Consider the following 225,786-nt stretch of genomic DNA (forward strand, 5'->3'; position numbering starts at 1 on the left):
TGGGTCAGACCGGGGGTGCCCTTGAGGATGTACCCCTTCTTGTACAGCTCGTAGTGCCGCCCTTCGGCGTCCGGTGCCGGTGTGCGCGCCTACTTGCGCATGACCTCCGGCTCGTGGCGGCGCAGCAGTCGCGCGACCACGATGCCGCAGACGATGCCGAGCAGCAGCAGTACCGAGATGTTGATCCCCCACTGGGCGGCCGAGTGCTCCCAGAGCGGGTCCAGATCGGTCGGGTTCTTCGGGTCCCAGGGCGCCATGAGGTGCGAGAGGTCCAGCGTCGTGCCCGCGCCGGCGATGGCCCAGCGCGACGGCATCAGCCAGGCGAACTGCTCCAGGCCGGGCGAGCCGTACACCTGGAAGAGGATGCCGGTGAAGACGACCTGGACGATCGCGAACATGACGAGCAGCGGCATGGTCTTCTCGGCGGTCTTCACCAGCGAGGAGATCACCAGCCCGAACATCATCGACGTGAAGCCGAGCACGATGATCGTCAGGCAGAGCTCGACGGCCGGCGGCATGATCAGACCCTCGGCCGGCAGCTCGCGGGTGGCGAAGCCGATGCCGCAGATGATGACGCCCTGGATGGCGGTGATCACGCCGAGCACGATCACCTTGGACATCAGATAGGCGGAGCGGGACAGACCGGTGGCCCGTTCCCGTTCGTAGATGACGCGTTCCTTGATCAGTTCTCGTACGGAGTTGGCCGCACCGGAGAAGCACATGCCGACCGCGAGGATCAGCATGATCGTTCCGGCGGCTCCGTTGAACCGGGCCGGCGGCTTGGGCGGAGCCAGGCCGAAGTCGGCCGGGATGACCACGCTGACGACGCCGAGCACGGCGGGCAGGATCACCATCAGGCCCATGAAGCCCTTGTCGGACGCGATCACCGAGACGTAGCGGCGCATCAGCGTCCACAGCTGGGCCGACCAGCTCTGCGGCTTCGGCGGGCGCATCTGCTGCGGGGGCGGCATGTGTACGGACTGCGCGGCGACGGCGTCGATGTCCGCGGCGTACATCTGGTAGTGCTGCGAACCGCGCCAGCGGCCCGCCCAGTCGTAGTCGCGGTAGTTCTCGAACGCGGAGAAGACGTCGGCCCAGGTGGTGTAGCCGAAGAAGTTGAGCGCTTCCTCCGGCGGGCCGAAGTAGGCGACGGAACCGCCCGGCGCCATGACGAGCAGCTTGTCGCAGATCGCCAGCTCGGCGACGGAGTGCGTGACGACCAGGACGGTGCGGCCGTCGTCGGCCAGTCCGCGCAGCAGCTGCATGACATCGCGGTCCATGCCCGGGTCGAGGCCGGAGGTCGGCTCGTCCAGGAAGATCAGCGACGGCTTGGTGAGCAGCTCCAGGGCGACGGAGACGCGCTTGCGCTGACCGCCGGAGAGCGAGGTGACCTTCTTGTCCTTGTGGATGTCGAGCTTGAGCTCGGCAAGGACTTCGAGGATCCGGGCCTGGCGCTCGGCCTCGGTGGTGTCCGCGGGGAAGCGGAGCTTGGCCGCGTACTTGAGCGCCTTGATGACGGTGAGTTCCTTGTGCAGGATGTCGTCCTGCGGGACCAGACCGATGCGCTGGCGCAGCTCGGCGAACTGCTTGTACAGGTTCCGGTTGTCGTAGAGGACGTCGCCCTGGTTGGCGGGCCGGTAGCCGGTGAGCGCCTTGAGCAGGGTGGACTTGCCGGATCCCGACGGGCCGATGACCGCGATGAGCGACTTCTCCGGGACGCCGAAGGAGACGTCCTTGAGGATCTGCTTCCCGCCGTCGACCGTCACCGTGAGGTGACGGGCCGAGAAGGAGACCTCACCGGTGTCGACGAACTCTTCCAGCCGGTCGCCGACCAGGCGGAAGGTCGAGTGACCGACGCCGACGATGTCGCTGGGGCCGATGAACGCGGAGCCGGACTTGGAGAGCGGCTGACCGTTGACGTACGTGCCGTTGTGGGATCCGAGGTCCCGGATCTCGAAGCGGCCGTCGGGGGTCGCGTGGAATTCGGCGTGGTGGCGCGAGACCTGGAGGTCGGAGACGACCAGTTCGTTCTCCAGCGCACGGCCGATGCGCATGACGCGGCCGAGGGCCAGCTGGTGGAACGTGGTCGGGCTGCGGTCGCCGTGCACCGGCGGGGCCCCCGCGGCCCCGCCGGGACCGCCCGCGCCGGGCGTCCCCGCCATGCCCTGCTGCTGCGGGACCTGGGGCTGCACGGGCTGCTGCTGCGGCGCCTGCTGCTGCCAGCCCTGCTGCGGCTGCTGCGGAGCGGGGTCCTGCCGGCCGGGCCAGCCCTGCTGGGCAGGGGCCTGCTGGGCGCCCGCACCCTGCCCGCTGTACACACCGGCACCCGGCGCGGCGGCGAGACTCAACCGCGGGCCGTCAGTGGCATTGCCCAGGTGCACGACGGAGCCGGGGCCGATCTCCAGCCGCTGGATCCGGCTGCCCTGCGCATATGTGCCGTTGGTGCTGCCGTGGTCCTCGATGGACCAACTCCGGCCGTCCCAGCTGATCGTGGCATGCCGCCACGAAACCCTGGCGTCGTCGATCGTCAGGTCTCCCTGAGGATCGCGCCCGAGGGTGTACGACCTGGACGGATCGAGCGTCCAGGTCCTTCCATTCAATTCCAGTACGAGTTCCGGCACTCCGCGCCCCACTAGTTGTCCCCCGAGTCGCCCCCGTCACAGGGGGCCTAGGGATGCTGAACATCGTGGGGAACTATTCCAGGACCAGTCCCTCATACGAAAGTCGGGCTGGGCGAAGACCCTGCCGAGACCTGCATCGTTACGGTGCTGACACGAATGAAGGGAGCAGTGCGCGGTAAGCACCCCGAGTGCGCATGAAACACCAGCAAAAGGAAATTCCAGGGCGCCCCCGGCCCGCCCGATTTTCCGTCCCCGGCCCGCGCGATTTTCCGTCCCCCGGCCCGCGCGACCGCCCGCAGCCACCCGGCGGATCCGGACGTACGCGGTCCGTCACCGGCCATGTGCTCCGGGCGGGCGTACAGGACCGACGCGCTGTCCGGTCCTCGGGACGGGCCTCCGGTGCCTCGCGGCGGACCGATACGGTGGGAGGACCATGAGCGCATCTCAGCCACCTCAGTCCTCCTCGTCCCCTGAGTCCCCTGAGCCCCCCGAGTCCCGTCGGGGCACCGACACCCCCACCCTTCTCGTGAAGATCTTCGGGAAGGACCGCCCCGGCATCACCGCCGGGCTCTTCGACACCCTCGCCGCCTACTCGGTCGATGTCGTCGACATCGAGCAGGTCGTCACCCGTGGCCGCATCGTCCTGTGCGCGCTGGTCACCACCCCCACTGCGGGCGACACCACCGAGGGCGATCTGCGGGCGACCGTGCACAGCTGGGCCGAGTCGCTGAAGCTCCAGGCCGAGATCATCTCCGGCACGGGTGACAACCGGCCGCGTGGCGTGGGGCGTTCCCATGTGACGGTGCTCGGGCACCCGCTGACCGCGGAGTCGACCGCCGCCATAGCAGCCACGATCACCTCCACCGGCGGCAATATCGACCGCATCTTCCGGCTCGCGAAATACCCCGTCACAGCAGTCGAGTTCGCGGTGTCCGGCACCGGGACCGAGGAGCTGCGGACCGCTCTCGCGACAGAGGCCGCCGGCATCGGTGTCGATGTGGCGGTGGTGTCGGCCGGGCTGAGCCGCCGGGCGCAGCGCCTGGTCGTCATGGATGTCGACTCGACGCTCATCCAGGACGAGGTCATCGAGCTGTTCGCCGCTCACGCGGGCTGCGAGGACAAGGTCGCCGAGGTGACCGAGCAGGCGATGCGCGGCGAACTGGACTTCGAGCAGTCGCTGCACGCACGGGTGGCGCTGCTGGCCGGGCTCGATGTGTCGGTGGTGGACAAGGTGCGCGCCGAGGTGCGGCTGACACCGGGCGCGCGCACCCTGATCCGTACGCTGAAGCGGCTCGGCTACCAAGTGGGTGTGGTCTCGGGCGGGTTCACCCAGGTCACCGATGATCTGAAGGAACGGCTCGGGCTCGACTTCGCCTCTGCCAACACCCTGGAAGTGGTCGACGGAAAGCTCACGGGCCGGGTCGTCGGCGACATCGTCGACCGGGCCGGCAAGGCGCGGCTGCTGCGCAGTTTCGCCGCGCAGGCCGGGGTGCCGCTGGCGCAGACCGTCGCGATCGGTGACGGTGCGAACGACCTGGACATGCTGAACACCGCCGGGCTCGGGGTGGCCTTCAACGCCAAGCCGGTGGTCCGCGAGGCCGCGCACACCGCGGTGAACGTGCCGTTCCTGGACACCGTGCTGTATCTGCTCGGCATCACCCGCGAGGAGGTCGAGGCCGCCGACGGTCTCCTCGACTGACGCGTTCGCGCAGACAGCGCAGGGCCCCGGCGCGGCAAACGCCGGGGCCCTGCTTCGTACGACAGCGGGATCAGTCGTTGGGCGTCCAGTACTCGATCAGCCTGCCCACTCCGTGCTCCACGCCTTTCCAGGAGCCGGTGAACTCGACGACGGCGAACGCGGCTGTGGGGAAGCCGCCGCGGGTCATCCGGGTCAGGGCGTCGCCCTCGGCCGACTGCGAGAGGGCGTCGGCGACCGCGTGCATGCCGGGGTTGTGGCCGACGACCAGAAGGTCGTGCACTTCGTCGGGGGTCTCGTTGATCAGGGCGATGAGCTCACCGAGGGACGCCTCGTACAGCCGCTCCTCGTACACGGTCCTGGGGCGGTGCGGCATCTCGTGGACGGCCAGCTTCCACGTCTCGCGCGTCCTGGCGGCGGTGGAGCAGAGGGCCAGGTCGAGGTCGATCCCGGAGTCGACGAGTTTGCGGCCTGCGACCGGGGCATCCTTGCGGCCGCGCTCCGCGAGCGGCCGCTCGTGGTCGGAGTCCTGCGACCATTCCGCCTTTGCATGCCTGAGAAGGACGATCCTGCGAGGTGTATCGACGCTCATACACCTCAGCTTCGCATGAAATGTGCCGCCCGGCGCAGGGGGTTGAAGCGCTTGTGCGGGCTGCTCGGGCACGGTCAGCCGGTCACCAGGGCCGCGATTCGCGCGAGCAACCGGCTGACCGCCGGATCGGCGGTCGCGGCGTGCGCTTCACCGGTTCCCACGATCAGCAGCAGCAGTGCGGCGAACGCGAGCGCGGGCAGCGCGATGGCCCACCACGGCAGCCGCACCTCGACACTGCCCGTGGCCGGGTGGGTGATACGGGTGTGCGTTCGGGCCGGCATGTCCGCCTCCGTGGGTCATCGGTACCGATACCGAAAACCTACGGATCCGGGGCCGGGCATCCCATCGGGCGACCCACCCACTTCACCCTGACCCTGGCCCCTAGGGGACGCGGGGGTCAGGCCCTGGCCCCACCACCAGCGGGACGCGCGGCTCAGGGGGCCGCGATCGAAGCGATCACCGCGACGATCACGGTGATCAGCAGCATCGCTCCGAGTACGACGAGGAGCTTCTTCTGACCGTTCTGGGGATTCGGGTCGAGCACAGGAGACATGTGCTCAGTCTCGCATCTCAGCATTCGTCCTCGATCGTCCGGTCCCGCCCGGCCAGGATTCCGACCGCCATCTGCGGCACCATGAGGCCCGCCATCAGTGCGATCGGCAGCTCCCAGCCGCCGCTGTGCTGGTAGAGCACACCGATGAGCAGCGGTCCCGGGATCGAGATCAGGTAGCCGACGGACTGGGCGAACGCGGACAGCCGGACCACTCCCGCGCCGGTGCGCGCGCGCATGCCGATCATGGTCAGGGCGAGCGGGAAGGAGCAGTTCGAGATGCCGAGGAGCAGCGCCCAGGCCCAGGCCCCGCCGGCCGGGGCGAGGTAGAGGCCCGCGTAGCCGACGAGGCCGCAGCTGCCGAGGAGGACGACGATCGGCCCCTGGCTCTTCATCCGGGTCGCGACCCCCGGGATGACGAAGGCGAGCGGTACCCCCATCGCCATGGTCACGGCGAGCAGCACACCCGCCGTGCCGGCCGAGACCCCGGCGTCGCGGAAGATCTGCGGCATCCATCCCATGGTGATGTACGCGGCGGTGGCCTGGAGGCCGAAGAAGCAGGCGAGAGCCCAGGCGGTACGGCTTCGGGTGATCTTGAGAGCCGGGGGGCCTGCGTGCGGGGCGGCGGGCCGTCCCGGGGCGCTGCTCCGGTCCCGTACCACCGGGATCCAGGGCAGGATCGCGACGGCGGAGAGCACGGCCCAGACGCCGAGCCCCAGCCGCCAGCTGCCGCCCATCGCGCTGGTCATCGGTACGGTCACCGCGGCGGCGAGCGAGGTGCCGAGGGCCAGGGCCATCGAGTAGAGCCCGGTCATCGAGCCGACCCGGTCCGGGAACCAGCGCTTGACGATCACCGGCATCAGGACGTTGCTGACGGCGATGCCCATGAGTGCGAGGGCGCTCGCGGCGAGGAAGCCGGCCGTCCCACCGACGAGCGGCCGGATCACCAGGCCGGCGGTGATGGCGATCATGCCGGCGCAGACGACCGCCCCCGGGCCGAAGCGGCGGGCGAGGCGCGGCGCCATGATGCCGAAGACCGCGAAGCAGAGCGGGGGTACGGAGGTGAGGACACCGGCCACGCTGCCGCTCATGTGCAGCCCGTCCCGTACCTCTTCGAGGAGGGCGCCGAGGCTGGTGATGGCGGGGCGGAGGTTGAGCGCGGTGAGGACCAGCCCGACGACGACCAGCCGGAGCACCCAGGGAGCGGGCCCGTCGGCGGCCTGTGCCGTCTGCGGGTGCTGCCGGGTCGGCGAGGCCGTGGGTTTCGTGGGCGCGTCCATCGTGGTGGCGGGGCTCGGGTTCCGGGTGTGGGACCGGGTCTCGTCGTCGGGCATGAGGCACATCATAGAATCATGGGATGATTGATTGTCCAGTCGTCCCGGAGTCCCTCTGAGACCATTCAATCCGGGCACAGCAACCACGACAACTCCCGCCCCCCATCACCCCAGCAACCCGACCAAGGAGCACCATGGCGCTGACGTCTCCGCGGCGTTCGGCACTCGCCGACCAGGTGATTGCCCAGCTCAGGAATCAGATCACCTCGGGCGAGTGGCCCGTGGGTTCACGCATTCCCACCGAGCCCGAACTGGTGGAGCAGCTGGGGGTGGCCCGCAACACCGTCCGGGAGGCCGTGCGCGCCCTCGCGCACAACGGGCTGCTGGACATCCGGCAGGGTTCGGGCACCTATGTCGTCGCCACCAGCGAGCTGGCCGGGGTGATGCACCGCCGCTTCGCCGCCGCCGATCCGCGCCATGTCGCCGAGCTGCGCGCCACCCTGGAGTCGTCGGCGGCGAGGCTGGCCGCCGCCCGGCGCACCGAGCGGGACCTGAAGCAGTTGGACGCGCTGATGGCGCGGCGGCAGGAGACCTGGGCCGCGGGTGACGCCGAGGCGTTCATCGCGGTGGACGCGACGTTGCATCTGGCCGTGGTCGCCGCCTCGCACAACGACGTACTGACGGGCCTCTACGCCGACCTGGGCGATCTGCTGCGCGACTACATCAGGGGCGACATCGGCCATGAGCTGCGACCGGAGAACCCCATGGACCACGGCAGGCTGGTCGAGGCGATCCGGGCGGGCGACGGGGAGACGGCGGCGGCCGAGGCGGCGAGCCACGCGCTGAGCTGTCTGGTGGATCGGGCCTGAGGCCGGTCCACCAGCCGAAAGGCCCTTGGACCGACCGGCAAGTGGGGGCGGCGTCGCGGGGCCGGGTGCGCGCATCTACCGCCGCTCCCCACTTGCCGGTCGGTCTACGCCGTGTCCTGCACCCGGTGCGTGATCCAGGCGGAGCCGACTTCCTTCCAGCAGCGGTCGTCGAGCCGCACGGTCCGCCCGGGGCCCACGTCGACCGGGGTGGCGTCGGCGTCTATGTCCCACCAGCGGCGGCATTCGGTGTGCAGTTGCACGCGGTCGGTGGAGGGGTACGGGTTGTGGCAGTAGGCGACGACCCGGGAGCCCCGGACCGAGGTACGGCATTCGGCTCCGGCGGGATCCGGGGTGGGAGCCTCAGGGGTGGATGCCCCGGCTCCTATCCGTCCCGCCAGGGATATCCCCACCGGGGCGGCGAGTCCGGCGGCGGCTATGGAGGCCGCCAGCAGTATCCCGGTCCGGCGACGTGTGGAGCGCATGGCGACCTCCTCCCCGCAGCCCGACCCGAAGTCCGGTTCACCACATTCTGCGGTGGATCGACCATCTTTTCGACTTGAGCGGGACGGGGCCGGGAGCGTACGCGAAAAAGCCGCGTACCGCCTGCTCGGAGGCGGTACGCGGCTGCGCCGGAGCCCGTCGTACGGGATCAGGCACCCATCATGTGCACGCCGCCGTCGACGTGGATGATCTCGCCCGTGGTCTTCGGAAAGAAGTCCGAGAGCAGCGCGACGATGGCACGGCCGGCCGGCTCGGGGTCGGACATGTCCCAGGCCAGCGGGGAGCGGGTGTTCCACACGTCGGCGAGCTCACCGAAGCCCGGGATGGACTTGGCGGCCATCGAGCCGAGCGGTCCGGCGGAGACCAGGTTGCAGCGCAGCCCGTCCTTGCCCAGGTCACGGGCGAGGTAGCGGGAGGTGGCCTCCAGCGCGGCCTTGGCCGGGCCCATCCAGTCGTACTGCGGCCAGGCGAACTGCGCGTCGAAGGTGAGGCCGACGATCGAGCCGCCCTCGCCCATCAGCGGCTTGCAGGCCATGGCCAGCGACTTCAGCGAGAACGCCGAGACGTGCATCGCCGTGGCGACGGACTCGAACGGGGTGTTGAGGAAGTTGCCGCCGAGGGCGTCCTGCGGCGCGAAGCCGATGGAGTGGACGACGCCGTCGAGCGAGCCGAGCTCCTCCTTCACCAGACCGGCAAGCCGGTCCAGGTGTTCGGCGTTGGTCACGTCCAGCTCGATGACCTTGGCCGGCTTGGGCAGCTTCTTGGCGATGCGCTCCGTCAGCGTGGGCCGCGGGAAGGCGGTCAGGATGATCTCGGCACCCTGCTCCTGGGCCACCTTGGCGGTGTGGAAGGCGATGGACGACTCCATCAGCACACCGGTGATGAGGATGCGCTTGCCGTCGAGAATTCCGCTCATGGTGATCAGTGACCCATGCCCAATCCGCCGTCAACGGGGATGACGGCTCCAGTGATGTACGACGCGTCGTCGGAGGCGAGGAAGCGCACCGCGGCGGCGATCTCCTCGGGCTGCGCGTAGCGGCCGAGCGGCACCTGGGACACGATGCCCTTGCGCTGCTCCTCGGTGAGCACCTGTGTCATGTCGGTGTCGACAAAACCGGGCGCGACGACGTTGAAAGTGATGTTCCGGGAACCGAGCTCACGGGCCAGCGACCGGGCGAAGCCGACCAGACCCGCCTTGGACGCGGCGTAGTTCGCCTGCCCGGCCGAGCCGAGAAGCCCGACGACGGAGGAGATGAGGACGACACGGCCCTTCTTGGCGCGCAGCATGCCGCGGTTGGCGCGCTTGACGACCCGGAAGGTGCCGGTGAGGTTGGTGTCGACGACGGACGTGAAGTCGTCCTCGGACATCCGCATCAGCAACTGGTCCTTGGTGATACCGGCGTTGGCGACCAGCACCTCCACGGGACCGTGCTTCTCCTCGATCTCCTTGTAGGCCTGCTCCACCTGCTCGGCGTCGGTGATGTCGCAGCGGACTGCGAGAACACCGGCCTCGGTGAGCACCGCGGGCGGCTCGCCGGAGCGGTAGGTGATCGCGACCTTGTCGCCGTTGTCGGCGAAAGCGCGGGCGATGGCGAGGCCGATGCCCCGGTTTCCTCCGGTGACGAGAACCGAGCGGCTCAACGGATCACCCTTTCCCTAGCTGTCTGGTACGTCGAAAACCTATCGGTACCAGGCGCTCCGCGAGCAATCGGCCCCTGACAGCGCCTTCCCCCGGGCACTGTGGGGTTCCTACAGCATCCGGTCCCGACGGACTCCATCCCGTACCAGCAAGTGCCTCAGCGGAAGCCCGGCGCTTCGACAGGGAGACCGACGCCCTCGGCAACCTCCAGCATCCGTTTGTCGTAACTGATGAGCACATCGAGCGACGCTCCCAGCACCTGGGCACTGGCCACGTGGATCGCGTCGAGCGTCCGCACTCTTCCCGGCAGGGCGGCAGCCGCGTCCCGCACCTCATCGGTCAGGAGGATCTCGGTGAAGTCCCGGGTCAGATCCGCCATGAGCCGAGGGAAATCACCGACCCGGTCCAGTGTCCGAACGGTCTCCACGAAGCCGAGACTGCTGGTCGCCAACGGTGCCACCGGCCGCCCCGCGAGATGTGCTCGCAGCTCACGAGCATGCTCGCGTCCACTCAGCAGAGTGACGATCGCCGAGCTGTCCATGTAGATCAACGCGGATCGTCCTCACGCTCGGCGAGCAGCATGTCAAGGGGAGAGACGTCTTCCAGCGGCTCACAGACCGGCAGCCGGTCCAGATCGGCCGTCGTGGCCGGCTTCAGCCTGATCTGCCCCTGCGCAACGAGCGGGGCATAACGCTCCGAGGCCCCGGTACCGGGAAGCAGTATCGCGATGACGTTGCCGTGTCTCGTCACCTGAATCGCCTCGCCCTTTTCCACCCGGGCGAAGACGGCACTCGGGTTGTACGAGAACTCTCGGACGGAGATGGTGCTCATCGGGCTCCCTTCGGCAACCATCAGGGAAAGTGCCTACATTTATGAATCGTACCTACAACGAGGATGCATCGACACGGCCCGACAGGGCTCACCCGGCCGGGCAGGGGACCCGGCACCGGATCTGCTTGCCGATCGACGACCGGACCACGTGCCAGCCCGGCGCGAGCAGATCCAGCAGGGCGAGGCCACGGCCGGCCTCGGCCTCCGCGTCGTCCAGCGCGATGCCGCGACGGCGTGGAACGGTGCGGGGATCCGGGTCATGGACGTTGACCGCGACCCCGAAGGCCGCGGCGTACACCTCCACGACCACGGGCACGTGGTCCCCGCAGGCCCGGACGGCGTTCCCGACGAGCTCCGAGACGACGAGCTGGGCGGCGTCGGCCACGTCGCCCTGCACGCCCAGTTCGGCCAGGGCCTTGGCGGTGAGCTCACGTACGGAGCGGAGGTTCGGGCCGGAGGCGTTGATGTGCGCGGCGAAACCGCGGCTCCGGTAGCGCACGTAGTGCCCGACGGCGGGTGGCGGGGACTGCGGGTCGTGGTCTTCTTCGTCGGCCATGCCGAACATGACGCCTCCAGCCTGCGGCGCGGGGCCGCGGGAAGTACTGACTTCCACCACATCGAGCGACTGCGCTCGCACGGTGAGTGACGATGAGTAGCGATGGTGCACCCCACTCACCTCGGGTAGCAAGTTTTCTACCCCCTTCGGTTATGACTTCCCGAAAGGCAATCAGCATCGCCAACTACTGAGGTATGACTGCGATATGCCCAACTCTCCCCTGGTACCGACCGTCCGGCGCCGACGCCTGGGATCCACGCTCAGACGCCTGCGGAACGGCGCGGGTATGACCCTCGACGAGGCCGCCTTCGCCATGGGCTGGAAGGGCCCGAAACTGTCGAAGATCGAGAGCGCCAATCAGGCCATCAGGCCCAGCGATGTCGTGGCGCTGCTCGCGGTCTACGGGATCAGCGATCCGGAAACGCTCAGCGCCCTGGACAATCTGGCCAAGGACGCCGGCAGAAAGGGGTGGTGGCAGACCTACAGCGGAATCGTGTCCCCTGCCTACGCCGACTACATCTCGCTGGAGTCGGACGCCTCGCAGATCTGCGAATGGTCGCCGCTGGTGATCCCGGGCCTGTTGCAGACCGCTGCGTACGCACGCGAGAACATCGCGGGGATCACAACTTTCCGCACCACCGACGAAGTTGCGGCCCTTGCCGAAGTGCGGCTGGCCCGGCAGTCCGTACTCACCCGGCCGGGAAGGCCGTTGGAGCTCTGGGCCATCATCCACGAAGCCGCGCTCCACCAGCGATTCGCCGTCCGTCCCGCCACCATGCGCGATCAGTTGCGGCGCCTGCTCGATTCGGCGGAGATGCCCAACGTGACCATCCAGCTGATGCCGTTGGACTCGACCGCGCACCCCGGAGTCGTGGGTGGCTTCAGCATGGTGGGCTTCCCCGGCCCTGCCCCAGACGTGGTTCTGCTGGAAAACCTCAGCGGAGAGACCTACCTTGAAGGCGAAGGAGCGTCGCCCTTCGCGAAGGCGTTCGAGCGGATTCGTGCCACGGCGCTGTCCACGGAGGACTCGGCCGCACGCATAGCTGAGATGGAAGAAGGCCACAGGAAGTGAACGCGCCCGGAGCGGAGCTGTTCGGACCCGACCTCTCGAACGCGGCCTGGCGCAGGTCCTCCGCCAGCGGAGCCGAGAACAACTGCGTAGAAGTCGCCGGCCTCCCCGGAGGGGCAGCCGCCGTACGCGACTCGAAGGACCTCGCACGCGCTCCCCTGCGGTTCAGCGCCTCGGGGTGGGCCGCGTTCAGGGCGGGCGTGATCGACGGCACCCTCTGACCGGCCGGGGCGGCCTGCCCGGGACACCGTCTCGTGGCCCACGCCGGACCGGGTGACGGGCCCGGCGTACTCGTCCGGGAAACGTATGGCCGGTCGCCCTCGACGCACGGCATGGTTCACTGCGGACACGTGCCGAAAAGACGGAGTACTACATGCCTCATGAGGTAGATCAGTCATTCCTGGCCCTGCCGCTGCGGGCCCTCGCCGACGCGGCGCTCGCCCGTGCGCGGGCGCTGGGCGCCGTGCATGCCGACTTCCGGATGGAGCGGGTGCGCAGCGCGTCGTGGCGGCTGCGGGACGCCCGGCCCGCCGGGTCCTCGGACACCACCGATCTCGGCTACGCGGTGCGAGTGGTGCACGGCGGGGCATGGGGCTTCGCGTCCGGGGTGGACCTGACGATGGACGCCGCGGCGAAGGTGGCCTCGCAGGCCGTCGCCATGGCGAAGCTGTCGGCCAAGGTGATCGCGGCGGCCGGCTCCGACGAACAGGTCGAGCTGGCGGACGAGCCGGTGCACGGCGAGCGGACCTGGGTCTCGGCGTACGACATCGATCCCTTCGACGTGCCGGCCGAGGAGAAGGCGGGGCTGCTCGCCGAGTGGAGCGGCCGGCTCCTGGGCGCCGAGGGCGTCGCCCATGTGGACGCCTCGCTGATGACCGTCCACGAGAACAAGTTCTACGCGGACACGGCCGGTACCGTGACCACCCAGCAACGGGTACGGCTGCATCCGCAGTTCACCGCGGTCGCCGTGGACGGGACCACCGGTGAGTTCGACTCGATGCGGACGATCGCCCCGCCGGTGGGCCGCGGCTGGGAATACCTGACCGGCACCGGCTGGGAATGGGACGACGAGCTGGAGCGGATTCCCGGGCTGCTGGCCGAGAAGATGCGGGCGCCGAGCGTCGAGGCGGGAACGTACGACCTGGTCGTCGACCCGTCCAACCTCTGGCTGACCATTCACGAGTCGATCGGCCACGCCACCGAGCTGGACCGGGCGTTGGGCTACGAGGCGGCGTACGCCGGGACTTCGTTCGCCACCTTCGACCAGCTGGGGAAGCTGACGTACGGCTCCCCCGTGATGAACGTGACCGGTGACCGCACCGCCGAGCACGGGCTCGCGACCATCGGGTACGACGACGAGGGTGTCCAGGCGCAGTCCTGGGACCTGATCAAGGACGGCACGCTGGTCGGCTACCAACTGGACCGGCGGATGGCGAAGCTGACGGGGCTGGGCCGTTCCAACGGCTGCGCGTACGCGGACTCGCCGGGCCACGTCCCCGTACAGCGGATGGCCAATGTGTCGCTGCGGCCGGATCCGGGCGGGCTGTCCACGGAGGACCTGATCGGCGGGGTGGATCGCGGGATCTACGTGGTCGGTGACCGGTCCTGGTCGATCGACATGCAGCGCTACAACTTCCAGTTCACCGGTCAGCGGGCGTACATGATCCGCAACGGCCGCCTCGCGGAGCAGATCCGGGACTTCGCCTACCAGGGGGTCACGCCCGAGTTCTGGGGGTCCATGGAGGCCGTGGGCGGACCTTCCACCTATGTGCTGGGCGGTGCCTTCAACTGCGGGAAGGCCCAGCCGGGGCAGATCGCCGCCGTCTCCCACGGGTGCCCCACCGCACTGTTCCGGGGCGTGAACATCCTCAATACGACGCAGGAGGCCGGACGATGAGCCGCGTCAGCAAGCCGCACGAGATCGTCGAGCGGGCGCTCGAACTGTCCACCGCCGACGGCTGTGTGGTCATCGCCGACGAGCAGTCGTCCGCGAATCTGCGCTGGGCCGGAAACGCGCTCACGACGAACGGGGTGACCCGGGGACGGACCCTGACCGTCATCGCGACCGTCGACGGCGCGCAGGGCACCGCGTCCGGCGTGGTGTCGCGGTCCGCGGTGACCGCCGACGACCTGGAGCCGCTGGTGCGGGCCGCCGAGGCCGCGGCGCGCGGGGCCGGTGCGGCGGAGGACGCCCAGCCGCTGGTGGCCGGGGTGCCCGTGTCGCCCGACTTCACGGACGCGCCGGCCGAGACGGACTCGGACGTCTTCGCGGAGTTCGCCCCGGCGCTCGGCGACGCCTTCGCCCGCGCCCGCTCCGGCGGCCGTGAGCTGTACGGCTTCGCCCACCACGAGCTGACCACGACCTATCTCGGTACGTCGACGGGGCTGCGGCTGCGCCACGACCAGCCGACCGGGACGCTGGAGCTCAACGCCAAGTCGCCGGACCGCACCCGTTCGTCCTGGGCGGGCCGCGCGACGCGCGACTTCAAGGACGTCGACCCGGCCGAGCTGGACGCGGAACTGGCGCAGCGGCTGCGCTGGGCCGAGCGCCGTATCGAGCTGCCCGCCGGGCGGTACGAGACGCTGCTGCCGCCGACCGCCGTCGCCGATCTGCTGATCTACCAGCTGTGGTCGTCGGCCGCGCGGGACGCCGCGGAGGGCCGGACGGTGTTCTCCAAGCCGGGCGGCGGCACCAGAATCGGTGAGCGGCTCTCCGGGCTGCCGCTGACGCTCCGCAGCGACCCGAACGCACCGGGCCTGGAGTCGGCGCCGTTCGTGATCGCCCACGCCTCCGGGGACAGTGCCTCCGTCTTCGACAACGGACTGCCGCTGACGTCGACCGACTGGGTGCGGGACGGCCGGCTGGAGCACCTGACGACCACCCGGCACACGGCGGGGCTGACCGGGCTGCCGGTCACGCCGGCGATCGACAACCTGATGCTGGAGGGCGGTGGTGAGCGGTCCCTGGAGGAGATGGTGGCCGCGACGACCGGGCGTGGGCTGCTGCTGACCTGCATGTGGTACATCCGCGAGGTCGACCCGGCCACACTGCTGCTGACCGGGCTGACCCGCGACGGGGTGTATCTCGTCGAGGACGGCGAGGTCATCGGCGAGGTGAACAATTTCCGGTTCAACGAGTCGCCGGTGGACCTGCTGTCGCGGGCCACGGAGGCGGGCCGTACGGAGAAGACGCTGCCGCGCGAGTGGGGCGACTGGTTCACCCGGGCGGCGATGCCCGCGCTGCGTATCCCCGACTTCAACATGAGCTCGGTGAGCCCCGGCGTGTGACTCGCCCAGGTGTTCTGACCCGGGAGGTTGTCGACGGGTGCTTCAGGTCTCGGCTGAGGGATCTTGAACGGGTGAGGGCCTTCCGGTCCGGTGTGGATTGCGATGTCTGCACAGAACGAAAGGCCCTCGTGCCCCGCCGTAGTGCACCCCCGACCGAGACCGGGCGCCTGCGCCCGGCCCGCTGTGCCGACGACCGACAACGCGGCGAGCAATGGGGTCTCCCCTGCTCGAGCGAAGCCGAGAGCAGGGGAAGTGCCGGACACGACCAGGTGGGACTTTCGAAACACGCCCTAGACTGGGCTGGAAAGCCATTACCCGTACGCACCACGAGGAGCACCGGAACCGTGACGGACATCGTCGACGAGCTGAAGTGGCGTGGGCTGTTCGCCCAGTCCACTGATGAGGACGCACTGCGCAAGGCTCTCGCGGACGGTCCCGTCACCTTCTATTGCGGCTACGACCCCACCGCGGCGAGTCTGCATGTCGGCCACCTGGTGCAGGTGCTCACCATGCGCCGGCTCCAGCGGGCCGGACTGCGTCCGCTCGCCCTGGTGGGCGGGGCCACCGGTCAGATCGGTGACCCGCGGCCGACCGCGGAGCGCACGCTGAACGATCCGGATACGGTCGCCGGCTGGGTGTCGCGGCTCCGGGCCCAGATCGAGCCGTTCCTGTCCTTCGAGGGCGAGAACGCGGCGGTCATGGTGAACAACCTGGACTGGACCTCGGGCATGTCCGCGATCGAGTTCCTCCGGGACATCGGCAAGCACTTCCGCGTCAACAAGATGCTGACCAAGGACTCCATCGCCCGGCGTCTGGAGTCCGACGAGGGCATCAGCTACACCGAGTTCAGCTACCAGCTGCTCCAGAGCATGGACTACCTGGAGCTGTACCGGCGCTACGGCTGCACCCTCCAGCAGGGCGGCAGCGACCAGTGGGGCAACCTCACGGCGGGTCTCGACCTGATCCACCGTCTGGAGCCGGGCGCCGAGGTGCACGCACTGGCGACCCCGCTGATGACGAAGGCGGACGGGACCAAGTTCGGCAAGTCCGAGGGCGGGGCCGTCTGGCTCGACCCGACGATGACGACGCCGTACGCCTTCTACCAGTTCTGGCTGAACGTGGACGACCGGGACATCTCCCGGTACATGCGCGTCCTCAGCTTCCTCAGCCCCGCGGAGCTGGAGGAGCTGGAGAAGGTCACCGAGGAGCGCCCGCAGGCGCGGACGGCGCAGCGCGCGCTGGCCGAGGAGCTGACGACGCTGGTGCACGGCGCCGATCAGTGCGCCGCGGTCATCGCGGCGTCGAAGGCGCTCTTCGGCCAGGGTGAGCTCGGCGAGCTGGACGAGGCGACGCTGAGCGCCGCGCTGTCCGAGGTGCCGCACGCGCAGGTCACCGAGCTGGGCCCGCTGGTGGATCTCCTGGTGGAGGTCGGCCTGGCGCCGAGCAAGTCGGGCGCCCGCCGCACGGTGAAGGAGGGCGGTGCGTACGTGAACAACGTCAAGGTCACGGACGGCGAGAGCGCACCGGCCCACGAGGAACTGCTGCACGGGCGCTGGCTGGTGCTGCGCCGGGGCAAGAAGAACCTCGCCGCCGTCGAGGTCACCGGCTGATCCCGGACCGCGTACGCACTGCGGCCGGACACGCATGGCGCGTGTCCGGCCGCAGTGCGTCGTGCCGGGTGGTTCAGGTCTTCTGTCTGGCGCCGCGGAACGAGGCCCACAGCATGTCGCCGACGCCGACGACCACCACCGCACCGATCAGCTGGAACAGATGGCGGATCCAGTCGATGCCCTTGGTTTCGTTGACACCGATCCAGGTCGCGACGGCGTTGCCGAGGACACTGCCGATGATGCCGAAAATGACCGTCAGCCAGAGTGGGATGTTCTGTTTGCCGGGCAGGATCGCCTTCGCGATCAGACCGAGCACCAGACCCACGATGATTGCCCACAACCAGCCCATGTCGCCTCCTCGTGCGACGCGATGTCGCGCATGTGCCGCCCAGTCTCGGCCCGCGGGCCGTGCACCGCATGCCGGAGAGGTCCGTATGTGCGGCCCGGACACCGATATGTACGAACAAGGCATGCCCCGGCCTCGAAGCCGTCGGGTGCCGGGCGTACCGTGGTTGCGGTCCGGCGCGGGGGTGGAGTGTTTCCCGGCCCGCCAGGCGCCGGGGAAGGGTGATGGAGACGTGATGCGGCAGCAGAACGACGGCGAGGTCTTCCGGATCACGGGGGCCCGGCAGGGACTCGCGGACGATGTGCGCGGCAGGCAGCGGCGCTATGTGATTTCGATGTCCGTACGAACGGTTTCGGTGATCCTGGCCGCGGCGCTGTGGAACGTCGAGCGGTATGTCGCGATCGTGGCGCTCGCGCTCGGGGCGCTGTTGCCGTACGTGGCAGTGGTCATCGCCAACGCGGGCCGCGAGAACACCCCCTCGCTTCCGTCCACCTTCGTACCGGCGCCGATGCGGACGGCACTCGACGCCGCACCCCTGGCCGGTGCCGCGGATTCCGGTCCGGAGGGTGACGGGGTGCGCCGCGGCGGGGAACCGGCCTGAGCCCTATTGGGTGCCCATTACATCCGATCCTCAGGAAAACCTCAGATCAATCATGAAGTTACAGTGCACCACACCCCGGTCTGCGTGACATACTTCGTAAGCGCTCCGCATCCCCCGTCGGGGCGACAGACCGACGCCGGGCAGCTCCCCCCGTGGCTGCCCGGCGTCGCTTTGTTCCACGGCCGGGGGAGACGGTTACGGCCGGGCATCGGCCGCGTGGGCCGGGCCGGGGTCGGGCACAGGCACTGACCTAGGGTTGAGTCCGTGAACTCCCCCGAATCCGCGGCCGAGAGTGCTGCCGCCGCACCTATCTGTTCCGCCAAGGGCTGTCGGGCCGAAGCCGTTTGGGTGCTCGCCTGGAACAACCCGAAGCTGCATACCCCGGAGCGTCGCAAGACCTGGCTGGCCTGCGAGGAACACCGGGAGCACCTCTCCTCGTTCCTCGATGTCCGGGGTTTCCTCAAGGATGTCGTGACGCTGGCGGAGTGGGAGTCCGGCGCCGACGGCCAGGGACAGAACACCTAGGTGTACTTGGTCATGACGTTGGTGACAGTCGGCTGATCGGGACCCTAGCCGCCGATCGCCGACATCGGCCGGTCGGGCTGGAGGAAGGACGGGTCGTCCAGGCCCGATCCGGCTTTCTTGCCCCACATCGCGAGCGTCCAGATCCGGGCGATCTCCTCGTCCGGCGCGTCCGAGCGCAGGGCTCCGCGCAGATCGGTCTCCTCGCGGGCGAAGAGGCAGGTGCGCACCTGGCCGTCGGCGGTGAGCCTGGTCCGGTCGCAGGCCCGGCAGAAGGGGCGGGTGACGGAGGCGATGACGCCGACCCGGTGGGGGCCGCCGTCGACGATCCAGCGCTCGGCCGGGGCGGAGCCGCGCTCCCCGGCGCCCTCCTCGGTGAGGGTGAAGCGGGTGCGCAACGACCGGAGTATGTCGCCTGCCGTGATCATGCCGTCGCGCTTCCAGCCGTGCTGGGCGTCGAGCGGCATCTGCTCGATGAAGCGGAGCTCGTATCCCTGCTCGACGGCCCAGGCGAGCAGCTCGGGGGCCTCGTCGTCGTTGAGACCCGGCATCAGGACGGAGTTGACCTTGACCGGGGTGAGCCCGGCGTCGCGGGCGGCTTCGAGGCCGGCCAGCACGTCGTGGTGGCGGTCTCGGCGGGTGAGGGTCTTGAAGACATCGGGTCGCAGGGTGTCCAGCGAGACATTGACCCGGTCGAGGCCCGCGGCCTTGAGTGCGGCGGCGGTGCGCTTCAGGCCGATGCCGTTGGTGGTGAGCGACATCCTGGGACGGGGGTCGAGGGCCGCGCAGCGCTCGACGACGGAGACGAGCCCGGGGCGCAACAGCGGCTCGCCACCGGTGAAGCGGACCTCGGTGATGCCGAGCCGGGTGACGGCGATGCGGATCAGCCGGACGATCTCGTCGTCACTGAGCAGGTCGGGCTTGGCCAGCCATTGCAGGCCTTCTTCCGGCATGCAGTAGGTGCACCGCAGATTGCACCGGTCGGTCAGCGAGACGCGCAGGTCGGTGGCGACCCGGTCGTATGTGTCGATGAGCATGTGGGCCCCCTCCCCAATTACTTACCGGGTACCGATACCGGGCCTCCGGCCGACCCTTCCGGCTGACTCCTTCGAGAGTACGCGAGAGCGGTGACATCGGCGGGACCCGTTCGGCACGAGGAGCTGCGTGGCCGTGTCGTAGGACCCTGCGACACGGCCACGCGGCGGGAGCCCGGGGGCGCTGTCCGCTCAGTGCGCTCCGACGCCGGTGAGGGACTTGACCTCCAGCTCGGCGTACTTGCCCTTGTCCGGCCTCTCCTTCGAGAGGAGGGAGCCGACCCAGCCGAGCAGGAAGCCCAGCGGAATGGAGATCAGGCCGGGGTTCTCCAGCGGGAACCAGGCGAAGTCGACGCCCTTGAACATCGAGGTCTTGGGGTTGCCGGAGACGACCGGCGAGAACAGCACCAGGATCACCGAGCTCGCCAGACCGCCGTAGATCGACCAGAGCGCACCCTGGGTGGTGAACCGCTTCCAGAACAGGCTGTAGAGGATGGTCGGCAGGTTGGCGGAGGCGGCAACGGCGAACGCCAGCGCCACCAGTCCGGCGACGTTCATGTCGCGGGCGAAGGCGCCCAGGACGATCGCGACCGCGCCGATGAGGACGGTGGCCCAGCGGGCGGCCCGCATCTCCTCCTTCTCGGTGGCCTTTCCCTTGCGGATGACGTTGGCGTAGATGTCGTGCGCGAAGGAGGACGAGGAGGCGAGGGTGAGCCCCGCGACGACGGCGAGGATGGTGGCGAAGGCGACCGCCGAGATCACCGCGAGCAGCACGGCGCCGCCGGTGGAGCCGACCCCTCCGAGGTATTCGGCGAGTTGCGGGGCGGCGGCGTTGCCGGCCGGGTTCTTCGCCCTGATCTCGCCGGGGCCGATGAGGGCGGCGGCGCCGAAGCCGAGGGCGATCGTCATCAGGTAGAAGGCGCCGATGATGCCGATGGCCCAGTTGACGGACTTACGGGCGGCCTTGGCGGTCGGCACCGTGTAGAAGCGGATCAGGATGTGCGGCAGGCCGGCGGTACCGAGGACCAGGGCGATGCCGAGGGAGAGGAAGTCCAGCTTCGAGGTACCGGTGACGCCGTACTTGAGGCCGGGCTCCAGGAAGGCCGCTCCGTGTCCGCTCTTCTCGGCGGCCGTGCCCAGCAGGTCGGAGATGTTGAAGTCGAACTTCAGCAGCACCAGAAAGGTCATCAGCAGGGCACCGGCGATGAGCAGTACGGCCTTGACCATCTGCACCCAGGTGGTGCCCTTCATGCCGCCGATGGTGACGTACACGATCATGAGTACGCCGACCAGCGCAACGATGAGGATCTTGCCCGCGTCGCTGGTGATGCCGAGGAGCAGCGAGACCAGGACGCCCGCGCCCGCCATCTGCGCGAGCAGGTAGAAGATCGAGACGACGATGGTGGAGACGCCGGAGGCGGTACGGACGGGGCGCTGGCGCATCCGGTAGGCGAGGACGTCGCCCATGGTGTAACGGCCCGAGTTGCGCAGCGGTTCGGCGACCAGCAGGAGGGCGACGAGCCAGGCGACGAGAAAGCCGATGGAGTACAGGAAGCCGTCGTAGCCGAAGAGAGCGATGGCCCCGGCGATGCCGAGGAACGACGCGGCGGACATGTAGTCGCCGGAGACCGCGAGTCCGTTCTGGAAGGCGGTGAACTGACGGCCGCCCGCGTAGAAGTCGGAGGCGCTCCGGGTCTGCCGTCCGGCCCAGACGGTGATGCCCAGGGTCGCGGCGACGAACACGGCGAAGAGCGTGATGATCAGCGGCCGGTGCTCGGCGGTCGAGGAGGCGGCCAGCTGGAGGGCGGGGTGCGAGTGGTACGCGGCGCTCATGCGTCGGCCTCCATACGGGACTTGATGGCCTCGGCCTTCGGGTCGAGCTTCGCGGCCGCGTGGCGCGAGTAGAACCAGGCGATGAGGAAGGTGGTGACGAACTGGGCGAGGCCGAACACGAAGGCCACGTTGATGTTGCTGTACACCTTGGTGCCCATGAAACCGCCCGCGTAGTTGGAGAGCAGCACGTAGAGCAGGTACCAGAGGACGAACGCGATGGTCAGCGGGAAGGCGAACGAACGGTACGAGCGGCGCAGTTCGCCGAACTCCGCGCTCTCCTGCACCGCGACGAACGCCTCCGTCGTGGGCTGGGCAGGGCGGGTGTCCGTACTGGCCTCGGGCGGCGGCGGTGCATCGGTAGCCACGGAATCTCCTCGCGACGCGGGTGCGGTGGTGTCGGTGACGGTGGATCTCACTGGGAAGGCTCGGTATCGGGGGCTCGGTGCACCTCCCCCGACAACGGCACGGAGAGCGCGGCAGAGCGGTTCACGGCCGCCGCGCACTTCTCCCGCGCGCCGTTTCGCGCCCGTCCGGCCGAATCCGGAGCTGCGAACTCATTGATCAACGGGCTGATCAGCGATAACTTCACTCGTCATGTACGCGACCGGGCATGCCCGTGTCCGGTCGATCGGTACGGATGATGTGGAGACCCCATGGCTCAGCTGGGATCCAGACGGACGCGCGCGCTCACGTTGCCCGTCGGATTGGCCCTCACGGCTTCGCTCGGCTTCCTGCCGACGAGTGCCGCCTCTGCCGCACCCGTGGACGCGCAGCCCACGGCCGCGGTGTCGACGGACGGACCGAAGCTCTCCTACGTGGTCAACACGCGGGGCGGTCACGGGACCGTCAAGCGGGTGAAGAAGGCGATAGCCGACGCCGGCGGCACGGTGGTGGTCGCCTACGAGCAGATCGGCGTCATCGTCGTCCACTCGCAGAACCCGGACTTCGCGGAGACGGTCCGCCGGGTCAAGGGTGTCGATTCGGCAGGGGCCACCCGCACCAACCCCATCGTTCCGCAGGCCACCACGGACACCGGGGCCGAGCAGCCGCTCGCCGCCGCGCAGGCGAAGGCCGCAGCGGCTCAGGCCACGGCGGACCAGGACCCGATGGAGCCCCTGCAGTGGGATCTGCCCGCCATCAAGGCGGACCAGGCGCACAAGAAGACGCTGGGCAGCCGCGACGTCACGGTCGCGGTCATCGACACGGGTGTCGACGACACCCACCCGGACCTGGCGCCGAACTTCGACCGCGGGGCGTCGGCGAGCTGCGTCTCCGGGGCGCCGGACACGACGGACGGCGCCTGGCGTTCGAAGACCGGTGAGAGCAACCACGGCACGCATGTCGCGGGGACCGTCGCCGCCGCGAAGAACGGCGTCGGGGTGACGGGCGTCGCGCCGGGCGTCAAGGTCGCCGGGATCAAGGTGGCGAACCCGGACGGGTTCTTCTACACCGAGTCGATCGTCTGCGGCTTCGTCTGGGCCGCCGAGCACGGTGTCGACGTCACCAACAACAGCTATTACACCGACCCGTGGATGTTCAACTGCAAGAACGACCCGGACCAGAGCGCTCTGGTCGAGGCCGTCGCGCGCGCCACGCGGTACGCGGAGCGCAAGGGCACGGTGAACATCGCCTCCTCCGGCAACAGCAGGTTCGACCTGGCCTCCGACGCGATCGAGGACACCACCAGCCCGAACGACAGCACCGCCGCCACCCGGACGGTCAACCCGCGTGAGTGCCTCGACATCCCGGCGTTGCTGCCGGGCGTCGTGACGGTCTCCGCGACCGGCGCCAAGGGCCTGAAGGCCTCGTACTCGAACTACGGGATGGGCGTCATCGACGTGGCGGCCCCGGGCGGCGACTCCACGGCCTACCAGACGCCCGCCCCGCCGGCCACCAGCGGCCTGATCCTGTCCACGCTGCCGGACGGCAAGTACGGCTACAAGGCCGGTACCTCGATGGCCTCCCCGCATGTCGCGGGTGTCGCGGCCCTGATCAAGTCGACGCACCCGCACGCCTCGGCGGCCGCGGTGAAGGCGCTGCTGATCGCCGAGGCGGACGCCACGGCGTGCGGTGACCCGTACGACATCAACGGTGACGGCACGATCGATGCCGTCTGCGAGGGCGGCAAGAACCGCAACGGCTTCTACGGTGCCGGTGTGGTGAACGCGCTGAACGCGGTCCGCTGGTAGCGGGAACGCGGCTCGCGGTGGGAGGGGCCGGAGTCTTCGGGCGGCCCCTCCCACTTTGATGGCACTCGGTGCCATAGTGTGTGGATGACTCATGCACCGAAGTCCGGTACCGAGCAGGCCTGGGCGGCGCTCGGCGGTGATCCAGCGCTTCTCGCGCACATCACGACGGACGGACCCGGCGGGCTGCTCCCCGCCCGGCTGCCCGTCATGGAGCTGGCCCGTTCCGCCGTCGCGGTCTGCTCGCTGGCCGCCGCCGAGCTGGCCGCGCGCCGCACCGCGGGCCCGGTGCCCCGGGTCCGGATCGACGAGGGCGCGGTGGCCACGGCGTTCACCAGCGAGCGCCACCTGCGGATCGACGGGCGCGCGCCGACCAACTTCGCCCCGTTGTCACGGTTCTGGCGCACCGCGGACGGCTGGGTCCGGACCCACGCCAACTACCCGCACCACCGGGCCCGCTTGCTCGCCACGCTGGAGCTTTCCCCCAGGACCCCGGACGACATCGCCGTGGACACCGTCGCCGCCTCGTTCGCCGGGCGCCGGAGCGACGAGATCGAACGGACGGTGTACGAAGCGGGCGGCCTGGCCGTGGCCGCCCGTACGCCCGGTCAGTGGGCGGCCGACCCGCGGGGCGCCGCGGTCGCGGGCACGCCGCTGGTGGCCCGGGAACGCATCGACGACGCGCCGGTGCGCCGGACGGCGCCGCTCACCGGTGAACCGCTGCTGCCCGCCGCCGGGTTGCGGGTGCTCGACCTCACCCGGGTGATCGCGGGGCCGGTCGCCACCCGTACGCTCGCGCTGCTCGGCGCGGACGTCCTGAGGATCGACGCCCCGCAGCTCCCGGAGAGCCCGGACGCGCACGGCGACACCGGCTTCGGGAAGCGGTCGGTGGATCTGGACCTCGCCGGCCGCTCGGGGGCGGCCGCGTTCGACCGGCTGCTGGCCGACGCGGACGTGGTCGTCATCGGCTACCGGCCCGGTGCGGTCGAGCGGTTCGGACTGACCCCCGAGTCCCTGGCCGCACGCAGGCCGGGGCTGGTGGTCGGGCGGCTCTCGGCCTGGGGGCACGGTCCGTGGGCCGGGCGGCGCGGCTTCGACAGCCTGGTCCAGGTGGCCACCGGCATCGCGTCGGTCGAGGCCGGCGCCGGGCCCGGGGGCCCGCCCGGTGCGCTGCCCGCCCAGGCGCTCGACCACGGCACCGGCTATCTGCTGGCCGCCGCCGTGCTGCGGGCGCTGACCGAGCAGCACGACGAGGGCGGCTCCCGGCTGGCGACACTCTCACTGGCCCGTACCGCCTCCTGGCTGCTCGACGAACTGCCCGCCCCCGGCCTTGCGGAAACCGGGGCCGAGGGCTTGTACGACCCGGAGAGGTGGCTCACGGAGACGGACAGCCCGCTGGGCCGGCTGCGGCACTCGGTGCCACCGGTCGCCTTCGAGGGTTCGCCCGCCGGCTGGTCGCGCCCGCCCGGCCCGTTGGGGGCGGACGCGGCCGCCTGGCTCACGGCTCGATGAGCACCTTCAGCGCCGTGCGCTCGTCCATTGCCCTGTGACACCGGCCCATTTCGATCCCGGTGCGAGGATTCCGACGGTCAGCAGGAACTGCGCCGCGATGTAGGTGAGCATGATCCAGAAGTCGGGCGCAGGCAGCTGCGGCCAGTCCGCGATGCCGGTGGCGATCAGCGCGTCGGAGAGCAGGAAGAGCGCCCCGCCGGTGGCCGCGTACGGGCCGAGCGTGCCGGCGCGGTACGCCATCGCCGTGAGCAGCAGGCTGTAGCCGGCGATCGGGATTCGCATCTCGGCAGGCAGATCGGGCCAGATCAGGATGATGAAGGCGGTCAGTACGGCGGCGTAGACGAGCGCGGCAGGCACCGAGCCGCGGGCCCGCCCGAAGTACCACAGGTAGCAGATGTGCCCCGCGGCGAAGGAGCCCATTCCGATGAGGAAGGCGGCGTCGGTGTCGGCCAGCAGGAACGTGTCGCCGCCCCAGCCGAACAGGAGCGCCACGATGAGCAGCCGGGGGCCGCGCCGGGCTGCGGCGTACCCGGCCAGCAGCGGCATCAGCAGGGGCTTGGCGACGAGGTGGGCGGCCGGGACATCGGCGAGCAGGCCGACGAGGTCGACGGCCGCGGCCACGAGGAAGGCGATGAACAGCGGGCGTACGAGACGCTCCCGCCGGTCCTGGGCGGTGTCGGCGCTCATCCGGTGCGCTCCGGGGCGGCCGTGCGGACGGTCCGGCCGGCCGGCTGCCAGCCGGGCCCGCGGAAGATCCGCCCGGCCCGCTCGCTCCAGCTGTCCGCCGAGCGCAGGTCGCGGGCGATGGCGGCGTACTCGTGGGTGGCGACACGCAGCGGGTTGAAGGTGTTGATGTTCTTGGTGAGACCGAACACGGGCCGCTCGGTCTCGGCGGTGAAGGACCCGAAGAGCCGGTCCCACAGGATCAGGATGCCGCCGAAGTTCCGGTCCAGGTAGCCGCCCTGCGAGGCGTGGTGCACCCGGTGGTGGGAGGGCGTGTTCAGTACGTACTCCAAGGGCCTGGGGAGCTTGTCGATGCGCTCGGTGTGCACCCAGAACTGGTAGACGAGGTTCGCCGACGAGCAGAAGGCGAGCGCGGCCGGATGGACCCCGCACGCGATCATCGGCAGGTAGAACGGCCAGACGGTCAGCGAGGTCCAGGGCTGGCGCAGCGCGGTGGAGAGGTTGAACTTCCGGCTGGAGTGGTGGACCACGTGGCAGGCCCAGAGGATCCGGATGACGTGGTGGCCCCGGTGGGACCAGTAGTAGAAGAAGTCCTGGGCGAGCAGCATCAGCGGGACGGTCCACCACAGCACGGGGACGCGGAGCGGGGTCAGCTCGTAGACCGCGGTGTAGATCGCGACGATGGGTACCTTCCACAGCAGGTCGAAAGCCAGGCTGCCCAGCCCCATGCTGATGCTGGTGACGGTGTCCTTCGTCTCGTATCCGGCGGCGTCCTCGTCGGGGTGGAAGTGGTGCAGGGCCATTTCCAGGACGGTGAGCAGAACGAAGGCCGGTATGGACCAGAGCACTACATCGGGCAGGTTCGTCGGCATGCCAGAACCGTAGAGCCGCAGGTCGGCCGGGGTCTAGACGTTGTTACCAACAAGTATACGAGACTCGGTGTCAGCAGTCTTTGGCGACTTCCGCCAAAGCGGGCGGGATTCGGCGGGTTCGCGCGCCGGGCCGCTCAGCAGCGCCTCGGGAAGATCGGGCGCCGCCCGGTGATCAGCGGGTTGCCGGGCATGTCGTGTCGCGGCGCGGCCCCCGCCCGGCCGTGATCCGCGGCCGGGCTCAGACCCCCGCAGCCCCCAGCAACTGCCCCGCCCCGTAGGTGACCGCCATCGCCAGCGCTCCCCCGCCCATGTTCCGCAGCACCGCCGGCCTCACCCTCGCCTCGCCGAGCCGGGCGCTCCACCAGCCGGTGAGGGCCAGCGCCGCCAGTACCGACAGCACGGTCACCAGGAGCCGCAGCGACGACGGCGGCAGCACGATCGCCAGCAAGGGCAGCAGCGCACCCACCGTGAACGCCAGGAAACTCGCGCCCGCCGCGTGCCACGGGTTCGTCAGCTCGTCCGGGTCGATGCCCAGCTCGACCTCCGCGTGAGCGCGCAGTGCATCGCGTTCGGTGAGCTGGAGGGCGGCATCCCGGGCGACGTCCCGGCTCAGCCCCTTGCCCTCCAGCAGGCCGGTCAGCTCTTCGAGTTCCGCCGCCGGGGCCTCCTTCAGCTCCCGTTTCTCCGTCGCGAGGGCGGCCCGCTCCGAATCGCGCTGGGTGGAGACCGAGACGTACTCGCCCGCGGCCATCGACATGGAGCCGGCCAGCAGCCCGGCCAGTCCCGCCGTGAGCAGGGCACCGCGGTCGCCGGTGGCGCCGGCCACGCCGACGACCAGGCCCGCGGTGGAGACCACCCCGTCATTGGCGCCGAGGACCGCGGCGCGCAGCCAGTTCAGCCGTGTGCCGAGACCGTTGCCGTGCGGTTCGTCGTGCGTCCGGATTTCCGTCACGCGGGGATGGTCTCACCCCGCACGGTCACCAGACGCGTACCGACCCGCCCGGTGCGAAGGCGGGGCTGGTCGCGTCGGGCGGAACCTCCTTCAGCGGCTCGGCGATCTCCTCGACCGTCGGGCCGACCCCGGCCGCGACGCGGTCGAGCGCCGCCAGGTCGAACCCGTAGACACGGGCCGCGTTGCCGCCGGTCATCGCCGCGATCTCCTCGGGCGGCAGGCCCGCGTACGCGATCCGCAGGCCCTCCCGTGAGTACGGGGCGGTGCCCTCGTCGTGCGGGTAGTCGCTGCCCCACATGATCTTGTCGAGGCCGATCCGGTCGCGCAGCGGCACCTCGTGGGGCCGCATGAAGCTGGCGCCCACGTAGCAGTTGTCGCGCCAGACCTCACTGGGGCTCGCGCCCATCGAGGCGGCGAGCCCCGCGCCGAAACGGGACTCGGCGGTGACTGCCCGGTTCGCCGCCGCGACCAGGCGGCCGTGGTAGTAGTCCAGCATCTCCACGACGCCGGGGATCCAGCCGGAGCCCTGTTCGGTGAGGACCAGTTTCAGTCCGGGATGGCGGCGGAACGCGCCGCCGAAGACCAGGTGCCACAGCGCCCGGTGCGAGAACCAGGTCGTCTCCACCATGAAGACGGCGCGTGCCGCCGGTTCGTCGCCGAGCGGCGGGGAGGCCGAGCCGCCGTGGTGGTTCACGGGTACGTCCAGCTCCTCGCAGACCGCCCACAGCGGGTCGTACACCTGCGAGTACAGCTCGGGAACACCGGAGCCGGGCGGTGCGCCGGGCAGCAGGATGCCGCCGGTGAGGCCCGCGGCCTTGGTGCGGCGGACCTCGCGGACCGCTTCCGCCGGGTCGTTGAGGAGGATCTGTGCCACGCCCGCACGCCGGCCCGGTGCCTGCGCGCAGAAGTCGGCGAGCCAGCGGTTGTGGGCGCGCAGCCCGGCCCAGCGCCGTTCGTACTCCGCCCGCGACGGCGCGGGCGCCATCAGGGAGGCGGAGGGGAAGAACGGCGGGATGGTGTTGGGGAAGACGACCTCCGCGACGATGCCGTCCGCCTCCAGCTCCGCGACGCGGCGTGCGGAGTTCCAGTTGCGGTCGGCGGTGTCGGCGAGGAGGTCCTCGTACGGATTGACGTAGGCCGCCGCCCACGCGTCGAAGTCGTCGTGGTACTTCGTCTCCAGGTAGGGCCGGTAGTCGAGGAGATCGGCTCCGGCGTGGCAGTCCGCGGAAATGACCGTGTAGCGGTCCATCACCGAACCCCCAGGACCGGGAAGTCGTGGTCGGTCAGCCAGTGCCGGCCCACTTCGCGCGACCTGGCCCAGGACGCCTCGACCGCCGCCTGGTCGGGGCTCTGGCCGAGGTCCTCGGGTGTGGGGCCGATGCGCTCGGCGACCGGGGCGAGCTTCGCCGTGTCGAAGCCGAAGACCTCGGCTGCGGCGAGGCCCAGCATGCGGCGGGTCTCGGCGACGGGGATGTCGTGGAAGGTGTCGCGCAGCCACTGGGCGGTGTTCGGCCAGGTGCCTTCGGGGTGCGGGAAGTCACTGCCCCACAGGATGTTGTCGACACCGATCTCGTACCGCTGGGCGAGTTCGCGGCGTTTGGTGTTGGTGGCGCAGATGAAGACCTGGCGGTCCAGGTACTCGTGCGGGGGCCGCTTCAGTTCGGCGAACGGGGAGAGCTTCTTGCCGCCGTGGGCGCCCAGGTAGAGCCGGTCCATGAACCAGAGGAGGTTCGGCAGCCACCAGCAGCCGGACTCGGCGACGCCGAACCTCAGCCCGGGATGGCGTTCGAAGGCGCCCGACCAGAGCAGGAACCAGAGCGGGCGGGACGGCCACCAGGTGACCTCGGAGACGTAGATCCCGAGATGGTCGCCGTACTCGTGGCGCGGGGCCGCCCCGGAGTGCGTGACCACCGGCATCGCCGTCTCGGCGGCGGCCGCCCACACCGGGTCGTAACGACGGTCGTGGTACGGGGCCTTGTCCACCCACATGGAGGGGATCATGAGCGCACCGAGTCCGGACTCCTTGGCCCGGTGGATCTCCGCGACGACCCGGTCGACCTCGCCGGTGACGGGCAACAGGGCGACCCCGCAGTGGCGTTCGGGGTTCTGCGAGACGAAGTCGGCCAGCCAGCGGTTGTGGGCCTGCGCACCCGCCATGCCCAGTTCGGGGTCCTGGTCGCCGGAGAGCCCGAGGCCCACGCCGAACGGGGCGGCGGTCCGGCTGTCGACGGCGTCCGCGTCCGGGAAGACGACCTCGGCCGCCACTCCGTCGCCGTCCAGTTCCTTCAGGCGCCGGGCGGCGTCCCAGCCGCCCTTCAGGCCTTCCTCGTTGTCGCGGAACCACTTGTCGGCGAAGGCCTCGTTGCGTACGCCGAGGCGGGTCATCTCCTCGCGGCGGCGGTCGCGCCCGGCGAGGAAGTCGTCGAAGTCCCGGTGGAAGCGGGAATCGAGATAGGGCCGGTACTCCTCGGTGGGCAGCCCGGCGTGGCAGTCGGAGGAGATGATCAGGTACGGGTCGTCGGTCATCGCTCGCTCCTCAGTCGAGTACGAAACTCTCCAGGTACGACGGGTTGGCCCGGTCGAGCATCGACTGCGACCTGGCGCGGATCTGCCGGTCGCTGTGCTCGCTGTCCGGCAGCATCCAGAAACGGTCGGCGCGTATCCCGTCCACGACGGTCCCCGCGACGTCCTCCACCGGGGTGAACTCCACCTCGTGGCCCGCTGCCCGCATGGCGGATTCCCACTGGTCGAGGCTGCGGTACGGAGTCCTGCGCGGGCGCTCCTTGGCGTACCGTTCTGGCCGGTTGCGGTGCGACTCCCACAGTCCGGTACGGAGCATGTGCGGGCCGGGGAAGAGCACCGAGGCACCGACCGGCGCGCCCTCGGCCCTCAGATGCGCGTACAGCGACTCGGTCATCGTGACGACCGCGGACTTGGTGACCGCGTACACGGAGGCGGTCGGCAGCGGGGCGATCCCGCCGTCGCCGGACGAGGTGTTGACGACATGGCCGGGGCCGCCGCCCGCGATCATGCGTGGTACGAACGCCTGGATGCCGTGGAAGACGCCCCAGACGTTGACCGCGAACGCCCACTTCCAGTCGTTCGGCTCGTGCTCCCACATCCGCCCCTCGGCCCCGGAGCCGACACCGGCGTTGTTGCACAGCACATGTACGGCACCGAAGGTGTCGTACGCGGCTTCGGCCAGGGCCTGTACGGATTCCCGCTCGCCGACGTCGACGACCCGGGCCAGCACCTGCGCACCGTCCTGGCGCAATGCGCGCGCCGCCCCGTCGAGCGCGTCCTCCTCCACATCGGCGAGGACGACACTCAGCCCCTCGGCGGCGAACCTGCGTGCCATCGCGAGGCCGATGCCGCTCGCGGCGCCGGTGACGACGGCTACCTGACCCTCCTCCAGCCTCATCGGACGCTGCCCTCCGGCGGGCCGTCGTGGATCTGCTGCGGGTCGTCGTAGCGCTGGTGGATGTACGGCAGCAGGGCCTTCGCACTCACCCGCTCCACGGCCCTGCCCCGCTGGTCGCTGGTCTTCTCGCCGATGGTGAGCTCGACCAGCCTCGTCACGGGAAGATCGGCGACCGGGTCGTACACCGACTCGCGCAGCACCACGTCGCCCGAGACGCGTTCCAGTCTGCGGACCTTCTCGTGGCGGGTGCAGTGGATCAGGACGGGGTCGGAGTCGAAGCCCTCGCCGTCCACCGCGGGCAGGAATTTGAAGTAGAAGTCGAGCTTGGCCGTCGGCCGGGGCAGCGGCAGCGATCCACTGACCGCGCCGAGCACCTCGACGAACGCGATGCCGTGCCGGACGAGCGCGGCCCGGACGACGGGGCCGTCGCGTTCGACGGTCACCTCGCCGAGCTTCTTCGGTTCGCCGAACACCTCACGGCCGCCGGTCAGCGCCCGTTCATGAGTCATCGGCATGACGAGCGGATACCAGCCCTCGTGGCCGTCGTGGACGGCGGCGACGGCGACGGAGCCCGCGCCGAGTGGGTAGCCGGGGAGTTCGACCGTACTGATGCTTGCCCGGACGAGCGGACGCCGTGCGGGTTCGAGGGGAGGCGGGAGGACGGCCGCCACCGCTTCGGGGTCGCTTTCCCAGAGGGCCACCACACCGGTGGACCAGATGTCGGGGAGTGTGGAGCGGGCCTCGCGGGCCGCCGCGATCTCGGCCTCGGTGCGCGCGCCGTACCGTACGCGTGCCATGCCGTACCACCCTTCTCGGTCGTCCGTGAATCGTTCTCCGTGTCTCGGTTGTCCGTGCCGGTTCTGTAACACAGTTACACCGCTGTCGATGAAGGGTAAATAGGCATGCACGTAACGGAGTTCGAGGATCAAGGAGCACTGTGGCGCGATCGTCGCTGACCCGCGAAGAGGTCCTGGACACGGCGGCCGCCCTGGTGAAGCGGCACGGCCCGCAGGCCCTCACCATGCGTGCTCTGGCCGCGGAACTGGGCACCGCGGTGACATCGATCTACTGGCACGTCGGCAATCGTGAATCGCTGCTGGACGCCCTCGTCGAGCGCACCGTGCAGGAGATGGGCACCCTGCGTCCGGCCGGCCGGACCCCGGCGGCCCGCATCGTCTCGGTCGCCCGCGGGCTGCGCCGCCAACTGCGGGCCAGACCGCATCTGATCGCGATGGTCCACGAACGAGGGCTCACCGAGCGGATGTTCCTGCCCGCGCAACAGGCCCTCGTCCACGAGGTGCACGCCGCGGGACTGCGCGGAGCGCGGGCGGCGGCAGCGGTGCGGGCGGTGCAGTTCCAGACCGTCGGCTTCCTGCTCGTCGAACGCAACCGGGAACGGTCCCCCGTCCAGTCCCCCGGCGAGGGCGATCTGTGGAGCGCGTCCACCGCGGACGACGACCCGGCGCTGGCCCGCGCACTGGCCCGGCCCGCCGCCCCGGAGCGGCTGTTCGAGGTCTCCGTACGGGCCCTGGTGGAAGGGCTGCTGGCAGACCCCCGGCAGGAGCTGGCGCGCCGCACAACCGGCGCACAGGAGCGGGAGGCGGCCGAATAGGAGACTGTCGGTCGCGGCCCGTATTCTCTGTGACCATGCTCGACGACCGCCAGACCACAGCACCGTGGCCGACCGCCTACCCGCAGGGGTACGCGGTCGTCGACGTGGAGACCACCGGACTCGCGCGGGACGACCGGATAGTGTCCGCCGCCGTCTACCGCCTGGACGCCCAGGGCGACGTCGAGGACCACTGGTACACCCTCGTCAACCCCGAGCGCGATCCCGGCCCGGTCTGGATCCACGGGCTGACCAGCGACGTCCTCGAAGGCGCCCCGCTCTTCCCGGAGATCGCCGCCCAGCTCTCCGAGCGGCTCGCGGACCGCGTCCTCGTCGCGCACAACGCGGCCTTCGACTGGTCGATGCTGGCCCGGGAGTACGCACGGGCCTCGGTCGTCGCCCCCGTGGAACAGCGGCTGTGCACCATCGCGCTCTCCAAGGAGCTGCGGCTGCCGCTGCCCAACCACAAGCTGGAGTCGCTGGCCGCGCACTTCGGCGTCGTGCAGCAGCGCGCCCACCACGCCCTGGACGACGCCCGGGTGCTGGCCGAGGCGTTCCGGCCGAGCCTGCACGCGGCGGCTCGGGGCGGAGTGCGGCTGCCGCTGCTGGAGTGCCGGCCGCTGACGGAGTGGTCGGACTCCCCGGTCACACCGCGGATCGGCTACCAGCCCTCGTACGGTCACAGCAGCTGGCGCCCCTCGCGCAAGCGCCCGGCGTGCCCGTATCCGAACCCCGGGCGGTACGAGAAGGACAAACCGCTCATGCAGGGTATGCGGGTGGCCTTCTCCGGGGACACCTCCGTCGACCGTGAGCTGCTGGAGGACCGGGCCGTGGAGGCCGGACTGCACGTGGCGACCAGCGTGTCCCGGCTGACCAGTCTGCTGGTCACCAATGACCCGGACTCGGCGACGTCGAAGACGGTCAAGGCCAAGTCGTTCGGCACACCGATTCTGGACGAGAGCGCCTTCACCCATCTGCTGCGCGATGTGGCACCCGCGTCGGCCCGGGTTCCCACGCCGTCATCGGAGTGAACCGGCGGCGACTCGCCCTTCCGCCGCTCGCCCGCCGCCGCCTCGCGTCCCACCCTGTGGCGCATGGCACGTTGCGAGGTTTGCGGAAACGACTACGGGATGTCCTTCGAGGTGCATGCGCAGGGCGCGGTGCACGTCTTCGACTGCTTCTCCTGCGCCATTCACCGCATGGCGCCCATCTGTGAGCACTGCCGGGTCCAGATCATCGGCCAGGGCGTCGAGGTCGACGGGCACTGGTTCTGCGGCGGTCACTGCGCCCGCGCCGAGGGGAAGGTGGGCATCATCGACAAAGTCTGAGCAGCGGCCGCCGAGCCCCTCTTCCCCCACCCCTGCGCGATGCACCCCACGACACAGTTGTACCGTCGTGGGGTGTACCGCTTCCTGTTGACCCGGCAGTGGCTGATCCTCGCCCTCCTCGCCCTCGTCCTGATTCCCACGATGGTCGAGCTGGGCTTCTGGCAGTTTCACCGGCATGAGCACAAGGTCGCGCAGAACTCTCTGATCTCCCGCAATCTCAAGGCGAAGCCGGTTCCGGTCACCTCGCTCACCGCTCCGGGTCACACGGTCCCGCGCTCCGACTACTGGCGGACGGTGACGGCCACGGGCACGTACGACACCGCGCACCAGGTGGTCGTACGCCGCAGGACCTCCGCCGACGGCCGGATCGGTGTCCATGTGCTGGTCCCGCTCGACCTCAAGGGTGGCGGCACGGTTCTGGTCAACCGCGGCTGGGTGCCGTCCGCCGACAGCCAGAGCGCCTTTCCCGAGGTGCCGCCCGCGCCCCGCGGCGAAGTGACCGTCACCGGGCGGCTCAAGGCCGACGAGACGACGAGCGCCAGCGGCATCAAGGACATCTCGGACCTGCCGGACCGCCAGGTGATGCTGATCAACAGCGCCCAGGAGGCCGAGCGGCTCTCCCGGCCGGTGCTCGGCGGCTACATCGAGCAGACCGCGCCCGAGCCCGTCGGCGGCTCCCCGGAACTGATCGAGGCCCCGGACGACAGCTCGATCGGCCCGCACATGGCGTACGCCGTGCAGTGGTGGCTCTTCGCCGCCGCTGTCCCGGTCGGGTACGTTGTGCTGGCCCGCAGGGAGAAGCGCGACCGGGTGGCGGCCGCGGCCGAGAAGGCCGCCGGGGGGCAGCAGCCCGCCGAGCCGGAGAAGCCGGAACCCGCGACGGCCTGACGTCGTGTCCGCCGGATGCGGGGCCGGGCGTCCCGGCCGGGTGACCCCCGCCGTCCGGGACTGCTTAGCAGGGCCCAGGTTCGGGAACACGCCAGAACGTGACCCCACGCATCGAGGACTACGCCCTCATCGGCGATCTCCAGACAGCCGCCCTGGTCGGCAGAAACGGATCTGTCGACTGGCTCTGCCTGCCCCGCTTCGACTCGGGCGCCTGCTTCGCCGCCCTGCTCGGCGACGAGGACAACGGCCACTGGCGGATCGCCCCGAAGGGCGCGGAGACCTGCACCCGACGCGGCTACGCGGGTGAGTCCCTCGTCCTGGAGACGTTCTGGGAGACCCGCACCGGCACGGTCAAGGTCATCGACTTCATGCCGCAGCGCGACCGGGAACCCGACGTCATGCGGATCGTCGAGGGCATCAGCGGCACGGTCGAGATGAGCTCCGTGATCCGGCTGCGCTTCGACTTCGGCTCGGTCGTGCCGTGGGTGCGCCGCTCGCAGGGGCACCGGGTGGCGGTCGCGGGGCCGGACTCGGCCTGGCTGCGCAGCGAGCCGCCGGTCAAGACCTGGGGCCAGCAGTTCTCCACCTGCTCGTCGTTCACCGTCACCGCGGGCGACAAGGTGGCGTTCGTACTGACCTGGCACCCCTCGCACTCGCCCCGTCCCGATCTGGTCGACCCGCACGAGGCGCTGGAGAACACCCTGTCCGACTGGGCCGAATGGTCCTCGCGGTGCAGGTACCGGGGCCCCTACCGGGAAGCGGTGATCCGCTCGCTGATCACGCTGAAGGCGCTGACCTTCGCCCCGACCGGCGGCATCGTCGCGGCGCCCACCACCTCGCTGCCGGAGGCGATCGGGGGCGTACGGAACTGGGACTACCGCTTCTGCTGGCTGCGGGACTCCACGCTGGCCCTCGGCGCCCTCATCTCGGCCGGCTACCTGGAGGAGGCCGCCGCCTGGCGCGACTGGCTGCTGCGGGCGGTCGCCGGGGACCCGGCCGACCTCCAGATCATGTACGGCCTCGCGGGCGAACGCAGACTGCCCGAGGCGGAGCTGCCGTGGCTGCGCGGGTACGAGAACTCCGCCCCGGTCCGGATCGGCAACGCCGCGGTCCGCCAGCGTCAGCTCGATGTGTACGGGGAGGTCATGGACTCGTTGCGGCTCGCGCGCGAGGCGGGCCTGGGCGACAAACCGCACGCCTGGAGGCTGCAGCTCAGTCTGCTCGGCTTCCTGGAGTCCACCTGGCGCGAGCCGGACGAGGGGCTGTGGGAGATCCGCGGCCAGCGCCGCCACTTCGTGCACTCCAAGGTGATGGCCTGGGTCGCCGCCGACCGTGCCGTGCGCACCCTGGAGAGCAACCCCTCGCTGGCCGGCGACGCCGACCGGTGGCGCGCGATGCGGGACGCGGTGCACCGGGAGGTGTGCGAGAAGGGGTACGACCCGGAACGGAACACCTTCACCCAGTCCTACGGCTCCCGGAACCTGGACGCCGCGACGCTGCTGATCGCCCGGACCGGCTTCCTGCCCCCGAACGATCCCCGGCTGATCGGAACGATCGACGCGGTCCGGGCCGAGCTGGGCCGCGACTGCCTGGTGCGCCGCTACAGCACGGACGGCTCCTCGATCGACGGACTCCCCGGCAGCGAGGGGGCCTTCGTGGCGTGCTCGTTCTGGCTGGCCGACGCCCTGGTCCTGACCGGGCGCGCCGACGAGGCCAGGGATCTCTTCGAGCGGCTCCTGGCACTCCGTAACGACGTGGGGCTGCTGTCCGAGGAGTACGACACCACCGGCCGCCGCCAGCTGGGCAACTTCCCGCAGGCGTTCAGCCACATCGGCCTCGTGGGCACCGCCATGGCACTGGCCGGGGAGGACACGATGGAGCCCGACGCGGCAGGATAGAGGTCATGGATCTTGGACTGAAGGACCGTGTGTACATCGTCACCGGAGCGACCCGGGGCCTGGGCAACGCCACGGCGCGGGTGCTCGCCGACGACGGCGCGAGGGTGATCATCACCGGCCGGGACGAGAAGCGCGTCGAGGCGGCCGCCGCCGAACTGGGGGCGCCCGCGGTGGGCCTCGCCGCCGACAACGCCGACCCCGCGTCCGCACAGCGTCTGGTGGATGCGGCGCACGAGCGGTTCGGGCGGCTCGACGGCATTCTCATCAGCGTCGGCGGACCGGCCCCCGGCTTCGTGGCCGACAACACCGACGAGCAGTGGCAGTCGGCCTTCGAGTCGGTGTTCCTGGGCGCGGTACGTCTCGCCAGGGCCGCGGCGAACGCGCTCGGCGAGGGTGGTGTGATCGGCTTCGTGCTCTCCGGCTCCGTGTACGAGCCGATCCCCGGGCTGTCCATCTCCAACGGGCTCCGCCCCGGCCTGGCCGGTTTCGCCAAGTCCCTGGCCGACGAGCTCGGTCCGCGCGGGATCCGGGTGGTGGGCGTGCTGCCGGCCCGGATCGACACGGACCGGGTGCGTGAGCTGGACGCCCTCTCGGGCGACGCGGAGGCCTCCCGGACGGCGAGCGAGGCACAGATCCCGCTGCGGCGCTACGGCACCCCGGAGGAGTTCGGCCGGACCGCGGCGTTCCTGCTCTCGCCCGCGGCCTCGTATCTGACGGGCATCATGGTGCCGGTCGACGGGGGCTCGCGGCACGGCTTCTGAACCGGAGCCGGTCGTCGGCCGGCCCGTCCGGCGACCGGCTGTCAGCTCACCCGCTCCGCACGGTGCTTGACGGCTCTCAGCCGTACCTCGGCCGGCAGCTCGGCCAGCCCCGCCGAATCCTGCGCATGGGCCAGCGCCTCGTCGGTGAGGCGGCCGAGCGCCTCGTCAGGCGCCGCGTGCGGCTCCATCAGCAGGCGGATCATGGCCTGTGGCGAGCTGCGCCGGCCGGTCAGCGCGACCTGGGCGCGGGCCACTCCGTCCAGCGTCCCCGCCTCACCGGCGAGCACCCCCTCCAGGGCCCGGCCCCGCAGCAGCGCCCCCTCGCCGTCGCCACTGTCCACCAGCACCTCGGCGAGCCGGGCGCGGCGCAGTTGGGCCAGCAGCCACCACAGGGCGAGGACGACCACGACGGCGAGGACGGCGAGGACCGTCGGCCACCACCAGCCCTGGTCGCGCCATCGGTCCCGGTCGGCCTCGCTGATGAGCACGTCGTGCCTGCCGTACCAGGGCCACCAGGACGGCACGGACAGGCCGAGACCGGCGGCGAGCACCGCGCCGCCGCCGCAGATGAGTACCAGCCCGGCCAAGGCGAGCAGTACCCGGTTGACGGTCCTGAGCAACGGGCTCACCTCTTCTTCGTGGGCCGGCGGACCTGTACGGACAGGCTCGGCGGCCTTGCCAGCCCCAGTTCCCTGATGCCGGTCTCCAGCACGGTGTCCAGATCGGCCCGTACGTCGTCGAGCTCCCGGAAGTGCGAGACGGCGCGCACCGTCGCCCTGCCCCGGCCCATCCGGACCCGCACCGACTGCACTCCGGACACCTCGACGGCCCGGTCGCGCAGGACCAGCGCGGCGGCGGACCGGTCGAGGGCGGCCCGTACGCCGCGACGGTCGCGGCGCATCGGCAGCAGGTCGCGCAGGCCCGGGGTGACGGCGAGCACGAGCAGCCACAGTCCGATCGCCACGACGAGCGCGGCGGCGGCGAGCAGCCAGACGTTCTCCAGCGGGCGCCGGGCGAGCTCGTCGGCCAGCGACCGGCGCCACTGCATCGCGGGCCGGCCGGCCCGTACCGCCGCCACGTCGTAGAGCAGCAGTCCGCTGCCGCCGAGGACCACGAGGGCGAGGAGCGCCGCGGGGACACGGCGCACGGACCAGAACCGGCCCGCCCGGCCGCCGCCCTCCCCGTGCGCGGGCACCGGGTCGTAGGCGGCGGACGAGGCGGACTGGTCGAGTTCGAGCACAGCGCCCTGCTCCGCGGGTGTGTCCCCCTCTCCGGCCGCTGCGACGGGGCCGGTGGCGGGCAGTCCTCGCGTACGGTGCTCCGGTTCGTGGGGCTCGGTCATCGGATCCTTCCCTGGGCCGCGATGCTCGCTCCCGTCGGATGCAGGCGCTCGACCTGTACGACCACCTCGGGCACTTCCATCCCCGCCAACGCCCTTACCCGCTCGGCGACATGCCGACGCACCCCGCCGCACTGGCGGCCGATGTCGGAGGGGTATCCGAGCTCCAGGCTCACCCGGACCCGGGCGGTGTCCCGGTGCACCGTGACCGTGGCGCGCGGTGCGGTGCCCTCCTGCGGCGGCTCGTCGACCGCCTCCTTCGCCGCCTGCGCGGCAATCTTCGCGACCACCCGGTCGGCGATCCGGGTCTCCCCGCGCTCGCCTGCGGCAATCCGGCCGCTCGCCCCCGACAACGCCGTCACCGCCGTCGGTCGCCGCGCTCGCGACTCCGGAAGAAGTCGCCGAGCTCCAGGTCACCCTCCAGGAGGCGACCGGCGACGAAGCCGACCGCTCCCAGTGCGGCCACCAGCAGGAAGGCCCCGAATCCGCCGAAGTACCCGGCGAATCCGAGCGCCATGCCGGCCACCATGCCGACCACAGCCATGCTCATCGTGCGCTCCTCAACTGCCTTGCGCCAAAGGTCTACTGGAGACGTGGCTCGGACCGCTCGTCCTCATCGGTCTCGTCGGGCAGCTTCACATCGCTCACCGCGATATTGACCTCGACGACCTCCAGTCCGGTCATCCGCTCGACCGCCGCGACCACGTTCTCCCGTACGTCACGGGCGACATCGGCGATCGAGACGCCGTAGTCGACGACGATCTCCAGGTCGAGAGCGGTCTGGGACTCACCGACCTCCGCCTTCACGCCACGGGTGACGGACTTGCCACCACCGGGTACCTTCTCGCGCACCGCTCCGAAGGTGCGCGAGAAGCCGCTGCCCATGGCGTGGACACCGACCACGTCGCGCGTCGCCATCCCCGCGATCTTCTCGACCACTCCATCGGCGATGGTCGTACGGCCACGGGTGGCGGGGGCTCCCCCGCCGCGCTTGATGAGCGTGCTCGATTCCTTGTCGGAGCTCTCGGGCCGGTTCCGCTGTGTGGTGTCGGTCATCGCCGTTCTTCCCTTCAGGGCAGATTGGACCTCTTTGCCTACATTAGGTGCGCTTGCCCCGTCTCGCGCCATGGATGCGGCAGGCTGGGGAAATGACGACGGCTGACGGCCCGCGCGGGGCGGACGGATGGACAGCGGCGGTACGGCAACGGCTCGGCCTCGGCCGGCTGCTTCCGCTGGGCGGTCCGGCGGACGGGGCCTGGATCTCGGAGCGGGCCGCGGTCGCGGTGCTGCGGGGCGCGGTGGCGGGGTCCGGCCCCGTGCTCGGAAAGGTCAGGATCTCGGTGGCCGATCCGGACGGGGCACCGGACGCGGAGGTGGAACCGCCGCCGAGCGCGCTGCCGCCGGGGCCGCTGCGGATCGAGGCGACGATGTCGGCCGTGCCCGGCCGGCCGCTGCCCGTCGCGGCCGGTGAACTGCGCTCGGCGCTGCTGACTGCGGCCGGAGAGCGGCTCGGCCTGGCGGTCGCCGCGGTGGACGTCCGGGTGACGGAGCTGCTGGACGGGCTGCCCGAACGGCCGGCTCCCGCTCCGATGGAGGTGCACGCGGCGGCGGCGGAGGGGGTGGCGGGGAACGCAGCGGCGGGTGTGGTGGGTGTGGTGACGCTGACCCGGGTGCTGGGGCGTGCGGTGCACACGGGCCCGGACCATGTGCGGGTCGAGCTGGCGACGGACCCGGGCCACCGGGCGCTCGACGTGGCCCGTGCGGTGCGGGACGCCGTGGCGGACGCGGTGGAGGGGCATCCCTCGGTCGCGGTGCTGATCACCGCGGTGGCGGAGCGGGGATGAGCGTGGGGCGGGCCCGGACGGGTCCCGCCCGCAATCGGGGGACGGACGCTCAGTCGGTGATACCCGCCAGATCGCGCAGCCGGCGGCCCTGCGCGGCACGTTCGGCGACGCGCTGCTCCTCGTAACCACGGGAGACGGCACCGCTCAGCAGCGCCTTGGTCTCCACGACGGCGTCGCGCGGGGCGGCCAGCAGCGCGCCGGCCAGATCGCGCGCCGCGGCGTCCAGCTCACCGACGGGCACGACGAGATTGGCCAGACCGGTGCGCTCGGCCTCCTCGGCGTGCACGAAGCGGCCCGTGGCGCAGATTTCGAGCGCGCGGGCGTACCCCACCAGGTTCACCAGGGGGTGCGTGCCGGTGAGGTCGGGCACCAGACCGAGGCTGGTCTCGCGCATGGCGAACTGCACGTCCTCGGCGACGATGCGCAGATCGCAGGCGAGGGCGAGCTGGAAACCGGCACCGATCGCATGCCCCTGGACGGCCGCGATCGACACGATGTCGTTGCGACGCCACCAGGTGAACGCCTCCTGGTACTCGGCGATGGTCGCATCGAGCTCGGTCTCCGAGCCGCGCGCCATGTCGAGGAAGGACGGCTCGCCGTCGAACCCCTCGGGGGTGAACGCCTGCCGGTCGAGGCCCGCGGAGAAGGACTTGCCCTCGCCGCGGAGCACGACGACCCGCACGCTTCCGGGCAGTGCCCGTCCGGCCTCCGTCAACGCCCGCCAGAGAGCGGGAGACTGGGCGTTGCGCTTGGCCGGATTGGTGAGGGTCACCGTGGCGACCGCGTCGTCGACGGTGAGTCGTACGCCGTCCTTGTCGAGCACAGAGTCGAGCGAGGTCATGGGGCGCCTCCGGATCGGTTCAGTCAGCAAGCAGAGCTAAGTGACTGAACAGTAACCACCCGGTCGACATCACTGCCGACCGGGTGGCCACCGCCGAAACCGGTGAGCCCCGGGACGGGCCGGACGGCCTGCCCCGACCGCCTGGGGCGTCAGGCCGTGGTGGCCTTCTTGCCCCGTGTCGCTCCGCCGCGTCCCCGCAGCGTGACTCCGGACTCACTGAGCATCCGGTGGACGAATCCGTAGGAGCGGCCGGTCTCTTCGGCCAACGCCCGGATGCTCGCACCGGAGTCGTACTTCTTCTTCAGGTCTGCCGCGAGCTTGTCGCGCGCGGCGCCGGTAACCCGGCTGCCCTTCTTCAGAGTCTCGGCCACCCGTGCCTCCTCATGGGAAGTGCGCTCTGGACTCTCATGATCACCCCTCGAAGGCTTCCTGGCCACCCATTCGGCAAGGTCCGTGCCACCCGACTTCCGGCCGGAGAAGGGGCACCACGACCGGAATCCCTCATTCCGCGAGGCCTTGGCGGCAGGTGGCACAGCGTCCGGGAAAAACCGGCAGGTCAGGGCCACACGAGGATCGCGGCCCCCAAATGGGTGCGCCCGGCAGGTATCTGCCGGGCGCCGCGCCGGGGTACGAGACCCACTCACGCAGATGATGGATCACGCGTAGGCCGAATGATCCAGACGGAGTGGATCAGACGGAGAGCCGGGCGGGATCAGGCCAGCGCGACCAGGTCCTGGTAGTCCGCACCCCACAGGTCCTCGACACCGTCCGGCAGCAGGATGATGCGTTCCGGCTGGAGGGCCTCGACCGCTCCCTCGTCGTGCGTGACGAGGACGACGGCACCCTTGTACGTGCGCAGCGCGCCGAGGATCTCCTCACGGCTGGCCGGGTCGAGGTTGTTGGTCGGCTCGTCCAGGAGCAGCACGTTGGCGGAGGAGACCACCAGGGTCGCCAGCGCGAGACGGGTCTTCTCACCGCCGGACAGGACACCGGCCGGCTTGTCGACGTCGTCGCCGGAGAAGAGGAAGGAGCCCAGCGTCTTGCGGACCTCGACGAGGTCGAGGTCGGGCGCCGCGGAGCGCATGTTCTCCAGGACGGAGCGGTCCGGGTCGAGGGTCTCGTGCTCCTGGGCGTAGTAGCCGAGCTTGAGGCCGTGGCCCCCGACCACCTGGCCGGTGTCGGGCTTCTCGGCACCGCCGAGGAGCCGCAGCAGCGTGGTCTTGCCCGCGCCGTTGAGGCCGAGGATGACGACCCGGGAGCCCTTGTCGATGGCGAGGTCCACATCGGTGAAGATTTCGAGCGAGCCGTACGACTTGGACAGGCCCTCCGCCATCAGAGGGGTCTTGCCGCACGGCGCGGGCTCGGGGAAGCGGAGCTTGGCGACCTTGTCGGAGACCCGGACCGCCTCCAGGCCGGAGAGCAGCCGCTCGGCGCGCTTGGCCATGTTCTGCGCGGCGACGGTCTTGGTGGCCTTCGCGCGCATCTTGTCGGCCTGCGAGTTGAGGGCCGCGGCCTTCTTCTCGGCGTTCTGCCGCTCGCGCTTGCGGCGCTTCTCGTCGGCCTCGCGCTGCTGCTGGTAGAGCTTCCAGCCCATGTTGTAGATGTCGACCTGAGCCCGGTTGGCGTCCAGGTAGAAGACCTTGTTGACGACCGTCTCGACGAGCTCGACGTCGTGGGAGATCACGATGAAGCCGCCGCGGTAGGTCTTGAGGTAGTCGCGCAGCCAGACGATCGAGTCGGCGTCGAGGTGGTTGGTCGGCTCGTCGAGCAGCAGGATGTCGGCGTCCGAGAAGAGGATCCGGGCCAGCTCGACACGGCGGCGCTGACCGCCGGAGAGCGTATGGAGCGGCTGGCCGAGCACCCGGTCGGGCAGGCTGAGCGCGGCGGCGATGGTGGCGGCCTCGGCCTCGGCGGCGTATCCGCCCTTGGTGAGGAACTCCGTCTCCAGGCGCTCGTACTTCTTCATCGCCTTCTCGCGGGTGGCACCCTTGCCGTTCGCCATCCGCTCCTCGTTCTCCCGCATCTTGCGCAGGATCTCGTCGAGACCGCGGGCCGAGAGGATGCGGTCGCGGGCCAGCACGTCGAGGTCGCCGGTGCGGGGGTCCTGCGGGAGGTAGCCCACCTCGCCGGAGCGGGTGATGGTGCCGCCGACGGGGCTGCCCTCTCCCGCCAGGCACTTGGTGAGCGTGGTCTTGCCCGCTCCGTTGCGGCCGACGAGGCCGATGCGGTCGCCCTTGGCGATACGGAAGGAGGCGGACTCGATGAGGATGCGGGCGCCGGCACGCAGCTCGATGCCGGAAGCGGTGATCACGGTAAAACTCCAGGGCGGTTGGACGGCTGACGGGACGAGGGCGGAGGTGTCTCGACGCCGCTAATGCACAAGGAGAATTGCCATGCGGGCCATTCTACTGGCGGTGTGCAACTGCATTTTCCGCGTGCGCCCACGGCACCCCGCGGACGGTCGCCCCGCGTCGCCGCGCCACTCCACCACGCAACGAGGGAGAGGGCGGCAAGGTGCTCCGTGCCGATCCGTCCTGCGGCAACGGCAGGGTGATGCTGGGCCCCAAGGGCCGCGACGGCGTCTTCGCCAGGGCGATGCGGGACGCCGGTCCCGCCGGTGTCCACGTCGTGGTCGACGAGGTCGACGCGCACCATGCCGGAGCCGTGGAGCACGGGGTGGAGATCCTGATGCCGCCCACCGACCAGGACTACGGCTCGCGCGACTGCATGGCGCGGGACGCCGAGGGCGATGTGTGGAGCTTCGGCACGTACGCGCCGGGGTCGGCGGACTGACCGCCGGACGGGCCCGGGGCGGGGCCCGTCCGGCGCGGGGTGTCAGGCGCCGCCGGTGTGCACCTGGAACGCGGCCCGGCGCACGGCCTTGGCCAGCGCGGGGTCCGGGTGTGCGGCGGCCAGGGCCACCAGCACCTGCACGGTGCGCGGATGGCCCACGGCACGCACCTCGTCCAGCAGGGCGGGCACCGTGCCCTGGACGGCCGAGTCGAGATGGCGGACCAGCAGCCCGGTCTCGCCGTGATCGGCGACGGCCGCCGCGGTGTCGACCCAGAGCCAGGTGGCCTCCTCCCGGCTGAGGACGTCCTGGGCGTCCTCGGGGTCGGTTCCCTCGTACTCGGCCAGCCAGAGCAGTGCGTAGGGGCGCAGCGAGGGGTCGGCGACGACGGAGCGCACCTCGGGCTCGGCGGGGGCGCCGACGACTCGGAGCGCCTCGAAGGCGAGCCCCCGCAGGAGCGCGTCCTCGCCGCGGGCGACGGCGAGGAGTTCGGCGACGGCACTGCCGACCGGGCGGGCGGCCAGCCAGGCCCGGTACTCGTCGCGGGCCGGGCCGGGGGTGAGCCGGGCGCAGCCGAGCAGCATGTCGGCGGCGGACTGCTCGATGTTCCCGGCCGGACTCTGAGCCGCGACGCAGATCTGTTCCAGCTTGACCCAGACCGCCCAGTTGCCGAGCGGGGTGAGGGTGGCGTGCCCGGCGCCGAGGGTGAGCGCGCCGACGGCGGCCAGCCCCTCCAGGGCCCAGTCCAGAAGCAGCGCCACCAGGGCGGCGGGGTGCGGGGCGGGCGCGGATTCGGGCGGTGCGGGCATCGGCCGGGGGCCGCAGGGCACTTCGCAGCGCTCCTCGTGGAGTTCCGCGACGCGCTGGCCGAGCAGGTCCAGGAGAGCGGGCACGGTGACCGGGCCCGCCGAGAGCTGGAGGAGGGAGAGGACCTGCGGCACGGCCTCGACGGCCTCGGCGACCGCGGTGGACTCGATGTCCGCGGGTGCCGGGTGGACGAGCGACCAGGCGTCGAAGAGCGCCACCCAGCCGCGGAGCACGGCGGAGTCGTCGCGGTCCCAGGCGCGCAGCCGCCAGCCGGGGCGCGCGGTGTCGCCGTGCAGTTCGACCAGGCCGGCGAGCCTGGCCCGGTCCCAGCCGGAGCGCACCTGGGCCGGGGACAATTCCAGAGCTGTCGCGGCCCGTTGGAGGGCCTGGGCGGCGAGCGGTGGTGCGCCGGGGATCGCGCCGTCGGCTGCCCAGCGGGCGATCCGTACGGCGTCGGCGAGGGCCGTCCTGGCCTGCCGGGCCAGTTCCGACCGGGGCGGAGTGCCCTCCGGAGGGCGGGGGGCCGGCCTGGTGCGCCGGGTGGTCACGGCCTTGCGAGCGGTGGCAAGGGGTCGCGGGCGGACAAGTCGCAGCCTGGAGTCGCGCGGGTTACGGGACGTCACGGGAGCAGTCTTGCCTCTGACGGCCCGAAAGCCCAAACGGAACCCGAATTCCCGGTAGAGGGACCGGTGGACGGGGCTCGGGACCAATCAGCCGAACCCTCGCATCACCTCACATCAGGGGCGTCAGGAAGCGGCGCAGGGTCTCCTCGTAGCGGGCCGGGTCGGCATTCCACATCGCCGCATGCGGAGCCTGCGCCACGGCGTGCAGGGCGATCAGGTCCGGGCGGCGGGCCGCGAGATCACGGGACGGCTGCCAGGGGGCGAGCCGGTCGTCGGGGCCGTGGAAGATCAGGGTCGGGGCATGCAGGGCCGGTGCGAGGGAGCCGTCCAGCAGCCGGGCGCCGTGCAGTCCGGTCTGCCCCTGGGCGGCGCGGACGGCGAGCGGCAGCAGGGCGGCCGGGACGCCGCGGGCGACGGCCAGGGCGCGCAGCGTGGTGGCCCAGTCCAGCACCGGGGAGTCCAGGACGAGGCCGCAGATCCGGTCGCGCAGCGCGGAGTTGACGGCCGCGTGCAGCGCCATCGAGGCGCCGGTGGACCAGCCGTGCAGGACGACCTTCTCGGCTCCGTAGCGCACGGCGAAGCGGATCGCGGCGTCCAGGTCGCGCCACTCGGATTCGCCGAGATGGGCGAGGCCGTCGGGGGAACGCGGGGCTCCGGCGTCGCCCCGGTAGGCCAGGTCGAGCACGGGCAGGCGCTGGTCGTGCAGGAACCTCATGACGTTCATGGGGTGTTCCCTGGTGGTCCCGAGGCCGTGCACGGTGATCACCCAGGTGTCGCGCGGGCCGGGGAGGAACCAGGCGGGCAGGGCGCCGAGTTCGCCGGGCACCTCGACCTCCCGGTGGGCCAGGCCGAGCGCCGAGAACGGGTCGCCGCTGTGCAGTTGCGGGGTGACGCGGACCTTGGCGCCGGTCTCCAGGCTGCCGCGGTCGACGCGTTCCAGTCTGCGTACGACGGTGTCGGGGGCGTGGCGGGCTTGCTCGATCACCGGGCCGACCACGGCATGGACGCCCTTGCCCACCAGTCCGTACGTGCCGGGCCGCAGGGCGGTGAAGGAGCGGGTCAGGGTGACCTGCCCGGCCGCCGTGGCGTGCACGGTGAGTCTGCGGTCGGCGGGGAGCGGCCGCCCGGACGACGCCCTGAGGGCGGCGTCGCTGGCCAGCCGGCCGGCCGCGACCGCTGCCGCGCCGACGCCGAGGATCGTGGTGACGGCTGCTGCCGTAACTGTTGCCGGGCGCACGGCTTCAGTGTCATGGGGGGTGCGGTACCCCGCCAGCGGACCAGGGCCTGCCCGGCGGATCGGGGCCGGGCAGGGCGCGGCGTCCGGTGCGGTGCGTCGCAGGGCGGAGGGACGTCCGCGTCCTGGATGTATGCGGATGTTCCGACAACGCGTCGAGGTGCCGCAGCCGTCGTCGCGCGCTCGCCGGGGATCACGCGACCGCCTTTGGACCGACCGGCAATTGGGAGGGTGGAGGAAGGAGCCGGGCCAGGTGCGTGCGGCTGCGAGGCGGGTGGGGGTCTCCCCTGCTCGAACGCGGTCGAGAGCTCGGGGAGGGAGCGTTGTCGATCGACGACGACGCGGCGGATGCGCGTGCCCGGCCCCGCGACGCCGCCCTCCCGTCGCCGGTCGGTCTTAGCCCGTCCGGTGGGCCGGGTCGGGTCGGCCCGGCTGTCCGTACCCCTTGAGCGCCTCCCGCACATCGCTGAGCTGCTCCGGCGAGAGCAGGCTCGGAGTGAGTCCGGGGACGGATCTCGCGGCGAGCCAGAGCCGGCAGAGCCATTCCAGCTGGGCGGTCCGGTCGTACGCCTGGTCCAGGGTGGCTCCGTGGGTGACGGTTCCATGGTTCTGGAGGAGGCAGCCCGTACGGTCGCGCAGGGCGGTGAGCATGTTCTCGGCCAGTTCCGCGGTGCCGTAGCGCGCGTAGGCCGCGACGCGGACGGGGCCGCCCAGCATGGCGGCGGCGTAGTGCACCGACGGGACCTCGGGCACCAGCGTGGAGACGGCCGTGGCGTGCACCGCGTGGGTGTGCACGACGGCGGCCGCGTCGGTGTTCCGGTAGACGGCGAGGTGGAGCGGCAGTTCGCTGGTCGGGGCCAGTGAGCCGAGTACGCGGTTGCCCTCCCGATCGACGCCGACGGCATCCCGGGGGCCCAGCCGGTCGTACGGCACTCCGCTCGGTGTGACCAGGATGGTGTCACCGACCCGCGCCGACACGTTTCCCGAGGTCCCGACGACGAGACCCTCGACCGCCGTCCTGCGGGCGGTGGCGACGACATCGTCCCAGGCGCGTTCGATCGCGTTCCGCTGCTGATCGCTCATGCGCCGATCCTGTCAGCCCCGGAGGCGAACGGGTATGCGATCGACCACAGCCGCACCCCGCCGGAAGGCCGGACCGCACCTCCCCCGGACACAAGCAAAATGATTCCAAACCAGTTTGGAACACCCCAGCGCCCCGCCCAGTTCATCTTCTGTTCACCCAGGTCGCCTACGGTCCACATGCCAATGACGTCGAACGATTGCCTGGGTAAATGGAACACATCACGCTGCTACTCGCGATTGTGATCGTGACAGCTCTAGTGTTCGATTTCACGAACGGTTTCCACGACACCGCGAACGCGATGGCGACAACCATCTCGACCGGTGCACTCAAACCGAAGACAGCGGTGGCCATGTCCGCCGTTCTCAATCTCGTCGGCGCGTTCCTGTCGGTGGAGGTCGCCAAGACGATCTCCGGCGGGATCATCAACGAGGACGGGCTGCGAACAGAAGTCATCTTCGCGGCACTCGTCGGCGCCATTCTGTGGAATCTGCTGACCTGGCTGGTCGGACTGCCGTCCAGCTCCTCGCACGCCCTGTTCGGCGGCCTGATCGGCGCGGCCGTGATGTCCTCGGGCTGGTCGTCCGTCAACGGCGGCACCGTCGTCACCAAGGTACTGATCCCCGCGGTCGCCGCCCCCATCGTCGCCGGTCTGGCCGCGCTGCTGGCCACCAGGCTGACGTACCGGATCGGCGGAAAGGTCCGCAACGACGCCCAGGAGAAGGCCACCGCCAAGGGTTACCGGGCCGGCCAGATCGCCTCGGCCGGGCTGGTCTCCCTCGCCCACGGCACCAACGACGCGCAGAAGACCATGGGCATCATCACCCTGGCCCTGGTCACCGGCGGCGTCCTGAACCCGGGTTCCAACCCGCCGGTCTGGGTCATCGTCTCCGCCGGTCTGGCCATCGCGCTCGGCACCTACCTGGGCGGCTGGCGCATCATCCGCACCATGGGCAGCGGCCTCACCGACCTCAAGCCGCCGCAGGGCTTCGCCGCCCAGACCAGTGCGGCCACCGTGATCCTGGCCTCCTCGCACCTCGGCTTCTCCCTCTCCACCACCCAGTCCTGCTCCGGCGCCGTGATGGGCGCGGGCCTCGGCCGCCAGGGCGGTGTGGTCCGCTGGTCCACCGCCACCCGGATGTTCGTCGCCTGGGGTCTGACCCTGCCGGCCGCCGGTCTGGTCGGTGCGGGCGCGGAGCTCCTCACCAAGCAGGGCACCTGGGGTGTCGTGGTGGTCGCGGCGCTGCTGGTCGTGGGCTCCGGTGCCATCTGGCTGGTGTCGCGCCGCAAGCCGGTCGGCCACGACGACGTCGCACCGACGGACGTCGACGACGAGCCCGCGGGCGTCGTCACCACGGCCATCGCCGCCGTCAGCCCGCCGCCCACCACGGCCCAGGCAACGGCCCAGGACCTCATGACCACCATTCCGGCCCCGGCCGGAACCAGCCAGGACCCGGCACGACCCGCCGCCGTCTGACCCGGCCGTCTAAGGATTCAGCATGAACATCGACTGGGCAGCCCTCGGCTCCGTATTCGGCGTCTCCCTCGTTGTGACCGTCGCGCTGGTGGGCCTCTTCACCCTGGGCATCGTCGGCCTCTCCAAGCAACCGGAACCCGCGGCGCAGGGCGGCTCCGGCGGCTCGGTGCTGCTGGCCCGCGCCGGCGGGTACGTCTGCTTCGGGCTGTGCGCGGCGGCCGTCGCGTACGGCATCTATCTGATCGTCGCCTGAAGCACCCCGCGCACGCTCCCGTCGGGCCGGACACCAGCGGTGTCCGGCCCGATGTGGGTATCAGCACACCGCGCCGCCGCAGGTCAACGGCAGGTTGACGGGCGTTCGCGGAGCGTGGTGGACTGCCGGAGCCAATCACGGCGACAGCAGAGGAAGCCGGTGCGAATCCGGCGCGGTCCCGCCACTGTCACCGGGGAGCGGTCCCCCACACCGGACGTCACGGCACGCGCGAGCGGGCTGGAAGGCCGGGGGAACCGCCGATCCGGGAGCCAGGAGACTCTCGTCGCCGGTCACGTCGAACCAGGGCGCGGACCCTGAGTGAGGACATATCGCCATGCCCGGCTGCCGTGCGTCCGCTGTTCCGGCGCTCTCGACGAGAGCCTCCTGTACGAAGGTCCGCCGAGGCGCGACGGCCGGCTGAGCCGTGCGAGCCGACCGCATCTTCGCGTACGGCGCCACGGCCGGTCTGATCGGCGATCTGCTGCTCGGTGATCCCCGCCGGGGACACCCGGTCGCCGCCTTCGGGCGGGCCGCGGCGGGCGTCGAGCGCCTGCTGTGGCGCGACCACCGCGGGTGGGGCGCGCTGCACACCCTCGTCTGCGCCGGAGGCGCCGCGGGTGGTGCCGCGCTGCTCAGCCGTGCCGTACGCCGCAGCCCCGCCGCCTCCGTGGCGCTGACCGCGGCCGCCACCTGGTCCGTCGTCGGCGGCACCTCCCTGGGCCGTGAGGCACGGGCCATCGGCGACGCCCTGAGGGCCGGTGACATCGACCTGGCCCGCGAGCGGCTGCCGCATCTGTGCGGGCGCGACCCGCAGTCCCTGGACGGGCCGCAGATCGCCCGCGCCGTGGTCGAGTCCGTGGCGGAGAACACCTCGGACGCCGTGGTCGGCGCCCTGGTGTGGGGCGCGCTGGCCGGGGTCCCCGGGCTGGCCGGCTTCCGGGCCGCCAACACCCTCGACGCCATGGTCGGGCGCAAGTCGGCCCGCCACCGGCGCTACGGCTGGGCCTCGGCCCGCCTCGACGACCTCGCGGGCTGGCCCGGCGCCCGGCTCACGGCCCTGCTCGCCGTGGCCGCCGGGGGGCGGCCACGTGGAGCGGTCCGCGCCTGGCGGGCCGATGCCGCCAAGCACCCGAGCCCCAACGCGGGCCCGGTGGAGGCCTCGTTCGCGGGCGCGCTCGGCGTCCGGCTCGGCGGCACCCTCGCGTACGGCGGCCTGGTCGAGCACCGCCCCGTGCTCAACGGGGAGACGGGACGGGCGGTGGAGACCGAGGACATCGAGCGTGCGGTGCGGCTGTCGCGCCGGGTGGGCGCGCTGGCCCTCGGCGTGTGCGTGGCGGGACGGCTCGGCGCGGCCCTGGCCGCACGACGGATCACGGGGCGCCGCACCGCGGGGCCCCGCATCGCAGAACGGAGAAGCACATGAGCGGCGGGCTGCTGGTCGCCGGAACCACCTCCGACGCGGGCAAGAGCGTCGTCACGGCAGGCATCTGCCGCTGGCTCGTGCGCCGGGGCGTGAAGGTGGCGCCCTTCAAGGCGCAGAACATGTCGCTGAATTCGTTCGTCACCCGCGAGGGCGCCGAGATCGGGCGCGCCCAGGCCATGCAGGCCCAGGCCGCCCGCGTGGAGCCGACCGCGCTGATGAACCCGGTCCTGCTCAAGCCCGGCAGCGACCGCTCCAGCCAGGTCGTCCTGATGGGGAAGCCGGTCGGCGAGATGAGCGCCCGCGGCTACCACGGCGGCCGGCAACAGGCGCTGCTCTCCACGGTCGTGGACTGCCTGGAGCAGCTCCGGGGCACGTACGACGCGGTGATCTGCGAGGGGGCGGGCAGCCCGGCCGAGATCAATCTACGACGCACGGACATCGTGAACATGGGCATCGCACGGGCGGCGCGCTTTCCGGTGGTGGTCGTCGGCGACATCGACCGCGGTGGTGTCTTCGCCTCGTTCTTCGGTACGACGGCGCTGCTGGCCGCCGAGGACCAGTCGCTGATCGCCGGCTATCTCGTCAACAAGTTCCGCGGTGACGTGTCGTTGCTGGAGCCGGGCCTGGAGATGCTGCGGGACATCACCGGGCGGCCGACGTACGGCGTGCTGCCCTTCGCCCACGGCCTCGGCATCGACGAGGAGGACGGTCTGCGGGTCTCGTTGCGCGGCGCCGTGCGCGAATCGGTCGTCGCTCCGCCGCACGGCGAGGACGTGCTGCGCGTGGCGGTGTGCGCGGTGCCCCTGATGTCGAACTTCACCGATGTGGACGCACTGGCCGCCGAGCCCGGCGTCGTCGTCAGGTTCGTGGACCGCTCCGAGGAGCTCTCCGACGCGGACCTCGTCGTCGTGCCCGGCACCCGGGGCACCGTGAAGGCGCTGGCCTGGCTGCGTGAGCGCGGCCTCGCCGACGCGCTGGTGCGGCGCGCGGCCGAGGGCCGGCCGGTCCTCGGCATCTGCGGAGGCTTCCAGATCCTCGGGGAGCGTATCGAGGACGAGGTCGAGTCGCGGGCCGGGCGGGTCGAGGGCCTCGGCCTCCTTCCGGTACGCATCCGCTTCGACCGCGAGAAGACCCTGGCCCGGCCCGTCGGCGAGGCGCTCGGCGCGCCGGTCGAGGGGTACGAGATCCACCACGGCGTGGCGGACGTGCGCGGTGGCGAGGGGTTCATCTCCGACGGCCGGGGACAGAGCCTGGACGGTTGCCGGGTCGGCGCCGTGTGGGGCACGCACTGGCACGGTGCGCTGGAGAGCGACGAATTCCGCCGCCGTTTCCTGGCCGAGGTCGCGCGGGCCGCCGGCCGGCGCTTCGTCCCCGCTCCCGACACCGCGTTCGCGGCGCTGCGCGAGGAACAGCTCGACCGCCTCGGCGATCTCGTGGAAGAGCACGCGGACACCGACGCGTTGCTGCGTCTTCTGGAGTCGGGCGCGCCGTCGGGGCTTCCCTTCATCGCCCCCGGAGCCCCCGCGGCCCCTGGGAGCCGCCGATGATCCCGGGCGCCGGCCGAGGCCGCCTTTTTCATGCCCATTCACCCGCAGGAAGGACCGCCTCGTGAGCACGCATTTCCCGTTCACCGCCGTCGTCGGGCAGCAGGACCTGCAACTCGCCCTGCTGCTCAACTCCGTCGCGCCGAACATCGGTGGCGTGCTCGTACGGGGCGAGAAGGGCACCGCGAAGAGCACCGCCGTGCGCGCGCTCTCGGCGCTGCTGCCGGAGGTGGACGTCGTCTCCGGGTGCCGTTTCTCCTGCGACCCCGTATCGCCCGACCCGGCGTGTCCCGACGGTCCCCATGAGGCGGGGGCCGGTGTGTCGCGGGACGCCAGGATGGTCGAGCTGCCCGTCGGCGCATCCGAGGACCGGCTCGTGGGGGCGCTCGACATGGAGCGGGCGCTCGCGGAGGGGGTGAAGGCCTTCGAGCCGGGGCTGCTGGCCGACGCGCATCGCGGGATCCTCTACGTCGACGAGGTCAACCTGCTCCACGACCACCTGGTGGACCTGTTGCTGGACGCGGCCGCCATGGGTGCCTCGTACGTCGAGCGCGAAGGCGTCTCCGTACGGCACGCGGCGCGTTTCCTGCTCGTCGGGACGATGAACCCCGAGGAGGGCGAGCTGCGGCCGCAGTTGCTCGACCGCTTCGGGCTGACCGTCGAGGTCGCCGCGTCCCGGGAGACCGATCAGCGGGTCGAGGTCGTGCGGCGGCGGCTCGCCTTCGACGAGGACCCCGCAGCCTTCGCCGCCGGGTGGGCCGACGAGGAGGACGCGCTGCGGGCGAGGATCGCCGCCGCGCGGGCGCTGCTGCCCGAAGTGCAGCTCGGGGACGCGGCGTTGCGGCAGATCGCAGCCACCTGCGCGGCCTTCGAGGTCGACGGGATGCGCGCGGACATCGTGATGGCGCGGACGGCCACCGCGCTGGCCGCCTGGGCGGGGCGGACGGATGTGCTCGCCGAGGACGTGCGGCAGGCTGCCCTGCTCGCGCTCCCCCACCGGCGCCGGCGCAATCCGTTCGACGCGCCGGGTCTCGACGAGGACAAGCTCGACGACACGCTGGAGCAGAACCGCGGCGAGGACGACGACCCGGACCCGGACGGCCCCGGTGGCGGCGGCCGGCCCCCGCGGGGCGACGGCCCCGACACGCCGCCGCGGCCCGAGGGCGAGGCCGGTGACACACCCGCACCGTCCGTACCCGGACAGGGACAGGGGCAGGAGCAGCCCTCCGGGGGCGGTGAACAGCAGCCGGTACGCGCTGCCGAGCCGTTCCGCACAAGGATGCTGAGCGTTCCCGGTCTGGGCGAGGGTGCGGCGGGGCGGCGCTCCCGGGCGCGCACCGAGCACGGGCGTACGACCGGCGCACGGCGTCCGCGGGGCGCCCTGACCAAGCTGCATCTGGCGGCGACCGTGCAGGCCGCCGCCCCGCACCAGCGGGCACGGGGGCGGTCGGGGCGCGGGCTGGTGGTCCGGCGGGACGATCTGCGGCAGGCGACCCGGGAGGGGCGCGAGGGCAATCTCGTGCTCTTCGTGGTGGACGCCTCCGGGTCGATGGCCGCCCGGCAGCGGATGGCCGCCGTGAAGGGGGCGGTCCTCTCGCTGCTGCTGGACGCGTACCAGCGTCGGGACAAGGTCGGGCTGATCACCTTCCGGGGCAAGGACGCCGAGGTGGCGCTGCCGCCGACGTCCTCGGTGGACGCCGCGGCGGCGCGGCTGGAGCTGCTGCCGACCGGCGGGCGCACCCCCGTCGCGGCCGGGCTGCTGAAGGCCCACGAGGTGCTGCGGGTGGAGCGGCTGCGTGATCCGTCGCGGCGCCCGCTGCTGGTCGTGGTGACCGACGGGCGGGCGACCGGGGGGCGCGAGCCGGTGGCACTGGCGACCCGGGCGGCGCGGCTGCACGAGGCGGAGGGCGTCGCGTCCGTCGTCGTGGACTGCGAGTCGGGGCCGGTACGGCTCGGCCTCGCGGGAAGCCTGGCGCACGCCCTCGGGGGCAGTGCTGTCACGCTCGACGAGTTGCGGGCCGACTCGATCGCCGGGCTCGTCAAGGACGTTCAGGAAACCAACAGGAGGGCTGCGTAATGCCGCAGGGACAGCCGACCACCGTGCCCGACGACGGGCTCACCACCCGTCAGCGCCGCAATCGGCCGCTGCTGATGGTGCACACCGGCATCGGCAAGGGGAAGTCGACGGCGGCCTTCGGGCTCGCGCTGCGCGCCTGGAATCAGGGGTGGCCCATCGGCGTCTTCCAGTTCGTCAAGTCGGCGAAGTGGAAGGTCGGCGAGGAGAATGCGCTGAAGGTCCTCGGCGCGAGCGGCGAGGGCGGGTCCGTCGTCTGGAACAAGATGGGCGAGGGCTGGTCGTGGGTCCAGCGCGACGACCAGCTGAACAACGAGGAGGCGGCGCGCGAGGGCTGGGAGCAGGTCAAGCGCGACCTGGCCGCCGAGACGTACCGGTTGTACGTCCTCGACGAGTTCGCGTACCCGATGCATTGGGGGTGGGTCGACACCGACGAGGTGGTCGACGTGCTGCGCAGCCGTCCCGGCACGCAGCACGTGGTCGTCACCGGGCGCAACGCACCGCAGAAGCTGCTGGACGCCGCCGATCTGGTGACCGAGATGTCGAAGGTCAAGCACCCGATGGACGCCGGTCAGAAGGGTCAGCGGGGCATCGAATGGTGAGGCACCGGCGGTGAACGTTCCTCGTCTGGTGATCGCCGCGCCTTCGTCGGGCAGCGGCAAGACCACCGTCGCCACGGGGCTCATGGCGGCCTTCGCGGGGCGCGGCCTCGCCGTGTCCCCGCACAAGGTCGGGCCCGACTACATCGACCCCGGCTATCACACGCTGGCCACGGGCCGGCCGGGGCGCAATCTGGACGCGTACCTGTGCGGCCCCGATCGGGTCGCCCCGCTGTTCGCGCACGGGGCGCTGGGGTGCGACCTGGCGGTGGTCGAGGGTGTGATGGGGCTGTACGACGGGGCGGCGGGCCAGGGCGAGCTCGCGTCGACCGCCCAGATCGCGAAACTTCTGCGGGCGCCCGTGGTGCTGGTCGTCGACGCGTCGTCGCAGTCGCGTTCCGTGGCCGCGCTGGTGCACGGCTTCGCCTCGTGGGATCCGCAGGTGCGGATCGGCGGGGTGATCTTGAACAAGGTCGCCTCGCAGCGGCACGAGGCGCTGCTGCGGGACGCGCTGGACGAGTCCGGCCTGCCGGTGCTGGGGGTGCTGCGGCGGGCCGAGCAGGTGGCGGTGCCGTCGCGGCATCTGGGGCTGGTGCCGGTGGCCGAGCGGCGCGGCGACGCGGTGGGCGCGGTCGGGGCGATGCGGGAGCAGGTGGTGGCGGGGTGCGATCTGGACGCGCTGATGGCGCTGGCCCGGTCGGCGCCCGCCTTGCCGGGTGAGGCGTGGGACGCGGCGGAGTCGATCGGCGCCTGTGGCGGGCCCGTGGCGCCGTCCTCCCCCGCCGGTGGCCGGGGCCCGGTCGTGGCGGTGGCCTCCGGCGCCGCGTTCACCTTCTCCTACGCCGAGCACACCGAGCTGCTCGCCGCCGCCGGGGCCGAGGTCGTGCCGTTCGATCCGTTGCGGGACGAGGTGCTGCCCGAAGGCACCCGGGGGCTGGTCATCGGAGGGGGCTTCCCGGAGGTGTACGCCTCCGAGCTGTCGGCCAACGCGGCGCTGCGCAGGGCCGTGGCCGAGCTGGCGGAGTCGGGGGCGCCGGTCTCCGCCGAGTGTGCGGGGCTGCTGTATCTGGCGCGTTCGCTGGACGGGCTGCCGATGTGCGGGGTCCTCGACGCCGAGGCCCGGATGTCGAAGCGGCTGACGCTCGGCTACCGGCAGGCCGTGGCGGTCTCCGACAGTGTGCTGGCGGCGCCCGGCACCCGGGTGCGCGGGCACGAGTTCCACCGCACGGTGCTGGAGCCGGGTGCCGGGGCCGCTCCGGCGTGGGGCATGCACCAGCCGGAGCGCCGGGTCGAGGGGTTCGTGCAGGGCGGCGTGCACGCCAGCTATCTGCATACGCACTGGGCCTCGGAGCCCGGCATGGCCCGCCGGTTCGTCGAGCGGTGCGGGGGATGAACCGCGTGCGGTGCTCAGTCCGCGATGCCGCCTCCGGCAGCAGGTCCCAGGCCGACCGCGCCGATCATCAGCCCGCCGGCGAAGCCGGGCACCAGATGACGGCGGTCGGTGACACGCCTGACGACCCAGCCGCCTGCCAGGGTCGTCAGGAACGCGCCGAGCACGACGAACACCGCCATGCGCTCTGATTACGGGACAGCCCTCAGTACCGCGGCACTAGGGCGCGTTTCGGAAGTCCCGTCCGGTCGGGGGCGTCCGGCACTTCCCAAGCTCTCGGCTTCGCCCGAGCAGGGGAGACCCCATTGCTCGCCGCGTTGTCGGTCGTCGGCGCAGCCCGCTGCGCTCTCCTCCCTCCGCCTTGCGAGCGCACGCACCGGACGCCCCCGACCCCGCCCTCCGGGCGGACGACGCCACTTCCGAAACACGCCCTAGCCGATTGAACCCGGTGCGCGCATCCCAGTGCGCCCCGCGCCGCACCCTCCTCCTCCCGCACTCCGAAAGGACCCTCCCATGTCCGAAGCAGCCGGCGCAGCCGCAGTGTCGCGGCACGCGTCGCTCGCCGTCGGGGTCGGCGCGTCCAGGGGCGCGCCGGCCGACGAGGTCCTCGGGCTGGTCCGGGACACCCTGCGCGGGGCCGGACTCTCGCCGCTGGACGTCGCGGAGCTGGTGACCGTGGACGCCAGGGCGGACGAGCCGGGAATCGTCGCCGCCGCCGCGGCGCTCGGCGTGCCGCTGCGTACGTATCCGGCCGGGGAGCTGGCCCGTATCGAGGTGCCCGGTCCGTCCGGCGCATCGCTCGCCGCGGTCGGTACGCCGTCGGTCGCGGAGGCCGCCGCGCTCGCGGCGGGGGGTGAGCTCCTCGTACCGAAGCGGAAGTCGGCCCCGCGGGGGCGGGCGCCGATGGTGACCTGTGCGGTGGTGCGCCGCGATACATGCGGGCGGGCTGACGCGGCGGACGTGCCGTCCGGTCCCGGCCGTTGCGTGGAGCCGGGTGCCGGGCGCACGGTCGTTCTGCCGGACTCCGAGGACCGGACCGTACCGCCGCGGCGACCGGCCTCCCGCCCCGACGACGACGGCCCTCACCCCCACCCCACGGCGGCCATGCGCACTCCCACGGAAAGTCCCGACGCGACCGGCGCGGGCACGCACGATCTGCGGCACCACGGTGACGCGGAAGTACGGGGACGGGACCGGGATCTGACCGATCTCGCCGTCAACGTACGGGCCGGCACTCCCCCGGCCTGGCTGCGGGAGCGGATATCCGCGTCGCTGGGCTCGCTCGCCGCCTACCCGGACGGCCGTCCGGCGCGGGCCGCGGTCGCGGCCCGGCACGGGCTGCCGGTGGAGCGGGTGCTGCTGACGGCGGGTGCGGCGGAGGCGTTCGTGCTGATCGCCCGGGCGCTGCCGGTCCGCCGTCCGGTCGTGGTCCATCCGCAGTTCACCGAGCCGGAGGCGGCGCTGCGCGCGGCCGGGCACGAGGTGGGGCGGGTGCTGCTGCGGGCCGAGGACGGATTCCGGCTGGATCCGTCGGCGGTGCCGAAGGACGCGGATCTGGTGGTGGTCGGCAACCCGACCAACCCCACGTCGGTGCTGCATCCGGCGGCGGTGCTGGAGCGACTGGCGCGTCCCGGCCGGACCCTGGTGGTCGACGAGGCCTTCATGGACGCGGTACCGGGCGAACGCGAAGCGCTGTGCGGGCGTACGGACGTCCCCGGCCTCGTCGTGCTGCGGAGCCTCACCAAGACCTGGGGGCTGGCGGGGCTGCGGATCGGTTACGTGCTGGCCGACCCGGGGACCGTCCGCGCGCTGGAGGAGACCCAGCCGCTGTGGCCGGTGTCGTCCCCGGCGCTGACGGCCGCCGAGGCGTGCATGGAGCCGCGGGCGCTGGCCGAGGCGGCCGCCGCCGCGGAGCGGATCGCGGTGGACCGGGCCCATCTGGTGGCGGGGCTCATGGAGTTCACCGAGGTCCGGGTGGCGGAGCCGGCCGAGGGCCCGTTCGTCCTGGTGCGGCTGGAGCGGGCCGCCGAGGTGCGGGAGCGGCTGCGGATGCTGGGATTCGCGGCGCGCCGGGGAGATACGTTTCCCGGGCTCGGCCCCGAGTGGCTGCGGCTGGCCGTGCGCGACCGTGTCACGACCAACCGCTTCCTCCAGTCTTTCGACCAGGCACTGCAGACGCTGGGCGCGACGGTGCGCTGACGGGGCAGCCGGTGCGGAACCGGCACCGGCTGCCCCGCTCGGGCTTCGGACGGGTCAGCCCTGGGCGCGGCGCCTGGCCACGACCACGGCCCCGGCGCCCGCCGCCAGCAGTACGGCCGCGCCGCCCGCGATGTACGGCGTGGTGGAGCTGCTGCCCGTCTCCGCGAGGTTCGAGCCGACGGCGGGCTCGTGGCCGGTGCCGGTCTGCGGCTTCACCCCGCCACCACTGGTGGAACCGCTGTCGCCGCCACTGGTGGAACCGGACGAGCTTCCGCCGTTGCCGGAGGTGCCTCCGTCACTGGAACCACCGCTGCTGGAACCACCGTTGCTCGACCCGCCGCTGTTCGACCCGCCGCTGTTCGACCCGCCGCTGTTCGACCCGCCGTTGCTCGATCCCCCGTTGCTCGACCCGCCGCTGTTCCCGCTGCCCGGTCCGGTCGGCTTCGGCGTCTCGCAGGTGGCCTCGACGAGGGTGACCTCGCCCTGCACATCGGCGACATTCAGCTTGAGCGGGTTGACGGAGACCTTCAGCCGCAGCGCGGTCGCCGCGGCGGTGCGCGAGGTGGTGTGCGTCTTCGAGAGGTCGAGGGTCACCTCTCCGACGCCCGGAACGCTGACCCGCGTGGTACCGCCCGCGGTGAGGTCGATCCGCTTGCCGAGGACCGACACGTGCCCCAGTACGTTCGACTCGGCGACCGGCCTCCGGCCCACCTCGCAGACCGCCTTGGAGGTGACCTTCTCCACCTCGATCAGCGAGAGCAGCGGCAGTCCGGGGACGTGGACCCGGGCCTTGACCACATTGCTGTAGCCCTCGGCCCGGTGCTTGTCGACGGTCGCGTCGGCGGTGGCCACGTCGGCGGCGAGCACGCTGACCGGCCGACCGCCGTCCACGCCGTCGAGCCGCACGCTGAGCGCTGTCTCCTTGGCGTCGGCGGGTGCCTTCACCTCGTTGAGCGTGGCTCTGAGCGGCACGTCGACCGTCTTGTTCAGGAGCGAGACGTCGAGTGCGGCACGGAGCACGACCGCGCTCGCCTTCCCGTCGCCGGTGGTCGTGGTGGCCGCGTCGGCGGCCTGCGCCGGGGCGGCGGCCAGCAGGGCGACGGGAGCGACGGCGACCGCCAGGGCGGCCAGGCGGAAGGTGTTGCTGTTCAAGGTGGTGGAACCCCCACAAGAGACATGGAGCCACCGGTGCCGTCCAATGGGGGACATCGAGAGCTCCGGTGGCCTCGACCCCGAAAGCTTTACGCACGGAGGGTGAACTCGCGGACACCTGACGTGAGTTCACCCCAAAGGGGGGTTTCCGCGCCTGTATTCGATTATCTCGGTACGTTCGTTCCTCCGGGTCACCCGATCCACTGAGCGCGTACGACGCCGGAGCCGACTGCGCCGGGGTGCGCACAAAGATGTCTCAACGACCGGGCAGAGATTCGGTAACTGCCCGTCGACACGGCACACCCCGGCCACGGGCCGCCGGGCTCAGCCGATCACCCGCCCGTTCAGCACCACCCGCCGCGGCGCCGCCAGCACCCGTACGTCCGCCCGCGGGTCCTCGTCGTACACCACCAGGTCCGCCGGGGCGCCCTCCTCCAGCACCGGCCGCCCCAGCCACTGCCGGGCGCCCCAGGTCGTCGCGGACAGCGCGTCCAGGGCCGGGATGCCCGCCTTCACCAGCTCGGCGACCTCGTCCGCCACCAGGCCGTGGGCGAGCACGCCGCCCGCGTCGGTGCCGACGAAGACCGGGATCCCGGCGTCGTACGCGGCACGCACCGTGTCGTAGCGCCGCTCGTGCAGCCGCCGCATATGGGCCGACCAGCGGGGGAACTTGGCCTCGCCGCCCGCCGCGAGCGAGGGGAACGTGGCGATGTTGATCAGGGTGGGGACGATCGCCACCCCGCGCTCGGCGAAGAGCGGAATGGTGTCCTCGGTGAGTCCGGTGGCGTGCTCGATGCAGTCGATCCCGGCCTCCACGAGATCGCGCAGCGAGTCCTCGGCGAAGCAGTGCGCGGTGACCCGGGCGCCGAGCCGGTGCGCCTCGGCGATGGCCGCCTCGACCGCCTCGCGCGGCCAGAGGGCGGTCAGATCGCCCACCTCCCGGTCGATCCAGTCGCCGACCAGCTTCACCCAGCCGTCGCCGCGGCGCGCCTCCTGCGCCACGTAGGCGACCAGGTCGTCGGGCTCGATCTCATGGGCGTAGTTCCGGGTGTACCTGCGGGGCCTGGCGATGTGGCGGCCGGCCCTGATGATCTTCGGCAGGTCCTCGCGGTCGTCGATCCACCGGGTGTCGGCCGGTGAGCCCGCGTCCCGCAGCAGCAGCGCACCCGCCTCCCGGTCGGCAATGGCCTGCTTCTCACTGGTCGCCGCGTCGACGGCGCCGTGGTGGTCGAGCCCGACGTGACAGTGGGCGTCCACCAGGCCCGGCAGCACCCAGCCGGTGACGGTCACCGCCCCGTCCGCACCGGCCGGCCTCCCGTACGAGATCCGCCCGTCGACCACCCAGAGCTCGTCCCGGACGTCCTCGGGACCGACGAGCACCCGCCCCTTCACGTGCAGCACCTGCGATGCCTTGTGATCACTCATGGACAGCACTGTACGAGGCGGCGTGCGGGGCCCTGGGTACGCTTCGACGGAAGCACTGTCCGTACGCGCCACAGCGCACCGACCCGCCCCGACCCGAAGAGAGCACCACCGTGACGCACCCCTTCCTCGACCTCGCCCCGCTCACCGCCTCGCACTTCGCGGCCATCGAGAAGCGGGTGGCCGGCCTCCTCGCCACCGAGCAGGACGTCGTCATCATGCAGGGCGAGGCGCTGCTCCCCCTCGAAGGCTGCATCCGGGGCGGTGCCCGGCCCGGCTCCACCGCGCTGAACGTCGTCACCGGGCCGTACGGACAGACCTTCGGGAACTGGCTGCGGGACTGCGGTGCCAATGTCATCGATCTCGTGGTCCCCTTCCACACCGCGGTCACCGCCGACCAGGTCGCGCGGGCGCTGGCGGAGCACCCGGAGATCGACTTCGTCTCCCTGGTCCACGCGGAGGCGGCGACCGGCAACACCAATCCGGTCGCGGAGATCGGTGAGGTGGTCCGCTCGCACGGAGCGCTGTTCATGCTGGACGCCGTCGCCTCGGTGGGCGCCGAGCCGCTGCTGCCGGACGTGTGGGGCGTCGACCTCTGTGTGATCGGTGCGCAGAAGGCGATGGGCGGCCCGGCCGGGGTGTCGGCGGTGTCGGTGAGCGAGCGCGCCTGGGAGCGGATCGCCGCCAATCCCGAGGCCCCGCGCCGCTCGTACCTCTCGCTGCTGGACTGGAAGGAGCGCTGGATCGACGGTGGCCGCAAGGCCCTGCTGCACGCCCCCGCCCAGCTGGAGATGCTGGCGCTGGAGGCCTGCGTGGAGCGGATCGAGGCCGAGGGGCTGGACGCGCTGATGGCCCGTCACGCCGCTGCCGCCGCGGCGACGCGCGCGGGTGCGGTGGCGCTCGGCGGCGGCCTCTCGCCGTATGTCCACGCGGCCCCGGAGGCGGCGCCGGTCGCGACGACACTGCGCGCTCCCGAGGGCGTCGACGCCGCCGGGCTGGTCGCGCGGGCGCTGGCGGCCGACCCGTCGCTGCCGCTGATCGCGGGCGGCGGCGCGCTGTCCAAGGAGATGATCCAGGTCAATCACTACGGTGCGGACGCGACGCGGGGCGCGGTGCAGTCCTCGCTCGCGGCGCTGGGGGCAGCGCTGGCCGACGCGGGCCGACAGGTCGATCTCGATGCCGCCCGCAAGGCCGTGTCGGAGGCCTGGCCGAGCGAATAAATCCGAGCCGGGAGCCGGTATTTCTCGCATGCGGGGTGCTGCTTCATTCAGAGCGGCCCCCGCATTCTTCTGCCCGGATCCCCGAAACCTAAACGCCCAAATTTCCAGAGCACCCGAGCGAGCCCGGACCATGCAAATCCGTTGCGTCATCCGATAGTTACAGCTATGTGACCGACTCCACACTGCGCCCGTTATGCGGGATAAATAGCGCACAAAATGCAGGAAAGCGCAGCCCGGTTGCGCACGGATACGTGCCCGCGTGATATCAGAAAGGGCCGCCCGCCCCAACCCCTCACGTCGATGCAATTTGGAAATCTGCTGGGTAAATTCAATTCGCATGACCGCCGCACCAGCAGATTTTGCAAGTACCCGAACCGAATTCATCACCATCGACGTCCCGCGAGTGGAGGACGGGGCCGCGATCTGGCGCATCGCCCGCGACTCCGAGGTCCTGGACCTCAACTCCTCGTACAGCTACCTGCTGTGGTGCCGTGACTTCACGGCGACCTCCGTGGTCGCCCGGGGCGAGACCGGCGAGCCCGTCGCCTTCGTGACGGGATACCTCCGGCCGGACCGTCCCGGAACGCTCGTCATCTGGCAGGTGGCCGTCGACCACGCCCACCGTGGGTCGGGGCTCGCGGGCTGCCTGTTGGACGCACTGACCTCCCGGGTCGCCGCCGAACAGGGCCTGGCCTCGGTCGAGACGACCATCACCCCGGACAACGCCGCGTCGGACCGGCTGTTCACCTCCTACGCGCGACGCCATGACGTGGCCCTTGACCGCGAGGTGCTCTTCGAACGCCACCTGTTCCCCGAGGGGGACCATCTACCCGAAGTCCTCTACCGCATCGGCCCGTTCCACGCCTGAGCCACCCGGCCGCTTCCACACTCGTACGTCCGGCCCGGACCGACGGGGCACCGCCAAGCCCAAGCACGCCCGCACCGACCCCCTCTCTCGAGCAGGAGATCCCCTGTGACCATCACCCCGCCCGCGCTGAGTGTCTTCGAGACCCTGGAGTCGGAGGTGCGGAGCTACTGCCGCGGCTGGCCCGCCGTGTTCGACCGTGCGCAGGGCGTCCGGCTGGCCGACGAGAACGGCCACAGCTACCTCGACTTCTTCGCCGGCGCGGGATCCCTCAACTACGGCCACAACAACCCGGTGTTGAAACGTGCGCTGATCGACTACATCGAGCGCGACGGCATCACCCACGGCCTGGACATGGCCACGACCGCCAAACGCGCTTTCCTGGAATCCTTCCAGAACAACGTGCTGCGCCCGCGCGACCTCCCGTACAAGGTGATGTTTCCCGGGCCGACCGGCACCAACGCGGTCGAGTCGGCGCTGAAGCTGGCCCGCAAGGTGAAGGGCCGCGAGTCCATCGTGTCCTTCACCAACGCGTTCCACGGCATGTCACTCGGCTCGCTCGCCGTCACCGGCAACGCCTTCAAGCGTGCGGGCGCCGGCATCCCACTCGTGCACGGCACCCCGATGCCGTTCGACAACTACCTCGACGGCAGGATGCCCGACTTCCTCTGGTTCGAACGGCTCCTGGAAGACCAGGGATCCGGGCTCGACAAGCCCGCCGCCGTGATCGTCGAAACGGTGCAGGGCGAGGGCGGCATCAATGTGGCGCGTCCCGAGTGGCTGCGGGCGCTGGCCGACCTGTGCCACCGCCGCGACATGCTCCTGATCGTCGACGACATCCAGATGGGCTGCGGGCGCACGGGAGCATTCTTCTCGTTCGAGGAGGCCGGTATCGTCCCCGACATCGTGACCCTGTCCAAGTCCATCAGCGGCTACGGACTGCCCATGTCCCTCTGCCTGTTCAACCCGGAGCTGGACGTCTGGGGGCCTGGCGAGCACAACGGCACCTTCCGTGGCAACAACCCGGCGTTCGTCACGGCCGCCGCCGCGCTGGACGCTTACTGGGCGGACGGCCAGTTGGAGAAGCAGACCCTGGTCCGGGGTGAGCAGATCGAGCAGGCGCTGCTCTCGATCTGCGACGAGCACGCCGCGCTCGGCGCGCGGTACCGGGGCCGCGGCCTGGTCTGGGGCCTGGAGTTCGCGGACGGGGCACGCGCCGCCGCGATCTGCGCCCGCGCCTTCGAGATGGGGCTACTGGTGGAGACCTCCGGACCGCGCGGCGAGGTCGTGAAACTGCTGCCGCCGCTGATCGTCACCCCCGACGAACTGGACGAGGGCCTGCGCACGCTGGCCCGCGCGGTCCGCGACACCGCCTGACCACCGGCCCGCCGTCGAAGCGGGCCTCGACGAGAAATCGCACAACGGAAGACACCGCAGAGAGAGGCACCAACTCACCGTGATCGTCCGATCGTTCAGTGACATCGAGAACACCGACCGGCATGTGAAGGCCGCTTCCGGCACCTGGGAGAGCAAGCGCATCGTCCTCGCCCGGGAGAAGGTGGGCTTCTCGCTCCACGAAACCACGATGTATGCGGGCACCGAGACGTCGATGTGGTATGCGAACCACATCGAGGCCGTCCTGTGCATCGAGGGCGAGGCCGAGCTCACAGACGACGAAACCGGCGAGACGTACTGGATCACGCCGGGCACGATGTACCTGCTGGACGGCCACGAGCGGCACACCATGCGCCCGAAGACCGACTTCCGCTGCGTCTGTGTCTTCAACCCGCCGGTCACCGGGCGGGAGGAACACGACGAGAGCGGTGTCTACCCGCTGCTGACCGAGGAGGGCTGAACCATGACCACCGGTGTACGCACCGATCTCTACCCCACACGCGGCACAGCCGAGCTGACCACCCCCCGCAAGGACCCGGTGATCTGGTCCCCGCCCGGCACCCCTGGCCCGGTGGCCGTGCAGGATCTCCAGGCCTTCGAGCGCGACGGCTTCCTCACCGTCGACCAGCTGATCACTCCCGACGAGGTGGCCGTCCACCGCGCCGAACTGGACCGGCTGATCGCCGATCCGGCGGTGCGGGCCGACGAGCGCTCGATCATCGAGCCCAAGTCGCAGAAAGTACGGTCGGTCTTCGAGGTCCACCGGATCAGCGAGGTCTTCGCCCGGCTGGTGAACGACGAACGGATGGTGGGCCGGGCGCGGCAGATCCTCGGCTCGGACGTGTACGTCCACCAGTCCCGGATCAATGTCAAGCCGGGCTTCGGCGCCTCGGGGTTCTACTGGCACTCGGACTTCGAGACCTGGCACGCCGAGGACGGGCTGCCGAACATGCGGGCAGTGTCCGTATCGATCGCGCTGACCGAGAACCGCGACACCAACGGCGGGCTGATGATCATGCCCGGTTCGCACAAGTCGTTCCTCGGGTGTGCAGGCGAGACGCCGAGGGACAACTACAAGAAGTCCCTGAAGATGCAGGACGCCGGAACCCCGTCCGACGAGGCCCTGACGAAGCTGGCCGACCGGCACGGCATCAAGCTATTTACGGGCAAGGCGGGTTCGGCGACCTGGTTCGACTGCAACTGCATGCATGGCTCGGGCGACAACATCACCCCGTACCCGCGCAGCAACGTCTTCATCGTCTTCAACAGTGTGGAGAACGCCGCCGAAGAGCCGTTCGCGGCACCGGCCCGTCGTCCGGAGTTCATCGGGGCGAGGGACTTCACCCCGGTGCGGTGAGACGACCCGCGGGCGGGGCGGAGCAGCCGACGCCGCTCCGCCCCGAAATCACTGGACCAGTGCGTCGCCCGGCGACGAAGGTAAGGCCCATGACCTCACTCGTACGTCACATCACGATCGACTGCGCCGACGCCTACGGACTGGCCGGCTTCTGGGCCGGGGTGCTCGGCGCACAGCTCTCGGACGACGACGCCCCCGGTGATCCCGAGGCGCTCGTCGAATCCCCCGGTGCCGCGCTGCTGTTCATCCGGGTGCCGGAGCCCAAGCGCACCAAGAACCGCGTCCACCTGGACATCCAGCCACGGGACCGGACCAGGGACGAGGAGGTCGAGCGGCTGCTCGGCCTCGGCGCCACCCTCGTCGCCGACCACCGGAGGCCCGACGGGCGGGGCTGGGCGACGCTCGCCGACCCCGAGGGCAACGAGTTCTGCGTCGAGTGCGGTGCGGCGGAACGGGCGGCCCTGACCGGGACCCGGCTGCCGGTCACGGCGGACGACGTGACGACCGCCGTGCGCCTCGCGGTCGCCGCGCTCCGGAAGTCCCCGGTGGCCGACTGGAACATTCCGGCGGGGTCGCTGGAGTGGAGCTGCTGGGAGACCACGGAGCATCTGAGCGACGACCTCTTCTCCTACGCGGCCCAACTGGGCCCGCAGCGGCCCGCGCTGGACGCGTACGTCCCGTACCGCTGGAGTCCCGAGCGCGAGGGCGGCCCGTGGAACGCGGTCTTCGCGGACCCGTCGGCCGGCCCCGCCGGACTGCTCCGGACGCTGGAGGCGAGCGGCGCGCTGCTGGCCTCGATGGTGCGGACGGCCTCGCCCGAGCTGCGCTCGTACCACTCCTACGGCGTGTCCGACCCGGAGGGCTTCGCAGCAATGGGGATCGTGGAGACCCTGGTGCACACGCACGATCTCGCCGCGAGCCTGGATGTCGACTGGACGCCGCCCGCCGGTCTCTGCGACCGGGTGCTGGCCCGGCTGTTCCCGGACGCCCCGAAGGACGCCGACCGCTGGGCCGTGCTGCGCTGGGCCACCGGCCGCGCCGAATTGCCCGGCCACCCGCGCGTCACCTCGTGGAAGTGGCACAGCGCGCCGCTGGACGAGTCCGGCCGGGATTAGCGCGAGGCCGGGTGGGTCCGGGCGGCCGGCCGGTCGTGACGAGCGCCGGAGTCGATGTGGTGAAGCATCAACAGGTCCTGGACAGGCCGGCCACCCGGGGACTCGTCCGGGCAATGGACGAGGAACCCGCCCGCTGGGTGAGGCATCAGATGCTCCACCCGGGCCGGTCGCACGCCGAGACCGAGCAGGGCGTATCCCCCCGGACCGCGAGGAACTGACCAGGCTGCTCACCAGGATCGAGGAGAACCTCTGCCGGGAGACCGCGGACCGCCCCGGGCGCGGCTGGCCCCCAGGCAGGCGGAGTCAGCCGGAGAGCACGTCCAGGACCCGGTCCACATCGGCCTCCGTGTTGTACAGGTGGAAGGCGGCGCGCAGACTCCCCGCCCGGTTCGAGGCCACCACTCCGGCCCGCGCGAGTTCCGGCTCCCGCCCGCCCAGTCCGGGCACGGCCACGATCGCCGACTCCCCCGGCACCGCCTCGTACCCCAGCCCGGCCAGCCCCGCCCGCATGCGGGCCGCGAGCCCGGTGGCATGGGTGTGGACGGTCTCCACACCGACCTCGCCCAGCAGCGCGAGGGACCGCTCGGCGCCGTGGTAAGAGAGGAAGGCGGGCGGTTCGTCGTAGCGGCGCGCGGTCGGGGAGAGCCGCTCGACCGGTCCGTAGGTGCTGCTCCAGGGGTCGACGGCGGCAGACATGCCGACGAAGACCGGTGGCAGGGCCTGCTGGGCCTCCTCGGTGACGGTGAGGAACGACGCGCCCCGCGGGCAGAGCAGGAACTTGAACCCGCCGGTGACGGTGTAGTCGTACTCCCCGGCGTCCAGCGGCAGCCAGCCGGCCGACTGGGTGGCGTCGAGCAGTGTCCGGGCGCCGTGGGCGGCGGCCGCCGCTCGCACCGCCTTCAGGTCGGCGATCCGGCCGTTGGCCGACTGCACGGAGGAGAAGGCGACGAGCGCGGTGGCCGGACCCACCGCGTCGGCCAGCCGGTCCAGCGGGACGTAGCGCATCCTGAGATCGCCGCGGGCCGCGAAGGGACCGACGACGGAGCTGAACTCACCCTCGGGCGCCACGATTTCGGCTCCCGGCGGCAGCGAGGCGGCGATCAGCCCGACATGTACGGAGACCGAGCTGCCGACGGCGACCCGGTCGGTGTCGACCCCGGCGAGACGGGCGAAGCCGGTCCGGGCCGCTTCCACCATGCCGAAGTCGCCCGAGCCGTCCGTGACGCCCTCGGCGACCGCCTCGGCGAGCGCCCGCACGGCCGCCACGGTCCGCCGGGGCAGCAGCCCGCAGGTGGAGGTGTTCAGATAGGTCGTCCTCGGCGCGAACTCGGCGTCCACCGCACTGCTGAGCGAAGTAGTCTCCATACGCCCAGCCTGGGGCCCCCTCAACCGCTGGTCAATTACGAAAGGTTGAGGAGAACACCCAAGCACTGCTCGGACCGGCCGAAACGGCCCCGGGCGCCGCGCCTCAGGCCTGCGGAACCTCGCAGGTCCCGTCGGCGTCGCACGCCGCCGCGTCCCCGCCGATCGCGGTGAGCGGACGGTCCTTCCACGCCTGTTCCAGCGCCTGGGCGAAGACCTCGGCGGGCTGGCCGCCGGAGATGCCGTAGCGCCGGTCGAGCACGAAGAACGGCACCGCGTCGGCGCCCAGCTCGGACGCCTCCCGCTCATCGGCCCGCACCTCGGCCGCGTATGCCTCCGGGTCGGCGAGCACGGCACGGGCCTCGTCGGCGTCGAGCCCGGCCTCGACGGCCAGCTCGACCAGCACGTCCGCGTCGTAGACGGACCGCTCCTCGGCGAAGTTCGCCCGGTAGGCGAGGTTCAGCAGCTCGTCCTGGCGGCCCCGGGCCCTGGCCAGGTGGAGCAGCCGGTGGATGTCGAAGGTGTTGCCGTGGTCACGGCCCTCGGTGAGGTAGCCGAGCCCCTCGGCCTGCGCGTTGGCCGCGACGTTCGCCTCCATGGCCTGCGCCTCTTCACGGGTGCGCCCGTACTTCTGCGCCAGCATGTCGATCACCTGTGCGGTGTCGCCCTTGGCGCGCCCGGGGTCGAGCTCGAAGGACCGGTGCACGACCTCGACCTGGTCGCGGTGGGCGAACCCGGCGAGGCCCTTCTCGAAGCGGGCCTTCCCGATGTAGCACCAGGGGCAGGCTATGTCGCTCCAGATCTCGACACGCATGTCTCTTCTTTCCTCCGTGTCCTCGTACGTACGGCTCGGACGGCGCGGAGCCGCTCTCCGCCCCCGTGCACAACACGGGAGCGGACTGCCTCATTCCCCCTTGTCACTCCCCGTCGTCGAGCTCGGCGATCGGCCGGTCGGCGACCACGGCCACCAGGATCATCGGAGCGTCGCCGTCGCACTGGTTGAGGGAGACGGCGACCCACCGGCCGTCCACCGGCCCCCACTCCGCCAGGTCCCCGAGACAGTCCCTGTCGCACAGCGCCCGGTACAGGGGCGGCAGGGGCTCGCCCGCGAGGTCTCGGAAGATCGGCACCCGCATGCCCGCGGTCCGGTGGGCTCCCCAACGGCGGTCCAACTCGCCCACGAGTTCGGCGAGATGACCGGCGGCGGCCTCCTCGGCCTCCTCCCACTCGGGTCCGTACGCGCCCACGAGGCCGTCGCTCTCCCAGAGCGGCACGATCCGGAAGCCCTCGCCCGCGGTCGCGCTCCACTCCCCGGTGTCCGGCTCGCCCTCGTCGGCCGTCGGCCCCTCGGCCGGTACGGGTCCGGCGAGCAGCGCCTCGATGTCGAGGACCGCACGGCCGGTCCCGAACGTCTCCCCGGCCCGGACGGTCACGGCGCCACCGCCCCGGCCGGTGCGGTCGGTCCACTGACGGAGGCGGGGACGACACCTCCGGTGCGATGGGGCAGGGAGCCGGGCGGCCCCGCGCCGATGGCGGCGCGGGGCGCGGGCCGCGCGGTCCGGGGAGTCACCGCCGGGGCCGGATCGGTGCCGCGGCAGGCAATGTTTGCCCGACAAGGAGTGGCGTCCGGTGCGTGCTCCCGGCGTGCCGGACGCCGCGCCTCGTACTGGACGTACTCGGGCTTTCGTCCGGTGCGGCGAGAGTGCGTGCCGGACGCCGCGACGGGGCGAACGTTGCCTGTCGGGGCACTGACCGTGGGGTCACGCCCGGCGCCCGTCCACTCGGCGGGGAAGGTTCAGGGGGTTGCCCTCGCGCAGCTCCGGCGGGAGCAGGGTCTCGGGGGTCGTCTGGTAGGTGACCGGGCGCAGCCAGCGTTCGATCGCGGTGGCACCGACCGAGGTGGAGGTGGAGGTGGAGGACGGGTAGGGGCCGCCGTGGTGCTGGGCGGGGGCGACGGCGACGCCGGTCGGCCAGCCGTTGACGAGGACCCGGCCGGCCAGCGGGGTGAGGGCCGCGAGGAGTCCGGGGGCGTCGGCGTCGGCGCCGTCGGTGGCGGTCTGGAGGGTGGCGGTGAGGTTGCCGGGGAGCCGGGAGAGTACGGCGGTGATCTCCTCGGCGCAGGTGTAGCGGGCGACGACGGTGACGGGGCCGAAGCACTCCTCCAGGAGTTCGTCGTGCGGGCCCTCGGTGGTGAGGAGCTGTGCCGGTACGGTGAGGAAACCGGCCGAGACGGTGTGCTCGCCGCCCGCGCCGGGGGTGACGGGTGCCTCCACGTCCGGGAGTCCGGCCCGGGTCCGTACGCCCTCGACGAAGGCCGCGCGCATCCGGTGGTCGAGCAGGACCGCGGCCTCGGTGTCGCTGACCGCGCCGGTGAGGGACTTCAGCAGCCGGTCGCCGGTGTCGCCCGCCGGGGCCAGGACGAAGCCGGGCTTGGTGCAGAACTGGCCGGCGCCCATGGTCATCGAGCCCGCGAGCCCTGCACCGATCTCCTCGGCGCGCTCGGCGGCGGCCGCCTCGGTGATGACGACGGGGTTGAGTGAGCCCAGTTCGCCGTGGAAGGGGATGGGCCGGGGGCGGGCCGCCGCGGCGTCGAACAGGGCGCGTCCGCCGCGGACCGAGCCGGTGAACCCGGCGGCGGCGACGAGCGGGTGTCCGATCAGCTCGACGCCCGCGTCGAAGCCGTGCACCAGGATCACCACGTCCTCGGGCAGGCCGACCTGGGCCGCCGCCCTGCGCAGCACGGAGGCGCACAGCTCGGAGGTGGCGGGGTGGTCGGGGTGCGCCTTGACGACGACGGGGCAGCCGGCCGCCAGTGCGCTCGCGGTGTCGCCTCCGGGGACGGAGAAGGCGAGCGGGAAGTTGCTGGCCGCGTAGACGGCGACGACGCCGAGCGGGATCTTGTAGCGGCGCAGGTCGGGCCAGGGCGGGGTCCGGGTGGCGTCCGCGTGGTCGATGTGGATGTCGAGGAAGGCGCCCTCGTCGACGACCTCCGCGAAGGCCCTCAACTGGGCTGCGGTGCGCGCGAGTTCACCCGTCAGCCGGGCCGGGCCGAGCGCGGTCTCCGCGTCGGCGGCCTCGATGACGTGCTCCCCCGCCTCGGTGAGCAGGTCGGCCGCGGTGCGCAGGAAGGCGGCGCGCACGGTGCGGTCGGCGAGCGACCCGCGTACCGCGTGGGCGGCCCGGACCGCACGGTCGACCTCCTCCGCCGTGGCCTCCACCGCAACCTGCTCGCGCGGGTTCCCGGTACGGGGGTCGACACTCCAGACTGGTGCTGCTGCCACCGTGATTCCTTCCGCTCCACTGCCACACATCAGAAGTTGTTCGGTATTCTGAACACAGTTCCTGATCGTGAATATATGCGACTCTATTTCCGGGCGTTCGGTGTTGGCAAGAAGTCGCCGGTTCAAGAAGTCTCAGGGTTTCGCAAGTGGGCTGGAAGGGGCGTAGGACGATGTCGGCTGCCGAATCCGGTGGGGCACAGGTCAAGTCCGCGGTACGGACGGTGGAGCTGCTCGAATACTTCGCGGGACGGCCCGGCATGCACTCGCTTGCCTCGGTGCAGGAGGCCGTCGGCTACCCCAAGTCCAGCCTGTACATGCTGCTGCGCACGCTGGTGGAGCTGGGCTGGGTGGAGACCGACGCGACGGGCACGCGGTACGGGATCGGCGTACGGGCCCTGCTGGTCGGCACCTCGTACATCGACGGCGACGAGGTCGTCGCAGCCGCCCGGCCGACCCTGGACCGGCTCGCCGACGACACGACGGAGACCATCCACCTGGCGCGTCTCGACGGGACGAACGTGGTGTACCTCGCCACCCGGCAGTCCCAGCACTATCTGCGCCCCTTCACCCGCGTCGGCCGGCGGCTGCCCGCCCACTCCACTTCGCTCGGCAAGGCGCTGCTGGCCACCCACAGCGACGAACAGGTCCGCAAACTGCTCCCCGAGACGCTGCCCGCGCTGACCGAGCACACCATCACCCACCGCGAGAAGCTCATCGAGGAACTGCACCTCATCCGCGAACAGGGGTACGCGGTGGACCGCGAGGAGAACACCCTCGGACTGCGCTGCTTCGGCGTCGCCGTCCCGTACCGCACCCCCGCCCGCGACGCCATCAGCTGCTCGGTGCCGGTCGCCCGGCTCACGCCCGCGCACGAACAGATGGTGAAGGACGCGCTGTTCGACGCCCGGGACCGGCTGACGCTCGCCACCCGGAGGCTCTGACCCGTGAGGATTTCCCTGCGCGAGGTCCAGGACGGTGATCTGCCGCTGTTCTTCGCCTTCATGTCCGACCCGGAATCGGTCAGGACGGCCGCCTTCACCAGCGAGGACCCCACCGACCGGCATGCCTTCGACGCCCACTGGCAGCGCATCCTGGCCGACGGCTCCGTGGTGATGCGCACGGTGGTCGCGGACGGCGCGGTGGTCGGCAACGCCGGGGTGTACGGGCCTCTGGGCGACCGCCAGGTCACCTACTGGATCGACCGGGCGCGGTGGGGCCGGGGACTCGCGACCGCCGCGCTGTCCGCGCTGCTCGTCGCCGTGCCCGAGCGCCCGCTGCACGCACGGGCCGCGGCCGACAACGCCGGCTCGCGCCGGGTCCTGGAGAAGTGCGGATTCACCGTCACCGGCACGGACCACGGGTACGCGCACGCCCGCGGCGAGGACACCGCGGAGCTGCTGTTCACGCTGCCGCAATGAGCGGCGCGCGGGACCGCACCCGGTGACAGCGGCGTACCAACCGGGGGCATCGTCCCCGGGCGCCCCGGCCCCACATGAGAAACCGGTGAGAATCGCTGAGAATCGCCTCATTCGGGAACGGCGCACGGAGCCCCGTTCGTCCCTCGGGCGGGATGAACAGAACGATCAGGCATGCTTCGGTCTTCTGCCTGCTGCTGGTTCTCGCCCTGCTGGTGCGGGCGACCTGGCTGCAGGCGTACCAGGCGGAGGCGCTCGCAGACAACGAACACAACCGGCGGAAGACCATCGCGCAGTACGCGCAGCCGCTCGGCGACATCATCGTGGCCGGGAACCCGGTCACCGGATCGAAGAAGACGGTGGACAGCGACCTCGCGTACAAACGCACCTACACCGAGGGCGAGCTCTACTCGGCCGTCACCGGTTACAGCTCGCAGGCGTACGGCTCCACACAGCTCGAAGGGATCTACAGCCATGTGCTGGACGGCACCGACGACCGGCTGAAGAACCCGTTGGACGCGTTGACACGCAAGCAGGCGGCCCCGGGCAACGTCCTGACGACGATCGATCCGGGCGTGCAGAGGGCCGGGTACGAGGCGCTCGGCGACGACAAGGGGGCGGCGGTCGCGATCGACCCGAAGACCGGCCGAATCCTCGGCATGGTCTCCACCCCCTCGTACGACCCTTCGACGATCAGCGGGACGACGGACGGCGAAGCCTGGCAGAAGCTGCTCGACGACGAGGACAAGCCGACGGTCAACCGTGCGCTGCGCCAGCCGCTGGCCCCCGGCTCCACGTTCAAGCTGGTGGTGGCGGCAGCCGCGCTGGAGGAGGGACTGTACGGCTCGGTCGACGAGCGCACCGACAGCCCCAATCCGTACACGCTGCCCGACACCAGCACCGTCCTGAACAACGAGAACCCCTCGGCGCCCTGCGCGAACGCCACACTGCGCACCGCGCTCCAGTACTCCTGCAACAACGTCTTCGCGAAGGCCGCCGTCGACCTCGGCCAGGACAAGGTGAAGGCGATGGCGGAGAAGTTCGGCTTCAACACCGACGAGCTCGATGTGCCGGTCCGGGCGTCCGAGAGCGTCTACCCGTCCGGCATGGACCGCCCGCAGACGGCGCTGACCGGCATCGGCCAGTTCGAGGTCACCGCGACGCCGTTGCAGATGTCCATGGTCTCGGCCGCCATCGCCAACGGCGGCGAACTCGCCGCGCCGCACATGGTGTCCGCCGTGACCGACTCCAAGGGCAACGCGCTCCAGGAGTTCGAGGACGGGGACACCGAGCGGGTCGTCTCCGAGTCCACCGCCGAGCAGCTGCGCAGCGCCATGGTGACCGTCGTCGAAGAGGGCACCGGCAGCAACGCCCGGATCCCCGGGGCCGAGGTGGGCGGAAAGACGGGCACCGCGCAGAACGGCGTGGGCAACAGCAAGACCCCGTACGCCTGGTTCACCTCGTACGCGAAGGACGCGTCCAGCGGCAAGGAGGTCGCGGTCGCCGTGGTCGTCGAGGACTCGGGCGCGGCACGCTCGGAGGTCAGCGGCAACGGTCTGGCGGCGCCGATCGCCCAGAAGATGATGACGGCGGCACTGGCGGACTGAAAGCCGGCGGGAGCCGCACGCCGGATCCGGCGCGGGTGCGTGGCCTCGGGCACGCACCCGCGCCGGACGTGTTCGGAGACGTGCGGCATGTGCCCTGCCCCCGTGCGGGGACGGCTCCTCGCGGTGGCGGTGGGGGCGCGGGCGCTGCCGTACGACGCGGTGGCGCCGGCGGCGAGCGCGGCTGTCGGGGCAGGGCTGCCGTGTATGCTGATCGCCGCGATGACGGCGGTGCAGCAGGAGACCCCTCAGGCCGTGCCGGTCCGCACCGCCGCGACCGCCAGCACGCTGATGATGGTCCCGAACGCGGTGGCGCTGGCACTCGGCGCCGGTCTGATCGCGCTGGTGGACATCCGGGTGCTGCTGCCGCTGGTCGGCGCGGCGGGACTGCTGACCGCGGCCCTGTTGGTGAGGGGCCGGCGAATGGGGTCTCCCCTGCTCGAACGAAGTTGAGAGCTTGGGGATGGCCGACGGACGCCCTCGCCGGCCCGGCTCCTTCATCGGCTCAGGCGTGAGAGCGCTCCGGCGACGGCCCGGAGGTCCGGGCCGGAGGCCAGCCCGGCGTGGTACAGCCGCAGTTGGTCCGCGCCGAGCGATGCGGCGTGCGCGGCGTCCCGCTCCAGCGTGGCGGGGCTGCCGCCCATCCCCGTGACCACGCAGAAGTTGGCCGCGAGCACCCCGTCGCGCCCGGCGAACGGGCCGAGTACGGCCTCGCGCGCCGTGTCGTCGCCGGTGCAGGGCAGCACCACACCGTCCGCCACGGACAGGATGTGCTCCGGGTAGACCCCGACGTTCGCACCGGTGCGGTGGGGTGCGGGGTCGGCGTGCAGCAGCACCTGGAACCCCGGCTCCGCCGCCGCCCGCACGGCGGCGACCGCGGACTCCTGGAGCGTACGGGCAACCTTGCCACGCCACTGGAGGGTCGCGGCGGCGAGGTCGGCGCCGAGGAACTTCTCGATGCCCTCCCGGCCTGCCTCCGGGGAGCCGGAACCGGCCCAGACCGGCTCCAGCGCGGTGCGTACGGCCGCCGCCAGTCCGTCGGCGTCCAGGCCGTGTCCGGCGTAGCCGGTCCGGCAGCAGGGGCAGAAGCAGAGCGACATCAGATACTGCGCCGCGTCCCCGAGACCGACGCCCGCGATCTTGTCGTGGGCGTGCAGATGCGCGAAGCCGTACCAGCCGCAGGACTCCAGCTCGGTGCCGCGCGCGCCGCCGCGCACCGCCGCCTCCGCCGCCAGTGCGACCAGGTACGCGCGGACCGCGGGCCGGGCGATGCACGGTGCCCAGGGATAGCGGTCGCCGTACGCGTTGACCACGGAGGTTTCCGGATGTTCGGCTCCCAGCCGGGAGTTGTGGGCCAGGACCACCCAGGTGTGGACCTCCAGGCCGGCGGCGGTGAGGGCCTCGGCGGCCTCGGCGAACGGATCGTCCGAGGCCACCCAGGTCTGCTCGTGGGGACGCAGTTCGCGCCCCGCCCACCGGGCGGCGTCCGGCGGGTAGAGCACCGCGGCATGCTCTGCGGTGACGATGCGCCGGCCGGGGTGACGCGGGGTCAGCGCCCGGGTGGAGTGGTAGGCGGCGGCCAGCGTCACCTGCTGGACGCCCAGGTCCGCGACGCGGGCGGCGGCGTCCGCGTCGCCGACCACGTCCCAGGGGTAGAGGAAGGCCGAGGTCTTCACCCGCGCCGCTCCTGCCCGTGCTTCTCCAGCAGGGCCCGGCCGCGCGCGATGATCGCGGCGAGCTCCTCGATGTGGGCGGCGGGCGGCTCGGTGAGCGGGGTGCGGACCTCGCCGACGTCCAGGCCGCCCAGCCGGACTCCGGCCTTGACGAGCGAGACGGCGTAGCCGCGGCCCTTGGCGCGCAGCTCCACGAGCGGCCGGTAGAAGTGGTCGAGCAGGGCCCCGGTCAGTTCGTCGTCGCCGGAGTCCATCGCCCGGTAGAAGGCGAGCGCGATGTCGGGCGCGAAGGCGAAGACGGCGGAGGAGTAGAGCGTGACGCCGACGCCCCGGTAGGCCGGGCCGGTGAGTTCGGCGGTGGGCAGTCCGTTGAAGTACAGGAAGTCCCGGCCCGGCAGTGCGGTGCGGACGGCGCTGACGATGCGCTGCATCAGGTCGAGGTCGCCGTAGCCGTCCTTGAGGCCGATGACGCCGGGCGCCCCGGCCAGTGCGACGACGGTCTCGGGGGTGAAGACGGCGTTGTCGCGCTGGTAGACGATCGTCTCCAGGGAGGTGGCCGCGGCGAGCGCGGTGTAGTGGCTCAGCAACCCCTCCTGGTCGGCGACGACGAGATACGGGGGCATGGCGAGGAGCCCGTCCGCACCCGCTTCCTCCGCGAGCTTCGCGTACTGGATCGCGAGCGCCGTGCCGTACCCGGCCCCCGCGACGACGGGCACCTCTCCGGCGGTCTCCTCGACGGCCGCGGCGACGACACGGCGGAACTCCTGAGGCGTGAGCGCGTGGAACTCGCCGGTGCCGCAGCAGGCGAAGACCGCCGCCGCACCGGCATCGACACCGGCCCTCACATGTGCGCGGAAGGCATCGAGGTCGATGTCGCCGTCCGGTCCGTACGCGGTGACGGGGAAGAAGAGCGGCCCGGCGACACGGCCGAGTCGGGCGGCAAGAGGGGCTGAGGTCACTGGCGCTCCCTGAGCGGGTTCAGGCGTGCACAATTCTGATCGACGTCCACATTCATGAACGTCTTCACGCTAAGGCAGCCTCCAGGCACAGGTCAAGGAGGGGGCAGCGGACGAACGGATCCAGCGATCGACCCGAGGTCGGAGTTTCCGGCTCCGGGAGAGCAGCCGCCGACCCGCGCCGCCGCACTTGACTCCGAAAGCCAGGACTTCTTAGCTAAGGGCTGTCCCGTAATCCATGCATATGAATGTCGTCCATGGATTTGATGTCCCGAGGAGATTCGCGCATGCCCGCTCCCCGCACCGTCCTGCTCACCGGCGCCGCCGGCGGTCTCGGCACCCTGATGCGCGGCCTGCTGCCCGCATACGGTTACGAGCTCCGCCTCTTCGACGCCGTCCCCGTCGAGGGCGAGCCGGACGCGATCACCGCCGACCTCGGCGACCGGGAGGCGCTGCGTGAGGCCGTGCGAGGTGTCGACGCGATCGTCCACCTCGCGGGCATCTCCCTGGAATCCACTTTCGACAAGATCCTCAAGGCGAACATCGAGGGCACGTACAACCTCTACGAGGCCGCGCGCGAGGAGGGCGTGCGGCGCATCGTTTTCGCCTCCTCCAACCATGTCGTCGGCTACACCCCGCGCCCGCTGCCCGGCGACCCGCTGATCCCCGTCGACGCCCCGCGCCGCCCCGACACCTTCTACGGCCTGTCCAAGTCCTTCGGCGAGGACCTCGCTCAGCTGTACTGGGACCGGCACGGCATGGAGACCGTCTCGGTGCGCATCGGCTCCTGTTTCCCCGAGCCGACATCGGTGCGGATGCTCTCGGTCTGGATGAGCCCCGAGGACGGCGCCCGGCTCTTCCATGCCGCGCTCACCGCCGAGGACGTGCGGCACACCGTCGTCCACGGCTCGTCCGACAACACCCGGCTGTGGTGGGACCTGACGACGGCCCGCGCGCTGGGGTACGAGCCGAGGGACGACTCCGAGCCGTACGCGGCCCGACTCATCGCCGAGCAGGGCGAGCTGGATCCGGACAACCCCGACCACGCCCACCTCGGCGGTCAGTTCTGCACCAATCCGCCGGTCTGGCCGCGCTGACGACGGCACGCGTCCACGCACATCCGCCTCCGCCCGAATTCACGCGACAGGGCACCCTTGCGCCGGGCAGGATGCGGGGCCATGCCGAGACCTTCCGGATTCCTTTACGAGCAGCACGGCGACGCGAGCGTCACCATCACTCACCACGGCCGCCCCGCGGGCACGCTGCGCGGCGGCCGGGCGGAGAAGTTCCTGGCGGAGGTGGAGTCGGGGGACGCACAGCTGGTGATGGCCCGCTGGACCGGGGCGTACAAACACGGCAACGAGCGCACCGCCCGCAACCACCCGCGCAACCGCTGACCAGGCGTGCGGGGCGGGCGCCCGCCCCACACGGCCATATGTCCGCGAAGGTCTCGAAGGTTCTTAAAAATCCCCGAAGGTCCTCGAAGGTAAGGGAACGGCAAAGCGAGGTCGCTCGTTATCCCGAGCATGACCGCTATGACCCCCGGCTCGAACATCCCTCTCTCCACGGCCCGCGTGGCCGTGGACGTCTCCGCACCGGTGCGGCTCGACGTTTCGGGCCTGCTGCTCACCGCCGACGGCAAGGTGCGCTCCGACGACGACTTCATCTTCTACAACCAGCCCAGCGGGCCCGGCGTGACCTACCGCTCCGGCGGCGGCACCGCGCCGGACGCGATCCTGGTGGACACCGCCGCGGTCCCGCCCGGCATCGAGAAGATCGTCGTCACGGCGAGCCCGGATGCGGCGGGCCAGACCTTCCAGGGCATCGAACCCACCGCGACGGTGCGCAACGCCGAAGACGGCAGCGTGCTCGCCACGTTCACCCCGCCCCGGCTGGGTGCCGAGACGGCGCTCGTGGTCATCGAGGTCTATCTCCGCAACGGCGCCTGGAAGGCCCGCGCGGTCGGCCAGGGCTATGCCAACGGACTGGCCGGCATCGCCACGGACTTCGGCGTCTCGGTCGAGGAGGAGCCCGCCGCCGCACCGGCCCCCGCGCCCGTGGCGCCCCCGGTTCCCCCCGCGGCCCCGGTGGACCCCCGGATCGCCGCACCCCCGGCCCCCGCCACCCCGCCGGCTCCGCCCGCCGCCCCGCCCGTCGGCGGCAAGATCAACCTCGACAAGGGCCGGGTCAGCCTCCAGAAGAACCAGACGGTCTCTCTGGTCAAGGGCGGCCGGCCGCTGCTCTCCCAGGTCAAGATGGGCCTCGGCTGGGAGCCCGCGTTCCGGGGCAAGGACATCGACCTCGATGCCTCCGTGATCGCCTACGGCCCCAACCGGAACCACCTGGACAGCTGCTATTTCGGCAAGCTCGCCATCCTGAACGGCGCGATCAAGCACTCCGGCGACAACCTCACGGGCGAGGGCGCGGGTGACGACGAGGTGATCGTCGTGGACCTGGGCCGGATCCCGGCGGAGGCGACCGGCCTGGTCTTCACGGTCAACTCGTTCACCGGCCAGAAGTTCACCGACGTCGCCAAGGCCTACTGCCGGCTGGTCGACGCGGCCACCGGCGAGGAGCTGGTCCGCTTCGACCTGACCGGCGCCGAGCCGCAGACCGGCGTGATGATGGCCAAGCTGATCAAGCAGTACTCCGGCGAGTGGGAGATGACGGCCATGGGCGACTTCGTGAAGTCGCGCACCGTCCGCGGCATGGTGAAGCCCGCCGCTCAGGCGCTGTAGGCCCTGGTCCGCCGGCCAGGCCCCGAGCGGGGCCAACGGCTCCCGATACGGTTTCAGGGGCTGCCTGCGAGTGTCAGGCAGCCCCTGGAACCGTAGAGCGTGACGGGGACGCGGACACCGCGCGTGCTCGCCGCCCCTCTCAGAGCTTGGTCAGCTTGGAGTACGGGCTCAGGATCCTCCCCTGCCGCCCCGAGAAGTCGATGAGCACCGCGTCGTTGTCGCCCTCGACGGCGAGAACGCGGCCGAGCCCGAACTGATCGTGCGACACCCGGTCGCCCACATCGAACAACTCGACGGGTGGCTCCGCCTGGGCCGGGCGGTTGAAGGGACTGGAGGGCAGATGGCGCCGGGAACCGGCTGACTGTTTCATTGCCTTGAGTATGCGCCCTGGCAACGCCCGACGCCATGCCCGTTCACCATTGGCGGCACACTGGCACCGGATTCGTGACCGGCCTCTGCCGGAGCCGGTACGGTGAGGGCTTCCCCGTTCCGTACCGGCTCCCCCGTGCCGAGGGCACCCGTACGGGCTACCGCTGCTTCTGCGGCTGGCGCTTCCACGGACCGGTGATGGCGAGCATGATGCCCGGCGTCTGGATGTTGGCGTACAGCGTCCGGCCGTCGGGCGAGAACGTGACTCCGGTGAACTCGCTGTACTCCGGCTCCTCCTCGCTGCCGATGTTCAGCTCGTTGCGTGCGATGGGGTAGGTGCGGCCGCTCTCGGTCGCCCCGAAGAGGTGCTGGATGCCGTCGCCGTCCTCGGAGATGACCAGTCCGCCGTACGGCGAGACGGTGATGTTGTCCGGGCCGTCGAAGGCGCCGTCCTTCGACGGGTCGGCGTTCACCCCGAGGAGCACCTTCAGCGTCAGCGTGCGGCGCTTCGGGTCGTAGAACCAGACCTGGCCGTCGTGCTGGACGGGGCTCTCGGAGCGGGCGAACGAGGAGACGACGTACGCGCCGCCGTCGCCCCACCACATGCCTTCGAGCTTGCGGGCCCGGGTGACCTCGCCGTCGGCGAACTGCTTGCGCACCGAGACCGTCCTGGCGTCACGGTCGGGTACGTCGACCCAGTCCACGCCGTACACCGTGCCGATCTTCGTGGCGCGGGACAGGTCGTCGACGAACCTGCCGTTGCTGTCGAAGCACTTGGTGGCCTGGAGGACACCGGCGTCGTCGGCGAGCGTGCGCAGCTTGCCACGGCCGTGCCGGAAGCCGTGCGGCGGAACCCAGCGGTAGAGCAGCCCGTTGGGGCCGGAGGCGTCCTCGGTCAGGTAGGCGTGGCCGCGCTTGGGGTCGATGACGACGGCCTCGTGGGCGTACCGGCCGAACGCCTTGATCGGGTGCGGGTCACGGTTGGCGTGCCGGTCGTACGGGTCGACCTCGAAGACGTAGCCGTGGTCCTTGAGCAGGCCGTTCTTGCCGGCCTTGTCCTCGGTCTCCTCGCAGGTGAGCCAGGTGCCCCACGGGGAGGCGCCACCGGCGCAGTTGGTGGACGTACCCGCGATACCGACCCACTCGGCGGTACGGCCGTCGCGGCGGGTCTCCACGACGGTGCAGCCGCCGGCCGCGACCGGGTCGTAGACCAGGCCCTCGGCGAGCGGCACCGGGTGCTCCCAGCCGGCGCGGGTGCCGCTGAGCTCGTGGTTGTTGACGAGCAGGGTGACGCCGCGCGGGCCTTCGAAGGCGGCCGTGCCGTCGTGGTTGGAGGGGGTGAACTCGCCGGACTCCAGCTTGGTGACACCGGTGTGGGTGATGACCTTGTACGAGAAACCGGCGGGGAGCGCGAGTATGCCCTCGGGGTCTGCGATCAGCGGCCCGTAGCCGGGCTCGCGGTCGTGCCCGTGACCGTGGTCGTGGCCGTCGTGACCGTGGCCGTGCTTCGGATCCCCGGCGGCAAGGGCGCCCGGTGCGGTGGCGAGCGCCGCGACGGTACCGGTCAGTGCGATGCCGGCACCGGTGAGGGCGGACTGTCTGGTGAATTCCCTGCGCGTGAAGGGCATCACGTACTCCTGGAGCAACTGGGCGGGTCGTTGATGCGCCCACAGTCGCGCCCCTGTGCCAACACCAGTTGAACGGCGGGCGACGCCGGGGGACACCCTTGCTGTGCACTGGGGCGTGTTCCGAAAGTCCCGCCTGGTCGGGGGCGTCCGGGCGGACGACGCCACGTTCGAAACACGCCCTGGCCGGATCGCATGCCCTGAACTCGCCGTTCACCGTGGGCCGCCCCGTTCGCGCCGCCCGCTCCACCCTCGGGCGGGGGTCAGTCCCTCTTGCGCGACCGGGCCTTGAAGGCAGCCTTGCGGGCCTCCTTGGCCTTCTTCTTGTCGCTGTGCAGCCGCCCCATCGCTTCGAGGACCTCCGCGGTCGCCGGGTGCTCCACCCGCCATGCCTCGTCGAAGAAACCGCTGTGCTGGCCCGCCAGTCCCTCGACCAGGCCCTGGAGTTCGCCCAGGTCGCCCTCGGCCTCCAGCTGGGCCGCGATCGTGTCGACGGCGAGCCAGAAGATCATCGACTCCGGCGGCGCGGGTACGTCGGCCGCGCCCAGCTCCGCGAGCCAGACCCGGGCCAGGCCGCCCAGCTCGGGGTCGTCCAGCACCGCGCGCACCGCGGGCTCCGCCTCCGCACCGACCAGGGCGAGGGCCTGCTGGCAGTGGAGCCTGCGCAGCGGGGCCTGCCGGTCCGTTCCGCGTGCCGCGGCCAGGAGTTCGGCCGCCGCACCGTCGGTGCCGCCGCGCCGGGCGAGCCACAGCTCGACCTCGCTGCGGGCCGCCGCCTCGGGGTAGTACGCGACGCCTCCGAGCAGTGCGTCGGCGCCCTTGTCCACGAGGTCGCCGATCGCCGGGGCGTCCACCCCGGCCTCCAGCATCCGGGTCCGCAGCCCGTACAGGCCGAGCGGGGTGAGCTTCACCATTCCGTACCGGGCGATGTCCTCGTCGTCGGCCGGCACGGCGGCGTCCTCGCCCTCCTCGACCAGCAACGCCTCGTCCACCGGGCGGTATTCGACGATCCCGATGGGTTCGAGGACCCGGAACTGGTCGTCGAGGCGCATCATCGCCTCGGACACCTGCTCAAGGATGTCGTCGGTGGGTTCACTCATGTCGTCGGGGACGATCATCGACGCGGCGAGTGCGGGCAGCGGCACGGGGGCGGTGTCCGTGCCGCCGTGGCCGTCGCCGACGGTGAGCAGATAGAGGTTGCCGAGGACCCCGTCGAGGAATTCCGCCTCGGCCTCCGGGTCCCAGTCCAGGGAGTCGAAGTCGACCGAGCCGTCCTCACCGACGAGATCGGCGAGGTCGTCGAAGACCGGCACGGTGGCGTCGGCGTGGACGGCCTCCAGGCCGTCGAGCCAGATCGACAGGACGTCCTTCGGCGAACCGCCGGTGACGACCGCCAGGTTCTCACCGGCGGTCGCGGTCCCCTCCGCGTCCGGTCCGGCGGCCTCGTCGGGGTCCTCGACGTCGACGAGCCCCGTGTCGACCGCGAGCCGCCACGCCTCGCTCGCCTCCGCCGCACCGTCCTCGTCGGCCGCCAGGCCCAGGTGCTCGGCCGCCGCGGGCAGCTGTGCGTCGACGAGCTCGCCGCCGGCGCCGACCCGGGTCCCGGGGCCCGCCCATCGGGCGAGCCGGACGGCGCGGGCGAGCAGCGGCGCGGCGAGCGCGTCCCGTGCCAGCTCGGCCTCGGTGCGCAGCCGTACGGGCGGCAGGGTGGGGGGCTCTGCGGACATCAGGTGGTTCTCCTCGGGGCGTACCGGACGTACGGATCGGGCGCGCCGGACGTACGGACCGGGCGTACGGTTCGGGCGGCCCAAGCGTAAACGCATTTCGCCCCATGCCGCCCGGTTCATGCAACGGACAGCGGCAGTCCACCCGGGAGACCTTGACAACGGCCTTGCGCACACAAGAGATTGACGCGCGTAGATCTCCACTCTGACCCTCGATACCCCCGGAGCCCGTGATGCCTGCCGCATCGTCCAGAACGACCGCCGTCTCCGCCGTAGTCACCGCCGCGCTCGCCGCCGGCCTGCTCACCGGCGCCGCCTCCGCGTCCGCCTCCACCGCCCCCGGCCAGGCCGTGGACGGCCAGGTCGAGATCCACGACATCCAGGGCTCCACCCGGATATCCCCGCTCGTCGGCCGACAGGTCGCGGACGTGGCGGGCATCGTCACCGGAGTGCGGACGTACGGCTCGAAGGGCTTCTGGTTCCAGGACCCGACCCCGGACGCCGACCCCGCCACCAGCGAGGGCGTCTTCGTCTTCACCGGCTCCGCGCCCACCGTCGCCGTCGGTGACGCGGTCACCGTCTCCGGCACGGTCACCGAGTACGTCCCGGGCGGCCTCGACTCCGGCAACCAGTCGCTCACCGAGATCAGCAAGCCCACCGTCACCGTGGTGTCCTCCGGCAACGCCCTGCCCGAGCCGGTGCGGGTGACGGAGCGCTCCGTCCCGTCGCGGTACACCCCGCAGGGCGACCGCGCGGCGGGCGGCTCCATCAACGCGCTGCCGCTGCGGCCGTCCCGCTACGCCCTGGACTACTACGAGTCGCTCGAAGGCATGAACATCGGCGTCGGCACCTCGCGGGTGGTCGGCGCCACCGACGCGCACGCCGAGCTGTGGGTGACGGTGAAGCCGCACGAGAACGACGCCCGCCGCGGCGGCACCGTCTACGGCTCGTACGACGCGCAGAACACCGGACGGCTGCAGATCCAGTCGCTGGTGCCGCTGGCCCAGCAGCCCTTCCCCAAGGCCGACGTGGGCGATGTGCTGACCGGTACGACCGAGGGCCCGCTCGACTTCAACCAGTACGGCGGCTACACGCTGACCGCCCGCACCATGGGCACCGTCACCGCGAAGGGCCTGAAGCGGGAGACCACCCGCAAGCAGCGCGACGGCGAGCTGGCCGTGGCGACGTACAACGTCGAGAACCTCGATCCGACCGACCCGCAGGGAAAGTTCGACGCGCTCGCCGCCGCGGTCGTCGACAACCTCGCCTCGCCCGACATCGTGGCGCTGGAGGAGATCCAGGACAACAACGGCGCGAAGAGCGACGGCACGGTCGCCGCCGACCTGACGGTGAAGAAGTTCACCGACGCGATCGTGGCGGCAGGCGGCCCGGCGTACGAGTGGCGCTCCATCGACCCGCAGGACAAGAAGGACGGCGGCCAGCCCGGCGGCAACATCCGCCAGGTGTTCCTCTTCAACCCGGAGCGGGTCTCGTTCACCGACCGGGCCGGCGGCGACGCGACGACGGCGACCGATGTCGTACGGGAGCGGGGCCGCGCCGCCCTGACCCTCTCCCCCGGCCGGATCGACCCGGCGAACGCGGCATGGGAGAACAGCCGCAAGCCGCTCGTCGGGGAGTTCGCCTTCCGCGGCCGTACGGTCTTCGTCGTCGCCAACCACTTCGCGTCCAAGGGCGGCGACGAGTCCCTCTTCTCGGAGCACCAGCCGCCGACCCGTTCCTCGGAGGTCCAGCGGCACGCGCAGGCTCAGGCGGTCAACACCTTCGTCAAGAAGCTGCTGAGCGTCCAGAAGAACGCGGACGTGCTGGTCGTCGGCGACATCAACGACTTCGAGTTCTCCGGCACGGCCAAGACCCTGACGGCCGGGGGCGTGCTCCACCCGGCCATCAAGTCCCTGCCGCGCTCGGAGCGTTACAGCTATGTGTACCAGGGCAACAGCCAGGTCCTCGACCAGATCCTGACCAGCCCGTCCATTGGCGGCTACCACTACGACAGCGTGCACATCAACGCCGAGTTCGCCGACCAGAACAGCGACCACGACCCGCAGGTGCTCCGCTTCCGCCCGTAGCGGCGGCGCTACGCGCCCACCCCCGGCCGGATGCTGAGGGCGGGCGTGTACCGGTGGACTCCGCCGCCGGTCACCCCCGGGTAGGACTGCACCCGCTCCCACTGCGGCGTGCGCGACCCGATCCCGGCACCGGGGGCGGCGAGTGCGTCGATGTGGGCCCGGGCGCTCTCCCATTCGGCGTAGTTGAGCACCCGGGTTCCGTCGGTACTCACATGGAAGTGCCCGCGGATGCCGCCGGGGGCGGGCGCCGGGTCGGTCCCCAGCGCCTCGAACACGGTGTCCACCCAGTCCCGTTGTCGCGCCTTGTCCGGGCCCTCGAACTCGACGTCGACGATCACGACGCAGCCCGGCTCCCGCCCGTCGCCCTCCCGCGGCGGCGTGGACCGGTAGAGCTCAAGGGTGTGCAGTCCGAGCCGCCGGATGCCCGGCACGGCGGCGTCGATGTCCGCGTTGCGCTCGTCCCTGCCGTGCCGGAAGAAGTCCTGGTACGCCTGCTCACCACTCCACTGGCTGTAGTGGAAGAGGGTCTTCCCGTCCTCACCGGCATGGACGGTGTACGAAAGAAGTCCCGGATGCGGCCAGTCCCGGCTGTCCCAGGCCTCACGAATGGCCTCGACCGTCCGCCGTCGGCGCTCCGGGGTGGCGAGATCCCAGGTGCTCGCCTTGACGAGTCCGACGTCGTTGCGGGCAAGATCGGGACGGGATTCGAATCGCACGCTCATGACGGGTCCTCCTGACCGGGGCACCGGGGCGGTGCGCCGTTGCCGACCACCCTGATACGTCAAGTGCGCTTGAGGTCAACAGCGCACCCCGCCGGCACCGTCGGGCGCAGCGACCGCACAACGAACGGAGTAGCGCATGGCACCGCATCTCAGGACGATCAGCCGCCAGGAGCATCTGGCGTTCGTCGCAAGCCGTCCCGCCGTGAGCCATATGCAGGTTCCGTCATGGGGTGATGTGAAGCCCGACTGGCGCGCGGAGAGCATCGGCTGGTTCGACCGGGACGGCGCGGGAGCGGAACGGATCGTCGGAGCCGGGCTGGTCCTGTACCGGCCGATCCCCCGGGTGAAGCGCTTTCTGGCCTATCTGCCGGAGGGCCCGGTCATCGACTGGCACGGCTCGGGGCTGGGGCAGTGGCTGGATCCGATGGTGGCGCACCTGAAGGCTCAGGGCGCGTTCTCGGTACGTATGGGCCCGCCGGTGGTCGCCCGGCGCTGGGACGCCCGGACCGTCAAGGACGCCATCGCCGACCCGTCCGCCGGGCGGCTGCGCGACGTGCCGCCGGACTCGCAGCAGCCGCGGGCCGCCGAGCTCGTGGAACGGCTGCGCGCTCTGGGCTGGCGGCGGGGCGGGGAGGAGAGCGAGGACGGTTTCAGCGCGGGGCAGCCCCGGTACGTCTTCCAGGTGCCGTTCGCCGGGCTGTCGCTGGAGGAGATCCGGGGCGGCCTGAACCAGCAGTGGCGGCGCAACATCAAGAAGGCGGAGAAGGCGGGCGTCAAGGTCGTCGAGGGCGATTACGAGGACCTCCCGGCCTTCTACGAGCTGTACCGCGAGACGGCCGGGCGCGACCGCTTCATCCCCCGCCCGCTCGGCTACTTCCAGCGCATGTGGACCGTGCTGCGGGCCGAGGACCCCGACCGGATGCGGCTCTATCTCGCCCGGCACGACGGGGAGACCCTCTCCGCGGCGACGATGCTGACCGTGGGCAACCACGTCTGGTACTCCTACGGCGCCTCGACCGGCCGCAAGCGCGAGGTGCAGCCCAGCAACGCGATCCAGTGGCGCATGATGAGCGACGCGCACGAACGGGGCGCGGCCGTCTACGACTTGCGCGGCATCACCGACACTCTCGACGAGAGCAGTCATCTGGTGGGACTGCTGCGCTTCAAGGTCGGCACGGGCGGCCGGGCCGCGGAGTACATCGGCGAGTGGGACTACCCGATCAACAAGGTGCTCCACAAGGCCTTCACCCTCTACATGGCCCGGCGCTGAGCGACCCGGCGCCGGTGGCAGGCCCGGTTCCACGAGTCGCTGGGCCTCGCCCGCAGCCGACGAGGGCCCTCTGCCCCCCGCGCCGCGTGGTGCCGCTACGTGGGGCCGGTCCGCCACGCGGTCGTGTAGAGCTCGTCGAGCAGCCGTACGTCGCTGCCCTCGAGCGGGAAGGTGCGCGCCTCCAGGCCGGGCGCCGGTGCGATCTCCAGGGCGTCGCCCTCGATGAGGTCGCCGCCGGTGGGGGTGGAGACCCAGGCCAGGAGCGACCGCACCGTCTTCCCCGGCTTCAGCACGACCTCCTGCGGCCCTCGGTCGGTGCCCATGTAGGAGGAGCCCGGGTTCACCGGGACGGGCAGCGGGTCACCCGCCTCGTCCAGGGCGCGGACGGACGGGTAGCCGTGGACCCTGTACGGCTTGCTGCCGCAGTTGGTGAGGGTGAGCCCGACGGCCCGGTGGCCGAGCGCCGCCTCCACCTCGCCCATGTCGACGACGACGCCGGAGGACGGGCAGCCGGCGTCGACGGCGGGCGTGGGGCCGGCCCCCTGCGCACCCGGCGGCCGGCCGGAAAGCCCGGCGGAGACGCTGGGGAACGGGGTCGGCAGCTTGTCGGCGTGCACCCCGCCGGGCAGCCGTGACACGCTCGGCGTCGGCTCCGGCTCGCCCTCGCCCGCCGGTACGAGGAACCCGGCGCATCCGGTGAGCGAGAGGCCCAGCACCCCGGCCAGGAGCACGGCCGCCACCGGCCCGCGTCTCCCGCTCCCCGTTCCGGTCCCCGCCCCTGCCTGTCCTCGCACGCTCACGCACCCACCCCGGTCCCGGCCTGTCGCATAGGTCCTGTCCTGCCGATCTTCATGGGCCCGGGACGCCTGGCACGGCACCTCGCCGCGTTGTCGGAGTCGCCCAAGTACGTCCAGTACGAGGACGATCCTCCGCCCTGCGATGCACCGCACCAGACGCCCCGGGCTGATCCACGAAGATCGACAGGACCTAGGCGTTCGATCATGCCGGAGTGCGGCGGCCCGGCCCCGGCGACTGTTGAGTCCTGCTCGTCCCTCACCTCAAGCAGATCCGAGTGGACCTTCGCGGTCCGGCCGACGGAGACTTCCGGAATGACCACAACCGCAACTCCTTTCGGCCGCGCACTCTGCGCCATGATCACGCCGTTCACCGCCACCGGCGACCTGGACCCGGAGGCAGCCGGGAAGCACGCCGCCGCCCTGGTCGCCGACGGCTGCGACGGCCTGGTGCTCAACGGCACCACCGGCGAGTCCCCGACCACCACCGACGCCGAGAAGACCGCGCTGCTGCGGGCGGTCCGGGCGGCGGTCGGCGACGGGGTGCCGATCGTCGCCGGGGTCGGCAGCGCGGACACCCGGCACACGGTGGAGCTCGCCCGGCAGGCCGAACGAGCGGGCGCGGACGGCCTGTTGGTGGTGACGCCGTACTACAGCCGGCCGCCGCAGGCCGCCGTGGAGGCGCACTTCCTCCGTGTCGCCGACGCGACCGGCCTTCCGCTGATGCTGTACGACATCCCCGGCCGCACCGGCACCCGCATCGAGCCGGAGACCTTGCTGCGGCTCGCGGAGCACCCCCGCATCGCGGCCGTGAAGGACTGCGCGTACGACCTGCTCGGGTCCACGAAGGTGATCGGCGCGACCTCGCTGGCGTACTACTCGGGCTGCGAGGAGCTGAATCTGCCGTTGTACGCGGTGGGCGCGGCGGGCTTTGTCAGCACGGTCGCCAATGTGGCGCCCCGTCGGCTGAGGGCGGTCCTGGACGCGTTCGACGCCGGGGACACCGCGCGGGCCGCCCGGCTCAACCGGCTGGTCCTCCCGCTCACCGAGGCGATGATGGGCTCCGGACTGCCCGGCACGGTCACCGCCAAGGCGCTGCTGGGCGCCGGACCGGTCCGCGAACCGCTGCAGCCCGCCGGGCGCGAGGCGACCGACGGGCTGCGGCGGATCTACGAGGAACTGCTGGCCGCCACGGATTAGTTGTGGCTGTGCAGGATGTCGTTCAGGCCGCCCCAGACCGCGTTGTTCGGGCGGGCCTCGACGGCGCCGGTGACCGAGTTGCGGCGGAAGAGGATGTTCGAGGCGCCGGAGAGCTCACGGGCCTTGACGATCTGGCCGTCCGGCAGCGTGATGCGGGTACCGGCCGTGATGTAGAGCCCGGCCTCGACGACACACTCGTCGCCGAGCGCGATCCCGACACCGGCCTCGGCGCCGATCAGGCAGCGCTCGCCGATGACGATGCGCTCCTTGCCGCCGCCGGAGAGGGTGCCCATGGTGGAGGCGCCGCCGCCGATGTCGGAGCCGTTGCCGACGACGACACCCGCGGAGATGCGGCCCTCGACCATCGACGTGCCGAGGGTGCCCGCGTTGAAGTTGACGAAGCCCTCGTGCATGACGGTGGTGCCGGAGGCGAGGTGCGCGCCGAGCCTGACCCGGTCGGCGTCGGCGATCCGGACGCCCTTCGGCGCAACGTAGTCCGTCATCCGGGGGAACTTGTCGACCGAGGTGACCTGGAGGTGCAGACCGTCGGCACGGGCGTTCAGCCGCACCTTCTCCACGTCGTCGACGGCGACCGGGCCGAGCGAGGTCCAGGCGACGTTGGTGAGGAGGCCGAAGAGCCCGTCCAGGTTCTGGCCGTGCGGCTGGACGAGGCGGTGCGAGAGCAGGTGCAGGCGCAGGTACGCGTCATGGGCGTCGAGCGGTTTCTCGTCGAGCGAGGCGATGACCGTACGTACGGCGACGATCTCGACACCGCGGCGGGCGTCCACCCCGATGGCCTTGACGGCAGCCTCACCGAGGAGGTTGACGGCCTGGTCGGGGGTGAGCCGTTCGGTTCCGGCCGGGCCGGGCTCGGCGGTGAGCTCGGGGGCGGGGAACCAGGTGTCGAGAACGGAACCGTCGCCGGCGATGGTGGCGAGGCCGGCGGCGACGGCGCCGGTGGTGCGAGCAGGAGTCGTGTCGGTCATGACACGAAACCTAACCGGCCAGGCACCGCGGGAGCCAACCGGTCTCGCCGGACGGCCGCGGCGCGGACACCCGCACGGCGGGCACCGTTCCGCTGCCACGTCCCGCACGGCCCGGGAGGAACCCGCCCCCAGCACCCTCCCCTGCGGGTTCCCTTTGGGAACTGACTATGCCATCATGCTTTCCTGCTGGTCGGTCCGGACAGAGGCGGACACGGGAGACCGACGGAGGAGCCCATGCCCCAGCGCACCAGCCTCGCCGACGCCGACTGCGCGATCGCCCGGGCACTCGATGTCGTGGGCGACTGGTGGACCCTGCTGATCGTGCGGGACACGGCACGCGGGGTGCACCGCTTCGACGCGCTCCAGGAGGAGCTGGGCGTCTCGCGCAAGGTGCTGACCGAGCGGCTGCGGCTGCTGGTCGACGCGGGGGTGCTCTCCCGGGAGCCGTACCAGGACCGGCCGCCCCGGTACGAGTACCGGCTCACCCGGCGCGGCCGCGCACTGCTGCCCGTACTGATCGCGCTCCAGGACTGGGGCGACACCTGGGTGCTGGGGGAAGGGGAGAAGATGGCGACAGCCGCGGAGAGCTCGAAGGAGGCGGCCCGGGTGCACGCCCTGGCGGGCACGCGCCTGCCCGCGCTGCGACTGCTGGACCATGAAGGCGTCTCGCGCGACCCGGTCGCCGCCACTCCGTACACCGTCCTGTACGCCTTCCCCGGCGCCCACGCCCGCCGGGAGTCCTATCCGCCGGGCTGGGCCGAGATCCCGGGCGCGAGCGGCTGCACGCTCGAATCCTGCACGTACCGCGACCAGTTGGCCGAGTTCACGGCGGCCGGAGCGACCGTGCACGGGGTCTCCACCCAGCGCCCGGACGAGCAGCGGGCCTTCGCGGACGCGGAGCGGCTGCGGTTCCCGCTGCTGTCCGACGCGGATCTGGAGCTGACGGCGGCGCTGCGCCTGCCGACCTTCCGCGCGGCCGGGATCACATGGCTGAAGCGGCTGACGCTGGTGGTGGACCGCGACCGGACGGTTCGCAAGGTGCTGTATCCGATCACCGATGTCGAGGCGAGCGTCCGGGCGGCACTGGCGGCGGTACGGAGCGGGGGCCCGCGCGGCGTATGAGGGGGCGTCCGCGGGCAGAGCCGTCATCCGGCGCCCGCGCACGGAGCCGTCACCCGGCGATCCGCCGCAGCATCTCGTGCGCGTACGCCTCGTCGTACTCGCCGCCGGTGAGCAGCACCTGCAGACAGATCCCGTCCATGAGCGCGATCAGCGCCCGCGCCGTGGCCGGATCGGTCCGCCGGGACAGCAGCTCGGTAATGCCGTCGGTCCACTCGGCGGCGACGGGGCGCAGTGCGGGCCTGCGCAACGCGGCGAGATACAGCTCGTACTCCAGCTCGGCCCGTCCGCGCCCGCCGGAGAAGTACGCCCCCAGCAGCCCGGCCAGCTCCTGGGCGAGGTCGGACTCCGGGTCGGCCAGCGCCTCGCTCTCCCGCATGACCTCGGCGAAGTTCTCGTTCGACCGGCGCAGTGCGGCGATCAACAGCTCGTCCAGCGAGGCGAAGTGATACGTCGTCGAGCCGAGCGGCACATCGGCCTCGGCCGCGACGGAACGGTGGCTCAGCCCCGCGATGCCCTTGGCACCGACCACTCCGATCGCGGCGTCGATGATGCGGTCGCGCCGCTCGGGGTCGTAGCGGCGCACCATCAGTGGGCCCCGCCCAGATTCAGCACCACCACTCCGGCGATGACCAGCGCTATGCCCGCCAGCTTGACCGGGCTGCCGGACTCGCCCATGAAGAGGATGCCGATGGCGGCGACCGCCGCGGTGCCGATCCCGGCCCAGATGGCATAGGCGGTGCCCACCGACAGCGTCTTCAACGTCTGGGCGAGCAGCCCGAAGGCCACGAGGTATCCCGCGACGGTGATCAGCGAGGGCCAGAACCGGGTGAAGCCCTCGCTGTACTTCATGGCCGTCGTGCCGGCCACCTCCGCCGCGATCGCCGCGGCGAGCAGTCCGTATCCCATGTGTACGAGTGTACGCATCGCCCTCCGCGCGACGGTACGGACGCTTCCGGCCGGCCGGGACGCTACGGTGTCCCGATCAGCACACCGGACAACGACACATGACGGAGCAGCAGTGGCGCACGACGCAGGGTGGGGCGGGGCACCGTACGGAGGGCCCCTGGGACCGCCGGGATGGGGTGGCTGGACGCCACCGCCGAAGCCGGGAGTGATACCGCTGGTGCCCCTGAGGCTCGGGGACATATTCAGCGGCGCCTTCAGCACGCTGGGGCGCTATTGGAAGCAGTTGTTCGGCATCGGCGCGACCGTGTACGGCGGGGCGCTGGCGATCATGGGCGCCGCGGTCCTGATCGGGTACTCCGCGGTCAGCGGCCCGCTGCACCGGCTCATCGCGCTCAGCGCCGACGAGGACCCTCCGTCCTCCGACGTGGTGCCGATCGTGGCCGGCCTCGGTGTCCTCTTTCTGCTCGGCCTGATCGTCTTCTCGGTCGCCACGGCCATGATGTACGCGGCCGTTCCCACGATCCTGCAGGAGGCGGTGCTGGGCAGGCCGGCCACCTTCTCCTTCGTCTGGCGCCGGGCCTGGTCCCGCGTGCCGGCGGTGTTCGGAACGGTGGTGCTGACCTTCCTGATCGCGTTGATCCCGATGGTGCTCGTGATGGTCGGCTTCTTCGCGTTCGTGATCGGCGCCATCACCTTGGAGCACGGGGGCGATGTCGCGCTGTGGACCGCGCTCGGCTTCCTGGGCGCGCTGGCCACCGCCCCGCTCGCGATCTGGCTCTGCGTGAAGTTCTGCCTGGCGCCCTCGGCCGCGGTGTTCGAGGGGCAGTCCCCGGTGGCCGCCCTGCGCCGCTCCTCACAGCTGGTGCGCGGCGACTGGTGGCGGGTCCTCGGCATCACCCTGCTGGCCCTCATGCTTGCCGCCGCGGCGAACTACATCATCCAGATCCCGTTCTCGTTCCTCGGCATGTTCTCCGGGATCATCGGCGGAACGACCCTGGACGAGGACCCGAATCCCGCCTCGGTCGCCTTCGCCATGAGCGGCTATCTGGTGATCCTGGCGCTGGGTCAGCTGATCGGCCAGTTCATCTCGGCGACGTTCCCGCAGCTGGTGACCGGACTGCTCTACGTCGACCGGCGCATGCGCACGGAGAACCTGGGCCCGGCCCTCGCCGAGGCGGCGGCCGTACCCCCGCAGTACGGCGCGCAGTACGGCCCCTGAGCACGCCCGCGAAGGCCCGGCCCGCTCGGTCGACGGGCGAGTTTCTCCGGCGTCGGCACGGACGACTCGCTGCTCTCGCCGGGATCCTCCGGCATCACCGGGGCACATCGGACCGCTGCCCGATGTGCCCCCGCTGCGCCCCGAGCCCGATGACGCGCTCGGCCTCGGCGTTCGCGTCCTCGATTCGCAAGGCCGTGCCTCGCGATGCCGCACATCGCGAGGCCGTCCGTTACGTCAGCCGCCCACGGTGAACCATGTGGCCCGGGACTTCTTCCATTCGTCGTGGTCGAGGTCCTTCGCCTCGGTGCCGTCCCCGTACAGATCGGCCGATCCGGCATCAGTGATCAGCTGCGCGCGGGCGCCCGGAACCGTCAGGTCCGGAACGTCCACGACGGCCTCCCAGCCACCCGGGTCCGCCGTCGGCAGATCGGCCCGCTTGACCGGTGCGTGCGAGGCGACGCCGTCCCAGGTGTAGAGGGCGTACGGGTCGGAGTTGTCGTCGGACGCCCAGGAACCGGCCACGATCAGATACTGGTCGGCGGCGTTCTTCCGGATGTCCCGGATGCTGAGCCCGCCGAGGTCCAGCTCGATCGGCGCACCCATGACCGCCTTCGCCCCGCTGCCGGCCACCTTGTCGAAGTTGGTGATGGGCACGATCAGGGCCTTGCCGCCCGACTTCGGCGGCACCAGGGGCGCCCGGAAGCCGAGGTACGCGGTGGTCGTCGAGCCGGGCGCGAACTCCAGGCCCTCGATGTTGAACCCGTCGATCTGCTTGGGCGCTTCGCCGTCCGCCGTCCCCTCGGCGAAGCCGAGACGGTCGCCGTTCGCCTCGTCCCAGGCGACGAGGTCGTCCCGGAGCTTCTTGTACGAGCCGCCCACCCTCAGCTGCGTGGCGGCGCCCGACCCGGTCACCGTCGTGGTGAAGACGGTGTTGCGGGCCGACTTGTACTCGCCGTCCTTGTTGTTGCCGAGCGAACCGGTCCAGTAGATGGTGTCGCCGGCCCGGGCCGCGCCCTCGATGTCGACCTCCTTCGACACCCCGAGCTCCGAGCCGACGTCCCAGCTCCTCACCGGCGCACCGGACGCGGAACGGTCGTACAGGCGCAGCGTGTTGGACTCGTCGTCGGCCACGACCACGTACCCGCCACCGACGTCCACGGCGGCCGAGGCGTCCGAGGAACCGATGAGATACCGGGTGTCGCCGGCGTTCTGCACGGCGGCGGAGACCGCGTAGTGCAGCGTCTTCGTGGCGCTCTTGCCGCCGAGTCCGGTGACCTTGACCGTGAGGTCGGTGTAGCCGCGCCCGTGCGCGGCGACCGTGAGCCTCCGGGTGCCGCCGGTCCCCGTCACGGTCACATCACCGGTCCCGGCGACGGACGGCTCGGAGCTGGCGGACGCCGCCACGCCGAGCTCGGCCGCGTCGGCCCCGCTCTGCGCGACGGTGACGGTCACCACGGGGTCGCCGCTCGCACCGACGGCGCCGGAGAGGTAGGAGACCGAGAGCCCGATCGTCGGCGTACCGTAACTCGCGGCGTACGCTGGGGCGTTGATCCCCAGGGCGGCCAGCAGGAGAACACCGCCCACGGCGGCGGCCGTCCTGCGGCCGGGGAGCGAAGACTGATGCAGCACGGCATGCCTCTCGTCGGCGTGGATGTCGCGGGTAGGTTGCGCTACCCGTGCCAACGAGGGACACACATCATGCGTACGGCAGACGAAACAACGACGAAAAAACGGCCCCCGGCGCGGAGCCGGGAGCCGTTCGTCGTCAGGGGTGGGCTCAGACGTTGAAGCCCAGGGCGCGCAGCTGCTCGCGCCCGTCGTCCGTGATCTTGTCCGGGCCCCACGGCGGCATCCAGACCCAGTTGATCCGCAGCTCGCTGACGATGCCGTCGGTCGCCGACTTCGCCTGGTCCTCGATGACATCGGTCAGCGGACAGGCCGCGGACGTCAGCGTCATGTCGAGGGTGGCGATATTGGCGTCGTCGATGTGGATGCCGTAGATCAGGCCCAGGTTGACGACGTCGATGCCCAGCTCGGGGTCGACCACGTCGTACAGCGCCTCGCGGACCTCCTCCTCGGAGGCCGGCTTGGTGGTCAGAGTCTCGTTGTCGCTCATGCCGTCTTCCCTTCGGACAGCGCTTTCGCCGTCGCGTCCTTCCACGCCATCCAGCTCAGCAGCGCGCACTTCACCCGGGCCGGGTACTTCGAGACACCGGCGAACGCGACCGCGTCCTCCAGCACCTCCTCCATCGCGTCGTCGGGCTCCAGCTGGCCCTTCGACTGCATCAGCTCCAGAAAGGTCTCCTGGATCTTCTGCGCCTGGCCCAGCTCCTTGCCGACCAGGAGGTCGTTCAGCACGGAGGCGCTGGCCTGGCTGATGGAGCAGCCCTGACCCTCGTACGACACATCGGCGATGGTCTCGCCGTCGTACTTCACCCGGAGAGTGATCTCGTCGCCGCACGTCGGGTTGACGTGGTGCACCTCGGCGTCGCCGTCCCGCAGGCCGCGCCCGTGGGGGTGCTTGTAGTGGTCCAGGATCACTTCCTGGTACATGGAATCAAGCTTCACCAGTCAACCCCAGCCGCTCTGCCAATTAACCGAAAAAGTTCCGTACGTGTTCCAGTCCGTCCACCAGGGCGTCGACCTCGGCGGGCGTGGAGTACAGATAGAACGACGCTCGCGTCGTCGCAGGAATTCCGTACCGCAGGCAGACCGGCCGTGCGCAGTGGTGTCCGACCCGGACCGCGATGCCCTGCTCGTCGAGCACCTGGCCCACGTCGTGCGGGTGGATGTCGCCGAGCGTGAAGGAGATCGTGGCGCCGCGGTCCTCGGCCGTCGCCGGACCGATGATCCTGAGGTCCGGAACCTCCAGGAGCCGCTTCACCGCGTACTCGGTGATCGCGTGCTCGTGGCGGTAGATCTTCTCCATGCCGATCGCCGAGAGGTAGTCCACGGCCGCGCCGAGGCCGACGGCCTGGGCGATCGGGGGCGTACCGGCCTCGAACTTGTGCGGCGCGGGGGCGTACGTCGACGAGTGCATCGACACGGTCTCGATCATCTCGCCGCCACCGAGGAACGGCGGCAGGTCCTCCAGGAGCTCCTGCCGTCCCCAGAGCACGCCGATGCCGGTCGGGCCGACCATCTTGTGACCCGTGAAGGCCACGAAGTCGGCCTGCAGCGCCTGCACGTCCAGCACCATGTGCGGGGCGGCCTGCGAGGCGTCGATGCAGACCAGCGCGCCGACCTGCTGGGCCCGGCGGATGATCTTCTCGACCGGGTTGATCGTGCCCATGATGTTGGAGACCAGGGTGAAGGAGACGATCTTCGTCTTCTCCGTGATGATCTCCTCGATGTTGGACAGGTCGAGGCGGCCGTCGTCGGTGATGCCGAACCACTTCAGCTTCGCGCCCGTGCGCTGCGAGAGCAGCTGCCACGGCACGATGTTGGAGTGGTGCTCCATCTCCGTGGTGACGATCTCGGTGTCGTGGTCCACCCGGTAGGGCTCGTCGGCCCAGCCGAGCATGTTGGCCACGAGGTTGAGCGACTCGGAGGCGTTCTTGGTGAAGATCACCTCGTCGCGGCTGGGCGCGTTGATGAACGCGGCGACCTTGTCACGGGCGCCTTCGTACAGCGCCGTGGCCTCCTCCGCGATCGTGTACACGCCACGGTGCACGTTGGCGTTGTGCCGCTCGTAGTACTCGTTGAGGGCGTCGAGCACCTGGCGCGGCTTCTGCGAGGTCGCAGCGCTGTCCAGGTAGACGACCTTCTTCCCGTCGTGGACCGTCCGATCCAGCAGGGGGAAGTCCTTGCGGATCGCCTCGGTGTCGAGGAGGCCCGGCAGCTGTGTCACGCGGAAGCGCCACCCTTCACATATGCCTCGTAGCCCTCGTTCTCCAGCTTGTCGGCGAGCTCGGCGCCGCCGGACTCGGCAATGCGGCCGTTGGCGAAGACGTGCACGAAGTCGGGCTTGATGTAGCGGAGGATCCGCGTGTAGTGCGTGATCAGCAGGGTGCCGACCTCGCCGGTCTCGCGGACCCGGTTGACGCCCTCGGAGACGATGCGCAGGGCGTCGACGTCCAGACCGGAGTCGGTCTCGTCGAGGATCGCGACCTTCGGCTTGAGGAGCTCCAGCTGAAGGATCTCGTGGCGCTTCTTCTCACCGCCGGAGAAGCCCTCGTTGACGTTGCGCTCGGCGAACGCCGGGTCCATCTGGAGCCGGCCCATCGTCTCCTTGACCTCCTTCACCCAGGCGCGCAGCTTGGGCGCCTCGCCGCGGACGGCGGTGGCGGAGGTGCGCAGGAAGTTGGAGACCGAGACACCGGGGATCTCGACCGGGTACTGCATCGCGAGGAACAGGCCGGCGCGGGCCCGCTCGTCGACGGTCATCTCCAGGACGTCCTCGCCGTCCAGAGTCACCGAACCGCTGGTGATCGTGTACTTGGGGTGACCCGCGAGGGAGTACGCGAGGGTGGACTTGCCGGACCCGTTGGGGCCCATGATGGCGTGGGTCTCGCCCTGCTTCACGGTCAGGTCGACGCCCTTGAGGATCTCCTTCGTGGCGTTGTCGGCCTCGACGGAGACGTGCAGGTCGCGGATTTCAAGCGTTGCCATGGGTGACTCAGGACTCCTGGGTGACGGAGACGAGCACATCGTCCCCTTCGATCTTGACGGGGTATACGGGGACGGGGCGCGTCGCGGGAAGGCCGGACGGCTTGCCGGTGCGCAGGTCGAAGCTGGAGCCGTGCAGCCAGCACTCGATCATGCAGTCCTCGACCTCTCCCTCGGACAGTGAGACGTTCGCGTGCGAACAGATGTCGTTGATCGCGTACACCTCGCCCTCGGTACGGACGACGGACACCGGGACGCCGTCGAGCTCCACCCGCTTCGGGGTGTCGTCCTCCAGCTCACTCAGCGCGCAGGCTTTGATGAAGGCCATCAGACGGATGCCTTCAGCTCGGCCTCGATCTTCTCCAGCAGCCGCGCCTCGACGTCCGGCAGACCGATCTGCTGGACGAGCTCGGCGAAGAAGCCGCGCACGACGAGCCGGCGGGCCTCCTCGGCCTCGATGCCACGGGACATCAGGTAGAAGAGCTGCTCGTCGTCGAACCGGCCGGTCGCGGAGGCGTGGCCGGCGCCGACGATCTCGCCGGTCTCGATCTCCAGGTTCGGCACGGAGTCGACCCGCGCGCCGTCCGTGAGGACGAGGTTGCGGTTCATCTCGTAGGTGTCGGTGCCCTCGGCCCTGGCCTGGATGAGGACGTCACCGATCCACACGGCGTGTGCGCCGTCGCCCTGGAGCGCGCCCTTGTAGGCGGCGTTGGACTTGCAGTGCGGGGTGTTGTGGTCGACCAGGAGGCGGTGCTCCTGGTGCTGGCCCTTGTCGGTGAAGTACAGACCGAAGAGCTCGGCCTCGCCGCCGGTGCCCGCGTAGGCGACGCGCGGGTGGAGGCGGACGAGGTCGCCGCCGAAGGTGACGACGATCGACTTGAACGAGGCGTCCCGGCCGACCAGCGCGTTGTGCTGGCCGACGTGGACCGCGTTCTCGTCCCAGTCCTGCACGGAGACGACGGTGAGCTTCGCGCCGTCGCCGAGGACGTAGTCCACGTTGGCGGCGAGCACCGCGTCACCGGTGTGGTCGATGACGACGACGGCCTCGGCGAAGGCACCCAGCTCGACGACCAGGTGGCCGTAGGCCACACCGCCCTCGCCGTGCACCGCGATGCGGATCGGCTCCGTGAGCACGGCCTCCTTGGCGACCGTGACGACGGACGCCTGCTCGAAGGACGTGTACGCCTGGGCGGCGACGCGGTCCACCGGGATGCCGGCCCTGCCGAGCCGGGAGTCGTCGCGGCCGACGGTCTCGACCGCGACGCCCTCGGGGGCCTCGACCGCGACCTTCACGGCGCCGCTGGTGGCGACGGCCGTGCCGTCGTGCAGCCCGCGCAGCCGCTCCAGCGGGGTGAACCGCCACTCCTCCTCGCGGCCGTGCGGGACCGGGAAGTCCGCGACGTCGAACGACGGGGGCGCGCTCATGCGCGTGGCGACGGTCGACTCGGCGGCCACCGCGATGGACCCGGTGGTGGTGGAACCCGCCGGAATGTTCTGAGCCTCAGCCATGGCTGTCGTAGTGCTCGCTTTCTCTGTCAGTGGTCGGGGAATCCGGTCGTCAGGCTGCGCTAGCCGACCGAACCCTCCATCTGCAGCTCGATCAGCCGGTTGAGCTCGAGGGCGTACTCCATCGGCAGCTCCTTCGCGATCGGCTCGACGAAGCCGCGCACGATCATCGCCATCGCCTCGAACTCCGTCAGACCGCGGCTCATCAGGTAGAAGAGCTGGTCCTCGGAGACCTTGGAGACGGTCGCCTCGTGCCCCATCGACACGTCGTCCTCGCGGACATCGACGTAGGGGTAGGTGTCGGAGCGGGAGATCGTGTCGACCAGCAGCGCGTCACAGAGCACGTTGGACTTCGCGCCCGGCGCGCCCTCGCCGATCTCGATCAGACCGCGGTAGGAGGTGCGGCCGCCGCCCCGCGCCACCGACTTGGAGACGATGTTGGAGGAGGTGTTCGGCGCCATGTGGACCATCTTGGCGCCGGCGTCCTGGTGCTGGCCCTCGCCCGCGAAGGCGATGGACAGGGTCTCGCCCTTGGCGTGCTCGCCCATCAGGTAGACGGCGGGGTACTTCATGGTGACCTTGGAGCCGATGTTGCCGTCGACCCACTCCATGGTCGCGCCCTCGTAGGCCACGGCGCGCTTGGTGACCAGGTTGTAGACGTTGTTCGACCAGTTCTGGATCGTCGTGTAGCGGCAGCGGCCGCCCTTCTTCACGATGATCTCGACGACCGCGGAGTGCAGCGAGTCGGAGGAGTAGATCGGGGCGGTGCAGCCCTCGACGTAGTGGACGTAGGCGTCCTCGTCGACGATGATCAGCGTCCGCTCGAACTGGCCCATGTTCTCCGTGTTGATACGGAAGTAGGCCTGCAGCGGGATGTCGACGTGGACACCCTTGGGCACGTAGATGAACGAGCCGCCGGACCACACGGCCGAGTTCAGCGAGGCGAACTTGTTGTCGCCGACCGGGATGACGGTGCCGAAGTACTCCTTGAAGAGCTCCGGGTGCTCCTTCAGCGCGGTGTCGGTGTCGAGGAAGATGACGCCCTGCTCCTCCAGGTCCTCACGGATCTGGTGGTAGACGACCTCGGACTCGTACTGCGCGGCGACACCGGCGACCAGGCGCTGCTTCTCCGCCTCCGGGATGCCGAGCTTGTCGTAGGTGTTCTTGATGTCCTCGGGCAGGTCCTCCCAGGACTCCGCCTGCTGCTCCGTGGACCGCACGAAGTACTTGATGTTGTCGAAGTCGATGCCCGACAGGTCGGAGCCCCAGTTCGGCATGGGCTTCTTGTCGAACAGCTTGAGGCCCTTGAGGCGCAGCTTCAGCATCCACTCGGGCTCGTTCTTCTTCGCCGAGATGTCGCGGACGACCTCCTCGGAGAGCCCGCGCTTGGCTGCGGCACCTGCCGCGTCGGAGTCGGCCCAGCCGAATTCGTACGTGCCCAGGCCCTCGAGCTCAGGGTGGGCAGTCTCCGTGGGGAGCGTCATGCGGGGTTCCTCCCGGCCGTGCTTGCAGATGCTGAATTGGTGGTCTGTGGTGCTGAGTGGCCGCTGCGCGGAATGTACGTCGTGCACACGCCGTCACCGTGAGCGATGGTGGCCAGACGCTGCACATGCGTCCCGAGAACGCTGGAGAAGAACTCCGTCTCCGCCTCGCACAGCTGCGGGTACTGCTCGGCGACATGGGCGACCGGGCAGTGGTGCTGGCACAGCTGCTCGCCCTGCTGCGGACCCGGCGCGCTACGCGCCGTAGCAGCGTACCCGTCGACGGACAAGGCCTTGGCCAGCGCTTCGGTGCGGGCCTCGGGGTCCGCGGCCTCGACCGCCGTGCGGTACGCCTCGGACTGGGCCGCGATCCTGGCGCGGGCGAAAGTGGCGACCGCCTCCTCGCCCGCGGTCTCGGCGATCCAGCGCAGGGCGTCCGCCGCGAGCTTGTCGTAGGACTGGTCGAATGCGTCCCGCCCGCAGTCGGTGAGGGCGAACACCTTGGCCGGGCGGCCGCGGGTCCGTGCCCCGTAGACGCGCTGCTCACGGGCTTCGACGACGCCGTCCGAGACGAGGGCGTCGAGATGGCGGCGGACCGCGGCCTGGGTGAGACCGAGGCGCTTCGCCAGCTCGGCCACTGTGGACGGGCCGTGGTCCAGGATGGAGCGCGCGACCCGGTTGCGCGTCGAGCGCTCCCCGGTCGCGAGTTCCTCCTGCGGTGACTCCCGCCTGGCCTCGCCGTATTTCACAACGCCATTGTTGCGTAATTCATCCGGCCCTGACAACCACGGTCCGAAACGATCTACGGTGCCATTCATCACTTAGGGTTACCTAATTCGGCCCCGGGGGCCGTGGGCATCCCAGCCCTGCCTAGACTTACCCGCCATGAAGAGCGAGTCGGTCGTACAGGTCCGCAGCCTGGTGAAGCGGTACGGCCGCAAGACCGCTGTGGACGGCCTCGACCTGTGTGTACGCACCGGCACCGTCACCGCCGTCCTCGGCCCCAACGGCGCCGGCAAGACCACCACCGTCGAGACCTGCGAGGGCTACCGCCGCCCGGACGCCGGGACAGTGCGGGTCCTCGGCCTCGACCCGGTCGCCGACGCCGAGAAGCTCCGCCCCCGGATCGGCGTGATGCTCCAGTCGGGCGGTGTCTACTCCGGGGCACGCGCCGACGAGATGCTCCGCCACATGGCGAAGCTCCACGCCCATCCGCTGGACGTCGACGCCCTCATCGAGCGCCTCGGCCTCGGCAGCTGCGGCCGTACGACCTACCGGCGGCTCTCCGGCGGCCAGCAGCAGCGGCTCGCCCTGGCGATGGCCGTCGTCGGCCGCCCGGAACTGGTCTTCCTCGACGAGCCGACCGCCGGCCTCGACCCGCAGGCCCGCCGCTCCACCTGGGAACTCGTGCGCGAGCTGCGCACCGACGGGGTGTCGGTGGTCCTCACCACGCACTTCATGGACGAGGCCGAGGAGCTCGCCGACGACGTCGCCGTCATCGACTCGGGCAAGGTCATCGCCCAGGGCAGCCCCGAGACGCTCTGCCGGGGCGGCGCCGAGAACACCCTGCGCTTCACCGGCCGTCCCGGTCTCGACATCGGCTCGCTGCTGAAGGCGCTGCCCGACGGCTCCGAGGCGGCCGAGACCGTCCCGGGCGCGTACCGCATCTCCGGTGACGTCAACCCGGAGCTGCTGGCCACCGTCACCTCCTGGTGCGCCCGGCACGGAGTGATGCCGTCGGGCATCTCCGTGGAGCGGCACACGCTGGAGGACGTCTTCCTGGAACTGACCGGCAAGGAGCTGCGCGCATGAGCGCCGGTACGTACACCCCGCGCCCGGGCGCCGCCCCGCTCGGCCGCATGATCAGCGCGCAGGCCGCCCTGGAGACGCGGATGCTGCTGCGCAACGGCGAGCAGCTGCTGCTGACCGTGATCATCCCGACGCTGCTGCTGGTGCTGTTCAGCGCGGTCGACATCGTGGACACCGGCGCGGGCGAGTCCGTCGACTTCCTGACGCCCGGCATCCTCGCGCTGGCCGTGATGTCCACGGCCTTCACGGGTCAGGCCATCGCCACCGGTTTCGAGCGGCGCTACGGGGTACTCAAGCGGCTCGGCGCCTCGCCGCTGCCGCGCTGGGCGCTGATGACCGCGAAGACCCTCGCGGTGCTGGTCACCGAGGTGTTGCAGGTGGTGCTGCTCACGGTGATCGCGTTCGCTCTGGGCTGGTCGCCGCACGGCAACCCCCTCGCCGTCCTGCTGCTGCTCGTACTCGGCACGGCGGCCTTCTCCGGGCTCGGGCTGCTGATGGCCGGGACGCTCAGGGCGGAGGCCACGCTCGCCGCGGCCAACCTGGTCTTTCTGCTGCTGCTGGTCGGCGGCGGGGTGATCGTGCCGCTGGACAAGTTCCCGGACGCGGTGCAGTCGGCGCTCGGGCTGCTGCCGATCACGGCCCTGTCCGACGGTCTGCGCGAGGTGCTCCAGCACGGCGCGTCGATGCCGTGGGACGATCTCGGCATCCTGGCGGTGTGGGCGGTCCTGGGGCTGGGCGCGGCGGCGAAGTTCTTCCGCTGGGAGTGAGGCGGCGAACGCACTTCGTCGACGATTCGAGGTAACTCGTCCCCCTCGTGAAAGCTTGCACAAGCCGCCGCCTACGATGGTGCGCGTGCCCAAGCTGACCCGAGCCGAAGTCGCTCAAGCCGTGCGGAACCCGCTCCAGTACATCGCCGAGCGATGGACCCCCTCCCCCCGTACGGTCCGCCGTGCGGCCATGTCGGCCGTCGTGATGGCCGTCGTCATCGTCATGACCGGTGGCGCGGTGCGGCTGACCGGCTCCGGCCTCGGCTGCCCGACCTGGCCCAAGTGCACCGACGAGAGCCTCACGGCGACGAGCGAGATGGGCATCCACGGCGCCATCGAGTTCGGCAACCGGATGCTGACGTACGTCCTGTGCGCGGCCGTCGGCTGGGCGATCATCGCCGCACGGTCCGCCAAGCCCTGGCGGCGCAGCCTCACGAAGCTCGGCTGGGTGCAGTTCTGGGTGGTCATGGGCAACGCCGTGCTCGGTGGCATCGTGGTGCTGGTCGGCCTCAACCCGTACACCGTCGCGGCGCACTTCCTGCTCTCCACGGCGCTGATCACCGTCGCGATGGTGACCTGGCAGCGGGTCCGCGAGGGCGACGAGGCCCCCCGGCCGCTGGTCGGCAAGGCGGTCTCCCAGCTGACCTGGCTGCTCGCGGTCGCCGCGGGGCTGCTGATCACGGTCGGCACGGTGGTCACGGGCGCCGGTCGGCACGCGGGCGACTCCAGCGATGTGCACCGCATCCCGATCGACTGGGAGATGATCTCGCAGCTGCACGCCGATCTGGCCTGGGTCGTGGTGGCGCTGACCGTCGCGCTCTGGTTCGTGCTGAAGGCCGTCGACGCGCCGATCGGCCCGCTGCACCGCGCCCGCGACCTCTTCCTGGTGCTGATGGGGCAGGGCGTGATCGGGTACGTGCAGTACTTCACCGACACGCCGGAGATCCTGGTCGGCCTGCATATGCTGGGCTCGTGCCTGGTGTGGATCGCGGTCGTGCGGGTGCTCCTGTCGCTGCGTGAGCGCCCCGTGGCCGTGGCCGCGGTGCCCGGCCCCGCGGCCGAGCAGCCGGAGCCCGCCGCGGCGGGCTGACCGACGGCCGCCTCCCCCGACCCACACGTATACGCCGATCGCCGGACGGATTCCTTCCCGGAACCGTCCGGCGATCGGCGTATGCGGGGGAACCGCGCGGTCAGGCCCGGTCGGAGGGGCCGCCGATCTGGATGCCGGCCATCCGCGTCCACTCGTAGGGGCCGGTGCGGACCTTAGCGGCGAACTCTCCGTCGAAGGACTCGTGCATCGTGATCCCGGCCTTCCGGGCGGCGCTCTCGGCGACCTCGTACGAGGGAGCGACCAGATCGCCCCAGCCGCCGTCCTCGCCCACGAGCACGATCCGGGCGCCCCGCTGGCCCATGTAGGCCAGCTGTCCCTCCGCGCCGCCGTGCGCCTTGGAGAAGGCGCCGATCTCCTTGGCGAGTTTCGCAGCCCTGCGCTCCGCGCGGGCCGCCTGCTTGCCGCTCTCCATCTGGGTCTCTGCCGTCTCAGCCATACTCAGGATGCTACCGACGGGTAGCTCAACGCGCGACGGGCGGGGTACGTGGCTTGGGCCACGCACCCCGCCCGTCGGCAGGGACAGAGGAGCGGGACTACCTCAGGAAGGGGTCGACCGCCACGGCGACGAAGAGCAGCGAGACATAGGTGATGGACCAGTGGAACAGGCGCATCTCCTTGAGCTTCGCGCCGGTCACTCCGGCCTTGGCCCGGTTCTGCAGGCCGTGCGCCTCCCAGAGCCAGAACCCGCCGGTCGCCAGCGCCACCGCCGTGTAGAACCAGCCGGTGTAGCCCAGCGGGGTCAGCAGCAGCGACACGGCCACCATGACCCAGCTGTAGATGACGATCTGGCGGGCCACCACCCGGTTGGACGCGATGACCGGAAGCATCGGGACACCGACCCGGGCGTAGTCCTCCTTCACCTTCATGGAGAGCGGCCAGTAGTGCGGCGGCGTCCAGAAGAAGATGACGGCGAAGAGGATCACCGCGGCCCAGGACATCGAGTTCGTCACGGCCGACCAGCCGATGAGGACCGGCATGCAGCCCGCGATGCCGCCCCAGACGATGTTCTGCGAGGTGCGGCGCTTGAGCAGCATCGTGTACACGACGACGTAGAACAGCAGCGCGCCGAGCGACAGCGCCGCCGAGAGCCAGTTCACCAGCAGGCCGAACCAGACCGTCGAGATCACCGCGAGGGCGAGACCGAAGGCCAGGCACTCGCGCGGGCTCACCATGCCGGTGACCAGCGGGCGCTGCGACGTACGGTCCATCAGGGCGTCGATGTCCCGGTCGATGTACATGTTCAGCGCGTTGGCGCCGCCGGCGGAGAGATATCCGCCGATGGTGGTGGTGACAACGAGCCACAGGTCGGGTACACCCTGAGCGGCGAGGAACATCACCGGGACAGTGGTGATCAGCAACAGCTCGATGATCCGCGGCTTGGTCAGCGCCACGAAAGCCTTGACACGGGCCCCGAACGGGCGATGGCCCCCTGGGCTGGGAGTCAAGGCGACCCCTGCGGGTCGGGACTCGACGGCCGTCACGCACACCCCTGACAGAGAAATCCCAGCAAGCTCCGGGCGTGAAGGCCCGATAAAGACTTGCGCGAACCAGACCACTGTAGACGTTGGGGACAGGCCGTTCTTCGCGGGGGTGGGTCGTGTTGGAGCGGCGAGGAAGCAGCGCCCCGCCCGGCGGGGCGCCCCGCCCGGCGGGGCGGAACGGGAAGTACCGGGGCACGCTCACCGGAGGCCTCATAAGTAAGGAGAAGCGCTCATCGGAACAGCGCAGAAGTGAGCCGTCGCGCTCATACGGGAGGCGAACTCCGCAGGCCGCCCGCACCCTGGAAAGCAGCGGAAAATGCTTGTTCCGACGGGGGTAGGCTCGACAACGCCCGGTGCGGTCACAGTCACCGGTTTACGACAGTGGAGAGGAGCCCTGACTCAGGGTGAGCACCAAGCCGACCACCACAGATCTCCAGTGGACCGAATTGGACCAGCGGGCCGTGGACACTGTCCGTGTCCTTGCAGCGGACGCCGTACAGAAGGTCGGAAACGGCCACCCTGGTACGGCCATGAGCCTCGCTCCCGCCGCGTACACCCTCTTCCAGAAGGTGATGCGCCACGACCCCGCCGACGCGGACTGGGCCGGGCGCGACCGGTTCGTGCTCTCGGCCGGTCACACCAGCCTGACCCTCTACATCCAGCTCTACCTGGCCGGGTACGGCCTGGAGCTCGATGACCTCAAGGCCTTCCGCACCTGGGGCTCGAAGACCCCCGGCCACCCGGAGTACGGCCACACCACCGGCGTCGAGACGACCACCGGCCCGCTGGGCCAGGGTGTCGCCAACGCGGTGGGCATGGCGATGGCCGCCCGCTACGAGCGCGGTCTGTTCGACCCGGAGGCGGCCCCCGGCACCTCCCCCTTCGACCACATGGTCTGGGTCGTCGCCGGTGACGGCTGCCTCCAGGAGGGCATCTCCGCGGAGGCGTCCTCGCTGGCCGGTCACCAGAAGCTGGGCAACCTGGTCCTGCTGTGGGACGACAACCACATCTCCATCGAGGGCGACACGGAGACCGCGGTCTCCGAGGACACCCTGAAGCGTTACGAGGCCTACGGCTGGCACGTCCAGCGTGTCGAGCAACTGCCCAACGGCGACCTGGACCCGGCGGGTCTGTACCGCGCGCTCCAGGCCGCCAAGGCCGAGACCGGGCGTCCGTCGTTCATCGCGGCCCGCTCGATCATCGCCTGGCCCGCGCCGCACGCCCAGAACACCGAGGCCTCGCACGGCTCGGCGCTCGGTGCCGAAGAGGTCGCCGCCACGAAGAAGGTCCTCGGCTTCGACCCGGAGAAGTCCTTCGAGGTCGCCGACGAGGTCATCGCCCACACCCGTGAGGCGCTGGACCGCGGCCGCGAGGCCCGGGGCGAGTGGGAGAAGTCCTTCGCCGCGTGGCGCACCGCCAACCCGGAGCGCGCTGCCGAGTTCGACCGGATCTCCGCCGGCGAGCTGCCCGCGGGCTGGGAGGACAGGCTTCCGGTCTTCGAGCCGGGCAAGGGCGTCGCCACCCGTGCCGCCTCCGGCAAGGTGCTCCAGGCGCTCGGCGAGATCATCCCCGAGCTGTGGGGCGGCTCCGCCGACCTCGCGGGCTCGAACAACACCACGATCGACAAGACCTCGTCGTTCCTCCCGGTGGGCAACCCGCTGCCGGGCGCGGACCCGTACGGCCGCACGATCCACTTCGGTATCCGCGAGCACGCCATGGCCGCGGCCATGAACGGCATCGCGCTGCACGGCAACACCCGGATCTACGGTGGCACCTTCCTGGTGTTCTCCGACTACATGCGCAACGCCGTGCGCCTGTCCGCGCTGATGCACCTGCCGGTGACGTACGTGTGGACGCACGACTCGATCGGTCTCGGCGAGGACGGTCCGACCCACCAGCCGGTGGAGCACCTGGCCTCGCTGCGCGCCATCCCGGGCCTGAACATCGTCCGCCCGGCCGACGCCAACGAGACCTCCATCGCCTGGCGCGAGATCCTGCGCCGCTACACCAAGGTGTTCGGCAAGGGTGCCCCGCACGGTCTGGCGCTGACCCGGCAGGGCGTTCCGACGTACGAGGCGAACGAGGACGCCGCCAAGGGCGGCTATGTGCTCTTCGAGGCCGAAGGGCCCGACGGGCGGAGCACAGCGCCGCAGGTGCTGCTGATCGGTACGGGCTCCGAGGTCCACCTCGCGGTCGAGGCGCGCGAGGAGCTGCAGGCGGCCGGCATCCCGACCCGGGTGGTCTCGATGCCCTCGGTCGAGTGGTTCGAGGAGCAGGACCAGGCGTACAAGGACAGCGTCCTGCCGCCGTCCGTGAAGGCGCGCGTCGCCGTGGAGGCCGGTATCGGTCTGACCTGGTACCGCTACGTGGGTGACGCCGGCCGGATCGTCTCGCTGGAGCACTTCGGTGCCTCGGCCGACGCCAAGGTCCTCTTCCGCGAGTTCGGCTTCACCGGCGAGCACGTCGCCGCCGCGGCGCGGGAATCTCTCGCCGCAGCCACGCGCTGACGCCGTTATACGACTAGTAGGAGATGCAATTCTCATGACAGACGCACTCAAGCGCCTCTCCGACGAGGGCGTGGCGATCTGGCTCGATGACCTGTCGCGCAAGCGGATCACCTCGGGCAACCTCGCCGAGCTGATCGACGAGCAGCACGTCGTGGGCGTCACCACCAACCCGTCGATCTTCCAGAAGGCGATCTCGCACGGCGACGGCTACCAGCAGCAGCTCACCGACCTCGCCACCCGCAAGGTCACCGTCGACGAGGCCATCCGCATGATCACGACGGCCGACGTCCGGGACGCGGCGGACATCCTGCGTCCGGTCTTCGACGCCACGGACGGCCAGGACGGCCGGGTGTCCATCGAGGTCGACCCGCGTCTGGCCCACCGCACCGATGCCACCGTCGCCGAGGCCAAGCAGCTGGCCTGGCTGGTGGACCGGCCCAACACGCTGATCAAGATCCCGGCGACGAAGGCCGGTCTCCCGGCGATCACCGAGGTCATCGGCAAGGGCATCAGCGTCAACGTCACGCTGATCTTCTCGCTGGAGCGCTACCGCGAGGTCATGGACGCCTACCTGGCGGGCCTGGAGAAGGCGAAGAGCGCGGGCCTGGACCTGTCCAGGATCCACTCGGTGGCCTCGTTCTTCGTGTCCCGCGTGGACACCGAGATCGACAAGCGCCTCGACACCGTCGGCACCGACGAGGCCAAGGCCCTCAAGGGCAAGGCGGCGCTCGCCAACGCCCGGCTCGCCTACCAGGCGTACGAAGAGGTCTTCGGCTCGGAGCGCTGGGCCGCCCTGGACAAGGCGCAGGCCAACAAACAGCGCCCGCTGTGGGCCTCGACCGGTGTCAAGGACCCCGCGTACAAGGACACCCTTTACGTGGACGACCTGGTCGCCCCCGGCACGGTGAACACCATGCCCGAGGCCACTTTGGACGCCACCGCCGACCGCGGGCAGATCACGGGCAACACCATCGCGGGCACCTACGAGCAGTCCCGCGCCGAGCTCGACGCCGTGGCGAAGCTCGGGATCTCCTACGACGACGTCGTCCAGCTCCTTGAGGACGAGGGCGTCGAGAAGTTCGAGGCGGCCTGGATCGACCTGCTCAACTCGACCGAGGCGGAGCTCAAGCGCCTCGCCCCTTCGGAGGGCTGACCACCTTGTCTGGTGTTCCCGGAGCCAACCCGCTTCGTGACCCCCAGGACCGACGGCTTCCGCGCATCGCGGGACCGTCGGGCCTGGTGATCTTCGGGGTCACGGGCGATTTGTCCCGCAAGAAGCTGATGCCCGCCGTCTACGACCTGGCCAATCGCGGCCTGTTGCCGCCGGGCTTCTCCCTCATCGGTTTCGCACGCCGTGAGTGGCAGGACGAGGACTTCACACAGGAGGTCCACGACGCCGTCAAGCAGCACGCGCGCACGCCGTTCCGCGAAGAGGTCTGGCAGCAGCTCATCCAGGGGATGCGCTTCGTCCAGGGCAACTTCGACGACGACGACGCCTTCGAGCAGCTGAAGACCACGATCCAGGACCTGGACAAGGCGCAGGGCACGGGGGGCAACTTCGCCTTCTATCTGTCCGTGCCGCCGAAGTTCTTCCCCAAGGTCGTCCAGCAGCTCAAGAAGCACGGACTCGCCGACCAGAAGGAGGGCTCCTGGCGGCGTGCCGTCATCGAGAAGCCCTTCGGCCACGACCTGAAGAGCGCTCAGGAGCTCAACCGGATCGTGCACGACGTGTTCCCGCCCAACGAGGTCTTCCGGATCGACCACTACCTGGGCAAGGAGACCGTCCAGAACATCCTGGCGCTGCGATTCGCCAACACGATGTTCGAGCCGATCTGGAACAGGTCGTACGTCGACCACGTCCAGATCACGATGGCCGAGGACATCGGCATCGGCGGCCGGGCCGGCTACTACGACGGCATCGGCGCCGCCCGCGACGTCATCCAGAACCACCTGCTCCAGCTGCTGGCGCTGACCGCGATGGAGGAGCCCGGCTCCTTCCACCCGAAGGCCCTGGTCGCCGAGAAGCTCAAGGTGCTCACGGCGGTGGAACTGCCGGAGGACCTGGGCAAGCACACGGTGCGCGCCCAGTACGTGCACGCGTGGCAGGGTGGCGAGAAGGTCCCCGGCTACCTCGAAGAGGACGGCATCGACCCCAAGTCGAAGACCGACACCTACGCCGCGATCAAGCTGACGATCAACAACCGCCGCTGGGCGGGCGTGCCGTTCTACCTCCGTACCGGAAAGCGGCTCGGCCGCCGGGTCACGGAGATCGCGGTCGTCTTCAAGCGGGCCCCGTACCTGCCCTTCGAGTCCGGTGCCACCGAGGAGCTGGGCGGCAACGCCCTGGTCATCCGGGTCCAGCCGGACGAGGGCGTGACCGTGCGGTTCGGCTCCAAGGTGCCCGGTACCTCGATGGAGGTCCGGGACGTCACGATGGACTTCGCTTACGGCGAGTCCTTCACGGAGTCCAGCCCGGAGGCCTACGAGCGGCTCATCCTCGATGTGCTGCTCGGCGACGCCAACCTCTTCCCGCGGCACCAGGAGGTCGAGCTCTCCTGGAACATCCTCGACCCGATCGAGGAGTACTGGGACAAGCACGGCAAGCCCGCCCAGTACCCGGCAGGCACCTGGGGTCCGGCCGAGGCCGACGAGATGCTCGCACGAGACGGACGGAGCTGGCGCCGGCCATGAAGATCGATCTCACGGAGACCACTTCCAGCAAGATCAACCAGGCGCTGGTCTCGGCCCGTCGTGCCATCGGCACCCCGGCCATCGGCATGGTGCTCACCCTGGTCATCGTCACCGACGAGGAGAACGCCTACGACGCGCTCAAGTCGGCCGGTGACGCCTCGCGCGAGCATCCCTCGCGGATCATCGCGGTGATCAAGCGGGTCAGCCGCTCGCCGCGCAGCCGCCGGGACGCCCGGCTCGACGCCGAGGTGCGGGTCGGTTCCGACGCGGGCGCCGGCGAGACGGTCGTGCTGCGTCTGCACGGCGAGCTGGTCAACCACGCCCAGTCGGTGGTCCTGCCGCTGCTGCTGCCGGACGCCCCGGTCGTGGTCTGGTGGCCCGAGGACGCACCCGCCGACCCGGCGAAGGACCCGCTGGGCGCGCTCGCCCAGCGCCGGATCACGGACGCGTACTCGGCGGAGAACCCGGCCGGGGAGCTGGCGGTGCGCGCCGACTCGTACACCCCGGGCGACACCGATCTGGCCTGGGCCCGCATCACGCCGTGGCGCTCGATGCTGGCCGCCGCACTCGACCAGCAGCATGCCGAGCTCGTGTCGGCGACGGTCGAGGGCGAGTCGGAGAACCCGAGCTGCGAGCTGCTCGCCATGTGGCTCGCGGACCGGCTCAAGGTGCCGGTGGAACGCACCGTCTCCACCGGTCCCGGTCTGACGGCCGTGCGGATGGAGACCAAGAACGGCGTCATCGTCCTGGACCGTCCCGACGGTTCGCTGGCCACGCTCTCGATGCATGGCCAGCCGGACCGTGCCGTGGCGCTCAAGCGACGGGACACCGCCGAGCTGCTCGCCGAGGAGCTGCGCCGTCTGGACCCGGACAACACCTACGGGGCGACGGTGAAGTTCGGCGTGGCACAGCTCGGCGGACCGGCCCAGCCGAAGCCGGCCGAGCCCGCGGCGGCCACCGCCCCGGCCGCCGCGAAGAAGACCGCGGCCAAGAAGGCGGCGTCGAAGTGAGTACCCCTCAACTCGTCGTGCACCGCGACAAGGAGCTGATGGCGCAGGCCGCCGCGGCCCGGCTGATCACGAGGGTCGTGGACGCCCAGGCTGCACGCGGTTACGCCTCGGTGGTGCTCACCGGCGGGCGCAACGGCAACGGCCTGCTGGCCGCGCTCGCCGGTGCGCCCGCCAGGGACGCGATCGACTGGTCGCGGCTCGATCTGTGGTGGGGCGACGAGCGGTTCCTGCCGGAGGGCGATCCGGAGCGCAATGTCACGCAGGCCCGCGAGGCCCTGCTGGACTCGGTGCCGCTGACCCCGTCCCGGGTGCACGCGATGCCCGCTTCGGACGGCCCGTTCGGCAATGACGCCGACGCGGCGGCGGCCTCGTACGCCGAGGAGCTGGCCGCCGCGGCCGGTCCCGAGGACCACGGCCCGGTGCCGACGTTCGATGTGCTGATGCTGGGCGTCGGCCCGGACACTCATGTCGCGTCGCTCTTCCCGGAGCTGCCCGCGGTACGGGAGACCGAGCGCACCGTCGTCGGTGTGCACGGCGCCCCCAAGCCGCCGCCCACCCGCGTCTCGCTCACGCTGCCCGCGATCCGGGCGGCGCGCGAGGTGTGGCTGCTCGCCGCGGGCGAGGACAAGGCGGAGGCCGCGGAGATCGCACTCTCGGGCGCCGGGGAGATCCAGGCCCCGGCTGCCGGTGCGTACGGCCGCAGCCGCACCCTGTGGCTGATGGACGCGGCGGCGGCCTCCCGGCTGCCGCGCGCGCTGTATCCGCCGGCCTCTCCCTGAGGGATCGTCAGTACAGTTGCGCACGGGCCCGGTTCGCTCCTCGGAGCGGCCGGGCCCGTTGCGTGGGCAGCGTGCAGGACTCGGCCCATGGTGCGCATCGGGACCGTGGCGACAGGTGCGTACGGCGTGCGGCGGAGTTCTTGAAGGCGCGCCCGGCCGTGCGGAGCGTGAGCCGGCGCAGGACGACCGGGTGGTGCCGGTCCCGGCCGAGGAGCCCGGCGCCGGGGCGGCCCCGGTGCGCAGCGGTACGCCGGTGCAGGAGGTCCCCCGGGTCCACCTCGGTCTGTACGCCGCGGGGCAGTGCGCCGAGGGGGCGGGACCCGCTGATCGCGCTCGGGGCGGTGGGGGCCGACCGGGAACTGTACCCGGCCGGCCGCCCCGGGCCCCGGGGCAATCGGTTCCGCGTCATCGACACCACGCACGGCTGAGAGGGGTCAGCCGGTGGGCGGCGGGACACGCTCCAGGAAGGGTTCCAGCAGGCCGGGCACAGCCTCGGAGGCGAACCGGAGGCCCTCGCTCACATCCGTGTCGTACGCCGTGTACGCGCCCGCTCCGGCGGCCGTCGTCGCGGTGACGCTCAGCACCCCGGCCCGCCGCTGGAAGCAGGTCTGCCGGACCGTCCAGCCGATGACTCCGGCCCGCTCCAGCGCGGCGGTCGAGCGCCTGATGCTGCCGGACCTCACCACCAGGTAGTCGCCGCTGATGGTGTGCCCCAGCCCGCGGTACGCGTCCCGGGCCAGGAACACCCCGGCCGCCGAGCCCACGACGGCGCAGGCGAGCGCGATCCAGAGCAGTACAGATGTCAGCAGCACGCCGAGGACAGCCAGGACCAGCACCGGGGCCGCGACGACCTGGAGCGCCCTGCGCAGCCTGCGGCCACGGGCCGCGGAGGGGTGCACGGTCAGCCGGGCGCCGGTCGGGGACGTGGTCTCGCGCAGGACGTCGGCGGCCACCGCGTCGGCGACGGACCTGGGCGCGGCGGGCAGCAGGGTGTTGTGGTCGCCGTGCTGCTCCTCGTCGTCCTTGGCGAGTCCGGTGGTGATCGCGTCGAGCCGGGCCGCGCCGAAGGTCCGGATGCCGAGGGGTTCGACGAGGTCGACCCCGCGCAGCCGGCGTTCCTCGATGGAGACGGAGCGGGAGGTCAGCAGTCCGCGCCGGATGCGCAGGGTGCCACCGGGCTCGCGCTCCAGCCGGTAGTTCCACCACATCTCGACCCACAGTCCGAGCGCGCCGGCAACACCGGCGAGCGCCGCGGCGACGACGAGAATCACGATCATGGTGAGCAGCGAGGTGTCCCGGAAGCGGTCGCCGACCCACTCGATCACCTTCCCCTGCGCCCCGAACCAGTCGCTGACCTGCATCACCGCGCCGACCGCCGCACCGCCGAGCGCGGGGGCGACGAAGGAGACCGGTGCGTAGCGGATCCAGCGCGGATCGAGGGCGGCGAGTTCGCCCTCGCGGTGGGTGCCCGGGGCGTCGGCGGCCGCGCGTGCCAGCAGTGCGTGGCGGAGCCGTTCGCCCTCGGTCCGGGTGACCGGGTCGAGTTCCAGGGTGGAGTCGTTGCCGGAGTGCTCGCCGGTGCCGATGCGGACGGTGACCAGGCCGAGCACCCGTTGCAGCGGATGGGCGGTGACGTCGACGCTGCGGATGCGTTCGCGGGCCAGTGAGCGCTTCTTGACCAGGAACAGCCCGGTGTGGAGCTCGACCCGGTCGGCGCCGATGCGGTAGCGGGTGCGGCGCCACCGAACGTGGTCGCCGACCGCCGCGGAGCCGATCAGCAGGATCGAGCCGGCGACGGCCCAGGCGACCGCGGGCCCGAGGCCGACCCACCCGGACAGGCCGAGCGTGGTCGGCACGGCCGCACCGGCCACCACTCCGGCCGTGACGAGTGCGCTGAGGAGGACCGTACGCCGGTCCAGCCGCCGCCAGTCGGCGACGGTGACTCTGCCGGGCTCCTGGGACGGGCTCCGGCCGTCCCCGGCGTCCGGGGAGGGGGAGAGCGCCGCCTCGGAGCTCATGTGGCGTCCCCTGGGGTGTCCTGGGTCATCCGGGTGAGCCGCTCGGCCAGCCCTGCCGCCGTTTCGTGGTCGAGCCCCTCGATCCGCAGCGCGCCCTTGGCCGAGGCGGTGGTGACGGTGACCGTGGCGAGCCGGAAGAGCTGTTCGAGCGGTCCGCGCACGGTGTCCACGGTCTGGATCCGGGACATCGGAGCGATCCGCCACTCCTGCCGGAGGACCCCGGTCCTGACGTACACCGCTTCGTCGGTGACCTCCCAGCGGTGGGTGCGGAACCACCACGCGGGGAGGAGGGCGGCGCAGCCGGCGCCGAGGGCCGTGAGGACCGCGGCGGGCAGCAGCAACCAGAACCGGGCGGAACCGATGAGCAAACCCAGCACGGCCAGGACGACCACGGGGGCGGCGGTCAGCAGCAGCCACTGGGCCCGCCACCACCCCACGGCCCTCGGATCCAGCGTGTTGTTCGGCGGCCGCAGCCGCACCGTCCCCTCCCCCGTGGTCATCGGCTCAGCGCCCCCGGCGGGCGCGGTACGCCTCGACGAGCGCGGCGGTCGAGCTGTCCAGTTGCTCGCCCCCCTTGCCCTCGGTGAGTACCGGCTCGATCTTCTTGGCGAGGACCTTGCCGAGTTCGACGCCCCACTGGTCGAAGGAGTCGATGTTCCAGACGGCGCCCTGGACGAAGACCTTGTGCTCGTACAGCGCGATCAGCTGGCCGAGCACGGACGGGGTGAGCCGGTCGGCGAGGATCGTCGTCGTCGGGTGGTTGCCCCGGAAGGTCTTGTGCGGCACCAGTTCCTCGGCGACACCCTCGGCACGGACCTCCTCCGGCGTCTTGCCGAAGGCAAGCGCCTGGGTCTGGGCGAAGAAGTTGGCCATCAGCAGATCGTGCTGGGCGACCAGGCCGGGCAGCAGGTCGGCGACCGGCTCGGCGAAGCCGATGAAGTCGGCCGGGATGACCTTGGTGCCCTGGTGGATCAACTGGTAGTAGGCGTGCTGTCCGTTGGTGCCGGGGGTGCCCCAGACGACCGGCCCGGTCTGCCAGTCGACCGGATCGCCGTGCCGGTCCACGGACTTGCCGTTGGACTCCATGTCCAGCTGCTGCAAGTAAGCGGTGAACTTGGACAGATAGTGGCTGTACGGCAGCACGGCGTGCGACTGGGCGTCGAAGAACGCGCCGTACCAGACGCCCAACAGGCCCATCAGCAGGGGGACGTTGGACTCGGCGGGGGCGGTGCGGAAGTGCTCGTCGACCAGGTGGAAGCCGTCGAGCATCTCGCGGAACCGCTCCGGGCCGATGGCGATCATCAGTGAGAGGCCGATGGCGGAGTCGTAGGAGTAACGGCCGCCGACCCAGTCCCAGAACTCGAACATGTTGGCGGTGTCGATGCCGAACTCCGCGACCTTGCCGGCGTTCGTGGACAGCGCCACGAAGTGCTTGGCGACCGCGTCCTGACCGGCGTTCAGACCGGTCAGCAGCCAGTTGCGGGCGGAGGTGGCGTTGGTGATCGTCTCGATCGTGGTGAACGTCTTCGACGCGATGACGAAGAGTGTCTCGGCCGGGTCGAGGTCGCGCACCGCCTCGTGGAGGTCGGCGCCGTCGACGTTCGACACGAAGCGGACGGTCAACTCGCGGTCCGTGAAGGAGCGCAGCACCTCGTACGCCATGGCGGGGCCGAGATCGGAGCCGCCGATGCCGATGTTGACGACGTTCTTGATGCGCTTGCCGGTGTGACCGGTCCACTCCCCCGACCTGATGCGGTCGGAGAACGCCGCCATCCGGTCGAGCACTGCGTGCACACCCGGCACCACGTTCTCGCCGTCGACCTCGATCACCGCGTCGCGCGGGGCACGCAGCGCGGTGTGCAGAACGGCACGGTCCTCGGTGGTGTTGATCTTCTCGCCGCGGAACATCGCGTCCCTCAGCCCGGCCACCCCGGTGGCCGCGGCGAGCTCGCGCAGCAGCCGCAGCGTCTCGTCGGTGACCAGGTGCTTGGAGTAGTCGACGTAGAGATCGCCGACCGTCAGGGTGTATCCGGTGCCGCGCTGCGGATCGTCCGCGAAGAGCCGGCGCAGATGCGTCGTTCCGAACTGCTCGCGGTGCTTGCCCAGAGCGGTCCACTCGGGCGTCTGGTTGAGCCTGGTGCGGCTTCGTGTATTCATCCCGGGTATCAGCCCAATTCTTCTCGTGCTTGCAGATGCCCCGCTGCACCTCCAACCTAATTGATCGGAGGGGCCGACAAGGCAATGGAGACCAGCGGCACGGCCAGGGCCTGTCCTGCGGTTCAGGGCCGGAAAGGCTCTGAAGCGGTCCGGCCGGGCACCTTGTGGGTGCCCGGCCGGTGAACTTCTAGATCTCGCCCCGGAGTTTCGCCAGGGCCTCGGCAAGGATGGCCTCGCCGTCCGCGTCGCTGCGCCGCTCGCGCACGTATGCGAGGTGCGTCTTGTACGGCTCGGTGCGCGGCGGGTCCGGCGGGCTGTCCCGGTCCTGTCCGGCCGGGAAGCCGCAGCGCGGGCAGTCCCAAGTCTCCGGTACCTGCGCGTCACTGGCGAAGCTCGGCTGCGTCTCGTGCCCGTTCGAGCACCAGAAGGAGATGCGGAGGCGCGGCGCGGACTCGCCACGCTCGGCCTCCCCCATCGGCCCCGCTCCGACCCGGCTTCCCCGGATCGCGTTGCCACTTGCCACGGTCGTAACTCCCTGCGTGATGGTGCTCGAAGATGCCCCAGTCTACGTAAGGCCCAACGCGCGTCCAGTGAAAGGAGTTACACCGTCACCGGGAATCGCGTACGACGGGTCAGCTGTCCAGCTTGATCAGCAGACCAAGCACAACAATGCACGCGAGCCATCCCAGACCGACGAACACGGTGATCCGGTCGAGGTTCCGCTCCGCGACCGAGGAACCGCCGACCGACGACTGCATGCCGCCGCCGAACATGTCGGAGAGGCCGCCGCCCTTTCCCTTGTGCATCAGCACCAGCAGCATCAGCAGCAGGCTGAAGACGATCAGGGCGATCTCGAACGCCAAAACCACGGCTGGTCCCTACTTTCCGGAATTCCTCTGGACTGCATCTGCGAACGACGGGGGCCGTGAGGCTACCCTCCACGGCCCCCGCAAGGGTACGACGGATCCGCGCTACCGCATACTCACTGGTCGCGGAAGCGGACGATCTTGACGAACTCGTCGGCGTCCAGCGCGGCACCGCCGACCAGCGCTCCGTCCACGTCGGGCTGCGCCATGATCGCGGCGACATTGCCCGACTTCACCGAGCCGCCGTACTGGATGCGGACGGCGTCGGCCAGCTCCTGCGAGTACAGCTCGGCCAGCCGGCGGCGGATCGCACCGCAGACTTCCTGCGCGTCCTCGGGGGTGGCGACCTCACCGGTGCCGATGGCCCAGACCGGCTCGTACGCGATCACGACGGACTCGGCCTGCTCGGCCGGTACGTCCTTCAGACCGCCGTCGAGCTGTGCCAAGGTGTAGGAGACCTGGTCACCGGCCTTGCGGACGTCCAGGCCCTCGCCGACGCAGAGGATCGGGGTCAGGCCGTGCTTGTACGCGGCCTTCACCTTGGCGTTGCAGATCTCGTCGGTCTCGCCGTGGTACTGCCGGCGCTCGCTGTGGCCGACGGCGACGTAGGTGCACCGCAGCTTGGCGAGCATCGGGCCGGAGATCTCACCGGTGTACGCGCCGGAGTCGTGCGCCGAGATGTCCTGGGCGCCGTACTTGATCTTGAGCTTGTCGCCCTCGATCAGGGTCTGCACGGAGCGCAGGTCGGTGAAGGGCGTCAGGACGGCGACCTCGACGACGTCGTAGTCCTTGTCGGTCAGCGCGAAGCCGAGCTTCTGGGTGTGTGCGATGGCCTCGAGGTGGTTGAGGTTCATCTTCCAATTGCCCGCCATCAGCGGGGTGCGCGTGGTCATGAAAGGTCAGTCCTCCAGTGCGGCGAGGCCGGGAAGCGTCTTGCCCTCAAGGTATTCGAGGCTGGCACCGCCACCGGTCGAGATGTGTCCGAATGCATTCTCGTCGAAGCCCAGGGTGCGGACGGCCGCGGCGGAGTCGCCACCGCCGACGACGCTGAAGCCCGAGGAGTCGACGAGGGCCTGGGCAACGGCCCGGGTGCCCTCGGCGTAGTCGGGGTGCTCGAAGACGCCCATCGGGCCGTTCCAGAAGACGGTGGCCGCGTCGGCGAGCTTCGATGCGTACAGCGCGTTGGTCCCGGGGCCGTTGTCCAGGCCCATGAACCCGGCCGGCATGGCGTCCGCGGGCACGGTGCGGTGCTCGGTCGGGGCCTTGGCCTTGAGATCCGGGAACTGCTCGGAGACCACCACGTCGACGGGGAGCACGAACTCCACGCCCTTGTCCTCGGCCCGCTTGAGGTACTCCAACACCGCCGGGATCTGGTCCTCCTGGAGGAGCGAGCTGCCGACCTCGTGGCCCTGGGCCCTGAGGAAGGTGTACGCCATGCCGCCGCCGATCAGGATGCGGTCGGCGCGCTCCAGCAGATGGTCGATGACGCCGAGCTTGTCGGAGACCTTGGAGCCGCCGAGCACCACGGCGTAGGGACGCTCGACGTTCTCGGTGAGCTTCTTCAGGACGCCGACCTCGGTGGCGATGAGGTCACCGGCGGCGTGCGGCAGCCGGGCCGGGAGGTCGAAGACCGAGGCGTGCTTGCGGTGCACGGCTCCGAAGCCGTCGCCCACGTACAGGTCGGCGAGCTCGGCCAGCCGGTCGGCGAACGCGCCGCGTTCGGCGTCGTCCTTGGACGTCTCACCGGGGTTGAAGCGGAGGTTCTCCAGGACGGCGACCTCGCCGTCCCCGAGCGCGGCGACCGTGGCGCGGGCGGACTCGCCGACCGTGTCGGTCGCGAAGGCCACGTCGGCGCCGATGAGCTCACCGAGGCGGGCGGCGGCGGGCGCCAGCGAGAAGGCCGGGTCCGGGGCGCCCTTGGGGCGGCCCAGGTGCGAGGCGACGACGACTCGCGCGCCGGCCGCGACGAGCTTCCCCACGGTCGGCTGGACGGCGCGGATACGGCCGTCGTCGGTGATGGTGGTGCCGCTCAGCGGCACGTTGAGGTCGGCGCGGACGAATACGCGCTTTCCGTTGACCCCTTCGGCGATCAGTTCGTCAATCGTTTTCATCTTGCTGGACTCCTTGGAGGGCGGGAGAGCATGCAACGGGGCCCGAACAGCGCGGCATTGCGCTGTTCGAGCCCCGTGCTCACATCTGGATGCCTGCCGGTTCGACGGTCAGAGCTGGCTGCCGACGAAGACGGTCAGGTCGACGAGGCGGTTGGAGTAACCCCACTCGTTGTCGTACCAGCCGAGGATCTTCACCGACTTGCCCTCCTGAACCATGGTCAGCGAGGAGTCGAAGGTGCAGGAGGCCGGGTCGCTGACGATGTCCGAGGACACGATCGGGTCCTCGGTGTAGTGGAGGATGCCCTTGAGGTCGCCGTCGTCCGCAGCCTTCTTGAACGCGGCGTTGACCTCGTCCTTGGTGACCTCGCGCTGGAGCTCGACGACCAGGTCGGTGGCCGAGCCGGTCGGGACCGGGACGCGCATGGCGATGCCGTCCAGCTTGCCCTTCAGCTGCGGGAGCACCAGGGCGGTGGCCTTGGCGGCACCGGTGGTGGTCGGGATGATGTTCTCGGCGGCGGCGCGGGCGCGACGCAGGTCCGAGTGCGGGAAGTCCAGGATGCGCTGGTCGTTGGTGTACGCGTGGACCGTCGTCATGAGGCCCTTGACGATGCCGAAGTTCTCGTCCAGAACCTTGGCCATCGGTGCGACACAGTTGGTCGTGCAGGACGCGTTGGAGATGACGTGGTGGTTGGCCGCGTCGTACTTGTCCTGGTTGACGCCCATCACGATGGTGATGTCCTCGCCCTTGGCCGGAGCCGAGACGAGGACCTTCTTGGCGCCGCCCGCGATGTGCTTCTCGGCGTCGGCCTTCTTCGTGAAGATGCCGGTCGACTCGATGACGATGTCGACGCCCAGCTCGCCCCAGGGGATGTCGGCCGGGTTGCGCTCGGAGAGAACCTTGATCGTGTGACCATCGACGGTGATGGTGTCGGCGGTGTGGCTGACCTCTGCCTTCAGACGACCCAGGATGGTGTCGTACTTCAGCAGGTGGGCCGTGGTCGCGGTGTCACCCAGGTCGTTGACAGCCACGATCTCGATGTCCGCACCTTGCTCCAGCAGCGCGCGGAAGTAGTTACGCCCGATGCGGCCAAAGCCATTGATGCCTACGCGGATCGTCACGAACCGATCTCCTCATTGGATACGCGAGGTTTTCACCCCGGCGAGTTGTGTGAGATGTCCCCGACCGCCTCCGACCCTACCTCTCCGAGAGCGCCGGGGTGACATCGAGCGGGGCCGCAGGAACGCCGGAGGCCCGTACCCCCACAAGGAGTACGGGCCTCCGACTTTTGGCCGCACACGCTGCGACAATTACGCTGCGTCAGCATCCCCGGGGAGCTCCGCGCGTCCCGGATCCGGCCGGTTTCGCGTCCGCCGCGGGTCAGCCCACCAGGCCGTCGGCGAGCTCCTCGCTGAGGGTGGATTCGGTGCCCGGGATACCCAGGTCCTGGGCCCTCTTGTCGGCCATCGCCAGCAGCCGGCGGATCCGGCCGGCGACCGCGTCCTTGGTCAGCGGCGGGTCGGCGAGCGCGCCCAGCTCCTCCAGGGACGCCTGCTTGTGCTCCATGCGCAGCCGCCCGGCAGCCGCGAGGTGCTCGGGCACCTCCTCGCCCAGGATCTCCAGCGCGCGCCCCACCCGGGCGCCCGCGGCGACCGCGGCCCGCGCCGAACGGCGCAGGTTGGCGTCGTCGAAGTTGGCGAGCCGGTTGGCCGTGGCGCGGACCTCGCGGCGCATCCGCCGCTCCTCCCAGGCCAGCACCGCGTCATGGGCGCCGAGCCGGGTGAGCAGCGCGCCGATCGCGTCGCCGTCGCGGACGACGACCCGGTCCACCCCGCGCACCTCGCGGGCCTTGGCCGCGATGGAGAGCCTGCGGGCCGCGCCGACCAGCGCGAGCGCCGCCTCCGGGCCCGGGCAGGTCACCTCCAGCGAGGAGGAGCGGCCCGGCTCGGTGAGCGAGCCATGGGCCAGGAAGGCCCCGCGCCAGGCAGCCTCGGCGTCACAGGTCGCCCCCGAGACCACCTGCGGGGGCAGCCCGCGGATGGGGCGGCCGCGGCCGTCCACCAGACCGGTCTGGCGGGCCAGCTGGTCGCCGCCCGCCACCACCCGCACGACAAAGCGCGAGCCGCGCCGCAGACCTCCGGGCGCCATCACGATCAGCTCCGAGCTGTGCCCGAAGATTTCGAGAATGTCCCGCTTCAGCCGGCGCGCCGCGTTCCCGGTGTCCAGCTCGGCCTCGATCACGATCCGGCCGCTCACCAGGTGCAGACCACCCGCAAACCGAAGAATCGCCGAGACTTCTGCCTTCCTGCAGCAGGTCCGGGTCACGGGAAGCCGAGAGATTTCGTCCTTCACCGCGGGCGTCATCGCCATGGGCCGATCCTTCCATGCATCCGAAAAATACGGTCGTACGCGGCGGCCAACAGCTCCGGATCATGGATCGGAACGCCGTCGGGTGAGGCCACCGGCGCCAGCTCGACCGCGGCGCCGAGCCGCTTGGCGGCATCGGCGAGGGACTCACGATCGGGCACAGCGGCTTCGTCGGCCAGCACCACGTCCAGGGCGAGTTTAGGGGCGTGTCGTCCCAAAACCTCCAAATGACGCTGCGGGGAGAAGCCATCAGTTTCACCGGGTTGCGGTGCGAGGTTGAGCGAAAGGACCTTGCGGGCCTTGGTCTCGACGAGCGCGTCGAGCAGTTCGGGGACGAGCAGATGCGGGATCACGGAGGAGAACCAGGACCCCGGGCCGAGCACCACCCAGTCGGCGTCGAGCACCGCGGCGACGGCCTCGGGGACGGCCGGCGGGTCGTGCGGGACGAGGTGCACGGACTGCACCTCGCCGGGGGTGAGCGCCACGGTGGCCTGTCCGCGCACGGTGTCCACGTCGTCCGGGCGGGCCGGGTCGTGCCCCCGGACCAGGGCCTGGAGCTCCAGCGGCACGGCGGACATGGGCAGCACCCGGCCGTGCGCCCCGAGGAGCCTGCCGACCAGGTCGAGTGCCTGGACGTGGTCGCCGAGCTGCTCCCAGAGGGCGACGATCAGCAGATTACCGACCGCGTGCTCGTGCAGATCGCCCTTGGACTGGAAGCGGTGCTGGATCACCCGGGCCCAGGTCTGGCCCCAGTCGTCGTCGCCGCACAGGGCGGCGAGCGCCTTGCGCAGATCGCCGGGCGGCAGTACGCCGAGCTCCTCGCGGAGCCGGCCGCTGGAGCCGCCGTCGTCGGCGACGGTGACCACGGCGGTGAGATCGCCGGTGATCCGGCGGAGCGACGCGAGCGACGCGGACAGCCCCATGCCGCCGCCGAGGGCGACGACCTTGGGCTGTGCGCCGCGCTTGCGGCCGGGCAGCGCGGAGGCGGCTCTGCGCAGCCGCCGCAGGCGCAGATTGCGGCTGGTCACTCGCGCCCCATGTCCCGGTGGACGAGGACGGTCTCGATGCCTTCGGTCGCGAGCCGGGCCGCCAGCTTCTCGGACATGGCGACCGAACGGTGCTTGCCGCCGGTGCAGCCGACGGCGATGGTCACATAGCGCTTGCCCTCGCGGCGGTACCCGGCGGCGATGAGCTGGAGCAGCTCCGTGTACTGGTTGAGGAATTCCTTGGCGCCGGGCTGGTCGAAGACGTAGGCGGAGACCTCCTCGTTGAGCCCGGTGAACGGGCGCAGCTCGGGGACCCAGTGCGGGTTGGGCAGGAAGCGGCAGTCGACCACCAGGTCGGCGTCGACCGGCAGGCCGTACTTGAAGCCGAACGACATGACCGTGGCGCGCAGCTCCGGCTCCTCGTCGCCGGCGAACTGGGCGTCCATCTTGGCGCGCAGTTCGTGGACGTTGAGGCTGGAGGTGTCGATCACCAGGTCGGCGTCGCCGCGCAGCTCGCGCAGCAGATCGCGCTCGGCGGCGATGCCGTCGACGATCCGGCCGTCGCCCTGGAGGGGGTGCGGGCGGCGGACCGATTCGAAGCGGCGGACGAGGGCGTCGTCGGAGGACTCCAGGAAGACGATCCGCCGGGTGACGTGCTTGGCCTCCAGGTCGGCGAGGGATTCGCGGAGGTTGTCGAAGAAGCGGCGCCCGCGGACGTCGACGACGACGGCGATCCGCGCCACGTTGCCCTGCGAGCGGGCGCCGAGCTCGACCATGGTGGGGATCAGGGCGGGCGGAAGGTTGTCGACGACGAACCAGCCGAGGTCCTCCAGACACTTGGCAGCCGTGCTGCGCCCGGCGCCCGACATCCCCGAGATGATCACCAGCTCGGGGATGGTCGCGCTCCCGTCACCCGTCTCGATCGTGGTGCCCGTACTCACGTGTCCTGCTCCGTCTGTTCGGTCGGTGCCGTCGTGCTCGGCTTCTTGCGCCCGCTCGGCTGCGTGTTCGTTCTCACGCTCGGTCATGTCGTGCTGCCCCCGTCGTCCTCTTCAATGATCTCTCCTGTCGCCGTGTTCACGGCGGGCGTGGCCGGGGCGGCCGAGGCGAGGGCGACAGCCACTGATTCCGCCGTTCTGCGGCCTATCCCCGGAACCTCGCAGATCTCGTCGATTGTCGCCTGCTTCAGCTTTTTCACGGAGCCGAAATGCTTGATCAACGCCTGTTTCCGGGTCTCGCCGAGGCCGGCGACGGCGTCCAGCGGGCTGGAGCGGATGCGTTTGGCCCGCTTGGCGCGCTGATACGTGATCGCGAAGCGGTGGGCCTCGTCACGGACCCGCTGCAGGAGATAGAGGCCCTCGCTGGAGCGGGGCAGGACGACGGGGTCGTCGTCATCGGGCAGCCATACCTCTTCGAGGCGCTTGGCGAGGCCGCAGACGGCGATGTCGTCGATCCCCAGCTCGTCGAGGGCCCGCTTGGCGGCGGCGACCTGCGGCTGGCCGCCGTCGACCACGACGAGCTGCGGCGGATAGGCGAACCGCTTGGGACGCCCGTCGTCCTCGCGCGGCTCGGCGTCCGGACCGGCAGCGGAATCCGGGCCGGGTGTGGTGTCCGGACCGGCGGCGGAATCCGGATCGGATGTGGTGTCCGGGACCGGCCCGGCCGGGGCGGGGGGCTCCTCCCACTCCCCCGTGCGTTCCTTGTCCTGGAGGTACCTCCTGAAACGGCGGCCGATCACCTCATGCATCGACCGGACGTCGTCCTGGCCCTCGAAGCCCTTGATCTGGAAGCGGCGGTACTCGCTCTTGCGGGCGAGCCCGTCCTCGAACACCACCATGGAGGCGACCACGTCGTCGCCCTGGAGGTGGGATATGTCGAAGCACTCGATGCGCAGCGGGGCGGTGTCGAGGCCGAGCGCCTCGGCGACCTCCTCCAGGGCGCGGGAGCGGGTGGTCAGGTCGGAGGCGCGCTTGGTCTTGTGCAGCCCCAGGGCCTGCTGGGCGTTGCGCTGGACCGTCGCCATCAGGTCCTTCTTGTCGCCGCGCTGCGGGATGCGCAGGCTGACCTGGGAGCCGCGGCGGCCGGCGAGCCACTGGGAGACCGCGTCCGGGTCCTCGGGCAGGGCCGGGACGAGGACTTCCTTGGGGACGGCATCGCCCGCCTCCTCGCCGTACAGCTGCTGAAGGGCGTGCTCGACGAGGCGGGAGGTGTCGACGTTCTCGACCTTGTCGGTGACCCAGCCGCGCTGGCCGCGCACCCGGCCGCCGCGTACGTGGAAGATCTGGACGGCGGCTTCGAGCTCGTCCTCGGCGACCGCGATCAGGTCGGCGTCGGTGGCGTCGGCCAGCACGACGGCGCTCTTCTCCATGGCCCTCTTGAGGGCCTCCACGTCGTCGCGGAGCCGGGCCGCCCGCTCGTACTCCATCTCCTCGGCCGCCGCCATCATGTCCTTCTCCAGACGGCGGATGTACGTACCGGTCCGGCCTGCCATGAAGTCGCAGAAGTCGTCGGCCAGTTCGCGGTGTTCCTCGGGGGTGACGCGGCCGACGCAGGGGGCCGAGCACTTGCCGATGTAGCCGAGGAGGCACGGACGGCCGGTCCTGGCGGCGTTCTTGAAGACTCCGGCGGAGCACGTACGCACCGGGAAGACCCGGAGCATCAGGTCGACCGTTTCGCGGATCGCCCAGGCGTGACCGTACGGACCGAAGTAGCGCACGCCCTTCTTCTTGGCTCCGCGCATGACCTGGACGCGCGGGAACTCCTCGTTGAGCGTGACCGCGAGATACGGATAGCTCTTGTCGTCGCGGTACTTGACGTTGAACCGCGGGTCGAACTCCTTGATCCAGGAGTACTCCAGCTGAAGGGCCTCGACCTCCGTGGAGACGACCGTCCATTCCACCGAGGCGGCCGTGGTGACCATCGTGCGCGTACGCGGGTGGAGCGCGGCCAGGTCCTGGAAGTAGTTGGCCAGGCGCTGGCGCAGGTTCTTGGCCTTTCCGACGTAGATCACCCGGCGGTGTTCGTCGCGGAATCTGTAGACCCCCGGGGAGTCGGGGATCTGTCCCGGCTTGGGGCGGTAGCTGGAGGGGTCTGCCATGCGTCCCACCCTACTTGCGGGCAGTGACAGCGCGGCCGGACCGGAAGTGGTGCCGTGCTCCGGGACGCGGATCGCGGGAACGCGCCCCGGAGCACGGATCAGTGGGTGCCGCTTCCCTTCCGGACGTACCAGGCGTCCACCTGCGGCTCGCGGAACACCGTCCCGCCGGGCAGCTTCCGGGCGCCCGCGGTGGCGTACCGCGTCTCGTCGTCGCCGGTGGCGATGTTCACCACCTGCCGGCCGCTGTCCTTCCCTTCCTTCGGAAGGGTCCACAGCGACGCCTTCCGGCCGTCCGGGGCGACGGCCGTGGTGGCGAGGTGGTCCAGCCTTGCGACGGGCGCCCCCGGCTTCCCGGCCACGAAGTCCGGATCGAGGGTGTGTACGGGCACGGCGGCGCCCTCGGTGCGCGGTGCCGCCGCCGACCTGGCGATGGTGTTGCCGGAGGCCGCCCCGCGCTGCCGGTGCGGTGCCGACGCTTCGCCCAGGTCTCGGCGGGGGCGCCGCGCGGCGCCCGTACGGATCTCACGCTGACCGGCAGGCACCGGACCGTTCACCTGGTGGAACAGGGGGTACGGCCCGGTCTGGTCGGCATCGACCGGGACTGGGAGTGAACCGGCCCCCGGCCCGCGTCAGGCGTTCGGGCCCCAGTGCCGTCAGGCGTCGGGCCCTGGCCGTGTCAGGCGTCGGGGCCCGCGACCAGCTTTCCGCCCTCGACCCTGACCGGGACCGAGGGCAGCGGCGCGGTCGCCGGACCACGCATCGCCTTGCCGGTCGTGGTGTCGAAGTAGCTGCCGTGGCAGGGGCACGTCCCCACGTTGTCCTCGACCTTGTCCAGCAGGCAGCCCGCGTGGGTGCACTGGGCGCTGAACGCCTTGTACTGGCCCTTGGCCGGGCAGTTCACGATGACCCGCTCGTTGCGGTAGAGCTTGGATCCGCCGACCGGGACCTCGTCCGGCGCGCCGAGCGCGACGGGGGCGGTCGGCGTCGGCGTCTGGGCGTGGCCGAGCTTCGATTCGGTCGAGCAGGCGGCCACTCCCAGCCCGGCGGCGCCGGCGAGAGCGGCACCCTTCAGCACGGTACGGCGGGCGGCGGGCTGGCCGGACATGCGGTCTCCACTGGTCGAAGGGGTGGATGTGCACCGAGCGCGGCCGAAGCGCCGCGGGTACCAGGAGTGCCGCGGGCATCGGAGCCGTCAGAGCCATCGGTGCCATCGGTGACAGAACTGACGATACCGGCGGAGACCGAAGGCCCTGCGGCCGGGCCACCCGAGAATGGTTGTTCCTGGTCAGCGGCTTGGACCGACCGGCATTGGGGGGCGGCGTCGCGGGGCCGGGCACGCGCATCCGCCGCGTCGTCGTCGATCGACAACGCTCCTTCCCCGAGCTCTCAGCCGCGTTCGAGCAGGGGAGACCCAACCCGCCTCGCAGCCGCACGCACCCGGCCCCGCTCCTTCCCCCACGCCCCCCAAATTGCCGGTCGGTCTTGAACGGCCCGCGGTGGCAGAACGCGGGCGGCGGCCCCCGGGAGTCCGGGAGCCGCCGCCGCGACGCGCGGTTGTCAGGCCTTGCGCGCGCGGGTCGCCTTCTTCGCCGCGGGCTTCTTCGTCGCGGCCGTCTTGGCGGTCTTGGCCGTGGCGGACTTCGCGGTCTGGCCCGCACCCGTCCTGACCGTGGCCGTCTTCCTCGCCGGGGTCGACTTGGCGGCCACTGCCTTCTTCACGGCCACCTTCCGCACCGGCTTGCGGGCGGCGGGCACCGCGGCCTCGTTCACCCGGTCCGGGTCCAGGATGTCCTGGAGGAACTTGCCGGTGTGGCTGGCCGGAACACCGGCGACCTCCTCGGGAGTGCCCTCGGCGATGACCAGTCCGCCGCCGCTGCCTCCTTCGGGGCCCATGTCGATGACCCAGTCCGCGGTCTTGATCACATCGAGGTTGTGCTCGATGACGATCACTGAGTTGCCCTTGTCGACCAGCCCGGAGAGCACCTTGATGAGCTTGCTGATGTCCTCGAAGTGCAGACCCGTGGTCGGCTCGTCCAGGACGTAGACCGTGCGGCCGGTGGAGCGCTTCTGAAGCTCGCTGGCGAGCTTCACACGCTGCGCCTCACCACCGGAGAGCGTCGGCGCGGACTGGCCGAGCCGCACATATCCGAGGCCCACCTCGTTGAGCGTACGGAGGTGGCGGGCGATCGTCGGAACGGCCTCGAAGAACTCCAGGCCCTCCTCGATGGGCATGTCCAGCACCTCGGCGATCGACTTGCCCTTGTAGTGGACCTCCAGAGTCTCCCGGTTGTAGCGCGCTCCGTGGCAGACCTCGCACGGGACGTACACGTCCGGCAGGAAGTTCATCTCGATCTTGATGGTGCCGTCGCCGGAGCAGTTCTCGCAGCGGCCGCCCTTGACGTTGAAGGAGAAACGGCCCGGCAGATAGCCGCGCACCTTCGCCTCCATCGTCTCCGCGAACAGCTTGCGGACATGGTCGAAGACACCGGTGTACGTGGCCGGGTTGGACCGGGGCGTGCGGCCGATGGGCGACTGGTCGACGTGCACCACCTTGTCGACCAGGTCGTCGCCGTCGACCCGGGTGTGGCGGCCGGGGACCGACTTGGCGCCGTTCAGCTCGCGCGCCAGGTGGGTGTAGAGGATGTCGTTGACCAGCGTCGACTTCCCCGAACCCGAGACGCCCGTGACGGCCGTGAGCAGGCCGAGCGGGAAGGAGACGTCGATGTCCTGGAGGTTGTTCTCCCGGGCGCCGTGCACCGTGAGCCTGCGCTGCGGGTCGACGGGGCGCCGGACGTCGGGCATCGGGATCGACTTCTCGCCGTTCAGATACTGACCGGTGATCGATTCGCCGTTGGCCAGCAGCTCCTTGAGCGATCCGGAGTGGACCACGTTGCCGCCGTGCTCACCGGCGCCGGGGCCGATGTCGACGACCCAGTCGGCGACCTTGATGGTGTCCTCGTCGTGCTCGACGACGATGAGCGTGTTGCCCATGTCGCGGAGCCGGACCAGGGTCTCGATCAGCCGGTGGTTGTCCCGCTGGTGCAGGCCGATGGACGGCTCGTCCAGCACGTACAGCACGCCGACCAGGCCCGAGCCGATCTGGGTGGCGAGCCGGATGCGCTGGGCCTCGCCCCCGGACAGGGTGCCGGCCGCGCGGTTGAGCGAGAGGTAGTCGAGGCCGACGTCGACCAGGAACCTCAGCCGTTCGTTGACCTCCTTCAGCACCCGCTCGGCGATCTTCTTGTCGCGGGCATTGAGCTTCATCCGGCCGAGGAACTCGGCGCACTCGCTGATCGACATCGCGGCGACCTCGGCGATGGACTTCTCCATCACCGTCACCGCGAGGACGATCGGCTTGAGCCGGGTGCCCTCACAGGTCGGGCAGGGCACCTCGCGCATGTAGCCCTCGAAGCGCTCCCGGCTGGAGTCGCTCTCGGCGTCGGCGTGCCGCCGCTTGACGAACTGCACCGCGCCCTCGAAGGCGGGTGTGGTGTACGCACGCTCGCGGCCGTAGCGGTTGCGGTAGCGGACCTCGGTCTGGATCTTGTGACCGTGGAGCAGGGCCTTCCTGGCCCGCTGCGGCAGCCCGGCCCAGGGGATGTCCGTACGGAAACCGAGGGCGTCGGCGAGCGCGTTGATCTGACGGCCGAAGTACTCCTTGGTGTGGCCGTGCGACCAGGGGTGGATCGCGCCCGCGTCGAGCGACCTCTCCTCGTCGGGGACGATCAGCTCGGGGTCGACCTCCATCCGCGTACCGATGCCCGTGCAGTCGGGGCAGGCGCCGAAGGGCGAGTTGAAGGAGAAGGAGCGCGGTTCGAGCTCCTCGAAGGAGAGGTCGTCGTACGGGCAGTAGAGGTGCTCGGAGTACATCCGCTCACGCTCGGGGTCGTCCTCGGGGAGGTCGACGAAGTCGAGCACGACCATGCCTCCGGAGAGCCCGAGCGCGGTCTCGACCGAGTCGGTCAGCCGGCGCTTGGCGCTGTCCTTCACCGTGAGACGGTCGATGACCACCTCGATGGTGTGCTTCTCCTGCTTCTTCAGCTTGGGCGGCTCGGAGAGCTGGATGGTCTCGCCGTCGACCCGGGCCCTGCTGTAGCCCTTGGTCTGCAGATCGGCGAAGAGGTCGACGAACTCGCCCTTGCGCTCACGCACCAGCGGCGAGAGCACCTGGAACCGGCTGCCCTCGGGCAGGCCGAGCACCTTGTCCACGATCGCCTGCGGCGACTGGCGCGAGATGGGCCGACGGCACTCCGGGCAGTGCGGCTTGCCGATCCGGGCGAAGAGCAGCCGGAGGTAGTCATAGACCTCGGTGATGGTGCCGACCGTCGAGCGCGGGTTGCGCGAGGTCGACTTCTGGTCGATGGAGACGGCGGGCGAGAGGCCCTCGATGAAGTCGACGTCCGGCTTGTCCATCTGGCCGAGGAACTGGCGGGCGTACGAGGAGAGGGACTCCACGTAACGCCGCTGGCCCTCGGCGAAGATCGTGTCGAACGCGAGGGACGACTTGCCCGACCCGGAGAGCCCGGTGAAGACGATCAGGGAGTCGCGGGGGAGGTCGAGCGAGACGTTCTTGAGGTTGTGCTCGCGAGCGCCACGGACGATGAGACGGTCGGCCACGCCGGTCCGCACCTTTCTGGAGAGAAGTGGGGGAACTGAGCCCCTGTCCCAGGGTATGGGGGGCGCCACAGCGATGTACGAAGCTTTCGACTCCGAGCGTATAGCACGCACATTCGATTTACGGACGCTCTCGGATTCCTTCACCCGAATGAGTGGCGAGGCTAGGCTCAGCCTCATGATTGATCATGCGCACGACCTGCAAGCCGTACGTGAAGCAACCGATCGGCTGCTCAGCGCCACCGCAAAATTGGACGCCGCCGCACTGGCCGAGCCGTCGCGACTCCCCGGCTGGAGCCGGGGTCATGTCCTTGCGCACCTCTCCCGTAACGCCGACGCGCTCGCAAATGTTCTCCAGGGCCGGCCCATGTACGCAGACAGCGAAACCCGCGACCGCGACATCGAGCGCGACGCGCCCCGGCCACCGGCCGAGCAGCTGGCCGACCTGTCCGGGAGCGCGGACCGCTTCGCGGCCGCCGCGGCCACGGCCGACTGGTCCCGCACGGTCACCCTGCGCAACGGCGTCACGGACTCCGCCTCCCGGGTCCCCTTCCGCCGCCGGGTCGAGGTCGAGCTGCACCATGTCGACCTGGAGATCGGGTACGAGCTGGAGGACCTGTCGGAGGAGTTCGTCGCCCGGGAGATCGAGTTCCTCGCCGAGCGGTTCGACGGGCACCCCGCTGTCGTGTCCACGAGGCTGGACGACGGCCGGGGGCAGATCCGGACGACCGGAGGCGGCGCGGAGGGTGGTCCCGTCACTGTCCGCGGCGAGGCCCCCGAACTCCTCGGCTGGCTCAGCGGGCGCCGCGACGGGGCGGCGCTGACCGTCGAAGGCGGCCCGCTTCCCGCACTGCCCCCGCTATAGGCTGAGAGACATGACGTACAGCGGAGCGGTCAAGGTCGGTGGGCGTGCGGACGTGCACGAGCTGACGGATCTGATGATCTCCAAGGTCGCCGTCGGCCCGATGAACAACAACGCGTATCTGCTGCGCTGCCGGGCCACCGGCGAACAGCTCCTGATCGACGCGGCCGCCGAAGCCGGCACACTGCTGCGGCTGATCGGTGACGACGGCATCGCGTCCGTCGTCACCACCCATCGGCACGGCGACCACTGGCAGGCGCTGGCCGAGGTGGTGGCGACCACCGGAGCACGTACCTACGCCGGGCGGTACGACGCCGAAGGCATCCCGGTGCCGACCGATGTCCTCGTCGACGACGGCGGCACGGTCCGGGTGGGCAAGGTCGCACTGACAGCCCGTCACCTCGTGGGTCACACCCCGGGCTCCATCGCACTGGTCTACGACGACCCGCACGGTGCCCCGCACCTGTTCACCGGGGACTGTCTCTTCCCTGGCGGGGTCGGCAATACGCACAAGGACCCCGAGGCCTTCGCGAGCCTGCTCCACGACGTGGAGACCAAGCTCTTCGACCAGCTGCCCGACGAGACATGGGTCTACCCGGGCCACGGCCACGACACCACGCTCGGCGACGAGCGTCCGCAGCTGCCGCAGTGGCGCGCCCGCGGCTGGTGACACCGGCCGGGGCGGGTCCGCGCGGGTGAGGTGAGCACCGGCCGGGGCGGGCAACGATCCGTTGCCCGCCCCGGCCGGTTTCGGTTTCCGTCCGTCGCAGTGGTCAGGCGCCTACGCCGGCGTCCTTGCCCGCGGTCTCGTCGGCGTCCTCGGCCGACTCCGCCCTGGCCTGCTTCCTGCCGGCCATGAGACTGGTGATCGTGGTGATCACCAGCACGCCGCAGATGACGCCGAGCGAGACCGGGATGGAGATCTCGGGGACGTTCACCCCGGACTCGTGCAGTGCGTGAAGCACCAGCTTCACCCCGATGAAGCCGAGGATGGCCGAGAGCCCGTAGCTGAGGTGAACCAGCTTCTTCAGCAGCCCGCCGATCAGGAAGTACAGCTGCCGAAGCCCCATCAGGGCGAAGGCGTTGGCGGTGAAGACGATGTACGGGTCCTGAGTCAGACCGAAGATCGCAGGGATGGAGTCCAGGGCGAACAGCACGTCGGTGGTGCCGATGGCGAGCATGACGACCATCAGCGGCGTCAGGACACGCTTGCCGTTGCTCCGGATGAAGAGCTTGGTGCCGTGGTAGCGGTCGGCCACCCCGAAGCGGCGCTCGATCGTCTTGAGCAGACGGTTCTCCTCGAACTCCTCCTCTTCCTCACCGGCCCGCGCCTCCTGGATGAGCTTCCAGGCGGTGTAGATCAGGAACGCGCCGAAGATGTAGAAGACCCACGAGAAGTTGGCGATCACGGCGGCACCGGCGGCGATGAAGATCGCCCGCAGCACCAGCGCGATCAGCACACCGACCAGCAGCACCCGTTGCTGAAGGTGCGAGGGAACCGAGAACTTCGCCATGATCAGGACGAAGACGAACAGGTTGTCGACACTGAGCGACTTCTCGGTGATGAAGCCGGCGAAGAACTCGCCTGCGGCCTGGCTCTCGCCGAAGAGCAGCAGACCGAGCCCGAAGAGGACGGCCAGTGCGATCCAGACGATCGTCCAGATCCCGGCTTCCTTGGTCGTCACTTCATGAGGCTTGCGCCCGATGAAGAAGTCGACGGCGATAAGGGCTGACAGACCGAGAATGGTCAGCACCCAGAGGGTCCATGAAACGTCCACTGCGCCTCCGGCAGTTCGCTACGGCTACTGATCAGCGTCGTCGCTGCCGGAGGTCTCTTCCACCCGGGCGCACGGGCTGCGCGCCACGGGCCGGCGCCCCGGGACCGGTCACGGTCCGTATTGACGGGGACACCGCGTATGGGAGTACTCCCCTCCGCCCAAAGAACAGTACAGGAAACGCCAAAGAAAGGTAAAGAAGAGGGTAAAGGTCAACCAAAAGCGCTGGTAGGAGTGATGAGAGCAATGCCGGGCGTACCGGCCCAGGTGCGGGCCGGTACGCCCGGCTCGGTTCGGTGCCGGTACGCCGGGGCTCAGAAGCGCCGGGGCCGACGGGCCGCGGCCACCTTGGCGAGCACCTGTTCCAGGACCCGGCTGCCCTGCGGGATCCGCGGCGGCTCGTACGTCCAGGCGTGCCCCACCCAGGGATCGGCCAGGTGGTCGTCGGCGACCGGGGTGAGCCGGAGCAGCGAGCGCCACAGCGGGTCGAGCACCGGCCCGTACCCGCCGGCGTCCTCCCGGTCCGCGACCATCAGCAGATGGACGCCGACCGAGGGCCCCTCGTCGGCGAGGTAGCGCAGCTGGGTGACGGCCCGGTCGTCGAAGCCGTGCGGGAAGTCGTTGACGATCAGCAGCTGCTCGCCCGTGTCCACGTCCGGCGGCAGCGAGTCGGCGGCGCCGGCCCGGATCGCCATCTGCACCAGGTCGACGCGCCGGGTGAGATGGGCGAGGACCGTGGCCACTCCTCCCGCTCCGGAGGCGGGCGGCCCGGCAAGCACCCCGGACCGGACCAGGGGAGCGAGCGCTGCGGCCCCCGAGCCCGCGGGGTCGATGGCATGGACCGAGAACTCGTCGGCCGGGTAGACGGCCAGCAGCCTGGCCGCGTGCGCGACCGCGCTCTCCATGGCGAGGCCGCGCAGCCGGGCACTGTCCAGCACGGCAGCGGCCTCGGACGCCGTACGGCCGCTGTCGATCCAGATGCCGCGCTCCAGCGGCAGCCGGACCAGCAGCGGGATGTGCAGGCCGGGGTTCTCGGGCAGGTGGAGGTCGCCGATGCGCAGCGCCATCGGGGTCTCCATCGGGACGCGGTAGGCGTGCCAGACGGGGTTGTCCCAGCCCGCGAACGGGGCGGGCAGCGCGGGCTCCACCACATCGGCCTCGGCGGCGAGCTGGGCGAGGTCGCGGTCGAGGGCCTCGCGGGCCCGGGCGGTCAGCTCGTCGCGCTTGGCCCGGGCCTCCTGGCGGGCCCGGTCCCCCGCGCCGCCGATCCGGCTGCGCGGGTCGGACAGGGTCCGATCGAGTTCCTGCTCCATGCGGGACTCGGCGAAGTCGACGGCGCTGCGGTAGGCGGCGGTGGTGCGGGCCAGGTCCTCGAACATGCCCCAGATCTGGTTGTAGAGGCGTTCGTCCATGGACCAGCCGGTCGCGTCCCCGGCGACGGGCTCTGCGGGGCGGCCCGGCTCGGCGGGCGGCGCGGTGGGCGGGGGTGCGGCGGCCTGGCGGCGCGGGTGCGCGTAGTTGATGGGCCCGCCCGTCGGGGCGGCGGGCGGCTGAGCGGCGGGCCGGCGGCCGGCCGGGGGCGGCACGGGACCGGCACCGGACCCGACCCGGCCGGCGTCCGGGGTGCGGGGCGGCGGCGGGGCGACCGAGCGGGCCATCGCCCGGGTGACCGCGTCCTGGATGGAGTGGGCGAGCTCGGCGGCTCGGGTCAGGCCCTGGTCGGCGAGCATGGCGGCGAGGCCGCCCGCGTAGCCCTGGCCGACGGCGCGTACCTTCCACGCGCCCTGACGGCGGTAGAGCTCCAGGGCCGCGACTGCGGACTCGGTGTCCAGTCCGGTGAGGGTGAAGGTGGCGATCTCTGTGCCGTCGAGCCCGGTGACGGCGACGAACGGGGAGGCGACCGCGCCGAACCGGACCGGGCCGCCGACTCCCGTGGGCAGGGCCAGCAGCACGGTGACCCGGTGCACCGAGGAGGGCAGGGCGTCGAGGTCCACGGCGAGCCGGTGGTCGGCGGCGGCCTGCTTGGACACTTCGAGCCCGGGGAGCTGGGGAGATCCCGGGTGGGCGACCCATTCGGTGCCGTGCACCGTGCCGTTCTCGTCGCCGAGCGTGGCACCGGCCACGACGGGCTTGCCGGCCGATACCCGGATCTCCAGACGGGTCTGGGGCAAGGTGTGGTTCTGCCCCCGGACCAGCTCGGCCGTCATTGCCCTGTCCCCTCGACGAGTCACTGCTGTGTGGTGCGCCGCGTGCGGTGCGGCGCTGCGTGGTGCGGTGCTGTGCGGTGTCATGCGGTGCGGTGTCATGCGGTGCAGCTCCCGGCGGCCGATGCCACCGGGAGCTGCGGGTACTGATGTGTACCGGCCCGGAGGGTGCCGATGGTCCTCGGCGCCCTCCCCCGGTCGGGCCTGCCTACAGGTACGGCAGGATCGCCGGCATCAGGTCCTGGAAGGTACGGCCGTTGGCCGGGTTGCCGAGGGCCGTCATCTGCCAGGCGTTCCCCGAGCGGTGTACCTTCGCCATGATCTGGGCGGTGTACTGCCCGCCGCCGTTCAGCGTGTAGCGGGCGAGCTCCTGGCCGTTGGTCTCGTCGACGATGCGGCAGAAGGCGTTCTGCACCTCCTGGAACGTCTGGCCGGTGAAGGAGTTCACCGTGAAGACGATCTGGTCGATGTGGACCGGCACCCGCTGCAGGTCGACGAGGATCGCCTCGTCGTCGCCGCCGGAACCGGCGCCGCCGACCAGGTTGTCCCCGGTGTGCTTGACCGAGCCGTCGTCACTGACGAGGTGGCGGAAGAAGACCACGTCGACCGGCTGCTTGTCGGCGAAGAGCACCGCCGATGCGTCGAGGTCGATCTCCCGTGTACGTGAACCGAACAGACCCCGGCGCGGTGCCGCCTGCCAGCCGAGCCCCATCCGCACCGCGGTCAGGGTCCCCCCGTCGCTCTTCTGCAGGCTGATGGCCTGACCCTTGGTCATATTGACCGTCACGCGCTGTCCCCTCTCCGCTTTCCCCGCAACCGTCCGTGCGCGGTTTCCAGCACCCTACGCAGTCGCGCCGTTGGCGCGGCCGCTCGGGGCCGTTTTGTGTCGGTCCTGCAACACACCGGATGCGGCGGGCTCAGGCAAGGCCCGCTTCGCGCATCTGGCGCAACTCCTTCTTCAGCTCCCCGACCTCGTCGCGCAGTCGCGCCGCCACCTCGAACTGGAGGTCCGCGGCGGCCGCCCTCATCCGGTCGGTCATCTCCTCGATGATTCCGGCGAGTTCGGTGGCGGGCCGGTCGGTGACCGTTTCGCCGCCGTTCCTGGCCTTCTTGGACGCGGCCGCCTTGACGCCCAGCGCGGGAACGGGTGCCTTGGCGCCCTTCGCCTGGCGGTAGCCGGTGCCGAGCAACTGCTCGGTGTCGACCTCCTCGCGGGCGATCGTCGCAACGATGTCGTTGATCTTCTTCCGCAGTGGCTGCGGGTCGAGACCGCGCTCGGTGTTGTACGCGATCTGCTTCTCGCGGCGGCGGTTGGTCTCGTCGATGGCCTGCTCCATCGCCGGGGTGATCTTGTCCGCGTACATATGGACCTGTCCCGAAACGTTTCGGGCGGCGCGGCCGATGGTCTGGATCAGGGACGTCCCCGAGCGCAGGAAGCCCTGCTTGTCCGCGTCGAGAATGGCGACGAGCGACACCTCGGGCAGGTCGAGGCCCTCGCGCAGGAGGTTGATGCCGACCAGTACGTCGTACTCGCCGGAGCGCAGCTCGCGCAGCAGCTCGATGCGGCGCAGTGTGTCGACGTCGCTGTGCAGATAGCGGACCTGGATGCCGAGCTCCAGGAAGTAGTCGGTGAGGTCCTCGGCCATCTTCTTGGTGAGGGTGGTGACCAGGACCCGCTCGTCCTTCTCGGCGCGTGTGCGGATCTCGTGCACCAGGTCGTCGATCTGGCCGTCGGTGGGCTTGACGACCACCTCGGGGTCGACGAGGCCGGTGGGGCGGATGATCTGCTCCACGAAGCCCTTGCCCCGGGACAGCTCGTACTTCCCGGGGGTGGCGGAGAGGTAGACGGTCTGGTTGATCCGGCTCAGGAACTCCTCCCACTTCAGCGGGCGGTTGTCGAGCGCTGAGGGGAGCCGGAAGCCGTGGTCGACGAGGGTGCGCTTGCGGGAGGCGTCGCCCTCGTACATCGCGCCGATCTGCGGCACGGTGACGTGCGACTCGTCGAGGACGAGGAGGAAGTCCTCGGGGAAGTAGTCGAGGAGGGTGTTGGGGGCGGTGCCCGGCGAGCGGCCGTCGAAGTGCATCGAGTAGTTCTCGACGCCGGAGCAGGTGCCGATCTGCCGGAGCATCTCGATGTCGTACGTGGTGCGCATCCGCAGCCGCTGGGCCTCCAGCATCTTGCCCTGCTTCTCCAGCTCGGCCAGTCGCAGCTCCAGCTCCTGCTCGATGCCGCTGACCGCCTTCTCCATGCGTTCGGGACCCGCGACGTAGTGGCTGGCGGGGAAGACGTGGAGGGACTGGTCCTCGCTCATCACCTCGCCGGTGAGCGGGTGGAGGGTGGAGAGCGCCTCGATCTCGTCGCCGAACATCTCGATGCGGACGGCGAGCTCCTCGTAGACCGGGAAGATCTCGATGGTGTCGCCGCGGACCCGGAAGGTGCCCCGGGTGAACGCGAGGTCGTTGCGGGTGTACTGGATCTCGACGAAGCGGCGCAGCAACTGGTCCCGGTCGATCTCGTCGCCCACCTTGAGCTGGACCATCCGGTCCACGTACTCCTGGGGCGTACCGAGGCCGTAGATGCAGGAGACGGAGGCGACCACGACGACATCGCGCCGGGTGAGCAGCGAATTCGTCGCGGAGTGGCGCAGCCGCTCGACCTCCTCGTTGATCGAGGAGTCCTTCTCGATGTAGGTGTCCGACTGCGGGACGTACGCCTCGGGCTGGTAGTAGTCGTAGTACGAGACGAAGTACTCGACGGCGTTGTTGGGCAGCAGTTCACGGAACTCGTTCGCCAGCTGCGCGGCGAGCGTCTTGTTCGGTGCCATCACGAGGGTGGGGCGCTGCAGCTTCTCGATCATCCACGCTGTGGTCGCCGATTTACCGGTGCCGGTCGCGCCGAGCAGGACGACGTCCTTCTCGTCGGCGCGGATGCGCCGCTCCAGCTCGGCGATGGCCGCGGGCTGGTCGCCGCTGGGCTGGTAGGGACTGACGACCTCGAAAGGCGCCACCGAACGTTCGATCTTCGAAACGGGCCGCATGGAACCACCGTACGACCCGCCACCGACAACCGGACGGGGTCAGCCGATGTGCCGGGCCCGGATCACCATTCTCCCGGTGGCGCGGGGTCGCGCGGCCGGGAGTGGAACGAGGCCGGGTCGGCATGCGTGCCGAACCGCGGCACCTGCCGGTGGGCCGACGTCCCGGGCGGCCGGCCGGCCCCCGCGTTCCTCGGGTCGTTCCAGTCCGGGGTGCCCATCACCATCAGCGGATCGAACATCACGACCACCGCGGCAAGGATCAGGAAGCAGCCGGGGCCGATCAACAGCGGCAGCAGCGGCGCGGCAGCCACATCGGCCACGGCGGTGTCGGGGCGGGCGCCGGGGTGCAGATGGACGCTGAGCGCGGCCATGCCCGTGTAGTGCATGCCGCTCACCGCGACGGCCATGACGACGCTGGCCCCGAGGCTGGGCAGGAAGCCGTGGACAAAAACGGCCGCCCAGAGCGCGGTGGTGGCGGCCACCACAGCGATGACGACGGAGAGGGTCACAGTGATCGTGTCGTACTCGAACTGTCCGTCGAGGCGCATTCCGGCCATGCCCAGGTAGTGCATGGTGGCCACGCCGAGCCCGGTGATGGTGCCGCCCGTCACCAGGGCCATTGCGGTGGCGCCGCGGTACCCGACGATGAAGATGCCGACGCCGACCATGCCGACGGCGACCGCGAGACTGGCGAAGGTGATCGGCTTGTCGTAGCTGATGGCCACCCCTTCGACGGAGAAGCCCGTCATCGCGATGAAGTGCATGGTCCATATGCCGGAGCCGATGGACGTCGCACCGAGGGCCAGCCAGCCGGCCTTGAAAGAGCGCTCGGTACGCAGCGAGCGGTTCGTGCAGCGCAGCCCGAGGGCCGCGCCGAGGCAGGCCATGAGGAAGGCCACGACGGGCGTCACCGCTCCGTAGCTGAAACCGTCGATCGTGCCCTGCATGCTCGTACGCCCTTCGCGGAAGCCCGGGTTTCGGGGTGACCCCAAGAGGCTGTCGGGTGGCCTCCGACCGGGCGGCCACGCCCTGGCGCGCACGCTTTCCCGCGTTGTCGTCGGTCGACGACGCTCCGCGTCGCCTTCCTCCTCCGCCTTGGAACCGCACGCGCCGGACCGCGTCCGCTTTCCGGTCCGAGGTCACCCGACAGCCTCTAAAGCGCGAGTCCCGGCAAACAAACAGAAGAGCTGCATGTTATCGAGCGGGGTTTCGGCCCGTGACCCGGCATCGGCCGCCACGTTCACGTTGTGTCCATCCTTCGCCTGTCCCCCGTTGGGGCGCGGCTGTCACTCTCAGCCCGTCCGCAACTTCTGACGCAAGGAGTACACGTGTACGCACGCACCGCAATCGCCGCTCTCGCCGCAGCGGCCCTGATGGGCACCGGCGCCTCTCTGATGTCGGCCACCGACGCGCGGGCCACGGACCGGACCGCGACCGGCACCGGGCACGTGACCGCGGTCTCCGACATCAGCACCGTGAGCGACAGGACCAGGGACGCGAAGCGGACCGCCCCCGTCGTCTTCGCCCACCGGGGCGCGTCGGCCTACGCACCGGAGAACACCCTGGCCGCCGTCGACAAGGCCGACGACCTCGGCTTCGACTGGGTGGAGAACGATGTCCAGTTCACCAAGGACGGTGTGCTGGTGGTCATGCACGACACCGATCTGAGGCGGACCACCGATGTCGAGGAGGTCTTCCCGGACCGGACCTCGTGGGCGGTCAAGGACTTCACGGCGGCGGAGATCGCCCGGCTGGACGCGGGCAGCTGGTTCGGCCCGCAGTTCGCCGGGACCCGGGTGCCCACGCTCGAGCAGTACCTGGACCGGGTCGAGCGCAACCGGCAGAAGCTGCTGCTGGAGATCAAGAGCCCCCAGACCTACCCGGGCATCGAGAAGGAGACCCTGCGGGTGCTGAGCCAGAAGGGGTGGCTCGACCGCGCTCATGTGAAGAACCGGCTCGTCATCCAGAGCTTCGGCGCGGACAGCGTGAAGAAGGTGCACCAGCTGCGCCCGGACGTCACGACGGGCTTCCTCGGCACCCCCGCGGCGGCCGACCTGCCGTCGTACGCGGCCTTCACCGACCAGATCAACCCCTCCCACACATCCCTTTCGGCCGACTACGTGAACGCGGTGCACGCGCTGAAGGGCGCGCACGGCAAGAAGCTCCGGGTCAACACCTGGACGGTCAACGACGCGGCGAACGCCCAGAAGGTGGCGGGCCTCGGCGTGGACGGGATCATCACCAACAACCCCGACGTGGTGCGCGAAGCCACGGGCTGAACCGGGGCCGCGGCCGGTTGTCGGTGGGCGGCCGTACGGTGGATCCCATGAACAGCAACGGGGTTGTCGAGTGGGCCGTCGTCGGGAGCGACATCGGCCCGCTGCTCCTTGCCTCGACCGGCGCGGGCCTGGTGAGCGTGGTCTTCCACGCCCGCCCCGAGATGCGGGGCAGGGCCCTCGGGCAGCTGCGGACACGGCTCGGCGCGGAGCCGGTGGAGAGTCCCGGCTCCGACCGGCTCGCCGAGCCGATACCCGGCTCGCGGCGTACTTCGCGGGATCGTCGCGGGGGTTCTCGCTCGACCTGGACCGGTCGCTGACCTCCGGCTTCAACCGTCAGGTGCTCCGCGAGCCGGCCACGAGCGTGCCGTACGGGACGGTCGTCGGACACGGGGAGCTCGCCGGGCGCGTGGGCCGGCCGGGTGCGGCGCAGGCGGTCGGGGTGGCCATGGCGTCCAATCCGCTGCCGGTGGTGGTGCCGTGCCACCGGGTGGTGGGGAGCGACGGCGGACTCGGTGGTTTCGGCGGGGGGCTCGACACCAAGCGGCAGCTGCTGGCACTGGAGGGCGTGCTGCCCCAGCCGCTGTTCTGAGCCGGCCGCCGGAGCCTTCGCACCGGGCCGGCCCCTGGTGACCGCCGCCGTGGTGGCGCGCGTGCCCGGTCCGACCGCCCGGAGCGACAACGACGGATCGTCCAGCGACCATGGTGGCGCGCGTGCCCGGTCCGACCCCCGTTTCGCACCCGTGTACGTCACTGGCACACTTCGCCAGTGACCAACACCCTCGATGCACCTGACACCCCCACCGGGCCCGGCCGTCCCGCCACACCGGTCTCGGCAGCCGATCTTCCCGGGCTGCGGCGCCGAACGTCCGCGGTGCTCGTAGGCAGCCAGATACTCGGCGGCCTCGGCGTGCCCATCGGTATCGCCCTGGCCCCCGTGCTGGCCACGGAGGTGAGCGGCTCCGAGGCGCTGTCCGGTCTGGCCCCGACCGCTTCGGTGGCCGGGACCGCGCTGCTCTCGCTGCCGCTGGCCGCGCTGATGACCTCGCGCGGCCGTCGCCCCGGTCTCGTACTGGCGTATCTCATCGGTGCGCTCGGCGCGGGGCTGGTGGTCCTGTCCACTCTCGTGGAGAGCTTCCCGTTGCTGCTGCTCGGCATGGCCGGGTTCGGTGCGGGTTCCTCGGCCAATCTGCAGGCCCGGTTCGCCGCCGCGGACCTGGCCGAGCCCGACCGGCGCGGCCGGGCGATCTCCACCGTCATCTGGGCCACCACGATCGGCTCCGTTCTCGGGCCGAACATCGCCGCCCCGGTGGGCCGCGTCTTCCGCGGCTCCGCGATATCCGAGCAGGCGGGCCCGTTCGTGTTCGCGGCCGGAATCTTCCTGCTGGCGGCCGTGGTGGTCTTTGCGCTGCTGCGGCCGGACCCGCTGCTCACGGCGCGGGCGCTGGCTCCGCAGGGCGACGAATCCCGGGCCGGCCGTTCGCTGCGTGCCGGAGTCGCGGCGGTCCGGGCCTCGCCGATGGCACGGCTGGCGCTGGTGACGGTGGCCGTCTCGCACACAGTGATGGTCTCGATCATGGTGATGACCCCGGTCGACCTGGGGCACCACGGCGCCGGACTCCAGCTGATCGGCCTGGTCATCAGCGGCCACATCGCGGGGATGTACGCGTTCTCCCCGGTGATGGGCTGGCTGTCGGACCGCTTCGGCCGGCTCGCGGTGATCGGTCTGGCGGTCGGGCTGCTCTCCTGCGCTGCGCTGCTCGCCGGAACCGCGGGCGCCAGTCACGGGCAGACGGCGGCCGGTCTCTTCCTGCTCGGTCTCGGCTGGTCGGCGGGGCTGGTCGCCGGTTCGGCGTTGCTCACCGACTCCGTGCCACAGGCCGCCCGCGCCGCCGTGCAGGGTCTGTCGGATCTGACCATGAACACGGCGGCGGGCATCGGCGGAGCCGTCGCCGGGGTCATCGTCGCCCGAGCGAGCTACGGCTGGCTGAACGTGGTCGGAGCATGTCTGCTGCTGCCGATGGCGGCGCTGGCACTGCGCCGGGCACTCGCCCGGCCCACAGCACCGGCGTCCTCACGCGACGCCTGATGCTCCTGAGACCCCGGATGGCTTCTGATGCCTCAGGGGGTGCTGATGCTTCAGGTGCTGCTGATGCCTCAGGTGCTGTTGATGCCGTGGATGGCTTCAGAGGCTGATGTGGTACGCCTTGCGCAGCGTCTCGTGCACGGTCCACGTCGTACGGTCGCCTTCGCGCAGCACACAGGCGTCCCCCGGCCCGAGCTCCAGCGTCGCACCGCCCTCGACCACCACAGTCGCGCGGCCGCTGACGACCACAAAAAGTTCGTTGGCCTCGGTGTCGGTGACCACGCCGGGCGTGATCTGCCAGATCCCGCGCAGCTGCTTGCCGTCGGGCGACTCCCAGAGCACCTTGCCGGTCACCACGGGTTCGCCCGAGACGATCTGTGCGGGGTCGAGCGGTTCCGGTTCGAGTTCGGCGTCCGGAATGTGCACGACGAACGAGGCAGGAGCTTGATCAAATGTTGTCATGGCCGGTCACCTTAGCGACCGCTGGAAGACGACTCGGCAGCAGGCTGCGTCAGAACCGGTCGACGGAATTCCGGTCCGCCCGACCGGCCCATGAGCGGCCGCCGCCCCGGTCGCACGTTTGAGGCAGCTGCACCCGCGACAGGGATGTGGACATGTCATCCAACGCCTCGCACAGCGCACATCCCTGCGCCCCCGCCCTCTCCGCCGAAGTACGGGCGGCCCTCGCCACGCACCACCCCGTCGTGGCCCTGGAGTCGACGATCATCGCCCACGGTCTGCCGCGCCCGCGCAATCTGCGGGTCGCCGAGGAGCTCGAAGGGCTCGTACGGTCCGCGGGCGCGGTACCCGCGACCATCGCCGTACTCGACGGAAGGCCCCGCATCGGCCTGGACAAGGACCAGTTGGAGCGGGTCGCCACGGACCCCGCGATGCGGAAGCTGGGGCACAGGGACCTCGCCCCGGCCCTGGCTACGGGCGCGAGCGGGGCGACGACCGTGTCCGCGACGGCGTTCCTGGCCGCACGCGCGGGCCTGCGCGTCTTCGCGACCGGCGGCCTCGGCGGCGTGCACCGGGAGTGGACCCGGACCCAGGACGAGTCCGCCGATCTCCGGCTGCTCGCACGGACCGGCATCACCGTGGTGTGCGCGGGGGTGAAGTCGATCCTGGACGTGCCGGCCACGCTCCAGCGCCTGGAGACGCTGGGCGTCACGGTGCTCGGATACGGCACCGACCGCTTCCCCGGCTTCTATCTGACCAGCTCGGGCGAGCCGGTCGACTGGACGGTGCGGACACCCGAGGAGGTCGCCGAGGTGATGCGGGCCCAGGACGAGCTCGGCGGTCCGGATTCCGCCCTGATCGTCGCCAACCCCGTTTCCGTGGCTGACCAGTTGGATCCAGCGCTCCACGACCGTGTGCTGGCCGAGGCGCTGGATGAGTGCCGGGAACGCGGCGTCGTGGGCCAGGCCGTCACACCCTTCCTGCTGGACCGGCTGATGCGGAAGACCGCGGGCGCTTCGCTGGAGGCCAATCTGGCGGCCGTGCGCAACAACGTGTCGCTGGCCGCGCACATCTCCGGCGCGTGGGCCACCACGCCCCAGGACCCGGCGGTCCGACGATGACCGACGGCGGCCTGCTCGTCGTCGGGGACGTGGTCACGGACGTGGTGGCCCGGCACGCGACGGCACTGGTCCGCGGCACGGACACGGCGGCCCTGATACGCACCCTGCCCGGCGGCGCGGGGGCCAACGTCGCCTGCTGGGCGGCCCGTTCGGGCTGTGCGGACGTGCGACTGCTGGCCAGGGTCGGCGCCGACAGCGCGCACTGGCACCGGGACGCGCTGCGGCGGGCGGGGGTGCGCTGTCTGCTGGCCGTCGACGACGACGCGCCGACCGCCACCGTCGTCGCGCTGGTCGACTCCGCGGCCGAGCGCACCTTCCTCACCGACAGCGGCGCCGTGCTCCGCCTCTCCCCCGAGGACTGGTCGCCGTCGATGCTGGACGGCGTCACCCATCTCCATCTCTCCGGCTACCTTCTCTTCGCCGCGACGAGCCGTGCGACGGCCCTGCTCGCCCTGCGGGAGGCGCGGCGGCGACGGATCCCGGTGAGCATCGACCCGGCCTCGGCCGGATTCCTCGCCGAGCTGGGCGCCGACCGGTTCCTGGCCGCGGCGGAGGGCGCCGGCCTGCTGCTGCCCAACGCGGACGAGGCCCGGCTGCTCACCGGGCTGCCCGAACCGGCCGACGCTGCAGCCAAGTTGAGCCTCCTGGCCGACCGGGTGGTCGTCACGCTCGGCGAGGGCGGGGCGCTGCTCGCCGCCGGGGGCGCGGTGACCCGGCGCGTCCCGGCCGTCCGGGTGCGCGGGGCGGTGGACTCGACCGGTGCGGGCGACGCGTTCACCGGCGGTTTCCTCGCGGCGCACCTGGCAGGGGCGGACGACGCCTCGGCCGTGGCGGCGGGCTGCCGGGCGGGCGCGGAGGCGGTCACCACCGTGGGTGGCCGCCCCGGCCCCTGACCCACGGCATCCGCACCTGGCCACGACACCGGTCCGCAGCCCGGCCCGTGATCAGGCGTCGGGCCGCGGCCCGGCCCACCCCGTCCAGGCCGGGTGCAGCGGATCGTCGGCTCGTACGACCGCGTCCGCGCGGTCGCCGGGCGCCGCCTCGTCCTCGTACCGCGCGAAAGCGGGCAGGGTCCAGCGCTCGCCGTCCCCGGTACGCCGCCGCAGCGCACTCAGTCCCGGCCGTCCCACCAGCGGGGCGTCCTCCCCGTTCATGGCCGCTGCCTCCCGTCGCCCGGAAAACGCTCCGACCCCGGCGCGTCCGCCTCCTACGATCTTCCTCCATGGACCTCGAATTCGCCCGCACGTTCGCCGCCGAGTGGCTGGACGGCTGGAACTCCCATGATCTGGAACGCATTCTGACGCACTATCACGAGGACGTGACGTTCAGCTCGCCCGTCATCGCGCAGATGACCGGCGACGCGTCCGGCACGGTGCACGGCAAGGAGGCGCTGCGTGCGTACTGGGCCACGGGCCTGGAGCGCATCCCCGAGCTGCGGTTCGAGCTGGTGGACGTCCGGGTGGGTGTCCATGCCCTGGTGATCGACTACCGCAACCAGATCGGCGGCCGGGTCAGCGAGGTGCTGACCTTCCGCGACGGGCTGGTGATCTCCGGCTTCGGGGCGTACGGGGAGACACTCGCCAACTGACTCAGACCGACCGCCGCCGGTGGCCGCCCGGGAGCCGGCGGCGGGAACTCCTCCGGGCCGGGCCGTCACTCGCCGCGCAGCTCGGCGGCGAGCGGCCCGTCGCCCGACACCTCGGCGCGGCCGTCCTTGACGGCCTCGGCGAGGGTCAGCCCGCCCCTCGCCAGCTCCAGGCAGGCCTCGACGTCGAGTGCGATACGGGCATCGGCGCGGGCGGCGGGACCGTCCCCGTAGACCGCCGCTCCGTCCTGTGCGCCACCGGCACGCACATGGAACTCGCCTTCCTCCAAGTGGACTTCGATGATTCCGGCATGGGCCAGCCCGTCCAGGGCGCGCAGCAGCGGGAGGGCGAACCAGTGGGCCCGCACCGCGTCGGTGGCGCGCCGTTCGGCCAGCGCGGGCGCACCCCACTCGGCGAGCGCGGCGAGTACCGGCATCAGGCCGTGGCCGCGCTCGGTCAGTTCGTAGACCGAGGCGGCGGCCGGCGGCGGGAGCCGACGGCGGGTGGCGAGGCCGCTCTGCTCCATGTCCCTGAGCCGGGAGGCGAGCACGTCCGTACTGACACCGGGCAGGTCGGCGTGGAGGTCGGTGTAGCGGCGGGGGCCCGCCAGCAGTTCACGGACTATCAGCAGGGTCCATCGGTCGCCCACGGAATCGAGGGCGCGCGCGGTGGCGCAGAACTGGTCGTAGCTGCGGCGGCGGACCGGGCGCGTTGCGGGCTGTTGCTGACGTGGCATGCGACGCAGTCTAGACATGTTGTTGGACTTTCCAAGCCCGAGCTTGGTAAAACCAAGTATCGCAATCAGGTCGGGGAGGCCACCGCATGGAATTCCGGCAGTCCAGCAAGCTCGACGAAGTCTGTTACGAGATCCGGGGCCCGGTCATCGAGCACGCCAACGCCCTGGAGGAGGCGGGCCACAGCGTGCTCCGGCTCAACACCGGCAACCCCGCGCTCTTCGGTTTCGAGGCGCCGGAGGAGGTTGTCCAGGACATGATCCGGATGCTTCCGCAGGCCCATGGCTACACGGATTCGCGCGGCATCCTCTCCGCCCGCCGGGCGGTGGCGCAGCGCTACCAGGCAATGGGGCTGGCGGACGTCGGGGTCGACGACGTCTTCCTCGGCAACGGCGTCTCCGAGCTGATCTCGATGGCCGTCCAGGCGCTGCTGGAGGACGGCGACGAGGTGCTCGTCCCGTCCCCCGACTACCCGCTGTGGACGGCGGTGGTGACCCTCGCGGGCGGCAAGCCCGTGCACTACATCTGTGACGAGGCCTCGGACTGGAACCCCGACCTCGCCGACATGGCTTCGAAGATCACCGACCGCACCAAGGCCGTCGTGATCATCAACCCGAACAATCCGACCGGCGCCGTCTACCCGCGCGAGATCCTCGAAGGCATTCTCGATCTGGCGCGCAGGCACGGCCTGATGGTGTTCGCCGACGAGATCTACGACCAGATCCTGTACGACGACGCCGAGCACCACAGCGTGGCGGCCCTCGCCCCCGACCTGGTCTGTCTCACCTTCAGCGGCCTGTCCAAGACGTACCGCGTGGCGGGCTTCCGCTCCGGCTGGATGGTGGTCTCCGGCCCGCAGCAGCACGCCCGCAGCTATCTGGAGGGGCTGACCACGCTCGCCTCCATGCGCCTGTGCCCCAACGCGCCCGCGCAGTACGCCATTCAGGCCGCGCTCGGCGGCCGGCAGTCGATCCGGGACCTGGTGGCGCCGGGCGGCAGGCTGTACGAGCAGCGCAACCGGGCCTGGGAGAAGCTGAACGAGATCCCCGGGGTGTCCTGCGTGAAGCCGAAGGGCGCGCTGTACGCGTTCCCGCGCCTCGACCCGAAGGTGCATCGCATCGTCGACGACGAGAAGTTCGTACTGGATCTGCTGCTGCGGGAGAAGATCCAGGTCGTACAAGGAACCGGCTTCAACTGGCCGCGGCCCGACCACTTCCGGATCCTCACGCTCCCGTACGCTGACGATCTCGACGCGGCGATCAGCCGCATCGGCCGCTTCCTGACCGGATACCGCCAGTGATCGGACACCCACGGTGACCTGCTCCACATGCCGCTTTCCCGTCCATACCCAGTTCGCCTCGGCCGAGCTGGTCGGCCCGATCGTGGAGGAAGGGCTCGATCCGGCCTCCGACCCGGCCTGGGCTCAGTCGGGAGCACGGTCACCGGCCGAGTACGCGCGCTGGGCGGGTCATCTGTGCGGTATGACCTGCCTGCGCATGGCGCTCGGCGCCGGGGCCCCGTCTCTGTTCGCGCTGCGCGACGGGGCGCTGCGGTACGGCGCGTACACCGAGGACGCTCAGGGCGGGATCCGGGGTCTGGTCTACGCCCCCTTCGCCGAGTACGCACGCGAGGTGCACGGCGTGGACGCCACGGTGCACCGCCGTCTCACGCCGGAGGAGATCATCGGTCTGCTGGACGGCGGCCGTACGGTCATGGCCTCGGTGCACTACGGAATCCGGCACCCCGGGCGGCCGGCCCCGGGGCGGGGCGGGCATCTGGTCCTGCTGACGTCCCGTACGGCCGACGGCACGGGCGTCCACTTCCACAACCCGTCGGGCACGACGGCCAGGACGCGGGCCGCTGAGCTCGCGCTGCCGGACTTCGAGCGCTTCTTCGCGGGGCGCGGGGTGTCGCTTCCCGCGAGCCGCGCGTCGTCCGGAACGGGAGCGGGCCCGGGGGCGTAGCCGGCCCCCGAGCCCTGGTGTGCCACCCGTTCGGCACGCCGACACTTTTAAGGACCCGTGTCAGGTTTATGTCGCCGCGTCCTGCCTTTAGACGACCGCAGATCGAAGCTCTGCGAGCCGGAGTCGAACCGGCATCTCGACGCCCATGGGCACGGGCCCGTTTGATTCGGCGATGGGTGGCGAATGCTGAGTCTGGAGCAAGAGTCTGAGATTGATCGCGGTCTGCCTCTTCCATTTGGGCTACCCCGGCCCGTTGATGTGCGGGCGGCACGGAATGCCGGGGGGAGGACTCGAACCTCCACTGGAACCGCGTCGTCACGACAAGCTTCAGTTTCAGCTTGCGCTCCTCGCGCACCCCGGCCGAAATGAGTCGGCCGGGGAATCAATGGTCGGTCACCCGAAGAGGTAACCGAATACCGCATCACCCACCCGCTGGTCGGTGACGTCCGCGCCGTTGGCCTCCTCACGGGCGTACTTCACGGCCTGCTGGAGCTTCTCCACCCGGTCCAGCAGCTCGTTGACGCGCCGCGCGGGGAGGGCGCCGGAGAACTTCACCGTCGTCCAGTACCCGATCGGGACGTCCTCGTAGTACACCTCGACCTGCGCCGGGTGCTTGTCGGTGGCCTCCGCCTTCACGTGGTTGCGGGGCACCTTCTTCGTACGGAGGGTCCGCACCGGCTCGGTCTTCCAGGAGTCCGTCGACGGGTCCTGGGTCCAGGCCTCCGCGGCGTCGAGCACCGGAAGCTTGCGGACAAAGGTGTTGAGGTCCGTCAACTGCTTCTCCAGGAAGAGCAGATACGAGACGGGAACGTCGCTCACGAGCACCCGCCCGTCGACCTTCACGTCCGCGCGGGCCGTGCAGTTGGCCCAGTCCTTCGTGGCGGTCACATCGAAGAGCCGGGTCAGGGTCGCCGCGGTCTCCCGCAGCACGTCCTCGGCCTTGATCTGCACCAGCGTCGACTCGGGCGGCAGCTGCTCGCCCTCCTCGTCCTTCGGCTGGTACGTCCGGGAGATCCCGGCCAGCAGACCGGTCTTCTGGAGGCCGTGATGAGCCGCCGTCAGGTCCTGGTGAGCCTTGGACTTGACGCCCTTCTCCACTGCGATGATCTGATTGAGTTTCGCCACATCGGGGAAGCTAGCAGCGCCGAGTCGTCCGGGCCAAACGCTTTCCGTATTACCCGTTCTTCGGACTGGTTCAGGCGGGCAGCGCCGCGGTGAGGTCGACCTCGATGAGCTGTCCGGAGAAGCCGAGCCCCGCGACGCCGAGGAGCGTGCTCGCGGTGCTGAAAGCGGGCCCTATGACCGAGCCGGTGAGCCGGCGCCAGGCGGCCCCCAAGACCGTGACGTCGTCGCTGACCACGTAGATCACTGAGCGGACGACCTGCGCCGGTCCGGCCCCCACGGCGCGGAGTGCGACGAGTGCGTTGTCCGCGACCTGGTCGATCCGGGCATCGAGGTCGCCCGGACCCACCAGAGTGCCGGAGCGGTCGAGCGGGCACTGCCCGGCCATATACGCGGGCCGGCCCGCTTCCACGACGGTGATGTGGTGATAGCCGGGCGTGGGGTGCAGTTGCTCCGGATTGATCCGGGCGATCTCCGAGGTCATGGGGCGATTGCGACGCCCCGTTCCTCGGGGCACAGCAGGATTTCACCGGCCCCGGACCGACCCGTGCGAGTGGTTTCCGCCGGACGCCCATGTCCTTGCCGCTGTCCGGCGGGGGCCACTTGTCACAGTGAGGCCGCGTGTCCGCACCACCCGGCCCGCGGGCTCTCCCCGGCCCCCCCCATATGGACACCACCCGTCACCGCCTCCACCAGGCGCCGAACGAAGGTCCCTGCCTTGTCTCGTATCTCCCTCTTCCCCGTTGCCCAGCACCGCACCGGCCCGAAGCAGCGCACCGCGCTGACCGCGACGGCAGTCGCGCTGGCCGTACTGGCCGTGGGCACGCCCGTCGCATACGCCACGCTCGGCGGTGAAGCGCCCGCGGCCTCGCAGTCCGAGGCGTCGGCCCTTGCCACGCGCGGGCGTGCGTACATCGAGACCCGGCTCTTCTTCGGCACCCAACGTTCGGACGGCAGAACCGATGTGACCGATCACCAGTTCCTGGCATTTATCGACGAGGAGGTCACGCCGCGCTTCCCGAACGGGCTGACCGTCCAGGACGGCCGGGGGCAGTGGCGGAACTCCAACGGGGTCATCGAACGGGCGCGCAGCTACGAACTGATCCTGCTCTACCCCGCGTCCGAGGCCCGTGTGCGCGATGCCCAGATCGAGCGGATCCGCGACGCCTACGAGAATGCCTACGCCCAGGACTCGGTGGCCCGGCTCGAAGAGCGCACGACCGCCGACTTCTGACCCCGGGCGCGACCCGGTCGGGTACTGTGCCTCGGCCGGGTACGGGACACGCGCCGAACGGGGAACGATCCACATGGGCACGCCAGTACGCCACTTCACGGCCACGACACCGGATGGTCAGGTGTTCACGGTCAATATCGAGCGGGACTTCCGGTACGACCCGTACCGCGACTTCGTGGTCTGTGCGCACTGCGACTGGTCGCCTTCACTGCTGACGACGGCGAGGATCTCCGACATGGCCTGGGAGCATCTGGCGTCGGTGCACGGCGCCGACCGGGGCCGGACCGACCAGGAGAACGAGGGGTTCCGCAAGGCCCGGCTGATCGTGCTGCCGATCGTCGCCGTCTTCCTGATCGGTCTCCTCGTCTATCTGCAGAGCTACTGAGACCCGCGGCCCGGCCCCGGCCGGGGTATCAGCCCCCGCTGAGCTCCATGAGCGCGCTCACCGGGTCGGTGTCCGGAGTGGCGCGGGGCCACCAGTCGTCCTCGCCCGGCTCGGATTCGTAGCCGTACCAACGGCCGTCGTGGCCGAAGCGGAGCTGGAGCGTGCCGCCGGGGTGTGTGAGGTGGTTGCGCCGGGGCTGGAAGCGCGGGAAGCCGGCTGCCGCGAGCGCGGGGCGGGCCCGGTCGAAGGGGCCTGCCGGGGGGTCCCAGGGGGTTTCGAGGACGGCCAGCCCGTCGGCGCCGCCCTGGCGCCAGGCCGCGACCGCCCTGGCCAGGTCGGTGGTGGTGCGGCCGGTGGCGTACGCCAGCTCGCGGTAGAGGGCGCGGGTGGTGGCGGTGAGCCCGGCGGTGGGGCGGGACGCGGCCAGACGTACCGCGTCCTGCCAGGGGGTGAGTCCGGCCAGCGGGTCGTTGCCGGTGGTGAGGAGCTCGTGCGCGCGGGCCGCCGCGTCCGTGGCGAGGTGGTCGAGGGCGAGCGGGTCCCGTGCACCGGGCAGGCTCGGGTACGCGGGTGGCTGTGCGGGATGCGGCGGCACCGGCAGCGGGGCGGGGAGCGGCGGGAAGAAGCGCTCGGCGAGGGCCTCGCTCGCCGGTACGGAAGGTGTGGCGGGGGCCGCGGGGCGTTCCCTGGCAAAGTGCGCGGCGTTGCGCCGGCCCAGCTCTGCGAGCAGTTCCCGTTCGCCCCGGCCGCGCAGCAGCAGGAGGACGAACGGGTCGGCGTCCAGGAGCCGCGCCATCTGGTAGCAGAGCGCGGCCACGTGCTTGCAGGGCCGGCCGTGGTCCGGGCAGGAGCAGCCGGGGTCGAGGTCCCCGGCGGCGGGCAGCAGCCCGATGCCGGCCTCGGCCGCCGTGTCGGCCAGCGAGTGCGGCATCTCCTTGGTGAGCAGCGCGGCAAGATGACCCGGCCGGGCCGCGACCGCGTCGAGGAAGGTGTCCCAGTCGGGGTCGGCGAGGGTCCGCAGCCGCAGCTCGCAGCGGTAGGGGCGGGGGCGGCTGCCGTGGACGTAGGCGACCACCCGGCCGGGGGTGATGGTGATCGCGGCGACCTTGCCGCTGTCGGCGTACGTACGGCCGCGGGCGAGCCGGCCCTCGTCCATCGAGAGGGATTCCAGGGCGGTCACCCAGGCACGGCCCCACCAGCTGTCCGCGAAGGGTCCGTCGCCGGTGCGGGGCGGAACGGCCTCGAAGGTGCGCCGCAGGTCGTCGGGGCCGGGGCGCGGGCGCACGGCGGAGCGGGGGTCGTGGCCGGTGTGCGGGCGGGGGCTCATGCCGGCCTCCGGAGCGAGACGAGATCGGCCAGATCGCGGTCGCTGAGTTCGGTCAGCGCGGTCTCGCCGGTTCCGAGGACCGTGTCGGCCAGGGCGCGCTTCGCCTCCAGCAGCTCGCCGATCCGGTCCTCGACCGTGCCTTCCGCTATCAGCCGGTGGACCTGCACGGGCTGCGTCTGGCCGATGCGGTACGCCCGGTCCGTGGCCTGCTCCTCGACGGCTGGGTTCCACCAGCGGTCGTAGTGGATGACGTGGGCGGCCCTGGTGAGATTGAGTCCGGTGCCCGCCGCCTTGAGGGAGAGCAGGAAGACCGGGACCTCGCCGGACTGGAAGCGGTCCACCATCCGCTCCCGCTCGGCAACGGGTGTGCCGCCGTGCAGGAGCTGGGAGGGGACGGCACGCGAGGCGAGATGGGCGGAGAGCAGCCTGGCCATGGTCACGTACTGGGTGAAGATCAGGACGGAGCCGTCCTCGGCGAGGATCGTGTCGAGGAGTTCGTCGAGCAGGGCGAGCTTTCCGGAACGGCCGACGAGGCGGGTCGGCTCCTCCTTCAGATACTGGGCGGGGTGGTTGCAGATCTGCTTGAGCGAGGCCAGCAGCTTCATGATCAGGCCACGTCGGGCGATGCCCTCCGACGCCTCGATGAACGCCATCGTCTCGCGGACCGCCGCCTCGTAGAGCGTGGCCTGTTCGCGGGTGAGGAAGACGGGGTGGTCGGTCTCCGTCTTGGGCGGCAGTTCGGGGGCGATGCCCGGGTCGGACTTCTTGCGGCGCAGGAGAAACGGCCGGACCAGACGGGCCAGCCGTTCGACCGCTTCGTCGTTGGCCAGTCCGGCGGCCGTACCGGTGTTCTCGACGGTGCGGGCGTGCCGGGCGCGGAAGGCCTTGAGGGGGCCGAGCAGTCCGGGAGTGGTCCAGTCGAGCAGGGCCCACAGCTCGGAGAGGTTGTTCTCCACCGGGGTGCCGGTGAGCGCGACTCGGGCGGGGGCCGGGATGGTGCGCAGCGCCTTCGCCGTGGAGGACTGGGGGTTCTTCACATGCTGGGCCTCGTCGGCGACGATCAGTCCCCAGTTGTGGCCCGCCAGTTGCGTGGCGCTGGATCGCATCGTGCCGTACGTGGTGAGAACGAAGCCGCCGTCGGGCCCGGCGAGGGTGCGGTCGGTGCCGTGGAAGCGGCGCACGGGGACACCGGGAGCGAAGCGGCTGATCTCGCGGTGCCAGTTGCCCAGGAGGGAGGCGGGGCAGATCACCAGGGTGGGCGCGGGGCGGGCGCGGTGCAGATGGAGGGCGATGAGGGTGATCGTCTTGCCCAGGCCCATGTCGTCGGCGAGACAGCCGCCGAGGCCGAGCGAGGTCATCCGGTCCAGCCAGGCCAGGCCGCGCAGCTGGTAGTCGCGGAGCGTGGCGTCCAGGCCGGGCGGCGGGACGATGGTGGTGTGGTCGGCGGTGATGCGCTCGCGGAGTGCGGCCAGTGCTCCGACGGGCACGGCCTCGACCTGTTCGCCGTCGACCTCGGCGGTGCCGGTCAGGGCGACGGCGAGGGCGTCGACCGGATCGAGCAGACCGAGCTCCCGCTTGCGCGCCTTGCGTACGAGCGCGGGATCGACGACGACCCATTGGTCCCGCAGACGCACCACCGGCCGGTGGGCCTCGGCGAGGATGTCCATCTCCGCCTCGGTGAGCTGCTCGCCGCCCAGCGACAACTGCCAGTTGAAGGCGAAGAGCTGCTCGGCATCGAAGAACGAGGTGCCGTCGGTGGCCGAGCCGGGTGCGGGCCGCACGACGGCGGAGGCGGTGAGCGAGCGGACGAGCTCCCTGGGCCAGTGAACGCTCACTCCGGCCGCCGCCAGCCGGGCTCCGGCGTCGCCGAGCAGCTCGTACAGCTCGTCCTCCGTCAGGGCGAGTGCGTCGGGCACCGGCTGGTCGAGCAGCCTCTCCAGCGGCCCCCAGACGCGGGCTGCGCGGCGCAGGGCGAGCACGGCGTCGATCCTGGCCCGCGGGCCGAAGGGCTCGCCCGCCCCGCCGTTCCACAGCGCGGCGGCGTCGGTGACGTAGGTCGGGTCGGCGAGGCTGTGCACCTGGGTGATGGCAGCGGCGGCGTGCCGCGTGGCACCTGGGGCGCTGCCGTCGGGGCCGATGGCGTCGTCCGCATCGGCCCTGTCGTCGGCCCGGTCGAAGAGTTCGTACGCGGACAGGTCGAGGCGCAGCGACACCCGTACGCCCGCGTCGAGCCCGGCCGCGACCTCGACCGCCCAGTCACGGGCTCCCGGCAGGTGCTGGGCCTCACGGGCCGCGAAGGGTGCCCCCATCGCGTACGCCGCGGCGGGCGTACGGGGCAGGGTGTCGGCGACCGCGTCGAGGAACGAGCCGAGCAGCCACTGCGGGTCGGGGATCCGGAGCGGCGTGCGGTCCGGCAGCGGGACCGCATGGCCCTCGGCGGGCATGGCGGCGGCTATCGCCCGGAGATGGGCGATGTCCTCGGCATCGCGCGGCCCGGCCCGCCAGGCGTCGTGGTCGTCGTCCGTCAGACCGGGGAGCAGTCTGCCGCGCGCCGCCAGGTCGAGCGCCTGGAGCGCGGCGGCGCCCCAGCATCGAGTGGCGGGGTGGGCGGAGACCTGGTGCCGGGCCCGGGCCAGCAGCGGGAGCGCGGCGGCGACGGGCAGCAGGATTGCGGGCACAGTGCGCCGGCGGACGCCGTCCCCCTTCCCGTGCCGGCGGACGACGGTGATCTCCCCGGCACGCGCACCGTGTGCCGGACTCCCCGGGTCCGCGGGGTGTCCGCAGACCTCGCCCGGATCCGGGAGGGCACCGCCGTCGGGATCCCAGAAGGCGATGTTCCCGGCCCTCGGCAGCGGTGCGGGCAGGAAGACGGCGGCGCATCGCAGGAGGCGGCCGGCGGACGCGTCCTGCTGGTGTTGTGCCGTGGCCATCGGTACCCCTCCCCTCCCGCGCCGATCCTCTTGACCGCCTCGGTCCTCATGGCTCCTGCGAGTCTAGGCGGGGGGTCCGACAACCGGTCTTCAGTGCTTGGCCAGCGGCTTCGGACGGGAAGGCCGTGCGGGAACAGCGGCCGGGGGCGGGGGCGCGGGCACGGACGCCGGCGGCCCCACGGCCGACGGCTGCTGCGGCCTCGGCTGGGCCTGGGCGGGGCGCTGGGCCTGCGCGGGGCGCTGCGGCCGGTCTGCGGGGCGGGGCGCCTGCGCATGGCGCTGCGGCTGGGTCGGCCGCGGCGGCTGGGCGCTCTGCGCGGGCGGGGTCGGCTGCTGCTGTGCCCGCTCGAGGAAGCGGAGCAGCTCCACCGGGAACGGCAGCACCAGCGTGGAGTTCTTCTCCGCAGCGACCGCCACCACCGTCTGCAGCAGACGCAGCTGGAGCGCGGCCGGCTGGGCGGACATCTCCCCCGCCGCCTCGGCGAGCTTCTTCGACGCCTGGAGCTCGGCGTCCGCGTTGATGACCCGGGCACGCCGCTCACGGTCGGCCTCGGCCTGGCGGGCCATGGAGCGCTTCATCGTCTCCGGCAGCGAGACGTCCTTGATCTCCACCCGGTCGATCTGCACGCCCCATCCGACCGCAGGACTGTCGATCATCAGCTCAAGGCCCTGATTCAGCTTCTCGCGGTTGGACAGCAGATCGTCCAGATCGCTCTTGCCGATGATCGACCGCAGTGAGGTCTGTGCCATCTGCGACACCGCGAACCGGTAGTCCTCGACCTGGACCACGGCGCTCGCCGCGTCGACGACCTTGAAGTAGATGACCGCGTCCACCCGCACCGTCACGTTGTCCCGGGTGATCCCGTCCTGTGCCGGCACCGGCATCGTGACGATCTGCATGTTGACCTTGCGCAGCCGCTCGATGCCGGGGATCACCATGGTGAAACCGGGTCCTCGTACTTCGTCACGGAGCCTGCCGAGCCTCAGCACGACGCCCCGCTCGTACTGCTTGACGACCTTGGCCGCCGCAGCCAGGTACAGCGTGCCCACCGAGGCCGCCGCCACTATCGCGATCACGAGATCCTGGACCATGACGGCCCCCTGAAAGCCGAAAACTGACCGAAGACAACCGAATCAAACGAATCAAACGATTCAGCCGCTATTACCACGGTATGCCCAGTCTCAACCAATATGAACACGGACGGGCCGCTGCCGCAGCGGCCGTCCCCCCGCCCGGTCGCGCACCGGATGCCGGGGCGCCGAGGAGGGGGCAGGGTGTCCAGCGTCAGCACGTACTCCGTAGACGAGGACCCGCCCATGCCCGTGATCGCTCACCGACGCCGCCGCCTCGGCATCGCAGCCGGGACCGCGCTCCTGACCCTCACCGTCGCAGGCTGTTCCGGCCTCGGCCGGACCGCGGTCGGGCCGATCACCTACACGACGGAGCGGGGCGCCGTGATCATGGTCAACAGCCCGTCCGTGAAGGGCTGCCACCGGCTCGCACCCTCGGGTGCCACGGCGGTGAACAACAACACCCTGGTCGACATCATCCTCTACCGCACGCGCGACTGCACCGGTCCGGGGACGACCTACCTCGCAACGACGCTCAGCGATGTCAACGGGCTCTCCGCCCTGCCGTGGCGCAGCTACAGCACGGTCCACTGACCGGGCGCCGCGTCCGGCACGGTCCGCCGTCTACGCGGGCACGGCGCGCACCCACATTCCGTCGTCCGTGAGATACCGGTCGACGGTCAGGCCCGCCGCCGCCAGATGTCCCTCGAACTGTTCCTTCGACAGCTCCCGCGACCGGAACGTCTGGGTCCAGCGCGCGTCGTCGAAGACGTACTCGGCATGCACCGAATCCACTCCGTCCCCCACGGGCTCCGCCGAGACGATCCGTACGGTGTATCCGTCCGGATGGGTCCTCTCCCGTGGCAGGTTGCTGTGGTAGTCGGCGCCCTCGCGCTGGATGAGCACCACGCCGCCGTCCTTGACGTGCTTGCGGCAGGTCCGCAGCATCCCCTCGCGCACCCGGTCATCACCTGTGTGCACCAGGAACGATGCCAGCATCACCACGTCGAACCTCTCCTCGCCGAGGTCCAGCGACTCGATGGGGCTGCGCACGGTGCGGGCGCCCCTGATGTGCTCCAGCATCTGCGCCGACTCGTCCACGGCGGTGACCTCGAAGCCGCGTTCGATCAGCGGATGAGTCACCCGGCCCACGCCGCAGCCCAGCTCCAGAATGCTCGCCCCGGTCGGCACGGCGGCGGCGATCACCTCCGGTTCGTCGCCGACGGACAGCCGTCGGTACAGCTCGACGGCGCAGCCGTCCGGCGTGATCGCGCCGGGGCCCGTCCCTGAATAACCCTCACGCACCAGTTGTCCGCTCATATACCGCCGAACGAACGGCCGTTGGCGGTGGTTCCGGCCGCGGACACCACCCCGTTCCCGTTTCACACCGACCGACGGGCGACCAGTGCCGCGCTGATGTGCTGGAGATCGGCCGGGCGGGCCGGGGACAGGCCGGTCAGCCGGTCGATGCGGCGGATGCGGTAGTCGACGGTGTTCGGATGGATGTGCAGCGCGGCGGCGGTGGCCCGCCGGTCCAGGCCCAGTTCGAGATACGTCTCCAGGGTGCGCAGCAGCTCCGGCTTCGCCTCCAGGGGCCGCAGCAGCTGGGCGAGCTCGTGCAGGGCCTCGCTGGGCCGGCTGAGCTGGTACTCCAGCAGGACGTCGGCCAGCCGGTACAGGCCGGGCGGCCGGCCCGTACGGGCGATCAGATCGACGATCTCGGCGTTACGGGCCACCGCGGCCGGCACCGCCCCCGGCTCGGCGGTCTCCGCCGCGGCGGTGATGGGCACACCCGCCGCGCGGGCCGCCTCCTCGATCAGCGCGCACAGGCCGTCCGGTCCGCGCCACGGCGGCGGTGGTTCGGCGGCGGGCAGCAGCACCGTGCCGCCGGAGGCGTCGAGGGCGGTGAGCACCGGCGTACCGGCGAAGTGGTCGAGGGCCGTGCGGACGCGGCGGATCTTGCGCCGGGCCGCGACGCCCGCGCCCGGCCCCGGTGACTGGCCCAGCTCGTCGGGGTGCGGGGCCAGCGCGAGCGTCATCGTGAGGTAGCGGGCGGCCGGGCGCAGTCCGGTGCGGTGGACGAAGCGGTCCAGGGGCTCGCCGATCAGCAGGGCTGCCATCAGGGCGTGCCGGCCGCCGTGTTCCTGACTGTCGAGGATCTGCCGGGCCTCCAGGTACGCGCTGCTGACGGCGGAGGTCAGCTGCTGCTGAAGGACCATGATCCGGTCCATGATCTCCAGGACGGTGGGGAGATCGCCGGGGAGCGCCCCCTTCGCGGCCTCCTGCCAGCACATCGCCGTGCCGACCTGGTAGGCGGTGAGGATGGCGTCCAGCGGCACGCCCTCCTCGGCGCGCTGGGCCGCCGAGTCGCGCTGCTGGGCGAGTTCGGCGTCCGTGGCGGGGCGGCGGTGCTCGACGACATCGGCGAAGAGCCTCAGGTTGTGCTGGACGATGTCGGCGATGTCGCCGGAGATCTCCTCGTGCGGCAGTCCCGCGTAGACCGGCAGATCGGTCAGCAGCCGGGCGACGACACGGCCGGTCAGGGCCGGGACGCGGGCGCGCAGCTGCGCGGCCACCGGGCGCCCGGCGATGGACAGCGGCCGGTCCTCCGGCCTTTCCGGGGCGCCGTGCTCCCCCGTGATGACGAGCGGCCGATTGTCACGCGTCACAAGTTCCCCCGCAGAAGTCTGCGTTACCCACCAGTTAAACGACGGCAGTTGAGTCTGCATGATGACCGGCGTCACACGCCATGTCACGTCCCGCCCCCACCGTCGGAGGATTCCGTGAACCTGCCGCAGCACAAGGGCTTCTGTCGATCCGTCAGGACTATCGTGGGCGCGCTCGCCCTGGCCGGTCTGGCCGTGGGAACCAGCGCGGTTCCGGCATCCGCAGCCGAGGACGGCACCACTACCTATGTCGCGCTCGGCGACTCCATGGCCTCCGGGCCGCTCATTCCGGACGTCACGGGGCCGGTGGCCTGCGGCCGCTCGACGCACAACTACCCGCACGAGCTCGCCGAGCGCCTCGGTGCGTCGCTGCGCGATGTCACCTGCAGCGGAGCCTCGTCCAAGCACATGACGGAGAAGCAGTCGCTGTCGCTGCTCGACATCCCGATGGGCTCGGCCCCGCCCCAGTTCGACGCGCTGCGCCCGGACACCGACCTGGTGACGCTGACCATCGGCGGCAACGACACCGGTCTGGTCGGCATCGCACAGAAGTGCACCACCCTCGACCCGAACGCCACCCCGTGCAAGGAGAAGTACAACGAGGGCGGTGTGGACCAGGTGGGCCGGCGCATCGCGGAGTTCGCGCCGAAGCTGGGCGTCGTACTGGACTCGATCCACCAACGCTCGCCGCACGCCCGGGTGATCGTCACGGGTTACGGCCTGTACATCAAGCCCGGCGGCTGCTGGCCGCTGCAGCCGGTCCTCCCGGTGGACGCCGACTTCCTCCAGGGCAGCGTCGACCGGATGAACGCGGTGATCGCCGAGCAGAGCGCGGCGCACGGCGCCGAGTACATCGACCTCGCCACGCCGAGCAAGGGCCACGACTCCTGCCAGGCCCCGTCGGACAAGTGGATCGAGGGATACGTGCCGACCGCGGCCGCCGCCCCGCTGCACCCCAACCGGAACGGTGAGGCGAACTACGCCGCCATCATCGGCGCGCACGTCCAGGGGAGCTGACCCCGTTGCAACACCGCCTGCTGCGCGGGCTGCTGGCGGCGGCGCTCGGCGCCGCCGCCCTGCTCGTCCCGGACGCCCCCGCGGCACGGGCCGCCGGTCCGTCCGGGCCCGGCTGCGACCCGCTGGCGCCCTCAGAGTGCCTGCTGCCGTTCCCGAACGACTGGTACACCCGGCCCGACCCGGCCACCGACACCGGCCGCCGGGTGTCCTTCGGCGCCGCCACGCTGCCGCGCGCCGCGGCCGGCCGGCCCGTCGACCCGACGGCCTGGAACCGGTCCGACGGCTTCTCCCCCGGCTCGACGCTGATCGCGCACGTCCCCGGTCTCGACCCGGCGGCGACCGGCACCGCCCCGCTCACCGACATCGGCCGCTCCCTCGCCCCGGACGCCCCCGTGGTGCTGATCGACACCCGGACCGGGGAGCGGTGGCCGTACTGGGCCGAGGAGGACGCCAACGCCACCGACCCCGCGCGCCGTGCCCTGCTGATCCATCCCGCGCGCAACTTCCGCGACGGCCACCACTACGCCGTCGCCCTGAGGCACCTCAAGGACGGCACGGGGCGCACGATCCCGGCCGCTGGGCCGTTCGCCGCGGTCGCCGGGCAGCCGCTGCCCGCCGGGCATCCGCTGCGCGCCCGGCAGCAACGGCTGCGCCCGGCCCTCAAAGCCCTGCACAGGGCCGGGGTGCGGTCCGAAGGGCTGTACCTCGCCTGGGACTTCACCGTCGCGAGCACCCGCAGCCTCACCGGCGACCTCTTCACCGTCCGCGACGACGCGTTCCGCCGGCTCGGCAGCCGTTCGCCCGCGTTCGCCGTCACCGGTGTCACCGACTTCACGGCCGACCAGGACCCCAGGATCGCCCGGGAGGTGACCGGCCGGATCAGCGTGCCCGGCTATCTGGACCTGCCCGGCGGCCCGCCCGGCTCCGTACTGCACCGCGGCCGCGACGGCCTGCCGCGGCAACTCCCGGGAAGCACCCAACTCGCTTCGTTCCGCTGCGAGATACCGCGCTCCGCTTTCCGCACCCCCTCGCAACCCGCGCTCTACGGTCACGGCCTCCTCGGCCGCCGCTCCGAGGTCGGCGCAGGCAACGTCAGGGCGATGGCCGCGGAGCACAACTTCACGTTCTGCGCGACGGACTGGATCGGGATGGCCGAGGAGGACATCCCCGTGGTGCTCGGCGCACTCGCCGACCCCAGCCATTTCGCAGCCGTTCCCGAACGCAGCGAGCAGGGCATGCTGAACGCCCTCTTCCTCGCCCGCGCCCTGATCCACGCCGAGGGGCTGACCGCCGACGCGGCCTTCCGCGACGCGGACGGCCGCCCGCTCGTCGACATCCGGCACGGTATCGGGTACGACGGGAACAGCCAGGGCGGAATCCTCGGTGGTGCCCTGGTCGCAGCCTCGCCCGACATCCGGCGCGGGGTCCTCGGAGTCACCGGCATGAACTACGGCCTGCTCCTCAACCGCAGCGTCGACTTCGCACCGTTCCAGCAGGTCCTGGACCTCTCCTACCCGGACAAGCTGCGTCAGCAGATCGTCCTCCAGCTGTTCCAGATGTTGTGGGACCGCGGCGAGACCAACGGGTACGCGAACCACCTCACCGACCGCCATCAGGTACTGATGCACATCGCGTACGGGGACCACCAGGTCGCCAACGCGGCGGCCGACGTGGAGGCGCGCACCATCGGCGCCCGGCTGATCACCCCGGCGCTCGCGCCGGGCCGCAGCCCGGACACCGTCCCGTACTGGGGCATCAGGACCGTCGCGTCCGGCCGACTGCCGTACCGGGGCTCCGCGATGACGGTGTGGGACAGCGGCACGCCCACCCCGCCACTCACCAACACCCCGCCCGCCGGGCCGATTTACGGCCACGACCCGCATTCGGACCCCCGCAATTCGTCGGCCGCCCGTCAGCAGAAGGCCACCTTCCTGACCACCGGCCGTGTCATCAATGTCTGCGGCAACACGCCGTGCACCGCCGCCCCCACCTCCTGACACCCCCGCCCCCCGACAGGGATGCAGACAAGGAGCACCATGCGCACGCACCGCATCACCCAGGCAGCCGTCGCGGCAGTTCTGCTCGCCGGCACGGTCCTCGCCCCGCCCGCCCTCGCCGCCACTCCCGCCGGCGCGCCCGCGGCGAGCGCCGAAGCCCATGCGCGGGCCGCCGCCGTGCCGTTCACCGCGGCCACAGCCAAGCGCGCCGCCGACGGCAGTTACACGCTCTCCTGGTCCTCCGGCGCCGGTTCGGTGACCGTCACCGCCGTCACCTCCCCCGACGCCACCACCGGCACCCCGGTGGGCACCGCCCCCGGCACCGGTTCACTGACCGTCCCCGCCGGAACCCTCGCCGAAGCGGGACGCTGGTACTTCCGGCTGGTGCCGGACAGCGGCTCGCCGCTCGTCGTCGCCGAACGCTCGCTCGGGATCGCGTCCGCCCGCAACTTCCGCGACATCGGCGGCTATCGCACCACCGACGGGCGCTGGGTGCGCCCGGGTCTGGTCTACCGCTCCAACAAGATCAACAGCCTCACCGACGCCGAGCAGCAGCGCCTGCTCTCCCAGCGCCTCACCCTCGATGTGGACCTGCGCAACACGGTGGAGCGACGCGACGACCCGGACCGGCTGCCCGCCGGTGTGAAGTACCAGGTCGCCGATGTGGTGTCGCTCAGCCACGGCATCCGCTTCCACGACTCGGCGCTGATGACACTGGCCGAGGCCATCGCGGCCGGACTGTTCTCCGGCTCGTCCGACCTCGGCCAGTCCATCGGCTACCCGTTCATGGTCAACTTCGTGGGCGCCGACTACGCCTTCCGCGACCTGCTCACGGCCGTCGCGACGAACAACACCGGCGCGACGGTCTACCACTGCAGCTCGGGCAAGGACCGCACCGGCTGGAGCACGGCCGTCCTGCTCACCCTGCTCGGCGTCCCGCGCGAGACCGTCGAGGCGGACTTCCTCGCCAGCAACGACTACCTGGGCAACCCGAAGGCCGTCGAACTGAGCTGGCTGCGCGCGGCGTTCGACGAGATGGAGCATTTGTACGGCGACTTCGACACCTACGTACGCGAGGGCCTGAAGCTCGACGACGCGACGGTGGCCGCCCTGCGCAACAAGCTGCTGACGGACTGACCAGCCGTCAACACCCGGTGTACTGAAGGGTGGTGCCCCCCGCCGGCGAACGGCGGGGGGCGCCACTCTCAGTACGCCGGGTAGCGGTCGGCCGGCCAGGCGACCGCGTGCTCGAACTCCACGCACAGATCGTCGGCCAGCTCGGTGATCACGCCCCGGCCCTCGGTCGACACCAGCCAGGACGGCGGAAGGTGTACGTCCCCGTGGCGCGCGCCGAGAAGGTTGCCGCAGACCGCACCCGTGGAGTCGCTGTCGCCCGAGTGGTTGACCGAGAGCAGCAGCGCCCCGGCCACCTGATCGGCGCGGGGCAGCACGAGGGCGCAGTACACGGCGATGGCAAGGGCCTCCTCGGCGACCCAGCCCGCGCCCAGCGTCTCCACCTTCTCGCCGGTCGGCGCGCCCTGCGCGGCCAGGTCGACGGCGGCACGCAGCGCCGTCGACGTCTCCTCGTGCCCCTGGTGGTGGCGCAGCAGCTCCATGGCCCGCAGTACGGCGCCCTCCGTCGAGTCGCCCTCCATGAGGTGCGCGACGATCGCGGCGAAGGCCCCGGCAGCGTACGCTCCGGTGGGGTGGCCGTGGGTGATCTGCGCGCACCAGTAGGCGAGCCGGAAGGCCGCCTCGGCGTCCTGGCCCACCAGCCCGAAGGGGGCGGACCGCATCACCGTGCCACAGCCCTTGGACCCGGTGTTGACGGGTCCGGGCTCACCGAGCCGGCCCTTCGGTTCGGGGACGTGGCCGGTCGCGAGCCCGGTCAGGCAGGCATTGCCGGGGGCCCGGCGTGCATAGAGCCAGGGCTGCTGCCTGAGCCGGCCGGTACGCACCGGATCGTCGCCACCTCGGGCCGGCGGAGCAGGGTGGTTCTGGGTGTCCAGCCAGCGCAGATAGGCGTTCCGTACGATCCGGGTCTCGGCGCCGGAGTCCTCGGTGTCACCCTTCGACATCGCCCGGGAATGGGCCCTGATCAGCCCTTCGGCGGTGAACAGGGTCATCTGTGTATCGTCGGTGACCCGCCCGGCGACCCCCTCCTCGTCCGGGAGCAGCCCCTGTACGCCGTACTCACCGTGCGCGCGGCGGATGCCGGCCAGGGACAGGAACTCCACCGGATTGCCCAGCGCGTCCCCGATCGCCCCGCCCAGCAGACAGCCCCGGACCCTCGCGCTGCGGCCTGTGCGGTCCTCCCACGATGTGCCGTTCACGCACGCTCTCCCAATCCGGTGTCGACAGGTCGTCCCAAAAAGCCGTCGCGGGTCCATCCTGGTAGGAGAGGCGATCTCCATGCGTACCGGCAATGAACCGACGACTGCCCGCAGTCCACTGCGACTGCGGCTCTGCCTGAGTCTATGGGGGCTGGCCTGGGCCGTCTTCGGCCTGGCCGCCTTCACGATGACCGGCCGGCCGGGCTGGGCCGCCGCCTGCGGCCTGCTGCTCCTGCTGGTCCTCGTGGACCTGACGGTGATCGTGCACCACATGCACCAGGGCCCGCACTACCAGCCCGGCCGCGATGTCCCGCCGTACGAGCCCGACCACGGCGGGCGCGGCAGGTACGGGCACTGAACCGGGCCGGGCGCGCGCACACCCGCCCGGCGCCGTACGTCACTCCTGGGCCGGGAAGCGTGCCGCCTTCAGATACTCCGGGTTCGGGTCGAGCGCGGCGGCCAGCCGGAAGTGGCGGGCGGCCCGGTCGGTGCGGCCGGAGCGCTCGAAGGTGCGGGCCAGCGCGAAGTGCGCGAAGGCGTTGTCCGGTTCGCGTTCCAGGACGAGTTCGAATTCGAGCTCGGCGGGACGCAGCTGGGCGGCGGCGAAGAACGCACGGGCGCGCAGCAGCCGGGCCGCGGTGTTCTCCGGATGGGCCGCGATCACCGAATCCAGCAGTCTCACCGCACCACGTGGGTCACGCGCCGCCAGCAGGTGTTCGGCGGCGCGGAAGTCGATGACGTCCGTCTCCGGGGTCCTCTCGGGCACGGTCTCGTCCTTTCCTTCGCCACCGGGTTCACAACGCCCGGCCGGGGTCCGGTATTCCGCGGCGGGACCGGCGTGCCGGCTGTCGGTCAGCCGGCCGCGGCCCGCTCGGTCAGCTCCGCCCAGACCTTGCGGACCTGCGGCTCCAAGTCCTCCAGCGGCCCGTCGTTGTCGATGATCAGGTCGGCCACGGCCCGGCGCTGCTCCCGGGTGGCCTGGGCGGCCATCCGGGCGCGGGCCTCGGACTCGGTCATGCCGCGCAGCCGTACCAGCCGGTCGAGCCGGGTCGTGGGGCTCGCGTCCACGACGACGACCAGGTCGTAGAGCGGCGCCAGGCCGTTCTCGGTGAGGAGGGGTACGTCGTGGACGACGACCGAGTCCGGCCCCGCGGCCCGCTCCAGCTCGGCGGAGCGGGCGCCGACCAGCGGGTGGACGATCGCGTTGAGCGCAGCGAGCCGGTCGGCGTCGGAGAAGACGATCGAGCCGAGCTTCGGCCGGTCCAGAGTGCCGTCGGCGGTGAGGACACCGGCGCCGAACTCGTCGACGACGGCCGCGAGCCCGGGGGTCCCCGGCTCGACGACCTCGCGGGCGATGCGGTCCGCGTCGATCAGCACGGCTCCGTATCCGACGAGCAACCGTGACACTTCACTCTTGCCGGCGCCGATCCCACCGGTCAGACCCACTTTCAGCATGACCGGCAGCCTAGCCCCGACAGGCAACGTTCGCCCCGTCTCGGCGGGCAAACGCTGCCTGCCGCGGCCTGGGGCGTGTTTCGAAAGTGGCGTCGTGCGCCCGGAGGGCGGGGCCGGGGGCGTTTGGTGCGTGCGATCGCGAGGCGGAGGGAGGAGAGCGCAGCGGGCTGCGCCAACGACCGACAACGCGGCGAGCACTGGGGTCTCCCCTGCCCGAGCGAAGCCGAGAGCTTGGGGAGTACCGGACGCCCCCGACCAGGCGGGACCTTCGAAACACGCCCCAGTACGCACGGGGAGCGGCGGGAGGGGTCAGGCGTCGCCCTCGCGCTCCGCGAGGAACCGCTCGAATTCGAGGCCGATCTCGTCGGCGGACGGCAGGTCCACCGGCTCGGCCACCAGATTGCCGCGGGTCTCGGATCCGGCGACCGCGTCGTACTGGTGCTCAAGGCCCTCGACCAGCGAGACGAGCTCCTCGTCGCCCTGGTCGATCTGCCGGTCGATCTCGGTCTGGGTGCGGTGTGCCTCCGTGCGCAGCGCGTGGGCGACGGCCGGCAGGACGAGGCCGGTCGCGGCCGTGATCGACTCCAGCGCGGTGAGCGCCGCGTCCGGGTACGCGGAGCGGGCGACGTAGTGCGGCACATGGGCGGCGACACCGAGGACGTCGTGTCCGGCCTCCATCAGCCGGTACTCCACCAGGGCTTCCGCGGAGCCGGGCACCTGAGCCTCGTCGAAGGGGCTGCGGTGGCCGGGCATGAGGTCCGTGCGGTTGCCGTGCGGGGTGATGCCGACGGGGCGGGTGTGCGGCACACCCATCGGGATGCCGTGGAAATTCACCGCGAGGCGGACGCCGAGGCGCTCGACGATCTGCTCGACGGCGGCGGCGAAGCGCTCCCACTCGACATCGGGCTCGGGCCCGGACAGCAGCAGGAAGGGTGCTCCGGTGGCGTCCTGCACGACCCTGACGTCGAGCGTCGGGGTCTCGTAGGCGGCCCAGCGGTCGCGCCGGAAGGTCAGCAGCGGGCGCCGTGCGCGGTAGTCGACGAGACGGTCGTGGTCGAAGCTGGCCACGACCTGGTGCGGCAGCGTTTCGAGCAGGCCGTCCACGATCTGCTCGCCGGTCTCGCCCGCGTCGATGTATCCGTCGAAGTGGTAGAGCATGACCAGACCGGCCGACTCCTGGGCGAGCGCCATGTCGACGACGGCCAGGCCCTTCGGCTCCCATTCGTACAAACTCTGCGGATCAGGCACGGTTACCGCTCCTCCTCGTGTTCCTGGAGAAGAACGTCCGGCAGGGCACATGCATTCCCGGACTGTGCCCTTCCACCCGCTGGTTCATGCCGGAACGAGTGCGAGTCCCCGGGGCTCGCCGGCAGCGGCGGACGCCCGCCCTCCTCCCGGAGGCATCGGCATCGGCTTCGGAGACACGGGCGTTGACATTCACTTCGGTGAACACCCCGGCGGTAAAGCCGAGTTCACGGCAGATCCGGGGCCGCAGGGTTCCCCGCCGCAGCACGTCACGGGGTGTCAGTTCCCGTGGTGTCCCACAGGTGTTCGCCCGTTCACCGGCCTGCCCGCCCACCCCTCGCATCGCCTCACAGGCAATGGTCCAGACATTGACACGGCCGCACCGCGTCCCCTACCGCCACCGGGCAGCACGTTCAGAGACTCGCCCCACATTCATGTACGGGAACCTTGAATCTTCGGCGGGAAGGCACCCCCATGCGCACCCGCACACTGCTCCCCGCCCTGCCGGCCACCGCGCTCGCCACCGGCGGCCTCGTCCTCGCCTCCGCCACCACGGGCGGGTGCGGCCACGGTCATCGACTACGACGACTCCCGGGTCGATGTGAAGGGCAACGATGTCCTGGTCGAGGGCAACAAGGGCTCCGCACGACCCACAACGGCTACGAGACCCACACCCGGCAGAGCGGCTGGGGCTGCGGCACCGTCTTCCGCAACAACACCTCGGACCTGACCGGCGCCAAGGGTGACAAGCAGATCGCGATCAACGTCACCAACTACGGCACGAACCGCCCGACCACCGTCCACAGCAGCAACACGGTGACCGGCGGCAAGGGCCTGACCGACATCGCCGTCACCCCCTGACGCCCGGCGGAAACGAGTGAGGCCCGCTCCCCGAAAGGAGCGGGCCTCACTTTTCAGCTACTGCGGTCGGTCATCGACCGGAGGGGGTGCAGAGCGTCAGCTCTGGCCGCCCGCCAGCTTCTCGCGCAGGGCAGCCAGGGCCTCGTCCGACGCCAGGGCGCCGGAGTTGTCCGCGGACTCCGAGGAGTACGAGCCGCCACCGTTGCCGCCGGAGGCAGCCGGGGCACCACCGGCCGGGGCGGCAGCGCCCTCGGCAGCAGCGGCCTCGTCGGCCTCGCGGGACTTGATGACCTGGGCCTGGTGCTGCTCGAAGCGCTGCTGCGCCTCGGCGTACTGCGTCTCCCACGCCTCGCGCTGGGCCTCGTAGCCCTCGAGCCAGTCGTTGGTCTCGGGGTCGAAGCCCTCGGGGTAGATGTAGTTGCCCTGGTCGTCGTAGGACGCGGCCATGCCGTACAGGGTCGGGTCGAACTCGACCGAGGCCGGGTCGGCACCGAAGGACTCGTTGGCCTGCTTCAGCGAGAGGCTGATGCGACGACGCTCCAGGTCGATGTCGATGACCTTGACGAAGATCTCGTCGTTGACCTGGACGACCTGCTCCGGGATCTCCACGTGGCGCTCGGCCAGCTCGGAGATGTGGACCAGACCCTCGATGCCCTCGTCGACGCGCACGAACGCACCGAACGGAACGAGCTTGGTGACCTTACCGGGAACGACCTGCCCGATCTGGTGCGTGCGGGCGAACTGCTGCCACGGGTCTTCCTGCGTCGCCTTGAGCGACAGGGAGACGCGCTCGCGGTCCATGTCGACGTCGAGAACCTCGACGGTGACCTCCTGGCCGACCTCGACAACCTCGGAGGGGTGGTCGATGTGCTTCCAGGAGAGCTCGGAGACGTGCACGAGACCGTCGACGCCGCCGAGGTCCACGAACGCACCGAAGTTGACGATCGAGGAAACGACGCCGGAGCGGACCTGGCCCTTCTGCAGGGTCGTGAGGAACGTCTGGCGGACCTCGCTCTGGGTCTGCTCCAGCCAGGCACGGCGGGACAGGACCACGTTGTTGCGGTTCTTGTCCAGCTCGATGATCTTGGCCTCGAGCTCCTTGCCCACGTAGGGCTGGAGGTCGCGGACGCGGCGCATCTCGACGAGGGAGGCCGGCAGGAAGCCACGGAGGCCGATGTCGAGGATGAGACCACCCTTGACGACCTCGATGACGGTACCGGTGACGATGCCGTCCTCTTCCTTGATCTTCTCGATCGTGCCCCAGGCACGCTCGTACTGAGCGCGCTTCTTGGACAGGATGAGGCGGCCTTCCTTGTCCTCCTTCTGGAGAACCAGGGCCTCGATCTCGTCGCCGACCTTGACGACCTCGTTCGGGTCGACGTCGTGCTTGATCGAAAGCTCGCGGGAGGGGATGACGCCTTCGGTCTTGTAACCGATGTCGAGCAGGACCTCGTCCCGGTCGACCTTCACGATGACGCCGTCGACGATGTCGCCGTCGTTGAAGTACTTGATCGTCTCGTCGATCGCGGCGAGGAAGGCTTCCTCGTTACCGATGTCGTTGACCGCTACCTGCGGGGTGGTGGCGGTGGTCTCGGTGCTGCTCGTCATGTGGGAAAGGGCTCCGGTACGGACAGTGAGTCGTAGGTACTGCTACGCCGGGAGCCCGTATCACCTCTGCAGAAGCCGGACAGCTCGGGAAGTGCCGATCCCGCCGGACGGGAGGCGCCTCGTGAACCGAGGGGACATACAACAGATGCGAGCGCGGCCTGCTAGGTCTGAGGCGCGCAGGCTCGCAGCGCAACTTGTAGCATACGGGGGCAGCCGGGCACGGTCAATGCGCGAAGGCGCACACCGGGGGCGCAACGGCTCATATCCGGCACAACTCGTGTTCCCCGAGGCCACATCGGCCCCAGGAGACATTCCATGGGCACGGAAACCGGACTCACAGGTACCCCCAGCTGCATACCGTATGCGGTGGGGTACGGGCAAACTACAACGGCGGACACGATGAGCCAAGAGATCTACGCGGCCGAACCGGAAGCGACCCGTCGCGAGGCGTCGGAGGCCGAGAGCAGCCGGGCCAGTCGCGGCTGGTGGGACCGGAACGCCGACGAGTACCAGAGCGACCACGGTGCGTTCCTCGGCGACGGCCGTTTCGTCTGGGGGCCCGAGGGGCTCGACGAGGCGGAGGCCGGTCTCCTGGGCCCCGCCGCCTCGCTGCGCGGCCTGGACGTCCTGGAGATCGGTGCGGGCGCCGCGCAGTGCTCCCGCTGGCTCGCCGCGCAGGGCGCCCGCCCGGTTGCCCTGGACCTCTCGCACCGGCAGTTGCAGCACGCACTGCGGATCGGCGACGAGGTGCCGCTGGTGGAGGCGGACGCCGGGGCGCTGCCGTTCCGGGACGGCTCCTTCGACCTGGCGTGCTCCGCCTACGGCGCGGTGCCCTTCGTCGCCGACCCCGTGCAGGTCTTCCGCGAGGTGCACCGCGTGCTGCGCCCCGGGGGCCGCTGGGTCTTCTCGGTGACGCACCCGGTCCGCTGGGCGTTCCCGGACGAGCCGGGGCCTGAGGGCCTCTCGGTCGCGGCCTCCTACTTCGACCGCACTCCGTATGTGGAGCAGGACCAGCGGGGAGACGCCGTGTACGTCGAGCACCACCGCACGCTGGGCGACCGGGTGCGCGACGTGGTGGCCGGCGGCTTCCGGCTGGTCGACCTCGTCGAACCGGAGTGGCCCGCCTGGAACCATCAGGAGTGGGGCGGCTGGTCCCCGCTGCGCGGCAACCTCATCCCCGGCACGGCGATCTTCGTCTGCGAACGGGGCTGAGCGGGCGGGGGCTGAGCGGGCCCGGCACGGGGGCCCGGGGCCGGGCGGGGGCGCGCCGTACGAGACTGGGGGCGTGATCCGTACCGACGCCCTGGACCAGTTGCCCGTACGCACCGCTGTGCCCGCCCTGGAGCGGGCGCTCGACGACCACGGCGTGGCGGTGCTGTGCGCACCGCCCGGCACCGGCAAGACGACACTCGTACCGCTGGTCCTGGCCGGTCTGACCGGGGGCGGTCCGGTGCGCAGGGTGGTGGTGGCCGAGCCTCGGCGGATCGCCGCGCGGGCTGCGGCGCGGCGGATGGCCTGGCTCATCGGCGAACAGGCCGGCGGCCGGGTGGGGTTCACGGTCCGCGGGGAGCGGGTGGTGGGGCGCGAGACGGTGGTGGAGGTGGTGACCACCGGTGTGCTGCTCCAGCGGCTCCAGCGCGACCAGGAGCTGGCCGGGGTCGATGCGGTGATCATCGACGAGTGCCATGAGCGGCATCTGGACGCGGACACGGTCGCCGCGTTCCTGCTCGATGTGCGGGAGGCGATCCGGCCCGATCTGCGGCTGGTCGCCGCCTCCGCGACGACGGACGCGCAGGGCTGGGCACGGCTGCTGGGCGATGCCCCGGTGGTCGAGGCCCAGGGTGTCTCGCATCCGGTGGAGGTGGTCTGGGCGCCGCCGGCCGCTGCGGTGCGGCCGCCGCACGGGATGAGGGTGGATCCGGCGCTGCTGACGCATGTCGCCGCGACGGTGCGCCGGGCGCTCGCGGAGCGGGACGGGGACGTGCTGTGTTTTCTGCCGGGTGTCGGTGAGATCGGCCGGGTGGCGGGGCAGCTGGCCGGGGTGGCCGCCGAGGTGCTCCAGGTGCACGGGCGGGCTCCGGCGGCGGTGCAGGACGCGGTGCTGGCCGGGTCGTCGAAGGGCCGGCGGGTGGTGCTGGCGACCTCGGTGGCGGAGTCGTCCCTCACGGTGCCCGGGGTGCGGGTCGTGGTGGACTCGGGGCTGGCCAGGGAGCCGCGTACCGATCACGCGCGGGGGCTGAGCGCGCTGACGACGGTGCGGGCCTCGCAGGCGGCGGGAAGGCAGCGGGCGGGCCGGGCCGGACGGGAGGCGCCCGGGGCGGTGTACCGGTGCTGGGCGCAGGCGGAGGACGGGCGGCTCGCCCGGTTCCCGTCCCCGGAGATCATGGTCGCCGATCTGGCCGCGTTCGCCCTGCAGGCGGCGTGCTGGGGCGATCCGGGCGCGTCGGGCCTGGCGCTGCTCGACCCGCCGCCGGCGGGTGCGATGAGCGCGGCGCGCGAGGTGCTGGCGGCGGTCGGCGCGGTGGACGCGGACGGGCGGGTGACCGACCGGGGCGTACGGATGTCCCGTCTGGGCCTGCATCCGCGGCTGGCGCGGGCACTGCTGGACGGCGCCGCCGAGGTGGGCGGGCGGCGGGCGGCCGAGGTGGTGGCGCTGCTGAGCGAGGAGCCGCCGCGGGAGTACGGGGACGTTCTGGCGGCCGCACTGCGCAGCGTGCGGCGGGGCGGGGACGGCTACGCGGCGCGCTGGCGGCAGGAGGTCCGGCGGCTGTCCTCGTCGGTGCGGGACGTGGCCGGGGGTTCCGGTCCGGACGACGCGGCCGTCGGCCTGGTGGCCGCGCTGGCGTTCCCGGAGCGGGTGGCGAGGGCGCGCGGCGAGGGGGTGTTCCTGATGGCGTCGGGGACGGGCGCGGAGCTGCGGGACGGTTCGGGGCTGTGCGGTGCACCCTGGCTGGCGGTCGCGGTCGCCGACCGGCCCGCCCACGCGGCGTCCGCGCGGGTGCGGCTCGCGGCCGTCGTCGACGAGGACACCGCACGGGCGGCCGCCGGGCATCTGCTCCGAAGCGGCGAGGAGGTCCACTGGTCCGGCGGCGATGTGGTGGCCCGCCGGGTGGAGCGGCTGGGCGCCGTCGAGCTGTCGGTGCGTCCGCTGAAGCAGCCGGCGCCCGGGCTGGTGCGCGAGGCGCTGGTCGAGGGATTGCGGCGGGAAGGGCTCGGGCTGCTGCGCTGGACGCGGGAGAGCGAGCAGTTGCGGGAGCGGCTCGCCTTTCTCCACCGTGAGCTGGGCGCGCCCTGGCCGGATGTGTCGGAGGGTGCGCTGCTGGGGCGTACCGGGCAGTGGCTGGAGCCCGAGCTGTCACGGGCCCGGCGGCGCTCCGATCTGGCGCGGATCGACGCGGGGCAGGCGCTGCGGCGGCTGCTGCCGTGGGCGACGGGCGAGGCGGTGCGGCTGGACGAGCTGGCGCCGGAGCGGATCGAGGTGCCCAGCGGTTCCCGTGTCCGGGTGGAGTACGGCGGGGCGCAGCCGGTACTCGCGGTGAAGCTCCAGGAGCTGTTCGGTCTGCGGGAGACCCCGAGGGTGGCCGGGGTGCCGGTCCTGGTCCATCTCCTCTCCCCGGCCGGCCGCCCCGCGGCCGTCACCGCGGACCTGGCGTCGTTCTGGCGGGACGGTTACCGGGCCGTTCGGGCGGAGCTGCGCGGCCGCTACCCGAAGCATCCGTGGCCGGAGGATCCGACGACCGTGGAGGCGACCCGGTTCACGAAGAGGGCTCGCCGGTAGACAGTGCGACGCCGTGCCGCCTGCCGGCGAGCCCTCCGGGGCACGGCTCAAGCGGCAGCAGGGGCGGGGGGCGGTGTCCCGTCCGGGCGGCGGGAGCGGGCCTCCAGCCACAGGGCGAGCGCGAGCAGTCCGGCACCGAGGACCAGGAAGCCCCAGGGCAGGTACGAGGTGAGCAGCAGGACCAGCAGGCGCTGGGACTTGACCAGGTCGACGATCGATTCGACGTAGTCCGGGCGCATCTTCACGTGCCCGGCGAACACGGTCATGGTGTCCTGGGGCATCCCCATCTTCCTGGCGTTGCGCAGCTCCTCCTTGTGGATCTCCTCGCCGTTGACCGGTGCTCCGGTGACCGGGTCCACCCAGAACATCCGCTTGGTGGTGTACCAGCGGGTCATGCCCGTTTTCGCGATCTGTTCCGGGGTGACGCCCTTGATCGGCATCTTTTTCGGCATCGGGACCTTGGTCCACGGGATGGTCTGCTCGAAGTAGTAGACCTCCATGCCGTGGAAGGTACGGGTGCCCCGGTAGTGGATGGGCGAGCTGGTGCGGGCCTGGGCGTCGAAGTACTCGTAGTCGCGTTTCTGGGTGAGGAAGGGCCACTTGAACTCGATGCCCTCGCGCCGGACCGGGTCGCCGTCGACGGATTCGCCGGTGGCGTGGACGGGGGCCTGGCTGTGGGCGTCGAAGATGTAGCGCTCGGGGATCTCGGAGACCATCTTGCCGTCCGGGCCGATCACGAAGCTGAGGGCGTCCCAGACGACGACGTCGCGGCCGGCGCTGCGTTCGATCTTCTCGGACTCCTCGACGTTGCCCTTGAGGGTCTGCACGATGGTGACCTTGGGGACCTGCTTCACCTTCATGTTGTCGTTGTAGTCGAGGAGGGTGGCGGGCTTCGCCTCCAGCACCGTCTCCTGGTACTGGCTGGGCGGGATCTTCGCCAGCCTCGGGAAGGCGTACCAGCGCAGCAGTGGCGACATGGCGGCGAAGAAGACGGCGAACGCCAGGAGTACGAGGCTGGCTCGGCGGCGCATGGTGGTGCCCTCCCTCGGCTTCGGTTGCTTCTTGCGGTGGTCAGTGCCGGAGGGGCACTAGTTCTTGGGGCCCGGGACGGTGGTCAGCAGGGGTTTGGGCGACGTCTCTCCCGGTGGGGCGCCGATCGCGCTGATGGTGAGGACGAGCGCGAGGGCTGCGGCCAGCCCGATGGCGGCGGCGACGAGAGCACGCATGCCGGTCCTCCCGGAGAGCATGGATCTGATGGGTCGTCAGGGTTGGGGCACCGTAGCAACGCGGGCGCGAGATGAGAACACGTAGAACAGCCCCTCTGCCGGGTGGTGGCAAAGGGGCTGCTGTTTCGTGCGGCCGGGCGGGGTCAGGCGGCCGGTGCCTCGGGGGCCTCGACCTTCAGCTCGATGACGATCGTGGCGCCGCCCTCGGTGGTGAGGCGCAGCTTGTAGGTGCCCGCGTTGTCGTCGGCGTGGATCGCGGGGAGCTTCAGGGTGCCGTCGGCGCCGGTCTTCAGCCCGGCGAGGGTGCGGACCGGCTTGTCGTCGGCGTCCTTGAAGTAGGGGCCCTTGTCGTTCTCGGCCGGCTCCTCGGCGTCGGTGATCATGGTGGCGGTGACGGCGACACCGGCCGCGACCGCGCCCCTGTAGGTGGCCTTGACCTCGACGGCGTCGGCGAACTCGGTGCCGGGCGCCGCGGTCAGCACCTTGTCGCCGGTCCTGGCGATCTCGTCGGCCTGGCGGGCGGTGACGGTCGCGGTGTAGGTGACGGGGGGCAGCGAGCGGCCGGTGGCGGTGGCGCGCACCGCGAACTTCCCGGCCTTCTCGCCCGCCTTCAGCACGGGGGCGGTGACTGTGCCGTCGGCTCCGGTGCGGAGGGTGACCGCTTTCTTCCCGCCGTCGAAGGCGGCGTCGGTGTCACCGGCGATGGTGAAGGTCACGGACACCTTGGCGAGCGGGCCACCGAGGCTGTTCCTGGCCCGCACCTTGATCCGCTCGGCGAAGGCGTCGCCCGCGGTGGCGCTCAGCGTGCCGGTCCCGGCGTTCTCCACGGACGCGAGGGTCTGGGCCGGCGGCGTCGTGGGCGGGGTCGTCGGCGGGGTCGGGCTGGTCGTCCCGCCGCCACCCGGCTTCGTCGGGTCCGGGCTCGGCTTCGGCTTCGGCTCGGTCGATCCGGACGGCGAGGGCGACGGGCTCGGGCCGGAGTCGCGGTCCGCACCTCCGCCGAGGCCGGGCGGCACGGCGCCGGTTCCGTCGGGGATCTCGTGGGTGCCACGGTTGTAGTACTCGAACCACGAGCGGACGGTACGCAGATAGGCGTTCGAGTGGTTGTAGCTCAGGACCGCCCGGTCGAGGTCCGCGGCGAGGGAGAGATCGCGGGAGCCGGCGCAGAGGTAGCGTCCGGCGGCGAGCGCCGCGTCGTAGATGTTGTTGGGATCCTTGCGGCCGTCGCCGTTGCCGTCCTGGCCCCAGGTCGCCCAGGTGGACGGGATGAACTGCATCGGGCCGACGGCGCGGTCGTGGGTCGAGTCCCCGTCGTACGCCCCGTTGTCGGTGTCCTTGATCATGGCGAAGCCCCGGCCGTCGAGGACCGGGCCGAGGATCGGCGAGAACGTGGTGCCGTTCGCGTCGACCCTGCCGCCGCGGGCCTGGCCGGACTCGACCTTGCCGATCGCGGCGAGCAGCTGCCAGGGCAGCCGGCAGGCGGCGTCGCTGTCGGCGACGGTCCGCTCGGCCTTCTTGTACGCGGCCAGGATCGAGGCCGGGATGCCGGATTCCGCGCTGCCGGTGATGGGCAGATTCGTGGAGGTGCCGGGCTTGTTGGGGGTGTTCAGCGGGGGCAGGTCCGTGTAGTACGGCGAGTTGCCGGTGGCCGCGCTGTCATCGGGCGCAGGAGTCGTCCCGGTGGACTGCTGGTCGCCGCTGTCGGTGACCAGCGTGGCATCGGGGGCTCCCGAGGCGGCGAGCGCCGCCACGGCGGCGGCGGCCACAGCAGTGGTGGTCGCCCCCTTGCGAAGTCGGCGACCGAATTGCGCTGCCATAACCTCTGGCCCCTCCCCTTCGACAACTGTCCGCGCTCCCCAGCAGCAGGACTCAGGCGACCCTACGGCAACTCGTGCCGTAGGGACACCGTGTGCTGACCGGTTCTTACCTCTTTTTCACGTTCCGGACAGCAAGTTGTACGGCGGTGGTCGGGCGGGCGACGACGGCTCGCCCATACTTGCCGCCATGCCGTTCACGCTGAGTCATGCCGCCGCCGTTCTCCCCGGGATGCGGCGGGACGGGACGGCGCGCGGGCCGCTGTTCGCCTCGGCCCTCGTCGCGGGGTCGTTCGCCCCCGACATGACGTACTACGCGGACAGCGCGGTTCCCGGCGCCATGGAGTTCGGCCTGGTCACCCACGCGGTGTGGGGTGTGTTCACGGTCGATGTGCTGATCACCGCGGCTGTGGTGGCGTTGTGGCTGCTGCTGCGCGAACCGCTGGTGGCGCTGCTGCCGAGAGCCCGGCAGGGGCGGGTGCACGCGTTCCTGCGGGGGCGGCGCGGAGCCCTGGGTGTCCGGGAGGCCGCCGGGTTCGTGCTGTCGGCGGTGATCGGGGCCGCCACTCATGTCGTCTGGGACGCCTTCACCCATCACGATCGGTGGGGCGTGCGCCTGGTGCCGCTGCTCGACGGGAGCATCGGCGGACTTCCGGTGTTCCAGCTGGTGCAGTACGGCAGTTCGGCGGTGGCCCTGGCCGTACTCGCCTGGTTCACGGCGTCGGGGCTGCGGCGGACCGGGGCGCGCCCGGCCCCACCGTCCGTGCCGGAGCTGAACCGCCGGGCACGGTGGTCGGCGGCGGCCTTGCTGAGTGTCTGCGTACTGCTCGGTGCCGCCCACCGGTGCGCACGCTGGTACGCGCACTTCGGGCACATCGACACCCCGCTGGACATCATCCCGACAGCCTGCTTCGGCGCCGGGGCGGGGCTGGCGGCAGGCCTGGTGCTGTACGGGGCGTGGATGCGGCTGCGCCGACCGCGCACAGCCGCACCGGCGACCACCGAACGAACCTGAAGGCAGGCAACGTTTGCCCGCCGAGGAGCTGTGCGCGGCGCGTGCTCTCGGCGTGCCGGCCGGAAGTCCTCGTACTGGATGCACTCGGGCTTTCGGGCGGTGCGGCGAGAGCACGCGCCAGGCGTCGCGACGGTGCGAACGTCGCCTGTCGGGGCACTGGATCACAGGGGTCCGGACGGGCAGGGGACTGCGTGTCCCCGGCCCGCCCGGCACCGGGCAGGTCAGTGCGCCGCGGACTCCCAGTCCGTGCCGACGCCCACCGAGACATCCAGCGGAGCGCGCAACTGCACAGCCGTGGACATCTCGTGGCGCACGATCTCCTCCACCCGCGCCCGCTCGCCCCCGGCGATCTCCAGCACGATTTCGTCGTGGACCTGGAGCAGCATCCGGGACTTCAGCTTCGCCTCGGTCAGCGCCCGGTCGACCTGGAGCATGGCCACCTTCACGATGTCCGCAGCCGTGCCCTGGATCGGTGCGTTGAGCGCCATCCGCTCGGCCATCTCGCGGCGCTGGCGGTTGTCACTGTTGAGGTCGGGGAGGTAACGGCGGCGGCCGAAGACCGTCTCCGTGTACCCCGTGGCCCTGGCCTCCTCGACCACCCGGTGCAGATAGTCACGCACTCCGCCGAACCGCTCGAAGTAGGTGTCCATCAGGCCGCGCGCCTCACCCGCCTCGATGTTCAGCTGCTGGGAGAGTCCGAACGCGGAGAGCCCGTACGCCAGTCCGTAGCTCATGGCCTTGATCTTGCGGCGCATCTCCGGGTCGACGGCCGACTTGTCGACGCCGAAGACCTGCGAGGCGACCGTGGTGTGCAGGTCCTCGCCGGAGGTGAACGCCTCGATCAGGCCCGCGTCCTCGGAGAGGTGCGCCATCACCCGCAGCTCGATCTGACTGTAGTCGGCCGTCATAAGCGTCTCGAAACCCTCGCCGACGACGAAACCGCGGCGGATCGCCCGGCCCTCGTCCGTACGGACCGGGATGTTCTGCAGGTTGGGGTCGGTGGAGGACAGCCGGCCCGTCGCCGCCACCGTCTGGTTGAACGTGGTGTGGATACGGCCGTCCGCCGCGATCGTCTTGATCAGGCCCTCGACCGTGACCCGCAGCTTGGCCTGCTCACGGTGACGCAGCATGATCACCGGCAGTTCGTGCTCGGTCTGCGCGGCGAGCCAGGCCAGCGCGTCGGCATCCGTGGTGTACCCGGTCTTCGTCTTCTTCGTCCTCGGCAGGCCCAGCTCACCGAAGAGGACCTCCTGGAGCTGCTTGGGCGAACCGAGGTTGAACTCACGGCCGACCGCGGCGTGCGCCTCCTTCACCGCCTGCTGCACCGCACCGGCGAACTGCTGCTCCATGCCCTCCAGATGAGCCCGGTCGGCGGCGATGCCGTGCCGCTCCAGACGGGCCAGCAGCGCGGACGTCGGCAGCTCCATGTCATGCAGCAGCTCCGCCGCACCGACCTCCGCGAGCCGGGTGGTGAACGCGTCGCCCAGGTCCAGGACCGCGCGAGCCTGCGCCATCAGGGACTCGGCCTCGGCCTGGTCGTCCGCACCGAAGGCCAGCTGCCCGTCGGATGCCGCGGCCGGGGCCAGCTCACGGCCCAGGTACTCCACCGTCAGCGCGTCCAGCGCGAAGGAACGGCGGCCGGGCTTCACCAGATACGCGGCCAGCGCGGTGTCCATCGTGACGCCGCCGACCCGCCAGCCGTGCTCGGGGAAGACCCGCATGGCGCTCTTCGCGTTGTGCATGACCTTGGGCCGGTCCGCGTCGGCGATCCAGGCGGCGAACGCCTGCTCGTCACCCTCGTCGAGCAGGGCCGGGTCGAACCAGGCCGCCGCACCGTCCGCCGCGGCCAGTGCGATCTCGGTGACCGTGCCGCTGCCCACCGCCCAGGTGTCGACCGTGGCCACACCGAGCGGCTGCCCGCCGTGCTCGGCGAGCCAGGGCGCGAGCTCGCCCGCGCCCAGCACCGCGCCGTCCAGCTCGACGCCCGCGGCAGGCGCCGGGGCCTCGTCCTCGGCGCCCGGGTCCACGGCCAGCAGCCGCTCGCGCAGACTCGGGTTACGGATCTCCAGGACATCCAGCACACCCGTCACCGCGGCACGGTCGTACGGCGCGCGCTCCAGATCCTGCGGGGTCTTCGACAGCTCCACATCACGGACCATCTCGGTCAGCCGGCGGTTCAGCCGCACCGCGTCCAGGTGGTCCCGGAAATTCTGCCCGGCCTTGCCCTTGACCTCCCCGGCACGCTCGACCAGCTCGTCGAACGAACCGAACTGATTGATCCACTTCGCGGCGGTCTTCTCACCCACCCCGGGGATGCCCGGGAGATTGTCCGACGGGTCGCCCCGCAGCGCCGCGAAGTCGGGGTACTGCTGCGGCGTCAGCCCGTACTTCTCCTCGACTTTCGCCGGGGTGAAGCGCGTCAGCTCCGAGACCCCCTTGGTCGGGTACAGCACAGTGACGTTGTCCGTGATCAGCTGGAACGAATCCCGGTCACCCGTGACGATCAGCACCTCGAAACCGGCCGCCTCGGCCTGCGTGGCCAGCGTGGCAATGACATCGTCCGCCTCGAAGCCGTCGACCGCGAAACGGTCCGCATGCATCGCGTCCAGCAGCTCGCCGATCAGCTCGACCTGCCCCCTGAACTCGTCCGGGGTCTTCGAACGGTTCGCCTTGTACTCCGGGAACTCCTGCGAGCGCCAGGTCTTGCGGGAAACATCGAACGCCACCGCGAAATGCGTCGGCGCCTCGTCACGCAGCGTGTTCGCGAGCATCGACGCGAAGCCGTACACCGCGTTCGTCGGCTGCCCCGACCCTGTCGTGAAATTCTCCGCAGGCAGCGCAAAGAACGCCCGGTACGCCAGGGAGTGCCCGTCCATCAGGAGCAGGCGCGGTCGGTTGTCTGCCGTCTTCTTCGATGCCGTCTCAGCCACGCCCCCGATCCTGCCACGGACCACCGACAATCCCGACCGGCCCCGCTGGCCGCCCTCCCCGTCGGTGCCGTGAACCGGTGCCGCATGACAGGATCAAAAAAGGAACACGGACAGCCTCGATGCACACCGCGCACCGCGCGGCTTCGCAGCCGGCCCGAAGGGGAGCACGCAATGGCCACCAAGCCGCCCACAGGAGATCCGGTCCAGGACGCACCGCGGGTCGAGCCGGCACAGCACGCCGCCGCCGGCCTGCCGGCCGTCGCCCACAGCCTGCACGTCGCCCACCAGCAGATGGGCGTGCGACGCACCGCGCAGACCCTCCTCAAGGTCAACCAGAAGAACGGCTTCGACTGCCCCGGCTGCGCCTGGCCCGAGGGCGACGAGCGGCACACGGCGGAATTCTGCGAGAACGGCGCCAAGGCCGTCGCCGAGGAGGCGACCCTGCGCCGGGTCACCCCCGACTTCTTCGCCGCGCACCCGGTCGCCGACCTCGCCACCCGCAGCGGGTACTGGCTGGGCCAGCAGGGCCGGATCACCCAGCCTATGTACCTCCCCGAAGGTGCCGACCGGTACGAGGCGGTGACCTGGGAGCGCGCCTTCGCCGTCATCGCCGAGGAGCTGAACGCGCTCACCTCCCCCGACGAGGCCCTCTTCTACACCTCGGGCCGCACCAGCAACGAGGCCGCATTCCTGCTCCAGCTGTTCGCCCGCGAATTCGGCACCAACAACCTCCCCGACTGCTCCAACATGTGCCACGAGTCCTCCGGCTCGGCACTCACGGAAACCATCGGCATCGGCAAGGGCAGCGTCTCGCTGGAGGACCTCCACCAGTCGGACCTGATCATCGTCGCCGGACAGAACCCCGGCACGAACCACCCCCGGATGCTCTCCGCCCTGGAGAAGGCCAAAGCCGCCGGCGCAAAGATCATTTCAGTGAACCCGCTCCCCGAGGCCGGCCTGGAACGGTTCAAGAACCCGCAGACCCCACTCGGCATGGTCAAGGGCACCGCACTCAACGACCTCTTCCTCCAGATCCGGATCGGCGGCGACCAGGCCCTCTTCCGGCTGCTGAACAGAATGATCCTGGAGACCGAGGGCGCCGTCGACGAAACCTTCGTACGGGAACACACCCACGGCTACGAGGAATTCGCCCGCGCGGCCCGCGAGGCCGACTGGGAACAGACCCTCGCCGCCACCGGCCTCGACCGCACCGCCATCGAGCAGGCGCTCACCATGGCCCTCGCCTCCAAACGCACCGTCGTCTGCTGGGCCATGGGCCTCACCCAGCACAAGCACTCCGTACCGACCATCCGCGAAGTCGTGAACTTCCTGCTGCTGCGCGGCAACATCGGCCGCCCCGGCGCCGGAGTCTGCCCCGTCCGGGGCCACTCCAACGTGCAGGGCGACCGCACCATGGGCATCTTCGAACGCCCCGCCCCCGCCTTCCTCGACGCCCTCGACAAGGAATTCGGGATCACCTCACCACGACACCACGGCTACGACGTCGTCCGCTCCATCCAGGCCCTGCGCGACGGCGACGCCAAGGTCTTCTTCGCCATGGGCGGCAACTTCGTCGCGGCCACCCCCGACACCGACGTCACCGAGGCCGCGATGCGCCGCGCCCGCCTCACCGTCCACGTCTCCACCAAGGTCAACCGCTCGCACGCCGTGACCGGCACCCGCGCACTGATCCTGCCGACGCTGGGACGCACCGACAAGGACGTCCAGGCGAGCGGCCGGCAGTTCGTCACCGTCGAGGACTCCATGAGCATGGTCCACGCCTCGCGCGGCAACCTCACGCCCGCAAGCCCTCACCTGCTCTCCGAGCCCGCCATCGTCGCCCGCCTCGCCCGCGCCGTCCTCGGCCCCGCATCGGCCACCCCCTGGGAGGAGTTCGAGAAGGACTACGCAACAATCCGCGACCGCATCTCCCGCGTCGTCCCCGGCTTCGAGGACTTCAACGCCCGCATCGCACACCCCGGCGGCTTCACCCTCCCCCACGCCCCGCGCGACGAACGCCGCTTCCCCACCGCGACCGGCAAGGCCAACTTCACCGCCGCACCCGTCGAATACCCCGAACTCCCCGAAGGCAGACTGCTGTTGCAGACCTTGCGCTCCCACGACCAGTACAACACCACCATCTACGGCCTCGACGACCGCTACCGCGGCATCAAGGGCGGCCGCCGCGTCGTCCTGGTCAACCCCGACGACGCCCGCACCCTCCACCTGCCCGACGGCGCGTACACCGACCTCGTCAGCGAATGGAAGGACGGCGTGGAGCGCCGCGCCCCCGGCTTCCGCATCGTGCACTACCCGACCGCCCGGGGCTGCGCCGCCGCCTACTACCCGGAGACCAACGTGCTGGTCCCCCTCGACTCCACCGCCGACACCAGCAACACCCCGGCCAGCAAGTCCGTCGTCATCCGCTTCGAGAACACCGGTGCACGGCCCGCCCCGGCCCACTCCGCGCGGTGAACGACGGGCGGACAGGAACAGCGCCGCAAGACGCGCCGGCCTGGAGGTGACACCCGACGGGCTCGGGCGCCGGACACCCCGAGCCCGGGGCGGTCGCACGATCACCGGGTAGGGCCTGAGCACCCGCTCAGTCGTCTGATAGGAACGATGCACACAGCAACGAAGCCGTGAACCACCGCAGACGATCGGAGCCGGCCCATGGGCGAGCACACCACACCCAAGTTCCCCCAGGAGATCATCGACGAGTACGCCGCACTCGGCGTCGACCTGCCCGCACTCTTCTCCGCCGGCCACCTCGGCGAACGCATGAGCGTCACCATCGTCGAAGCCTCCGCGGACCGCGTCGTCGGCACCATGCCCGTCGAGGGCAACACCCAGCCCTACGGACTCCTCCACGGCGGCGCCTCCGCCGTCCTCGCCGAGACCCTCGGCTCCATCGGCTCCATGCTCCACGGCGGCGCCACCAAACTCGCCGTCGGCGTCGACCTGAACTGCACCCACCACCGCGGCGTACGCAGCGGACTCGTCACCGGCGTCGCCACCCCCGTACACCGCGGCCGCTCCACCGCCACCTACGAAATCGCCATCACCGACGAACAGGACAAGCGGGTCTGCACCGCACGCCTCACCTGCATGCTCCGCGACGCCCCCCGGCCCGACGCCACCTGACGGACCCGAACACACCGAACACACCGCGACACCACTGCCCGGCCGGAACGCAATCCGGCCGGGCAGCTCCATACCCGCCCACAACACCCGGCGGACCACCGGGGATTGACAACAGAAGACGCCAACTCCCTTGACCGCACGCCTTGTTGTGTGGCCCACTCAGCACCCCGCACACACCACCCCTGCACTCCACGCACACAACACCGCGTCGACCACATCACCACCGACGTAACGCTGCGTAATCAACATCCGATCCGCGGACACCCCCGCGCGACACCCGAACCCGGCCCCCGCAGCCGCCGGGCACCTCGCCGTGCCCTCACGCACCGCACCCCGCCCCACCTCGCGCGACAGCACCGTGATCAGCTCAAGCCCCTTAGCAGAGCTGGGAGTTCTCAAAATACGGTCACTTCACCGACCGGCAAAAAGCCGTACATGTCCGCACAGCCACCTCAAGCCTTGCTCAACGGCATAACAAGACAGTCACATCCTGCGGCGGATCCATCCCCGACCCCCACACCTGCGCCTAGAGTCACCGCCAGTCACCGCGCCGCCGGGCGCGTCTGCAGCACGGCCCTGTACCACCCAGTACGGCCCGGCGAACGACACGGCACCTCAAGCAGAGGAGGCCGCGCCAGGGAAAGGACCTTTCGTGCGACACCGTTCCTCACTCATACTCACCACCGTGCTCACCACCGGAGCACTGACCCTCACCGCCTGCGGGTCGCGCGACGACAACAACAAGAGCAGCGACAGCGGCGGCACCCAGACCGTCGTCATCGGCGTCGACGCGCCCATCACCGGCGACCTGTCCGCCCTCGGCCTCGGCATCAAGAACTCCGCCGACCTCGCCGCCAAGACGGCCAACAAGGAAAACACCGTCCCCGGCATCAAATTCGAGGTCAAGCCCCTCGACGACCAGGCGCAGCCCTCCGTCGGCCAGCAGAACGCCCAGAAGTTCATCGACGACGAAACCGTCCTCGGCGTCGTCGGCCCCCTGAACTCCGGCGTCTCCCAGTCGATGCAGAAGCCGCTCAACGACGCCGGCCTCACCCAGGTCTCCCCCGCCAACACCGGCACCGAACTCACCCAGGGCGAGAACTGGAAGACCGGCGACAAGAAGCGCCCCTTCAAGACCTACTTCCGCACCGCCACCACGGACCAGATCCAGGGCGCCTTCGCGGCGAAGTACCTCTTCAACAACGAGAAGGTCAAGAAGGTCTACCTCATCGACGACCAGAAGCCCTACGGCGCCGGTCTCGCAGCCTCCTTCAAGAACACCTTCACCACCCTCGGCGGCAAGATCGTCGGCTCCGACCACGTCAACCCCGACGACCGCGACTTCAACGCCGTCGTCACCCAGGTCAAGAAGTCCGGCGCCAAGGCCGTCTACTACGGCGGCGAATACCCCGCCGGCGCACCCCTGAGCCAGCAGCTCAAGGACAGCGTCCAGATCCCCCTCATGGGCGGCGACGGCATGTACAGCGCCGACTTCATCAAGCTCAACAAGAAGGCCCAGGGCGACATCGCCACCTCCGTCGGCAAGCCCGTCGAAGAACTCGACTCCGCCAAGAAGTTCATCGCCGACTACAAGACCGCCGGATACAAGGACGCCTACGAGGCCTACGGCGGCGGCACCTACGACGCCACCTGGTCGATCATCGAAGCCGTCAAGATCGCCGTCGCCGACAACGGCGGCAAGCTCCCCACCGGCGACGACGCCCGCGCCAAGGTCCTCGCAGCCATGGCCAAGGTCAAGTTCGACGGCGTCACCGGCCCCGTCTCCTTCGACGAATACGGCGACACCACCAACACCATGATGACCGCCTACCAGGTCGACGGCGGCAAGTGGACCTCCAAGCTCAGCGAAGCCTACAAGCCGTAACAAGCTCCCGGGCCCACGCCTGACCCACCCCAGACCGCGCGGGAGCGCCACCAGCGCCCCCGCGCGGTGCCATATCCGAACCACTCCACGGAGGCCCTGCGGTGAACGAACTGCCGCAACAGCTGGCCAATGGACTCATCCTCGGCGCGATGTACGGACTCATCGCGATCGGCTACACGATGGTCTACGGAATCATCCAGCTCATCAACTTCGCCCACGGCGAGATCTTCATGATCGGAGGCTTCGGAGCTCTCACCGTGTACCTCTGGATGCCGGCCGGTGTCTCCCTCCTCGCAATCATCCCCCTCATGATCATCGGCGGCGTCGTATGCTCCGTCGCCGTCAGCGCAGCCGCCGAACGCTTCGCCTACCGGCCCTTGCGCAACGCCCCCCGACTGGCCCCGCTCATCACCGCGATCGGACTCTCCCTCGCACTCCAGCAGGCCATCTGGAAGTGGTACCCCGACGCCAAGAAGGACCGCTCCTTCCCCCAGTTCAAGGGCGAAGCGATCGACATCTTCGGCGCCCACATCCAACGCGGTGACCTCTTCGTCCTCATCACGGCACCCGTCTGCATGATCGCCCTCGGGCTCTTCGTCTCCAAGACCCGCTCCGGCCGCGGCATGCAAGCCACCAGCCAGGACCCCGACACCGCCAAGCTCATGGGCATCAACACCGACCGCATCATCGTCATGGCCTTCGCCATCGGCGCCGCGTTCGCCGCCGTCGCCGCCGTCGCCTACGGGCTCAAGAACGGCCAGATCGGCTTCAAAATGGGCTTCATCATGGGCCTCAAAGCCTTCACCGCAGCAGTACTCGGCGGCATCGGCAACATCTACGGCGCCATGCTCGGCGGCGTCGTACTCGGCATCGCCGAATCCCTCGCCACCGGCTACATGAGCAACGTCCCCGGCATGGACCTCTTCGGCGGCGGCGCCTGGAAGGACGTATGGGCCTTCGTCCTCCTCATCATCGTCCTCCTGCTCCGCCCCCAAGGCCTGCTCGGCGAACGCGTCGCGGATCGGGCGTGATACGGATGACCACCAACCACACCACCACACCCGGCCCCGCCCCCTTCCTGCCGATCCCCACCGCAGCAGCCCGCATCAGCACCGCCGCAGGCGCCGCCGTCGCCCTCGCCGGCACCTTCCTCGCCTGGACCTGGACCGACGCATTCCCCGGCGACCTCACCGTCACCGGCTACCCCGGCGGCCTCCAGGTCCTCACCCTCATCAGCGCCGCACTCACCCTGCTCCTCACACTGTCCGGGTACGGCATCCAAGGCCTGCGCTGGCTCACCCCCGGCGGCACCAACAGCCCCGTCCGCCTCCTCGCCCTCGGCACCCTCGGCACCACCGGCTACACCCTCGGCGCCATCGCCTACGACCTCGGCGGCATCGTCAACCTGGAACCCGGCGCCTGGGTCAGCGGCATCGGCGCACTCCTCGCCGCCGTCGCCGCACTCGGCCTCCCCGCCGACCAGCCACTCACCACCGGGGCCACCACCTGGCAACGCTTCCGCAACAGCCTCGGCGCCCCCCAGGCCCCCCGCCCCAAGGCCCTCCCCTCCTGGGCCGAAATCCTCATCATCGTCGCCGCGTTCGGCATCGGCCTCTACGTCTTCGCCTACGGCATCGACACCGACTACACCGAACTCTTCATCGGCTTCCTCATCACCGTCGGCTTCGCCTTCACCGCACTCCACCGGGCCGGACTCGTCTCCCGCCTCACCGCACTGACCGCGAAGCACCGCAACGTCACCCTCGCCGCAGCCCTCGTCGCAGCCGTCTGCTTCCCCTTCACCCAGCAGAAAGAGGAATACGCGCTCATCGGCGCCAACATCCTCATCTTCGGCACCGTCGCACTCGGCCTCAACGTCGTCGTAGGCCTCGCCGGCCTCCTCGACCTCGGATACGTCGCCTTCCTCGGCGTCGGCGCCTACGCCGCCGCGCTCGTCTCCGGCTCCACCATGTCCGCCATCGGCGTCGAATTCCCCTTCTGGGCCGCCGTCCTCACCGGCGCCGGAGCATCACTCGTCTTCGGCGTACTCATCGGCGCACCCACCCTCCGACTCCGCGGCGACTACCTCGCCATCGTCACCCTCGGCTTCGGTGAAATCTTCCGCCTCACCGTCAACAACCTCAACGGCAACAGCGGACCCGACCTCACCAACGGCTCCCAGGGCATCCCCAGCATCCCCGACCTCAACTTCTTCGGCTTCGACTTCGGCCTCAAACACAACATCCTCGGCTTCGACCTCGGCAGGTCCGCCAACTACTACCTGCTGATGCTCGTCTTCACCGCCGTCGTCGTCCTCGTCTTCCGCCGCTCCGGAGAATCCCGCATCGGCCGCGCCTGGGTCGCCATCCGCGAGGACGAAACCGCAGCCACCGCCATGGGCATCAACGCCTTCCGGCTCAAACTGCTCGCCTTCGCCCTCGGCGCCACCCTCGCCGGACTCGCCGGAACCGTCCAGGCACACGTCAACTACACCGTGACCCCCGAGCAGTACCAATTCGCCGGCTCCGTACCCCCCAACTCCGCCTTCCTCCTCGCCGCCGTCATCCTCGGCGGCATGGGAACCCTCAGCGGACCCCTCGTCGGCGCCGCACTGCTCTACCTCATCCCGGCCAAACTCCAGTTCATGCAGGACTACCAGCTCTTCCTCTTCGGCATCGCACTCATCCTCCTGATGCGCCTGCGCCCCGAAGGACTCGTCGCCGACCGCAGGAAGCAGCTCGAATTCCACGAGAACGACCAGCCCGACGTACCGGAACCACGACAGTCCGAAGAGACCGGCGCCGGCATCGCCAAGGCGGGGGCGTGACCACCATGACCACCACGAAGACCGCCACCACCGTCCTCGACGCCAGCGGCGTCACCATGCGCTTCGGCGGACTCACCGCCGTACGCAACGTCGATCTCACCGTCAACGCGGGCGAGATCGTCGGCCTCATCGGCCCCAACGGTGCCGGCAAGACCACCTTCTTCAACTGCCTCACCGGCCTGTACGTCCCCACCGAGGGCAAGGTCAGCTACAAAGGCACCGTCCTGCCGCCCAAACCCCACCTCGTCACCCAGGCAGGCATCGCCCGCACCTTCCAGAACATCCGCCTCTTCGCCAACATGACCGTCCTGGAGAACGTCCTCGTCGGACGCCACACCAGGACCAAGGAAGGCCTCTGGTCCGCCCTCCTGCGCCTCCCCGGCTTCACCAGAGCCGAGCAGGCCAGCCGCGAACGCGCCATGGAACTCCTGGAGTTCATCGGCCTCGCCGACAAGGCCGACCACCTCGCACGCAACCTCCCCTACGGAGACCAGCGCAAGCTGGAAATCGCCCGCGCACTGGCCAGCGACCCCGGACTCCTCCTCCTCGACGAGCCCACCGCCGGCATGAACCCGCAAGAGACCCGCGTCACCGAAGAACTCATCTTCGCCATCCGCGACCAGGGCATCGCCGTCCTCGTCATCGAGCACGACATGCGGTTCATCTTCAACCTCTGCGACCGCGTCGCCTGCCTCGTCCAGGGCGAAAAGCTCATCGAAGGCACCCCCGACGCCGTCCAGAGCGACGAACGCGTCGTCGCCGCCTACCTCGGCACCCCCTTCGAAGGCGCCCCCGGCGCCGAAGAAGCCGCCGAGGTCGAAGCCGCAGAAGCCGGAGCCGCGGAGGCGAGCACCGCCGAGACCGCAGCCACCACCGACACCACCACAAGCACCAGCACCGAGGAGGAGGACACCCGATGACCGCACTTCTGGAGGTCGAGGACCTCCGCGTCGCCTACGGCAAGATCGAAGCCGTCAAGGGCATCTCCTTCACCGTCGAAGCCGGCCAGGTCGTCACCCTCATCGGCACCAACGGCGCCGGCAAGACCACCACCCTGCGCACCCTCTCCGGCCTGCTCAAGCCGGCCGGCGGCCGCATCGTCTTCGACGGCAAACCACTCAACGACATCCCCGCACACAAGGTCGTCTCCCTGGGCCTCGCCCACTCCCCCGAGGGACGCCACATCTTCCCCCGGCTCACCATCACCGAGAACCTCCAGCTCGGCGCCTACCTCCGCAACGACAAGGCAGGCATCGAGAAGGACATCCAGCGCGCCTACGACCTCTTCCCCATCCTCGGTGAACGCCGCAAGCAGGCCGCAGGAACCCTCTCGGGCGGCGAACAGCAGATGCTCGCCATGGGCAGGGCCCTCATGTGCCAGCCCAAACTCCTGATGCTCGACGAACCCTCCATGGGCCTCTCACCGATCATGATGCAGAAGATCATGGAAACCATCGTCGAGCTCAAGGCCCAGGGCACCACCATCCTGCTCGTCGAGCAGAACGCCCAGGCCGCACTCTCCCTCGCGGACCAGGGCCACGTCATGGAGGTCGGCAAGATCGTCCTCTCCGGCACCGGCGCGGACCTCCTCCACGACGAGTCCGTCCGCAAGGCCTACCTCGGCGAGGACTGACACACACAAGGAAGGCCCGCGCCCCGGACAACCGGGACGCGGGCCTTCCTCATACTCACGTACGGCCTACTCGGCCGCCTTCTTCTTCTCCTCGGCATCCTCGATCAACGCCTCGGCCAGCTGCTGCATCGACAGCCGCCGGTCCATCGACGTCTTCTGGATCCACCGGAACGCGGCAGGCTCGGAGAGCCCGTAATCCGTCTGCAGAATGCTCTTCGCCCGGTCCACCAGCTTCCGCGTCTCCAGCCGCTGCGCAAGATCCGCGACCTCGGACTCCAGCGCCTTCAGCTCCGCGAACCGCGACACCGCCATCTCGATGGCCGGCACCACGTCGCTCTTGCTGAACGGCTTCACCAGATACGCCATCGCCCCGGCGTCCCGGGCCCGCTCGACGAGATCACGCTGCGAGAACGCGGTCAGCATCAGGACCGGCGCGATGGACTCCTCCGCGATCTTCTCCGCCGCGGAGATCCCGTCCAGGACCGGCATCTTCACATCGAGGATGACCAGGTCCGGCCGGTGCTCCCGCGCCAGCTCGACGGCCCGCTGCCCGTCCCCGGCCTCGCCGACGACCGCGTAGCCCTCTTCCTCCAGCATCTCCTTGAGGTCGAGACGGATGAGCGCCTCGTCCTCGGCGATGACGACGCGGGTCGTCAGCGGGGGAACGTGCGACTTGTCGTCGTCAGCGGGCTGGGGCGACTCGGGGGCGGTCACGGGGAGCTCCTCGTTCAAGACAGGGGTACTGCTGCCAAGAGCCTACCTAGTTACGGTATGTTTGAGGCACGGAGGTCCTTCGGGTTCCTTCGTTTCGAAGGGGCCCCGGTAGCCCAGCGGTAGAGGCCATGGATTCAAAACCCATACAGCGTCGGTTCGAATCCGACTCGGGGCACTTCTCCTTCGATTCCAAGGTTCTAGCGCCCGTTTGCGATCTTCACCCTTGCCGGTGAACGCACCTTCGAATCTGGCGCACGCCAGCGAAAGCCGCACAAGACTCCATTGCATGGAACGGCACAATCCGTCGATCCGTGACGAAGCACTCGCCCTCTTGCGGGGCGGCACCACCAATCGAGCGGTTGCAGAACTCCTCAACGTCCCTCGCGGAACTATCGGCTGGTGGCTGCACCAGGATCGCAAACGACGTGGCGTGCAATACGAGCAGCCCACCGACTGCCCGTTATGTACCGGGCGAGACTTCGACCGCGTCGCGTACGCGTATCTGCTGGGCCTCTACCTCGGAGACGGCCACATCATCTCCAAGCCCAAACAGCACCACTTGTCGATCTTCTGCGGCGACACATGGCCTGGCCTGATCGATGAAGCAGAGTCGGCGATGCACAGGGTGATGCCCATGCCACGCACCGGACGACGCCAGAAAAACGGGTGCGTCGAGATCAAGTCCTATACGAGGCACTGGACATGCCTCTTCCCCCAGCACGGCCCAGGCAGGAAACACGAGCGCCCCATCGTCCTCGCCTCCTGGCAGCAGGAGATCGTCGATGCCCACCCGTGGGACTTCGTCCGCAGCCTCATCCATTCCGATGGGTGCCGCAACATGAACTGGACGACCCGGGTGGTCGGCGGAGTACGCAAACGCTACGAGTACCCGCGCTACATCTTCACCAACGTCTCCGACGACATCCGGCAGCTCTACACGGACACCCTCGACAAGCTCGGCATTGAGTGGACGCACTGCACACGGGCAGGCAAGGCGTACAAACATCTCCGTCGCCCGACGGGCGTCCGTCGCTCTGATGGACGCCCACGTCGGGCCGAAGTACTGACGACCGGCCTACTTCGGGCTGTCGTCCTCGCCGATGTGGTGCACCCGCACCAGGTTCGTCGAGCCCGGAACGCCCGGCGGGGAGCCGGCCGTGATGACGACGACGTCGCCCTTCCGGCAGCGGCCGATCCTCAACAGCTCCTCGTCGACCTGGGCGACCATCGCGTCCGTCGAATCCACGTGCGGGCCGAGGAAGGTCTCGACGCCCCAGGTCAGGTTCAGCTGGGAGCGGGTGGCCGGGTCCGGGGTGAAGGCGAGGAGCGGGATGGGTGAGCGGTAGCGGGAGAGGCGCCGGACCGTGTCACCGCTCTGGGTGAAGGCGACCAGGAACTTCGCGCCGAGGAAGTCGCCCATCTCGGCCGCCGCGCGGGCCACCGCGCCGCCCTGGGTGCGGGGCTTGTTGCGGTCGGTCAGGGGCGGGAGGCCCTTGGTGAGGATGTCCTCCTCGGCGGCCTCGACGATGCGGGACATCGTGCGGACCGTCTCGATCGGGTACTTGCCCACGCTGGTCTCACCGGAGAGCATCACCGCGTCCGTGCCGTCGATGACCGCGTTGGCGACGTCGGAGGCCTCGGCGCGGGTGGGGCGGGAGTTGTCGATCATCGAGTCGAGCATCTGGGTGGCGACGATGACCGGCTTGGCGTTGCGCCTGGCGAGCTTGATCGCGCGCTTCTGGACGATCGGCACCTGCTCCAGGGGCATTTCCACGCCGAGGTCGCCGCGGGCGACCATGATGCCGTCGAAGGCGGCGACGATGCCGTCGATGTTCTCGACGGCCTGGGGCTTCTCCACCTTGGCGATGACGGGGAGGCGGCGGCCTTCCTCGTCCATGATGCGGTGGACGTCCTCGATGTCGCGTCCGCTGCGGACGAAGGAGAGGGCGATGATGTCGGCGCCGGTGCGCAGGGCCCAGCGGAGGTCTTCGATGTCCTTCTCGGAGAGTGCGGGGACGGAGACGGCGACGCCGGGGAGGTTGAGGCCCTTGTGGTCGGAGACCATGCCGCCTTCGATGACGGTGGTGTGGACGCGGGGGCCGTCGACTTCGGTGACTTCGAGGGTGACGCGGCCGTCGTCGACGAGGATGCGTTCGCCGGTGGTGACGTCGGTGGCGAGGCCGTCGTAGGTGGTGCCGCAGGTGTGGCGGTCGCCTTCGACGGGTTCGACGGTGATGGTGAAGCTGTCGCCGCGTTCAAGGAGTACGGGGCCTTCTCGGAAACATCCGAGGCGGATCTTCGGGCCTTGAAGGTCGGCGAGGATGCCGACGCTGCGTCCGTTCTCGTCGGAGGCTTTGCGTACGTGGTGGTACCGCTCTTCGTGTTCGGCGTAGGTGCCGTGGCTGAGGTTGAGGCGGGCGATGTCCATTCCCGCTTCGACCAATGCCTTGATCTGGTCGTATGTGTCGACGGCGGGGCCCAGGGTACAAACGATTTTTGCTCGGCGCATGGTTCGACCCTAGACCTTACCTACGGGTAGTTGATTGGTGTGCCGTGACTGCTCAACGACCTTTGGATGAAGGGTTATTGACAAGTGTTGAATTGTGCGGCGAGGTGCTCGGATGAGCATTTTTTCTAGAGTTTTGGCGGTGTCATGAGGAAGCGGGCGTTGACCTGGGCGTAGACGGTCTGGCGTTGTGGTTCGAGGTCGAGGGCGGGGGGTTCGGGTGCGGCTGTGTCGAAGGCGGCGCGGCCGCGTGTGGTGCCGGGTGCGGGGAGGGGGGTCGGGGTGGTGTTCTCCGCGCCGAGGTCGGCGAGTTCGACGAGGGCGGTGAGGTGGGCGCCGAGGGCGTCGGCGTATTCGCGGGCGCGTTGGACGGCTTCGTGGACGGCTTGGCGGCGGGCGGCGGCGTGGGTGGGTGAGTCGGGGCGCAGGCCCCACCAGGGGCCGTTGATCCGGGTCATGTCGAGGTCGGCGATTTTGGTGGTGAGTTCGCCCAGTGCGGTGAAGTCGTTGAGGACGGCGGTGATGTGGACGCGGCCGTGGTAGGCGTGGATTTGTTCGTTGCGGCCTTTCTGGGTGAGTTCGGGCGTGATGGAGATTGCGCCGGTTTCGAGTTTTTCTATGGATTGTCCGTAGGAGCGGGCGAGTTCGAGTACGTGGTTGTTGCGGCGGGTGAGGTCTTCGAGGGCGTTGCGGCGGTCTTTGCCGCGGGTGGTGACGGTGATGGTGATGCGGGCGGTTTCGGGGTCGGCTTCGAGGCGGGCTTCGCCGCGGACGGCGACGCGGGGGTGTTCGGGGGTGCCGTAGGGCGGTGGGGTGGTGGTCATGGGTCCACTGTTGCATCCGGGTCCGACAGCGGGTGGTCATCAGATCGCAACCCGCAGGGGGTGTTGCGGGGTGTGGCTCCTGGGTCATCATCTACGCGCGTTGTGCGCGGTGGTCCTTGTTGTCGGGGAGCCGTGTCGCGCGAGAACAGAGCTGTGTGAGAACTGAGCTGCGTGAGAACTGAGATGTGGGAGACGAAATGCCGCTGAACCGTAGGACGTTCCTGGGCACATCGGCGGCTGCCGGTGCGGGTGTGGCGATCGCGGGGGGTTCTGCGGTGCCTGCCGCGGCGCACGGTCACGGTCATGGGCACGGCCATGGGCGTGGGCCGAAGCGGTACTCGTTCACCGTGATGGGGACGACGGACCTGCATGGGAATGTCTTCAACTGGGACTACTTCACCGACAAGGAGTTCGACGACAAGGCGCACAACGATGTCGGTCTGGCGAAGATCTCCACGTTGGTGGAGCAGGTGCGCCGGGAGAAGGGTCGTCGTAACACGCTGTTGATCGATGCGGGTGACACGATCCAGGGCACCCAGTTGTCGTACTACTACGCGAAGATTGATCCGATCACGGCGAAGCGTGGTCCGGTGCATCCGATGGCGCAGGCGATGAACGCGATCGGGTACGACGCGGCGGCGTTGGGCAACCATGAGTTCAACTACGGCATTCCGGTACTGCGGAAGTTCGAGGAGCAGTGTGACTTCCCGCTGCTGGGTGCGAATGCGCTGGATGCGAAGACGTTGCGGCCGGCGTTCGCTCCGTATGTCATCAAGCGGTTGCGTACTCCGCAGGGCCGGGATGTGAAGGTTGCGATTCTGGGGCTGACCAATCCGGGTATCGCGATCTGGGACAAGGCGAATGTCAGTGGGAAGATGGTGTTTCCGGGGCTGGAGGAGCAGGCGGCGAAGTTTGTGCCGCGGCTTCGTTCGATGGGTGCGGATGTGGTGATTGTTTCGGCGCATTCGGGGAGCAGTGGTACGTCGTCGTACGGTGATCAGATTCCGTATGTGGAGAATGCGGCGGGTCTGGTGGCGGAGCAGGTGCCGGGTATTGACGCGATTCTGGTCGGGCATGCGCATCTGGAGATCCCCGAGCATTTCGTGGAGAACAAGCAGACCGGTAAGAAGGTGGTGCTTTCGGAGCCGTTGAAGTGGGGGCAGCGGTTGACGCTGTTCGACTTCGATCTGGTGTGGGAGAAGGGCCGCTGGGTGGTGGAGAGGGCGGGTTCGCAGGTGCTGAACTCCAACACCGTGGCGGAGGACCCGAGGATCACGGGGCTGCTGGCGGACGAGCACAAGAAGGTGGTGGCGTACGTCAATCAGGTCATTGGTACGTCGACGGCGGCGATGACGACGGCGGAGGCGGCCTGGAAGGACGAGCCGATCATCGATCTGATCAATGTGGTTCAGACGGAGACGGTGAAGGCGGCGCTGGCGGGTGGCGCTCATGCGGCGCTTCCGGTGCTTTCGCAGGCGTCGTGCTTCTCTCGTACGGCGCAGATTCCGGCCGGCGAAGTGACGATCAAGGATGCGGCGGGTCTGTATCCGTTCGAGAACACGCTTGAGGCGCGTCTGCTGACGGGTGCGCAGCTGAAGGATTATCTGGAGTTCTCGGCGCGGTATTACGTGCAGACTCCGGTGGGTGCCCCGGTGGACACGACGAAGTTGACGAATGCGGACAATACTCCGGATTACAACTATGACGCGGTGTCGGGTGTGACGTATGAGATCGATATTGCGAAGCCGGTTGGTTCACGGATCGTGAATCTGTCGTTCGAGGGGGCGCCGGTCGATCCGGCGGCGGAGTTCGTGCTGGCGGTGAACAATTATCGGGCCGGTGGTGGTGGGAACTTCCCGCATGTGGCGGGTGCCAAGCAGTTGTGGGCGAATTCCGAGGAGATCCGTAACACGATCATCGGTTGGGTGCAGGCGAAGGGTTCGGTGGATGGTGCGCAGTTCGCTTCGGTGGACTGGCGTCTGACGCGTGAGGGTACGCCGGTGTTCCAGTACTCCCGTCCGACTTCGTAGTCTCGTCGTGGACCTGGCTGGGAAGACGACGCCGTCGTTCGTCAACGACCCGCGAAGGTCCACTGGGTTGTGGAGCGCCCCGGCGGTCGCGCCCTCGCCGGGGCCCGGTCGGCCGGCATCGGTACCGACGCTCATGCCGTCCCGGTCGGCCGGCGCCGGTACCGACGCTCATTTCCCGGTCACCAGGTGACCGGTAGTTCGGCCACGCCGCCGAGCTGGACGTGGACCGCGACGCCGCGGACCTGCTGCGAGGGGACGTCCAGGCGGATCGTCGGGATGCGGCGCAGGAGGGTGGTGAGGGCGATGTCCATTTCGGCACGGGCCAGGTTCTGGCCGACGCATTGGTGGATGCCGTAGCCGAAGGCGACGTGGCGGCCGGCCCTGCGGTGGACGTCGAACGTGTCGGGGTTGTCCCAGAGGTCCGGGTCCCGGTTCATCAGCATGGTCGAGAAGACGACGCCGTCGCCTTCCTCGATGGTGTGCCCGGCGATGTCGATGTCCTCGGCCGCCACACGGGGGAGCGCGTCCGTGACGGAGCTGATCCGCAGCAGTTCCTCGACGGCGCCGGGCATCAGCGAGGGGTCCCGGCGCAGCCGGTCGAGCTGGGCGGGGTGGTCGAGCAGGGCGAGGACGGCGGTGGAGAGGGTGGTGGAGGTGGTTTCGTTCCCTCCGGACATCAGAACGACGCACGTCATTGCCAGCGTGTCGAGGTCCTGCCGGGTCAGGGGGCGGTGGGCGGCGACGAGGTCGTCGATCAGGTCGTCGCCGGGGGCGCGTTGCCGGTCGGTGAGCAGCCCCTTGAGGTAGTCCAGGAGTTGGGCGAGCAATTCTTCCGGGGTGCAGCCGTCCTCCTCGTCGACCGGCGAGAGGAGGCGTGTGATCAGCGCGTCGACGTGCGGGCGGTCCTGGTGCGGCATCCCCAGCAGGGCGAATGTCGTGTCGGAGGCCAGGGGCATCGTGTAGGCGCGGACCAGATCCGCCCGGTCGCCCGCGGCGAGCATGGCGTCGACCAGCCGTGCGGCGGTCTGCTCGATGGCCGGGCGCCGGGCGGCGATCCGGCGGAGGCCGAAGGCGGACGAGACCCACCTGCGCTGGCGGGCGTGGAGGGGGTCGTCCGCGCCGATCAGCGGGAGGCCGGGCACCTGTCGTGAGGCCATGCTCTCGGTGAGGCAGGGGAACGTGGGATGCGCCGTGTCGCAGGAGATCCGCGGGTCGCGGAGCAGTGCCCGACCCACGTCGCTTCCGGAGACGAGCCAGACGCTCCGTCCGTCGTAGAGGGACACACGGGACAGCGGACGGTGCTCGCGCAGTGGTCCGTATCCGGCGGGCATGGCGTAGGGGCAGGTGCGTTCCATCGGGTAGCTCGGGGCCGGGAAGGCCGTTGGGGACGATCCGGCGGTGGCTGTCACGTTGTTCCTCACTTCTTCGGCCCGTGCACGGCGAGGCGGTCGCGTACGGGCCGGCGCTCGGCGCCGCCTCGTGCGGGCGCGGCGTGCCCGGCCGACGTGCTGACGGCGGAGCAGGCCTGATCGCCAGCCTGCCGCCCCGGGTGGCCCGTATCGCCCCTGACCGTGCAGGTTCACGCATACGGGGTACACGGCGCTCCTGTGTGCGCCGGACATGCGGGGGCCGGAGCCGTTCTGGCCGTCCCGCCGCCTCGTTGTTCCGTGTACCGCACGGCCGAGGCCGCCGGGCGGGAAGAAGAGCGGGAAGAAGAGCAGAAGGAGGGCGGGCCGTGGACACGGACGCGCGTCGTCAGGGGGAGGACGCACATGGAGGCGGGGGGCTCCTGGAGATCGCCGCGGGCGGATGCTTCTCGCGCGCTCTGGCCGTGGCGGCCAGGCTGGGGATCGCGGACATCCTCGACGGCGCCTCCATGACGTCCGACGTCATCGCGGGACGGACCGGCAGCGACCCGGAGGTGATGCTTCGCCTCCTTCAGGCCCTGGCCATGCGGGGAGTCTTCGTGCGCGAGGGGGACGGGCGGTTCCGGCTGGCGGAGAGCCACGCCGCCCTGCGCAGCGACCATCCCCGGTCCCTGCGTCACCACTGCATCCTGCTGGCCGAGACCTACGACGACGCCTTCTCCGGGCTGCTCGGCACGGTCATGACCGGGCGCTCCGGGTTCGAGGAAGTCTTCGGCGTGCCGCTGTACGCGTACCTCGGCCGGACACCGGAGACGGAGCAGGTCTTCGACGCCGCGATGGCGGAGCTGGCGCGACCGACGGCCGCGGCGTTCGCCGAACAGTTCTCCTTCTCCGCGCCGGGGCGGCTGATCGATGTCGGCGGCGGGAACGGCACGCTGCTCATGTCGCTCCTGGCCCGCGACCCGGGCCTCGAAGGGATCTGTGTCGACCGGCCGGGCGTCTGTGCCCGGGCGGCGGCCCGCCTGGCGAAGGCCCCGGACCGTTCGCTTGCCGACCGGATCCGCTTCCAGCCGGCGGACATCTTCGAGGAAGTGCCCGAGGGCGGCGGGCTCTACCTGCTCAAGAACGTGCTGCACGACTGGTCGCCCGAGCAGGGAACACGCATCCTCACCGCGGTACGGCGGGCCATGTCCCGCACCGCGCACGCCTTTGCCCGCACAGGACCGCGGCCGAGGCTGATCGTGCTGGAGCCCCTGCTCGACCGGGAGTCGGACGGAGCCCATGCCCTCTACCAGATGGTGCTCGGCGGAAAGGAGGTCCGCGGGTTCCGGACCGCCGACGACATCTGGCAACTGCACACTGCCGCCGGACTCGAACCGCTCTCCGTCACGCGTCTGTCCGACGGGCACCACGCCTTCGAGAGCGGATGTCCGGACTGATCGGGCCGTCGGCGCGAGGCCGCGTGCGTCGGCGAAGCGACCGCGGGCGTGCCGGTCTCGGCCAGGATGCGGGCGGCGCGCTGGATTCCGAGCCGGGGACAGCTCGATCGGGGTGGAGGAGGTCACTGACCTCGACCGGCGCCTGTGCCTCCCCGGACACTCCGGGGCCGACGTTCCCGAGCGCCGCACCGCGGCAGGGATACCCGAGACGGTGCGGTTCGCCACCGAGCCACGGCTGGCTGCGGAAATGATCGAAGCCGCGCTGGACGCCGGGATCACAGCCTCCTGGGTGACCGGCGGCGCAGCCTACGGCCCGGACCCCCGGCTCCGGGCCGCCCTGGAGGCACGCGGCGCTCCCTGTTGTGGTGGGCGGCCGTCTTCTCTTTCGGGAGGGGGCGGCCGCCTTCTGTGTGTGGTGGGTGTCAGGTGTTCTGGGCGAGGGGGATGAGGTCGGGTTCTTGGGTGGGGATGCGGGGGTGCTGGGGGGTGAGGCCGAAGGTGGTGAAGGCGGTGCGTTCGGGGAGGGGGTAGGGGTTGGTGCCGGTGAGGTCGTTGAGGATGGTGGCGCTGCGCCAGGCGGCGAGTCCGAGGTCGGGGGCGCCGACGCCGTGGGTGTGGCGTTCGGCGTTCTGTACATAGATGTTGCCGGTGACGGTGGGGTCGAGGACGAGGCGGAACCGGTCGTCGATGTGTGGGCGTTGGGAGGCGTCGCGGCGCATGTAGGGGTCGAGGCCGGTGAGGATGCGGTCGAGGGAGCGTTCTCGGTAGCCGGTGGCGAGGACGACGGCGTCGGTGGTGATTCGGGTGCGGGTGTTCTGCTGGGTGTGTTCGAGGTGGAGTTCGATGCGGGTGTTGGCCGTGCGTCCTGCGGTGCGTACGGTGACGCCGGGGGTGAGGGTGGTGTCGGGCCAGCCGCCGTGGAGGGTGCGGCGGTAGAGCTCGTCGTGGATGGCGGCGATGGTGTCGGTGTCGATGCCTTTGTGGAGCTGCCATTGGTGGGGGACGAGTTCGTCGCGTACGGATTCGGGGAGGGCGTGGAAGTAGCGGCTGTAGTCGGGGGTGAAGTGTTCGAGGCCGAGTTTTGAGTACTCCATGGGTGCGAAGGCCTGGGTGCGGGCGAGCCAGTGGAGGTTTTCGTGGCCTGTGGGGCGGGCGCGCAGGAGGTCGAGGAAGATTTCGGCGCCGGATTGTCCGGAGCCGATGACGGTGATGTGTGGGGCTTGGAGGAGTTCTTGTCGGTGGTGGAGGTAGTCGGCGGAGTGGATGACGGGGACGTTCTCGGCTTCGGTGAGGGGTTTGAGGGGTTCGGGGATGTGGGGTTCGGTGCCGATGCCGAGGGCGATGTTGCGGGTGTGGGCGCGGCCGAGTGCTTCGGCTTCGCCTTCGTTGTCGAGTTGGGTGAAGTCGATTTCGAAGAGTTCGCGTTGGTTGTTCCAGCGGACGGCGTCGACCTGGTGGCTGAAGTGGAGGCTGGGGAGTTGGTCGGTGACCCAGCGGCAGTAGGCGTCGTATTCGGCGCGTTGGATGTGGAAGCGTTCGGCGAAGTAGAAGGGGAAGAGTCGGTCGCGGCTGCGTAGGTAGTTGAGGAAGGTCCAGGGGTTGGCGGGGTCGGCGAGGGTGACGAGGTCGGCGAGGAAGGGGACTTGGAGGCTGGCTCCGTCGATGAGGAGGCCGGGGTGCCAGTGGAAGGCGGGGCGTTGTTCGTAGAAGGCGGTGTTGAGGGGGTGGGGGTTGGCGGGGATGCCGTGGGCGAGGGCGGCGAGGGAGAGGTTGAAGGGGCCGATGCCGATGCCGATGAGGTCGTGTGGCTGGTCGGTGTCGGGGGTGGGCAGGTCGGTCATCGGGGGGTGTTGCCTTCCGCGAGGTCGTTGGTGAGTCGGTTGACGAGGTCGAGGAGTGTTTGGAGATGGTCGGGGGTGGTGTGGGGGTTGAGGAGGGTGGCTTTGAGCCAGAGGCGGTCGCCGGTGTGGGCGCGGCCGAGTACGGCTTGGCCGCGGGTGAGGAGGGTGCGGCGGATGGTGGCGACGGTGGTGTCGTCGGCGTCGGTGGGGCGGAAGAGGACGGTGCTGATGGTGGGGCGGTCGTAGAGGTCGAGTGTGGGGGTTTCGGCGATGAGGTCGGCGAGGTGGTGGGCGGTGGCGAGGGTGCGGTCGAGGAGGTCGGCGATTCCGGTGCGGCCGAGTGCTTGGAGGGTGACGGCGATCTTGAGGGCGTCGGGGCGTCGGGTGGTGCGCAGGGAGCGGCCGAGGAGGTCGGGGAGGCCGGCTTCGGTGTCGTCGTCGGCGTTGAGGTAGGGGGCGTGGTGGTGGAGTGGGTCGAGGTGGTGGCGGTGGGGGACGGCGAGGATGCTTGCGGGGGCGGGTTGCCAGCCGAGTTTGTGCAGGTCGAGGGTGACGCTGTGGGCGCGGTCGAGGCCGTGGAGCTTGCTTCGGTGGGTGGGGCTGAAGAGGAGGGGGCCGCCGTAGGCGGCGTCGATGTGGAGTTCGGCGCCGTGGGTGGCGCAGAGGTCGGCGATGTCGGCGAGTGGGTCGATCTGGCCGGTGTCGGTGGTGCCGGCGGTGGCGGTGACGAGGAGGGGGTGGTTGTGTCGGGTGAGGGCTTCGTGGAGTGCGGTGAGGTCCATGACGCCGGTGGGGGCGGGGATGACGTCGGGTGTGGGGAGGCCGAGGAGCCAGGCGGCGCGGGTGATGCTGTGGTGGGCGTTGGTGGCGCAGATGGTCTGTACGGGGCCGTTGCGTTCGCGGGCGAGGAGGAGGGCGAGTTGGTTGGCTTCGGTGCCGCCGGTGGTGATGAGTGCGTCGGGTGCGGGGTGGTGGGGGTAGATCTCGGCGGCGAGTGCGGCGGTGGTGTCGGCTTCGAGGGCGGAGGCGGCGGGTGCTTGGTCCCAGGAGTCCATGGAGGGGTTGAGTGCGGAGGCGGCGAGGTCCGCTGCGGTGGCGAGGGCGAGGGGTGGGGTGTGGAGGTGGGCGGTGCACAGGGGGTCTGCGGGGTCTGCGGCGCCTTCGGTGAGGGCGGTGACGAGGGTGCGCAGGGCGTTGTGGGGGCCGGTTCCGTGGTCGGGGATGAGGGGGTGGGTGGCGGTGCGCGTCTGTGGGGTGACGGCGTCGGGGCCGCCTGCGGGGAGGGGGCCGTCGCGTCGGTTGGCTCCGTCGTGGAGTGCGGTGAGGACGGTTTCGATGAGGGGGCGCAGGGCGGCGGGGCCGGTGGTGGTTCCGGCGAGGGGTGGGGGTGGGGTGGGCATCGTGGTGGGGGCCTTCGGGTGCGCGCGGGCATGGGTGGACGTGCCAGCTTGTCCGGGTTTCGGGGGGCGTGGCTGGGGAGCCGGGTGATGTGAACTCGAAAGGGGGATGGGTGGTGGGGTGGGGGGTGTTGGAGTGAGTTCCGGTGGTATGGGGTGCGGTGGTGGACATGGGTGTGCCCGGCGTCCCTCGTGGTGGGGTGGCGCCGGGCACAGGTGGTGCGGGGGTGTGGGTCAGTGGGCGTTGCGTACGTGGAGGGCGCGGCGCAGGTCGTCGATCTGGTCGGTGAGCATGCGGTGCAGGGAGGGGGTGAGTGTCTGGTTGTCGAGGGTCTGTTCGCCGAGGTGGAGGTTGTCGGTGTCCACGGCGTAGGTGGGGAAGGCGTGGCGTCCTGCGGCGTCGGCGATGGCGGGGCCCCGGCGGGCGGCTAGGCGGGTGGCCTCGGGGTAGAAGCGGGGGATGTATTGGCTGGTGAGGTCGGCCTGTTCGGGTTGCCAGAAGCCTTGGGCGGTGGCGGTGAAGAGGTAGTTGGAGAGGCTGTCGTCGTTGAACAGGGCGTTCCAGGCGGTGGCCTTGGCCTCGGGGGTGGGGAGGGCGGCGCGGCAGCGGGCGGCGCCTTCCTGGCCGGTGGCGCTGGGGTCTTGTGCGAGTTCGGCGGCGATGGTGGGTTCGTCGGTGGCGCCGAGGGCGGCGAGGCGGGTGAGGATGCGCCAGCGCAGTTCGGGGTCGAGTTCGGGTCCGCCGGGGACGGTGCCGTTGGTGAGCCAGTCCTGGATGGTGTCGGGCTGGGTGGCGGCGTCGATGAGGTGGCGTACGGCGATGAGGCGGAGGCCGGGGTTGTGGCCGTCCTCGGTGCGGCGGATGAGGTCGCGGCACAGGGCGGTGAGGGTGGTGAGGGCGGCGGGGCGGTGTTCGGGGGTGAGGTAGCGGCGGGCGATGTGGGTGCCGGCGAAGGCGAGTACGCCCTGGGCGAGGGCGAGGTCGGTTTCGAGCGGGAGGTGGGTGCGGGCCGCTTCGAGGTAGGTGGTGGGGGCGAGTTCGCCGTCGCGGACCATGTCGCGGGCGGTGTTCCAGACGACGGCGCGGGTCAGGGCGTCGGGGATGCTGGAGAGGCTGGTGAGGACGGTTTCCCAGGACTGGGTGTCGAGGCGGATCTTGGTGTAGCTGAGGTCGCCGTCGTTGAGGACGAGGAGTGCGGGGCGGCGGCCGGGGCGTGTATCGGGTGTGCCGTCCAGGGGGATGTCGATCTCGTAGCGTTCGCGCAGGACGAGCCGGTCGGTGCCGGTGTGGGGGTCCGGGGCGTGGTCGTAGGCGCCGATGGCGATGCGGTGGGGGCGGCTGCCGTTGTGGTCGACGCCGAGGGTCCAGGTGTTGTCGGCTTCCTCGATGCGGGAGGTGAGGGTGTCGACTCCGGTGGTGCGCAGCCAGGCGTCGGCCCAGGCGTGGACGTCGCGGTCGGTGGCGGATGCGAGGTTGTCGATGAAGTCGGCGAGGGTGGCGTTGGCGAATTTGTGGCGGGCGAAGTGGGTGTTGATGCCGGCCAGGAAGTCTTTCTCGCCGAGCCAGGCGACGAGTTGGCGGAGGACGGATGCGCCCTTGGCGTAGGAGATGCCGTCGAAGTTGAGCATCGCGGAAGCGGTGTCGGGGACGGCGTGCGGGTCGGGTGCGACGGGGTGGGTGGAGGGGCGCTGGTCGGCGTCGTAGCCCCAGCCCTTGCGGGCGACGCCGAAGTCGACCCAGGTGTCGGTGAAGCGGGTGGCTTCGGCGAGGATCTGGTAGCCCATGTACTCGGCGAAGGACTCGTTGAGCCAGATGTCGTCCCACCAGGCGAGGGTGACGAGGTCGCCGAACCACATGTGGGCCATTTCGTGGGCGATGACCATGCCGCGGGTCTGGCGTTCGGTGTCGGTGACGGCGGAGCGGTAGACGAACTCGTCGCGGAAGGTGACGAGGCCGGGGTTCTCCATGGCGCCGACGTTGAACTCGGGTACGAAGGCCTGGTCGTAGGAGTCGAAGGGGTAGGGCTCGTCGAATTTCTCGTGGAAGCGGTCGAAGCAGGCCCGGGTGATGTCGAGGATCTCGTCGGCGTCGGCGTCGAGGTGGGGGGCCAGTGAGCGGCGGCAGTGGATGCCGAAGGGCAGTCCGGCGTGTTCGGTGGTCACGGAGTGCCAGGGGCCGGCGGCGACGGCGACGAGGTAGGTGGAGATCGGCGGGGTGGCGGCCAGGGTCCAGTGGCCGTCGCCGCGGTGTTCGGCGATGCCGTTGCCGAGGACGGTCCAGCCTTCGGGGGCGGTGACGGTGACTTCGAAGACGGATTTGAGGTCGGGCTGGTCGAACGCGGCGAAGACGCGCTGGACGTCTTCCATGGAGAGCTGGGTGTAGGCGTATGTCTCGCCGTCGGTCGGGTCGGTGAAGCGGTGCATGCCTTCGCCGGTGCGGGAGTAGCTCATGGCGGCGTCGATGCGCAGCTCGTGGGTGCCGGCGGTGAGTCCGGTGAGCGGGAAGCGGTTTTCGACGAGGCCGGCGGGGTCGAGGGGCTGTCCGTCGAGGCTGATCGAGCGCAGGGTGGCCGGTTTGAGTTCGACGAAGGTGTCTCCTGCCGCGGCTGCGGTGAACTGGATGACGGTGCGGGAGTCGAAGGTCTCCTCCCCCGTGGTCAGATCGAGGTCGATCGTGTACCGGTGTATGTCGAGGAACTGGGCTCGGGTCTGCGCTTCGTCGCGCGTCAGTACGGACATGCGCTCATGCTGCCGTACGTGGCGGGCGTGCCGCAGGCGGGTTCTCCCACGGCTGAGTGGTATGGGGTCGGAGGGGGCGCCTGTTTCCGGTCGCCGCGGAAGTTGCGGTACTCGTCGTTCATGAGGTCCCAGAAGGACCGGTAGCGGACGGCTCCGGGCAGCCAGTGGGCGAGGTACCAGGCCTCCCATTCTCCGTCGGGTGTGACGATCCGGGGGTTGAGCAGGTATACGTCTCCTGCTCCGGGGGTGTGGCTGATCTTGAGCATGCCGCGCAGGTATTCGGTCCGGATGGCCCAGCACTCCTGCTCGGCGCCGTAGACGAAGTACTCCTCGTCGGGAACGTCATCCGGTTCCCCGTCACCGGTCCAGCCCTCGATCAGTTCGGGATCGAGGTCTCTGACCCAGCCCACTTCCCGGGCGGGCAGGAGCCTCCCGATCCAGGTGGTCGTGTCGAGCCACCCGTCGCTGGTCCGCAGGAACTCCCGGTAGCTCGGCGGGAGTCCGACGCCCAGGCGTTCCTCGAGTCCGGCGAGTTCCCGGCGCGTCGCGCCCGGTCCGCCCAGCCAACGGGCCGCGCGTACCTCGTCCGGGAAGGGTTGGTGTCTCTCCTGTTCGTGCAGGACGGGGTCGAGCCATTCGTCGCTCCAGCGTTGGAGCAGTTCGCGCCATGGATGGACGGCGGAACGGGGCTCGGGCGTGGGCTTGTTGATTTCTGTGTCCGGCATGGCCGGACTGTACGCGGGGTCACTGACAGCGTGGGCCTGCCCGGCCTGTTGCAACCGTGGGTGCGGCTGTCGCGTCCCGCGTTGCGACGGGGCTGCGACCTCGTGGTGGGTGGGGGTGCCGGAGCGATGAGGTGGGTTGTGGTCGGAGCGATGGCGGGGCGGAGTGGGCGGCGGGGCGCCACGGGGTTGGTGCCGTGGGGTGTGGCGGCGGGTGCGGTCGCCTGGTGTCTGGTGGGGATTCGGCGGGCGGCGCTTTTGGAGAACTACCCCTGGAACGTCTGGACTCCGATCGGTTACGGAGCGGTCAAGGGCGTGTTCCTGGGGCTGCTGGCGGGTTGGTGTGCCGTGGTGGTGCTCCGGGTCGTCCCGGTGGCCTGGTGGCGGGAGGGCGGCGGGGTCGCGGCGGCGCGGTTCGCGGGTCTCGTTTTCTCGGGAGGGCTGCTGGGTGGTCTGGTGCCGGGGACCGTCCGGGACTTCATGGGTGAGCCGCAGCCTCGGACCCTGTACTACTTCGACGGGCCGAGGCCGGAATCGGAGTGGTACTGGCGGCCGTTGCTGTCCGAGTGGCTGATGTGCACGGTGCTGCCGGCGTTCGGCTGTGCGGTACTGCTGGCCGTGGGTGCCCTGGTGTCCGTCCGGTCCTCGCGCCGTGAGCGGTTCGGCTGGGCGGTGCCGGCCCTGGTGGGAGCGGGCCTTCTGGTCCTCCCCCACTACGCGGCTGCCGGGCTGCCGGCGCCTGAGGGCAGTGGCGATCATGTCAACGAGTCGGCGTCGGCCGGGCTGGTCGTGGCGACCACGGGGCTCGGGCTGCTGGTGAGTGCCTGGGTGGTGTGGTGGAGGCGCAGGCCGCGCGGGCCGGTGGGTGCTCCGTCCCCGGGGCTCACGCCTCCCCGTTCGTCGCCGATTCCTCCGCGATCCGTTCGTGATGGCGGATGACCTCCGCGACGATGAAGTTCAGCAGCTTCTCGGCGAAGGCCGGGTCCAGGTGTGCGCTCTCCGCCAGCTGACGCAGCCGGGCGATCTGCCTGCTCTCGCGGGCCGGGTCGGCCGGGGGGAGCTGGTGGGCGGCCTTGAGGTGGCCGACCTGCTGGGTGCACTTGAAGCGCTCGGCGAGCATATGGACAACAGCGGCGTCAATGTTGTCGATGCTCTCGCGCAGCCGGTTCAGTTCCGCATTGGCGGACTCGTCGATGTCCCTCGTGGTCATGGTCAGCGAGCTTAGACGGCCGGTCTCAGACGGCCGGGCCCGGCGGGGTGATCGTCGGTGGGTTCTCGGGGTCGGGGACCTGGTCGCTCCAGCCGCCCGGTACGTTGCGGCCCTGCTGTTCGCGGAAGCGGACCGGGGCGGTGCCGACCCGGCGGGCGAAGAGGCGGGAGAAGTACGCCGGGTCGTCGTAGCCGACGCGTCGGGCGACGGCGGCGACCGGCAGCTCCGTGGCGGCGAGGAGTTCCTTGGCGCGGCCGAGCCGGATGCCCAGGAGGTAGTCCTTGGGGCTGCACCCGGCGCCCCGCCGTACCGCCGTACGCAGCTCGGCGGGTGTCATGCCGTGCCGGGCGGCGTGCTCGGCGACGGACAGCGGCTGGAAGGCGTCCCGGGCGAGGGCCTGCAGGACGGGGTCGCCGTCGGGGCTGACATCGGCGCGGGCCCGGCGCAGGGCGACGAGGAGTTCGTGGACGGCGGCGCCGGTCTCGACCTCCAGGAGCGGGTTGCCGCGCCGTGCCGCACGCACCATCCGTCCGATCGCGGCGCGTGGGCCGGCCGTGTCGGCGAGCGGGACGAGCGGGCGGTCGGGCTCGATGTAGCCGAGTTCGGTGTAGGTGGCGGTGGCGGGGCCGGTGAAGTCGACGAAGCTCTCGTCCCAGCCGGTGCCGGGGTCGGCGCCGTAGTGGTGCGGGGTGCCGGGTGTGAGCCAGATCAGGCTGGGCGTGGTGACGGGGATCCGGCGGCCGTCGGGCCCGGTGAACCAGCCGCTGCCGGAGCTGATGACGACGGCCACATGGTGGTCCAGGGTGCGCGGGCCGACGGTGGGCAGCGCGCCGTGCTGGAGTCCCACGCCCAGGCAGACCAGGCCCAGCCGGTGGTGGAGCGGGCTTGGGGTGAAGAAACGCATCCAGGTGTGGTACATCGGCCTTCCTTCCTCCCCCTTTCCCGCGTCGATCCTTTCCCGCGTCGATCCGAACAGTTGTGTCCAAACAGCAGTGATCTTTGTCCATGGACCGGCAGGACGCCAGGGGGCGAAGCTGGGACGCGAGATTCCTCCCGGGTTCGCCCGCTCCGTGGTGCGTGCCGTCGTACGGGCCCGGGGCGGTGCGGCTCCGGGGACCGCACGCACAGGAGAGTACGAGCGCGATGGCTGACTTCACCGTGGGGGACGACCACTTCCGGCTCGACGGGAAGCCCGTACGGCTGCTGTCGGGGGCCCTGCATTACTTCCGGGTGCACGAGGCGCAGTGGGATCACCGGTTGTCGATGCTGCGTGCCATGGGTCTGAACTGTGTCGAGACGTATGTGCCGTGGAATCTGCACGAGCCGCGGCCGGGCCGGTTCCTGGACGTGGCGGCGCTCGGCCGGTTCCTGGACGCGGCGCAGCGGGCCGGGCTGTGGGCGATCGTCCGCCCGGGGCCGTACATCTGTGCCGAGTGGGAGAACGGTGGTCTGCCGGCCTGGGTGACGGGGCGGTGCGGCCGGCGGGTGCGGTCGCGTGACGCGGAGTACCTGGGTGCCGTGGAGCGGTGGTTCACGGCGCTGCTGCCGCAGGTGGTGCAGCGGCAGATCAGCCGCGGCGGGCCGGTGATCATGGTCCAGGCGGAGAACGAGTACGGGAGTTTCGGTTCCGATCACGTGTACCTCCGGCGGGTGGCCGGGATGTTGCGTGAGCGCGGGGTGACTGTGCCGCTGTTCACCTCCGACGGGCCGGAGGACCACATGCTCACGGGCGGTTCCGTGCCGGGGCTGCTGGCCACGGCGAACTTCGGCTCGGGTGCGCGCGAGGCGTTCGAGGTGCTGCGCCGCCACCAGCCGAAGGGCCCGCTGATGTGCATGGAGTTCTGGTGCGGGTGGTTCGAGCACTGGGGTGCCGAGCCGGTCGTGCACAGGCCCGCACAGGCCGCCGAAGCGCTGCGGGAGATCCTGGAGTGCGGGGCGTCGGTGAACATCTACATGGCGCACGGGGGGACGAACTTCGCCGGATGGGCGGGGGCGAACCGGTCCGGCCCGGTCCAGGATCAGGACTTCCTGCCGACGGTGACCTCGTACGACTACGACGCGCCGATCGACGAGTACGGCCGTCCCACGGAGAAGTTCCGGCTGTTCCGCGAGGTGCTCGCCGAGTACGCGCCGGAGCCGCTTCCGGAGCTTCCGCCGGAGCCCGTCGGGCTTGCGGTTCCGGTGCGGGCCGAGCTGACGGAGTGGGCGCCGCTGGATGCCGTGCTGAAGGCGCTGGGCGACGAGGAGACGGCGCCGTCCGGTGTGCCGCCGACGTTCGAGGAGCTGGGGGTCGGCCGGGGTCTGGTGCGCTACCGGGTGGCTGTGCCCGGTCCGCGCCGGCCCTACGAGCTGAGTGCGGCGGGGCTCCGGGACCGGGCCGTGGTGTATGTGAACGGGGTCCGGGAGGGTGTGCTGACCGAGGAGGACAGCACCCTGGACGAGCCGGTGGCCGGGCCCGCGGAGGTCGAGCTGTGGGTGGAGTCGCTGGGCCGTGTCAATTACGGGCCGCGGCTCGGTGAGCCCAAGGGGATCACGGGCGGGGTGCGGCACGAGCGGCAGTATCTGCACGGGGTGCGGGCGCGGGCGCTGCGTCTCGACGCGTTCGAGGAGCCGGACGCGGTGGCGAAGGTGGCGTTCTGCAGTGCCGAGGGGGCCGGGGAGACCGGGCTGTTCAGGGGGACGTTCGAGGTCGCCGAGGTGGAGGGCACGGGGCACGCGGGGCTCGAACTGCCGGGCTGGACGCGCGGCTTCGTGTGGGTGAACGGCTTCGGGCTGGGCCGTTACTGGTCGGTGGGCGCGCAGCGGACGCTGTACGTGCCGGGGCCGGTGCTGCGGGAGGGCGTCAACGAGGTGTGGGTGCTGGAGCTGGAGGGCGCGGGCGCGCCGTATGCGGAGCTGGGCCCGGGGGTGCCCGTCCGGACGGGCACCCCCGGGGATGTTCAGGTGTGACTCAGGAACCGGCCGGGGCCGGGGTCAGAGCGTGGCCGCCGCGGACGCGATCTTGGCGGCGAACGTCGAGACCTCGCTGTACACGCCGGGGTAGCCGGGCCGGGCGCAGCCCTGGCCCCAGCTGACGATGCCCACCTGGATCCAGGCTCCGGCGTTGTCCTTGCGGAACATGGGGCCGCCGGAGTCGCCCTGGCAGGTGTCGACGCCGCCGGTGTCGATCAGCCCGGCGCAGATCTCGTCACCGGGGATGAGGTCGCTGCCGTACGCGGCCTGGCATTCGGCGTCGGAGACGAACGGCACGGTGGCCTTGAGGAGGTAGCGCTGCTGGGCGCCGCCCTCGGTGGCCGCGCCCCAGCCGGCGACGGTGAAGTCGCCGTTGTTGTACGCGGTGGTGGTGGCGATCTTCAGGGTCGGCAGGTCGATGGGCTTGGCGAGCTTGATGAGTGCCCAGTCCTTGCCCGCGCCGTTGTAGCCGGGGGCCTGGAGGACCTTGGTGGACTTGACCTTGATCGCGCTGGAGGACTGCAGGTCGACGACGCCCGCGGTGGCGGTGATGGAGGTGTTGTTGCCCGAGCCGTTCACGCAGTGGGCGGCGGTGAGGACGATGTCCTTGGCGTAGAGGGCGCCGCCGCAGCCCATGGACAGCCGGACCATGAACGGGAATTCGCCCTGGGCGGCGCGGGTTCCGCCGACGACCGGCTGGGGTGCCGCTGAGGCCCCGGCGGGCTGGAGGCTGACGGCCGCGAGGACGACGGCGGCTATGACGGAACATCTCTTCACGGCACGCAGAAGCTGCTTCAAGAGACTGCCTTCTTTCGTGGGGGGTGCTTGTGGGGGGTGCTTGTGGGGAGTGCCTGCGCCCGGGCCGGGTTCTGACCGGGGGCGGCACAGCACCGCACCGATGGTCATGACCCCGACAAAGGCGTGGTTCGGATTATCGGGAAATGATCACGACCGCCACAAGGATCACTTTCCGGCCAAGATCACCCACGGTGTTACGGCTACAGTGAATTCCGGTCGAGCCTCGCGGACAGGGGGTGGGACGTGGTGGACGACAGCCGGAACGACGGCCGGGGCACCGGCAGCCCGGTGGTCCACGGTTTCCCGCACCTCGACACGGTCCGGTCCGCGATCACGGCGCTGTACCGGCGGCTCTCGTACGACGGTGTCCGCGGTTACGCGACGAGCCTCGCGCCCGTCGACGCCGCCTTCCTCGACCAGGACGATCTCCATCTCGGCGCCCAGCGGGTGGCGCGGGCGGTGGTCCAGCATCTGCACCTGCCGGACGCCCGCGTGATCGTCGGCTTCCGGGCGATGGAACACGCCGCCGGTGTCGAACTGGCCGCGGGGCCGGAGTACTTCGTCGAACTCAACGACCGCTTCCGCACCCACCGCAGGGACATCGGCGCCGCGCTCTCGCACGAGGTCACCCATGTGCTGCTGCACCGCCTGGGCCTGGAGTTCCCCGGTACGCGGGACAACGAGATCCTCACCGACACCGTGACCACGTACCTGGGCGCGGGCTGGCTGCTGCTCGACGCCTTCCGCGAGGACGAGGTCTCCAGCCAGAAGCTCGGCTATCTCACCCCGGAGGAGTTCGGATACGTCCTCGCCAAGCGGGCGCTGGCCTTCGACGAGGACCCGTCGCCGTGGTTCACCAGCCCGCAGGCGTACACGGCGTACGAGAAGGGGCGCGCGCGGGCGCTCCAGGACGTCCGGCAGCCACCCCTCGCGGCCGCCGGCCGGGCGGGCCGCCGCCGTTACGCCAGGGACCGGCGGCGCGCCCGGGACCACCCGGACACGACCACGGCCCCCGATGTCCCGTACGCCTTCGCAAGCGGCCCGCAGGGGCTCCGGGTCTCCTTCGCCTGCCCTGTCTGCCACCAGCGCATCCGTGTACCGGTGCGCGGACGGGTGCGGGCTCGCTGCGGGCTGTGCCGTACGGTCCTGGACTGCGAGACCTGAACGGGGGCGGGCGCTGCGCCGTCTCCCGTAACGGCGCACGGAGCAGGGCCCTTTCGTCCTGGTCAGTCCGTTGTGCGGGAGGCATCATCGCCCGCTGTCCGCGTAAGACGCGACAGACGGCGGGGCGGGGCCGGGGACCCGAGCACCCGAGCACCCGCAGGGCGAACGGCGGCCGACACCCGGGTGCACGGCGGCCGGCGGCGCCCCAGGGCGAAACACGCCCTACCCCGCCCCGTACACCGGCCGCGCCGGCTCCGCCTGCGCCAGCAGCTTCCGTACCGCCTCCCCCGCCTCCGCCGGCTCCCATCGCGCGCCCCGGTCCGCGGTGGGGCCGGGCCGCCAGCCCTCCATGACCGTGATCCGGCCCGCTTCCACCTCGAAGACCCGCCCGCTCACCCCGTCGCTCGCGGCCGAGCCGAGCCACACCACCAGCGGGGAGACGTTCCCCGGGGCCATCGCGTCGAACGCGCCCTCCCCCGGTGCCGCCATCGCCTGCGCGAAGGTCTGCTCGGTCATCCGGGTCCGGGCCGCCGGGGCGATCGCGTTGACCTGGATGCCGTACCGGCCCAGCTCCGCGGCGGCGACCAGGGTCAGGCCGACGATCCCGGCCTTCGCGGCGGAGTAGTTGCCCTGGCCGACACTGCCGAGCAGCCCCGCGCCGGAACCGGTGTTGATCACCCGGGCGGCCGGCGCGCGCCCCGCCTTCGCCTCGGCCCGCCAGTGCGCGGCCGCGTGCCTCAGCGGCAGGAAATGGCCCTTGAGATGGACCCGCATCACGGCGTCCCAGTCGTCCTCGTCCAGATTCACCAGCATCCGGTCGCGCAGGAATCCCGCGTTGTTGACCAGGGTGTCCAGCCGCCCGAAGTTCTCCAGCGCGGCCGTGACCAGTGACGCGGCCCCCTCGGCCGTGGCGATGTCGCCGGTGTGGACAACCGCCTCGCCGCCCGCGGCCGCGATCTCGTCGGCCACCTGCCGGGCAGGGCCGGCACCGCCGCCGTCGCCTCCGGGGCCGACGCCCAGATCGTTGACGACCACCTTCGCGCCCTCGGCGGCGAAGGCGAGCGCATGGGCGCGGCCGAGTCCGCGCCCCGCGCCCGTCACGGCCACCACGCGGTCGTCGCACAGACCAGTCATCACTCGTCTCCCTACTCGTCTCCTTGTTGGCGATGCGGGGGCAGGCTGCTACCTTCCACACCTAACAAACGTTTGGTGGAAAGGTAGCTGATTCGCTCATGGGTGTCTCCACCGCAAGTCCCGGCAAGGGCATCCGGCTCGTCACGGTCGACCACCCGCCCGTCAACGCGCTTCCCGTGCGGGGCTGGTACGAGCTCGCCGACGCACTCCGCGCGGCGGGCCGCGACCCCGAGGTCCGCTGCGTCGTGCTGGCCGCCGCCGGACGCGGATTCAACGCGGGAGTCGACATCAAGGAGATGCAGCGCGACACCGGGCACGAGGCCCTGATCGGCGCCAACCGGGGCTGCTACGAGGCGTTCGCCGCCGTGTACGAGTGCGAGGTCCCGGTCGTCGCCGCGGTGAACGGCTTCTGCCTCGGCGGCGGCATCGGTCTCGTCGGCAACGCTGACGCGATCGTGGCCAGCGACGACGCGACGTTCGGCCTGCCCGAGCTGGACCGGGGCGCGCTCGGCGCGGCGACCCATCTGGCCCGGCTCGTTCCGCAGCATCTGATGCGCGCGCTCTACTACACCTCGCGCACCGCCACCGCCGCCGAACTGCACGTCCACGGCTCGGTCTGGAAGGTCGTACCGCGCGCGGAACTGCTCGGCGCGGCACTGGAACTGGCGGGCGAGATAGCCCGCAAGGACGGCTATCTGATCCGGCTGGCCAAGGCCGCCATCAACGGCATCGACCCGGTGGACGTACGCCGCAGCTACCGCTTCGAGCAGGGCTTCACCTTCGAGGCCAATCTCAGCGGAGTCGCCGACCGGGTACGCGACACATTCGGCAAGGAGGAATGACCATGACCGACAAGACCATGACCGTCGACGACGTCGTCTCCCGGCTCAGCAGCGGGATGACGATCGGCATCGGCGGCTGGGGCTCGCGCCGCAAACCCATGGCACTGGTGCGGGCGCTGCTCCGCTCCCCGGTCACCGATCTCACCGTGGTCTCGTACGGCGGACCCGACGTGGGTCTGCTCGCCGCCGCCGGCCGGATCCGGAAACTGGTCACGGCCTTCGTCACGCTCGACTCGATCCCGCTCGAACCCCACTTCAGGACCGCCCGCCAGCGCGGCGCGTTCGAACTGATGGAGATCGACGAGGCCATGTTCATGTGGGGGCTGCACGCCGCCGCGAACCGGCTGCCGTTCCTCCCGGTGCGCGCCGGCATCGGTTCCGATGTGATGCGGGTCAACCCGGGCCTGCGCACGGTCGTTTCGCCGTACGAGGACGGCGAGGAGTTCGTCGCGATGCCCGCGCTGCGGATGGACGCCGCGCTGGTCCACATGAACCGCGCCGACCGGTTCGGCAACGGCCAGTACCTCGGCCCCGACCCGTACTTCGACGACCTGTTCTGCGAGGCCGCGGACACCGCGTACGTCTCCTGCGAACGCCTCGTGGACACCGCCGAGCTGACCGGGAACGCCGCCCCGCAGACCCTCCTCGTCAAGCGGCACTCCGTCACCGGTGTCGTGGAGACCCCGAACGGCGCGCACTTCACCTCCTGCGTGCCCGACCATCCGCGCGACGAGGCGTTCCAGAAGGCCTACGCGACCGCCGCCGCCGACCCCGGGGCCTGGGCGGCCTTCAGCGAGCGTTTCCTGCCCGCCGAGGGCGACGAGAAGAGCTACCAGTCGGCCGTCCGGACCTGGCACGAGGAGCAGAAATGACCAACGCGACCGCGGCCACCCGGGCCGAGTACTGCGTGATCGCCTGCGCCGACGCCTGGCGCGACAACGGCGAGGTGCTCGCCAGCCCGATGGGCCTCGTCCCGTCCGTCGGCGCCCGGCTCGCCAGGCGCACCTTCTCCCCCGATCTGCTGCTCACCGACGGCGAGGCGCTGCTCGTCGGCCCGGACGGCACGACGGAGGGCTGGCTTCCCTACCGCCGGCATCTCGCCATGGTCACCGGCGGCAGGCGCCACGTGATGATGGGGGCGAGCCAGATCGACCGGTTCGGCAACCAGAACATCTCCTGCATCGGCGACTGGGAACAGCCGGCCCGCCAGCTGCTCGGCGTGCGCGGCGCGCCGGTCAACACCCTGAACAATCCGGTCAGTTACTGGATCCCCCGGCACTCCACCCGGGTCTTCGTCGAACGGGTCGACATGATCTGCGGGGTCGGCTACGACAGTGCCGCGGCGGCCGGCCCGTCGGCGGCCCGCTACCACCGCATCCCGCGCGTCGTGACCGATCTCGGCGTCCTCGACTTCGCCACCCCGGACCACTCGATGCGGCTGGCCTCGCTGCACCCCGGCGTCACCGTCGACCAGGTCCGCGAGGCCACCGGTTTCGACCTCGCCGTCGCGGACGACGTCCCGTACACCCGGGAGCCGACCGCCGTGGAGCTGTCCCTGATCCGCGAGGTCATCGACCCGCAGGGCACCCGGAACCGCGAGGTCGGGGTCTGATGCGGACGGCGTTCACGGAGCTCGTCGGCGTCCGCCACCCCATCGTCCAGACCGGCATGGGCTGGGTCGCGGGCCCCCGCCTGGTCTCCGCCACGGCCCGCGCCGGCGCCCTCGGCGTCCTGGCCTCCGCGACGATGACCACCCAGCAGCTGCGGGCGGCGGTGCGGGAGGTCAAGTCCCGCACGGACGAGCCGTTCGGTGTCAATCTGCGCGCCGACGCGGGCGACGCCCGCGAACGGGTACGGATCGTCATCGACGAGGGCGTGAAGGTGGCGTCCTTCGCGCTGGCCCCCTCGAAGGAGCTGATCGCCGAGCTGAAGGACGCGGGTGTGGTCGTGATCCCGTCGATCGGCGCCCGGCGTCATGCCGAGAAGGTCGCGGCGTGGGGCGCGGACGCGGTGATCGTGCAGGGCGGCGAGGGCGGCGGGCACACCGGTGAGGTGGCGACCACCGTGCTGTTGCCCCAGGTCGTGGACGCGGTGGACATCCCGGTGATCGCGGCGGGCGGCTTCCGCGACGGCCGGGGCCTGGTCGCGGCGCTGGCGTTCGGGGCGGCGGGCATCGCGATGGGTACGCGGTTCCTGCTGACGTCGGACTCGACCGTGCCGGACGCGGTGAAGGCCCGGTACCTGGCGGCCGGCGTCAAGGACATCACGGTCACCACGGCGGTGGACGGGCTCCCGCACCGGATGCTGCGTACGGAGATGGTCGCCGCGCTGGAGCACGCGGGCCGGGTCCGGGCCCTGGCCCGGGCGGTGCGCCGGGCGTCGGGTTTCCGGCGGATCTCCGGGCTGAGCTGGTCCCGAATGGTGCGTGACGGACTCGCCATGAAGCACGGCAAGGACCTGTCGTGGAGTCAGGTCCTGATGGCGGCCAACACACCGATGCTGCTGAAGGCGTCCATGGTCGACGGCCGGACGGATCTGGGGGTGATGGCATCGGGCCAGGTGGCGGGACTGATCGAGGACCTGCCCAGCTGTGCGGAGCTGGTGGACCGGGTGATGGCCGAGGCCCATGAGGCGCTGGGCGCGGTGACCCGCGCCCAGGGCGCCGACGTGTAGGGCGGGCGCGGACGCGCGAGGGGCGCCCGGATCCCTCCGGGAGCCCCTCGTCGTCCGTCGAACGGTCCGTACGGCTACGCGGCCCTGCGGCCGCGTCCCGCCGCCGCGCCGCCGCGTCCGGCCCCGGAGCGCCCGGCCCCCGCGCCGCGCGACTCGCCGTTGCCACGGCCGCGGGGAGCATCGCCCGAGCCGGCGGCGCGGGGAGCGCCACCCGAGCCCGTGCCTCGCGAGGCACCGCCCGTACCCGCGGCGCGGGCCTCGCCGCCGCCCTGTCCGGCGCCACCGCGACGGCCCCGGCCGCGGCTGCCCGAGCGGAAGCCGGAGCCGCCCGCCGCCGACCCGCCCGAGCGCGTGCGCTGCTTGGGCGGGGTCGGCTGCGGGACCTCGATGACGACCGCGACGCCGGACGGCTCACGGGCCCCGGTGATCCGGACGAGCTCGTCGTCGCCGGACTTGATCCGGGTGGTCCGGGGGGCGATGCCCGCGTCGGCCATCAGCCGGGTCATCTCCCGCTTCTCCTCGGGCAGGACCAGGGTGACGACACTGCCGGACTCCCCGGCGCGCGCGGTGCGCCCGCCGCGGTGGAGGTAGTCCTTGTGGTCGGTCGGCGGGTCCACGTTCACGACCAGGTCGAGGTCGTCGACATGGATGCCGCGGGCCGCCACGTTCGTCGCCACGAGTGCGGTGACCTGGCCGTTCTTGAACTGGTCCAGCGTCCGGTTGCGCTGCGGCTGCGAGCGCCCGCCGTGCAGGGCGGCGGCCCGTACACCGCTGGCGAGCAGCCGCTTGGCGAACCGGTCGGCGGCGCGCTTGGTGTCCACGAACATGATCACCCGGCCGTCCCGGGCGGCGATCCTGGTGGCGACGGCCTTCTTGTCGGTCTCGTCGGCCACGTGCAGCACATGGTGCTCCATCGTGGTGACCGCGCCGGCGGACGGGTCGACCGAGTGCACGACGGGGTCGGTCAGGAACATCTTGACCAGCCGGTCGATGTTCTTGTCGAGCGTCGCGGAGAACAGCATCCGCTGGCCGTCCGGCTCGACCTGCTTGAGCAGGGCGACGACCTGCGGCATGAAGCCCATGTCGGCCATCTGGTCGGCCTCGTCGAGGACGGTGACGGCGACCTGGTCTAGGCGGCAGTCGCCGCGCTCGATGAGGTCCTTCAGCCGGCCGGGCGTGGCGACGAGCACCTCGGCGCCACGGCGCAGCGTGCCGGACTGCCTGGTGATCGACATGCCGCCGACGACGGTGGCCAGGCGCAGGTTCACCGATGTCGCGTACGGGGTCAGCGCGTCGGTGACCTGCTGGGCGAGCTCGCGGGTCGGGACGAGGACGAGCGCCAGCGGTGCCTTCGGCTCGGCGCGCCGTCCTGCGGTGCGGGCCAGCAGGGCGAGGCCGAAGGCGAGGGTCTTGCCGGAGCCGGTGCGGCCGCGGCCGAGGATGTCCCGGCCGGCGAGCGAGTTCGGCAGGGTGGCGCCCTGGATCGGGAACGGATCGGTGACGCCCTGCGCGGCAAGGGTTTTCAGCAGGGCGGCAGGCATGTCCAGCTCGGCGAACGCCTCTACGGCGGGCAGTGCGGGGGTCATGGTTTCCGGCAGGGCGAATTCGCCCTGCGGCGGCGTGGCCCTGCGACGGGGCGACGCCTTGCCGGATCCCTTGCCGGAACCCTTGGCGGTTGCCTTTGCCGGGGCCGTGCCGCGCGCCCTCGACGGGCGGTTGCGGGCGGGTCGGTCCTGGCGTTCGGAGCGGGTCATACGGAATTGCCCTCCTGGGGGATTCCTGAAAATTCCCGGGAAGTCCTGGGGATCCCTGAGAAATCTGTGGGACTGCTGGGACTGCGTGGAACTGCATGGAACTGCTGGGCACTGCGTGGAACTGCTGGGGAGCGCCGTGGGCAGGCGTCCGTGTACCGCCGTGTCCTGGGCACAGCACAAGCCGGGACCCGCACCTTCACGGTGCGGGCCCCGGCTGCGAGGTACGCGTCCGGCAATCAGGCCGGGACGATGTTCTCCGCCTGCGGGCCCTTCTGGCCCTGCGTGACGTCGAAGGTGACCTTCTGGCCCTCCTGGAGCTCACGGAAGCCCGAGGTGGCGATGTTGGAGTAGTGGGCGAAGACGTCGGCGCCGCCGCCGTCCTGCTCGATGAAGCCGAAGCCCTTTTCCGAGTTGAACCACTTCACGGTTCCAGTAGCCATGTCATTCTCCTAAAAGAGGTGCAGTGCCGGAAATCCGCACTTCACGAATTCCAAGTCGCCGCATTGAGCCCCATCCGGAGAAAGCCGGAAAACAATAATGCGCCTGAGGAAGCATTCCCGTCAGGCGCACATAATGTTCATGGGTACCAAAACTGCAACTCGGCAACCGTAGCACGTTCCGTCGGCCCGCGGCGGGAACGCGCCGCGGGCCGGCCCCCGGATTCTTGTCCGGGTCCTTGCGGCAACCGGCCGGGGACCGCACCGGAACATGACCGGATTCGTTGTCGCGACCGGTGTCGGAGCGGTTCGGCGGCCGTATCCGGCCGGGTCCGGGGTCAGAGCCGTTCGATGATCGTCACATTCGCCTGACCGCCGCCCTCGCACATGGTCTGGAGCCCGTAGCGGCCGCCGGTGCGCTCCAGTTCGTGCAGCAGAGTCGTCATCAATTTCGCTCCGGTTGCACCGAGCGGGTGACCGAGGGCGATTCCGCCGCCATTGACGTTGACCCGTTCGGGGTCGGCCCCGGTCTCCTTCAGCCAGGCCAGCACGACGGGGGCGAATGCCTCGTTGATCTCGACCAGGTCCATGTCGTCGATGGTCATTCCGGTCTTCTTCAGCGCGTACGCGGTGGCCGGGATCGGTGCCGACAGCATGCGGATCGGGTCCTCGCCCCGTACCGAGAGGTGGTGGACGCGGGCGCGCGGGGTGAGGCCGTGCTCGGCCACGGCGCGCTCGGAGGCGATGAGCAGGGCGGCGGCTCCGTCGGAGATCTGCGAGGAGCACGCGGCGGTGATCGTGCCGCCGTCCAGGACCGGCTTCAGCGCCGCCATCTTCTCCGGGGTGGTGTCGCGGCGCGGCCCCTCGTCGGTGGTGACGTCGCCGAGGGCGACCGTCTCGCGTGCGAAGCGGCCCTCGTCGATGGCGCGGACCGCCCGCCGGTGGGAGCGGAGCGCGAACTCCTCCATGTCCTGGCGGCTGATGTCCCATTTCTCGGCGATCAGCTGGGCGCCGTGGAACTGGTTGACCGGCGCGTCGCCGTACCGGGCGCGCCAGCCCGCGCTGCCCGCGTACGGGCCGTCCGTCAGCCCGAGGGGTTCGGCGGCCTGGCGCGAGGCGAAGGCTATGGGGATCTGCGTCATGCTCTGGGTGCCGCCCGCGACGACCAGGTCCTGGGTGCCGGAGAGAACGCCCTGGGCGGCGAAGTGCAGGGCCTGCTGGGAGGAGCCGCACTGGCGGTCGACGGTCACGCCGGGGACCTCCTCGGGCAGTCCGGCCGCCAGCCAGCAGGTGCGTGCGATGTCGCCGGCCTGCGGTCCCACGGTGTCGAGGCAGCCGAAGACCACGTCCTCGACGGCGGCCGGATCGATCCCGCTCCGTTCCACGAGGGCCTTGATGACATGGGCGCCGAGGTCGGCGGGATGGACGGCGCCGAGGCCTCCGCCGCGCCGCCCGACCGGGGTGCGTACCGCTTCGACTATGAATGCCTCGGCCATGTCTGCTGCTCCTTGGTGAGCGCGGGTGGGGTCAGGTGTCGAGGGCGATGCCGTCCAGGACCATCGAGAGGTACTGGCGGGCGATCTCCTCGGGGCTGTGCAGTCCGCCCGGCCGGTACCAGGACGCCGCGACCCAGACGGTGTCGCGGACGAAGCGGTAGGTCAGACGGATGTCGAGGTCGGCGCGGAAGCTGTGGTCGGCGACGCCGCGTTCCAGCGTGCCGAGCCAGGCCTTCTCGAACTTCTGCTGGGAGTCGACGAGGTACTGGAAGCGCGGCTGGGCGGCCAGCTGCCTGGACTCCTTCTGGTAGATGGCGACCGCGGCGCGGTGCCGGTCGATCTCCCGGAAGGACTCGGTGACGAGTGCCTCGATGGTCGCCCTGGGGGCCAGCTGGGCAGCGAGTACCGTGTCGTACCCCTCCCAGAGTTCGGTGAGGAAGGTCGAGAGGATCTCGTCGATCATCGATTCCTTGGAATCGAAGTGGTAGTAGAGGCTGCCCGCGAGCATCCCGGCCGCGTCCGCGATCTTGCGGACGGTGGTGGCGTTGTATCCCTGGGCGGCGAAGACCTCGGCCGCGGTGTCGAGCAGTTCGCGGCGCCGCTCGGGCGAGGGGGTCACCTGGGGCTTCTTCTTGGTAGGCACCCGACCATTCTCCGCCCGGCCGCCGCCCGCCCGGACATGGCGCGGTCAGGCACGCTGACTGCTGACGGAGACGACCTCGCCGGTCAGGTACGAGGAGTAGTCGCTGGCGAGGAAGACGATGACGTTGGCGACCTCCCACGGCTCGGCGTACCGGCCGAAGGCCTCCTTCGCGGTCAGTTCGTCGAGGAGTTCGGCGGAGGTGACCTTCACCAGGTGCGGGTGCATGGCGAGGCTGGGTGCGACGGCGTTGACGCGTACGCCGTACTCGGCGGCCTCGATCGCGGCGCACCGGGTGAGCGCCATGACGCCCGCCTTCGCGGCGGCGTAGTGGGCCTGGCCGCTCTGGGCGCGCCAGCCGACGACGGAGGCGTTGTTGACGACGATGCCGCCGCGGCCCGCCGCGCGCAGCGAGCGCAGGGCGGCCCGGGTGCAGCGGAAGGTGCCGTTCAGGGTGACGTCGAGGACCTTGGTCCACTGTTCGTCGGTCATCTCGGTGAGTGCGGCGGTGCCGCCGAGCCCGGCGTTGTTGATGACGATGTCGGGGCCGCCGTGGGTCCGTTCGGCGAGCGCGAACAGCGCCTGGACCTGGGTCTCGTCGGTGACGTCGCAGGGCAGTGCGGCGACGCGGTCCGCGCCGAACTCCTCGGCGAACGTTTGCTCGGTCTCCTTGAGCCGGCGGGCGTGCGCGTCACCGATGACGATGCGGGCGCCCTCCTCCAGGAACCTGCGGGCGGTGGCGCCGCCGATGCCGGCCCCCGCGGCCGCGGTGATGACGGCGGTGCGGCCGGCCAGCAGCCCGTGTCCGGATACGTACTGCGGTGCGCTCACGCCTGTGCCTCCTCGGCCCCGGCCCTTCGGATCCTCGACGGTGCTCGTGCCCGTACGTTAACCTACCAAACACTTGTTAGGGAAGGATGAGCCGATGCCCTCTGCCCATGACACCTCCGCCGACGGCCACCCGGCCGGCCCGGTGCTGTACGAGCGCCGCGGCCCGGTCGCGTACATCACGCTGAACCGCCCGCGTTACCGCAACGCCCAGAACTCGTCCATGACCTACGCCCTGGACGACGCGTTCTACCGGGCCGCCGAGGACTCCGAGGTCAAGGTGGCCGTGCTGGCGGGCGCCGGGGACCACTTCTCGGCGGGCCACGACATCGGCACTCCCGGGCGCGACGCGCATCTGCCCTTCGAGCGCCGGGCGGGCCTGTGGTGGGACCACTCCGACAAGACCGGCGCGGAGAGCCGCTTCGCCCGCGAGTCGGAGGTCTATCTGGGCATGTGCAGGCGGTGGCGCGAGCTGCCGAAGCCGGTCATCGCCTCCGTCCAGGGCGCCTGCGTGGCCGGCGGGCTGATGCTCGCCTGGGTCTGCGACCTGATCGTGGCGAGCGAGGACGCCTTCTTCGCCGATCCGGTGGTGCGGATGGGCATCCCCGGCGTCGAGTACTTCGCGCACCCGTGGGTGATGCCGCCCCGGATCGCGAAGGAGTTCCTGTACACCGGCGACCGGATGAGCGCCCGCCGGGCGTACGAGGTCGGCATGGTGAACAAGGTGGTGGAGCGGGCCGAACTCGTCGATTCCACCCACGAGTTGGCGCTGCGGGTGGCCGGGATGCCGCGCCTGGGGCTGGCCCTGGCCAAGCGCGCGGTCAATCAGGCCGAGGACCTCCAGGGAATGCACACCGGGATGGACTCGGTCTTCGGGCTGCACCACCTCGCCCATGCGCACAACGCGGAGACGGCGGCGGACGCGCTCGGCGGCATGGACATCGCCGCGATGAAGAAGAAGGCGGACGGCTGATGGATCTGTCCTCCACGGCGCAGGAGGCGGCGTTCCGGGACGAGGCGCGCCGATGGCTGCGGGCCAACGTGCCCGCCGCGCCGCTGCCGTCGCTGGAGACCGCCGAGGGCTTCGCCGCGCACCGGGCGTGGGAGGCGAGGCTGTACGCGGACCGCTGGTCGGTGGTCTCCTGGCCGGCCGAGTACGGCGGCCGGGGCGTCGACATCTTCCGGTGGCTGGTCTTCGAGGAGGAGTACTACGCGGCGGGCGGCCCCGGCCGGGTCTCGCAGAACGGCATCAACCTCCTCGCCCCCACGCTCTTCGACCACGCCACGGACGAGCAGCGGGCCCGGGTCCTGCCGTCGATGGCGAGCGGTGAGGTGATCTGGGCGCAGGCATGGTCCGAGCCGGAGGCGGGCTCGGACCTGGCGTCGCTGCGTTCGCGGGCGGTGCGCACGGACGGCGGCTGGCTGCTCTCCGGGCAGAAGACCTGGTCCTCCCGGGCGGCTTTCGCGGACCGGGCGTTCGGCATCTTCCGTTCCGATCCCGAGGCGGCCAAGCCGCACCACGGGCTGACGTACCTGATGTTCGACCTGTCGGCGCCGGGGGTCTCGGTCCGGCCCATCGGCAGGCTCGACGGCAAGCCGGCCTTCGCCGAGCTGTTCCTGGACGAGGTGTTCGTACCGGACGAGGACGTCATCGGGGAGCCCGGACAGGGCTGGCGTATCGCCATGTCGACAACGGGCAATGAGCGCGGGCTGACGCTCCGCTCCCCCGGCCGCTTCCTGGCGGCCGCCGACCGGCTGGCCGCGCTCTGGCGCACCCATGGCGACCCGTCGGACACGGCGATGCGGGACCGGGTGGCGGACGCGGTGATCGGGGCGCGCGCGTACCAGCTCTTCACCGGCGCCAACGCCTCCCGCTTCGCCGCCGGGGCGGCCATCGGCGCGGAGTCCAGCCTGAACAAGGTGTTCTGGTCCGAGTACGACATCGCGCTGCACGAGACCGCGCTCGATCTGCTGGGCCCGGACGCGGAACTCGCCGAATCCGAGTGGTCCGAGGGGCACGTCTTCTCCCTCGCGGGGCCCATCTACGCCGGTACCAACGAGATCCA

General features: G+C 70.8%; 203 protein-coding genes, 1 tRNA gene, 9 pseudogenes and 1 riboswitch (1 of these 214 only partly in view). Of the genes and pseudogenes, 95 read left to right on the top strand and 118 right to left on the bottom strand.

Annotated features, from left to right (window positions below):
- Positions 1-89: 89 nt before the first annotated feature.
- Positions 90-2,633 (bottom strand): FHA domain-containing protein, encoded by a 2,544-nt coding sequence (locus tag ACWCQ6_RS00005; RefSeq protein WP_451084477.1) that lies wholly within the window; start codon positions 2,631-2,633, stop codon positions 90-92.
- 421 nt (positions 2,634-3,054) lie between these two features.
- Here ACWCQ6_RS00005 and serB point away from each other — a divergent pair, with 421 nt between their 5' ends.
- A complete protein-coding gene (serB, locus tag ACWCQ6_RS00010) occupies positions 3,055-4,320 on the top strand; it encodes a phosphoserine phosphatase SerB (RefSeq protein WP_451084478.1) in 1,266 nt (421 codons plus the stop codon).
- A gap of 70 nt (positions 4,321-4,390) precedes the next feature.
- Here the strand turns inward: serB and ACWCQ6_RS00015 are convergent, their stop codons facing one another.
- From ACWCQ6_RS00015 to ACWCQ6_RS00030, 4 genes are all read right to left on the bottom strand, one after another.
- Positions 4,391-4,909, bottom strand: a complete 519-nt coding sequence (locus tag ACWCQ6_RS00015; protein ID WP_451084479.1) for a SixA phosphatase family protein — start codon at positions 4,907-4,909, stop codon at positions 4,391-4,393.
- Positions 4,910-4,983: 74 nt separating this feature from the next.
- Positions 4,984-5,190, bottom strand: coding sequence for a hypothetical protein (locus ACWCQ6_RS00020; RefSeq protein ID WP_451084480.1), 207 nt, complete (start codon positions 5,188-5,190; stop codon positions 4,984-4,986).
- 152 nt (positions 5,191-5,342) lie between these two features.
- Positions 5,343-5,453: an SGM_5486 family transporter-associated protein gene (locus tag ACWCQ6_RS00025; RefSeq protein WP_451084728.1), complete on the bottom strand. Its 111-nt coding sequence runs from the start codon at positions 5,451-5,453 to the stop codon at positions 5,343-5,345.
- A 26-nt stretch (positions 5,454-5,479) separates the two neighbouring features.
- Positions 5,480-6,793 carry a CynX/NimT family MFS transporter gene (locus ACWCQ6_RS00030; protein WP_451084481.1) on the bottom strand — a complete coding sequence of 438 codons (1,314 nt, stop codon included), beginning with the start codon at positions 6,791-6,793 and terminating at the stop codon, positions 5,480-5,482.
- 134 nt (positions 6,794-6,927) lie between these two features.
- Between ACWCQ6_RS00030 and ACWCQ6_RS00035 the strand changes: the two genes are divergently transcribed.
- Entirely contained in the window at positions 6,928-7,602 is a 675-nt protein-coding gene (locus ACWCQ6_RS00035) for a FadR/GntR family transcriptional regulator (protein WP_451084482.1), read from the top strand.
- A gap of 104 nt (positions 7,603-7,706) precedes the next feature.
- Here the strand turns inward: ACWCQ6_RS00035 and ACWCQ6_RS00040 are convergent, their stop codons facing one another.
- From ACWCQ6_RS00040 to ACWCQ6_RS00065, 6 genes are all read right to left on the bottom strand, one after another.
- Positions 7,707-8,084: a hypothetical protein gene (locus ACWCQ6_RS00040; RefSeq protein ID WP_451084483.1), complete on the bottom strand. Its 378-nt coding sequence runs from the start codon at positions 8,082-8,084 to the stop codon at positions 7,707-7,709.
- Between the two features lie 167 nt (positions 8,085-8,251).
- Positions 8,252-9,019 carry an enoyl-ACP reductase FabI gene (gene fabI, locus ACWCQ6_RS00045; protein WP_451084484.1) on the bottom strand — a complete coding sequence of 256 codons (768 nt, stop codon included), beginning with the start codon at positions 9,017-9,019 and terminating at the stop codon, positions 8,252-8,254.
- A gap of 5 nt (positions 9,020-9,024) precedes the next feature.
- Complete coding sequence (gene fabG, locus ACWCQ6_RS00050; protein WP_259931067.1) at positions 9,025-9,744, bottom strand: 3-oxoacyl-[acyl-carrier-protein] reductase; 720 nt, start codon at positions 9,742-9,744, stop codon at positions 9,025-9,027.
- A 155-nt stretch (positions 9,745-9,899) separates the two neighbouring features.
- Positions 9,900-10,283, bottom strand: coding sequence for a type II toxin-antitoxin system VapC family toxin (locus ACWCQ6_RS00055; protein WP_451084729.1), 384 nt, complete (start codon positions 10,281-10,283; stop codon positions 9,900-9,902).
- A gap of 5 nt (positions 10,284-10,288) precedes the next feature.
- On the bottom strand, positions 10,289-10,573 hold the full coding sequence (locus ACWCQ6_RS00060; protein WP_451084485.1) for a type II toxin-antitoxin system Phd/YefM family antitoxin: 285 nt from the start codon (positions 10,571-10,573) through the stop codon (positions 10,289-10,291).
- An 88-nt stretch (positions 10,574-10,661) separates the two neighbouring features.
- Entirely contained in the window at positions 10,662-11,129 is a 468-nt protein-coding gene (locus tag ACWCQ6_RS00065; RefSeq protein WP_362443078.1) for an ATP-binding protein, read from the bottom strand.
- A 205-nt stretch (positions 11,130-11,334) separates the two neighbouring features.
- Here ACWCQ6_RS00065 and ACWCQ6_RS00070 point away from each other — a divergent pair, with 205 nt between their 5' ends.
- The 5 genes from ACWCQ6_RS00070 to tyrS all read left to right on the top strand — a co-directional run bounded on the left by ACWCQ6_RS00070 (position 11,335) and on the right by tyrS (position 17,096).
- Positions 11,335-12,201, top strand: coding sequence for a helix-turn-helix domain-containing protein (locus tag ACWCQ6_RS00070; protein ID WP_451084486.1), 867 nt, complete (start codon positions 11,335-11,337; stop codon positions 12,199-12,201).
- Entirely contained in the window at positions 12,198-12,419 is a 222-nt protein-coding gene (locus ACWCQ6_RS00075; RefSeq protein ID WP_451084487.1) for a DUF397 domain-containing protein, read from the top strand. The genes ACWCQ6_RS00070 and ACWCQ6_RS00075 overlap by 4 nt, the downstream gene beginning before the upstream one ends.
- A 152-nt stretch (positions 12,420-12,571) precedes the next feature.
- On the top strand, positions 12,572-14,095 hold the full coding sequence (locus ACWCQ6_RS00080; RefSeq protein WP_451084488.1) for a TldD/PmbA family protein: 1,524 nt from the start codon (positions 12,572-12,574) through the stop codon (positions 14,093-14,095).
- Positions 14,092-15,486 carry a metallopeptidase TldD-related protein gene (locus ACWCQ6_RS00085; protein ID WP_451084489.1) on the top strand — a complete coding sequence of 465 codons (1,395 nt, stop codon included), beginning with the start codon at positions 14,092-14,094 and terminating at the stop codon, positions 15,484-15,486. The genes ACWCQ6_RS00080 and ACWCQ6_RS00085 overlap by 4 nt, the downstream gene beginning before the upstream one ends.
- Positions 15,487-15,830: 344 nt before the next feature.
- On the top strand, positions 15,831-17,096 hold the full coding sequence (gene tyrS, locus ACWCQ6_RS00090; protein WP_451084490.1) for a tyrosine--tRNA ligase: 1,266 nt from the start codon (positions 15,831-15,833) through the stop codon (positions 17,094-17,096).
- 73 nt (positions 17,097-17,169) lie between these two features.
- Here the strand turns inward: tyrS and ACWCQ6_RS00095 are convergent, their stop codons facing one another.
- Positions 17,170-17,445, bottom strand: a complete 276-nt coding sequence (locus ACWCQ6_RS00095) for a GlsB/YeaQ/YmgE family stress response membrane protein (protein ID WP_451084491.1) — start codon at positions 17,443-17,445, stop codon at positions 17,170-17,172.
- 232 nt (positions 17,446-17,677) lie between these two features.
- Here ACWCQ6_RS00095 and ACWCQ6_RS00100 point away from each other — a divergent pair, with 232 nt between their 5' ends.
- Complete coding sequence (locus ACWCQ6_RS00100) at positions 17,678-18,043, top strand: DUF3099 domain-containing protein (RefSeq protein ID WP_451084492.1); 366 nt, start codon at positions 17,678-17,680, stop codon at positions 18,041-18,043.
- 264 nt (positions 18,044-18,307) lie between these two features.
- A complete protein-coding gene (locus ACWCQ6_RS00105) occupies positions 18,308-18,568 on the top strand; it encodes a hypothetical protein (RefSeq protein WP_451084493.1) in 261 nt (86 codons plus the stop codon).
- Between the two features lie 44 nt (positions 18,569-18,612).
- Here the strand turns inward: ACWCQ6_RS00105 and moaA are convergent, their stop codons facing one another.
- The 3 genes from moaA to ACWCQ6_RS00120 all read right to left on the bottom strand — a co-directional run bounded on the left by moaA (position 18,613) and on the right by ACWCQ6_RS00120 (position 21,797).
- On the bottom strand, positions 18,613-19,602 hold the full coding sequence (gene moaA / locus ACWCQ6_RS00110; protein ID WP_451084494.1) for a GTP 3',8-cyclase MoaA: 990 nt from the start codon (positions 19,600-19,602) through the stop codon (positions 18,613-18,615).
- A 189-nt stretch (positions 19,603-19,791) separates the two neighbouring features.
- Positions 19,792-21,432, bottom strand: a complete 1,641-nt coding sequence (locus ACWCQ6_RS00115) for a solute symporter family protein (protein WP_451084495.1) — start codon at positions 21,430-21,432, stop codon at positions 19,792-19,794.
- Positions 21,429-21,797, bottom strand: a complete 369-nt coding sequence (locus ACWCQ6_RS00120; RefSeq protein ID WP_451084496.1) for a DUF485 domain-containing protein — start codon at positions 21,795-21,797, stop codon at positions 21,429-21,431. Before ACWCQ6_RS00120 ends, ACWCQ6_RS00115 begins: the two co-directional genes overlap by 4 nt.
- A 288-nt stretch (positions 21,798-22,085) precedes the next feature.
- Here ACWCQ6_RS00120 and ACWCQ6_RS00125 point away from each other — a divergent pair, with 288 nt between their 5' ends.
- Positions 22,086-23,621: a S8 family peptidase gene (locus ACWCQ6_RS00125; protein WP_451084497.1), complete on the top strand. Its 1,536-nt coding sequence runs from the start codon at positions 22,086-22,088 to the stop codon at positions 23,619-23,621.
- An 84-nt stretch (positions 23,622-23,705) separates the two neighbouring features.
- Entirely contained in the window at positions 23,706-25,130 is a 1,425-nt protein-coding gene (locus ACWCQ6_RS00130) for a CoA transferase (protein WP_451084498.1), read from the top strand.
- A gap of 6 nt (positions 25,131-25,136) precedes the next feature.
- Here the strand turns inward: ACWCQ6_RS00130 and ACWCQ6_RS00135 are convergent, their stop codons facing one another.
- From ACWCQ6_RS00135 to ACWCQ6_RS00165, 7 genes are all read right to left on the bottom strand, one after another.
- Entirely contained in the window at positions 25,137-25,817 is a 681-nt protein-coding gene (locus ACWCQ6_RS00135) for a lysoplasmalogenase (protein ID WP_451084499.1), read from the bottom strand.
- Positions 25,814-26,686 carry a sterol desaturase family protein gene (locus tag ACWCQ6_RS00140; protein WP_451084500.1) on the bottom strand — a complete coding sequence of 291 codons (873 nt, stop codon included), beginning with the start codon at positions 26,684-26,686 and terminating at the stop codon, positions 25,814-25,816. Before ACWCQ6_RS00140 ends, ACWCQ6_RS00135 begins: the two co-directional genes overlap by 4 nt.
- A gap of 238 nt (positions 26,687-26,924) precedes the next feature.
- Positions 26,925-27,638 carry a VIT1/CCC1 transporter family protein gene (locus ACWCQ6_RS00145; protein ID WP_451084501.1) on the bottom strand — a complete coding sequence of 238 codons (714 nt, stop codon included), beginning with the start codon at positions 27,636-27,638 and terminating at the stop codon, positions 26,925-26,927.
- Positions 27,639-27,663: 25 nt separating this feature from the next.
- Positions 27,664-28,887: an amidohydrolase family protein gene (locus ACWCQ6_RS00150; RefSeq protein WP_451084502.1), complete on the bottom strand. Its 1,224-nt coding sequence runs from the start codon at positions 28,885-28,887 to the stop codon at positions 27,664-27,666.
- Positions 28,887-30,164: an amidohydrolase family protein gene (locus tag ACWCQ6_RS00155; protein ID WP_451084503.1), complete on the bottom strand. Its 1,278-nt coding sequence runs from the start codon at positions 30,162-30,164 to the stop codon at positions 28,887-28,889. The genes ACWCQ6_RS00150 and ACWCQ6_RS00155 overlap by 1 nt, the downstream gene beginning before the upstream one ends.
- A 10-nt stretch (positions 30,165-30,174) precedes the next feature.
- Positions 30,175-31,059 (bottom strand): SDR family NAD(P)-dependent oxidoreductase, encoded by an 885-nt coding sequence (locus ACWCQ6_RS00160; RefSeq protein ID WP_451084504.1) that lies wholly within the window; start codon positions 31,057-31,059, stop codon positions 30,175-30,177.
- Positions 31,056-31,856, bottom strand: a complete 801-nt coding sequence (locus ACWCQ6_RS00165; RefSeq protein WP_451084505.1) for an acetoacetate decarboxylase family protein — start codon at positions 31,854-31,856, stop codon at positions 31,056-31,058. The genes ACWCQ6_RS00160 and ACWCQ6_RS00165 overlap by 4 nt, the downstream gene beginning before the upstream one ends.
- Positions 31,857-31,996: 140 nt before the next feature.
- Between ACWCQ6_RS00165 and ACWCQ6_RS00170 the strand changes: the two genes are divergently transcribed.
- From ACWCQ6_RS00170 to ACWCQ6_RS00195, 6 genes are all read left to right on the top strand, one after another.
- The gene (locus ACWCQ6_RS00170) at positions 31,997-32,671 is read left to right on the top strand and encodes a TetR/AcrR family transcriptional regulator (RefSeq protein ID WP_451084506.1); all 675 of its coding nucleotides are present in this window, start codon (positions 31,997-31,999) and stop codon (positions 32,669-32,671) included.
- Positions 32,672-32,700: 29 nt separating this feature from the next.
- A complete protein-coding gene (locus ACWCQ6_RS00175) occupies positions 32,701-33,699 on the top strand; it encodes a DEDDh family exonuclease (RefSeq protein WP_451084507.1) in 999 nt (332 codons plus the stop codon).
- A gap of 63 nt (positions 33,700-33,762) precedes the next feature.
- Positions 33,763-33,996: a hypothetical protein gene (locus tag ACWCQ6_RS00180; RefSeq protein ID WP_072482991.1), complete on the top strand. Its 234-nt coding sequence runs from the start codon at positions 33,763-33,765 to the stop codon at positions 33,994-33,996.
- A gap of 72 nt (positions 33,997-34,068) precedes the next feature.
- Positions 34,069-34,884: an SURF1 family cytochrome oxidase biogenesis protein gene (locus tag ACWCQ6_RS00185; RefSeq protein ID WP_451084508.1), complete on the top strand. Its 816-nt coding sequence runs from the start codon at positions 34,069-34,071 to the stop codon at positions 34,882-34,884.
- A 98-nt stretch (positions 34,885-34,982) separates the two neighbouring features.
- Complete coding sequence (locus tag ACWCQ6_RS00190; RefSeq protein ID WP_451084509.1) at positions 34,983-36,782, top strand: glycoside hydrolase family 15 protein; 1,800 nt, start codon at positions 34,983-34,985, stop codon at positions 36,780-36,782.
- A gap of 5 nt (positions 36,783-36,787) precedes the next feature.
- Positions 36,788-37,543: an SDR family oxidoreductase gene (locus ACWCQ6_RS00195; protein ID WP_451084510.1), complete on the top strand. Its 756-nt coding sequence runs from the start codon at positions 36,788-36,790 to the stop codon at positions 37,541-37,543.
- A 41-nt stretch (positions 37,544-37,584) separates the two neighbouring features.
- Here the strand turns inward: ACWCQ6_RS00195 and amaP are convergent, their stop codons facing one another.
- From amaP to ACWCQ6_RS00220, 5 genes are read right to left on the bottom strand one after another with little or no spacing between them, the layout of a single operon-like run.
- On the bottom strand, positions 37,585-38,163 hold the full coding sequence (gene amaP, locus ACWCQ6_RS00200; RefSeq protein ID WP_451084730.1) for an alkaline shock response membrane anchor protein AmaP: 579 nt from the start codon (positions 38,161-38,163) through the stop codon (positions 37,585-37,587).
- Positions 38,164-38,168: 5 nt separating this feature from the next.
- On the bottom strand, positions 38,169-38,885 hold the full coding sequence (locus ACWCQ6_RS00205; RefSeq protein WP_451084511.1) for a DUF6286 domain-containing protein: 717 nt from the start codon (positions 38,883-38,885) through the stop codon (positions 38,169-38,171).
- A complete protein-coding gene (locus ACWCQ6_RS00210) occupies positions 38,882-39,244 on the bottom strand; it encodes a hypothetical protein (protein WP_451084512.1) in 363 nt (120 codons plus the stop codon). The genes ACWCQ6_RS00205 and ACWCQ6_RS00210 overlap by 4 nt, the downstream gene beginning before the upstream one ends.
- The gene (locus ACWCQ6_RS00215; protein ID WP_189541269.1) at positions 39,241-39,432 is read right to left on the bottom strand and encodes a hypothetical protein; all 192 of its coding nucleotides are present in this window, start codon (positions 39,430-39,432) and stop codon (positions 39,241-39,243) included. Before ACWCQ6_RS00215 ends, ACWCQ6_RS00210 begins: the two co-directional genes overlap by 4 nt.
- A gap of 32 nt (positions 39,433-39,464) precedes the next feature.
- Positions 39,465-39,938, bottom strand: coding sequence for an Asp23/Gls24 family envelope stress response protein (locus ACWCQ6_RS00220; protein ID WP_451084513.1), 474 nt, complete (start codon positions 39,936-39,938; stop codon positions 39,465-39,467).
- Positions 39,939-40,030: 92 nt separating this feature from the next.
- On the opposite strand from ACWCQ6_RS00220, the gene ACWCQ6_RS00225 reads away from it, so the two are divergent.
- The gene (locus ACWCQ6_RS00225; protein WP_451084514.1) at positions 40,031-40,726 is read left to right on the top strand and encodes a hypothetical protein; all 696 of its coding nucleotides are present in this window, start codon (positions 40,031-40,033) and stop codon (positions 40,724-40,726) included.
- Between the two features lie 49 nt (positions 40,727-40,775).
- Here ACWCQ6_RS00225 and ACWCQ6_RS00230 read toward each other — a convergent pair whose 3' ends face one another.
- The 3 genes from ACWCQ6_RS00230 to ACWCQ6_RS00240 form a co-directional block, all read right to left on the bottom strand.
- Positions 40,776-41,567, bottom strand: a complete 792-nt coding sequence (locus tag ACWCQ6_RS00230; protein WP_451084515.1) for an enoyl-CoA hydratase/isomerase family protein — start codon at positions 41,565-41,567, stop codon at positions 40,776-40,778.
- A 149-nt stretch (positions 41,568-41,716) separates the two neighbouring features.
- Positions 41,717-41,938, bottom strand: a complete 222-nt coding sequence (locus ACWCQ6_RS00235) for a helix-turn-helix domain-containing protein (protein ID WP_010987827.1) — start codon at positions 41,936-41,938, stop codon at positions 41,717-41,719.
- Positions 41,939-42,279: 341 nt separating this feature from the next.
- Positions 42,280-43,878 (bottom strand): ABC-F family ATP-binding cassette domain-containing protein, encoded by a 1,599-nt coding sequence (locus ACWCQ6_RS00240; protein WP_451084516.1) that lies wholly within the window; start codon positions 43,876-43,878, stop codon positions 42,280-42,282.
- 185 nt (positions 43,879-44,063) lie between these two features.
- Here ACWCQ6_RS00240 and ACWCQ6_RS00245 point away from each other — a divergent pair.
- A pseudogene (locus ACWCQ6_RS00245) lies at positions 44,064-44,360 on the top strand (VOC family protein); the annotation flags it as partial.
- Positions 44,361-44,402: 42 nt separating this feature from the next.
- On the opposite strand, the gene ACWCQ6_RS00250 reads toward ACWCQ6_RS00245, so the two are convergent.
- The 3 genes from ACWCQ6_RS00250 to ACWCQ6_RS00260 all read right to left on the bottom strand — a co-directional run bounded on the left by ACWCQ6_RS00250 (position 44,403) and on the right by ACWCQ6_RS00260 (position 48,105).
- Positions 44,403-45,713 (bottom strand): hypothetical protein, encoded by a 1,311-nt coding sequence (locus ACWCQ6_RS00250; RefSeq protein WP_451084731.1) that lies wholly within the window; start codon positions 45,711-45,713, stop codon positions 44,403-44,405.
- 184 nt (positions 45,714-45,897) lie between these two features.
- Positions 45,898-47,025 (bottom strand): alpha/beta hydrolase, encoded by a 1,128-nt coding sequence (locus tag ACWCQ6_RS00255; protein WP_451084517.1) that lies wholly within the window; start codon positions 47,023-47,025, stop codon positions 45,898-45,900.
- A 393-nt stretch (positions 47,026-47,418) separates the two neighbouring features.
- Positions 47,419-48,105, bottom strand: coding sequence for a class II aldolase/adducin family protein (locus tag ACWCQ6_RS00260; protein ID WP_451084518.1), 687 nt, complete (start codon positions 48,103-48,105; stop codon positions 47,419-47,421).
- A 209-nt stretch (positions 48,106-48,314) separates the two neighbouring features.
- Here ACWCQ6_RS00260 and ACWCQ6_RS00265 point away from each other — a divergent pair, with 209 nt between their 5' ends.
- The 7 genes from ACWCQ6_RS00265 to ACWCQ6_RS00295 all read left to right on the top strand — a co-directional run bounded on the left by ACWCQ6_RS00265 (position 48,315) and on the right by ACWCQ6_RS00295 (position 56,866).
- Positions 48,315-49,580, top strand: a complete 1,266-nt coding sequence (locus ACWCQ6_RS00265; protein ID WP_451084519.1) for an anion permease — start codon at positions 48,315-48,317, stop codon at positions 49,578-49,580.
- Between the two features lie 22 nt (positions 49,581-49,602).
- Positions 49,603-49,833 carry a hypothetical protein gene (locus ACWCQ6_RS00270; protein WP_451084520.1) on the top strand — a complete coding sequence of 77 codons (231 nt, stop codon included), beginning with the start codon at positions 49,603-49,605 and terminating at the stop codon, positions 49,831-49,833.
- A gap of 150 nt (positions 49,834-49,983) precedes the next feature.
- A riboswitch (cobalamin riboswitch) is annotated at positions 49,984-50,112 on the top strand.
- Between the two features lie 145 nt (positions 50,113-50,257).
- Positions 50,258-51,256 carry a cobalamin biosynthesis protein gene (locus ACWCQ6_RS00275; RefSeq protein WP_451084521.1) on the top strand — a complete coding sequence of 333 codons (999 nt, stop codon included), beginning with the start codon at positions 50,258-50,260 and terminating at the stop codon, positions 51,254-51,256.
- Positions 51,253-52,803 carry a cobyric acid synthase gene (locus ACWCQ6_RS00280; RefSeq protein WP_451084522.1) on the top strand — a complete coding sequence of 517 codons (1,551 nt, stop codon included), beginning with the start codon at positions 51,253-51,255 and terminating at the stop codon, positions 52,801-52,803. The genes ACWCQ6_RS00275 and ACWCQ6_RS00280 overlap by 4 nt, the downstream gene beginning before the upstream one ends.
- A gap of 61 nt (positions 52,804-52,864) precedes the next feature.
- The gene (locus ACWCQ6_RS00285; RefSeq protein WP_451084523.1) at positions 52,865-54,877 is read left to right on the top strand and encodes a putative cobaltochelatase; all 2,013 of its coding nucleotides are present in this window, start codon (positions 52,865-52,867) and stop codon (positions 54,875-54,877) included.
- Positions 54,877-55,476, top strand: a complete 600-nt coding sequence (cobO, locus tag ACWCQ6_RS00290) for a cob(I)yrinic acid a,c-diamide adenosyltransferase (RefSeq protein WP_451084524.1) — start codon at positions 54,877-54,879, stop codon at positions 55,474-55,476. Before ACWCQ6_RS00285 ends, cobO begins: the two co-directional genes overlap by 1 nt.
- A gap of 10 nt (positions 55,477-55,486) precedes the next feature.
- Positions 55,487-56,866 carry a cobyrinate a,c-diamide synthase gene (locus tag ACWCQ6_RS00295; protein WP_451084525.1) on the top strand — a complete coding sequence of 460 codons (1,380 nt, stop codon included), beginning with the start codon at positions 55,487-55,489 and terminating at the stop codon, positions 56,864-56,866.
- Positions 56,867-56,894: 28 nt separating this feature from the next.
- Here ACWCQ6_RS00295 and ACWCQ6_RS00300 read toward each other — a convergent pair.
- A pseudogene (locus tag ACWCQ6_RS00300) lies at positions 56,895-57,045 on the bottom strand (permease); the annotation flags it as partial.
- 331 nt (positions 57,046-57,376) lie between these two features.
- Between ACWCQ6_RS00300 and cobC the strand changes: the two are divergent.
- Positions 57,377-59,062 carry an Rv2231c family pyridoxal phosphate-dependent protein CobC gene (gene cobC / locus ACWCQ6_RS00305; RefSeq protein ID WP_451084526.1) on the top strand — a complete coding sequence of 562 codons (1,686 nt, stop codon included), beginning with the start codon at positions 57,377-57,379 and terminating at the stop codon, positions 59,060-59,062.
- A gap of 54 nt (positions 59,063-59,116) precedes the next feature.
- On the opposite strand, the gene ACWCQ6_RS00310 is transcribed toward cobC, so the two are convergent.
- Together ACWCQ6_RS00310 and ACWCQ6_RS00315 are read right to left on the bottom strand one after the other, a co-directional pair.
- On the bottom strand, positions 59,117-60,214 hold the full coding sequence (locus ACWCQ6_RS00310) for an SCO1860 family LAETG-anchored protein (protein WP_451084527.1): 1,098 nt from the start codon (positions 60,212-60,214) through the stop codon (positions 59,117-59,119).
- 324 nt (positions 60,215-60,538) lie between these two features.
- The gene (locus tag ACWCQ6_RS00315; protein WP_451084732.1) at positions 60,539-61,615 is read right to left on the bottom strand and encodes an amidohydrolase family protein; all 1,077 of its coding nucleotides are present in this window, start codon (positions 61,613-61,615) and stop codon (positions 60,539-60,541) included.
- A gap of 134 nt (positions 61,616-61,749) precedes the next feature.
- On the opposite strand from ACWCQ6_RS00315, the gene ACWCQ6_RS00320 reads away from it, so the two are divergent.
- The 6 genes from ACWCQ6_RS00320 to ACWCQ6_RS00345 all read left to right on the top strand — a co-directional run bounded on the left by ACWCQ6_RS00320 (position 61,750) and on the right by ACWCQ6_RS00345 (position 67,588).
- Positions 61,750-62,856: a pyridoxal-phosphate-dependent aminotransferase family protein gene (locus ACWCQ6_RS00320; RefSeq protein ID WP_451084528.1), complete on the top strand. Its 1,107-nt coding sequence runs from the start codon at positions 61,750-61,752 to the stop codon at positions 62,854-62,856.
- A gap of 403 nt (positions 62,857-63,259) precedes the next feature.
- Positions 63,260-63,724, top strand: coding sequence for a diaminobutyrate acetyltransferase (ectA, locus tag ACWCQ6_RS00325; RefSeq protein WP_451084733.1), 465 nt, complete (start codon positions 63,260-63,262; stop codon positions 63,722-63,724).
- 105 nt (positions 63,725-63,829) lie between these two features.
- Entirely contained in the window at positions 63,830-65,098 is a 1,269-nt protein-coding gene (gene ectB, locus ACWCQ6_RS00330; protein WP_451084529.1) for a diaminobutyrate--2-oxoglutarate transaminase, read from the top strand.
- Positions 65,099-65,177: 79 nt separating this feature from the next.
- Positions 65,178-65,576 (top strand): ectoine synthase, encoded by a 399-nt coding sequence (locus ACWCQ6_RS00335; RefSeq protein WP_451084530.1) that lies wholly within the window; start codon positions 65,178-65,180, stop codon positions 65,574-65,576.
- A 3-nt stretch (positions 65,577-65,579) separates the two neighbouring features.
- A complete protein-coding gene (gene thpD / locus ACWCQ6_RS00340; RefSeq protein ID WP_451084531.1) occupies positions 65,580-66,473 on the top strand; it encodes an ectoine hydroxylase in 894 nt (297 codons plus the stop codon).
- Positions 66,474-66,562: 89 nt separating this feature from the next.
- Positions 66,563-67,588 carry a VOC family protein gene (locus ACWCQ6_RS00345; RefSeq protein WP_451084532.1) on the top strand — a complete coding sequence of 342 codons (1,026 nt, stop codon included), beginning with the start codon at positions 66,563-66,565 and terminating at the stop codon, positions 67,586-67,588.
- A 303-nt stretch (positions 67,589-67,891) separates the two neighbouring features.
- On the opposite strand, the gene ACWCQ6_RS00350 is transcribed toward ACWCQ6_RS00345, so the two are convergent.
- The 4 genes from ACWCQ6_RS00350 to ACWCQ6_RS00365 all read right to left on the bottom strand — a co-directional run bounded on the left by ACWCQ6_RS00350 (position 67,892) and on the right by ACWCQ6_RS00365 (position 72,231).
- On the bottom strand, positions 67,892-68,953 hold the full coding sequence (locus tag ACWCQ6_RS00350; protein WP_451084533.1) for an aminotransferase class V-fold PLP-dependent enzyme: 1,062 nt from the start codon (positions 68,951-68,953) through the stop codon (positions 67,892-67,894).
- Between the two features lie 103 nt (positions 68,954-69,056).
- A complete protein-coding gene (locus ACWCQ6_RS00355) occupies positions 69,057-69,764 on the bottom strand; it encodes a DsbA family oxidoreductase (RefSeq protein ID WP_451084534.1) in 708 nt (235 codons plus the stop codon).
- 103 nt (positions 69,765-69,867) lie between these two features.
- The gene (locus ACWCQ6_RS00360; RefSeq protein WP_451084535.1) at positions 69,868-70,383 is read right to left on the bottom strand and encodes a hypothetical protein; all 516 of its coding nucleotides are present in this window, start codon (positions 70,381-70,383) and stop codon (positions 69,868-69,870) included.
- Positions 70,384-70,710: 327 nt separating this feature from the next.
- On the bottom strand, positions 70,711-72,231 hold the full coding sequence (locus tag ACWCQ6_RS00365) for an aldehyde dehydrogenase (NADP(+)) (RefSeq protein WP_451084536.1): 1,521 nt from the start codon (positions 72,229-72,231) through the stop codon (positions 70,711-70,713).
- Between the two features lie 170 nt (positions 72,232-72,401).
- On the opposite strand from ACWCQ6_RS00365, the gene ACWCQ6_RS00370 reads away from it, so the two are divergent.
- From ACWCQ6_RS00370 to ACWCQ6_RS00385, 4 genes are all read left to right on the top strand, one after another.
- Complete coding sequence (locus tag ACWCQ6_RS00370; RefSeq protein ID WP_451084537.1) at positions 72,402-73,172, top strand: IclR family transcriptional regulator; 771 nt, start codon at positions 72,402-72,404, stop codon at positions 73,170-73,172.
- Positions 73,173-73,175: 3 nt separating this feature from the next.
- Positions 73,176-73,649 (top strand): GNAT family N-acetyltransferase, encoded by a 474-nt coding sequence (locus tag ACWCQ6_RS00375; protein ID WP_451084538.1) that lies wholly within the window; start codon positions 73,176-73,178, stop codon positions 73,647-73,649.
- A gap of 152 nt (positions 73,650-73,801) precedes the next feature.
- Positions 73,802-75,253 (top strand): penicillin-binding transpeptidase domain-containing protein, encoded by a 1,452-nt coding sequence (locus ACWCQ6_RS00380; RefSeq protein ID WP_451084539.1) that lies wholly within the window; start codon positions 73,802-73,804, stop codon positions 75,251-75,253.
- Between the two features lie 87 nt (positions 75,254-75,340).
- On the top strand, positions 75,341-75,703 hold the full coding sequence (locus ACWCQ6_RS00385; protein WP_451084540.1) for a hypothetical protein: 363 nt from the start codon (positions 75,341-75,343) through the stop codon (positions 75,701-75,703).
- A 44-nt stretch (positions 75,704-75,747) separates the two neighbouring features.
- Here ACWCQ6_RS00385 and ACWCQ6_RS00390 read toward each other — a convergent pair whose 3' ends face one another.
- Together ACWCQ6_RS00390 and ACWCQ6_RS00395 are read right to left on the bottom strand one after the other, a co-directional pair.
- On the bottom strand, positions 75,748-76,926 hold the full coding sequence (locus ACWCQ6_RS00390; protein ID WP_451084541.1) for a hypothetical protein: 1,179 nt from the start codon (positions 76,924-76,926) through the stop codon (positions 75,748-75,750).
- A complete protein-coding gene (locus tag ACWCQ6_RS00395; protein ID WP_451084542.1) occupies positions 76,923-77,882 on the bottom strand; it encodes a 5-dehydro-4-deoxyglucarate dehydratase in 960 nt (319 codons plus the stop codon). Before ACWCQ6_RS00395 ends, ACWCQ6_RS00390 begins: the two co-directional genes overlap by 4 nt.
- A gap of 284 nt (positions 77,883-78,166) precedes the next feature.
- Here ACWCQ6_RS00395 and ACWCQ6_RS00400 point away from each other — a divergent pair, with 284 nt between their 5' ends.
- From ACWCQ6_RS00400 to ACWCQ6_RS00410, 3 genes are all read left to right on the top strand, one after another.
- The gene (locus ACWCQ6_RS00400; protein WP_451084543.1) at positions 78,167-78,976 is read left to right on the top strand and encodes an NAD-dependent epimerase/dehydratase family protein; all 810 of its coding nucleotides are present in this window, start codon (positions 78,167-78,169) and stop codon (positions 78,974-78,976) included.
- Between the two features lie 81 nt (positions 78,977-79,057).
- Positions 79,058-79,276 (top strand): hypothetical protein, encoded by a 219-nt coding sequence (locus tag ACWCQ6_RS00405; RefSeq protein ID WP_356480970.1) that lies wholly within the window; start codon positions 79,058-79,060, stop codon positions 79,274-79,276.
- A 129-nt stretch (positions 79,277-79,405) separates the two neighbouring features.
- Positions 79,406-80,617, top strand: a complete 1,212-nt coding sequence (locus ACWCQ6_RS00410) for a TerD family protein (RefSeq protein WP_451084544.1) — start codon at positions 79,406-79,408, stop codon at positions 80,615-80,617.
- Between the two features lie 139 nt (positions 80,618-80,756).
- Here ACWCQ6_RS00410 and ACWCQ6_RS00415 read toward each other — a convergent pair whose 3' ends face one another.
- The 3 genes from ACWCQ6_RS00415 to ACWCQ6_RS00425 form a co-directional block, all read right to left on the bottom strand.
- Positions 80,757-80,987 (bottom strand): hypothetical protein, encoded by a 231-nt coding sequence (locus ACWCQ6_RS00415; protein WP_451084545.1) that lies wholly within the window; start codon positions 80,985-80,987, stop codon positions 80,757-80,759.
- Positions 80,988-81,144: 157 nt separating this feature from the next.
- Positions 81,145-82,614 (bottom strand): alkaline phosphatase PhoX, encoded by a 1,470-nt coding sequence (locus ACWCQ6_RS00420; RefSeq protein WP_451084546.1) that lies wholly within the window; start codon positions 82,612-82,614, stop codon positions 81,145-81,147.
- A 260-nt stretch (positions 82,615-82,874) separates the two neighbouring features.
- Positions 82,875-84,338, bottom strand: coding sequence for a hypothetical protein (locus ACWCQ6_RS00425; RefSeq protein WP_451084547.1), 1,464 nt, complete (start codon positions 84,336-84,338; stop codon positions 82,875-82,877).
- A gap of 230 nt (positions 84,339-84,568) precedes the next feature.
- Here ACWCQ6_RS00425 and ACWCQ6_RS00430 point away from each other — a divergent pair, with 230 nt between their 5' ends.
- Positions 84,569-86,422 (top strand): endonuclease/exonuclease/phosphatase family protein, encoded by a 1,854-nt coding sequence (locus tag ACWCQ6_RS00430; RefSeq protein WP_451084548.1) that lies wholly within the window; start codon positions 84,569-84,571, stop codon positions 86,420-86,422.
- A gap of 8 nt (positions 86,423-86,430) precedes the next feature.
- On the opposite strand, the gene ACWCQ6_RS00435 is transcribed toward ACWCQ6_RS00430, so the two are convergent.
- Entirely contained in the window at positions 86,431-87,144 is a 714-nt protein-coding gene (locus tag ACWCQ6_RS00435; RefSeq protein WP_451084549.1) for an antibiotic biosynthesis monooxygenase, read from the bottom strand.
- A 136-nt stretch (positions 87,145-87,280) separates the two neighbouring features.
- Here ACWCQ6_RS00435 and ACWCQ6_RS00440 point away from each other — a divergent pair, with 136 nt between their 5' ends.
- Positions 87,281-88,414 carry a lipid II:glycine glycyltransferase FemX gene (locus tag ACWCQ6_RS00440; RefSeq protein ID WP_451084550.1) on the top strand — a complete coding sequence of 378 codons (1,134 nt, stop codon included), beginning with the start codon at positions 87,281-87,283 and terminating at the stop codon, positions 88,412-88,414.
- Positions 88,415-88,509: 95 nt separating this feature from the next.
- On the opposite strand, the gene ACWCQ6_RS00445 is transcribed toward ACWCQ6_RS00440, so the two are convergent.
- Positions 88,510-89,154 carry a DUF4232 domain-containing protein gene (locus ACWCQ6_RS00445; RefSeq protein ID WP_451084551.1) on the bottom strand — a complete coding sequence of 215 codons (645 nt, stop codon included), beginning with the start codon at positions 89,152-89,154 and terminating at the stop codon, positions 88,510-88,512.
- 369 nt (positions 89,155-89,523) lie between these two features.
- Between ACWCQ6_RS00445 and dapA the strand changes: the two genes are divergently transcribed.
- Complete coding sequence (dapA, locus tag ACWCQ6_RS00450) at positions 89,524-90,408, top strand: 4-hydroxy-tetrahydrodipicolinate synthase (RefSeq protein ID WP_451084552.1); 885 nt, start codon at positions 89,524-89,526, stop codon at positions 90,406-90,408.
- Here dapA and dapD read toward each other — a convergent pair.
- Positions 90,405-91,394, bottom strand: coding sequence for a 2,3,4,5-tetrahydropyridine-2,6-dicarboxylate N-succinyltransferase (gene dapD / locus ACWCQ6_RS00455; RefSeq protein WP_451084553.1), 990 nt, complete (start codon positions 91,392-91,394; stop codon positions 90,405-90,407). The two genes, dapA and dapD, sit on opposite strands and share 4 nt — an antisense overlap.
- Positions 91,395-91,628: 234 nt before the next feature.
- On the opposite strand from dapD, the gene ACWCQ6_RS00460 reads away from it, so the two are divergent.
- Positions 91,629-92,516 carry a winged helix-turn-helix transcriptional regulator gene (locus ACWCQ6_RS00460; protein ID WP_451084554.1) on the top strand — a complete coding sequence of 296 codons (888 nt, stop codon included), beginning with the start codon at positions 91,629-91,631 and terminating at the stop codon, positions 92,514-92,516.
- Between the two features lie 49 nt (positions 92,517-92,565).
- On the opposite strand, the gene ACWCQ6_RS00465 is transcribed toward ACWCQ6_RS00460, so the two are convergent.
- Together ACWCQ6_RS00465 and ACWCQ6_RS00470 are read right to left on the bottom strand one after the other, a co-directional pair.
- Positions 92,566-93,102 carry a TetR/AcrR family transcriptional regulator gene (locus tag ACWCQ6_RS00465; RefSeq protein ID WP_451084555.1) on the bottom strand — a complete coding sequence of 179 codons (537 nt, stop codon included), beginning with the start codon at positions 93,100-93,102 and terminating at the stop codon, positions 92,566-92,568.
- Positions 93,102-93,422, bottom strand: coding sequence for a DMT family transporter (locus ACWCQ6_RS00470; RefSeq protein ID WP_189541389.1), 321 nt, complete (start codon positions 93,420-93,422; stop codon positions 93,102-93,104). The genes ACWCQ6_RS00465 and ACWCQ6_RS00470 overlap by 1 nt, the downstream gene beginning before the upstream one ends.
- A gap of 217 nt (positions 93,423-93,639) precedes the next feature.
- On the opposite strand from ACWCQ6_RS00470, the gene ACWCQ6_RS00475 reads away from it, so the two are divergent.
- Positions 93,640-94,641 (top strand): hypothetical protein, encoded by a 1,002-nt coding sequence (locus tag ACWCQ6_RS00475; RefSeq protein ID WP_451084556.1) that lies wholly within the window; start codon positions 93,640-93,642, stop codon positions 94,639-94,641.
- Positions 94,642-94,875: 234 nt separating this feature from the next.
- On the opposite strand, the gene ACWCQ6_RS00480 is transcribed toward ACWCQ6_RS00475, so the two are convergent.
- From ACWCQ6_RS00480 to ACWCQ6_RS00520, 9 genes are all read right to left on the bottom strand, one after another.
- The gene (locus ACWCQ6_RS00480; protein WP_451084557.1) at positions 94,876-96,270 is read right to left on the bottom strand and encodes a DUF3616 domain-containing protein; all 1,395 of its coding nucleotides are present in this window, start codon (positions 96,268-96,270) and stop codon (positions 94,876-94,878) included.
- A gap of 148 nt (positions 96,271-96,418) precedes the next feature.
- Positions 96,419-96,757, bottom strand: a complete 339-nt coding sequence (locus tag ACWCQ6_RS00485) for a metal-sulfur cluster assembly factor (protein WP_030974666.1) — start codon at positions 96,755-96,757, stop codon at positions 96,419-96,421.
- Entirely contained in the window at positions 96,754-97,209 is a 456-nt protein-coding gene (sufU, locus tag ACWCQ6_RS00490) for a Fe-S cluster assembly sulfur transfer protein SufU (RefSeq protein ID WP_072483050.1), read from the bottom strand. Before sufU ends, ACWCQ6_RS00485 begins: the two co-directional genes overlap by 4 nt.
- A 25-nt stretch (positions 97,210-97,234) precedes the next feature.
- Complete coding sequence (locus tag ACWCQ6_RS00495; RefSeq protein ID WP_189541169.1) at positions 97,235-98,491, bottom strand: cysteine desulfurase; 1,257 nt, start codon at positions 98,489-98,491, stop codon at positions 97,235-97,237.
- Complete coding sequence (gene sufC / locus ACWCQ6_RS00500; protein ID WP_451084558.1) at positions 98,488-99,252, bottom strand: Fe-S cluster assembly ATPase SufC; 765 nt, start codon at positions 99,250-99,252, stop codon at positions 98,488-98,490. Before sufC ends, ACWCQ6_RS00495 begins: the two co-directional genes overlap by 4 nt.
- Positions 99,253-99,259: 7 nt before the next feature.
- Positions 99,260-99,577, bottom strand: coding sequence for a bifunctional 3-phenylpropionate/cinnamic acid dioxygenase ferredoxin subunit (locus tag ACWCQ6_RS00505; RefSeq protein ID WP_451084559.1), 318 nt, complete (start codon positions 99,575-99,577; stop codon positions 99,260-99,262).
- Entirely contained in the window at positions 99,577-100,758 is a 1,182-nt protein-coding gene (gene sufD / locus ACWCQ6_RS00510) for a Fe-S cluster assembly protein SufD (protein WP_451084560.1), read from the bottom strand. The genes ACWCQ6_RS00505 and sufD overlap by 1 nt, the downstream gene beginning before the upstream one ends.
- 59 nt (positions 100,759-100,817) lie before the next feature.
- Positions 100,818-102,239 carry a Fe-S cluster assembly protein SufB gene (gene sufB / locus ACWCQ6_RS00515; RefSeq protein ID WP_451084561.1) on the bottom strand — a complete coding sequence of 474 codons (1,422 nt, stop codon included), beginning with the start codon at positions 102,237-102,239 and terminating at the stop codon, positions 100,818-100,820.
- Entirely contained in the window at positions 102,236-103,021 is a 786-nt protein-coding gene (locus tag ACWCQ6_RS00520; RefSeq protein WP_451084562.1) for a helix-turn-helix transcriptional regulator, read from the bottom strand. The genes sufB and ACWCQ6_RS00520 overlap by 4 nt, the downstream gene beginning before the upstream one ends.
- Before the next feature lie 100 nt (positions 103,022-103,121).
- Here ACWCQ6_RS00520 and ACWCQ6_RS00525 point away from each other — a divergent pair, with 100 nt between their 5' ends.
- From ACWCQ6_RS00525 to ACWCQ6_RS00535, 3 genes are all read left to right on the top strand, one after another.
- Positions 103,122-104,048 (top strand): ABC transporter ATP-binding protein, encoded by a 927-nt coding sequence (locus ACWCQ6_RS00525; RefSeq protein ID WP_451084563.1) that lies wholly within the window; start codon positions 103,122-103,124, stop codon positions 104,046-104,048.
- Positions 104,045-104,812 carry an ABC transporter permease gene (locus ACWCQ6_RS00530; RefSeq protein ID WP_451084564.1) on the top strand — a complete coding sequence of 256 codons (768 nt, stop codon included), beginning with the start codon at positions 104,045-104,047 and terminating at the stop codon, positions 104,810-104,812. Before ACWCQ6_RS00525 ends, ACWCQ6_RS00530 begins: the two co-directional genes overlap by 4 nt.
- 76 nt (positions 104,813-104,888) lie before the next feature.
- A complete protein-coding gene (locus ACWCQ6_RS00535; protein ID WP_451084565.1) occupies positions 104,889-105,902 on the top strand; it encodes a COX15/CtaA family protein in 1,014 nt (337 codons plus the stop codon).
- A gap of 100 nt (positions 105,903-106,002) precedes the next feature.
- On the opposite strand, the gene ACWCQ6_RS00540 is transcribed toward ACWCQ6_RS00535, so the two are convergent.
- Positions 106,003-106,359: a hypothetical protein gene (locus tag ACWCQ6_RS00540; RefSeq protein ID WP_451084566.1), complete on the bottom strand. Its 357-nt coding sequence runs from the start codon at positions 106,357-106,359 to the stop codon at positions 106,003-106,005.
- 97 nt (positions 106,360-106,456) lie between these two features.
- The gene (locus tag ACWCQ6_RS00545) at positions 106,457-107,410 is read right to left on the bottom strand and encodes a heme o synthase (protein WP_451084567.1); all 954 of its coding nucleotides are present in this window, start codon (positions 107,408-107,410) and stop codon (positions 106,457-106,459) included.
- Between the two features lie 398 nt (positions 107,411-107,808).
- Here ACWCQ6_RS00545 and tkt point away from each other — a divergent pair, with 398 nt between their 5' ends.
- Genes tkt through pgl form a run of 5 tightly spaced genes read left to right on the top strand, consistent with a single transcriptional unit; the run spans position 107,809 to position 114,391 of the window.
- Complete coding sequence (gene tkt / locus ACWCQ6_RS00550) at positions 107,809-109,911, top strand: transketolase (protein WP_451084568.1); 2,103 nt, start codon at positions 107,809-107,811, stop codon at positions 109,909-109,911.
- A gap of 34 nt (positions 109,912-109,945) precedes the next feature.
- On the top strand, positions 109,946-111,064 hold the full coding sequence (gene tal, locus ACWCQ6_RS00555; RefSeq protein WP_451084569.1) for a transaldolase: 1,119 nt from the start codon (positions 109,946-109,948) through the stop codon (positions 111,062-111,064).
- A 5-nt stretch (positions 111,065-111,069) separates the two neighbouring features.
- Positions 111,070-112,602, top strand: coding sequence for a glucose-6-phosphate dehydrogenase (gene zwf, locus ACWCQ6_RS00560; RefSeq protein ID WP_451084570.1), 1,533 nt, complete (start codon positions 111,070-111,072; stop codon positions 112,600-112,602).
- Positions 112,599-113,612, top strand: coding sequence for a glucose-6-phosphate dehydrogenase assembly protein OpcA (gene opcA, locus ACWCQ6_RS00565; RefSeq protein ID WP_451084571.1), 1,014 nt, complete (start codon positions 112,599-112,601; stop codon positions 113,610-113,612). Before zwf ends, opcA begins: the two co-directional genes overlap by 4 nt.
- Positions 113,609-114,391 carry a 6-phosphogluconolactonase gene (gene pgl, locus ACWCQ6_RS00570; protein ID WP_451084572.1) on the top strand — a complete coding sequence of 261 codons (783 nt, stop codon included), beginning with the start codon at positions 113,609-113,611 and terminating at the stop codon, positions 114,389-114,391. Before opcA ends, pgl begins: the two co-directional genes overlap by 4 nt.
- Before the next feature lie 434 nt (positions 114,392-114,825).
- On the opposite strand, the gene ACWCQ6_RS00575 is transcribed toward pgl, so the two are convergent.
- The 15 genes and pseudogenes from ACWCQ6_RS00575 to uvrA all read right to left on the bottom strand — a co-directional run bounded on the left by ACWCQ6_RS00575 (position 114,826) and on the right by uvrA (position 132,608).
- Positions 114,826-116,409: a PH domain-containing protein gene (locus ACWCQ6_RS00575; protein WP_451084573.1), complete on the bottom strand. Its 1,584-nt coding sequence runs from the start codon at positions 116,407-116,409 to the stop codon at positions 114,826-114,828.
- Complete coding sequence (locus ACWCQ6_RS00580) at positions 116,406-116,909, bottom strand: PH domain-containing protein (RefSeq protein WP_451084574.1); 504 nt, start codon at positions 116,907-116,909, stop codon at positions 116,406-116,408. The genes ACWCQ6_RS00575 and ACWCQ6_RS00580 overlap by 4 nt, the downstream gene beginning before the upstream one ends.
- Before the next feature lie 4 nt (positions 116,910-116,913).
- The gene (pgi, locus tag ACWCQ6_RS00585; RefSeq protein WP_451084575.1) at positions 116,914-118,566 is read right to left on the bottom strand and encodes a glucose-6-phosphate isomerase; all 1,653 of its coding nucleotides are present in this window, start codon (positions 118,564-118,566) and stop codon (positions 116,914-116,916) included.
- 187 nt (positions 118,567-118,753) lie between these two features.
- Positions 118,754-119,089 carry an RNA polymerase-binding protein RbpA gene (locus ACWCQ6_RS00590; RefSeq protein WP_072483070.1) on the bottom strand — a complete coding sequence of 112 codons (336 nt, stop codon included), beginning with the start codon at positions 119,087-119,089 and terminating at the stop codon, positions 118,754-118,756.
- Between the two features lie 109 nt (positions 119,090-119,198).
- On the bottom strand, positions 119,199-119,435 hold the full coding sequence (gene secG / locus ACWCQ6_RS00595) for a preprotein translocase subunit SecG (protein WP_451084576.1): 237 nt from the start codon (positions 119,433-119,435) through the stop codon (positions 119,199-119,201).
- Between the two features lie 113 nt (positions 119,436-119,548).
- Entirely contained in the window at positions 119,549-120,325 is a 777-nt protein-coding gene (gene tpiA, locus ACWCQ6_RS00600) for a triose-phosphate isomerase (RefSeq protein ID WP_451084577.1), read from the bottom strand.
- A 6-nt stretch (positions 120,326-120,331) separates the two neighbouring features.
- A complete protein-coding gene (locus ACWCQ6_RS00605) occupies positions 120,332-121,543 on the bottom strand; it encodes a phosphoglycerate kinase (RefSeq protein ID WP_451084578.1) in 1,212 nt (403 codons plus the stop codon).
- 108 nt (positions 121,544-121,651) lie between these two features.
- Complete coding sequence (gene gap, locus ACWCQ6_RS00610) at positions 121,652-122,662, bottom strand: type I glyceraldehyde-3-phosphate dehydrogenase (protein ID WP_451084579.1); 1,011 nt, start codon at positions 122,660-122,662, stop codon at positions 121,652-121,654.
- A gap of 259 nt (positions 122,663-122,921) precedes the next feature.
- Positions 122,922-123,911, bottom strand: a complete 990-nt coding sequence (whiA, locus tag ACWCQ6_RS00615) for a DNA-binding protein WhiA (RefSeq protein ID WP_069172156.1) — start codon at positions 123,909-123,911, stop codon at positions 122,922-122,924.
- Positions 123,902-124,936 (bottom strand): gluconeogenesis factor YvcK family protein, encoded by a 1,035-nt coding sequence (locus tag ACWCQ6_RS00620; RefSeq protein ID WP_451084580.1) that lies wholly within the window; start codon positions 124,934-124,936, stop codon positions 123,902-123,904. Before ACWCQ6_RS00620 ends, whiA begins: the two co-directional genes overlap by 10 nt.
- On the bottom strand, positions 124,933-125,922 hold the full coding sequence (gene rapZ / locus ACWCQ6_RS00625) for an RNase adapter RapZ (protein ID WP_451084581.1): 990 nt from the start codon (positions 125,920-125,922) through the stop codon (positions 124,933-124,935). The genes ACWCQ6_RS00620 and rapZ overlap by 4 nt, the downstream gene beginning before the upstream one ends.
- The gene (uvrC, locus tag ACWCQ6_RS00630; protein ID WP_451084582.1) at positions 125,919-127,991 is read right to left on the bottom strand and encodes an excinuclease ABC subunit UvrC; all 2,073 of its coding nucleotides are present in this window, start codon (positions 127,989-127,991) and stop codon (positions 125,919-125,921) included. Before uvrC ends, rapZ begins: the two co-directional genes overlap by 4 nt.
- Positions 127,992-128,101: 110 nt before the next feature.
- Positions 128,102-128,416: pseudogene (locus ACWCQ6_RS00635) on the bottom strand (hypothetical protein); the annotation flags it as partial.
- A 251-nt stretch (positions 128,417-128,667) separates the two neighbouring features.
- Positions 128,668-129,096 (bottom strand): Rieske (2Fe-2S) protein, encoded by a 429-nt coding sequence (locus ACWCQ6_RS00640; RefSeq protein ID WP_451084583.1) that lies wholly within the window; start codon positions 129,094-129,096, stop codon positions 128,668-128,670.
- Positions 129,097-129,548: 452 nt separating this feature from the next.
- Positions 129,549-132,608, bottom strand: a complete 3,060-nt coding sequence (gene uvrA, locus ACWCQ6_RS00645; RefSeq protein ID WP_451084584.1) for an excinuclease ABC subunit UvrA — start codon at positions 132,606-132,608, stop codon at positions 129,549-129,551.
- Between the two features lie 175 nt (positions 132,609-132,783).
- On the opposite strand from uvrA, the gene ACWCQ6_RS00650 reads away from it, so the two are divergent.
- The gene (locus ACWCQ6_RS00650) at positions 132,784-133,470 is read left to right on the top strand and encodes a maleylpyruvate isomerase family mycothiol-dependent enzyme (protein ID WP_451084585.1); all 687 of its coding nucleotides are present in this window, start codon (positions 132,784-132,786) and stop codon (positions 133,468-133,470) included.
- Between the two features lie 10 nt (positions 133,471-133,480).
- On the top strand, positions 133,481-134,137 hold the full coding sequence (locus tag ACWCQ6_RS00655; RefSeq protein ID WP_451084586.1) for an MBL fold metallo-hydrolase: 657 nt from the start codon (positions 133,481-133,483) through the stop codon (positions 134,135-134,137).
- A gap of 103 nt (positions 134,138-134,240) precedes the next feature.
- Here the strand turns inward: ACWCQ6_RS00655 and ACWCQ6_RS00660 are convergent, their stop codons facing one another.
- From ACWCQ6_RS00660 to ACWCQ6_RS00680, 5 genes are all read right to left on the bottom strand, one after another.
- Positions 134,241-135,245 carry a TerC family protein gene (locus ACWCQ6_RS00660; protein WP_451084587.1) on the bottom strand — a complete coding sequence of 335 codons (1,005 nt, stop codon included), beginning with the start codon at positions 135,243-135,245 and terminating at the stop codon, positions 134,241-134,243.
- Positions 135,246-135,556: 311 nt separating this feature from the next.
- Positions 135,557-137,449, bottom strand: a complete 1,893-nt coding sequence (locus ACWCQ6_RS00665) for a TerD family protein (protein ID WP_451084588.1) — start codon at positions 137,447-137,449, stop codon at positions 135,557-135,559.
- A gap of 205 nt (positions 137,450-137,654) precedes the next feature.
- A complete protein-coding gene (locus ACWCQ6_RS00670; RefSeq protein WP_451084589.1) occupies positions 137,655-138,233 on the bottom strand; it encodes a TerD family protein in 579 nt (192 codons plus the stop codon).
- Positions 138,234-138,363: 130 nt separating this feature from the next.
- Positions 138,364-140,484 carry an excinuclease ABC subunit UvrB gene (gene uvrB / locus ACWCQ6_RS00675; RefSeq protein ID WP_451084590.1) on the bottom strand — a complete coding sequence of 707 codons (2,121 nt, stop codon included), beginning with the start codon at positions 140,482-140,484 and terminating at the stop codon, positions 138,364-138,366.
- A gap of 62 nt (positions 140,485-140,546) precedes the next feature.
- The gene (locus ACWCQ6_RS00680; RefSeq protein WP_451084591.1) at positions 140,547-141,431 is read right to left on the bottom strand and encodes an MHYT domain-containing protein; all 885 of its coding nucleotides are present in this window, start codon (positions 141,429-141,431) and stop codon (positions 140,547-140,549) included.
- Positions 141,432-141,812: 381 nt separating this feature from the next.
- On the opposite strand from ACWCQ6_RS00680, the gene ACWCQ6_RS00685 reads away from it, so the two are divergent.
- The 3 genes and pseudogenes from ACWCQ6_RS00685 to ACWCQ6_RS00695 all read left to right on the top strand — a co-directional run bounded on the left by ACWCQ6_RS00685 (position 141,813) and on the right by ACWCQ6_RS00695 (position 144,849).
- A complete protein-coding gene (locus ACWCQ6_RS00685; RefSeq protein WP_451084592.1) occupies positions 141,813-142,763 on the top strand; it encodes a glycerophosphodiester phosphodiesterase in 951 nt (316 codons plus the stop codon).
- Between the two features lie 47 nt (positions 142,764-142,810).
- Positions 142,811-143,352: pseudogene (locus ACWCQ6_RS00690) on the top strand (methylated-DNA--[protein]-cysteine S-methyltransferase).
- Between the two features lie 177 nt (positions 143,353-143,529).
- On the top strand, positions 143,530-144,849 hold the full coding sequence (locus tag ACWCQ6_RS00695; RefSeq protein ID WP_451084593.1) for an MFS transporter: 1,320 nt from the start codon (positions 143,530-143,532) through the stop codon (positions 144,847-144,849).
- A 96-nt stretch (positions 144,850-144,945) separates the two neighbouring features.
- On the opposite strand, the gene ACWCQ6_RS00700 is transcribed toward ACWCQ6_RS00695, so the two are convergent.
- Positions 144,946-145,308 carry a cupin domain-containing protein gene (locus ACWCQ6_RS00700; RefSeq protein WP_329816937.1) on the bottom strand — a complete coding sequence of 121 codons (363 nt, stop codon included), beginning with the start codon at positions 145,306-145,308 and terminating at the stop codon, positions 144,946-144,948.
- A 152-nt stretch (positions 145,309-145,460) separates the two neighbouring features.
- On the opposite strand from ACWCQ6_RS00700, the gene ACWCQ6_RS00705 reads away from it, so the two are divergent.
- Both ACWCQ6_RS00705 and ACWCQ6_RS00710 read left to right on the top strand, forming a co-directional pair.
- Positions 145,461-146,426: a pseudouridine-5'-phosphate glycosidase gene (locus ACWCQ6_RS00705; protein ID WP_451084594.1), complete on the top strand. Its 966-nt coding sequence runs from the start codon at positions 145,461-145,463 to the stop codon at positions 146,424-146,426.
- Entirely contained in the window at positions 146,423-147,319 is an 897-nt protein-coding gene (locus ACWCQ6_RS00710) for a carbohydrate kinase family protein (protein WP_451084595.1), read from the top strand. Before ACWCQ6_RS00705 ends, ACWCQ6_RS00710 begins: the two co-directional genes overlap by 4 nt.
- Before the next feature lie 51 nt (positions 147,320-147,370).
- Here ACWCQ6_RS00710 and ACWCQ6_RS00715 read toward each other — a convergent pair.
- A pseudogene (locus ACWCQ6_RS00715) lies at positions 147,371-147,535 on the bottom strand (uridine kinase); the annotation flags it as partial.
- Between the two features lie 113 nt (positions 147,536-147,648).
- On the opposite strand from ACWCQ6_RS00715, the gene ACWCQ6_RS00720 reads away from it, so the two are divergent.
- Complete coding sequence (locus tag ACWCQ6_RS00720) at positions 147,649-148,014, top strand: nuclear transport factor 2 family protein (protein WP_451084596.1); 366 nt, start codon at positions 147,649-147,651, stop codon at positions 148,012-148,014.
- Between the two features lie 65 nt (positions 148,015-148,079).
- Here ACWCQ6_RS00720 and ACWCQ6_RS00725 read toward each other — a convergent pair whose 3' ends face one another.
- Positions 148,080-148,748, bottom strand: a complete 669-nt coding sequence (locus tag ACWCQ6_RS00725; RefSeq protein WP_451084597.1) for a winged helix-turn-helix transcriptional regulator — start codon at positions 148,746-148,748, stop codon at positions 148,080-148,082.
- Positions 148,749-148,834: 86 nt separating this feature from the next.
- Here ACWCQ6_RS00725 and ACWCQ6_RS00730 point away from each other — a divergent pair, with 86 nt between their 5' ends.
- Together ACWCQ6_RS00730 and ACWCQ6_RS00735 are read left to right on the top strand one after the other, a co-directional pair.
- Positions 148,835-150,046, top strand: coding sequence for a pyridoxal phosphate-dependent aminotransferase (locus tag ACWCQ6_RS00730; protein WP_451084598.1), 1,212 nt, complete (start codon positions 148,835-148,837; stop codon positions 150,044-150,046).
- Between the two features lie 13 nt (positions 150,047-150,059).
- Positions 150,060-150,710, top strand: a complete 651-nt coding sequence (locus ACWCQ6_RS00735) for a peptidase (RefSeq protein WP_451084599.1) — start codon at positions 150,060-150,062, stop codon at positions 150,708-150,710.
- 275 nt (positions 150,711-150,985) lie between these two features.
- Here ACWCQ6_RS00735 and ACWCQ6_RS00740 read toward each other — a convergent pair.
- The 3 genes and pseudogenes from ACWCQ6_RS00740 to ACWCQ6_RS00750 form a co-directional block, all read right to left on the bottom strand.
- Positions 150,986-151,071: pseudogene (locus tag ACWCQ6_RS00740) on the bottom strand.
- Positions 151,072-151,103: 32 nt separating this feature from the next.
- A complete protein-coding gene (locus ACWCQ6_RS00745) occupies positions 151,104-151,835 on the bottom strand; it encodes a DUF7873 family protein (RefSeq protein ID WP_072483100.1) in 732 nt (243 codons plus the stop codon).
- Positions 151,836-151,905: 70 nt separating this feature from the next.
- Positions 151,906-152,316 carry a RidA family protein gene (locus ACWCQ6_RS00750; RefSeq protein WP_451084600.1) on the bottom strand — a complete coding sequence of 137 codons (411 nt, stop codon included), beginning with the start codon at positions 152,314-152,316 and terminating at the stop codon, positions 151,906-151,908.
- 243 nt (positions 152,317-152,559) lie between these two features.
- Here ACWCQ6_RS00750 and ACWCQ6_RS00755 point away from each other — a divergent pair, with 243 nt between their 5' ends.
- Both ACWCQ6_RS00755 and ACWCQ6_RS00760 read left to right on the top strand, forming a co-directional pair.
- Positions 152,560-153,066 (top strand): DUF3574 domain-containing protein, encoded by a 507-nt coding sequence (locus ACWCQ6_RS00755; protein WP_451084734.1) that lies wholly within the window; start codon positions 152,560-152,562, stop codon positions 153,064-153,066.
- 73 nt (positions 153,067-153,139) lie between these two features.
- Positions 153,140-153,451 (top strand): hypothetical protein, encoded by a 312-nt coding sequence (locus ACWCQ6_RS00760; RefSeq protein WP_451084601.1) that lies wholly within the window; start codon positions 153,140-153,142, stop codon positions 153,449-153,451.
- 28 nt (positions 153,452-153,479) lie between these two features.
- On the opposite strand, the gene ACWCQ6_RS00765 is transcribed toward ACWCQ6_RS00760, so the two are convergent.
- The 3 genes from ACWCQ6_RS00765 to ACWCQ6_RS00775 form a co-directional block, all read right to left on the bottom strand.
- A complete protein-coding gene (locus tag ACWCQ6_RS00765; RefSeq protein WP_451084602.1) occupies positions 153,480-154,778 on the bottom strand; it encodes an SWIM zinc finger family protein in 1,299 nt (432 codons plus the stop codon).
- Complete coding sequence (locus tag ACWCQ6_RS00770) at positions 154,775-157,708, bottom strand: DEAD/DEAH box helicase (RefSeq protein ID WP_451084603.1); 2,934 nt, start codon at positions 157,706-157,708, stop codon at positions 154,775-154,777. The genes ACWCQ6_RS00765 and ACWCQ6_RS00770 overlap by 4 nt, the downstream gene beginning before the upstream one ends.
- 90 nt (positions 157,709-157,798) lie before the next feature.
- Entirely contained in the window at positions 157,799-158,800 is a 1,002-nt protein-coding gene (locus tag ACWCQ6_RS00775; RefSeq protein WP_451084604.1) for a slipin family protein, read from the bottom strand.
- Positions 158,801-159,025: 225 nt separating this feature from the next.
- Between ACWCQ6_RS00775 and ACWCQ6_RS00780 the strand changes: the two genes are divergently transcribed.
- Entirely contained in the window at positions 159,026-159,373 is a 348-nt protein-coding gene (locus ACWCQ6_RS00780; RefSeq protein WP_451084735.1) for a hypothetical protein, read from the top strand.
- A 30-nt stretch (positions 159,374-159,403) separates the two neighbouring features.
- On the opposite strand, the gene ACWCQ6_RS00785 is transcribed toward ACWCQ6_RS00780, so the two are convergent.
- Positions 159,404-160,099: a class I SAM-dependent methyltransferase gene (locus ACWCQ6_RS00785; RefSeq protein ID WP_451084605.1), complete on the bottom strand. Its 696-nt coding sequence runs from the start codon at positions 160,097-160,099 to the stop codon at positions 159,404-159,406.
- Between the two features lie 62 nt (positions 160,100-160,161).
- Positions 160,162-161,376 (bottom strand): PucR family transcriptional regulator, encoded by a 1,215-nt coding sequence (locus tag ACWCQ6_RS00790; RefSeq protein WP_451084736.1) that lies wholly within the window; start codon positions 161,374-161,376, stop codon positions 160,162-160,164.
- Positions 161,377-161,562: 186 nt separating this feature from the next.
- Between ACWCQ6_RS00790 and ACWCQ6_RS00795 the strand changes: the two genes are divergently transcribed.
- From ACWCQ6_RS00795 to ACWCQ6_RS00805, 3 genes are read left to right on the top strand one after another with little or no spacing between them, the layout of a single operon-like run.
- The gene (locus ACWCQ6_RS00795; RefSeq protein WP_451084606.1) at positions 161,563-162,462 is read left to right on the top strand and encodes an SGNH/GDSL hydrolase family protein; all 900 of its coding nucleotides are present in this window, start codon (positions 161,563-161,565) and stop codon (positions 162,460-162,462) included.
- A gap of 5 nt (positions 162,463-162,467) precedes the next feature.
- Complete coding sequence (locus ACWCQ6_RS00800; RefSeq protein ID WP_451084607.1) at positions 162,468-164,459, top strand: hypothetical protein; 1,992 nt, start codon at positions 162,468-162,470, stop codon at positions 164,457-164,459.
- A 39-nt stretch (positions 164,460-164,498) separates the two neighbouring features.
- The gene (locus tag ACWCQ6_RS00805) at positions 164,499-165,596 is read left to right on the top strand and encodes a tyrosine-protein phosphatase (RefSeq protein WP_451084608.1); all 1,098 of its coding nucleotides are present in this window, start codon (positions 164,499-164,501) and stop codon (positions 165,594-165,596) included.
- Between the two features lie 68 nt (positions 165,597-165,664).
- On the opposite strand, the gene ACWCQ6_RS00810 is transcribed toward ACWCQ6_RS00805, so the two are convergent.
- Positions 165,665-166,792, bottom strand: coding sequence for an ADP-ribosylglycohydrolase family protein (locus ACWCQ6_RS00810; RefSeq protein WP_451084609.1), 1,128 nt, complete (start codon positions 166,790-166,792; stop codon positions 165,665-165,667).
- 79 nt (positions 166,793-166,871) lie between these two features.
- On the opposite strand from ACWCQ6_RS00810, the gene ACWCQ6_RS00815 reads away from it, so the two are divergent.
- Positions 166,872-167,150, top strand: coding sequence for a DUF6343 family protein (locus ACWCQ6_RS00815; protein WP_451084610.1), 279 nt, complete (start codon positions 166,872-166,874; stop codon positions 167,148-167,150).
- A gap of 39 nt (positions 167,151-167,189) precedes the next feature.
- Here the strand turns inward: ACWCQ6_RS00815 and ACWCQ6_RS00820 are convergent, their stop codons facing one another.
- The 3 genes from ACWCQ6_RS00820 to ACWCQ6_RS00830 form a co-directional block, all read right to left on the bottom strand.
- Positions 167,190-167,558 (bottom strand): tetratricopeptide repeat protein, encoded by a 369-nt coding sequence (locus tag ACWCQ6_RS00820; RefSeq protein ID WP_451084611.1) that lies wholly within the window; start codon positions 167,556-167,558, stop codon positions 167,190-167,192.
- 86 nt (positions 167,559-167,644) lie between these two features.
- Positions 167,645-168,247 carry a dephospho-CoA kinase gene (coaE, locus tag ACWCQ6_RS00825; protein ID WP_451084612.1) on the bottom strand — a complete coding sequence of 201 codons (603 nt, stop codon included), beginning with the start codon at positions 168,245-168,247 and terminating at the stop codon, positions 167,645-167,647.
- Positions 168,248-168,556: 309 nt separating this feature from the next.
- Entirely contained in the window at positions 168,557-169,495 is a 939-nt protein-coding gene (locus ACWCQ6_RS00830) for a PAC2 family protein (RefSeq protein ID WP_397803795.1), read from the bottom strand.
- A 565-nt stretch (positions 169,496-170,060) separates the two neighbouring features.
- Here ACWCQ6_RS00830 and ACWCQ6_RS00835 point away from each other — a divergent pair.
- A pseudogene (locus tag ACWCQ6_RS00835) lies at positions 170,061-170,353 on the top strand (right-handed parallel beta-helix repeat-containing protein); the annotation flags it as partial.
- Between the two features lie 96 nt (positions 170,354-170,449).
- On the opposite strand, the gene rpsA reads toward ACWCQ6_RS00835, so the two are convergent.
- Positions 170,450-171,961: a 30S ribosomal protein S1 gene (gene rpsA / locus ACWCQ6_RS00840; RefSeq protein ID WP_352274986.1), complete on the bottom strand. Its 1,512-nt coding sequence runs from the start codon at positions 171,959-171,961 to the stop codon at positions 170,450-170,452.
- Positions 171,962-172,360: 399 nt separating this feature from the next.
- Here rpsA and ACWCQ6_RS00845 point away from each other — a divergent pair, with 399 nt between their 5' ends.
- Together ACWCQ6_RS00845 and hrpB are read left to right on the top strand one after the other, a co-directional pair.
- Positions 172,361-173,173, top strand: coding sequence for a class I SAM-dependent methyltransferase (locus tag ACWCQ6_RS00845; RefSeq protein WP_451084613.1), 813 nt, complete (start codon positions 172,361-172,363; stop codon positions 173,171-173,173).
- Between the two features lie 73 nt (positions 173,174-173,246).
- A complete protein-coding gene (gene hrpB / locus ACWCQ6_RS00850) occupies positions 173,247-175,739 on the top strand; it encodes an ATP-dependent helicase HrpB (RefSeq protein WP_451084614.1) in 2,493 nt (830 codons plus the stop codon).
- Positions 175,740-175,786: 47 nt separating this feature from the next.
- Here hrpB and ACWCQ6_RS00855 read toward each other — a convergent pair whose 3' ends face one another.
- From ACWCQ6_RS00855 to ACWCQ6_RS00865, 3 genes are all read right to left on the bottom strand, one after another.
- Positions 175,787-176,770, bottom strand: coding sequence for a DUF3068 domain-containing protein (locus ACWCQ6_RS00855; protein ID WP_451084615.1), 984 nt, complete (start codon positions 176,768-176,770; stop codon positions 175,787-175,789).
- Between the two features lie 57 nt (positions 176,771-176,827).
- Positions 176,828-176,965 carry an SPW_0924 family protein gene (locus ACWCQ6_RS00860; protein WP_136330601.1) on the bottom strand — a complete coding sequence of 46 codons (138 nt, stop codon included), beginning with the start codon at positions 176,963-176,965 and terminating at the stop codon, positions 176,828-176,830.
- A 143-nt stretch (positions 176,966-177,108) separates the two neighbouring features.
- Positions 177,109-178,782 carry a lytic transglycosylase domain-containing protein gene (locus ACWCQ6_RS00865; RefSeq protein ID WP_451084616.1) on the bottom strand — a complete coding sequence of 558 codons (1,674 nt, stop codon included), beginning with the start codon at positions 178,780-178,782 and terminating at the stop codon, positions 177,109-177,111.
- A gap of 187 nt (positions 178,783-178,969) precedes the next feature.
- Here ACWCQ6_RS00865 and ACWCQ6_RS00870 point away from each other — a divergent pair, with 187 nt between their 5' ends.
- Entirely contained in the window at positions 178,970-179,794 is an 825-nt protein-coding gene (locus ACWCQ6_RS00870) for a DUF4184 family protein (protein WP_451084617.1), read from the top strand.
- Between the two features lie 221 nt (positions 179,795-180,015).
- Here the strand turns inward: ACWCQ6_RS00870 and polA are convergent, their stop codons facing one another.
- Entirely contained in the window at positions 180,016-182,724 is a 2,709-nt protein-coding gene (gene polA / locus ACWCQ6_RS00875) for a DNA polymerase I (RefSeq protein ID WP_451084618.1), read from the bottom strand.
- A 171-nt stretch (positions 182,725-182,895) separates the two neighbouring features.
- Between polA and ACWCQ6_RS00880 the strand changes: the two genes are divergently transcribed.
- The 7 genes from ACWCQ6_RS00880 to ACWCQ6_RS00910 all read left to right on the top strand — a co-directional run bounded on the left by ACWCQ6_RS00880 (position 182,896) and on the right by ACWCQ6_RS00910 (position 192,213).
- Entirely contained in the window at positions 182,896-185,199 is a 2,304-nt protein-coding gene (locus ACWCQ6_RS00880) for an FdhF/YdeP family oxidoreductase (protein ID WP_451084619.1), read from the top strand.
- 198 nt (positions 185,200-185,397) lie between these two features.
- Positions 185,398-185,868, top strand: a complete 471-nt coding sequence (locus ACWCQ6_RS00885; protein ID WP_451084620.1) for a PaaI family thioesterase — start codon at positions 185,398-185,400, stop codon at positions 185,866-185,868.
- A gap of 652 nt (positions 185,869-186,520) precedes the next feature.
- Positions 186,521-187,753: a branched-chain amino acid ABC transporter substrate-binding protein gene (locus ACWCQ6_RS00890; RefSeq protein ID WP_451084621.1), complete on the top strand. Its 1,233-nt coding sequence runs from the start codon at positions 186,521-186,523 to the stop codon at positions 187,751-187,753.
- A gap of 101 nt (positions 187,754-187,854) precedes the next feature.
- Positions 187,855-188,784: a branched-chain amino acid ABC transporter permease gene (locus ACWCQ6_RS00895; RefSeq protein WP_451084622.1), complete on the top strand. Its 930-nt coding sequence runs from the start codon at positions 187,855-187,857 to the stop codon at positions 188,782-188,784.
- 5 nt (positions 188,785-188,789) lie between these two features.
- The gene (locus ACWCQ6_RS00900; RefSeq protein ID WP_451084623.1) at positions 188,790-190,580 is read left to right on the top strand and encodes a branched-chain amino acid ABC transporter permease; all 1,791 of its coding nucleotides are present in this window, start codon (positions 188,790-188,792) and stop codon (positions 190,578-190,580) included.
- Complete coding sequence (locus ACWCQ6_RS00905) at positions 190,577-191,500, top strand: ABC transporter ATP-binding protein (protein ID WP_451084624.1); 924 nt, start codon at positions 190,577-190,579, stop codon at positions 191,498-191,500. The genes ACWCQ6_RS00900 and ACWCQ6_RS00905 overlap by 4 nt, the downstream gene beginning before the upstream one ends.
- Positions 191,497-192,213: an ABC transporter ATP-binding protein gene (locus tag ACWCQ6_RS00910; protein ID WP_451084625.1), complete on the top strand. Its 717-nt coding sequence runs from the start codon at positions 191,497-191,499 to the stop codon at positions 192,211-192,213. The genes ACWCQ6_RS00905 and ACWCQ6_RS00910 overlap by 4 nt, the downstream gene beginning before the upstream one ends.
- 66 nt (positions 192,214-192,279) lie before the next feature.
- Here the strand turns inward: ACWCQ6_RS00910 and ACWCQ6_RS00915 are convergent, their stop codons facing one another.
- On the bottom strand, positions 192,280-192,927 hold the full coding sequence (locus ACWCQ6_RS00915; RefSeq protein WP_266736593.1) for an ANTAR domain-containing response regulator: 648 nt from the start codon (positions 192,925-192,927) through the stop codon (positions 192,280-192,282).
- Positions 192,928-193,029: 102 nt separating this feature from the next.
- Between ACWCQ6_RS00915 and ACWCQ6_RS00920 the strand changes: the two genes are divergently transcribed.
- Together ACWCQ6_RS00920 and ACWCQ6_RS00925 are read left to right on the top strand one after the other, a co-directional pair.
- A tRNA-Leu gene (locus ACWCQ6_RS00920) sits at positions 193,030-193,102 on the top strand.
- 111 nt (positions 193,103-193,213) lie between these two features.
- A pseudogene (locus ACWCQ6_RS00925) lies at positions 193,214-193,994 on the top strand (helix-turn-helix domain-containing protein).
- 8 nt (positions 193,995-194,002) lie between these two features.
- Here ACWCQ6_RS00925 and pyk read toward each other — a convergent pair.
- Positions 194,003-195,436 carry a pyruvate kinase gene (pyk, locus tag ACWCQ6_RS00930; protein ID WP_451084626.1) on the bottom strand — a complete coding sequence of 478 codons (1,434 nt, stop codon included), beginning with the start codon at positions 195,434-195,436 and terminating at the stop codon, positions 194,003-194,005.
- A 125-nt stretch (positions 195,437-195,561) separates the two neighbouring features.
- Entirely contained in the window at positions 195,562-196,257 is a 696-nt protein-coding gene (locus ACWCQ6_RS00935; RefSeq protein ID WP_451084627.1) for an SIMPL domain-containing protein, read from the bottom strand.
- A gap of 197 nt (positions 196,258-196,454) precedes the next feature.
- On the opposite strand from ACWCQ6_RS00935, the gene ACWCQ6_RS00940 reads away from it, so the two are divergent.
- Complete coding sequence (locus tag ACWCQ6_RS00940) at positions 196,455-198,287, top strand: bifunctional metallophosphatase/5'-nucleotidase (RefSeq protein ID WP_451084628.1); 1,833 nt, start codon at positions 196,455-196,457, stop codon at positions 198,285-198,287.
- Positions 198,288-198,466: 179 nt separating this feature from the next.
- On the opposite strand, the gene ACWCQ6_RS00945 is transcribed toward ACWCQ6_RS00940, so the two are convergent.
- Positions 198,467-199,696 carry a cytochrome P450 gene (locus ACWCQ6_RS00945; protein WP_451084629.1) on the bottom strand — a complete coding sequence of 410 codons (1,230 nt, stop codon included), beginning with the start codon at positions 199,694-199,696 and terminating at the stop codon, positions 198,467-198,469.
- Between the two features lie 326 nt (positions 199,697-200,022).
- Between ACWCQ6_RS00945 and ACWCQ6_RS00950 the strand changes: the two genes are divergently transcribed.
- A complete protein-coding gene (locus ACWCQ6_RS00950) occupies positions 200,023-201,093 on the top strand; it encodes a methyltransferase (protein ID WP_451084630.1) in 1,071 nt (356 codons plus the stop codon).
- A gap of 130 nt (positions 201,094-201,223) precedes the next feature.
- Positions 201,224-201,445: pseudogene (locus ACWCQ6_RS00955) on the top strand (transposase); the annotation flags it as partial.
- A 70-nt stretch (positions 201,446-201,515) separates the two neighbouring features.
- Here the strand turns inward: ACWCQ6_RS00955 and ACWCQ6_RS00960 are convergent.
- From ACWCQ6_RS00960 to ACWCQ6_RS00975, 4 genes are all read right to left on the bottom strand, one after another.
- A complete protein-coding gene (locus ACWCQ6_RS00960) occupies positions 201,516-202,934 on the bottom strand; it encodes a lysine N(6)-hydroxylase/L-ornithine N(5)-oxygenase family protein (protein ID WP_451084631.1) in 1,419 nt (472 codons plus the stop codon).
- Entirely contained in the window at positions 202,931-204,334 is a 1,404-nt protein-coding gene (locus tag ACWCQ6_RS00965; protein ID WP_451084632.1) for a pyridoxal phosphate-dependent decarboxylase family protein, read from the bottom strand. The genes ACWCQ6_RS00960 and ACWCQ6_RS00965 overlap by 4 nt, the downstream gene beginning before the upstream one ends.
- A 231-nt stretch (positions 204,335-204,565) precedes the next feature.
- Complete coding sequence (gene pepN / locus ACWCQ6_RS00970) at positions 204,566-207,070, bottom strand: aminopeptidase N (protein WP_451084633.1); 2,505 nt, start codon at positions 207,068-207,070, stop codon at positions 204,566-204,568.
- On the bottom strand, positions 207,058-207,795 hold the full coding sequence (locus ACWCQ6_RS00975) for an SMI1/KNR4 family protein (protein WP_451084634.1): 738 nt from the start codon (positions 207,793-207,795) through the stop codon (positions 207,058-207,060). Before ACWCQ6_RS00975 ends, pepN begins: the two co-directional genes overlap by 13 nt.
- A 126-nt stretch (positions 207,796-207,921) precedes the next feature.
- Between ACWCQ6_RS00975 and ACWCQ6_RS00980 the strand changes: the two genes are divergently transcribed.
- Positions 207,922-208,731: a hypothetical protein gene (locus ACWCQ6_RS00980; protein ID WP_451084635.1), complete on the top strand. Its 810-nt coding sequence runs from the start codon at positions 207,922-207,924 to the stop codon at positions 208,729-208,731.
- Here ACWCQ6_RS00980 and ACWCQ6_RS00985 read toward each other — a convergent pair.
- A complete protein-coding gene (locus tag ACWCQ6_RS00985; protein WP_451084636.1) occupies positions 208,676-209,002 on the bottom strand; it encodes a chorismate mutase in 327 nt (108 codons plus the stop codon). The genes ACWCQ6_RS00980 and ACWCQ6_RS00985 overlap by 56 nt on opposite strands.
- 25 nt (positions 209,003-209,027) lie before the next feature.
- Positions 209,028-209,921 carry a helix-turn-helix domain-containing protein gene (locus tag ACWCQ6_RS00990; RefSeq protein WP_451084637.1) on the bottom strand — a complete coding sequence of 298 codons (894 nt, stop codon included), beginning with the start codon at positions 209,919-209,921 and terminating at the stop codon, positions 209,028-209,030.
- A gap of 224 nt (positions 209,922-210,145) precedes the next feature.
- Here ACWCQ6_RS00990 and ACWCQ6_RS00995 point away from each other — a divergent pair, with 224 nt between their 5' ends.
- The gene (locus tag ACWCQ6_RS00995) at positions 210,146-211,951 is read left to right on the top strand and encodes a glycoside hydrolase family 35 protein (protein ID WP_451084638.1); all 1,806 of its coding nucleotides are present in this window, start codon (positions 210,146-210,148) and stop codon (positions 211,949-211,951) included.
- Positions 211,952-211,975: 24 nt separating this feature from the next.
- Here the strand turns inward: ACWCQ6_RS00995 and ACWCQ6_RS01000 are convergent, their stop codons facing one another.
- Entirely contained in the window at positions 211,976-212,752 is a 777-nt protein-coding gene (locus ACWCQ6_RS01000; protein WP_451084639.1) for a S1 family peptidase, read from the bottom strand.
- Positions 212,753-212,998: 246 nt separating this feature from the next.
- Between ACWCQ6_RS01000 and ACWCQ6_RS01005 the strand changes: the two genes are divergently transcribed.
- Entirely contained in the window at positions 212,999-213,916 is a 918-nt protein-coding gene (locus ACWCQ6_RS01005) for a hypothetical protein (protein ID WP_451084737.1), read from the top strand.
- 222 nt (positions 213,917-214,138) lie between these two features.
- On the opposite strand, the gene ACWCQ6_RS01010 is transcribed toward ACWCQ6_RS01005, so the two are convergent.
- On the bottom strand, positions 214,139-215,050 hold the full coding sequence (locus ACWCQ6_RS01010; RefSeq protein ID WP_451084640.1) for an SDR family oxidoreductase: 912 nt from the start codon (positions 215,048-215,050) through the stop codon (positions 214,139-214,141).
- 98 nt (positions 215,051-215,148) lie between these two features.
- On the opposite strand from ACWCQ6_RS01010, the gene ACWCQ6_RS01015 reads away from it, so the two are divergent.
- Genes ACWCQ6_RS01015 through ACWCQ6_RS01030 form a run of 4 tightly spaced genes read left to right on the top strand, consistent with a single transcriptional unit; the run spans position 215,149 to position 218,565 of the window.
- The gene (locus ACWCQ6_RS01015; protein WP_451084641.1) at positions 215,149-215,892 is read left to right on the top strand and encodes an enoyl-CoA hydratase family protein; all 744 of its coding nucleotides are present in this window, start codon (positions 215,149-215,151) and stop codon (positions 215,890-215,892) included.
- A gap of 2 nt (positions 215,893-215,894) precedes the next feature.
- Positions 215,895-216,764 carry a CoA transferase subunit A gene (locus ACWCQ6_RS01020; protein ID WP_451084642.1) on the top strand — a complete coding sequence of 290 codons (870 nt, stop codon included), beginning with the start codon at positions 215,895-215,897 and terminating at the stop codon, positions 216,762-216,764.
- A complete protein-coding gene (locus ACWCQ6_RS01025) occupies positions 216,761-217,504 on the top strand; it encodes a CoA-transferase subunit beta (protein WP_451084643.1) in 744 nt (247 codons plus the stop codon). The genes ACWCQ6_RS01020 and ACWCQ6_RS01025 overlap by 4 nt, the downstream gene beginning before the upstream one ends.
- Positions 217,504-218,565, top strand: coding sequence for an NAD(P)H-dependent flavin oxidoreductase (locus tag ACWCQ6_RS01030; RefSeq protein WP_451084644.1), 1,062 nt, complete (start codon positions 217,504-217,506; stop codon positions 218,563-218,565). The genes ACWCQ6_RS01025 and ACWCQ6_RS01030 overlap by 1 nt, the downstream gene beginning before the upstream one ends.
- Before the next feature lie 74 nt (positions 218,566-218,639).
- Here the strand turns inward: ACWCQ6_RS01030 and ACWCQ6_RS01035 are convergent, their stop codons facing one another.
- The 5 genes from ACWCQ6_RS01035 to ACWCQ6_RS01055 form a co-directional block, all read right to left on the bottom strand.
- A complete protein-coding gene (locus ACWCQ6_RS01035; RefSeq protein ID WP_451084645.1) occupies positions 218,640-220,319 on the bottom strand; it encodes a DEAD/DEAH box helicase in 1,680 nt (559 codons plus the stop codon).
- Positions 220,320-220,555: 236 nt separating this feature from the next.
- Positions 220,556-220,759: a cold-shock protein gene (locus tag ACWCQ6_RS01040; protein ID WP_004985680.1), complete on the bottom strand. Its 204-nt coding sequence runs from the start codon at positions 220,757-220,759 to the stop codon at positions 220,556-220,558.
- Between the two features lie 335 nt (positions 220,760-221,094).
- Complete coding sequence (locus ACWCQ6_RS01045; protein WP_451084646.1) at positions 221,095-222,252, bottom strand: acetyl-CoA C-acetyltransferase; 1,158 nt, start codon at positions 222,250-222,252, stop codon at positions 221,095-221,097.
- A gap of 31 nt (positions 222,253-222,283) precedes the next feature.
- A complete protein-coding gene (locus ACWCQ6_RS01050; protein ID WP_451084647.1) occupies positions 222,284-222,895 on the bottom strand; it encodes a TetR/AcrR family transcriptional regulator in 612 nt (203 codons plus the stop codon).
- Between the two features lie 45 nt (positions 222,896-222,940).
- The gene (locus tag ACWCQ6_RS01055; RefSeq protein ID WP_451084648.1) at positions 222,941-223,723 is read right to left on the bottom strand and encodes an SDR family oxidoreductase; all 783 of its coding nucleotides are present in this window, start codon (positions 223,721-223,723) and stop codon (positions 222,941-222,943) included.
- Positions 223,724-223,817: 94 nt separating this feature from the next.
- Between ACWCQ6_RS01055 and ACWCQ6_RS01060 the strand changes: the two genes are divergently transcribed.
- Both ACWCQ6_RS01060 and ACWCQ6_RS01065 read left to right on the top strand, forming a co-directional pair.
- Positions 223,818-224,693 (top strand): enoyl-CoA hydratase, encoded by an 876-nt coding sequence (locus tag ACWCQ6_RS01060; RefSeq protein WP_451084649.1) that lies wholly within the window; start codon positions 223,818-223,820, stop codon positions 224,691-224,693.
- Positions 224,693-225,786: the 5' portion of an acyl-CoA dehydrogenase family protein gene (locus tag ACWCQ6_RS01065; RefSeq protein WP_451084650.1), read on the top strand. 52 nt of this gene lie beyond the right edge of the window; the window shows 1,094 of its 1,146 coding nt (coding positions 1-1,094); the start codon lies at positions 224,693-224,695; its stop codon lies beyond the right edge, outside the window. The genes ACWCQ6_RS01060 and ACWCQ6_RS01065 overlap by 1 nt, the downstream gene beginning before the upstream one ends.

Source organism: Streptomyces sp. NPDC001880, from assembly GCF_053594575.1.

What these genes read in the sequence shown, in the direction of transcription:
- ACWCQ6_RS00030 (WP_451084481.1), bottom strand. Translation starts at nt 6,793, where the DNA reads ATGCCCGACGACGAGACCCGGTCCCACACCCGGAACCCGAGCCCCGCC.
- uvrC (WP_451084582.1), bottom strand. Translation starts at nt 127,991, where the DNA reads ATGGCAGACCCCTCCAGCTACCGCCCCAAGCCGGGACAGATCCCCGAC.
- ACWCQ6_RS01010 (WP_451084640.1), bottom strand. Translation starts at nt 215,050, where the DNA reads ATGACTGGTCTGTGCGACGACCGCGTGGTGGCCGTGACGGGCGCGGGG.
- ACWCQ6_RS00430 (WP_451084548.1), top strand. Translation starts at nt 84,569, where the DNA reads ATGCCTGCCGCATCGTCCAGAACGACCGCCGTCTCCGCCGTAGTCACC.
- ACWCQ6_RS01060 (WP_451084649.1), top strand. Translation starts at nt 223,818, where the DNA reads ATGCCCTCTGCCCATGACACCTCCGCCGACGGCCACCCGGCCGGCCCG.
- ACWCQ6_RS01030 (WP_451084644.1), top strand. Translation starts at nt 217,504, where the DNA reads ATGCGGACGGCGTTCACGGAGCTCGTCGGCGTCCGCCACCCCATCGTC.
- ACWCQ6_RS00770 (WP_451084603.1), bottom strand. Translation starts at nt 157,708, where the DNA reads ATGGCCACGGCACAACACCAGCAGGACGCGTCCGCCGGCCGCCTCCTG.
- ACWCQ6_RS01025 (WP_451084643.1), top strand. Translation starts at nt 216,761, where the DNA reads ATGACCAACGCGACCGCGGCCACCCGGGCCGAGTACTGCGTGATCGCC.
- ACWCQ6_RS00425 (WP_451084547.1), bottom strand. Translation starts at nt 84,338, where the DNA reads ATGTCCGCAGAGCCCCCCACCCTGCCGCCCGTACGGCTGCGCACCGAG.
- ACWCQ6_RS00040 (WP_451084483.1), bottom strand. Translation starts at nt 8,084, where the DNA reads ATGCGCTCCACACGTCGCCGGACCGGGATACTGCTGGCGGCCTCCATA.
- ACWCQ6_RS00855 (WP_451084615.1), bottom strand. Translation starts at nt 176,770, where the DNA reads ATGCGCCGCCGAGCCAGCCTCGTACTCCTGGCGTTCGCCGTCTTCTTC.
- ACWCQ6_RS00125 (WP_451084497.1), top strand. Translation starts at nt 22,086, where the DNA reads ATGGCTCAGCTGGGATCCAGACGGACGCGCGCGCTCACGTTGCCCGTC.
- ACWCQ6_RS00065 (WP_362443078.1), bottom strand. Translation starts at nt 11,129, where the DNA reads ATGGCCGACGAAGAAGACCACGACCCGCAGTCCCCGCCACCCGCCGTC.
- ACWCQ6_RS00765 (WP_451084602.1), bottom strand. Translation starts at nt 154,778, where the DNA reads ATGAGCCCCCGCCCGCACACCGGCCACGACCCCCGCTCCGCCGTGCGC.
- ACWCQ6_RS01020 (WP_451084642.1), top strand. Translation starts at nt 215,895, where the DNA reads ATGACCGACAAGACCATGACCGTCGACGACGTCGTCTCCCGGCTCAGC.
- ACWCQ6_RS00080 (WP_451084488.1), top strand. Translation starts at nt 12,572, where the DNA reads ATGCCTCATGAGGTAGATCAGTCATTCCTGGCCCTGCCGCTGCGGGCC.
- ACWCQ6_RS00935 (WP_451084627.1), bottom strand. Translation starts at nt 196,257, where the DNA reads ATGACCACCACCCCACCGCCCTACGGCACCCCCGAACACCCCCGCGTC.
- ACWCQ6_RS00420 (WP_451084546.1), bottom strand. Translation starts at nt 82,614, where the DNA reads ATGCCCTTCACGCGCAGGGAATTCACCAGACAGTCCGCCCTCACCGGT.
- ACWCQ6_RS00775 (WP_451084604.1), bottom strand. Translation starts at nt 158,800, where the DNA reads ATGGTCCAGGATCTCGTGATCGCGATAGTGGCGGCGGCCTCGGTGGGC.
- ACWCQ6_RS00960 (WP_451084631.1), bottom strand. Translation starts at nt 202,934, where the DNA reads ATGACCGACCTGCCCACCCCCGACACCGACCAGCCACACGACCTCATC.
- pepN (WP_451084633.1), bottom strand. Translation starts at nt 207,070, where the DNA reads ATGTCCGTACTGACGCGCGACGAAGCGCAGACCCGAGCCCAGTTCCTC.
- ACWCQ6_RS00035 (WP_451084482.1), top strand. Translation starts at nt 6,928, where the DNA reads ATGGCGCTGACGTCTCCGCGGCGTTCGGCACTCGCCGACCAGGTGATT.
- ACWCQ6_RS00015 (WP_451084479.1), bottom strand. Translation starts at nt 4,909, where the DNA reads ATGAGCGTCGATACACCTCGCAGGATCGTCCTTCTCAGGCATGCAAAG.
- coaE (WP_451084612.1), bottom strand. Translation starts at nt 168,247, where the DNA reads ATGCTGAAAGTGGGTCTGACCGGTGGGATCGGCGCCGGCAAGAGTGAA.
- ACWCQ6_RS00785 (WP_451084605.1), bottom strand. Translation starts at nt 160,099, where the DNA reads ATGAGCGGACAACTGGTGCGTGAGGGTTATTCAGGGACGGGCCCCGGC.
- ACWCQ6_RS01015 (WP_451084641.1), top strand. Translation starts at nt 215,149, where the DNA reads ATGGGTGTCTCCACCGCAAGTCCCGGCAAGGGCATCCGGCTCGTCACG.
- ACWCQ6_RS00980 (WP_451084635.1), top strand. Translation starts at nt 207,922, where the DNA reads ATGAGGTGGGTTGTGGTCGGAGCGATGGCGGGGCGGAGTGGGCGGCGG.
- ACWCQ6_RS00220 (WP_451084513.1), bottom strand. Translation starts at nt 39,938, where the DNA reads ATGACCGACACCACACAGCGGAACCGGCCCGAGAGCTCCGACAAGGAA.
- ACWCQ6_RS00085 (WP_451084489.1), top strand. Translation starts at nt 14,092, where the DNA reads ATGAGCCGCGTCAGCAAGCCGCACGAGATCGTCGAGCGGGCGCTCGAA.
- ACWCQ6_RS00525 (WP_451084563.1), top strand. Translation starts at nt 103,122, where the DNA reads ATGAAGAGCGAGTCGGTCGTACAGGTCCGCAGCCTGGTGAAGCGGTAC.
- ACWCQ6_RS00100 (WP_451084492.1), top strand. Translation starts at nt 17,678, where the DNA reads ATGCGGCAGCAGAACGACGGCGAGGTCTTCCGGATCACGGGGGCCCGG.
- ACWCQ6_RS00280 (WP_451084522.1), top strand. Translation starts at nt 51,253, where the DNA reads ATGAGCGGCGGGCTGCTGGTCGCCGGAACCACCTCCGACGCGGGCAAG.
- ACWCQ6_RS00260 (WP_451084518.1), bottom strand. Translation starts at nt 48,105, where the DNA reads ATGAGCGATCAGCAGCGGAACGCGATCGAACGCGCCTGGGACGATGTC.
- sufB (WP_451084561.1), bottom strand. Translation starts at nt 102,239, where the DNA reads ATGACGCTCCCCACGGAGACTGCCCACCCTGAGCTCGAGGGCCTGGGC.
- ACWCQ6_RS00900 (WP_451084623.1), top strand. Translation starts at nt 188,790, where the DNA reads ATGACCACCAACCACACCACCACACCCGGCCCCGCCCCCTTCCTGCCG.
- ACWCQ6_RS01035 (WP_451084645.1), bottom strand. Translation starts at nt 220,319, where the DNA reads ATGACCCGCTCCGAACGCCAGGACCGACCCGCCCGCAACCGCCCGTCG.
- ACWCQ6_RS00665 (WP_451084588.1), bottom strand. Translation starts at nt 137,449, where the DNA reads ATGACGGCCGAGCTGGTCCGGGGGCAGAACCACACCTTGCCCCAGACC.
- ACWCQ6_RS00060 (WP_451084485.1), bottom strand. Translation starts at nt 10,573, where the DNA reads ATGAGCACCATCTCCGTCCGAGAGTTCTCGTACAACCCGAGTGCCGTC.
- ACWCQ6_RS00385 (WP_451084540.1), top strand. Translation starts at nt 75,341, where the DNA reads ATGTGCCCTGCCCCCGTGCGGGGACGGCTCCTCGCGGTGGCGGTGGGG.
- ACWCQ6_RS00165 (WP_451084505.1), bottom strand. Translation starts at nt 31,856, where the DNA reads ATGGCACGCGTACGGTACGGCGCGCGCACCGAGGCCGAGATCGCGGCG.
- ACWCQ6_RS00535 (WP_451084565.1), top strand. Translation starts at nt 104,889, where the DNA reads ATGGTGCGCGTGCCCAAGCTGACCCGAGCCGAAGTCGCTCAAGCCGTG.
- ACWCQ6_RS00865 (WP_451084616.1), bottom strand. Translation starts at nt 178,782, where the DNA reads ATGGCAGCGCAATTCGGTCGCCGACTTCGCAAGGGGGCGACCACCACT.
- ACWCQ6_RS00160 (WP_451084504.1), bottom strand. Translation starts at nt 31,059, where the DNA reads ATGAGGCTGGAGGAGGGTCAGGTAGCCGTCGTCACCGGCGCCGCGAGC.
- ACWCQ6_RS00140 (WP_451084500.1), bottom strand. Translation starts at nt 26,686, where the DNA reads ATGCCGACGAACCTGCCCGATGTAGTGCTCTGGTCCATACCGGCCTTC.
- ACWCQ6_RS00870 (WP_451084617.1), top strand. Translation starts at nt 178,970, where the DNA reads ATGCCGTTCACGCTGAGTCATGCCGCCGCCGTTCTCCCCGGGATGCGG.
- ACWCQ6_RS00805 (WP_451084608.1), top strand. Translation starts at nt 164,499, where the DNA reads ATGCGCACGCACCGCATCACCCAGGCAGCCGTCGCGGCAGTTCTGCTC.
- cobC (WP_451084526.1), top strand. Translation starts at nt 57,377, where the DNA reads ATGTCCGAAGCAGCCGGCGCAGCCGCAGTGTCGCGGCACGCGTCGCTC.
- ACWCQ6_RS00885 (WP_451084620.1), top strand. Translation starts at nt 185,398, where the DNA reads ATGGGCGAGCACACCACACCCAAGTTCCCCCAGGAGATCATCGACGAG.
- ACWCQ6_RS00345 (WP_451084532.1), top strand. Translation starts at nt 66,563, where the DNA reads ATGACCTCACTCGTACGTCACATCACGATCGACTGCGCCGACGCCTAC.
- ACWCQ6_RS00415 (WP_451084545.1), bottom strand. Translation starts at nt 80,987, where the DNA reads ATGAAACAGTCAGCCGGTTCCCGGCGCCATCTGCCCTCCAGTCCCTTC.
- ACWCQ6_RS00115 (WP_451084495.1), bottom strand. Translation starts at nt 21,432, where the DNA reads ATGAGCGCCGCGTACCACTCGCACCCCGCCCTCCAGCTGGCCGCCTCC.
- ACWCQ6_RS00990 (WP_451084637.1), bottom strand. Translation starts at nt 209,921, where the DNA reads ATGTACCACACCTGGATGCGTTTCTTCACCCCAAGCCCGCTCCACCAC.
- moaA (WP_451084494.1), bottom strand. Translation starts at nt 19,602, where the DNA reads ATGCTCATCGACACATACGACCGGGTCGCCACCGACCTGCGCGTCTCG.
- pyk (WP_451084626.1), bottom strand. Translation starts at nt 195,436, where the DNA reads ATGCGCCGAGCAAAAATCGTTTGTACCCTGGGCCCCGCCGTCGACACA.
- sufC (WP_451084558.1), bottom strand. Translation starts at nt 99,252, where the DNA reads ATGGCAACGCTTGAAATCCGCGACCTGCACGTCTCCGTCGAGGCCGAC.
- ACWCQ6_RS00020 (WP_451084480.1), bottom strand. Translation starts at nt 5,190, where the DNA reads ATGCCGGCCCGAACGCACACCCGTATCACCCACCCGGCCACGGGCAGT.
- ACWCQ6_RS00580 (WP_451084574.1), bottom strand. Translation starts at nt 116,909, where the DNA reads ATGACCACGGGGGAGGGGACGGTGCGGCTGCGGCCGCCGAACAACACG.
- whiA (WP_069172156.1), bottom strand. Translation starts at nt 123,911, where the DNA reads ATGGCGATGACGCCCGCGGTGAAGGACGAAATCTCTCGGCTTCCCGTG.
- ACWCQ6_RS00465 (WP_451084555.1), bottom strand. Translation starts at nt 93,102, where the DNA reads ATGGTGCGCCGCTACGACCCCGAGCGGCGCGACCGCATCATCGACGCC.
- ACWCQ6_RS00350 (WP_451084533.1), bottom strand. Translation starts at nt 68,953, where the DNA reads ATGGAGACTACTTCGCTCAGCAGTGCGGTGGACGCCGAGTTCGCGCCG.
- ACWCQ6_RS00405 (WP_356480970.1), top strand. Translation starts at nt 79,058, where the DNA reads ATGCCGAGACCTTCCGGATTCCTTTACGAGCAGCACGGCGACGCGAGC.
- ACWCQ6_RS00940 (WP_451084628.1), top strand. Translation starts at nt 196,455, where the DNA reads ATGCCGCTGAACCGTAGGACGTTCCTGGGCACATCGGCGGCTGCCGGT.
- ACWCQ6_RS00130 (WP_451084498.1), top strand. Translation starts at nt 23,706, where the DNA reads ATGACTCATGCACCGAAGTCCGGTACCGAGCAGGCCTGGGCGGCGCTC.
- ACWCQ6_RS00225 (WP_451084514.1), top strand. Translation starts at nt 40,031, where the DNA reads ATGACGACGGCTGACGGCCCGCGCGGGGCGGACGGATGGACAGCGGCG.
- ACWCQ6_RS00975 (WP_451084634.1), bottom strand. Translation starts at nt 207,795, where the DNA reads ATGCCGGACACAGAAATCAACAAGCCCACGCCCGAGCCCCGTTCCGCC.
- tal (WP_451084569.1), top strand. Translation starts at nt 109,946, where the DNA reads ATGACAGACGCACTCAAGCGCCTCTCCGACGAGGGCGTGGCGATCTGG.
- ACWCQ6_RS00995 (WP_451084638.1), top strand. Translation starts at nt 210,146, where the DNA reads ATGGCTGACTTCACCGTGGGGGACGACCACTTCCGGCTCGACGGGAAG.
- ACWCQ6_RS00540 (WP_451084566.1), bottom strand. Translation starts at nt 106,359, where the DNA reads ATGGCTGAGACGGCAGAGACCCAGATGGAGAGCGGCAAGCAGGCGGCC.
- ACWCQ6_RS00205 (WP_451084511.1), bottom strand. Translation starts at nt 38,885, where the DNA reads ATGACCGAGCCCCACGAACCGGAGCACCGTACGCGAGGACTGCCCGCC.
- ACWCQ6_RS00195 (WP_451084510.1), top strand. Translation starts at nt 36,788, where the DNA reads ATGGATCTTGGACTGAAGGACCGTGTGTACATCGTCACCGGAGCGACC.
- ACWCQ6_RS00155 (WP_451084503.1), bottom strand. Translation starts at nt 30,164, where the DNA reads ATGACCGACGACCCGTACCTGATCATCTCCTCCGACTGCCACGCCGGG.
- ACWCQ6_RS00680 (WP_451084591.1), bottom strand. Translation starts at nt 141,431, where the DNA reads ATGCAGGGCACGATCGACGGTTTCAGCTACGGAGCGGTGACGCCCGTC.
- ACWCQ6_RS00965 (WP_451084632.1), bottom strand. Translation starts at nt 204,334, where the DNA reads ATGCCCACCCCACCCCCACCCCTCGCCGGAACCACCACCGGCCCCGCC.
- ACWCQ6_RS00730 (WP_451084598.1), top strand. Translation starts at nt 148,835, where the DNA reads ATGGAATTCCGGCAGTCCAGCAAGCTCGACGAAGTCTGTTACGAGATC.
- uvrB (WP_451084590.1), bottom strand. Translation starts at nt 140,484, where the DNA reads ATGCGGCCCGTTTCGAAGATCGAACGTTCGGTGGCGCCTTTCGAGGTC.
- ACWCQ6_RS00265 (WP_451084519.1), top strand. Translation starts at nt 48,315, where the DNA reads ATGGAACACATCACGCTGCTACTCGCGATTGTGATCGTGACAGCTCTA.
- serB (WP_451084478.1), top strand. Translation starts at nt 3,055, where the DNA reads ATGAGCGCATCTCAGCCACCTCAGTCCTCCTCGTCCCCTGAGTCCCCT.
- dapA (WP_451084552.1), top strand. Translation starts at nt 89,524, where the DNA reads ATGACCACAACCGCAACTCCTTTCGGCCGCGCACTCTGCGCCATGATC.
- tpiA (WP_451084577.1), bottom strand. Translation starts at nt 120,325, where the DNA reads ATGACCACGCGCACCCCGCTGATGGCGGGCAATTGGAAGATGAACCTC.
- ACWCQ6_RS00530 (WP_451084564.1), top strand. Translation starts at nt 104,045, where the DNA reads ATGAGCGCCGGTACGTACACCCCGCGCCCGGGCGCCGCCCCGCTCGGC.
- fabI (WP_451084484.1), bottom strand. Translation starts at nt 9,019, where the DNA reads ATGAGCGGAATTCTCGACGGCAAGCGCATCCTCATCACCGGTGTGCTG.
- ACWCQ6_RS00485 (WP_030974666.1), bottom strand. Translation starts at nt 96,757, where the DNA reads ATGAGCGACAACGAGACTCTGACCACCAAGCCGGCCTCCGAGGAGGAG.
- ACWCQ6_RS00135 (WP_451084499.1), bottom strand. Translation starts at nt 25,817, where the DNA reads ATGAGCGCCGACACCGCCCAGGACCGGCGGGAGCGTCTCGTACGCCCG.
- ACWCQ6_RS00380 (WP_451084539.1), top strand. Translation starts at nt 73,802, where the DNA reads ATGAACAGAACGATCAGGCATGCTTCGGTCTTCTGCCTGCTGCTGGTT.
- ACWCQ6_RS00845 (WP_451084613.1), top strand. Translation starts at nt 172,361, where the DNA reads ATGAGCCAAGAGATCTACGCGGCCGAACCGGAAGCGACCCGTCGCGAG.
- ACWCQ6_RS00640 (WP_451084583.1), bottom strand. Translation starts at nt 129,096, where the DNA reads ATGTCCGGCCAGCCCGCCGCCCGCCGTACCGTGCTGAAGGGTGCCGCT.
- ACWCQ6_RS00750 (WP_451084600.1), bottom strand. Translation starts at nt 152,316, where the DNA reads ATGACCTCGGAGATCGCCCGGATCAATCCGGAGCAACTGCACCCCACG.
- ACWCQ6_RS00055 (WP_451084729.1), bottom strand. Translation starts at nt 10,283, where the DNA reads ATGGACAGCTCGGCGATCGTCACTCTGCTGAGTGGACGCGAGCATGCT.
- ACWCQ6_RS00440 (WP_451084550.1), top strand. Translation starts at nt 87,281, where the DNA reads ATGGCACCGCATCTCAGGACGATCAGCCGCCAGGAGCATCTGGCGTTC.
- ACWCQ6_RS01040 (WP_004985680.1), bottom strand. Translation starts at nt 220,759, where the DNA reads ATGGCTACTGGAACCGTGAAGTGGTTCAACTCGGAAAAGGGCTTCGGC.
- ACWCQ6_RS00355 (WP_451084534.1), bottom strand. Translation starts at nt 69,764, where the DNA reads ATGCGTGTCGAGATCTGGAGCGACATAGCCTGCCCCTGGTGCTACATC.
- ACWCQ6_RS00605 (WP_451084578.1), bottom strand. Translation starts at nt 121,543, where the DNA reads ATGAAAACGATTGACGAACTGATCGCCGAAGGGGTCAACGGAAAGCGC.
- ACWCQ6_RS00725 (WP_451084597.1), bottom strand. Translation starts at nt 148,748, where the DNA reads ATGCCACGTCAGCAACAGCCCGCAACGCGCCCGGTCCGCCGCCGCAGC.
- ACWCQ6_RS00230 (WP_451084515.1), bottom strand. Translation starts at nt 41,567, where the DNA reads ATGACCTCGCTCGACTCTGTGCTCGACAAGGACGGCGTACGACTCACC.
- ACWCQ6_RS00985 (WP_451084636.1), bottom strand. Translation starts at nt 209,002, where the DNA reads ATGACCACGAGGGACATCGACGAGTCCGCCAATGCGGAACTGAACCGG.
- ACWCQ6_RS00070 (WP_451084486.1), top strand. Translation starts at nt 11,335, where the DNA reads ATGCCCAACTCTCCCCTGGTACCGACCGTCCGGCGCCGACGCCTGGGA.
- ACWCQ6_RS00410 (WP_451084544.1), top strand. Translation starts at nt 79,406, where the DNA reads ATGACCGCTATGACCCCCGGCTCGAACATCCCTCTCTCCACGGCCCGC.
- rpsA (WP_352274986.1), bottom strand. Translation starts at nt 171,961, where the DNA reads ATGACGAGCAGCACCGAGACCACCGCCACCACCCCGCAGGTAGCGGTC.
- cobO (WP_451084524.1), top strand. Translation starts at nt 54,877, where the DNA reads ATGCCGCAGGGACAGCCGACCACCGTGCCCGACGACGGGCTCACCACC.
- ACWCQ6_RS00400 (WP_451084543.1), top strand. Translation starts at nt 78,167, where the DNA reads ATGCCCGCTCCCCGCACCGTCCTGCTCACCGGCGCCGCCGGCGGTCTC.
- ACWCQ6_RS00270 (WP_451084520.1), top strand. Translation starts at nt 49,603, where the DNA reads ATGAACATCGACTGGGCAGCCCTCGGCTCCGTATTCGGCGTCTCCCTC.
- ACWCQ6_RS00650 (WP_451084585.1), top strand. Translation starts at nt 132,784, where the DNA reads ATGATTGATCATGCGCACGACCTGCAAGCCGTACGTGAAGCAACCGAT.
- ACWCQ6_RS00700 (WP_329816937.1), bottom strand. Translation starts at nt 145,308, where the DNA reads ATGACAACATTTGATCAAGCTCCTGCCTCGTTCGTCGTGCACATTCCG.
- ACWCQ6_RS00780 (WP_451084735.1), top strand. Translation starts at nt 159,026, where the DNA reads ATGCCCGTGATCGCTCACCGACGCCGCCGCCTCGGCATCGCAGCCGGG.
- ACWCQ6_RS00860 (WP_136330601.1), bottom strand. Translation starts at nt 176,965, where the DNA reads ATGCGTGCTCTCGTCGCCGCCGCCATCGGGCTGGCCGCAGCCCTCGCG.
- ACWCQ6_RS00435 (WP_451084549.1), bottom strand. Translation starts at nt 87,144, where the DNA reads ATGAGCGTGCGATTCGAATCCCGTCCCGATCTTGCCCGCAACGACGTC.
- dapD (WP_451084553.1), bottom strand. Translation starts at nt 91,394, where the DNA reads ATGACCGACACGACTCCTGCTCGCACCACCGGCGCCGTCGCCGCCGGC.
- ACWCQ6_RS00215 (WP_189541269.1), bottom strand. Translation starts at nt 39,432, where the DNA reads ATGAGCATGGCTGTGGTCGGCATGGTGGCCGGCATGGCGCTCGGATTC.
- ACWCQ6_RS00710 (WP_451084595.1), top strand. Translation starts at nt 146,423, where the DNA reads ATGACCGACGGCGGCCTGCTCGTCGTCGGGGACGTGGTCACGGACGTG.
- sufD (WP_451084560.1), bottom strand. Translation starts at nt 100,758, where the DNA reads ATGGCTGAGGCTCAGAACATTCCGGCGGGTTCCACCACCACCGGGTCC.
- ACWCQ6_RS01045 (WP_451084646.1), bottom strand. Translation starts at nt 222,252, where the DNA reads ATGGCCGAGGCATTCATAGTCGAAGCGGTACGCACCCCGGTCGGGCGG.
- ACWCQ6_RS00095 (WP_451084491.1), bottom strand. Translation starts at nt 17,445, where the DNA reads ATGGGCTGGTTGTGGGCAATCATCGTGGGTCTGGTGCTCGGTCTGATC.
- ACWCQ6_RS00150 (WP_451084502.1), bottom strand. Translation starts at nt 28,887, where the DNA reads ATGGACCGCTACACGGTCATTTCCGCGGACTGCCACGCCGGAGCCGAT.
- ACWCQ6_RS00705 (WP_451084594.1), top strand. Translation starts at nt 145,461, where the DNA reads ATGTCATCCAACGCCTCGCACAGCGCACATCCCTGCGCCCCCGCCCTC.
- rapZ (WP_451084581.1), bottom strand. Translation starts at nt 125,922, where the DNA reads ATGACCGAGCGTGAGAACGAACACGCAGCCGAGCGGGCGCAAGAAGCC.
- ACWCQ6_RS00575 (WP_451084573.1), bottom strand. Translation starts at nt 116,409, where the DNA reads ATGAGCTCCGAGGCGGCGCTCTCCCCCTCCCCGGACGCCGGGGACGGC.
- ACWCQ6_RS00880 (WP_451084619.1), top strand. Translation starts at nt 182,896, where the DNA reads ATGGCCACCAAGCCGCCCACAGGAGATCCGGTCCAGGACGCACCGCGG.
- opcA (WP_451084571.1), top strand. Translation starts at nt 112,599, where the DNA reads ATGAAGATCGATCTCACGGAGACCACTTCCAGCAAGATCAACCAGGCG.
- ACWCQ6_RS00460 (WP_451084554.1), top strand. Translation starts at nt 91,629, where the DNA reads ATGCCCCAGCGCACCAGCCTCGCCGACGCCGACTGCGCGATCGCCCGG.
- ACWCQ6_RS00910 (WP_451084625.1), top strand. Translation starts at nt 191,497, where the DNA reads ATGACCGCACTTCTGGAGGTCGAGGACCTCCGCGTCGCCTACGGCAAG.
- ACWCQ6_RS00720 (WP_451084596.1), top strand. Translation starts at nt 147,649, where the DNA reads ATGGACCTCGAATTCGCCCGCACGTTCGCCGCCGAGTGGCTGGACGGC.
- pgi (WP_451084575.1), bottom strand. Translation starts at nt 118,566, where the DNA reads ATGAATACACGAAGCCGCACCAGGCTCAACCAGACGCCCGAGTGGACC.
- ACWCQ6_RS00470 (WP_189541389.1), bottom strand. Translation starts at nt 93,422, where the DNA reads ATGGGATACGGACTGCTCGCCGCGGCGATCGCGGCGGAGGTGGCCGGC.
- ACWCQ6_RS00505 (WP_451084559.1), bottom strand. Translation starts at nt 99,577, where the DNA reads ATGGCCTTCATCAAAGCCTGCGCGCTGAGTGAGCTGGAGGACGACACC.
- thpD (WP_451084531.1), top strand. Translation starts at nt 65,580, where the DNA reads ATGACCACCGGTGTACGCACCGATCTCTACCCCACACGCGGCACAGCC.
- ACWCQ6_RS00760 (WP_451084601.1), top strand. Translation starts at nt 153,140, where the DNA reads ATGGGCACGCCAGTACGCCACTTCACGGCCACGACACCGGATGGTCAG.
- ACWCQ6_RS00370 (WP_451084537.1), top strand. Translation starts at nt 72,402, where the DNA reads ATGTCGGCTGCCGAATCCGGTGGGGCACAGGTCAAGTCCGCGGTACGG.
- ACWCQ6_RS00815 (WP_451084610.1), top strand. Translation starts at nt 166,872, where the DNA reads ATGCGTACCGGCAATGAACCGACGACTGCCCGCAGTCCACTGCGACTG.
- ACWCQ6_RS00180 (WP_072482991.1), top strand. Translation starts at nt 33,763, where the DNA reads ATGGCACGTTGCGAGGTTTGCGGAAACGACTACGGGATGTCCTTCGAG.
- ACWCQ6_RS00655 (WP_451084586.1), top strand. Translation starts at nt 133,481, where the DNA reads ATGACGTACAGCGGAGCGGTCAAGGTCGGTGGGCGTGCGGACGTGCAC.